Origin of the sequence: Campylobacter sp. 19-13652, assembly GCF_019702925.1 — a bacterium.
Classification (GTDB): domain Bacteria; phylum Campylobacterota; class Campylobacteria; order Campylobacterales; family Campylobacteraceae; genus Campylobacter_A.
Window position 1 is genome coordinate 1206097 of the sequence record NZ_AP024713.1, and the last position, 230686, is coordinate 1436782.

The window sequence follows — 230686 nt, forward strand, 5'->3', positions numbered from 1 at the left end:
TTAGTGCATAAAAATAGCGTAGTATATCATCTCTCAGGTGGGCAAAAGAGGCTTGTGGCACTTGCTGGAGTGCTTTGTCCGCTAGACAAACAGCTACTATTTCTTGACGAACCAAGCAATGAGCTTGATAAAAATGCGCTTAAAACCATAATAAACGAGCTAAAATCGCACAAGGCAGCCATGCTCATAGCCACCCATGATGATGAAATTTTAAGACAAGTTTGCGATAGGATTATTGAAATTTAATCATCAATCGCCAGTTTTCTCAGCCTTTTTAGCTCATAGATTAAGCTATGATAGATTAATTCATTTTGCTTTAAGCTCTTGCCGCTACTTAGCACAGGCGACACGTTTGAGACAATTAGGTCTGACATTCCAGCTATTTCGATTAGCAAAAGCTCATCTTGCCTTGATTTAGCCAAAAGTATGGCGTTGTTAAAAAATTTAAAAAGCGATTTGAAATTTTTCAATATCACATTTGCGATTATAGCGGAGTTATATCTTATAAACATTGTAATATTTTTTTGAGCTATAGCGAGCGTTTTTACTATACTTGCTATCTCCTCAAGTTTTGCGGTATTTTTCTTAAAATAATTTTTCTTATCTGCTTTTAGTAGGGTCTGATATTCAGCGGTTAGCACCTCTATTAAAGAAGTAACGTTTGATAAATTTTTTTGCATATTGTTGTTTACGTCTGTGTATACACCATTTTTTTCTATCTGGGCAACAAGGCTTCTTGTAAGCTGTTTCATATATGAGCTTAAATTTTCATAATAATCGTCGTTGTTAAACATCTGACGAAACAGTTCGCTCTCGCTTTTTCGCTCCCTAACTTGCAAAATACTCTCATCCACAAGCCTGCCAAACTCAACAACGCTCATATATGGTTTTACCTCAGGGTACTCATTATCACAAAGTTTTTTGACATCATTTTGTATGACATTTAAGCTGTTTAAAATATCTTTATAATCCATAATCAAATCTTTTAAATTTTTGGCATTTTACTATAAAATAGTTTAAAAAAGGTAGAAATCACGAAAGAAAAGTGGTGCGCCCGAAGGAATTCGAATCCCTGACCTTTTGAACCGCAATCAAATGCTCTATCCAGCTGAGCTACGAGCGCACATTAAAATTGAAGTTGTGATTTTACATAAAATTTCCTTAAACAAAGCTATAATTTTATCAAATTTTGTAGAAAAATTAAATTTATCCATTTTTTAAGCCAAAAATGAATAAACTAATCAAAGTAAATTTTAAGGAGATTAGCCATATGGATTTTTTAGAAAGTTTAAAGCAGATAAAACAAGAAATGAAAAAAGAGACCCCGCAAAAATCGCAAGCCCAAAGCAAGACAGAAAATAAAAGTATAGAGCAAAAGCAAGCAAAACTTGAGGCTAGTTTTGCTGATTATATAAAAGATAGCGACATAAAAAAGATATAACTGGAACAATTATTGCTTATACTGCCTTATAAAAATAAAAAGGCAGGCAATGCAGATAAAAAATACGCTAGAATCGCTAAGTATCAGCACAGATGACGCAGCTATATTTGGAGAAATTAGAGAAATAATGTATAAAAACTTTGCCTCAACGCTTCACAGCAAAGGCAAAGTCATATCATTTTATGATAAAAATGAGCTAGTGCAGCGTCGCTATTTTTTAAAATTTATAAGAAAAATCGCCATAAAACACACAGGAGTCGAGCCAAAATTAAACTTTGCTGAGCATAAAACCCTAAAGCTTTCATACAAGGCACAAAATAGCCTATCCCAACTGCTTTTCATAGATATAGATTTTATCGCACAAGATGTAATATTTACGCTAAATAGCGCCCCAAAAATCTTTGCAAACTACCTAAAAAAGGTCTTTAAAGGTAGCAAGGCAAAATATAACGAAAACACAAATACACTAAGCATGAGATTTAGCTCGCAGGATGAATTTGACGCACTAGATGAGCTAATTTCAAAAAAAGAGCACATCAAATTTAGCATAAATTTCCGCTATGAAAATTCAAAACTACAAAAAGCAAAAAGCCGTGTAAATAGCAACAAATCTGGCAGCTTTACAAGATGTTTTTACGCACTAGCTAGCATACTTGAGAATGAATTTAAAATCCTAGGATGCGATATAAACTCCGATTTTGAAAGCGTACGTGCTGCATACCTAAAAATGGTAAAGATGTACCACCCAGATAGACATATGCAAAAAAGCGAACGAATAAAAAGCGAATACAGGGAGCATTTTGAAAAAGTTCAGCATGCTTGGGAGACATTAAAGCCATTTTTTAAAAAGCAAGAGAGCTTTGCAAGTGCTTAAAAATAGCTTAATTTAAATATTGTGTTAAAATGGCATTTTTGTGTATTCTTATTTTGGCTCTTTTAATCAATAACCTAGCTTTATAAAACTCCAAGAGCAATCCCTGTGTCACATATATAAGTGACTTATTTATTTTACCTGCATTGCATTGTAATATACTTACTAACATCTAGTTTAGATTTACTTTACTTAGACTTAGTGGTTTAAGTTACGTAGTGGTGAAAAAAACTAAGCTTTGACTTACGGCTTAAAGGTAGCTTAGCAGGATAACTGTACATAAAGTGAGTAGACAAACATATAGTTTTTACTATGTAGTCTAGTTGGGTGTGATATTAGACGTATAAGGCAGTGGTGTTTGGCTTTTATTGTGGATTAAATTTGTAGGTAAAGTGATAGTAGTGTTAGAAGGGTTTTTGATTTATAAATTTTTATATTTAAATAGACTGTTTAAGTTTGCCATTAATTTATCTTGCTACGATTTAAATTTAAATGTAGCTAAATTTAAAAAAGCTCTGTATAAAATAGCATTATTTTTTAATTACAAATTTATACTAATACTAGCGTCTTTTGGCATTACCGACATTGCAAACCAATAAAACTTAGCGTAAAATCGGTATGAGTAAGCATATGCTATTTTAAAAGCTCACATAAGCGATATGTCAGCCTACATCTAGCTAAAATTTAACCATTATGCCACAAAGTAGCGTAGTTTGTTCTTACAAAATCTGCGCTTCGTTTGTTTTGCAAAATATTTCCTTTTTCTTTTAATGTTTGCCCATAGCTCGTATCATAAGATGATATGTTCGCTAGTTCACTTCACTTAGAAACTTGATTTTGCTTTAATATACACAGCAATCGGTCGACCTGCTAAACCACTGCATAACATAGAGTTTATTTTTAAATTTATATAAATATTCCAAACTATCTTCTCGCCAAATGCGCAATCAAATACCCTTAAGTCAATACAATTATAAATTAAATTTAAATAATAGATTAATAATTTAAGCTAATTTTGGATTATTCTTCGATATTATTTTGCCATTTTATATCCGCTTGGAGATTTACTCGTGGAGCTTGATTTATTTTCATATTTTATATTTATTTTATCTGCATTTACAGCCGGTTTTATCGATGCAATAGCTGGTGGAGGTGGGCTTATTACAGTGCCAACACTACTTGCTATGGGCATGCCTCCACACCTTGCACTTGGCACAAATAAACTTCAAGCAAGCCTTGGATGTTTAGCAGCAGCGATTAAATTTGGCTTAAGTGGTCTTATAAATTTCAAAGAAATTATAAGCGGTATTTTGTTTACTTTTATGGGCTCTTTTGTCGGCACTAGAGTCATTTTGCACCTTGACGCTGGGTTTTTGCGTTACATTATACCAGTGATGCTAGTAGCAATTTTTATCTACACGATATTTTCTCATAAAGTAGGCGAAAGTGATAAAAAAGCAAAACTAAAACCAGCTATTTTTTGGGTAATTTTTGGATTTAGCATAGGCTTTTATGATGGCTTTTTTGGCCCTGGAACTGGGTCGTTTTGGACTTTTAGCCTAGTTGCAATTTTAGGATTAAATTTAAAAAAGGCGGTAGCCAACACAAAAGCCCTAAATCTAACCAGCAACATTGTCAGCTTTGCTACATTTGCAATAAGCTCAAATGTACTGTGGAAGGTTGGATTTTTAATGGGGACAGCCGCTATTATAGGGGCTTTTTTAGGGGCTAGCTTAGCCATAAAAAGGGAGATTAAATTTATAAGAGGTGTATTTTTATTTGTAGTTGGCATTACCATCCTTAAACTTATTTTTGACATAATTTTTAAATAAATTGCTAATTTTTAGTCAAACTTAAAAAAAAATTAACATTTAATTAGATAAAATAACCAAAATCTCTACATTATGGAGCTTGCAAGATGAAAGATTTATTTCTGTTTTCGCACTTTTTCCACCACTCTCACTCGTTTGTTTACTTTTTTAACTTCGTGCTGGTGATAATCGCCTGTGTGCTAACAGCGCGCGCTGCAACGAAAAAAATGCAACTTGTGCCTAAAGGATTGCAAAATATCCTAGAAGCATACTTAGGTGGCGTAGTCTCCATGGGGCGCGACACTCTAGGTAGCGATGAGTTAGCTAGAAAGTACCTTCCGCTCGTAGCTACAATAGGATTTATAGTCTTTTTCTCTAACGTAATAGGTATAATTCCAGGCTTTGAATCACCGTCATCTAGTTTAAATTTAACGCTGACATTAGCACTTATTGTCTTTATCTACTACCACTACGAAGGCATTAAGAAAAACGGCATAGTAAACTACATCAAGCATTTTATGGGGCCTAGCAAAATCCTAGCGCCACTAATGTTTCCTATAGAAATAATATCACACATATCAAGGATAGTATCACTATCCTTCCGTCTTTTTGGAAACATTAAAGGAGATGATCTTTTCTTGCTTGTTATGCTATCACTGGCTCCATTTGTAGCTCCTCTACCAGCCTATGCGCTTCTTACACTTATGGCTGTGCTTCAGACTTTTATATTTATGATGCTGACATATGTATATCTAGCTGGCGCAGTTACCATAGACGAGCACCACTGATATTTTAGGTCGCCCTACTTTGGGTGACCTAAAATAGCAAAATTTTAGCTTTATTCTGCTAGAATAGCGACTAATATTTAAATTTCAAGGTAAGTATATTATGTTTGAAGTCGTTATCGGACTTGAAGTTCACACTCAATTAAATACAAAAACAAAAATTTTCTGCTCTTGCCAAACCAGCTTTGGAGATGAGGCAAATACTCACGTATGCCCGACTTGTCTAGCATTGCCTGGGGCTTTACCAGTGCTTAATAAAGAGGCTGTTAAAAAGGCAATAGCCTTTGGCACAGCGGTAAACGCAACCATAAATAGACGCTCAATATTTAATAGAAAAAACTACTTCTACCCAGATCTGCCAAAGGCGTATCAAATAAGCCAGTTTGAAGTACCAGTTGTAGAAAATGGAGAGCTATTTATTGACGTGGGTGCAGGCAAAAAACGAATAGGCATAACAAGGGCGCACCTAGAGGAGGACGCTGGTAAAAATATCCACGAGGACAGCTACAGCTTAGTAGATCTAAACCGCGCTGGCACGCCACTTTTAGAGATAGTTAGTGAGCCTGATTTACGCAGTAGCGATGAGGCGGTGGCTTACTTAAAGCAGCTTCACTCCATACTTAGGTTTTTAAACATAAGTGATGCAAACATGCAAGAGGGCAGCTTTAGATGCGATGCAAACGTCTCTATACGCCCAAAAGGCGATACTAAACTTTATACTAGAGTTGAAATTAAAAATTTAAACTCATTTAAATTTATACAAAAGGCTATAGAATACGAAGTAGAACGCCAAAGCGATGCTTGGGAGGACGGCAGATACGAACAAGAGGTCGTGCAAGAAACAAGACTATTTGATACAGTAAATCTAGTAACGCGCTCAATGAGAGGCAAGGAGGATAGTGCGGAGTATAGATATTTCCCTGATCCTGATTTACTACCTGTTATTATACCTGATGACATGTACGATGAGGCCATCAAAATACCGGAGCTTGCGGAACAAAAACAGGCTAGATACGAGCAAGAATATGGCATAAAAACAGCTGATGCTATAAATTTGACAAGTAGTGTTGAAATGGCAACATTTTTTGAATACTTGATAGAAAAAGGTCGAAATCCAAAGCTATGCACCACGTGGCTACTGGTCGAGCTTTTAGGTAGACTTAAAAATGGTGTTACCATAGCAGATAGCCCAGTAAATTCAGACAGGCTAAACGAGCTTTTAGTCCGCATAGAGGATAGTACGATAAGCCAAAAAGCAGCAAAAGAGGTGCTTGATGAAATGCTGCAAAGCAGTGCGAGCGTGGATGATATAATCGAAGCAAAAGGGCTAAAGCAAGTAAGCGATGATGGCGCCATACTAGCCATAATAGACGCTATTTTAGCAGCAAATGCCGATAAGGTAGCAGAATATAAAAGTGGAAAAGACAAGCTATTTGGATTTTTTGTCGGTCAAGTGATGAAAGAAGGCAAGGGGGCATTTAATCCAGCCAAAGTAAACGAGCTACTAAGCTCTAAATTATAACTATGGTATCGGTAATAGGTGCTGGCAAATGGGGGCAAGCCCTATACGGTGCGATACGTGATGCTGGAGTAGACGCAGTCATATCCTCAAGGACAAAAAGAGATATTTTAGGCTTTGTAGGCCTTGATATAGCGCTAAAAGCATCACATATCATATGCACCATACCGACTCAAAGTGCGGCTTTTTGGTTAAAGCAGCATTACATAGACACAGGCGCAAAATATCTAATAGCAAGCAAGGGCATAGAGACGGCAAACCTTCGATTTTTAGATGAAATTTATAAAGACTATATACCTGATGACAGGCTAGCCTTTTTATCAGGCCCTACCTTTGCCGCCGAGGTCTCAAGCCGTCTACCCTGCGCAATGGTAATAAATTCAAAAAACGAGCAAACTGCTAAAGAATTCGCACAATTTTTCCCAGTTTACATGAGGAGCTACATATCCGATGACGTAAGAGGCGCAGAGGTGTGTGGTGCATACAAAAATGTAATAGCCATAGCAAGCGGTATCTGCGATGGGCTAGGACTTGGCAATAATGCAAGAGCTAGCCTAATAGCTAGGGGACTAGTAGAAATGGCTCGCTTTGGAAAGCATTTTGGCGCAAGAGACGAGACATTTTTGGGACTTAGCGGGGCTGGAGATCTATTTTTAACAGCCTCCAGCACGCTATCTAGAAACTACCGCGTTGGGCTTGGGCTTGCCAAGTCAAAAACTCTAAATGAGATATTAAAAGAACTAGGCGAGGTCGCAGAAGGTGTAGCCACAGCAAAAGCCATTACAATAATAGGGTCAAGACACAATATCTACACACCCATTGCTTGTGCGGTCGTTAGCATACTAGAGGGTGAGGATGCCATGACAAGCGCCAAAAGGCTTATTTCAAGAGACTAATCCGTGAATGATAGATAAATTTATTCAAAATTTATCTTAATCAAATGCGAAAATGGGGTAAATTTTAAACATATACGATTAAATTTAATGGCTTAAAATTTAAAACAAAGCTTAACTATAAAGCAAGGTAAATTTAAAAACCAAAAGGAGCAATGCTTGATAAAACAGCATTCAAATAGATTAAAATCCGTCCTAGATACACACCTAGAGGCAAAATCAAATGAGGGTGGATTATTAGCCCATCCAGATCCGCTCTGGGTAGCAAGAGAGGTCGCAAAGCCCGTACCTGCGCTTGCTTGCGCGCTTTTTGGGTATGGAAATGCAGTACAGATAGTTAAGTTTCTACGCTCAATAGATTTTGACATCATAAACCAAAGCGAAAATGAGATAAAAAGCTACTTTACAAAGCACAAATACCGCTTTCAAAATCCAGTTGATGTGCGTGAGATTTTTATCACTTTAGCTCGACTTAGCAAAGATAACAGCATAGAAGAGATAATAAATAGTGGTCTAAAACAAGAGAGTAAAATTGAGCAAGGCATAGCAAAGCTGATGCAAAAAATCTACTCTCTAAATCCGCACAGAAGCGATGGATATGAGTTTTTCTTTGGCAAGGAATTTAAAGGTGAACCTTCATCTCCGCTTAAGCGATATAACATGTACCTACGCTGGATGGTGCGCCCTGATGATATTGACCTTGGGCTTTTTAAAAGCATAAATACCGCTTCCTTGCTGCTACCGCTTGATGTCCATACGCACCGTATTTCCCTGGCTCTTGGGCTTGGCAAGAGAAAGAGCTATGATTTTAAAGCCGCACTTGAAATCACAAATAAACTGCGGGAATTTGACGCAAAAGATCCCATAAAATATGATTTTGCGCTTTATCGCATAGGGCAAGGCAAAGAGCTAGAGCGTGTCTTAGAGGAGCTTAGTGGCTAAAATATAATAAATTTTATATAAAGGCAATAACCGATAAAAAGAGTGTTTTTATCGGTTTAATTCAAACTCTCACACTTTTACCAAAATAATCAAATATAATAACTTATATAAATAAAAATGATGTTTGTCAATAAAATATTGAAATTTTTAGGCTAGGATTAATTTGCAATATAAAAAAGCAAAAATAATTTTATATTTAAAGGAAAACTTATGCAACGACGAGATTTTATCAAATCAGCTGCTGCAGCTGCTGCGTGTGGTGCAGCTGGGCTTAGCATGCCAGCTAGTCTAGCTGCAGACGAATCAGCTAATAGCAACTGGCGCTGGGACAAAGCTCCATGCCGTTTTTGCGGTACTGGATGTGGGATTATGCTGGCTACTAAAGATGGCAAAATAGTCGCAGTCAAGGGCGATCCAGACGCACCAGTAAACCGCGGACTAAACTGCATTAAAGGTTATTTTAACGCTAAAATAATGTACGGAGCAGATCGTCTTACGCAGCCACTTTTGCGCGTAAACGAAAAGGGTGAGTTTGATAAAAAGGGTAAATTTAAGCCTATCTCGTGGCAAGCAGCCTTTGATATAATGGAGAAAAAATTTAAAGAGGCCTACAACGAACTAGGCGTAACTGGCATAGGCGTATTTGGCTCAGGACAGTACACTATACCTGAGGGCTATATAGCCAGCAAGCTTATAAAAGCTGGCTTTAGAAGCAACAACATAGACCCAAATGCGCGCCACTGTATGGCTTCGGCTGTGGCTGGATTTATGCAGACTTTTGGCATCGATGAACCAGCTGGCTGCTATGATGACATAGAGCTAACTGACACCGTAGTAACATGGGGTGCAAACATGGCAGAAATGCATCCAATCCTTTGGTCAAGGGTAAGCGATAGAAAGCTAAGCAATCCAGATAAAGTAAAAGTCATAAATTTAAGCACCTACTCAACGCGCACCTCAAATATCGCCGATATAGAGATCATTTTCGCTCCGCAAACTGACCTAGCCATCTGGAACTACATCGCACGCGAGCTAGTCTATAACCACCCTGAGCTAATCGATGAAAAATTTGTAAAAGCCCACTGCGTATTTAGCACAGGTCCAGTTGATATAGGATATGGCATGAGAGAGGACGCCAGCAAGGGCAAATTCCGCCAAAGTGAGCTAGACACCGTCGAAAAGCAAAACAAAAAAATTCTAAGCGAGCGTGAGGGCGTAACGCTAGCATATCTAGGGCTAAAAGCAGGTGATACACTAGAAAATAAAAACCAAAATAGCGCTGGCAAACACTGGGAAATAAGCTATGATGAGTTTAAAAAGGCTCTTGCGCCTTATACTCTTGATTTTGTAGCACAGCTTGCAAAAGGCGATCCAAACGAGGACATTAATGAATTTAAGCAAAAGCTAGAAGCCCTAGCTGCTCTTTATATCGAGCAAAACCGCAAAGTCGTAAGCTTTTGGACTATGGGCTTTAACCAGCACCAGCGCGGCACATGGGTAAATGAGCAAGCTTACATGGTGCATTTCTTGCTTGGCAAGCAGTCTAAGCCAGGTAATGGGGCTTTTTCTCTCACAGGTCAGCCAAGCGCGTGCGGAACGGCTAGAGAGGTCGGCACATTCGCCCACCGCCTACCAGCCGATATGGTCGTGGCAAATCCAAAACACAGAGCCGAGACAGAGCGAATTTGGAACCTGCCAGCTGGCACCATAAACCCAGTCGTAGGTAGCCACTACACCAAGATGATGAGAGACATGGAAAATGGCAAGATAAAATGGGCGTGGGTGCAGGTAAATAACCCGTGGCAAAACACCGCAAACGCCAACCACTGGATAAAAGCAGCTCGTGAGATGGATAACTTCATCGTAGTCTCCGACGCATATCCAGGTATCTCGGCAAAAGTCGCCGATCTAATCCTGCCAAGTGCAATGATATATGAAAAATGGGGCGCATATGGCAACGCCGAACGCCGCACCCAGCACTGGCGCCAGCAGGTGCTACCAGTTGGCGAGGCGATGAGCGATACATGGCAGATGCTTGAGTTTGCAAAACGCTTTAAGCTAAAAGAGGTCTGGGGTGAGAAAAAAGTAAACGATAAAGTATCCCTACCAAACGTCCTAGATGAAGCGGTAAAAATGGGCTACTCGCCTGAAGATACACTATATGATGTGCTTTTTGCAAATAAAAAGGCTAAGAATTTTAGCGCAAATGACCCTATTATAGCTGGCTTTGATAACTCTGAAGTCTTTGGCGATAGCCGAAATGTAAAAGGTAGTGACGGAGAGGAATTTAAAGGATACGGCTTTTTCGTGCAAAAATATCTATGGGAAGAGTATAGAGAGTTCGGTACTGGGCACGGACACGATTTAGCCGACTTTGACACATATCATCACGTACGCGGCTTAAGATGGCCTGTGGTAAATGGCAAGGAAACAAAATGGCGCTTTAATACCGAATTTGACCCATATGCCAAAAAGGCAAACCCAAATGGGGATTTTGCATTTTACGGCAATAAAGCTGCTAGCCTAGCGCAGGGAGATTTAAAGGGCATTACGCAAAAAGAGAGCAAATCAATCGCAAATAAAGGCAAGATATTTTTCCGCCCGTATATGGATCCTTGCGAAATGCCAAGTAGCGAATACCCACTATGGCTATGTACTGGGCGCGTGCTAGAGCACTGGCATAGCGGCACCATGACTATGCGTGTACCTGAGCTTTATCGCGCTGTACCTGAAGCGCTTTGCTATATGAATGAAAGCGACGCTGAAAAAATAGGCGTAGCACAAAACGACCTAGTCTGGGTAGAAAGCCGCCGAGGCAAGGTAAAAGCGCGCGTTGATCTAAACGGACGAAATAAGCCAGCCAGCGGACTTGTGTATGTACCGTGGTTTGATGAGAAGGTGTTTATAAACAAAGTAACACTTGACGCCACCTGCCCTATCAGTAAGCAAACAGACTTTAAAAAATGCGCTGTTAAGGTATACAAGGCTTAAAAATGACAAGGCGAAAGGCTCTTTTAACGGCGATTAAATTTAGCGCACTAAGTCTAAGTGGAGCTGTGCTATGGAAAGTAAGCACACAGGCTAACGATAGATTATTGTTGCGTCCGCCAGGAGCCTTGAGTGAAGATGAGTTTATTTCTAGTTGCATTAGATGTGGACTGTGTGTCGAGGCTTGCCCTTTTAATACACTAAAGCTAGCAGAGGCTGGAGATGGGTTAGGGGCTGGACTACCCTATTTTACCCCACGTAGCCAACCTTGCAAGATGTGTCCTAGCATACCTTGCACCGCCGCTTGTCCAACGAAGGCGCTGGATTTAAATTTAATGAAAAATAAAAACGACAAAGCCGACATAGCACTGGCTAAAATGGGTGTTGCCGTAGTTGACACCCTAAATTGTATAGCATTCTGGGGGATTAGCTGCGACGCTTGCTATAGGGCTTGCCCATTAATAGACAAAGCGCTAAAAGTCGAGCATAGGCGAAATGAGCGCACTGGCAAACACGCACTTTTGCTACCAGTAGTGGATAATGCGCTTTGCACGGGCTGCGGTATGTGCGAGCATGCATGCATCACCCAAAAGCCCTCAATCACGGTGCTACCGCAAAGCGCAGTCCTAGGCAAGGTAAATGATACCTATGTCAAGGGCTGGGATGAGCAAGATCAAAAAAGGGTCAATGAAAAAAATGCGCAAAGCATATCAAAGCATAAGGGTGCACAGGATTATCTAAACAGCGGAGATGAGCTATGAGTAGGTATAAATTTAGCCTAATCAGACTGGCTTTTAAATTTATATTATTTGCCTTTTTGATAGCTGCGGCAAATGGCTCATTTAGGGGTGTTTTAGCAGGAGATTTATCAAGCTCGCTGCTTTTTAGCACCGTACCACTAAGTGATCCTTTTGCAGTGCTTAGCCTAGCTTTTGCTGGGGCAAATCTCGGAGCTAGCGCAGTACTTGGAGCTGTTATCGTAGCGGCTTTTTATGCCATTATAGCCCCTAGGGCATTTTGCGCTTGGGTCTGCCCTGTGGGGCTAATCACAGAGCTAACCGCCAAAATAAGGCGCAAGCTTAAGCTCAATGAAAGCGGAATACTAAATATAAAACGCACAAGCAGGTACTATATCCTAGCGAGCGTTTTGCTACTTTCAGCTATATTTAGCGTGCCAGTTTTTGAGAGCGTGAGCTTTATAGGAGTGGTGCAAAGAGGGCTTATTTTTGGCGGCTTTGCGTGGCTTGGAGTGGCTTTTTTAATAGTCGTATTTGAGCTATTTATCCTACCAAATGGTACCTGTGGGCACATCTGTCCACTCGGAGCGTTTTACTCGATTTTAAGCACGGCTTCAATTTTTAGAATAAAACACCACGAGCATTTTTGCACTTACTGCTCAGAGTGCGAAAGAGTCTGCCCAGAAAAGCAAGTCCTAAGCATCATAGGTGAAAAAAGTGGCTTTGTAAAAAGCAGTGAGTGCATAAGTTGTGGGCTATGTATAGACGCCTGCGAAGAGAATGCACTTGAGTTTAGTATCAAAAATTTAAGGAGAAAAAATGAAAATTAAATTTATAGCTACACTAGCATTTGTAGCTGCGGTATTTATAGCGTGTGCGTCTAGTCAGAATACGCCAACTAACACTAGCAAAAACGGTATAGACGATACACAAATAGGGCTTAGAAATGTGGCATTAGAGAATGAAAAAGACCTAAATTTACCAGAAATAAACTGGAGCAAGGCAAGTGCAGGAGAGAGCCAAAGGTATGAGCGCTCATACGAAAACGCCCCACCTTTAATCCCGCATGATATAGAGGGCTTAGTGCCGATTACAAAAGAGAGCAACGCCTGCATAGACTGCCATATGCCTGAGTTTGCCAAAGACGTGGGCGCTACACCTATCCCAAAATCGCACCTAATCGACCTACGCACTGGCAAAGATCTAGGCGGCAAACTAAGCGAAGCGCGCTTTAACTGCACTCAGTGTCACGTACCTCAAGCAAATACAAAGCCATTGGTGGAAAATAGCTTTAAGCCTGATTTTAGAAAAGGCAGCAGTAAGAATAGTTCAAATTTAATGCAAGTTATAAACGAAGGTGTAAAATAACAAAAAGGAGAGACTAGTCTCTCCTAAATCAAGGATAAAACATGAATATTTCAAGCGTCGTAGTATATCTAAAAAACAAAAGCATGCTTAATAATGTAACAAATGAGCTTTTAAAATTGCAAGACATTGAGATAATAACCAGCCAAGATGATAAGATAGTAGCAATCATACAAAGTAGAGACGTAGACACTGAAATAGCTGTATTTAGGCACATAGAAGCACTTTATGGGGTACTAAGTGTAGCAATGATTTACAGCTATCAAGAGGAGCTAGAGGAGGATATTAAAAAGCTAAATAAAACCATAAAAGCAAACAATATAGCCTATATTCTAGCTCGGGATGACGTAGACGCAAACGAGATAAGATATGGCGGAGAAGTACCTATTAAATAGGCTAAATTAACTTTTTAAATTTATATTTGTTTAAAGAAAATTTATATATTATTAAGCACACTTTATTTTATATTAGGAGTTTATAATGAAGATTGCTAAAATTTCTATAGCTGCTTTAGTTGCACTTTCTGCACTAGCGCAAACAGCATCTGCTACACCGCTTGAAGAGGCGATTAAAGATGTTGATTTTTCAGGCTTTGCGAGATATAGGTACACATATGATAACAAAAAGCCTTCCAATGCAGATAGAATAAAAAATAACGCCGCAAGAAATGAGTTTAAATTTATCGGCAATTTTAAAGCAAAATTCGATGATAATTTCTTTGGTGTTTTAGGGCTTCGTTATCTATCTAAAGATGGCTCTGGTACACAAAGCGATGCCACAAACACAACTCAACCTTTCACAGTTAAACAATTTTATCTAGGATACAAGATAAATAACACAACAGTTCAAGCTGGTAAACAAATCATAAAAACTTTCTTTACTGATGATTTAGTTGGCACTGGTGTGGTAGCTTATAATACAGATGTGGACGGATTAACAATATCAGCTTTTGCCTTTGATGCACTTGCAATTGATACAGATTATGATGGAAATTTAATCCCTAAACTAACACAATATAATATGGGAACCAATGTATATGGTTTAGGCTTGGCTGGTAATTTTGATCCAGTTGCATTCCAACTATGGCTAGCAAATATGCCTCATACTGCTACACTAGTAGGCACAGAGCTAAAAGTAAACGCACCTATAGCAGATGACGTAAAACTAGGTGTTCAAGCACAATATGTAAGCAATTTTATGAATAATGAAATGGCCACAAAAACACCATACAAAGACGCTCGCTTTTATGCGGTTAAGGCTAACGCTGATTTCTTTGGAGCTAACCTAAATGCTGGATATATAAACTTTAGAGCAGATGAAGGTGGTACAGGCTTTGTGACACTAGAAGACAATGGCGATTTAATAAATCCAGCAAAAATTCTAAATAGCTCAATGGGTGGCACAGGAAATACTCAATATTACAATAACCTAAAAGATACCAACCATTTCTGGTTTGTTGGAGCCGGATATAAATTTGACAAATACGCACTAACAGCTAATTATATCGATGGCAAAGGCTATTCTTATGGGTTAAACACAGCAAAAGCAAAAAGAAAAGAAGCTAATGTAAGCGCAAGCTATGCTTATAGTAAAAAACTTAAATTCTCTGGCTTCTTTGCTACTGCTAAAGACAAAAAAGATGGCAATAGCTACAAGCAAAATCGTATAAGATTTGAGACTAAATACTCATTTTAATTAAAAGGGTTAGCCAAACGCTAACCCAAGTCTATATTTAACAAAAAGAGGCGCCAAGCCTCTTTTACCGCCTAAATACAAATATTATTCAGATTTAAGCCAAGCCTTTATCTTATCAAATATTCCCTTACACTCCTCAGCAGCTTCGCCACCCTTTATTCCAAAGCTATCCTGCAGTTTTTTTAGCAGCTCCTCTTGTTCTTGACTTAACTTGTTAGGCATTTGCACTGATACTTGCACGATTAAATTGCCTATGCGTGATGAATTTACAGACTTTATCCCCTCTTTTTCAAAGACAAATCTCTGCTTATCCACAGTGCCAACAGGTAGTTTAAGCTCAGTTTTACCACGTAACGTCGGAACACTTATACTTTCTCCCAGTGCCGCTTGTGTGAAAAATACTGGAATTTCCACGTAAACATCATTATTGTGCCTTATAAAATGCTCATCCTCTCGCACCTCCACAACCACGTAAAGCTCGCCAGTGTTGCCACTTTTACCGACATTTCCTTTGCCGCTTATACGCAGTCTCATGCCGCTATCGATGCCCTCTGGTATATTTACCTTAAGGCTATGGCGCTCCTCCTCATACCCAAGCCCAGAACAGGTAGGGCATTTATCCTTTATTATCTCGCCAGTACCATTGCAGTATGGGCATTCTTGCACTATTGACATAAAGCCATTGCTTTGTGTTATGCGCCCGCTTCCACCGCAGTGATGACAGGTTGATTTTTTGCCGTCTTTGCTACCTGTGCCGTCGCAGGTATGGCATGGTACTTTTTTGGTGTATTCTACCTCTTTTTCGCAACCAAATGCAGCCTCGTGAAAGTCTATGGATAGCCCTATTTCTAAGTCTAGTGGGTACTTTTCGCCGTTACCTCGCCTCCTGCTTCTACCACCAAAGCTCTCTCCAAAAAATGAGCTAAAAATATCCCCGATATCAAAGTCAAATCCTCCGCCAAGTCCGCCATCAAGCCCTGCCTTGCCATGTCTATCATATATACTTCGTTTATTTTCATCGCTTAAAACCTGGTAGGCTTCATTTACTAATTTAAATTTATCCTCCGCTTCTTTATCACCCGCATTTCTATCTGGATGGTACTTTAGCGCAAGTCTCCTGTAGGCTTTTTTTATCGTCTCATTATCGGCGGTTTTTGTTATCTCCAACACTTCATAATAGTCTAATTCCATAATTTTTCCTGATTTTCAAATTTAAAGGCGTTATTTTATCTTTATTTATTAAATTTGGCAATGTTTAAATTTATATTCGTTATAATAACACCTGTATAAAATACTTACAAAAGGATGAATGATGATAAATGTACTGATGATTGAGGACGATCCTGAGTTTGCACAAATACTATCTGAGTATCTGGATAACTTTAACATTAAAATAACAAATTTCGAAGATCCATACCTAGGACTAAGTGCTGGAATTAAAAATTATGATTTACTTATTCTAGATCTTACTTTGCCGGGCATTGATGGACTTGAAGTTTGCAAAGAAATTCGCTCAAAATACGACATACCTATCATCATAAGCTCAGCTCGAAGCGACATAAGTGATAAGGTAGTGGGTCTGCAAATAGGTGCTGATGACTATTTACCAAAGCCATACGATCCAAAAGAGATGTACGCACGCATAATGAGCCTAATCCGTCGCTATAAAAAAAGTAGCGAAATGCAAGAAGAGGTGCTTGATAGTGCATTTAGAATAGACGAAAAGCGCCATGAGATATATTTTAACAACGAGGCTTTAATCTTAACCCCAGCTGAATATGAAATTTTAAGCTATCTTATAAAGCAGCATAGTTTTTCAGTATCACGCGAACAGCTTGTGTATAACTGCAAAAGCCTAAAGGATAAAGACAGCAAGAGCCTAGACGTGATAATAGGCAGGCTACGCTCAAAAATAGGCGATAGCTCAAAAGCTCCACGTCATATATTTTCTGTACGTGGAATAGGCTATAAGCTAATCGGTTAAGCCTTGCGTTACTCAATAACAACCAAAACCACTATAATATTTGCCATAGCTTTTAGTGTGGTTTGTCTGCTGTTTTTTACCTTTGTAAGCATACAATCAGACAAAGCTATGGAAAAGCTCTATGAAAAGCAGGTAAGTACTATAAATTACCTGCTTGGACTTTATGAAAAGGGAAATCCTCCGCAAAATTTACGTAGGTATTTTAGTAATTTTGGCTTTGAGTACGTTGAGGACGAGACTTTAGCACTTGATGTGATAAAAAAGGGCGAAAGCATCTTTAAAAAGCGTACCCCTATCGGTGAAGTGCAGTCTTTATCCTATAAAAAAGAGCTATATTTACAGATTCAAAACCCATCTTTTGGAATTTTGCTAGAAAGCCATGAGAATAAAAACGTAAACGATCCACTTCTTTTTGGATTTTTGTTTATTTCGATTTTGCTTATTTCTATGTATATCTCTGTGCTTAAAAGCCTGCTTCCTCTGCGTAGGCTAAGCAAAGACATAAGGCAGTTTGCTAGCGGAAATATAGACATGAGCCTATATAAAGACTCTGAAATGGATTCTCAAGATGAGATAAGCAATGTCGCAAGAGAATTTGATAACGCTATAGCCAAAATTAGAGAGCTTATCCGCTCTAGGCAACTTTTTTTACGTGCTATTATGCATGAACTAAAAACACCTATAGGCAAAGGGCGCATAGTCTCTGAGATGATAGATAATCAAACTCAAAAAGATAGACTAATAGCAATTTTTGAGCGACTTGATCTGCTTATAAATGAATTTAGTAAAATCGAGCAGCTTCTATCAAAAAGCTACGCATTAGATTATAAGGAGTGCCACATATCGCTCATTGTAGAGCAGGTCTCTGATATGCTTATGCTTGATAAATTTAGCGAAAAAGTGAACGTAGATATTGTAGATGACGCTATTTTAAGTGTTGATTTTAGTCTGTTTTGTCTTGCGCTTAAAAATTTAATAGACAACGCCCTAAAATACGCCACAGACCACTGCGCCAGTGTATCTTGCTACAACGACAGGCTTGTCGTTTCAAACAGAGGAACTCCTCTTACTTATAATATTGAGCATTATCTTGAGGCATTTGTACGCGGAAGCTCAAATGAGATAAAAGAGGCAAAAGCTGGGCTTGGATTAGGACTTTATATCATTAATCAAATTTGCATTATGCATAAATTTAAACTAGACTATGAATACAGCGACCAAAAGCATAACTTTATCATATATTTTGGTGGCGTAGCATGAAAGGGCTTGAGAGGTTTGACGCCCTTGTGGAGGCGTTTTCGGCATTGCCAGGAGTGGGTAAAAAGTCTGCTATGCGATTTGCATATTTTGTTACCATGTCAGATAGCTTTGCTGGTATGAGGCTAGCTAGCGCTATTGATGATGCTATTAGACTTACTGTGCGTTGTAAGCAGTGCGGTGGGCTAAGCGAGCATGAGCTTTGCGAGATCTGCTCAGACCAAAATCGCAATAGCGATACTATATGCGTAGTTGAAAATGCAAAAGATATACTTATATTGGAGCAAAGTGGGGCGTATGAGGGGCTTTATTTTGTGCTTAATGAGATGAGTGAGCAAGCAGTCTCTAAGCTAGCTGATATGGCTAGTGTTATAGGTGCTAAGGAGGTGATATTTGCGTTTACACCAGGACTTAGCGCTGATGCGATAATGTTTTATATAGAGGATAGACTTAGTAATTTGGGGCTTAAGTTTAGCAAAATAGCTCAAGGTGTGCCTACTGGAGTGAGCCTTGAAAACATCGATACCCTTTCTCTTTTAAAGGCTATGCAAGATAGAATGAAAGCTTAAAAAATTTAAGGAGCACAAATGATAATGAATAACAAAAAAGGCTTGATAGTCGGAGTAGCAAACTCAAAATCCATAGCTTACGGTATAGCAAAGCACTGTGCTGATAATGGTGCCAAACTAGCCTTTACCTACCTAAATGAAGCAATAAAAAAGCGCGTAGAACCTATAGCTAGTGAGTTTAATAGTCCGTATATTTATGAGCTAGATGTGAATAATGACGAGCATTTAGATAGCTTGGCTAGTAAGATAAAAGCTGATTTTGGCGAAATTGACTTTTTAGTGCATGCGGTGGCATTTGCTCCGAAAGAGGCTCTTGATGGAGAGTTTATAAATACGACAAAAGAGGCTTTTGAGATAGCTATGAATACGAGCGTTTACTCATTGGTTTCGCTTACTCGTGCTGTGCTTCCAGTTATGAAAGATGGTGCGTCTGTGCTTACCCTTAGCTATCTTGGAGGGGCTAAATTTGTCCCACATTATAATGTTATGGGGGTGGCAAAAGCCGCACTTGAGAGTAGCGTGCGCTATCTTGCACATGATTTGGGAGCTAAAGGCATGCGAGTAAACGCCATATCAGCTGGGCCTATTAAAACGCTTGCGGCTAGTGGTATAGGGGATTTTAGGCTGATATTAAATTATAACGAAGCCCACTCTCCGCTTAAGCGAAATGTCAGCATAGATGATGTCGGTAAGTCCGCGCTTTATCTGCTTAGCGACCTTTCAAGCGGCGTAACTGGCGAGGTGCATTATGTCGACTGCGGATACAACATCATAGGGCTTCCAGATTTAGCCTAAACACACTTTATTTATTTTAAATTTTAAAGCCAAAAATAGACTTGGCTTTAAAAAAATCACCAACTAAATACAAAAATCTTAATAGCCCTAAAAAGATTTATATTTTGTGTTTGAAGTAAACCTAAATAAATTTGACAACAAAATTCGCTTAGTAATTTAAAAATACATAATATATTTTAAAATTGTAAATATAAACAAATTTAAATTTATATAATATTTGTCAAAATAAGTTTATTTTCAAATTTTAAGCCCAGCCTCGATTAGTGCCTTAAAGCCCTCAAGCTCCCAGCTAGCAGTTCCCACCAGCACGCCATCACAATTCGCCACGCCTACTATCTCGCTTACATTTTTCGCACTCACACTGCCACCATAAAGCAGCGGTGCAGGCGTTAAAGTATGCAGATGTGAGAGCATTTTTCCGATATGCTCCACGCTTGCGCTCACTCCAGTGCCGATTGAAAAAATAGGCTCGTAGGCTAGGATTAAATTTGAGTATCTTAGGTCGATATTGCTAGCCAAAGCGCCCAAAACTTCGGCACTCGCGCCACTTTCATACTCGCTTAGGCTCTCGCCTATGCAGTATATCACGCGCCAGCCACGCTTGGCGGCAAAGTCAAATTTGCTCCGTAAAAACTCCTCGCTTTCGCCAAGCATTCTGCGCTCGCTATGTCCCACTATCACGCTTTTTATACCCCACTCAGCCAGCATCTCCGCTCCAGTTTCGCCTGTAAAGCTGCCATTTGCAGCTGGATAGAAGTTCTGCGCCGCTAGCTCAAAGCCACTTACTTTGCAAAAGCAAGCAGCAGGGGCGGCGACGATGACATTAAGGGAGTTAAATTTACTAGCTGCGCTGTCTGCGCCACTGGTAGCGCCTTTATCCTGCACTAGGCTAGCCATAGTCCTGATAGCCATTTCGCTAGCCGTAAATTCCACGCCACCTTTTAAAGCTCCGCCCAAGTCTGCACTAGCCGTCGCAGCGTTTAAATTTACCCCAGCCGCGCCAAGCTCTGCCAAATACCCCCCAAGCCCAGCCGCATAGCGTGCAAAGCTAGCTCTTGTGTGGTTGCATTTTAAATTTGCAGCAATTATCACTCGCCGTCCTTTGGCATCCTAAGCGGTCGCACGCCTGGCAGCTCCTTGCCTTCGATTAGCTCTAGGCTCGCACCGCCTCCAGTGGAGATAAAGGTCATCTCATCGGCATCGCTTGCACGTGCAACCACGTCTGCGGTATCGCCCCCACCGACTACAGTAGTAGCGTGGCTTTCAGCGATGGCGTGGCTTATTTTTATGCTGCCTTTGCTAAATTTATCCATCTCAAACACACCCATAGGCCCATTCCACCAAATAGTCTGCGCATCGGCTAAAGCCTCCTTAAAAAGCCTAGTGCTAGCAGGTCCAATATCAAGCCCCATCCAGCCAGCTGGAATTTCTTGCGTTGTTACAAATTTAATCGCACTATCAGCTGAAAATGTCTGCGCCGCAACCACATCAACTGGCAAATAGAGCTTCACACCTAGCTCGCGCGCACGTTTCATTATATTATTTGCCTCATCGATTAGCTCCTCCTCAAGCAGGCTATTGCCGATATTATACCCCAGCGCCTTTAAAAAGGTAAATGCCATACCGCCGCCGATTATGAGCTTATCCACACGTGGGAGGAGGTTTGTAAGAGCCTGAAGCTTACCACTGACCTTAGAACCACCAACGACCGCGACAAATGGGCGAGTTGGGTGCTTGATTAGTCTTTGAGCGAAATTTATCTCCTTTTGCAGCAAAAAGCCAGCCGCCTTATGCTTGCTGTCAAAAAAGCGTGTGATAGCCTCCACGCTAGCGTGCGCGCGGTGGCAGACACCAAAAGCGTCATTAATATACACGTCCGCTAGCTCGCTTAAAGCCTTAGCTAGGGCTTCGTCGTTTTTAGTCTCGCCCTTTTCAAAGCGCAGATTTTCAAGCAGCAGCACCTCGCCCGCTTTTAAATTTGCTGCCTTTGCCTTTGCGTCAGCACCCACTACATCATCAGCAAAGATTACATCAGGGTGAAGTATTCGGCTTAGACGCTTTGCCACAGGGGCTAGCGAAAAGCTCTCGTCATAGCCATTTTTAGGGCGTCCTAAGTGGCTAGCTAGCACCACAGCGCAGCCCTGGTCTAGGCAGTAGCGAATAGTCGGCACAGCTGAGACTATGCGGCGGTCGTCGGTAATGTTGCCAAATTCATCCATCGGCACGTTAAAATCGCAACGGATAAAGACCTTTTTATTGGCTAAATCAATCTCTTTTATAGATATTACATCGCTCATTTTATCGCCCCTTAAGCCTACTTTGTAACCATCAGCGCAGCCATATCGACTAGCCTTTGCGAGTAGCCCCACTCATTATCATACCACGCAAGCACCTTAACCGTATCATCAGCCACTACACGCGTCATATCCTCAATGACGATAGATGAGTAGCCTGAGCCGTTAAAATCGCTTGAGACGCGCTTATCACTATCAACAGCTAGCACCCCAGCCATATATCCGCGCTCTGCTTCTTTAAACGCCTCATTTAGCTCCTCGGCACTTACGCTGCGCTTTAGTACGGCGGTTAGGTCTATCATGGAGACATTTACCGTAGGTACACGCACGCTAATGCCATTTAGCCTGCCCTTTAGATGTGGCATCACAAGCCCTATCGCCTTTGCCGCGCCGGTGCTTGTTGGTCCCATATTTGCAGCCCCTGCCCTACCGCGGCGCACGTCTTTTGCGCATTTAGCGTCGACTATGCTCTGGCCGTGAGTGTAGGAGTGAATGGTAGTCATTAGCCCCCTGTCTATGCCAAATTTATCATCTAACACCTTTGCCACTGGGGCTAGGCAGTTAGTCGTGCAGCTGGCATTTGAGATTATCGCTTCTCCTGCGTAGCTATCTGAGTTTACGCCGTATACGTAGGTGGGCGTATCATCCTTTGCTGGGGCTGACATGATAACCTTGCCTACTCCGCGATTTATAAATTTTTCGCATTTTTCGCTGCTTAAATGTGCGCCCGTACACTCTAAAACCACCTGCGCGCCAAAATCGCTAAAGCCAAGCTCGTCCGCTTCTCTTGTGCTAAATACACGTATTTTTTTGCCGTCAACCTCTATATAATCATCATTTATCACATTAACGCTATGTTTAAATTCCCCATGTACGCTATCATATTTAAGCAAATATCTAGTCAAATCCCTAGTCGCAGTATCGTTTATCGCTACAAGCTCCACGTCGTCGCGCTCTAGTATAATCCTAGCGACACATCGTCCTATGCGCCCAAATCCATTTATCGCCATTTTAACAGCCATTTTGCTTCCTTTTTAGGTATAATAGGGTATAATTTTACATTAAAATCGGTTAAAACAAATTAAAGGTAAATATGAAAATAGCACTTTATGGTGGAAGCTTCGATCCGCCACATGAAGGACATGACGCGGTAGTGAGGCTCGCCCTAAGGGAGCTTGAGATTGATAAATTAATCATTATGCCTACTTTTATAAGCCCTTTTAAGAGTACTTTTAGCGCACCTCCTGCCCTGCGGCTAGAGTGGATAAAAAAGCTCTGGCAAGGGCTTGATGATAGGGTTGAGATTTCTAGCTGGGAAATAAAGCAGTCTCGCCCAGTACCTACTGTGCGTACGGCAGAGTATTTACTTAGGCTTTATGGAGTAGATAAAATAGACCTAGTGCTTGGAGCAGATCACTTAAAAAGCCTGCATAAATGGCACGAATTTGAAAAGCTTAAGTCCATGGTGCGCTTTGTCATAGCTGCACGAGACGGCATAGCTATACCACCTGAGCTAGCCAGCCTTGATGTGCATGTAGATATTAGCTCGTCACAGATTAGACATCACGAGGGGCTAAATAAAATACCACAATCGATAAAAAGCGAGGTGATAAAATTTTATGAAGGAGATAATAAATTTATGAATATAAAACAAAGAGTAGCGAAAATAGTCTCTATCCTAGATGAGAAAAAGGCTGAAGCGATAGAGGTATTTGAGATGGATGAGGAGTACTTTGTCCGTGAGGTCATCATAGCTACGACTATGGGCGAACGCCACGCACTAAGCCTAACAGACGAGCTTAAAAACCGCTTAAAGCCAGAAGGAGAGCAGTTTTTAGCTGTAGAGAGCAGCGATGAGTGGGTTGTGATTGACCTTGGCGACATACTCATACACCTGCTAAGCCAGAGCAAAAGAGCCGTTTATAACTTAGAGGAGCTATTAAACAGCCTAAAAAAGCGCACAAACTAAGCAGACCGCACCCAGTCTGGGCTGGGTGCTTTAAATTTATAGCACCACCTCGTTTCATCTTTTTACCCCATAAGCCAAACTAAAGATAAAAACCGTTTCTAGCATAATTCGCAACAGATAAACTACAAGCACTAATGCCATTAAATGGCACAGATGGGAGCACTCAAAGATATGCTTGAGGGGGGGGGTATGAATTTACTAGTACGCTAGTATCTAGTCTACCCGCATACACGCTACTTTGCTTTTTGTGTAAAAGCGAATTTGCAAGTAAGGTCTAAGCTTTTGTAGACAGACTGGACACAAAAGCATAAAGCGAGCTAAAATAAGCAAATTAAAAGCCAACAGCGATAAACTAGAGCCTTGACATCAAGCCACCATTTAATATAAATAAAAATCAAAGTGTCAAATAGTGGCTAATAAACTTAAAATAAAGCGAGCTTAATTTATTATTTTAAGCCTTTTTGCTCTTAAAGCCACATAAATTTACCCAACTTGGCTTTTTTAGGCATTACTAACATTACAAGATAGCGTCAGCACGATTTTTAATGCTTCACGGTCGATTGGCGTAAAATCGGCGATAAGCCACTCGTATACGCCTAGGTCTAGTAGACAAAAATCAAAAAGAAGTTTAATGATAAATACCTACCGCACCGCAACAGTCTTTTAAAAAATATAAATTTTATAAATTATATATTTTAATTTTATTTACAATTTGCTACAATTGGGCTTAGAAATGGTTTTATAAATTTATATTGGCTTAAACTTGGCTTCACCATAAGCCACAGAACTTTAATTTTAAAAGCGGCATTAAATCAATATTATTAAACAAAGCTAAATTTAAGGAATTTGCATGCAAACCCTAAGCAAAAAGCAGTTTTTCATCATAGCATTTATGCTTTTTTCTATGTTTTTTGGCGTCGGAAACTTCATCTTTCCACCTGTTGTAGGACGAGAGGCTGGGGAGAATTTTTACCTAGCGATTATGTTTTTTTGCCTTACGGCGGTTACGCTTCCTGTACTAGTTGTGGGCGCAGTGGCGCAGGCAGGGGGCTTAGTTGAGCTTACTAGGCGTGTAGATGTGGGCTTTAGCCTAGTGTTTATGACGCTAAATTACCTAGCAATTGGTCCTATGCTTGGCATTCCTCGTGCTGGAAATATGCCCTTTGAAATAAGCGTCGTGCCGTTTTTAGGCGAAGGTAACCACGCAGTCGAGCAGGCTATTTATAGCGCTGCATATTTTGCGCTAAATTACTACATGTGCCTAAATCCCTCAAGGCTTACCACAGCTCTAGGCAAGTACCTAACACCAGCGCTTTTAAGTCTGATACTCTTGCTTTTTGTGGTCGGATTTTTTGTCCTTCCTAGCAATTTTAGTACGCCAAGAGGAGGATATATAGACTCTCCATCTTCGACAGCCTTTATAGCTGGGTATCAGACGATGGATGCGCTGGCTGCGCTGGCTTTTGGCGTGCTAGTAACTAAGGCGCTAAAGTCAAACGGCATATCAGGGCGTGGGCTAATGGTAGCGACTATAAAGGCTGGAATTTTTGCTGGGGCGGTGCTAGCTAGCATATATTTCATGCTAAGCTACATGGGCGCAATAACCGCTTCAAGCATAGATGAAAGTAGCCAAAACGCGCAGTTTTTAAGCGACATAAGCAACCTAGTCTTTGGCTCTGCTGGCAGGGTTGTGCTTGGAGGTATTTCTTTTCTTGCCTGCCTAACCACGACAACTGGGCTTATAGGCTCCGTGAGTGCGTATTTTGAGAGTATTTTACCAAAGATAGGCTACAAAAAGTGGGTCTTAATGTGGACTGTACTAAGCTTTGCGGTAGCAAATATTGGACTAAATGAAATTTTAAAAATCAGCATACCTATCCTAATCGCCCTTTATCCAGTCGCCATAGTCTTAATATTATTATCACTCATTAACTCATTCATAGACGGTAGCAAGCTAGTTTATCGTAGCTGCGTGTATCTAACCGCAGCCATAGGAGTAATAAACGCACTAGATTACGCTGGCCTGGGGCTTGGCTTTATCACAGAAATAGTAAAAAGCCTGCCATTTTACGAGCAAATGCTAGGCTGGGTTGTGCCTGCTGCACTGTGCTTTGTGCTGACATATATGCTACACTACACGCTAGCTAAAAATACTCAGGTTTAGTGTGGATTAATAAATTATGAATAGCCCATTTATGCGCCTTGGCAATACAGCCACATAAGCAGTGGGTATTTTCAGTCCTTATAGTAGTGCTTACTAGGCGTTATATAGGATGTTTTTAGTTTTTTGCTACGCCTTTTAAAGCACTAATACTACATTTAGTCACTGGTACGAATTTGTAGTATTAGGCTTGTTTTGATATAAGTCTTTAAAAGAGCCAAATTTTAATTATAAATTTTAAACCACAATATAAACCTAACACCACTAATTCATGTCAGCAACTTTTGACATTACTGCTAGTAGTCCACAAATACCTGAATGATTTTGACACTTTCACAGAGGTTTATAGCAAAAACTTGGGTAGCACCAGCACGCAAAGCTAGAACTATGACTGTTTATAGTCTGTTTTTTAAACAAAATTTCTAAGTGAAGTAAAGCTTTAACTTTGGCGAGTATATTGCTTTGTTACACAAGTGATAAAATGGCGCTTATAATATAATGACTAGAGCTTGCTTTTTTAAATTTATAAAGCAATAGTCTTTGTTTAAAAGCCTAGGCTCAACAAAGCTTTAATGGGCTTTTTGGAGGTATTTTGCCGCTAAAAAGCTCAACTTCTACGAGTGCGGTATGGGCGCAATTACTATGCGAAAGGCTAGAGCAGCCAATATCGCTGGTTAGGACGTTTGCGTTGCCACCTAGGCATAGGCTAGGCTCACCCCAAATAGCAGGCTCATACCACGCACCCTCGCACACTAGCACCACACCTCGCCCCACTCTAGCGCTCACACTCACACCACAAAGTATCTCTCCACGGTCGTTATAAACCCGCACTATATCGCCATCTTTTAGCCCTCTTGCCCCTGCGTCAAATTCACTCATCACCACTGGTTCAAGTCCGTTTATTTTAGCGTTGCGGCATACAAGAGAGTTATCAAGCTGGGAATGAAGCCTGTGCTTTGAGTGTGGTGATATGAGAAATAGGCTAAATTTATCACGCCTAGCCCACTCAGCTGGCTCATGCCACGAGGCATATCCGCTAAAATCCGCATACCCCATATCTGCAAGCTCACTTGAATAAATTTCAATTTTTCCAGAGTTAGTGGCAAGACTGCGCCCACCATTTACAAAATCAAAAAAACGCGTATAGTAGTGCTTTTTCTCATCTATTTTATCAAATTTAAAATATCCCCTCTGCCAAAACTCATCAAAGCTAGGCAGATTTTCATAGCCTAAATTCATAGCCTTGTTTCTAGCGTCTAGGTATATCTCACGCACCCACTCAAGCTCGCTTTTACCCTCACTAAAGGCTAGCCCCCTACCCCAAATCTCGCATATGCCTCTGCATATCTCATAATCGCTTCTGCTTTCACCAAAAGGCTTTATCTCGCCCTTTAAAGCAAAAATATGTCCGCCGCTACTAGCTAAAATATCCACTCTCTCGCTCTCAAGTGCGACTGGTAAAACAATATCGCTAAGCCTAGCAGTCGCCGTCCAAAACGGCTCTGCCGTAATGATTGTATCTAGCTTTTGCCACGCTTTTAGCAGGCGATTTGTATCTTGATGGCGAGTAAACATCGCTCCACTTGCATTATAAGCCACCCTAATATGAGGCAAAACGAGGCTTTTCCCGTCGTAGCCAACGCACTTATTAGGCTCAAGCAAGGCATCGCTAAAGCGACTTGAAGGAATAAAAATATGCCGAGGAGTTTTTAAGCCGTGCTTTTTATAATCCACCTCGCTAAGCCCTAAAAGCTTTGGCGCAATATAGCTATTTGCCCCAGCGCAACCATAGCCAAGAGAAAAATCAAGCCCACACCCAAGCTGCCCTAAATGCCCAAGCATAGCAGCCAAACTAACGATAGCGTGGTAGCACTGCTCACCATTTTCTACACGTTGAATAGACCTGCCTATGAGCAAAAGCGAAGGATGGCGACGTAAATTTATGGCTAGATTTTCTAGCTCGTCCACACTTACTTTGCATATTGCGCTAGCCCAGCCTAAGTCCTTTTTAATCCCGTCAATCTCGCCTAAAAGATAGCTTTTAAACCTATCAAAGCCTATGGTAAATTTATCAATAAAGTCCTTATCATAAAGTCCGCTTTCTAAAAGATAGCCGCAAAGCCCCAAAGCCAAGGCTGTGTCGCTGCTAGGCGTGATATTTAGGCACTTTGCGCCTAGGTATGTGGCAGTTTCGTTCTGCCATACATCAATGCTTGTTATTTTTATCTCGCCGCGGACTTTTTTGGCTTTTAGGGCGTCAAAATATGGATAGTTTTCATGCAGTGGTACGCCGTGATGAGTCTGGCTTGTAACCATCGCATCGCACCCCCAAAGCAGCACATGCTCGCACCCTTTAAGCACTGCCTCCCACTTTGTCGCCTCCTCATAAACCCCCTGTGAGCCTATGATATAGGGCAAAATCACCTGCCCAGCACCAGTGGAATAATCCCCCAACTCTCGCACGCTACCGCCTAAAATATCAAGCATTCTATGAGCTGCGCTGCGCCCCCAGCTTACCTTGCCGCTACCACCCCAAAAATAGCACTCGCCATATATGCTCTGCGCACCGTGCTTCTCAAAGCTGTCTTTTAGCGCCTTTGCGGCGAGATTTAATGCCTCATCCCAGCTAACCCTGACAAACTCCTCCTTGCCTCGAAGCTCACTTTTTGCGGCACCTTGTGCTAGCAAATAGCTTTTCCTGACATAGGGATATCCTACCCGCTCTTTAGAGTCTAAAAGCCTAGCTGCGTCATCATTCATCGAATTTGGCGCCACATCATCAGCAAAACTCTGAGTGCTCGTAGACTCATCGCCGTTTAAATTTATCCAAAATGCGCCGTATCTATTTGCGCTTAGAATTTGTCTCATATATCGCCATAAACCTTAATATTAAAGCGTGTACGGATCTTTTCGCCCTCGCCTCTCATCTGTATGGGAAACTCGACTTTTATGATATTTGGATACTTGCTAAGCGCATCTAAAAAGGCATAAAGCCTACTTGGCGTATCAGAAAAGCTAGTAACGCTTAGCTCATAAACAAAGTAATCTTTTTCGCTTTTTTGGCTATTTTGAGCATTATTTTCGCCACTGGCTTTGGCATTTTGAGGCTCATTTTGCGAATTTATGGCTGGCATGTCTACCTTATGTAACGAAACATCACTAAAAAAGCCTGAAGCAAACTCACTAAACTGGGCTGGGTCAAATTTATGAGAAAACGCCTCTATTAGATATTTATTTTCCTGCTTTAAAGCATCAAGTGCGGCGGCTTTAGTATCAAGGAAATGCTTAGCCTTTGCATATGAGGCTATTTGGGAGTTATTCGCCTTTGTGGAGGCTTTGTACTCTTTGATATTTGGGACAATAAAACCAAATATCATCACCATACAAACAAGCAAAAATGCAAGCACATAAATTAAAAGTTTTGCCACATCTATATGCTCTAAGCTTAAATCTCGCTTACTCATTATAGCCCTCTGAGTTGTCCATTTTGTTAGTGCTTATAAAACCATACCAGCCGTTTTTTATCTGATAAAAGCTCGTATTTGATGTGGTAAAAATACTAGCTAGCGGTGTCGCTAAAAGCTGATTAAACGCATCTTGAGTTGGGGTTATGCCTTTTATTATTAAGGAGTTTTTATCCATCGTAACCTCCTCGAGCGTAATTGAATCAGGCACCAAATCAAAAAGATTATGCAAACTCTGCTTTAAAAGCATGTTTGAAGTTTGTATATCTTTTGCGATAGCACCTTGAGCTTGCATACTCTCTAAAAGTTCCGAAATCTCGGCTGTTTTTTGGGTGGCTAGCTCCTGTTCTTTTGCTAGCCTTGCACGTTCTGAGGAATTTGAGCTATTTTTATAAGAGATAAATAAATTTAAACCCAAAAGCACAACAAAAACAAGCCCTATAAGGCTAAGCCAAATCTTACTAAAAAGGCTAAAAATAGGGCGCAGGGTAACCTTTGTAAAGCTTAGCGAGCTCATAAATTTATATCCTTTAGCATTAAATCATTTATAAGTTTTGCAGTATTTACGGTCTGCACGCTAGCCTCGACAAAAAGCTCTGCTTGCAAGTATTGCAAAAACGTAGCGCTTACATGGGCGCTATCAAAAATTACAATCTCATCTATAAAATTACCCTTATATATTGGATTATGATAAAACTCCTTAATCGCCGTAGTAATATAAGAAAATATACTCATATCTCGCCCAAATATCGCCACACTAGCTGCGACGTCGCTACTTTCTGGCATGTTTATATCATAGTCAATATCTGCAAAAGTATCATCATCGCCCTTTAAAAAATCATCAAGGCTTTGAAAATCATCAAGGTGTCTAGCCTCGTCCTCCTCTGTGGCGATTAAATTTGAAATATCAGTAATATCCTCGCTATTTAGGCTATCAGCTATATCCTCTAGGTCGCGCTCATCATCGCTTACTTTAAAAAATGTAGCAAAGCAAAGCTCATTTGATTTAAAAATTCCAAGAGCAAAAGAGTCTGAATGTCCATAAATATACATGCTAGTTTTATCGCTTGGCTTGCGAGAGAGAATCTGCTCATACATCAAAGCTATCGGAGAATAAACAAGATCCACACCTATATCGCCTAGGCTATTTTTCGCCCTAGCAAGCGCCTCTGTATCTGCGTATATACTAAAGCTATCATTTACCACTATGCTACTTAGGCTAGCTGGATTTATCCCATAAAGCTTAAAATCACTCTGCCTAGTAGTCGGCAAAGCCCCCTGCGAACCATCGGCAAAAAACAGTCCTACATAGGTATCGTGGTAGTTTTTCTCCTGACGAGCGATATAGTTTAGCACCTTTGCTTCGCCGTCTTTTTCGTGTATGCTATCAAATTTAGCCTCGATAGTCTTTATGACTTTGCCACGACGAAAAACCCTGCCATATATCTGACAATCATCTTCGCCGTAAACGACGCTTAAGAATAAATTTGAAAACAGCCTACGGACGCGAAACTCCATAATACCTCGTTTAAATAAAATCCTAACATAATACCCAAAATTGCATTAAGAAAGTTTAAAATAGTGCCGATTTTAGCTTTTTAAATTTATCACGCATAGCCTCTGCCGCCTCATAAAGCTCATCAGGGGTATGCACCCTAGAGCCCAAATCGCCAAACTGCTCTATCATAATATCACACATAAGTGCGATGCGTTTCTCCTCTGCTTTATCGACTCCGTCTACGCCAAGGCTTAGTATCTTAGACGAGTAATCATTGCCTTGCTTTAAGTAAGCCTCGTATTTTAGTGCAGCTCCAGCCCGTAGCAGCAAAGACGAAGCCATTTTGTTTTTCCAGTCTAGCTCATACGCCCTGCGCGCTAACTCATAAGACTGCTCGTAATTTGAAATAGAGTAGTAAAAACGTGCCTTAAAAGCTAGTTCGTAGCTTTCATTTGTATAGAAAAAAAATAGTGCCCCAAGCGAAATAAAAACAAAAATAAGCACCGCCAAAGCCCTGCTAAGCACCCTGCTCTCCTGCTTGCTTAAAATTTTTAGCGCTACCATATGGATCGCTTATGTCTATTGCTACTCCGGTTTGTTCTGATATTTTGTGAGAAATTTGCGCCATTTGCTCATCTAAAAGTAGTGGTTTTTTACGCCTCCTAAGAGACTGAGCCCATAAATTTAGCTCCTCGCAATACTCAACCTCGCTATCTTTTATGCTTTTTCCGCCGTCATCATGACCTATGCACCAAAGAGCGTTCATTATCTCGCGACGTGCCAAAAAGCTATCATCGCTTAAGCTTAATGGCGAAAGGCTAAAAGTTATCTTTGAAAACGGCTTTGGCAGTATCATTTTATCCCAGCTTTTAAACTGCCAAAACCTATCCGCCTCATAATTTAGCGCATAAACTGGGGCTTTTGCCTTTATAGCTATGGCTGCAGCTCCCAAAGCTACGCTGTGACGTGGGCCACGTGGACCGTCTGGAGTGATGATGACATCAACGCCAGATTTTAGCTCCTTTAAAGCCTGCGCCACTGCACGCACTCCGCCTTTTGAGCTAGATCCGCGTATGGTACCTATGCCAAAATACTCTATCACACGCACGATAAATTCGCCATCTTTATGATCGCTTATGATGACTTTTGCGCTTTTTTGCAAGCCGTCTTTGCGCCGCCAAAACTTTGCATAAATAAAGCTCATCATCGCTAGTCGCCCATGCCAAAATACCACCACAGAGCCCCTATCATCTATGGGGTCGCCTTTAAATTCTTTCTTGCAAGTGATATAAATTAGCCTAAGCACCAAAGCCGCCAAAAACGGCATAAAATTTAAAAAAGCCTTTTTTAAGCCTTTGCTAAACGACTTCCCCATAAAGCACCATTCGTTTTGGCTCATCTACTCGCACTTTTAGCGTCTTGCCAAGCAGCTCCTCACTGCCATTTACCTGCACTAAGAAGTTATTAAAGCTCCTGCCAGCCACGCCGCCATTTGCTCTAAGCTCCTCAAAATACACATCAAACACCCTGCCCTTTTGGCGTGCGACTATCTCATCAAGTATCTCATTATGGCGGCTTTGCAGACGAGTTAGACGCTCGCTGGCTATCTCATCTGGGATCTGCCCTGCAAACTCAGCCGCCTTTGTAAGCGGACGCGGAGAGTATTTAAAGCTAAACATCTGCTCAAACCTTACCCGCTCAAGCACGTCCATAGTATCGTTAAATTCACTCTCACTCTCACCTGGAAAAGCCACGATAATATCGGTGCTAATGCTCACATCAGGCACGAGCGAGCGAATGCGCTCGGCTCGGTCAAGAAACCACTCCTTCGTATAGCCACGCTTCATATCACGCAGCACCTTTGTGTTGCCGCTTTGCAGGGGCATATGGATAGATTTGCAGATTTTTGGATTGGACGCAAACTCGGCTATAAATTTATCATCCATATGCAGTGGGTGTGGGCTGGTAAAGCGAATTCGCTCTATACCATCAATGTCGCTAAGCCGCTTTAAAAGGTCGGTAAAGTCCATCTTTTCGTGCGTGGAGCTAAAGCGTTTGCCATAGCCATTGACGTTTTGCCCTAGCAAAAATAGCTCCTTTACCCCATTTGCAGCCGCACGGCTAGCTTCACGCAGGATAAGCTCGGCTGGCACGCTTATCTCCTCGCCCCTGGTGTGCGGGACTATGCAGTAGGTGCATTTTTTATCGCAACCTATGCTTATATTAATGTAAGATTTAAACGGCGAGCTGCGAAACTCCCCAAAGGCAAACTCGCTCTCGTCATAATTTATATCGGTGGCTACGAATTTTGGCGTATTTACAGCCTGCGTTATCTTGCTGATATTTCTAGCTCCCAGCACAAAATCCACATACGGCGCTCGCTTAAAAATTTCTCCGCCCAGATGGCTAGCTGTGCAGCCGCACACGCCTATTTTTGCGCCCTCCTTTGCACCCTTTTTAAACGCCCCAACCTCGCTAAAAAGCTTATTTACAGGCTTTTCACGCACGCTGCAGGTGTTTATTAGGATTAGGTCCGCCTCGCCCATATCTTCAGTTAGGGTATAGCCCTCTTTTTGCTCAAGCTCCGCTATCATATGCTCGCTGTCGCGGACATTCATCGCGCAGCCCAAAGTCTGAATAAATAGCTTTTTAGACATTATAAAATGTGTATCTCATACATATAGTCATTATCGTCTAGCCCATATCTTACGGTACGATGATACACGCCAAGCCCCTTTTCCTCAAAATACTCAACTAAGGCAATTAGCTCCTTATGGCTATTATCCCTGTCAAAATAAAAAATTTTCTGTCCGTCTTTGGCAACTGCTGCTTCTATCTTTTCAAGAGAGATTGATTTTGGTTTTGCATTTAACTCGGTTCTAGCTAGTTTTAGCTCCATTGCTCACCTTTCTTTCATTTTTTGAATTTGTGAGTATAGCAAAGTGCTTATAAAAATGACATTAAAGTTTTTATAATTAAGAAAAATGTATAATTGCACCACTTCACGATTTATTCCCCCATAAATTTATCAAGACAACGGAGCAAAAATGGAAAAAATATCAGACATCATAGAGTCAATCGCAAACGAAAAAGGGCTAGACATAGAAAGCGTAAAAGAGCGAGTAGTACGTGCAGTCATAGGCACTGCTAGAAGAATTTATGGAGCACAAAATGTGTACGATGCGGTAGTTGACGCAAACACAAAAAACATAAAACTTTTTCAAAAAGTAGAGGTCGTAGCCCCTGATGATGAGAGGTTAGTAAGCGCCCCAACTAGCGTCATAAGCCTACAAAACGCAAAAAAAGAGGACGCTAGCGCAGAGGTGGGCGATAGTCTAAGCTATGAGCTAAGTCTTGATAACCTAGGCAGAACAGCAGCCAGTGCACTGCATAAGGAGCTTGAGTTTCACATTCAGCGCCTTGTGGAGGAGAAAATCTTTGAAAAATACAATCAGATGGTCGGAAATATTGTCTTTGGCTCAGTGGTAAGGGTAGATGGCGAGGAAAACACCTATATAGAAATAGAGGAAATCAGAGCCGTCCTGCCACGCAAATACCGAATAAAAGGTGAAAAATTCAAAGTAGGAGACGTGGTAAAAGCGGTAATTAGAAAGGTATTTGCAGATAAGGCTCAGGGCATGAGAGTGGAGCTTAGCCGTACTTCGCCAAAATTCCTAGAAGCCCTGCTAGCTGCTGAAGTCCCTGAGATAAAAGACGGCTTAGTAATAATTCACTCAAGCGCACGAATTCCAGGCGAGCGCGCCAAAGTAGCACTCATGGCAACTACGCCAAATGTCGATCCAGTAGGCGCAACAGTAGGCACAAAAGGCGTGCGTATAAACGCCGTAAGCAAGGAGCTAAACGGCGAAAACATAGACGCCATCGAATACGTGAGCGAGCCAGCGCTATTTATCTCTCGCGCAATGAGTCCAGCTATAGTAAGTGCTGTAAAAATCAACGACCAGCAAGCCACAATAACCATAGCAAGCGAACAAAAAAGCAAAGCCATCGGAAAAAGTGGCATAAATATCCGCCTAGCCAGCATGCTAACAGGCTATGAAATACAAATTCACGAAATAGGCAAGGTAGCGCCAGAGGATAACAATAGTAACAACGATGGGCTAAAAGGGCTAAAGGCGCTATTTGGCGAAGAGTGAGGATTAAAAATTTATAGGCGGATATGCTCCGCCTGGCTTTAAAATTTAAAACTTAATAGCTTAAATTTAGCTTTATATTCCTTCCAGCTTCCCAATCTATCGAGCTTAAATCCCCTGTATATTGAGCAGCCCTTTGTGAGTGAGAGGCGTATGATTTGTTAAAGATATTATAAAACCTCAAACACTTTTAGATTTCCGCTAAGTGGCGCATATGTAGCATAAATATCGCTTACTGAATATCTTGGCATCTCTATGCTTGCATCGCTTTCCAGCGCTTTTAGTCTTATTTGAGACAAAATAAAGCAGATTATATACTCAGCATTAAAGGTATATTTATCACCTTGATCTCTATATCCTAGTATGCTTGGCGTGTAATATGTATTTACGCCGTTTGATAGTGTACTAGCCTCGTTTAAAAGCCTGTCTTTGTATTTGTTTTTTGATGAGTGTAGCTAGCTTCAAGCTCAAGCCTAGCTGATAATTCAAGCCCATTGACCCTTGCGCCGCCTGCATTTTTACGCATCATAAGCCCATTTGCGTCGCGGTAGGTATCATAGACTAAATTCTTATATCTATAGTGTCATAGTATTTTGCGCCTAGACTAACACCTGCTTGTTCTGACAAATGAGCCTTATACCTTAAAAGCCTAGCTCATAACTATCGCCAGTTGTGGCCTTCAAATCATCATTTGTAGCATATCAGATATTGCCCCTTACGTTTCCGCTAGCATATAGTGACTCACCCACATCTGGGGCTTTAAATACTCTTGCATAATTAGCAAAGACATTTACGCCACTACTGCCAAATTTATAATCCAGCCCAAAAGCTGGAGTAATTGCTTTAAAATCATAATCTTTTAGTGCATTGTCACCTCCAAAGCTCCTTAGCCTACTTTTTTCAAAGCGTAAACCAGGTCTTATGCTTAAATTTAAAATTCTAAAAGTATCCTCAATATACAATTACCCCTGTGTCTAAATGCTCCTTAAATTTAGTAACTAGCTTTGCATAATTGTAACTATGATAATAAACCACCCCATACTTTAAAGTCTGGCTTAAATTATCAAATTTACTCTCGCCTTTTATATCAAAGCCCTTTGTGTTTACACCCCACTTTGTGGCACCTGATTGTCTAAAATGCTCGCTCACATAGCCACTAAATACAAGCTTTAAAAGCTTACTTGGAGAGTACTTGTACTTTAGCGCATATGTTATTCTTTGATATTTAGTATCGGTTAAATTATCCGTAGCACCAAACTCCGCACGAAGTGGATAAAGTCCCTTGTAAAAACGAATATCCTACTTTTAGCAGGTAATTTATATCCCTGCCCTTTCCGCCTATACTTTTATCATTGCCAGCCTTGCCACGCTTGTAGCTTTGGTGTTTAAACCCAAAAAGCCCATCAAACCCAGCCGCATTTGCATACACTAAGCTACATTTGCTAAATCCATTATTATTACTTGCATAGCCAGTTTTTAGCTTAGCACCAAAGCTTTGTCCATCCTCCAAAAGATCTCTCGCATTAACTGTCTTAAACGCCACGCTACCCCCAAGGCTTCCTGTACTATTTACTACGCTAAGCCATCCCACATCAACATAAACAGCCTTTATCACATCTGGATCTATTAACAAATCGGTGTTATGATGGAAGGTATTTCCGACATGTCTAGCTCCGTCTATAGTTATATTTAGCCCTCTATCACTAATGTCTCTCATATAAATTTTTTGATTTGCGCCATTTGTACCGCCCACATAAACACCAGGTATATCCCTTAAAACATCCTTAATTAGCCCAGCATTTCTTACAGCTATCTTACTTTCATCAACCCCTCCTCATACGCTATTTGACGTTACCTCGACTTCATCAAGCCTGACATCATTAGTGGATACCAAAGTGCAAGTAAAGCATAGTACCAAAGATAGGCTAGTCTTTTTATGATTTGGCATAAAAACTCCTTTAATTCAGATAACAATTATCATAATTTGCAATTCTAATATTAACAAACTAAAACAAAAATTAATAAATTTATGAATATAAATAATATAAATTATTAATATTCTCTATTAAATAAATGTTTAATATTTTTTGGTTATTATTCTCAATTTAAAAAATATAAAAAGGAATACCATGGAGTTTTTAAAAGAAAATGTAGACTTTATTATCATTGCGATACTCGGCTTTATGGCGTTTTTAGTCGTATGGTTTAGCGTAGAAAGAGCACTATTTTACGCAAGGGTTGACATTAGCAAGTTTAGCCATGAGGAGATACTTGAAGAAAGCCTTAGTAAGAATTTAACCGCCCTTTACATCATCTATTCAAATGCTCCATACATAGGACTTTTAGGCACAGTAGCTGGCATAATGATAACATTTTATGACATGGGTATGGCTGGTGGAATAGATACTAAAAGCATAATACTAGGACTATCCCTAGCCCTAAAAGCCACAGCGCTTGGACTACTTGTAGCAATACCAACGCTTATGCTTTATAATATCTTTTTAAGACGCTGCGACGTGCTAATAAATCGCTTTAAAGCTATGCAAAAATGAGACTACATAGAAAAGATGGGCTAAATGTAGTGCCCTTTATTGATATTATGCTTGTTTTGCTTGCCATTGTACTTAGCATATCGACTTTTATTGCGCAGGGCAAAATCAAGCTAGACCTACCAGAAGCCTCAAGCGCCACGCCTCAAAAAGATGAGAAAAAAATCGTAATCGCAGTGGATAAAGACAACGTCATTTACATAGATGAAAAGCCTATTAACAATGATGAGCTAGCTGATAAAATAGCCGCCATAAACCGCGACGCAACAATCGAGCTAAAAAGCGACAAAGAGAGTAAATTTGAATATTTTGTAAAAATTGTCGACCTATTAAAGGCAAACGAGCATGAAAACTTCTATATCCAAACCTTCATCAGATAAATTTGCAAACTACGTAGGCTTTATGAGTGCTTGTGTGCTAGCTGGGGTAAGCGCCTTTGTGCTACTTTATAACAATCCATTTAAAATTCGCATAAGCTCAGCACCAGCACCACTTAAAATAAGCTTAAAAACTTTCTCAAAACCCATAGAAAAAGTAGTCCCCATAGAGCCAGTTGCCAAACCTCTACCGCCAAAACCACCAAAGCCAGAGCAAGTAAAACCAAAACATAAAAAAGAACCAAAACCCATAAAACACGAGCCAAAGCCTCTACGCGAACCAAAAATAGCGCATGAGCCAAAACCAAAACAAGAGCAAATCGCCCCTACTCCAGCCCCTGCATCCAGCACGCCTACACCTAGCGCACCCACAAAGCAAGCTACGAGGCACCTTAGCATGGCAAATTCTGCAAATGATGAGAGATTTTTACGTATCATAGCAGCCATCAAAAAGCACCAACACTACCCAAAACAGGCGCTTAAAATGAGAAAAACAGGGATCGTTGAAGTTAGTTTCATCCTGCAAAAAGATGGCGGAGTGAGGGGTATAAAGCTGCTTAAAAGCTCAGGCGTAAACTCACTTGATGAAGCTGCACTTAAAAGCGTGCAAAAAGCCAGCCGAGAGTTTATCCCACTTGACGATGAATACAAAATCAGCCTACCAATATCCTTTAAAATTCTTTAAAGCCCTAAAGCAAAAAGGGCTTTACTATGGCTTAAACTGCCAGTTTTTATTTTTAAGCTATCTGCACTAAATTTTAAATTGCGAAACTTTGGACTTGATTAAATTTATTTTACGTTAAGATTTTTTATTTTCGTACAAGGCTTTTGTTTTTGTCTCAAGGACTGGAGTTCTGTCACGAGGCTCTCGACGACGTACAAAGTGTTGCCTTTATTTAAATTTATCGTTCGATAAATTTAAATAAAGGGCAGAACCACAGAAAATTTGTGTTTTTTAGCTTGAATTTAAATTTATTTTTTACACTATGGCTTTGTTTATGTGTATAACTTTTATTTTTACGCCAAGGGATGGTTTTGCTTAACTCTACGGCTTTTTTGTTTTACACTAGAGGAAATTGGCTTGTTTTAAGAAGTCACTCCCTTTCCCTCTAGCAACCACCTAACCCCGACGATGTTAGAAGTGTCGCTATTTTTTAAATTTGCCTGTATCAAATTTTAAATCACGACGTTTAAAGATTGCTCCGTATTGACTAGCTAAATACGAAGTATCGTGAGATGAATTTAAATTGTTGTGACGCCATTTTTAAACTGAGCGTACATATAGTACGTTAGTATTAAAAATGGCTAGCTCATTTACTCAATGGGTGCTAGCCACAAAGTGGCGAAGCGAAGCTTTTTTAGAAAATACGCTCACCAGATGAGCTAGTTTGAAAAAGCGAAGTCAAGCCAAAGCGAAACAAGCTGGCTTTAAGACAAAATAAAGCAAAATCAAAAATTTTACTCCAAACTAAGCTCTTTCATATGCTCGCAAACAGCGTCCAGTCCCCTATTACACGCCACTCTATAGATATTATACGCCTTTTTCAAGTCCTTATCTACACCAAGCCCCATCTCATACATCGCGCCAATATTCGCACAGGCTCTTATATTTCCGGCATCACAAGACGATTTATAAGCTTCAAGTGCAAGAGCGTAATCTCGCCCCACAAACTCTCCCTTGCGATAAGCATTTGCAAGTAAATAGCAAGACTCAGCCCCGCCACGATTGCAGCTAGCACGGTATATCTCTATGGCTCTTTTTGGTGAGTTTGCCACACCCTGTCCTCTCTCATAAAGTTGCCCTAACCTAGCGCAGCCACTCTCCTCGCCTGCCTCACAAGCACGTTTAAAAAGCCCTACCGCATAGCTAGTCTTGCCAGCTTTTAAATACTCATCAGCTGCACCCACGCAAGCCCTATTATCACCAGTCTCGCAGCCATTTAAAAGCTGCATTAAATTTACGCTCTCATCTTTTGGCTTATCTTTGGTCGGGGTAGCGGTACCGATTTTGTTGTCATTAGTAATTTCGCTTTCATCAATAGGCTTTTTACTAGGCTTATCTGGCTTTGTGGGCTGATCTACACGTGGCAAAGCCCCTGAGTTGTCTTTACCGCTTGGAAAGCTAATAGCACACCCCGCTAAGACAAGCACAAAGGCGAGCGAGGATAATTTAGTTAAATTTATTAAAAAGTTCATTTAGCGCCTCGCTTATACTTGGATGTGTAAATATCTGCGCTTTCATAAAATCAGCACTAGCCTTAAAGCCCATGGCAACAGCTAGTGTGTTTATGACCTCATGAGCCTGAACTGCGTGAAAGCTAGCTCCCAGTATCTCGTGTGTACTAGCGTCTACGACCGCCTTTAAAAGCCCTGTATCATGCCCTAGGATTTTTGCACCTGGTACTGCCGCCATAGGTAGGCTTATCTCGGTTGGGTTATACCCTGCTTTAATGGCTGCTTCCTTGCTTAGCCCCACCTTTGCCAAAGGCGTATCCATAAACACCACACTAGCATGCACACTCCTGTTTTTTGTGCTGCGTTTTTTACTGCCGTAAAGATGATCAAAAACTATGCGATAATCATCAAGCGAAATGTAGGTAAATAGCTCGCCGCCCTTTACATCGCCCACGGCGTAGATATTTGGCTCGCTAGTTTGCAAAAACTCATTTACTATTATATTGCCAGCATCATCGGTGGCGATTGAGGCGTTAAACAGATCCAGCTCCTCGGTGTTTGCCTGTCTACCAGTGGCGAGCAAAAAAGCGTCCGCTTGCAGACTAAAGCTCTCTTGAGTACGTGTAAATTTCACGTTATCACCGCCTATGCTCTCTATCTGGACGCCTTCATATATGATTATGCCTTGGGCTTTAAGAGCTGCAATAACGCTCTCTCTAATATCAGCGTCCTCGTTTTTAAGCAGATTTGAGCGCGATAAAATAGTAACTTTTGAGCCAAAATTTGAATAAATTGACGCCATTTCAAGCCCAATATACCCCCCGCCAACGACCACAAGCCGCTCTGGTAGCTCGCTTAAGCTTAGAATTTGTTCGCTCGTGTAGGCTATGGTCGAGTTTATTTCAAATTTAGGCTTTGCGTCCTTTGAGCCACTATTTATGATGATATTTGGCGCACTTAAAAGCTCCTCTGTACCATCACCTAGCTTTACCTTTACGCTCTCTTTATCCTCAAAGCTAGCTACGCCGTTTATTACCTCAACGCCATTTAAATCATTCAGCATGGCATAGTTTTTTGCACGTAGAGCCGATATTAGCGCATCTTTAGCCTGCATAGCAGAGCTAAAATACGCCCTTTTATCACTATGAGCTTTTGCCGCTTCAGATAGCGTTAAAAGCTTTTTACTAGGAATGCAGCCCACATTTATACACGTCCCACCATACATACTTGCGCTTTTTTCCACCAGCGCCACTTTCTTGCCCATGCTAGCAGCCTTTGCCGCTAGGGTCTTACCCGCCTTTCCAAAACCTATTACAATAAGATCAAATTTTCTCATTCAGTTCTCCCTATTATATAATATGTACTTTCGTTTATTAGTCTTAGTCCGAGCTTATTTTTACTAGCCCATGCTACCGCGACATCTGCTGCCTCGTCGCCAGTCTCGCCGCTTGGTAGCTTTATTTTTAATCTAGGCTCGCTGCCACTAAGTGCGACGTACGCGCCCAGAGGCTTTAGGTGGTCATTAAGTGCTACCACGCTATCCACGCTAAGTCCGTTTGTAGCGTTAAAAACCTGCTTTAAAAGCTCTTTTGTATTCTCATCATCGTTATACCCAAGCTGGGTCAAAAGTCCGTCAAAATTCATTTTTACTCTCCTCTTGTGCCTGATTTTTGGCTGATTAGCACGGCTTCGATTATCTTTTTTATATCGCCATCAAGTATGGCGTCTGTTTGGCTATACGCTGCCCCACTGCGGTTATCCTTTACCTGCTGGTATGGAAAAAGCACATAGCTTCGTATCTGGTGCCCCCAGCCTATCTCGCTCTTTTCGCCTGCGTTTGCAGCGTCGTTTTGCTTTTCAAGCTCTAGCTCATAAAGCCTTGATTTTAGCATTTTCATCGCCGTGGCGCGGTTTTTGTGCTGGCTGCGGTCGTTTTGGCACTGCACGACTATGCCTGTGGGGATGTGCGTTATACGAATGGCAGATTCAGTTTTATTTACGTGCTGTCCGCCAGCGCCACTAGCCCTGTAGGTATCTACTCTGATGTCCTTTTCTTCGATGTCGATTTTTATATCATCATCAATCTCAGGGCTTACCATCACTGAACAAAAGCTCGTATGCCGCCTGCCAGCACTATCAAAGGGGCTAGTGCGCACTAGGCGGTGAATGCCGTTTTCAGCCTTAAAATAGCCATAGGCATTCTCCCCACGCACGATAAAGCTCACGTCCTTTAGCCCTGCCTCGTCGCCTTCTTGAAAGTCAAGTGTTTCGACCTTATAGCCCTCTCGCTCGCAAAATCGCAGATACATACGATATACCATACTTGCCCAGTCATTGCTCTCCGTCCCGCCAGCTCCAGGATGGATGGAAACTATGGCGTTTTTAGCGTCATCATCGCCGCTAAGCAGCATCGACACCTCAAGCGCTGTAATATGCTCGTTTAAATTTTCAGCATCGCCAAAAAGGGCGTTTATCGTTTCTTCATCGCTCTCGCTGCTAGCTAGCTCATATAGCTCTCGTGCGTCATTTAAGGCGGTGCTAGCTTCGTTAAATTTAGCCAGCAGTGAGCCTAGCTTGCTCTTTTGCTTGCCTACACTTGAGGCCTGCGCAGGATCTGCCCAAAAGGCTGGGTCTTGCTCCAGGGCTTCGATCTCTTTTAACTTTTGTTCTATCTCGCTTGGCCTTATGACTTTGGCGATATTATCTACCTTTGTGCTTAAGGTCTTTAAAAGCTCGGTGTACTCGTAACTATCCAAATATTTCTCCATTTTTTGCATTTTGTGGGTAATTGTAGCTAAAAAATGTTAAATTTGATTTTATGATTTAGGTAATTAATCCAAAAGACTTAGCCTAAAATAAAACTTTTATGATAAAATAAGCCCTTTAAATTCAATCCAAAAGAAAGCAAAATGCAAATAATCAAAACCACAGATGAGTTAATCAAATTTAAAAGCACACTATCTGGTAGCGTGGGCTTTGTGCCGACTATGGGCGCACTGCACGCTGGACACGCTAGCCTAATAAGCCGCAGCGTAAGCGAAAATGCACACACCATAGTAAGCGTGTTTGTAAATCCCACGCAGTTTTTAGCTGGCGAGGATCTGGATAAATACCCACGCAGCCAAGACGCTGACGCAAAGCTATGCGAAAGCCTGGGGGCAAGCGCTGTTTTTATGCCTAGCGTGGATGAAATATACGGCAAAAATGAGCCCACTATGATCGCCCCAAAAGCCCTAGCTAGCAAGCTTGAAGGGGCGATCCGCCCAGGGCATTTTGACGGCGTTTTATGCGTGCTAAATAAGCTTTTTAATCTCGTTAGCCCAACGCGCGCCTACTTTGGCAAAAAGGACGCCCAACAGCTTTTAATCGTGCAAAACTTCGTAAAAGCTAGCTTTTTAAGCCTAAAAATCGTGCCTTGCGATATAGTGCGTGATAGCAGCGGCCTAGCCCTATCAAGCCGAAACGCCTATTTAAGCGACGCCGAAAAAGCCAAGGCCACCGCCCTATCTCGCTCGCTAAAAGCAGCCCGTAAAGCGATAGAAAACGGCGAGCAAAAGGCAAGCGTGATAAAAGAGCTAATCGCTAGCGAGCTAGCCCCAATAAGTGCCGAATACATCGCTATTACGGATACAAATTTAAACGAGCTTGACGCCATAAAACCAGGCGACACGCTCATACTCCTAGCCGCAAAAGTGGGCGGAGTGAGACTGATTGACAATGAGTGGGTGTAAGATGAAGCTACATTTAATATCTCTTGGGTGTAATAAAAATTTAGTCGATAGCGAGATAATGCTAGGACGCCTGCAGCACTACACGCTAACAGACGAGCCAAGCGAAGCGGACGTCATCATCGTAAATACCTGCGGCTTTATCGCAAGTGCCAAAGAAGAGAGCGTGCGGACGATTTTAGAGATCGCTGAGCTTAAAAAAGCAAACGCCACGCTAGTTGTAACTGGCTGCCTAATGCAACGCTACCGCGACGAGCTAATGCGTGAGCTGCCTGAAGTCGATCTTTTTACAGGCGTTGGCGATTATGATAAGATAGATCAAATTTTGCTAAAAAAGACGAGCCTATTTAGCCCAGAAGTCTATCTGCAAAGCAGCGAAGAGCGAGTAATAACAGGCTCAAACTATCACGCCTACATCAAAATCGCCGAGGGCTGTAACCAGCGCTGCAGCTTCTGTGCGATACCGACCTTTAAAGGGCGACTAAAATCACGCTCTCTTGATGACATCGTGGGCGAAGTGCGGCGGCTTGTGAGCAAAGGATACTATGACTTTAGCTTTTTAAGCCAAGATAGCTCGAGCTATGGGCTTGATCGTGGCGAAAAGGACGGGCTAATAAATTTAATCTCTGCTATAGAGCAGATTGATGGCGTCAAAACCGCCCGCGTGCTGTATCTTTACCCCACGACTACGAGTAATGCCCTGATCGAGCGGATAGTCGCAAGCCCTAAATTTGTAAATTATTTTGATATGCCTATTCAGCACATTAGTGGGGCGATGCTACGCACTATGCGGCGTGGGGCGAGCGGGGAGCGTGTGCGTGAGCTGCTCTGCCTTATGCGAGCGGCTCCGCAGAGCTTTTTACGCACGGGCATTATCGTGGGGCACCCAGGTGAAAGAGAAGAGGATTTTAACGAGCTGTGTGAGTTTTTGGCTGAGTTTAAATTTGATAGAGTCTCAGCCTTTGCCTACTCACGAGAAGAGGACACGGCGGCTTTTGATATGCCACAGCTGCCTGTAAAAACGATCTCAAACAGGCTAAGCAAGATAGAAAAGCTAACGACTGCAACCATAGAACGAAGCCTGCGTGAGTGCGTGGGCGGCGAGTATGTCGCTAGCCTTGAGGGCGTTAGCAGCGAGGGGGAGATGTTTTACTCGGCCAAGCTAGCCCTGTGGGATAAGGACATAGACGGCGAAGTGCTAATAAACGATAGCGACGTGAGCGAGCTAAAAGTGGGCGGACGCTACCGCTGCCGTATCACAGACGCCACACCTACGCAGCTAATAGGCGAGATAATAGGCGAAGCGGAGTAGGGAGAGAGCTTGGTAAAGTTAAACTTTAAAAGACAGGAGTATCAACAAGAGTGCATAAGCAATATCATAGAAGTCCTAAAAGACTTTGACTTTAAATCAAAGGACAATCTAAGCTCCTGCCTTAGCGGGTTTTACAAATCTCATGGCGAGCTAAATTTTGGTATAAGTGGCAAAAAAAACCTAGATATTTTAATGGAGACAGGCACTGGCAAGACCTTTACCTACCTAAATGCGATATTTGAGATAAACAAAGTCTATGGCTGCAATAAATTTATCATTTTTTTACCTAGAAAGGCGATTTTAGAAGGCGTAAAGCAAAACATAAAGCTAAGCAAGGCCTATTTTTACGAGCAGTATCAAAAGCACATAAAGCTTTACGAGTATAACGACAAAAGCAGCCTAGGGCAGATAATAAGCCACTTTATAGGCGATGAGAATGAGTTTAGCCTGCTTATTCTCACTAGTTCTGCAGTAGATAAAAAAGACAACAATATCTTACACCAAAACCACGAAAGACTATTTTCAAACAAAAGCATTTTTGAACAAATCGCAGAGCTAAACCCCATCTGCTTTATCGATGAGCCGCACCTTTTAAAGGGAGATAAATTTACAAAAAGCTTCGATCAGCTAAACGCCCTATATTTTCGCTTTGGAGCGACATTTCCAAGCGAAGAAAACCACAAGATAAGCAACCTAATTTACGCCCTTGATAGCATATCAGCTTTTAGGCAGTATCTAGTAAAGCAAATAAACGTCCATACCATACTCTCAGAAAACGAAGAACCAAGCCTAACACAAATTCAAGCCAAGCAAAAAATAGCCAAATTTAGCCACTTTATAGACGGGGTTGAGTTTAAAACCGACGTAAAGCTAGGCGATGACGTGGGCGAAAAGCTAGACTACGCACCGCTTAGGGGGGTGAGCATAACAAGGCTTGAAGCTAAAAAAATATTTCTAAGCGATAAAACTTCAATCGCTCTAGCCGAGCAAAAATATCACCTAAGCGACGCCCAAGTAAGCCAGCTTTTAGCCAAAGCCATTGACCTACACTTTGAAAAAGAAAGAGCGCTTTTTAATCGCAACATAAAAGCCCTAAGCCTGTTTTTTATCCCAAACATAGCCGATTTTAAGGGTGAAAATCCAGCTATAAAGCTTGAGTTTGAAAGGCTATATAAACAAAAAAGAACGCAGATCCTAAGCCAGCTAGACCCGCAAGATGAGTATTATCACTTCTTGCAAAATGACTTTGACAAAGACGGCAAACTAGCCGTAACTGGGGGCTATTTTAGCTCGAGCAAAGGCAGCAAAGACGAGAACGAAGCAGCAGGCGTAAGGCTCATACTAAAAGACAAAGAAGAGCTTTTATCCCTAAATACTCCGCTTAGATTTATCTTTAGCGTGTGGGCATTACAAGAGGGTTGGGATAATCCAAATATCTTTACCATCGCCAAACTTGCCCACTCAGGCTCAGACATCTCACGCCACCAACAAGTAGGCAGGGGACTAAGACTATGCGTCAATCAAAAAGGCACAAGGCTTGATTATGACGAGCTAAAGCAAAGCGAAACTGAGTTTTACTCCATAAACCAGCTTGACGTGCTGATAAACTCAGCCGAAAGGGACTTTATCGAAGGCTTGCAGGCTGAGATAAATGCATCCTGCCTAGTAAAAAATGAACTAAACCAAGCCACCCTAGCACAAATAGGACTAAACCAAAAACAGATAAGCGAAATTCAAAAAGAACTAGAAAATCTGGGCTTTTTAAAATTTAACGAAGCACAAGACAGCTACGAAATCGTAAGAGCTATCCCAAATAGCATAAAAGAAAATAGCGAGATAAAGGGGATTTTAGGCGAGAAGCTCGAGCAGTTTTTAAAGCTAGTCGCACCAAATAATAACAAAAACTCCTACATAAATAACGCCAACAAAGCAAAATCCAGCACAAAGATAAGGCCTAGCCTAGCCATTGAGTTTAAAGCCCTGTGGGAGGCGATAAATCAAGACGTGAGAATAAAATACTCAAGCTTTGATGAAGATGCTAGAATAAAAGAGATTGCAAGCAAATTTGACAGCCTAAACATAAAGCAAGCCAATATAAGAATAATCGGCAAAAGATTTGACCCAAAAAGTAATAAATTTATAAGCGATTATGAAAACACTATAGATACAAAAGCCCAAAAGCTAAGCCACACAGAAAAAATCCTAACAGACTTTGCCGCCAAAAACTATCTCCCCCTTGGCTTTGTGCTTAAAATTTATAACGCCATTAGCAAAAAGGAGTATTTTGACTATGACGCTAAAGCCGCACTAAAAGAGCTTATCGTCATCATTAAGCAAAGCATACACGCCAATGTCATAAACGCAGTATCGTATGAGTTTGCCCAGACCACCATAAGCGATAAAAGCCCATTTAACCTACTCTTTAGCAAAGACGGCACACCGCAAGAGAGCATTTTTACCCACCTTTTAGGCTCAATGCAAGACGCCACCACCCCAGCCCCACACTACCTATATGACAAGGTAGTATATGATAGCCAAATAGAAAAAACCATAATCGAAAACGAAGTGCAAAAAGCAGACGATTTTAGCGTCAAAGTCTTTGCAAAGCTGCCAAAGTTTAGCATTCCTACGCCGTATAAAAGCTATGAGCCAGACTTTGCCTACGTCGTAGAAAACAAAGACGGCAAGAAAATATTTTTCGTCTGCGAAAGTAAAGGCTACGATAACGAAAACGACATACCGCCTGATGAGCAAAAAAAGATAGACTACGCTGAGATTTTTTTTAAAAACCTACAAGCCCAGCTAGCAAACATCACGATTAAATTTGAAAAACGCATAAATAAACAGAGCCTTTCAACGCTACTAAAGGATATCCAGTGTCAATAAACAAAGACAAACTAAAGCAAAACAGCATAAGCTATCAAGACCCAAACGAGCCGCAGTCAAACAGGCTACTTGAGTTTTTAAAGCTAAACTACCCAAGCAGCGTAAAAGACGGCGTGCCTAGCATAAACGCCATAGCTAGCATTTTGGGGCTTAGCGTGCAAAATGCAAACCTAGGCTACGAGCTAAACTTCACAGGCAAGCCCATAGCAAACGCTCTTTATAACACCATCTCCACCAAAGCCCTGCACGAAGCCCGTAACACCAGCGAAAACGCCCCAAACCAAATCATCATAGGAGATAACCTAGACGCCCTAAAGCTACTCCGCCCAGCCTATGCTGATAAAGTCAAGCTCATCTACATCGACCCACCCTACAACACAGGCGGCGACGGCTTTATCTATCCAGATGATTTTAGGGGTGACTACCGCCAAATCCTGCGTGAAGTGGGCTTGATTGAGATAGATGATGATGGCAACGAGACTGAGAGCGAGCTGATTAAAAGCTTTAAAAATTTAAAAGGCTCAAAAAACCACTCAGGCTGGCTTTGTTTTATGTTGCCACGCCTTAAGCTAGCACGTGATTTATTGCGTGATGATGGGGTGATTTTTATCTCTATTGATGATAATGAGCAGGCGAATTTAAAACTGCTTTGTGATGAGATTTTTGGAGAAGAGAATTTTGTGGCGAATTTTATTTGGGAGAAAAAGTTTAGCCCAAGTAATGACGCTAAATTTATAAGCTTTAATCACGATTATGTTTTATGCTACACAAAGGATATAAACAAGCTTAATATAAATTTATTGCCACGCACAGATGATATGAATGCACGCTATAAAAATCCAGACAACGATCCAAGAGGTCCTTGGACTTCAAGCGATTTGAGCGTAAAAACCTACTCAGCAGAATGCGACTACCCTATCACGACGCCCTCTGGTCGCGTCGTAGAGCCTCCAGCTGGTCGCAGCTGGAGGCTCTCTAAAAACACGTTTTTAGAGAGGCTCGCCGACGGCCGAATTTGGTTCGGCGTCGGCGGTGATGGAGCCCCAAGAATAAAACGCTTTTTAAGCGAGGTGCAAGATGGACTAAAAGCGGTTTCTATTTTAAAGCATTCCGAAGTCGGACACAATCAAGAAGCAAGTAAAGAATTGGTAAAAATCTTTGACGGACATAGCACCTTTGACACCCCAAAACCAGTGAGATTATTAAAACACATTCTAAAACTAGCCACGTCTCCAAACTCGGACGATATTATTTTAGACTTTTTTGCTGGTTCTGGCACAACGGCGCAGGCTGTGATAGAACAAAACAGAGAAGATGGCGGCAATAGAAAGTTTATTTTAGTGCAGCTTGATGAGAAAATCGATGAAAAAAGAAGCAAAGCGGCGTATGATTTTGTAAAAAATGAGCTAAAAGCAGATGAGCCAAAAATTAGCGATATAACGTGCGAGAGAGTGCGTAGAGTGGGCGGAGATTTTGAAGTTTATGAGTTAAAAGAAAAAGCCAAAATCGAAAATAAAAACGGCACGCTAAGCCTAAGCGCAAGCGAGCTAAGCCCTAAAGATAGAGCCAAAAATATGGCTTTATTTAGCGGATTAGAGCTAGACGTGGCACTAAAAGAGATAGTAAAAGATGAGCTATATTTAGCCGATGATAGCTATTTTTTAATCTCAGCTAACGCAGATACATTATTAAAAATCAAAAGCGGCAAAAAGGTCTATCTTGACGGATTTTACGACTTTAAACTAAGCGATGTTTTAAATTTAAAACAGAGCAACGAAATCGAGTTTATATTTTGAAACTAACAAGCCAAACAAAGCCTAGTGCGGAGTTTTTGCGTTACGCAAAGGGCGGCAAAAATCTCCTAGCCTTTAGCCACGGCGTGGATAGCACGGCGCTTTTTTACCTGCTTCTGCTTTGGGGCGTGGAGTTTGATTTGGCTATCGTTGATTACGGCGTGCGAAGCCAGAGTAAGCACGAAGTAGCCGCAGCTAGGGCTTTGGCGGATAAATTTAATAAACGCATTTTCGTGCGAAATGTTAGCGTTAGTGGCGGCGATTTTGAAAACAAAGCTCGTGCTATAAGGTATGAGTTTTTCGCCCAGCTCGTGCTAGCTCACGGCTACACAAACCTAATCACCGCACATCAGCTAAACGACCGCTTTGAGTGGCTTTTAATGCGGCTAGCGCGTGGGGCTGGGCTAGCTGAAATGCTGGGGATGAACGAAGTAGGCGAGTTTTATCCGAGCGATTATCTTTTAAGCGAGCCCTTAAGCCACGATAAAACGCATAGCAAGCCAAGCGACGCAAATCATAACGCAAGCCAGCACGCAGCAGTAAGTGCTGATGAAATTTTAAAATCCCCAAAAATCAGCGAGTGGCAGGGACTTGAGCTGGGTTTTTACGACGCTTTAAATTTTAAATTTGCCAAATCTGCGTGGCAGGATTTATCTAAAAAGCAGGCTTTGGACTTTGAGCCAGGCTTAAACCAAGCTAAAAATAAGCCAAGCACCACGACCAAGCACCACGACCAAAACAAAGCAGACGCCAGCCAGCCAGAAGCCAAAATCCACCTGCTCCGCCCACTGCTTCACGTTAGCCGTGATGAGATTTTAGGCTTTTTGCACGCTAATGGCCTGCACTATTTTAAAGACGCCAGCAACAGCGATTTTAAATTCGAACGCAACCGCCTGCGTGCCGAGTTTGCAAGCGGTTTTATCGGCCGCTTTGGCTCTGGCGTGGCTAGGAGCTTTGAGCTTTTGGGTGCGGATGCAAAGCACCTAGCGCCAGAGCTTAGACGGCTAGGAGATAGCATAATCGCCCTCAAAGCGGACGCAAACGCAATGCGTGGCATAAGCCTAGCTTTAAAAAAATTTGGACTCGTGCTAAGTGCGAAGCAAAGGGACGAGCTAAGCAAAGACGGCAAGCTAAAAAGCGGCGTCATAGGCGGCAAAATCGCTGTGGGCGTGGGCGAGCGAGAACTATCTGGCTGGGTCATCATCACGCCATATCTTAGCCAAAGCAAAGCAGAAATTACACTCCAAAACGCCGAGCAGGGCGGGCTAGAAAGATTAAATTTAATAAAAGCCAGCCACGCCACGCCACAAAAACGCCAAAATGATGACAAAAGTGCCGATTTTCACGCCGCAGCCAGCAATCTCAACAAGATATCCGCCACGCAAGAAAGAAAGCCATTTACGCAAAATAGCACGAAATCAAATTTAAACTCCGCACTAAGTCAAAATAAGGGCTTTTACTCAAGCCCCCAAAAGCCCAGCAACACAACCAAACCAGCACAAGCCAGCGCAAGCCAAAACCAAAATATGCAAGATAGCCAAAAAGACAAAGCACAAATAAGCAGCCAAAAAAAAGAACAAGGCAAGATGAGTAAGGAATTTAAAGAAAAGTGCCGCACTATAGGTATTCCGCCGCTTAATCGAGCCTTTTTATACCAAATGCAAATCGCCCCCCAAAGCCTAGCCGATAGCCTAAAAGACTAGATTTAAAAGAATAGTGTTGCTTTATTTGCAAATTTTAAATCACAATAAAACCAAGCGCCACGGCGCACATCGCACAAACTGGGTTATATGGCAAAAAGCGGTATGTTTGCCTACTTGTTTATGGCGCAGAAATAGGCAGTCATCATCCTAAGTCCTGTGAATTTGCCCGCACTCCTGTAGCGGCAGTGTAAGGCATAATCGCCAGTGGCGGCGCGATTTTATCACTTTGCAAGGCTTAGTGTGAAAATATGCGGAGCGTCGGCAAGCCGTCAGGCTTAAAAACCCACCGATTTTATGTGGCTCACGTCGCAAGCGGTATGTTTGCCTACTCACTTTAAGCACGCAGCGCTCGCCCCGCCAGTCACTTTGTAGCTTGATATGCTCCTGCACAGTAAGCCAAAGCGAGCTGCTTTAAAACAAACGAAGTGCTGTTTTTAAGTGAAGTAAAACTGGGCGTAAACATATTACAACTCAATGCAAGCAATGAATAAGCTGCCAATATACGTGGTATAGGGCTTGCTTTTGGAATTTTGTAAAGCAAGACCACTGGTTAAAAGAGCCAATCAAATTTAAAACGGCGGCAGGTTTGCTGAGGTTTTTTAAGGATTGTGATGATAAAAACTTGCGGCGGGGTAGCAAGGCCGAGTAAATGTTTTTTGGTATTGTGCGGCAGGGGGGCTGTTCTTGGCAAGCGGTAAAGTAAGGCGGGCTTTAAAAAGCCACAGCCTAAAATCTCCAAAGCCAAGCCTGCCAAAAGGCGCAGGGTAGCCCACAAAGCTTAAATTTACAAAGCCCTCTTTCAAGGCAAAAAGCCCCAAATTTAATCCTACTCGCAGCTAGCCTTGCTGGTTCTGTGATTTATCGCTCCGTGCTTTATTAGCAGGGCTTGCATATCCTTTAGCCCTCTGGTGCAAGCGTATGAGAGTGCACTTTGATTATACGCACCTAGGCTTTTATCTTTGGTTGTGGTTACGAGATTAATATCTGCGCCTTGAGAGAGCAAAAACTCCACTATCTGCCTGCGGTCGTTGCTAGCCGCGACCATTAAAAGCGTCTCGCCGTCGCTCTCAACGCTCTGGTCGTTTAGGTTGTATGGACTTAGATTGCCGTAAATTTTCTTGACAATTTTCACGTTTTTACCCAGCACTGCGGACTTTAGCACGTTATACACATCGCCCCTATCGGTAGCAAATAGGCTCGCCCCGCTAGCAATGAGAAAATCAACCATATCCTCATAGCCGATAAACGCCGCCCAGCCAAGCGCCGTCTGCCCTAGGCTCGCTTCGTCCTTTGCCTCTATATCCTGCCCAGCGGCAAGCATAGTCTTTACCTTAGCCAAATCGCCCTTTTTCACCGCATCAAACCACGCCGCATTCGCTCCGCTTGAGGGCTTATCGTAAAAAATTCTCCACGAAAGCCTGCTTGGATTTGCAAGCTCATTCATCTCGCTCACACTTAGCCTAAAGCCGTCATCATAGGGCTTTACTAGCTCTGCGCCAAAAACGCTAGCCACCAAAGCTGCTAGAAATATAAATTTTTTCATTTTTTTTTCCTTTTTTAGATTGATTATTTTAAAAATATAATGCCGCCTTGCAAGCCCTAAAGAAAGCTAAACGCCACGTAACGAGCGGCTATCCATCGCTCTTATTACACGATTACTCGCTTGCGGCACGCAAGCCCAGCAAGTGGGCTTGCTAGGCTTGCGTCCTACCGAAGATTTTTAAGGTAAAGCAAGCCGCTAAAAATTGTGCCACTACTTGTGGTAGTCATACCTTACGGCACTGGCACAAATTAGCGGCGTGTGGCAGCGACTATTTGGTGCGCCCAAACAAAAAGTAAAGCCCTTTCCACACTAAGCAAATTTAAACCCAAACGCACCGCCAAAGTAGGCCAAGCAAATAAAATCAGTGGCTAGAACAAGCCGATTTGCCGTTCATCACTGGCTGTATGCTCGAGTTATCCGCTCCGCCGTTTTGATTTACGCTTTCGATAAATTCCCACAGCTTCGCCGCCGCTTGCTCGTAGCGTTTTGCCGTTACGCTGCTTGGCTCATAAAAGCTAATAGGCTTGCCAGTATCCCCGCCCACACGCACGGCTGGCTCGATCGGTATCTGGGCAAGAATTTGCGTATTATACTCAGCCGCGACCGCCTCTGTGGTGCCTTTGCCAAATATATCATACTCCTTGCCGTTATCAGGACAGATAAAGCCGCTCATATTCTCGACCACACCAGCGATTGGTATGTGAAGCTTCGCAAACATATCAAGCCCCCTGCGGCTATCATCAAGCGCCACGACTTGCGGCGTCGTAACGCACACGCCAGCTGTTACAGGCACGCTCTGAGCTAGGCTTAGCTGCGCATCGCCCGTGCCTGGAGGCATATCAAGCAGCAGCACATCTAGCTCGCTCCACGCCACATCACGCAGGAGCTGATCGATCGCTTTCATTATCATCGACCCACGCCAAATGAGACTTACCCCAGCCTCCATTAGCACGCCCATACTCATCATCTCAATACCGTGGCTTAGGATCGGACGGAGCTTTTGCCCAACAACCTCTGGCTGAGTGGCCTCTTCACCTAGCATTCTAGGGATATTTGGGCCATATATGTCAGCGTCAAGCAGCCCCACTTTTTTGCCCATTTTAGCTAGACTTATGGCTAAATTTAGCGTCGTCGTGCTTTTGCCCACACCGCCCTTGCCGCTGCTTACCATTACGACGTTTTTTACCTGAGGGATTAGGTTTTTACCGCTTCGTGAGTTGCTTCGCTCGGCTGGAATCTGAGGCTGATAAATCTCAAGCTCCACATCCCCCAGCACCGCGCGAATGTCTGCGTCTAGCTTTTTGGCTACCTCTGGATTTGCGCTTACGATTTCGACTTTTACCTTTGGCTTTTGCCCGCTAACGTCAACGTCCTTTACAAAGCCAAAGCTTACTATATCCTTTTCAAAGCCTGGATAAACCACGCTTTTAAGCTTGTTTAAAATTTCATCTTTATTTGGCATTTTGCTCTCCTTGAATTAAAAGGATAATTTTACTATCTTTTAGCTTAGAATTTAATGCTTTTTGTATTTTTGTAAGAAATTTGATAATGATTTGGGTAAAAAGGGGCCAAGTCGCCCCCTAATTAAATTTAACTAGCTTAGTCTTGCGGATGGTCTTTCATTAGCTGTCTTGAAATTTTATACGCGCAAAACTTTGGCCCACACATCGAGCAAAACTCCGCTTCCTTAAACACCTCCTGCGGCAGACTCTCATCGTGCAGCTCTCTAGCTTTATCAGGGTCAAGTGCTAGCTCAAACTGCTTGTTCCAATCAAAGCTATAGCGCGCATCGCTCATCGCATTATCCCTATCTATCGCACCAGGTCTGCCACGTGCCACATCAGCTGCGTGAGCGGCGATTTTATGCGCTATTATGCCGTCTCTTACATCAGCTGCGTTTGGCAGGCCTAAATGCTCTTTTGGCGTTACGTAGCACAGCATTGCAACGCCGTGGCTAGCCGCCAGCGCGCCACCTATGGCCGAGGTGATATGATCATACCCAGCGCCTATGTCAGTTACAAGTGGCCCAAGCACGTAAAACGGCGCATTGTGGCAGAGGCGCTGCTGCTCTTTGACGTTAAATTCAATCTCATTTAGCGGCACGTGTCCAGGGCCTTCTATCATCACTTGCACGTTTTTCTCCCACGCACGAAGCGTCAGCTCGCCCAGCACCGCAAGCTCGCTTAGCTGTGCCTCATCGCTAGCATCGTGCAAACAGCCAGGACGCAGGCTATCACCTAGGCTAAGCGCCACGTCGTATTTAGCGCATATATCGCATATCTCGTCAAAGACTTCGTAGAATGGATTTTCCTTATGATAGTGCATCATCCAGCTTGCCATTAGGCTGCCGCCTCGGCTTACTATGCCCATTTTACGCTTTGCTACTAGCGGCATAAAGCGCAGTAAAAATCCAGCGTGAATGGTAAAATAGCTCACCCCTTGCTTTGCTTGGCGTTCTAACACTTCTAGCATAGTTTTGGTATCTAGCTTTTCAAGTTGACCTACATCGTGGATTATCTGATACATTGGCACTGTTCCTACAGGGACGCTGCTAGCGCCTATTATCGCCTCTCGTATCTTATCTAAATCTCCCCCAGTGCTTAGATCCATAACGGTGTCAGCGCCGTATTTTAGGCACACGGCTAGCTTTTCTAGCTCTCCGTCTATGTCGCTTGCTAGGCTTGAGTTACCTATGTTTGCATTTACTTTTGTGGTGGCGTCTATGCCGATTGCCATTGGGATTAAATTTGTGTGGTTTATGTTTGCTGGGATTATCATTCGTCCAGCTGCGACTGCCTCTCTTATAAACTCAGGCTCGAGCCGTTCGACCTTTGCCACATATTCCATCTCAGGCGTTATGACGCCTTTTTTAGCATAATACATCTGTGTTGGCGTGGCGTCATTTACTCTATTTTTTACCCATTCCTTTCTCACGTCTATCCTCCTTTTGTGAAAATTAGGACAATTTTACTTCATTTAAACTTGCAAGCAAATTAAAATATAAATTTTAAAAAATATAATAAATTTAAAACAAAAGGTAAAAGAAAGCTTTTTGATGTATAATTTTGTAACACTTTCTAAAGGATAAGACGTGTTAGAAATATCACTTATAATGTTAGGCGCTGGATCATCCACTAGAGTTGGGTTGAAAACAAAAAAGCAATGGCTAAGGATAGGCGACGAGCCACTATGGCTTTTTGCAAGTAAAAATCTAGCCTCTTTTTACAAATTTAAAGAGATAATTATAGTAGGCGACGAGCCAAAATATATGCAGAAATTTAATTCCGATTTTATCTACGTAAAAGGTGGCAATACAAGGCAAGAAAGCCTAAAAAACGCCCTAGATAAAGCAAGTGCAGCGTTTGTCTTAGTAAGCGATGTGGCAAGACCTTGTGTAAATAAAGAGCTTTTTTTACGACTTATTAATAAAATAGAAAAAATAGACTGCGTGGTGCCATATCTTAGCGTCGCAGATACTGCTTATTTAGGAGAGCATTCAGTAGATAGAAGCGAGCTTATGCTGGTACAAACCCCACAGCTTTCAAACACACAAATTTTAAAACAAGCGTTACAAACTGATACACTTTTTACAGACGATAGCTCAGCCATTAGGGCAACGGGCGGCAAAATCGCATACGTAAAAGGTGATGAAAATACTCGCAAAATCACCACCGCAAGCGATCTAAACAAAATCCTAGGGCTTAGCGCACCTAGCCCTGTTTGCTTCGCTGGAGGCGGCTTTGACGTGCATAAATTTACCCCAAATAAAAAGCTAGTACTATGCGGAGTGAGCGTGCCTTATGAGCTAGGGCTTCTTGCTCACAGCGACGGCGATGTCGCCACTCACGCGCTTTGCGATGCGATTTTAGGAGCGGCTGGACTTGGGGATATAGGAGAGCATTTCCCAGATACTGATGATAAATTTAAAAATGCAAACTCAATAGAGCTTTTAAAGCAAGTTTACGCAAAAGTCCAAAACGTAGGCTTTGAGCTAGTAAACGCAGACATTACCATAATGGCAGAACGCCCAAAGCTAAGCGCCTTTAAAGATGAGATGGCAAAGGTGCTAGCAAACGCCCTAAATATAAGCCAAGCGCGTATAAATGTAAAGGCTACGACGACAGAAAAGCTTGGCTTTGTAGGGCGTGGCGAGGGCATAGCAGCAAGTGCAAACGTAAGCTTAAAATACTACAACTGGCAAAGCGAGACAGGGGCGTGAGACATGAAAGTACTAATAATAGAAAACGAAATCTACCTAGCTGGCTCAATCGCTTCAAAGCTAGCAGACGCAGGGCATGACTGCGAAATAGCCAAAACCGTAAACGAGGCCTTAAAGCAAGAAAACGTAGACGTGGTGCTTTTATCCACTTCAATAGTAGGACAGGACTTTTATCCAGTCATAGAAAATTTCAAAGACTCAATAATCATACTTCTAATCTCCTACATAAGTGCCGATACCGTCTCAAAGCCGATAAAAGCGGGGGCGAGCGACTATATACAAAAGCCTTTTATGATAGATGAGTTAATGAGAAAAATCGAGCATTTTACCACGCACAGATACATGAAGCGCCTCATACAAAGCTACGAAAAATTTATAGAACACAGCCTAAGAGGCATAGAATATGACGCAGCAATGATAAAAAAGGTGCGCCTGCCATTACTGATAAAATGCTCAACAATGACACAGGCTGACAAGATAGTCTTTGCTATTTCAAAACATATAAAAATGCCATTTATTCTAATACCTAGCGTAGCAGGAAGCACACTAAAAGCATTAAATTCTTGCGCCAAAGACGAAATAGCCTACATAAGAAACTTCCAGCTTTTAAAGCAAGAAGAACAAGAAGCCATACTCCTAGCTAGCCACAAAAAAAAGGTCGTAATAGCCACAAGTGATGATGCTTTAGAGTATAATATAGAGACTTTAAATTTAGGAGCTGGGGTGCAGAATGTAAGTCTAGACGGAATTTTAAGCATAGATGAGTATATAAAAAATATAATAAGCGGGTATCAAGAGCGTCTGCCAGATACTGAAATAGCCAAACGGCTTGGCATATCCCGCAAATCCCTATGGGAAAAAAGGAAAAAATATGATGTCGTTAAAAAACGCTAAAACCCTATTTGTCCGTCCAGAGACGCTTACCCTGCTTAGACTAATTAAAGGCGGTCTACTAGCTAATCTATGCAAATTGCCGAATTTAGAGCAATCAAAGCAGATGATAGAGCTAGCAAAGACTAGCAAACTAAACAAATACGCCTATATATTTGCTCCATTTGGTAGGAAAAATCAAGCAGTGGCTAAAAGCCTAGAAAATGGTGAGCGTGTAACCCTGCTAGTAGGAAATGATATAGTGGGGCACATCGACGTGGCTGATACGTTTAAATTTGATCCTGATTGGGCAGACAAAAATCTCTTTAGCTATCCGGATGAATTTGGCAAAAAACAGTACGGAGAGATAGCCATCTCTGGGGAGTTTACCCTGCTACAAGACCCCATAGCAGCGGCTAGAAACGAGCTAGAAAAGCTTAAGATTAGGCAAAATGCGCATACTGTTACAGTAGTGGCACTCACAGCTGACCCATTTAATAGAGCGCATGAACGGCTAGTTAGGATGACTGTGGATAAGGCTGATATTTTAGTTATTATCCTAAAACACACAAGCGCTGAGATGGGGCTAGCCTTTAAGCTAAGGCAGCAGATGATGGAGTATTTTATCCAAAGCTACCTGCCGCCATCACGAGTTATTATTATTCCGCTTGAGTACGCAGACGCACTTACGCTTCACGCAGACCCCTCCATAGAGTGCTTACTAGCTGCTAGACTAGGGGCTACTAAGATAGTCCTAGGGCAAAAGCACACTGGAATAGGTATGTTTTATGATGCAGAGGGGGCGCACACGGTACTTGATTTTTACAAAGAGATGCTAGGGCTTGATATAGTCATACTGCCTGAGCTAGTATACTGCAATAAATGCCGCACCATAGTAAGCACTAAAACCTGTCCGCACGGACAACATCACCACATAAACTACCATTCAGACACGATAAAGCAGCTCTTTTTCGCTGGCATTATGCCCCCAGCCATACTCATGCGCCCTGACATCTCAGCTATGATTTTAGAGTCGCTTTTTCCAGCTAGGTTTGCTGATATACAGAGGCTTTGCGATGAGCTTTTCCCTAGTTCTGGGCTTATTGAGGAGCGAAGCGAGAGGGATTTTTACGAGGAGCTTATGAAGCTTTATCAAACAGGCTCACTCACATAAAGGATTAGGTTATGTTTTTAAAAGCATTTGTTACATTTTTTGGGGTTGGGCTTATGCGCCCTGCCCCTGGTACTTGGGGGTCTGTGGCTGGGTGGATAGTGGCTATTTTTGTGCTAATTTACCTATCGCCTACTACGCTATTTTTAGCCTCTATCTTGCTAGCATTAGTCGGCATAAGCGCTGTTGATAAATACGAAAAGCTCACAAACACCCACGATAGCTCGCATATAGTCATAGACGAGGTAGCTGGAGTGTGGCTAGCGCTAAGCGTGGCCTCGCAAAGCCTAATAATGGCGATTTTTGCACTTGTGATATTTCGCATGCTTGACATTTCAAAGCCCTCTGTCATAGGTATGATAGATAAAAAAGTAAGCGGTGGGCTTGGCGTGATGGGAGATGACGTAGTGGCTGGCTTTATAGCTGGGATTTTTGCAAGTGCGCTTTATTTTGCACTAATTAAGCTTGGCGTAGACATGCAAAGCTTTGATATAGCGATTAAGGACATGGCTTTAAATTTATAAGCTTTTTCATAAATTTAGCCACCTCGCCACGTATTCATTCTGCTAAATTTTACATATAAAGCAAATTTAACGTGGCTGCCTGTTTTTACATGGCACCACACAGACAAATACCAAAACATAGATTTAAATTTATAATATAGCTAAAATCACCAGCCTCACATTACATTAAATTTGCGCTTTTTAATGATTTACAAATTTCAAAGATAAACTCTACGCCACACATATAAGTGGATTAAACCTCTCGTATTGCGAGGCGATATGCTAGCTTATAGTTTTGATTTGCTTGTTTTATAAAGCTCTGTTTTTATTCAGGGCATAAAAGAGTATGTAAGTCGCGCGGTAGCTTAGTGGAGCAACTACTCGTTGTGCGTGCATTAAACAAAGTAACGCACAGTCATAGTTTCTAGGTAAAGCGAAGTCAAACTGGATGCTGGCAAACATATCCACCTTACGATATGAATAATGTATAAATAAAGATGAAAAAGGAGAGCTATTTTGTAAAACAAGGCAAAGCCGACATTTCTTAAAACAAGACATAATCACAGTTTTTTAAATAAACCACGTTTTACCAAAGCTTTATTTCTAAGCCACTTTGTAGCGCAAATCAACCTAGCCTACATAAAGCAAGACTAAACTAAATTCTACATCTTATTTAAATTTAGCTTTATAAAACAAATAGCATTGTCTTGTAAATTTAAAAGCCAATCCCTAGCCATGTATGTAAGAGGCTTATTTATTACTCGTAGCGTATGATGATATACTTGCTAATATCTAGTTAAAAGATTCGCTTTTTATTAGGATTCACAAGCCAAGTAGTGAGTTTACTAAAACTGCGTCTTAATGACGCTTTTTGGATTTTTGCGCCAAGCTTAAAATACTAAAATCATGCTTACATTACAGGGTAGTGGAGAATACTAAAAGCCAGTAGCTAAAATTAGGAGCGTTAGGCTTGTAAAGTGGCTTAAATTTGTGATTAAAAAATAATATCGTACTTTATTTATACACAACTTTACAAAATATAGCCTAGAGATTAAGAATTTTATCCAAGGTATTTTTATTTAGAATAATAGAGCTTGAAAATGGATTTATCACAATCCCAGCCATACCCACATCTAAAGCCACACTAAGCTCTTTAAGGCTACAAATCAACACCTCATGCTCGCCCAAATCCTGCCAAAGCTCAAGCTCATCTTTACTACTAAAAGCTGGTATATAGCGCGCATTACCATCATCAAGGCTTACAAAACTAAAGCTCTCCTCCCAAGCAGGCTCGCCACTTTCTTTCGCAAGTGGCGCAACAAAAAATACAGCCGTTAAAAACTCAGCCTCCTTTAAAGCCATAATCAGATCTTTTTCGCTCTGTTTATCCTGCTTATTTAAAAATTTCTCCACCAATAAACTCAAGCTAAGCCCCATAAATACGCCATATTTTACCTATCTTTGATTAAACGCTCATTATCTTTTTAGCCTCTATTCCTATTAGATTAAGCCCCGTTTTAATACTTAATGCAACTACGGCAAGCACCTTTAAAAATGCGTCCTCATCGTCGCTACCTACTATTTTATTTTCGTTGTAAAATTTATGAAAACTAGCAGCCAAGGTTTTTAAATAATCAGGCAGCTTGTGAAGCTGGTAAGAGCTATAAGCATCATTTAAGACTTCAGCCAAAGTAAGCGCTTCAAACAATAGATTTTTAGCAGCATCATTTAAACTTGAAATATTTGCACCTTTTACATCATCAACGCTCTTGTTAGCCTTTGCAAAAAGCTGATGAATACGAGCGTGCGCATAGTTTATGTAAAATACAGGATTAGAGTTATCTTGCTTTTTAAGCTCATCAATATCAAACTCAAGGCTTGAAGTATTTGCCTTAGAGATAAAAATATAACGTAGCGCATCGGCACCGATTTCGGCTAAAATATCACTCATTAACACCGAATTACCAGCACGTTTACTCATCTTAAAAGGCTTACCATCTTTTAAAAGGCTCACCATCTGCATAAGCACAATATCTAAGCGATTTTCATCATAGCCTAAAAAGTGAATCGCCGCCTTTAATCTAGCGATATAGCCGTGATGATCAGCACCCCAGATATTCATATATTTTGCGTAATTTTGCTTAAATTTATCTTCATGGTAGATAATGTCGCCAGCTAGATATGTTGGTCTGCCATCATCTCGCACCACCACACGGTCGCTATCATCACCTAACTTGCTTGAGGCGATATATGTAGCACCGTCTTTTACGTAGACTTCGCCTGATTTCTCAAGCTTTTTTAAGGTTGGCTCAAGCTGCGAATAAAGCGCCCTCTCGCTAGCCCAACTATCTATGAAAATGCCAGCATCGGCAAGGTCTTTTTTGATTATCTCAAGCACAAAATCCTTACCAAAATCAGCAAGCCTTGCATTCTCGTTCTCATCAAAAATACCTTTTCCAAATTTATCCAAAGCAGCCCTAGCTATGTCTATTATATATTCGCCACGGTAGTATTTCTCAGGATACTGCACGCTCTCACCAAATAGCACCTCGCGCGCTGCTAAGCGTATAGAAAGCCCAAGCAGATCTATCTGATTGCCAGCATCATTTATATAATACTCAGTCTTTATATCAAATCCTAAATGTCGCCCTACCCTAGCTAAGGTATCGCCATAAACCGCACCGCGCACATGCCCTATGTGAAGCGGCCCAGTCGGATTTGCGCTGATATACTCAAGCAAGAGGCTATTTTTAGCTTGATTTGCCTTATTAGGGCTTAATTCATCTTTATTAAAAGAGCTTGCGACTCTGCCAAATCTAGCAAATTCATCACTATTTTTTAATGCCTCACTCGCTAAATCGTCTAAAAAATCCCCACTAAGCTTAAAATTTATATATCCATTAACAGCCGTAGCGCTAAAAATCTCACAACCATCAAATTTTTCCACAAGCTCATTTGCTATTACGGCCGGGGATTTTTTCAGCTCTTTTGCCAGTGAAAATGCAAGCGGAGTAGCATAGTGAGCTAGGTTTTTATCCTTTGGCTTTTCTATTACGACGTCGCGGGCAAGAAGCTTTGCGATATTAGAAACAACTACCTGTTTCAAGCTTAAGCCTGTTTTTCTTTTTCTATTGCGCCAATGTCCGCCTTGACCTCTTTATCCTCCGCTTTTACAGCTGGTTTATCATCCTCCATCTCGGCTTTAAAGCTCTTTATTCCCTTACCCACGCCTTTGGCTAGCTCTGGTATCTTTTTTGCCCCAAATAATAAAACTATAATCGCAAGGATTATTAAAAGTTGATTTACACCTATTGCCATTTTTTCTCCTTTTTTTAAATTTAATCGCCTATCCAAGTTTGCAAAAGCTCATGCACATTAACACCGCTCGCCTTTAAGCGCATAGATGATATTATGTTTTTTAAACTTTCATAGCTTTTTTGCAAATCGTCATTTATGATTAAGTAATCATACTCATTTATATGCTCCATTTCGCCAACTGCGTTTAATAGGCGATTTTCTATCACATTATCGCTATCTGTAGCGCGAAATTTTAAGCGTCTTTTAAGCTCGTCTTTATTTACGGTGGTAACAAAAACTGAGGTAATTATCTTTGCTAGCTTTTCCTTTGCTAGCTTAAAGCCCTGCACATCTATATCAAAGACTACTATCTTGCCCTCACCAAGAGCCTTTTTTACCTGTATAAGGCTGGTACCGTAAAAGTTTTTGTGCACATTTGCCCACTCTAAAAACTCCCCCGCTTCTATGCCTTTTTTAAATTCGTCCTCGCTTACAAAGTGATAATGCACCCCGTCTATCTCGCCATCTCTAGGAGCACGCGTCGTCGATGAGATAGAAAATACAAGCCCATCAATCTCCTTTAAAGCACGGCTTAAAAGAGTGCTTTTACCACTTCCACTAGGGCCTGAGAGTATTAGGATTTGTCCGCTCACTTCTCATCCTCAAAGCTTATATCCACGCTTATTTTCATGCCTTTTAAGGCATCTCTAAGCTCACTTTGAGATAGTGCCTTTTTAACCTCGCTAGCCACCTTAGCGCCTATTTTATCTTTTATCTCGTCTAAGTCAAACTCGACCCCATCGTCCATCTGAACAGCCTCATCAGTGCTCGCAACAAGCTCTTCTACGCCAGCCTCGCTAAGCCCCATAGCAGCCAGCATATCCTCCTCGGTTATATCATCTAGGCTACCGCTCTTACAAGGCTCTTTTTTGACAGTGCGATCTCCTTCAAGCTCATCACAATCCCCAAGCATATTTATAAGCCCCTCATCTATCATATCAAGCTCACTAACTGCGTCATAATCTGCACTCTGTTTTGTGCCATTATCTGATACTTCACCTAAATCATCAGGCTCACTCTCATCGCTTAAAACATCATCTATTGAGTCAATAATCTCATCGATTTCACTTTCCTTAAATTTATCAGCCGCCTCCACCGTCTCTGGCTCAGCCAAAGTATAAGGCTCGCTAGCATTGTCCTTAATAAGGTCTAACTCATCTAAAAGCTCATCAAGCTCGGCCGCATCTGCGCCTTGCGCCTGCTCTACTTCAGGCTCTGCTATTTGCACAGGCTCATCCACACCTACCTCATCTAAATCCAAAACTTCCATACTTTCAATCTCATCCACTAGCGAACTAAGCTCTCCTAGCCCAGCATCGGCTAAACTTGCTTCATCATCACTGTTTAAATTTATCTCATCGTCTGCCACATCATCTAAGCTAGCCTCATCAGGCAAAGTCTCACCACTAGCAATAGGCTCATCCGCCTCAAGCAAAGCATCAAGCTCATCTAATCCCATCTCATCATCAAATTCATCGCCTTGAATTAGCTCATCGGAAGCTTTTTGGGACTCATCTTTATCGCTTCGCTCATCATTTGTAAAAATCTCATCAAGCTCGCTTATGTCATCGACAGACTCTATCTGCGCATCATCAAATTTAATCTCATCAAGCTCTTTTAAATTATCTAAATCGTCAACGCCTTCAATATCATCAAAATCGGCAAGCTCGTCATCATTGCTAAGCTCAGTCTCATCGGTATCACTAATCTGACTAGAAAGATCAAGTCCGCTTGTGATGTCATTAAAAGCTGTGATAAACTCAGTCGGTAAAAAAGGCTTTTCAAGGACTGCGTTTGCGGTTTTTGGGTGCTCACCGCCTCTAGGGGCTAGATAAATAAGCAAAGGAGCTATCAACAAAACATCATCAATGCTAACACCTGCGTCACTATCAAGCACAGCCACATCAAACTCACCCTCAAACAGCTCAGGCTCGTCACCCTCGACATATTGTGCGCTGATTTTATTTAGGCTAAGAGTAATAAGCCGTGAAACAGCGGTGTTGTTATTTACTAGCGCAACCCTCATAATATCTCCTTTTGGGACTTTAAATTGCTAATTTTACGATAAAATACTTTTATTTTCAATTAAAAAATAGGCTTGGCATATCATTTAATATACCCAAGGCAAGCTTGCTAAAAATCTGCATAATGCCAGCAAGGACTGCTATTAAAACGCAAAATGCTATGGTTATTTTTATAGGGTAGCCAACGACTAAGAGATTAAACTGCGGCATAGTCTTCATAAGCATGCCAAAAATGAGGTCTGAAAGCAGACTAAGCGCAAGTATGGGAAAAGATAGCGTAAAGCCAAAGATAAATAAATTTACCACCTGATTTGTGATATACATGATGACATTTTCACCCAGCATATAATCCCCTAGTGGGATAAATTTAAGCGAATGGGCGTAAAAAAGCAAGAGTATGTGATGTCCGTCAAAAGCCAAAAAAGTAAGCAACGCAAGGTAATTTATGATATTTGCTATGATGGGGGAGTTTGTGCCTGATTGAGGGTCAAGCACCGTAGCCATAGAAAAGCCCATAATCATAGAAATCTGCTCCCCAGCAAGCGAAAGCGCGGCAAAGAGGATATTTAAAAGAAGCCCTGCGGCTAATCCTAAAAGCACTTCGCCTAAAATCTCCACAACCAAAAAATTTATACTATTAGTACTCACTGTCGCCACTGGGTAAAATATCACGCAAAGCACGAAAACTAGGGCGGTTTTTACAGTTAGCGGGATTTGGTTGTGCGAATAAAAAGGAAAAAAAACTATAAGCCCACTAAGTCTAGCAAAAAGAAGCATAAAAGTAACAACTCTATCTGCGCCAAAAAACTGCACTAACTCCACGAATGTACCTTTTTTTGGGTGTTGGGCGTGTGCATACCTTAGCTCTCCTGATACCTTTTGTGGGATATTTTATAATTTTACCAAAATAGGTTAAATTTAAATAAGCAGTGGTTTAAATATGGATTTTAAATTTAATCACGCTGTGGGATTTTCACTCAAAAAAAGTGAGGCTGAATGGGGCTTAAATATCAAATTTATTCCTGTGTCAAAACGCCATTTTCTAAACGGTATCTAAAATCGCACATCTTAGCTATATTTTCATCATGAGTAACTAACATAAGGCAGGCATCATACTTTTTTATATACTCAAACATAGCACCCATGACTTCATTAGCTGTATTTTTATCAAGATTACCAGTAGGTTCATCAGCAAAAATAATGCGTGGTTGCTTTGCAAGCACCCTAGCTATGCTTACTCTTTGCTGCTGTCCGCCGCTAAGAGAGCCTACTTTTTGATTTAAAACGCCATCTATGCCAAGCCTATTTAAAAGCTCATTATCTATCTGCTTGCCGCTTAAAATGCTAGATAACTCTATATTTTCAGCTGCACTAAAACCTTTAAAAAGATAGTGGGATTGAAATATAATACCAAAATCTAATCTACGTATCCTTAAAAGCTCATCATTGCTTAAAGAATAAATAGACTTTTTATTATAAAAAACCTCTCCAAATTTTGGCTTTAAAAGAGTGGATAGTATATGAATAAGAGTTGATTTGCCACAACCGCTAGTTCCCAGTATGGCTACGCTCTGGCAATTAGAAATGGATATATTAATATCTGAAAAAAGGGGGTAATCATAGCTATGTCCAAGTCCTACCCCTGATAAAAGCTTCATTGTCTGGTTAAGCTCTTAATTTTTTGATCAGTCTTATACTGCCCCAAGGCATACACAGCCCAAAGGGCGGCAGGTAGCCACCCTATAAGCGTGATTTGCAACACGAGACAAACTATACCAGCTATAGGTCTGCCGATAGTAAAAAATAGAAAAAACGGCAAAAATATAGCTATAATTAGTCTCATATCTGCTCGCCCATTAGCCTATTTGAGCGGCAACTTCGGCTGCGAAGTCTTCGTTTTTCTTTTCTAAGCCCTCGCCTAGTTCAAAGCGGACATATTTTACTATCTCGATTTTGCCGCCTAGTTCTTGCGATTTTTCAGCTACGACTTGCTCTATAGTCTTTTTATCATCCATTACATAAAACTGCCCTAGTAGCGTTAGGCGCTGATCTAGCACGGTGTTATCAGCATAAAATCTCTCGATTTTACCAGGTATGATTTTATCCCAAATTTTCTCAGGTTTGCCTTCTACTTTTAGCTCAGCTTCTATATCAGCCTTTGCCTTTGCCATTACTTCATCGCTTAGCTGCAATCGACTGGCGTATTGTGGGATATTGTGAAGTGGCTTGCCTAGGCGTTTTAGCTCTTCATTATCTTTTTCTAGCTCAGCTTTTAGTGCGATAAATTCTTTCTCCACAAAGTCCTTATCTAGGTCTTTATAGCTTATCACGCTTGGCTTCATAGCCGCTGCGTGCATACATAGATTGCGTAAAAAATCGCCCAGCTTGCCAGCTATCTCGCTATTTTCACAAGCAGCGCCGATTAGCACGCCCACACGGCCATTTGAATGCACATATCCTGCCACTGCACCATTTGCGTCTGCTTTAATAGTTTCAAAGCGGCGCACAACTAGATTTTCGCCGATTGTTGCGATTTGACTTTTAAAATAATCTTCAAATTTAACGCCGTTCAATTCACTGCTGCTTAGCTCTTCTACGCTTACTATGCCGTTGTTTTGAATGTGTAGCGTAGTGTCCTTTGTAAGAGCTTGAAACTGGGCATTTTTAGCGACAAAGTCAGTCTCAGAGTTTATCTCTGTGATAGTTGCGATTTTAGCGTCGCTTGAGACTTCCACGCTTACTAAGCCCTCGCTAGCTAGGCGGTCTGCCTTTTTAGCAGCCTGCCCCAAGCCCTTTTCACGCAAAATATCGACTGCTTTCTCCATATCTCCGTTTGCTTCGGCAAGTGCCTTTTTGCAGTCCATCATACCAGCTCCAGTTGATTCTCGGAGCTCCTTTACCATTTGTGCTGTTATTTCCATTACTCTTCGTCCTCGCTTGCAAAATCTTCTTCGCTCATCGCTTCAGCCACGACTTCGTCTTTTTCTTCTTGGCTTACTGGCTCGCCTTGCTCAGCGTCTTGCTCTAGCAGGCTTTTGCCTTCGATTATAGCTTCACACATTTCCTGGCAGAAAAGCTGCACACTGCGAATGGCGTCATCATTGCCTGGGATTGGGTAATCAACAACGTCTGGGTCGCAGTTTGTATCGATTGGTGCTACTACTGGCATACCTAGGCGATTTGCCTCTTGCACTGCGATTTTTTCTTTCACGGTGTCGATAACAAATATCATATCAGGCAGGTTTTTCATATTGCGGATACCGCCCAAAGTCGCGATTAGCTTCTCTTTTTTGCGGCGTAGCATTAGGCCTTCTTTTTTAGTTAGCAGGTTGATTGAGCCGTCTTCTTCCATAGCTTCGATAACTTCAAGCTTTCTTATGCTCTGGCGAATTGTGCCAAAGTTTGTTAGCATTCCGCCTAGCCAGCGGTGATTTACATATGGCATACCGCACTTTTCAGCGTAGTCTTTGATAGCTTGGACGGCTTGCTTTTTAGTGCCAACAAATAGTATGGTCTTGCCCTCAGCTGCAGCGTCTCTTACTATATTATATGTGTAACGGAAGTAGCGGATGGTTTTTTGAAGATCGATTATGTAAATGCCCTTTCTCTCGCCAAAGATAAATTTTTTCATCTTTGGGTTCCATCTGCGTGTTTGGTGCCCGAAATGCACACCGCATTCTAGTAGATCTCTCATAGTTACCATAGTGTCTCCTTTGCCTATTTTAGGCGATTTAGTTTTACCTCCACACCCATTAACGCTTCAAATTTAATCTAAAACGCAACCAAACTCAGGACTGGTGTGTGTGAAATAAGGCTCGCATTCTAGCCAAAAATAGCTAAAATTTAGATAAATATTTAATCTGTTGTTAGGATTTTGTCTCTGCTTTATGTTATAACTTTTCCGTAAAAGTTCCGTAAAAATCTAGGCAAGCAAGCCTTGCGACAAAGCAGATTACTTTTCATGGTGGCAGTGCTACGATTTTTAGCATCTTATCATGTGTAGCAAAAATAATCGTTAGCACGTTTTTAAAAGCAAAGCAAGCAATAAATAAGTAACTTATTGAGTGTTGTTTGAGTCCTTTTTCATGCAGCAAACTGGAGGTGTGCTTTAGACGAGGCGGTTTTTAAATTTGCAAAAAAACAAAATTTAAAAACCAACAAAGCCCTAAGGCAAAAAGACAAGCAAAATCCTAAGCTTTAGCTTCTTTTATATTTATCACCCCTGCAAATCTGCCAGTAACGCCATCTCTACGGTATGAAAAATAATCAGCCTCAGAGGCAAAAGTACAAGCTCCGTCAAATTTAACATCCGTTATGCCAAGCAATTCAAACTCGGCTTTTAACGCAGCTTCCATATCAAAATGTCTGCCGCTTTCAGTTTTAAATTTATTAAACTCGCCCAAATCCATATCGCCTATTTCATAGTTTTCAGCCTTGATAAAAGCGCTAACAAAAGCTGATATATCCTCAGCCTTGGTACCGTAAAGTTCACCCATTTTTGCCACAGTTTTACTTAAAATTCGCGCACAAATCCCAGCCCTGCCAGCATGTACGGCTGCTATGGCGATATTGTTTTTATCATATAAAAGCACGCCAGCACAATCTGCCATAAGTACACCAAGCCCTAAATTTGGTACATTTGTAATAAGCGCATCACACTCAGGCTCAAACTCAGGCACATCACGCACCTCAACAACATTATCGCCATTTTGCTGATTCATAAAAACCAGCCGATTACCCACTAAAGAGCTTGAAAGCATCATACGATTTTGCCTGACATTATTTGTATTATCGCCCACATGATAAGCTAGATTAAAGCCACCGTAAACTCCGCTACTTACGCCACCTTGACGACGCGTAAAAAGCGCCTCTGCTTCCTTTGCTTTTAGTACATTCTTAAAGCGAGTTCTATCTGTCGCCATTGCTCCTCCTTTTGATTAGTTTGGCTTTTAAATTCAATCTGTCTCTGTATATACCTGGCTAAAAGATCTGTCTCTATATTTACCTTGCGCCCTACGGTGTATTCGCCAAAAAGCGTGTCCTTTAGGGTTATTGGGATTATGCTTAGCCGTACGCCAGTAGCGGTAATTTCACTAATTGTAAGGCTCACCCCATCAACCCCTATGCTACCCTTATGAGCCACTAAAGGCAGAGCATACTGGGGCAGGTCTATGTAAAAATCGCTCCCACTTTCTCTTTTTACTATCTTGCTGATTTTGCCAATAGCATCTATGTGCCCTTGCATCAAATGCCCGTCAATACGCTCTCCAAGCCGCATAGCTGGCTCTATATGCACTCTAGATTTGGCTTTATAATTTATCATAGCCAAATGCTCCACGCTCTCGCTACTTAGTCGCACACTAAAACCATCATCGTATATTGCGGTCGCACTCAAGCAGGCTCCATTTACTGCTATGCTATCGCCTATAGCCTCTGGGCGAAACTTAGATTTTAACCTTAGCTCATGTGCGCTTAAACTATAAACAGTGGCAATTTCTCTAATAAGTCCATTAAACATCAATCAAACCTAATACTAACAAGTCTATACATTTTATCAAAACGAAAGGTAAGCAAATTTTGCAAAATCCCAAAAAGCACCATAAAATTTACAAAACTACTCCCCCCATAGCTATAAAACGGCAGCGGCACGCCCACAACAGGCGCAAAGCCTATTGTCATGCTGATATTTACCCCCACGTAGATAAAGATTAAAACCGCCACACCAGTAGTCATAACTCGAGTAAAATAATCGCTCTTAAGCTTGTAATTTAAGCTAAGCAGGTGAAAAATAAGTAACCCATAAAGCCCCAAAAGCACGCAGCCGCCATAAAATCCAAAGCGCTCAATGGTATAAGCAAAAATAAAATCACTAGTGGCTATGGGCAGGAATTTAAAATGCGTCTGCGTCGCTTCGTCCTTTGGCTTGCCACTTAGCCCGCCACTACCTATGGCGATGATGGACTGCTGGACGTGATAACTTGGCTTTTCGGAGATAAAATCAGCTATGCGCTTTTTCTGATAATCGTGCAGATTTTCATAAAGTACGGGTGCTAAAATCGCAAGCCCCACAAAAATGCTAATCCAAATTTTTTTATTAACCCCTATGACAAAAAGCACCGCATAGCCCATAAGCAAAAGCACCATAGCAGTGCCTAAATCTGGCTCTTTGGCAATTAGCAAAAACGGCAACAAAATATAAAAACTAAGCCGCAAAAAATCACGTAAATTATACCCCTCCTCATCAGGTGGACGCTGCTTTATCAAATATGCTAGCATAAGCAAAAAAGCGGGCTTCATAAGCTCGCTGGGCTGAAGTGTAAAATGCACAAAAGGAATATCAAGCCACCGCTTTGCTCCAAGCTTACTAATACCAAAAATCTCAACACTAATAAGCAAGATAATATTTAACCAATAAATCGCTGGAATAATCCACTCAATCTTACGAATAGGCAATAGGAAAAACGCACAAAACCCAATAAATCCAACACCAAAATAGACAAGCTGTTTGTTTGCCAAGACGGCATTTGCCTCAAATATAAGTATATATGATAAAATAACAATAGGAAGTATTAAAATAGGCTGCACGAAGTCAAAATGTGTTAAAATACGCTTATCAAGCCTAATCAACGCCGTTCCTTTCAATGTAAAAACGGCAAAATTATATCAAGCTAAAAGGAAAAACTTGCTTAAATTTAAAGCCCTCACACCAAATCGCATAGATGTATTATTATCACTAAATCTAAATATCTCTCGCTCGCAGGCTGCAAATTTAATAAAATCAGAGTTAGTAAACCTAAACTCTCAAATAGCGAAAAAGCCCTCACAAATCGTAAGAATAGATGACGAAATATGGGTGAAAAAGCCCTCCATAACGCCGCTAGAGAATAAATTTGAAGTAGATTTTGATGTGGATATAATCTATGAAGATGATGACCTACTCGTGCTTAATAAGCCATCTGGAATAACAGTCCACGGCGCGCCAAGCGTCAAAGAGGCCACGCTTGTTGAGTGGCTAAACGAAAAAGGCTTCATGCTTTCAAATTTAAACGGCGAAGTACGAGCTGGCATAGTCCATAGACTAGATAAAGGCACAAGCGGAGCCATCGTAGTAGCTAAAAATAATGCCGCTCACGCAGCACTTTCAGCCCAGCTTGAGGATAAGTCCATGAATAGAATTTATCTAGCCCTAATAGACTTTCCATTAAAAGAGCCCTGCATAATAGACCGCGCTCTAGCTAGAAGTAGCCAAAATCGCCTAAAAATAGCCGTAAGCAAATCTGGCGGAAAAGCTGCAAAAAGCGCATTTGTAAATCTAATAACACAAGCTGATGCATTCGGTGCAAAACGTATCACAAACGCCGATTCTAGCACACTAATATCAGCAAAGCTCTTTACCGGCAGAACACACCAAATAAGAGCGCATCTAGCCAGCATAAGCCGCCATATTTTAGGCGATGATTTATATGGTTTTAAGAGGCAAAATGGTAAAATCGCAAGAATTATGCTTCACGCTTATATGTTAAATTTCAAGCACCCTCGCACAGGTGAGCTAATGAGCTTTATTGCACCATTTGACGAGGTTTTTGCCACGACTTTAAGCGATAAATTTAATCAAGGACTAATAGATGAAAAAACGGCTCCAAAGTACCTTAATAACGCTTTTTCTGACGTTTCTAAGTGGTTGTGCTACACTTAATAGCCCGCAGCAACAAGACCCAAACCTACCAGTACCAAGCGGAATAAAAACCATAAGCGATAGTAGAGAGATAGGATTTGAGTGGGCTAGCCTGGGGGATGATGAGAGGATTGCTGGATATAGCATATATCGCCTAGAACCAAATAAAGGAGGCTACTCGCTAGTTGGCAAGGTGGAGGATCGTTTTGCCACGCACTTTGTAGATAGTGGACTTAAGCCTGATTCAGACTACTCATATGAGATACGAAGCTACTCAAAAAACAGCGTCTCAGCACCATCAAAACAGGTAAGTGCGCACACTAGGGCAATGATAGAATCTGTGCCGTTTGCAGAGGCTATACAGGGGCTTCCTGAGCGAGTCAAGCTAATCTGGAGACCGCACCCAGACATGGCGGTAAATGGCTATGAGATACAAAGGGCCGACGGCGAGGATAAAAAATACTCACGTATCGCAAGCTTAAAAGGTAGGCTAAATGCTGAATTTATCGATAGTAGCGTAAAATCAAACCAAACGTATTACTATATCATCTACGCACAGACTTCAAAAGGGCTGTCAAAGCCATCAAATCCGCTAAAAGCTACTACAAAGCCACTGCCACTACCCATAAGGGCCATTAGTGCGAGCAAGGACGAACCAAAAAAAATAACCCTTAAATGGCAGTCTACGCCGTTTGATGATTTTAGCCATTTTAATATCTACAGAAGCTCGGCTAAATTTTTGCCATACACCCTGCATGACACCTCAAAGACAAATACCTACACAGACCTAGAGACCTCAAATGATGCGACTAGATACTATCAAGTAAGCGTGGTTGATAAAGATGGGCTTGAAAGCCAAAAGGTAGAGGTCATAGGGCATACCCTAGCAGCCCCAAAGGCCCCAAAATCACTAGCAGCAGAGCCAACTGCAACTGGCATAGCGCTTAGCTGGGGCGCGGTAGCTGGGGCTAAAAAATATAAAATTTATAAAAAATCTGCTGATTTTGACGGACTTTTGGCTGAAGTAAGCGGCACTACCTACGTCGATACTAGACTAGCCCCTGATTCTAGCTTTACATATAATGTAGTCGCTGTTGATAACTACGGCTTAGAATCATCTAAATCAGATAGCCTAAAAATAAAAACAAATGCCGAATTTTAGAGCAAAAAGCCTAAAACCAGTAGAGCTTGTGGCAAAAAAGGACGCAGTGGAGTTTGTCTGGGAAGCACACTCTAATAACGGCACAAAGCTAATTTTTACCAAAGTCGAGGACGCTGAGTTTTTCATACTAGTTAAGTCCTCAAAAGACGCAATAGTGGTAAAGGGAGAAAAAATCAGCAAGCCAGCGCGCATAGGGATACTGCAAAAAGCTCTGCTTGCTTATCGCGATTTAGCTCAAGCCGAGATAATAAACGAAGCTGTGGAACTAAATAAAAATAGGCTCGTTAAAAAAGATAGCCAAATAATTGAGATTAATGAATTTGAAGCCGAGCTTAAAAATTTAGCGGATAAATTTAAAAGAATATTTATAGAAATAGGCTTTGGCTCTGGCAGGCATCTACTCTATCAAGCCAGCCAAAACCCAAACACCCTAATAATAGGCATAGAAGTATATAAACCAAGCATTGAGCAAGTCGCAAAGTTAGCAAAAGCGCAAAACCTGCAAAACATCAGACTTTTAAACACAGACGCCAGGCTTGTAATGGCGCTACTTAAATCAAATTCAATAGATAAAATTTTCCTGCATTTTCCAGTACCATGGCCAAAGGCTCCTCACAGAAGAGTAGCCAGCGAGGCCTTTGCACTAGAGTGTGAGAGAATACTAAAAGATGGCGGCTGCTTCGAGCTTCGCACAGATGAGAAAGACTACGCCTCATATACTGCTGAGTGTTTTTTAAGCCTACACTCACCAAAGCTTAGCATAGCCAAAAACAAAGACTTAAGCGTCATTAGCAAATACGAAGCAAGATGGCGAAAGCTAGAAAAAGATATCTATGACATAGCATACCACTGTGATACAATTAGCACCGAACTAGAAAATGCGGGGGATTTTAGCTTTAATACTATTCTATCGCCAGAGCTTATTCTTAGAGAATTTAAAGACACCACAATAAAAAAAGATGGCTACTTTTTCCACTTAGAAAGAGCTTATAAAACAAGTCAAAATGCAGCCTTATTAAGAGTAAGCCTTGGCGGATTTTACGCACCAGAGCACTGCTATTTGCTTATAACAGATAAAAATATAAGCTACTTTATAAAAGCGCCCCTGCGCACAAAAGACAACTTAAAAGCGCATGAGGCAATGAGGGATTTTTTAAATGCAGAGTATAATAAGCGCAAATAATCTAACGCTAAGCTACGAAGCCAGCGAAATAGTCATAAACAGAGCTAGATTTGAGATAAATCAGCGAGACTTTGTTTTTATAACAGGCAAAAGTGGAAGTGGTAAAAGCACGCTACTAAAGTCATTTTACGGCGAAATATCCCCAGTGGCTGGTAGCCTTGATGTGTGTTTTATGCCACTTATTCATATAAGCGGAGCAAATTTAAATCGCCTTAGACAAAAGATTGGAATTTTATTTCAAAACTACAAACTCATACACGAATGGAGTGTCGAAAAAAACGTAATGCTGCCACTTTTTATAAAAGGCTATGCGCACTCAGTTTGCAAAAAGCAGGCGGCAAAGCTACTCCATCATGTGCAAATGGGGCATAAGGCAGACAAATATCCCCTAGAACTAAGCGGCGGAGAGCAGCAGCGCGTGGCTATGGCTAGGGCTTTAGCGCACAATCCAGCCCTACTTTTATGCGACGAGCCAACTGGCAACCTTGATGAATATTCAAGCAGGATTATATGGGATTTACTGGTATCTGCAAGAGAACAGCTTGGAACGAGTGTAGTCGTAGTAACGCATAAAATCCCAGATAACATGCGAATCTCATACAGGCATTTTCATATCGAAGAAGGGAGGCTTTATGAGATCCATTAAAAATCATCTAGGCTTTATACTTCCGCTTGTTGCGCTACTTTTTGCCGTGCAATTTAGTATTCTTGCAGATAATATCTTAAGCGAATATAAAAATTTAATGAGTAAAGATTATAACATAGTTATAGTCTCGTCAAAAAAGCTTACCATAGATGACTTAAAAAGCTCAATAAAAGAGGCATTAGCCCTTGATGAGATAGATAACGATAAGATAATCTCAAAGCTAAATGGCGAAATTTCAAGCAAAAATCTAGGGCTTTTAAAAAATGCCCTACCAAATTTTTACTCACTAAAGCTTAATAGCTTTGTTAATAGCAAGAGACTAGAAGGCATTAGAGCAAATTTACTAAAAATAGACGGTGTAACTCAAGCTGAGACATTTTTAAAAACACATGATAAAATTTATAAAGCCCTAGAGCTTAGCAGGCTTTTAAGCCTCGCATTTGTAGTAATTATAGGTGCTATTGGCTTTTTACTAATCCTAAAACAGATACGCATATGGCTATATGAACACAGAGAGAGAATGCAGATAATGACACTTTTTGGGGCTGGATTTATACTAAAAAGCGGCATACTTTACCGTACTGCCATAGTAGATAGCATTATGGCTAGCCTATTTGTCGTGGCGTCATTTTACTTTGCACCAGAGATAAGCTCGCTAAAGCAGATACTCCTAGAACTTGATCTATCAATGCCAAAAATAGATCTAGTCTCAGATGGGCTACGGCTACTTGGCTACTCGCTAGGCATTAGTATAATCTCAGTCAGCTTAGTGATGAAAACTTATAGGCGCACAAACGATGAAGTTTAAAATTTCGCTCATGCTGTGTGCGCTATTTTTTACAGTAGTGCAAATAAATGCAGCTAGCACAAATGAAAAAATCAAAAATCAAGAAAAAGACCTAGCCTCTAGCAAAAAAATAGAAGCTGGACTAAATAAAAAGCTAGACGATATAGCAAATGATATTAAGCGCTCTGAGACTGAATTAGAAAACATAAACAAAGATATAGTGGTATTAAAGCAGCAGATAGATGAGCTTAAGCAAAGCAAAGAGCAGGCACAAAATGATCTAAATGAGCTAAACAGGCAAAACAATGAGCTTATCACAAACCAAAAGCAAGTCGAAGCAAGCCTAGTCAATATCATAGCGCAAAACTTTTCGCTTGATCTTTTAATGGCTGATAGCGAGGGCGAAAGCGCTGAGAATATAATATCTATAAAAGCCGTAGAAAAGCTAAACTCAATAATGAAAGATGACTTAAGAAAACTAGCCAAAAACTACGATGAAACCACAAATATAATAAGACAAAAACAAGAGAGAATAGAGACTATACAAAAAAGTCTAAGTGATTTTGAAAGCAAAAAAGCGCAACTTTTAAAGCTACAAAAAAAGCAAAATGACACCGTAATTGCGCTTAAAAACGACAATGAAACCTACAAAAAAAAGCTAATAAATTTAAAAAACCAGCAAGAACAGATGAGGCAAACCTTACAAAAACTATCCATAATAGCACAAAAAGAAAACGAGCAAAAATCACAAAAACAGACCCAAAAAAGCCAAAATATAGCCCAAGGCAAACCTCAGCAAGGATATAGCGGCACAGCAGTGAGACGATATACTGGGGCTAAGACCATAGCACCACTTGATAGCTTTAGCATAAAGCAGCGCTTTGGAAACTACGTAGATCCCATTTATAATCTAAAAATTTTTAACGAATCGGTAATACTAAGCTCAAACACAAAAGACGCTACGGTAAAAAATGTGCTTGATGGTAAGGTAATTTTTGCAAAACACACAGCACTACTAGATAATGTCATCATCATAGAAAATAGCGCCCAAATCCACACCGTATACGCAAATCTAAGCCAAATCGCCCCCTCTGTAAAAGTGGGTGCAGTGGTAAAAAAGGGTAGCATTATAGGAAGGGTTTCACAGGATTTGACATTTGAAGTAACACAGAAAAACTACCACATAGACCCACTTGAGCTAATCGCTATTAAGTAGGCCAAAATAAATTTAAGCTATTTTAAACAATAAAAATTAAAAGCAAACCCTAGCTACTATATGAGTGGCTTAATGCCGATTTTTCGCTATCCGCCCATACCTCTCTGCAAAAGTGCTAAAATTTTGCCGACATTGCAAAGTAATGGTAGTAATGCCAAAAACTACTAGCACAAATTAGTGGCATTAGGCTTGCGCCGTGTTTAAATTTAATATTTTGGAATGGCTCTGTTTTAAAAAAGTATTGCTTTTTTAAAGCTTAATTTGGTTTTGGCAGGCCAGCACTGCGTATATGAGTGGCTTAGTGCCGATTTTTACACTGAGTTTTTACGAAGTGTAAAAATCGTGCCGACCACCTTGTGTAACAAGGGTGGCAATGCTTTATACTACTGGCAAGAATTAGGGGTACTGTGCTTGCTTTAGTGTCGCTAAGGAGCAATACTTTGTTAAAATAGAGACTTTGGAATTTATTTCATATTTTGCCTATTGTGGCATAAATAGACGGTATTTCCCAGCAGGCTTATATCGGTCTTTAAGTATAAAAAATCAAAAAATCTCATCAGCTACTTTTGTAAAAAGTAAAAAGAGCGCAACGATCGCGCTCAGCCTATAATTTACCCATGGATTAAAGGTGCATTAATCACTGCTTTAAGCTTAAAAGCGTATCTAGCATCTTATCTACAGTTGTGATTATCTTTGCAGCAGCTCCATAGCTTGATTGAAAGCGGATTAAATTCGTAAGCTCCTCATTCACATCAACCCCGCTAATAGACTCAAACTCAGCATTTGCAGTATTTAAAAGCGCAGTATTTGTATCGTGAGTGATATTATTACTCTGTGTATCACTAGCTAAATCAGTCGTGATAAAACGGTAATAGCCCTCGATAGTATCAAGCTTATCATACGCTCTGCCGTTTATAGAGTAAAACTGTATATTATCATGCTGAAGCTGCACCATTTTATTTGCTATTTCACGGTTACCGCTTGTTGGGTTTGAATACGCATTTAGCTTGGTGTGATCCTCTACTATCTCATCAGCGACTCGCATATTATGAGCGTCATCACCATCAAAAAAACGATTTATACCCACTACGCCTGGGAAATTTGTCCCATTATCCTCAAATGCTATCGTGTACTGTCCCTCGGTATGCCTTGGTGTTACGCTAAATGTACCTTGATTGGTCAAATTATCATAATAATACCCAGCAAAAAAGTAATCATTCACGTCGTTTGTATTGTCATTATCAGCATTATCATCACTATCTGAGTTAAAATCAGATACTATTGAGTTTCCAAAACTAGTATCGTCCATGGTAGTTGTGCCGTTTAGACTTATCGTCTTTCTGGCTATCTCAGCACCTAGATTATTATACACCACCACATCAAAGCTACCCTGCTTTATATCGCCGCTAAAATTCATAAGCGTCTTATCTTTTTGCAGGTATTTTAGCGGATCTGTCGTGCCTAAATTCATGGCCGAGCCTGCGTAGATATTATTTGTGCTTGTGATTATGGTCTTTGCGAAGGTGTCTAGGTGGTCGATATACTTTTGTACGTCGCCATCTTCAAATTTTTTCTCAAGCTCATTATAGTGCCTGCCACGCAAATCAAGTGCAGCGCCTAGCTTACCGCCGTTTATCTTATCCTCCATGGATATTAATTTACCATCTCTAAGCTCATAATAAACACTACTAAAGCCAGTCCCAGCTGCATTTGGAAGCACTTTTAGCGGATGGTAATTTACTCCGTCAACTATACTCATGCCACCTATATTTAAAGTGTAGTATTTGCCCTGATCTGTGATACCTGTATCAACTGGCGGATTTGAGCGCAGGTCTGATTTAAACGACGTAGCATCAACTAACTTTGCTATAGCAAGCTCTAGCCTATCTCTTCTATCTCGCAAATCATTCGCATTTATGGCTATGCCAGCGTCCTTGCCGCTTTCTACACGCTGTATCTCTTTATTTATCGAGGCTATCTCACGAGCCATATTATTTATCTCATTTACATTTATACTAAGATGTCCATCAATTTGTTCTTGCAATGCCCTTAGGTTGTTTGATGTATTTTTAATGCCAGAACTTAAAGACTGAGCAAAATTTATTAAATTTACCTTTTGCGAGCCTTCATTTGGGTTTGAAGCAAAATTATTCCACGCTTTAAAGTAATTTCCTATATCGCGCCCTATACTTGAGTCTTGCAAATCTGGGAAATACTTACTAGCCTGCTCTAAAATTTGCTGCTTATAAGCAGAGTCTTCAAATTTATTATTAGCCACCTTTAGCCTAGCGTAGGTAAACTCATCATGAATTCGCACAATAGTATCTACCTGCGTTCCAGTACCCACGCCGCCTGGGACGTAGTTCATCGCTGGGCTTGCTGATTGTACGACTCTTTGGCGAGTATAGTAATCACTATCTGCGTTTGTTATGTTATTGCCTGTGGTTGAGATTTGAATTTGAGCTGCGCTTAGTCCGCTTACTCCGATACCCAAAGACGAAAATATACTAGGCATCGCTACGCCCTCGCCTTATAAACACCGCCGTCATCATTTGGCGTAAACATCTGCTTTAACATAGTGTCAAAAAACTCCTTTACGCTGACGACATGGCGTGCGTACTCTTTATTTATACTGTGAAGTTCCTCTAATTTAGAGCGCATATTAGCTAGCGAGGTCTTACTATCCTCATCAAGGCTTTGGCTAAGCGAGCCTCCGCTTTCTTTAGCGAGGGCTACTAGCTCTTTATCTATATCTTTTTTAGTTGTTTCAAATTCTTTAATAAGTCTATTTTTTATCACAACAGACTCATTAACCGCTGCGTGATTTGCGACTTTTATATTTTCTATATCTTTGTGAGTTTGAGCGATTAATCCGCCTAAAGTCTCATTTGCTTTATCAAGTAACTGCTTTAGCATATTTCTCTCCGTTTTTAGGACAGAGAGTCTAAAACCGCCCTTGCTGTTTTAGACATATCAAGCTTATAAGTACCATTTGCTATCTCGCTTGATATGCGCTCTATCCTACTCTGTTTTGTCTCGTTTGCATTCTCGCTTTTTAAAGCCCCACTACTGCTAGCTGGCTTTGACTCGCTTTTTAGTGCCGAATGCGAAAGCACAGAAGCGTTTAATTTACCTATCATTTTTATGCCTTTTAGGATTTTTCATATACTATATCGGCATAAATTTAAAAAGCTTAACCCCTTTGCTTTAAAAACTCATAAAGCATTTGGCTAAACCCAAACCCACCACTAAGTGCCCTGCTGTACGCATCTGTTTGCATACTTTTGTATATATCTGACCCAGCCGATTTAGGAAAAAGCGATGCGCTTTCATCATCTTTTAAGGCTGTATTTAGCACCTCTTTTACCATAAATGCCTCAAAAGCATCGGTTTGCTCTTTTAGTCTCTCATCGTCTAGCTTTTCGTTTTTTGCCTGCGTAACGCTAGCAAGCTTTGCACTATTAAATGAGCTAAGTGCAAGGGTATTATCAATCATCACATCACCTCCACGCTAGCGCTTATTGCGCCAACTCGCTTTAAATTTTCTATTATCGCTATTATCGCTGCTGGACTTGCACCTAGCTTATTAAGCGCCCTTGTCAGGCTTGCTATACTAGCACTTTTGCCAGCTACTTTTATACTATTTGACGCTGGCGATATGGCTGCGTCATCTCCGACTGCTATATCGCCTTCTACACTTTCGCTCTCAAGCCCTTCAGGTTCTATACGCACTGTTATGTCTCCGTGAGTTAGCACTACTGGCGCTACTGCTATATTCACGCCGCTTATTATCGTGCCCGTACGTTCATCTATGACTATTTTCTCATCTGGAGCATAGTCCACATCAAGGGATAGAATTTTATTTGCCATTTCGACTAAACTATCTCCAAACTGGCTTTTTATTACAACTGTTTTTGGATCTATTGCTTTTGCTATATCCTCACTTATATTTGCATTTATTGCATCTTGGATTTTTACTGCAGTATCAAAGCTAGTGTCATTTAAGCTTAGCACTATACCACCTTGCGCTGCAAAATCATAAGCCACCTCACGCTCGACTATCGCTCCGCCTAATATGCTTCCTACCGTTGGATGATTGCCTGAACCCCTGCCACTAGGGCGCCCGCCTATGCTTAGCGCACCTTGGGCTATGGCGTAGATATTTCCATCAACACCCTTAAGCGGTGTCATCAAAAGCGTGCCACCTGATAAATTTTTCGCATCCCCTATGGACGATATGGACACATCAAGAGTATCGCCCTGCCGTGTAAAAGCAGGAAGCTTTGCCGTTACCACAACTGCGGCTGCGTTTTTTGATTTTATTGAGCTTGGGTCTACTTTTACATCCATGCTTTGAAGCATATTTGAGATTGACTGGATAGTAAACTCAGAGCTAGAGCCGTCTCCTGTACCGTTTAGCCCCACTACAAGCCCGTATCCTATGAGCTGATTTTGCCTAACACCCAAAATGCTAGCAAGCTCCTTTATCTGCGCCCCAAAAGCTAAAGTCGCCATAAAAGCCAAACATAAAAGCTTTCTCATTTTCTCTCCAAATTTATCTTAAATTAATCCAAATAAAGCAAAAATCGTACCAAAATAAAAGAATGGATTTTTTATTAAATTTAAACATTAAATAGATATAATTAGAAAATCTTTAAATTTAACAAGGAAAAAGAATGATATTTGTCGATGCGTGTTTAGGCAAGCCTACACCTTATACTCCAGTTTGGATGATGAGACAGGCTGGGCGCTACCTACCAGAATACATGACTGTAAGAAAAGAAGCGGGAGATTTTTTAAGCTTATGCAAGGATTATAAAAAAGCAGCCGAAGTAACACTACAGCCTGTGGATATACTAGGCGTTGATGCGGCGATACTTTTTAGTGATATTCTTGTCGTGCCACTTGAGATGGGGATGAGCCTACGCTTTGCGGCTGGAGAGGGTCCAGTATTTGACGAACCGATAAGAAACTTAGAGGAGCTTAACGCTCTTGATGTGGATAAAGCGGTGAAAAACCTAAGCTACGTCTATGACACCATAGGACTAGTAAGGCAAGAGCTAGCAAACGACAAGGCGCTCATCGGGTTTTGTGGTGCGCCTTGGACGATAGCTACATATATGATAGAGGGCAAAGGCAGCAAAAACTACGCCATCTCAAAGCGCATAGCATATGAAAATCCAGCACTTTTGCACGCTGTGCTGGATAAGGTTACGTCCGCTCTTATAGGCTACACAAAGGCGCAGATAAAGGCTGGGGTAAATGCTATTCAAATTTTTGATAGCTGGGCTGCGGCGCTTGAGATGAGTGCGTTTTTTGAGTTTAGCTTTAGCTATATTTTAAAGATAGTTGACGCAATCAAAGCAGAGTATCCAGAGGTGCCAGTTATAGTATTTCCAAAGGGCATAAGCGGATACCTAAGCCAAATAGACGGTAACTTTGACGTATTTGGCGTAGACTGGAGTACGCCTATGGGACTAGCAAGAGCAGCCCTTAGCGACCGCTACACCCTACAAGGTAACCTAGAGCCTTGCAGACTGTATTCAAAAGATGCGATAAAATCGGGAGTTGATGAGATATTAGCGGTTATGCGAGGAGTGCCGCATATCTTTAATCTAGGGCATGGCATACTGCCAGATATACCAGTGGAGAATGCAAAATATCTAATAAAATATGTTCAGGAGGCAAGTGCCAGATAGGACTATTTTGCAAAAGGAGGAGGAAATGCAAAATGTCAAAATCAAGTCGAAGCTTTTAATTATCATAGCAAGCGCGTTAGTTTGCTTTGGTGTGGTTAGCTTTTTGTTTTTAAAGGGTATCTACAAAAGTAGAGAAAGTGCTATTTTAAGCCTAGAATCGGTAAACGAAATAGAGCTTTATAATAAATTAATCCACGAGTTACAAAAAGAGCGTGGATTTTCAGCTGGGTATGTCTCAGGCGGAAGCAAAGATAGCTTAGATGCCCAAAGAGAGGTCGTAAACAGCGCTTTAGCCGCCATTAAAAATCAAAGCCTCTTAAAAGACAAACTCACAGTACTTCGCAAAGATACAGACACAAAAGAGCCACAAAGCAAAGTCATAAGTGGCTTTAATGCCATAATAAATTCAGCAAAAGCACACATAGGAGCCGAAGCAAAGCACCTATCACCAAAGCTACTTGATGGGCTTAACAGGCTTTTAATCATAGGCGATGCAAAGGATAGCTATGGTAAGCTTAGGGCAAATTTAAACGTCGTATTTCTAACACACAATGTAAGCGCAAAGATGCACGACATAGTCTCATTGCAAAAGGGGTTAATAGATGCTTATTTACATAGCTTTTTTACCTTAAATGAGACAAAATACAAAGACATTTTTAATCAAATAGTAAGCCAAAGTAGTCAGTATAAAAAGGTAAATGATACAATAGAAAACGTCATAGCAGGCACCTCTATAATCCAAACCATGCAAGCAAAGGAGTGGTTTAGCTCGGTTACTGAACTTATGGGTAAGTTTAGGGAGTTTGAGCTTGTTTTGCTAGATGAGATAAAATCTCAAGCAAAAGCTAGCAAAGAGGAGATGACTAAGGCACTAACACTAGGCTGCGTAGCGGTTGTGCTGTGCGTTTTGGTGTTACTTCTAATATCGTCATATATCGCAAACGCCATGGTAAAAAGCATAAATAAAACGAGTGCTGGGCTTGTGGAGTTTTTTGAGTTTTTAAACAACAAAAGAGCCTCTGCAAGCCAGCTAGAAAATGTCGGCAAAGACGAAATAGGTCAGATGAATGCGCTAATAAACGAAAACATTGCGCAGATTGAGCGAAATTTTAACGAGCAAAATGAATTCCTAAAATCAGCCGATAAATTTGTAAAACAGATAGGGCTTGGGGATTACGAGACGCGCTTTGAAGCAAGCACTCAAAATCCAGCCCTAGAAAATCTAAAAAATACCTTTAACGAACTTCAAACAAGCCTTCGTAAAAACATCGCAGCAAATAGCAAAAATATCCTTTCAGTCATTGATAAATTTAAATCTCAAGACTTTACCGCACGTATAAATGATGATGGCGTCATAGCTCACGGTATCGACCTGCTAGGCGATGAGATAACCAGAATGCTGTCAAAAAACCTAGACCAAGCTCAACTACTGCAAGAAAGAGCAAACGCACTTAGCCAAAATATGCAAGAACTAACAGACGGAGCCTCACATCAGGCAGCTGCGCTTGGCGAGAGTGCGGCTGCGCTTGAGGAGATGGATAGCTCAATGAGCGCAATAACACACAAAGCCACAGACGTAATAAGACAAAGCGACGAAATAAAAAACATAATCGTAATAATCCGTGACATAGCCGACCAGACCAACCTACTTGCGCTAAACGCCGCCATCGAAGCTGCGCGCGCAGGGGAACATGGACGAGGCTTTGCCGTGGTGGCTGATGAAGTACGCAAGCTTGCCGAGCGCACACAAAAAAGCCTAAGCGAAATCGAAGCCAACACAAACGTCCTAGCTCAAAGCATAAATGACATGAGCGAGAGCCTAAGCGAGCAGGCCGAGGGCATAAGTATGATAAACAAATCAGCCGCACAAATCGATGAGCTAACAGGGCAAAATGTAGGCGTAGCAAGCAGAACAAAAGATATAACACTAGAAGTTGATGCTGTGGCAAAAGATATATTAAATGAGGTAAATAAGAAAAAATTCTAACTCCACCTAGCCCCTATTTATCGGGGCTATGGTCTGTTTAAATGAATGTCTTAATGACTTGATATTTTTGCCCATGAGCGCATAAAATACAAAAAATTTAATGCTTTAATTAATCTAAATTTATCGCTTAGGCTGTTTGGTGCCTTATCCGCTTACGTTAAATTTATCTGTAAAGATTAAAATACACAAAAATAATAAATTTTAATCCACTCTTTAAAATATCTATTTTTGCCCTTAAATCCAATACTTTAAACACTAAGAATTTAAGCCCACAAAGGCAAGTGGCTTATTAATCATTCATACGCTTGAGATATTAGCACTATAAAAACAGTCGGCTTACTAGGTTTTGCTAAGGGTATTTTTAGGTTTACACTGAGCTTTGCAAATGGCTAAATTTTAAAGAGCATAAATTTATGCACCATTTTTTGGCTTTTAGACAAAATCTTACGACTGCTAAATTTGTAATAAGCCACCATTTAAACTGATAATTTCAAACCTTTTAAAATAAAGCCCCTCGGATTTTAGCATTTTTCACACCCAAACTCTCGGTATAAACGGACTTAGCTTAGTCAACACATCATACTCTATAGTGTTAAAAAACCTAGCCCAAATCCTAGCATCATCAAATACACACACCTCCTCGCCACAATCCTCCGCCCCAAAGCTATCCATGCTCATCTTGCCAAGCAATCTACCGCCATCGCGCAGCCTAAGCTCGCCACTGCCGCCATAGCGCAAAAGCCCATCGCCATAGCCTAAATCATAAGTCGCCACACGCATATCGCTAGATGCGCTAAAAAGCCCACCATAGCCCACTCTGCCTCCGGCTAAAATCTCACGCACACTCACACGATTAGCCCATAAAGAAAGCACTCGCTGCAAGCCCAAACTCTCATCAAACTGCGAATACCCATACTGTGCTATGCCAACGCGTACGCACTCATCGCTTAGCTCGCTTTTAAAGCGCTCTAGCGCAGCAGAGTTATGTGAGTGAAAGAGTGGCTTTTCTAACCCTAACTGCTCGCAAAGCCCTAAAATACGCCACTTTGCTTCGTTAAATTTTTGCCGCTGGATAAAATAATCACACCCTATTTCATCGCTTGATCTAAAGTGCGTATATGCCCCAAGAAGCCTTAATCCACGCTCTTTTATGAGATTAAAAGCATCGTCTAGCTCGCTTAAAGCTATGCCGTTTCGGTGCATAAGAGTATCTATAGCTAGATGAATTTTGCTATTTGGCGCTATCCTTAAAAGCGCACTAAGCTCGTTAATGCCGTATATTAAATGCTCGCTCTCTTTACCTGTTGGGATATGAGAAAGCACCAAAATATGCGGAAAAATCCCCCTTATAAACGCAGCCTCTGCCTCGTTTTTAACGGCCGCAAATTTAATCCCAAGCCTAGCTGCTTCTGGGGCGATAAGCTCTATGCCGTGAGAGTAAGCATTATCTTTAAGCACAAGGATAATGCGATTAATGTCGCCGATTTTGCCAGCTATGGCAGAGATATTATGCGCATAAGCGGCGCGGTCTAGGCAGATTTTAGCCATTTATTTTAATCCTTTTTTGAGTTTTCTTATCATAAATCTAGCTGGATGGATAGCGGCAAATAGCTCTTTATTTAAACAAAGTGGGCGCGAAAATATAAGATCAGCGATTAAATTTGCCCCAAGTATCGCACTTCCTAGTCCCCTAGCCCCATGAGCTGAGTTAATAAAAAGCCCCCTGTGATAATTTGGCTTTTTATCGCTTTTTTTACCCCAAAATATAGCCCCATAGTCCCTCTCATAAGCTTTTGTGTCATGCAAGGGTCCGATAATCGCAAATCTATCTCCGCTATAGCTACGAAACCCTACGTTTGAGCCTAAAATTTCAGGCTTTTGGCTTAAAAACTCGCTAATATCAGCTAAATTTTGCGTATCATCGCTATCTCTTTTTTGTCGCTCGTAATCCTCCCTGCTAAAGCTAGCCCCGCACACCCTAGCCCCATTAAAAGCGGCGGTTAAATAGCCCTTTGCAGAGTGAGTAGCATTTGCATCATAGCCTCGTTCTAGCAGCCCTTTGGCGTCTTTTATTAGAGTGGTTTGTCCTCTGACACTTGAGATTTGTACGCTATCATCAAAGCTTAAAATAGGCTTTTTATCGCCATAATCCCTGCCAAAAAGCTGCTTTGAGTGGCTTCCCATGCAAAAAACTATCGCATCTGACTTTATGCTTACAATCCCATCTTTAAATTTAAATCTCGCCTCATAGCCATCCTTAAGCGCCTCAAATCCAACAAACTCATGCAAAAGCCGTACATCAAGCCCTTTAGCTAAAAACTCACAAGTCTTTTTAGGTCTTAAGCAAGCGGCATTTCTCACTCGTACAACATTAGTGACAGGACTAAAATCATCTCGCTTTAAATAGCGATTTTTTAGCGTTTCGTTAAAAGCATAAGCGTAGGCATCGTGATGCAGGCATAGTTCTTTTGACAAATTTTTAGCATAAAACTCGCTCGCCATATCGCAAGATAAGCTATGAAAATCCCCAAGTAGCACCCCTGGACTTGTAATAAGCGGCATTAGTTCGCCAATTTCATTGCTACTACCATTGTTTGCTACGGTTTGAGATTTCTCAGCTAGCACTACCACACAGCCCATTTGGGACAAAATCCTAGCCGTAGCCACGCCAGCTATGCCAGCACCCACTACCAAGACTTTTGGCGCGCTTTTAAATTTAAAATCTGGTCTTTGAAAGTAAATATCATCTAGCTTTTTCTGTGCTAGCTTATCTAAAAGCACCGCACTAACGCGCTCTCTTTTACCCACACCCTTTAGCTTACTAACGCTAAAGCCAGCCACTTTTAAGCCCTTTTGTAAAATACTAGCAGCCGAATATGTGCTTACAACAGTCCCGGCCTCGCTAAGCCTAGCCACCTCGCTAAAAACTGCCTCACTCCACATATCTGGGTTTTTCGCTGGGGCAAAGCCGTCTAAATACCAGCAGTGCGCGCAAAAATCACTCTGCCTTAGCATTTGCTCTGCTTCGCCGAATAAAATATCAAGCGTAATAAACTCATCTATAATAAATCTATTAAATCCAGCCTTTAGCGACTTATCACTTAGCGCATGAATTAGGCGTTTTGCTATTAAATCAAGCTCTCGTGGTAGCGCAAAATCTGTATAAATTTGCTCTATTTTTTTTGCAGATAGAGGGAATTTTTCCACGCTTACATAATGAAGTGGCGTCTTTAGAGCGCTAAACTCATTAACAGTCGTTATGAAATTAAGCCCAGCCCCAAAGCCAAGCTCGGCTACTATAAACGGACTAAAGCAAAGCCCACCCTGCGCAATAATCTCCTCCGCCCTTGCCCTTGCCACGCTAGAAAAGACTTGCACAGACTGAGCTAGCGGGTCTTTAACGCTCCAGTAAGTGTCGTTAAATTTATCATTAAAAGGGATCATCTATTTTTCTTAAAGTACTCTACCACACCCTCAGCTATGCCTCTAGCTAGCTCGTTTTGATACCTGTTGTCAAATAAAAGCTTGCCCTCAACTGGGTGCGTAATGTAGCCTATCTCGACTAAAACCGCTGGCATAAGTGCACCTACAAGCACCCAAAAAGGCGCCTCTCTCACGCCACCATCACTTACCTTAGCTATGGTGCTAGTTCGCTTTAAAAGCTGGCGATGTATGTCTATGCCGAGCTTATTTGAGGCAATGATTTTTTCGCGGTTTAAGAAATTTAAAAACGTCTGCTGAGAGAAAAAATTCATCTCCTCAATATCTGATTTATTCTCGAGCGCAGCTGCATTTTTACTACGCTCGCTACGTGCTGGAGATAGGAAAAATGTCTCAATACCCTTCATTTTTGGGGCTTTTTGTGTATTTGGAGCTGCGTTTGCGTGAATGGAGATAAAAATATCAGCCTCACTATCATTTGCAAATTTAGTGCGCTTTCTAAGATTTATAAAAACATCCCTATCTCTAGTAAATTTAACCCTATAACCCAGATTTTTAAGCCTTTCTCCGAGCTTTTTGGCCACCGCTAAGACTGCTGTTTTTTCATACATATTTTTCCCACCTATTGCGCCAGGGTCAGTTCCGCCATGCCCTGGGTCAATAACGATTAAAGGGGCTGGCTTTTTAGGGGAGATTAGCGGCTGTTGGGGCTTTGATTTTTGGCTTTGATTTGCCTGATTTTGGCTAGTTTGCTTTGAGTTTGTCTGTTTTGATTTATTTGGCGTTATAACCTTTGGGCTAGGTGATACCTCAGCCTCTTTGCTTACAAAATCCTTTGCTCTAAGAAGCATTTTATCATTATCAATCTGCGCTGTTATGACCTTTTGGTTTTGGCTTTCAAACACCACGCGCACGTACTCTTTGTCAAACTGCGCTATACGAATTTTATCCACTAAAAATCGCTGGTAAGTAAGGCTTTTGCCATTTAAAGACGCCTGTATATCAAGGACATTGCGATAAATAGGCGGAGTATTTAAAAACATTGTACGAGTTTTTATATCGCTTATATTTTGATTAAATTTAAGCTCCAAAGCATCATCTTTTTTAACCGCACTCATAAGATATATGGGCTTTTGAGGCTTTTTGGAGCTTATTATGCTCTGCTCTTTTATCATAGTTTTTGGCTTTGGCTGAGCTTTGGCTTTGGGCTTTAAGGCTAATAAATCCTTTTTATACCCACTATTATCAAGCCCAAGCGCAGCCGAAGCCTCTATTAGGCGAGTTAAAGTCTGCTCTTTAAGTGCATCATCATCGCCTATAATAGCCTTTACATAAAGGCTATTTAGCTCTTTTAAAAGCTCTCTTTTTTTAGAGATACTAGCACTTTTAAAGGCGTTATCAAACTGCGATATAAAATCAGCACCAGACGCCAGCAAAATCCCAGAGCAAAGGCATATTATAGTAAGAATTTTCTTAAGCATCTTCGCCTTGAGTTAACTTTTTAATAAGCTCTTTGACGCTAATTAGCTCTTTTAATTTATAACCGTTTGCACCTGTAAAAAATAATCCAGTCTCTCTTACGCCACTTACTGCATCATAGAGACGATTTGCTATACAATATCCCACTTTTTTAGCCTCTTTACCATGTTCACATGGCGCCACGCAATTGCTTATGCACTTTATTTTTGGGGCAATTTTTTGCTCGATTAGCTTAAATAAATTTGATTTTATGCCACGCGCCGGATAGCCCACTGGGCTTTTTATAAGCTCAATATCATCTTTTGTTGCTTCTATTAGCACTTGCTTAAAAGTAGGATGAGCATCGCATTCGTGAGTGCCGATAAATCGTGTCCCCATCTGCACGCCATCAGCACCTAATGCCATAACACGCTCAATGTCAGATTTATCCCATATCCCACCAGCTGCAATGAGTGGGAAATCACCCCACTGTGCTATTTCTGCTTTAACTTGCGGTATAAGCTTTTCTAAGCTATATTCTGGATCTAGACACTGCTCGTAGGTAAATCCCTGATGTCCACCACTAAGAGGCCCTTCTAGCACAACAGCATCAGGCAGGCGATTATAGCGCTGCTGCCAGCGCTTGCAGATGATTTTTAGAGCCTTTGCAGAGCTAACAATGGGCACAAGCGCCACGTCTTTAAAGCCTTGAGTAAACTCTGGTAAATTTGTAGGTAGCCCAGCGCCACTTACTATTATATTTATGCCAGCCTCGCAAGCGTCCCTTGCTATCCTAGCATAATCATTTGCCGCACACATTATATTTGCACCAAGCGGACTATCGCCACAAATTTTACGAGCATTTTCGACTATTTTTGCAAAGGCTTTTGAGCAATAAAAACTCTCGCTTCCCAGCGGTTTGCCCTCAAGCTCGCGCTGTGCATAGGCCAGCTTGTCGTAATAGCCCGTCCCAACAGAGCTAATAATACCAAGCGCACCCTCCGCACTCACTGATCCAGCTAGCCTATCCCAGCTTATACCAAGCCCCATGCCACCCTGAAATATAGGGTGCTTTATCTCATATTTGCCTATTTTTAGTGGCTTCATTATTTTACCTTTAGTTTTGCGAATTTTCGCTTGCCTACTTGCAAGACATATTCTCCAGCCTCTAAATAAAGCTGCTCATCTGTGATTTTTTCCTGATTTATGCTGACTGAGTTTGCCTTTATATCACGGCGAGCTTGAGAATTTGAAGCTGATAACTCGCAATGTGAAAGAGCTGCAACTATCCAAACTGGCGCACCTAACTCATACTCACTCATCTCATCAGGTAGTCCGCCAGCTGAGTGAATTTTATCAAACTCAGCCTTTGCGCTAAGGGCTGCTTCTTTGCCATGATAACGCTCCGTAATCTCAAGCGCTAGGGCTTCTTTTACTGCTTTTGGATGGATTTTTCCGTCTTTTACGCCATCTTTTAGCTCATTTATTTCGATTAAGCTCTTTACGCTTAAAAGCTCATACCAGCGCCACATAAGCTCATCGCTAATACTTAATGTTTTTGCAAACATATCATTTGCGCTATCCTCAACACCTATGTAGTTATTTAGGCTTTTGCTCATTTTATTTACGCCATCAAGCCCCTCAAGCAGCGGCATCATCACCACAGCCTGCTCCTTACCCACGCCATAAATTCGCTGAAGCGTGCGCCCCATTAAAAGATTAAATTTCTGATCCGTCCCACCCATTTCTATGTCGCACTTCATCGCCACACTATCATAGCCTTGAAGTAGCGGATATAAAAACTCGCTTATGGATATGGAACTACCTGCCTTATAGCGTTTTTCAAAGTCATCTCTTTCTAGCATTCTAGCCACCGCAAAAGTGGAGGTAAGCTCAACTATTCCAGCCGCCCCTAGCTCATTTAGCCATTTTGAGTTAAACATCACCTCAGTTTTTTCTGGGTCAAGAATTTTAAAAACTTGATTTTTATAAGTTTGCGCGTTTTTAGCCACCGTATCAGCGTCTAACTTTTTACGGGTAGCTGATTTTCCCGTCGGGTCGCCTATTTGAGCGGTAAAATCACCTATTAAAAACTGTACTATCGCTCCGTGTTTTTGCAGTAATGCCATCTTATTTAAAACCACAGTATGCCCTAGGTGCAAATCAGGCGCAGTCGGATCAAAGCCAGCCTTTATAAAAAATTTCTCACCCTTTTCGTAAAAGTTTTTAATCAAGCTCTCTATGCGCTCAAAGTCGATTATCTCGGCTGTGCCGCGCTTGATTTCGGCCAAAATAGAGCCTATATCCATAAATCCTCCTTAATTATTATAAGCATCATTACTTGAGACAAAATCCACGATTTTATACCGCTCTTTGAGCCTATCGCGAATTTGATTTGCATTTAGATGCTCTGCTATTTCTATACTTATAGTGAAAAAATCCCCATCAACCTCGCTACCTTGGTTTAAATTTATGCTAGATAAATTTGCCCCCAACCTTGAAAGATAGGTCAAAAACTCAGCCAACGAGCCACGGCGATTTTCCAAATTTAAAACAATATTATACCTGCGTGGCGCATTTCGCGTCCATTTGACAAATATCGCCTCCTCGCTTGTTAACATTTTGCCTACGCTTTTGCATAGCTTGTGATGCACTACCGCCGTGCCACCATGCCTAAAGCCCACTATATCATCGCCTCGCTTTGGATTGCAGCAATAATCAAACTCCACGCTTGAAATTTTGTGATTTGAGTATATGACTATGTTTTCAAATTTTTGCTTTTTTACGCTGTAGCGGTCGCCGATAGAAAATGGACTTAGCTTTTTTGTATATTTTCTAAGGCTGTTTACAAGCTCTTGTAAATACACGCTATCAGTGGCTGCGCGGACAAATTTTTTACTAGCTCCGTCAAGCTCTAACCACTCAATAAGCCTACGCGCACTAATATCAAAAACACCCTTTAAGATATTGCTTGCGTACTGGGTGTTTATCTCTTTTATTTTTTGCTTACAAAGCGAGCGTATGGCGGCCTTTGCTTTGCCTGTTTTTACATTCTCAAGCCAGCTACAGCGGTATTTTGGCTCATCGCCTGTTACTATACGGACTATGTCACCATTTTTTAGCTCTGTTAGTAGCGGTACACGTACACGGTTTATGTAAGCCTGCGAGGCATAAAGCCCTACTTCGGTATGCACCTCATAAGCATAATCAAGAGCAGTCGCTCCGCGAGGCAGGGTAAAAATGCTACCCTTTGGCGAGTAAACCGCAATATCTTCGGCATAGAGACTATCTTTTGCAAACTCATACATCTCCTCGGCGTTATTTTCTACGCTTGAGGCGCTAATATCACTTAGCCAATCAAGACGTGGATTTAAACCACCACTTTTGTATTTCCAATGTGCAGCCACGCCAAACTCGGCGGTTTTGTGCATGTCGTAGGTACGCACCTGCACCTCAAATATACTTTTATTATCAAAAATGGTAGTATGTATGGTCTGATAGCCATTTTGCTTTGGCAAGGCTATGTAGTCTTTAAAGCGTGAGATTAATGGATTAAAATGCATATGCAAATTCCCAAGCACCCTGTAACAATCAAGTGGAGCGTCAACAAGCACCCTAACTGCAAGTAGATCAAGCACCTCCTCTATGCTAATGCCCTTTCGCTGCATTTTTAAAAATATTGAATAGTGGTGCTTTATGCGTTTTTGAATTTCAAACGTACCCTCAGCAAAGCCATTTGTAAGCAAAATATGTCCTACTCTATCGACAAAATCGTTAATTATAAGCGATAATTTTTGCTGCTGTTCGTTTATATAATCATCAATCTTTTTATAATCCTCTGGCATAATGCGCTCAAAGCTTAAATCCTCGAGCAAATTCTTAATAGATGAAATTCCAAGGCGATGGGCTATGGGCGCATACACCATCAGTGTCTCCTCAGCGATGCGCTTTTGCTTTTCTGGGCGAAGGGCGCTAATTGTAAGCATATTATGCAGTCTATCGCATAGCTTAATAACAAGCACACGCACATCTTCGATTGAGATTAAAAGCATGCGACGAAATGTAAGAGCCGAGCTGGCTAGCTTTTCATTACTAGAGCTACTTACTAGCTTATCCTCGCGTATATTTACTATCTTAGTAAGCCCTTCAACCAGCTTTGCCGCATCCGCACCAAAGGCATCTCTTACATCACTTAAAGTAGCGTCTGTATCCTCTACCACATCATGCAAAAGCGCAGCCACAATCATAGCCTCATCAGCACCCATATAAGCCACAAAACATGCCACGAGTATAGGGTGTATGGCATACGGTTCGCCACTTTTTCTATACTGCCCCTCGTGAGATACAATACAAAAATCAATGGCTTTTTGCACAAGATAGCTATTAGGAAATAGCGAAGCAAGCAGCTCCTTAGCGTCAGTCACGCTGTTTATTGCGACTACATCTTTTACAAGCTGCTCAAAAAATATATTATTTGCCATCTACAATAGCTTCTAGCCCCACCTTGCCCTCAGCGACTTCTAAAAGCGCTATATCGGCAAATTTCATCTTTGAAGTATCAGCATTTACTAGCACCTCGGCTCCATTTGCCAAAGCCTCAGCACGACGAGCTACGACTAGGGATAGCTTATAGCGGTCATCTCCGACTTTTTTTAGAGCCTTTGCTGTGATTTGTTCTGTTCTCATTTTTTATCCTTTAAATTTATTTTACTATGGAGTATGTGGCATCTGCGCTATTTGTGATTATATTTAGCAAATTACCAGCCTTAAACATATTGCACACGATTATAGGTAGCGCATTGTCCTTTGCTAGGGCTATGGCGGTATCGTCCATTACCTTTATATTATCAGCCATTGCGGTTTCATAGCTTAACTCTCTTAGTAGTGTCGCGCCTTCAAATTTATGTGGGTCTTTATCATACACGCCGTCTACTTTTGTCGCCTTTATTATCATATCAGAGCCTATTTCAATAGCCCTAAGAGTGGCTGCAGTATCTGTGGTAAAAAAAGGATTTCCAGTACCAGCAGCAAAGATTACAACTCGCCCTTTTTGCAGATGACGTATGGCCCGCCCGACTATAAATGTCTCGCATATCGCCTCCATTTTAATAGCACTTTGCACCCTCACATCTACGCCGCCATGCTCTAGCGCCTCACGCATAGCTATGGAGTTTATCACAGTAGAGAGCATCCCCATATGATCACCACTCGTACGCTTTATAATGCCGTCTCTTGCGGCACTTACTCCGCGTATGATGTTGCCTCCACCTATGACTATGCCGACCTCTACGCCAGCGCGCACTAGGCTTTTTATCTCATCAGCTATAAATTTAACTATCGAATTATCAATCCCAAAACCGCTCTCTCCAGCTAGTGCCTCACCTGAAAATTTAACTAAGACCCGTTTTTTATCGCCCATATTTTGCTCCTTAAAAATTCGCTAATTCTACCCAAAAAGCCTTTAAAAGCTTTTGAATTTATTAATGTTTATCGGTTTTTTAAATTTTGAAAAATATTGATTTTAGCCCAAATAGCCACTTTACCTAGGCAAAGAAAAAGCCTCACGCATAGAATTTATAATACTACTTTCTTTTAAAGTATTATCAAAAAATAGATTAAAAGCTAACACCGCCTGAAAAAGTAGCATATCAGCCCCATCTTTATTAGGTATGTTTAGGCTTTTTGCCATCTGCAAAAACGGCGTCTCTTTGCCGTATATGACGTCAAAAGCATATCGAGCGTGCTTTAACGCAGGTCTTAAAATCTCACTAGGTGCTGGCAAAAGCTCATCTTTTAACCCAGCTGAAGTAGTATTTAAAACCAAATCAAAATCGCCAAACTCAAAGCTCTCCCAAGTAAAAGTCCTAAAATCGGTCTCAAAGCTAGCAAGCCTAGACTTGCTGCGATTTAGCACGCTTACATCTGCGCCACTATCCTTTAAAGCATGAGCGAGTGCTAAAGCAGTGCCACCAGCGCCTAAAACTAGGACTTTTTTTACGTCGCTAAACTTGCTAATAGCCCTTAAAAAGCCAGGTGCGTCTGTGTTAAAAGCATAAATTTTATCATCTCTTTGCACCAAAGTATTTGCTGCGCCTACTTTTAGCACAAACTCACTCTTTACGTCTGCTTGCATGGCGGCTACGTGCTTATGGGGGACAGTTATATTTGCTCCGCTTAGCCCTAGCCTCTTAAATTTATCAATCAGCGTATCGCCATCTTTTAACAAATAGCGAATATAAGCACCACTTAGCCCTAGCGCATTAAGTGCGCTATTGTGAAGTCTTGGGCTAAGTGAGTGGGCTACTGGGTCGCCAAAAAGGGCAAAAAGGCGCACCTATTTTACCCTGTAGACAAAGGCTTCTTTTGCGATTTGTTCGCGGATTTCTGACACTGCTTGTTTTAGCTTATCCGTAGAAAATGGCCCCACAAGTACCTTTGTGGCTGCCCCCACTTTTAAAAGATGTACAGCATAGCCTTTTTCTTTTAGTTTTGAGACATAGCTAGCACTTGGGCTAAACTTGCTAACAGCAGCAACTTGCACGTACGCCCCAGATGGCACGTTTTGGCTTACGCTTGGCGCGCTAGTACTCTTTACAAGCTCTTTTAAATTTACGCTCTCTTGTTTTTTAGCTGGCGGTGTGGCTGGCTTATTAGCAGGCTTTGGCTGTGAAGCTGGCTTGACTTCAGACTTTTTTGGCTCTGGCTTTTTAGCTACTGTAGCTTCTGACTTTTTTGTGCCTACTGGCTTTGGTTGATTAGTGATTGATGGCGTATCAACGCTTTCCTTAGCTGGTTTAGCGGCTGCTTTTTCTTGATCTTTTAAGCGCTTTATCATGCTCTCAAAATCATCATCGCTTTTGCTTTCAGCTACTATAGGCACTTGTTCAAACATCCCATCGCCATCTTTTTGCTCATCTTTAGGCTCATTTACTAAAGCTGGCTCAATAGCTGAGGGCTGCTCCTCTTTTGCAGCTGGTACTGGAGGCAGGACTAGGCGAGGTTGCTGGACTTGGGCTGTTTGTTCCTCATCTTGTGAGCTAAATAGCCCAACAATTGCTATGACTATTAAAAACAGAATAACAAAACCAGCTATCACCATAAGAAGTCGTTTAAAATTTAAATTTTTATTATTTTCATGCTCGTTTAGCATTAAATCTTGCAGTCCGTCATTTGGCATTTTCTCTCCTTACATATGTTTTGACCAGCTGGCGCCGCGCTCTTTCGCGTAAAGCTTATAAGGCAGTGCTAGGATATTAAACTCGCGTGGCAGGTCTAGGTTTGGAAACATTCTCCACTCCTTTACAAGCCTTTGCGATAGCTTCATACTTAGCATATTTGCTAGCTGGTGGGCTTCATTTAGCGTGGTGTGTCCCTTATGCACGTATAGGTGCAGGTGTCCTGGGGTCTTGCTCTCGTAGGCGGTGAAATTTATATACCCCTCCTCACGTAGCAGCAGCTGAGCCCTGTGCCAAAATCTATCAGGCATTCTGCCGTTATAATCAAAAACGATGTTTTCTACCTTGTCAAGGCGGTTTATGAGCGAGTGGGCGACGATGATTTTATTCTCATCGTGCTCTTTTATCACTTTAAAATTTAGTGGCTCATCGACACGTTCAAATTTATCAAACAGCGTCCGCCCCTTAAACTCAAGCTTATTTACTATCGTATCACGCTTGATGTAGTAATGATCAGTCAGCATTTTTATTAGCGTAGTGTCTATTCCTTGCATTAATACATCGCCTTATCGTAGATTATGAAATTGTGCGCTAGGGCTTTTAGCTCCTCTTTTATCTTTGCCTGAAGGCTAGCGTTATTTATATCATCAAGCACGTCGGCTATGCGGTTTGCGATTATTTCAAACTCAGCTTCACCCATACCACGAGCCGTTAGCGCTGGGCTTCCGATACGTACGCCGCTTGTTACAAACGGGCTTCGCTTCTCGCCTGGGACGGTGTTTTTATTTACCGTTATGCCAGCCTGCCCTAGGGCGATGTCTGCGTCCTTGCCGCTGTATGGCTTATCGCTTAGGTTAAGCAGCACTAGGTGGTTATCCGTCCCGCCACTTACTAGCTCAAAGCCACGCTTTATCAGCACTTCGGCCAGGGTTTTGGCGTTTGCTTTTACCTGCTTTGCATAGACTTTCCACTCATCGCTTAGGTTAAATTTAAACCCAACCGCCTTTGCAGCTATGACATTCATCAAAGGTCCGCCCTGAATGCCTGGGAATATGCTTGAGTTTATCTTTTTAGCTATCTCTTCGTTGTTTGTCATTATGATACCCCCACGTGGCCCGCGTAGGGTCTTGTGCGTAGTGGAGCTTACCACGTCGCAGTGTGGGAAGGGGTTATTATGCTCACCAGCCACGACTAGCCCAGCTATGTGAGCTACGTCGGCAAAGAGATACGCCCCCACACTATCGGCTATTTCTCTAAATTTAGCAAAGTCTATCTGCCTAGCGTAGGCACTTGCGCCACACACTATCATCTTTGGCTTTACGATGTTTGCGATGTCTGCTACTCGGTCGTAGTTTATGCGTCCGTCAAGCTCCACGCCGTAAAAAAAGCTCTCATACATCTTGCCGCTACTGCTTACCTTTGCGCCGTGGGTCAGGTGTCCGCCGTGGCTTAGATCCATACCTAGGATTTTATCCCCACGATTTAGCAGCGCGCCATACACGCCCTGATTTGCCTGGCTGCCGCTGTTTGGCTGGACGTTTGCATACTCGCAGCCAAAGAGTGCTTTGCACCTATCGATGGCGATTTGCTCTATCTCATCGACAAATTCGCACCCGCCATAGTATCGCTTGCCAGGGTAGCCCTCGGCGTATTTGTTTGTAAGCACAGAACCTAGAGCCTCGATGACTTCAGGCAGAGTGAAGTTTTCACTAGCTATCATCTCAAGATGATCGGTCTGCCTTTTTAGCTCGGCACTTGTTAGGGCGTAAATCTCGTTGTCAAATTTTTCTAAGCTCATTGTTCGTCCTTTTTTGATTTTAGTGGTCTCATCGCTGGGAAAAGTATCACGTCTTTGATTGATTTTTTGTTAGTCAGCAGCATTACAAGGCGGTCTATACCAATACCCTCTCCAGCCGTTGGCGGCATAGCGTATCCTAGGGCTTCGACGTAGTCCTCGTCCATCTCGTGAGCCTCCTCATCGCCTGCGTTTTTAGCATCTATTTGAGCCTTAAATCTCTCATACTGATCAAGCGGATCATTTAGCTCATTAAAGCCATTTGCCAGCTCCCTGCCAGCTATAAAAAGCTCGAAACGCTCGGCTATTTCTGGGTCTTTATCGCTCCTGCGAGATAGTGGGCTAATTGAGATAGGAAAATCAACGATAAAGGTCGGATTAATAAGCTTGCTTTCAACATAATTATCAAAAAGCTCGGCTTGAATTTGTCCCAAATCAAGCTTTGCATTGGCCTCAAAGCCGTCACTTGCAAGCTTGGCCAGAGCCTTGTCTTTATCGTGAATAATCTCAGGTGAAATGCCGCCTATTTTTTCTATGGCTTCGTGATAGCTCACCCTTGCAAACGGCTTTGAAAAGTCAATCTGCATTCCGTCAAATTCAATCACGCTAGGCAGGTTTAGCCGCTTTAAAAGAGTGCTAAAAAGCTCCTCGGTTAGGTTCATCAGATCCTCATAAGTGTGATACGCCCAGTAAAACTCAATGCTTGTAAATTCAGGATTATGAGTTAGGTCAATGCCCTCGTTTCTAAAGCAGCGATTTATCTCATACACTGCTTCAAAGCCGCCCACGACGAGCCTTTTTAGGTATAGCTCGGGCGCTATTCGCAAGTAGCGGTCTACGCCCAGGGCGTTGTGGTGCGTGATAAATGGCTTAGCCGCCGCACCGCCTGCTATTGGGTGCATCATCGGTGTTTCGACTTCTAAAAAGCCCTGATTTTCAAAAAACTGACGTATGGTGCTAACGATGATTGAGCGTTTTTTAAAATCATCTCTAACTTCGGCGTTCATTATCATATCAAGATAGCGACGGCGGTAGCGAGTTTCGGTGTCTGTTAGGCCGTGGAATTTCTCAGGCAGGGGCGAAACTGCCTTGCTAGCTAGAGTTATGGCGCTTGCGTGCAGGCTAAACTCGCCAGTTTGTGTGGCAAACGGATAACCGCTAGCGATGATTATATCGCCCACTTCGACGTTTTGGGTGATAAATTTAAACTCATCATCGCCCAGGCTATTTTTGTTAAAATAAATTTGCACACTGCCGCTTTCGTCTTCTATGTTTGCAAAGACTGCTTTTCCAGCATTTCGTAGTAGCTTTATCCGCCCAGCTATGCTTACGCTTACGTCCGTATCTTTTCTGCTTTCGCTGTCGCAGACATAGGAGTAGCCAGAGCGAAAATCCGCCACGCTAAGCTCTTTTTTCAGATAGTGTGGGTATGCCACCCTGCCTTCGTTTTTGATGTTTTGTATGGTTTGTAGTCTTAGTTTTTGCTGTTCGTTTTCAAATATCACTTTGCCCCCTTAGCCTCTTTATCGCACTCAGCGCAGATACCATATAGCTGCATCATATGCCCTGTAAGCTTAAAACCATGCTCTTTTGCAATTGAGACTTGGCGCTTTTCTATGGTATTATCCTCAAATTCTATAATCTTGCCGCACTTTCTGCATATCATATGATCGTGGTGTGGCTTATTTGCTAGCTCAAATTTCTTCCCCTGCGCACCGAAACTAATAGACGTAACAAGCTCGCTTTCTTCGAGCAAATTAAGCGTACGATAAACTGTAGCAATGCCTAGGTTTAGCTCAGGATGTAGCTCTTTTATATACACATAAAGTCTTTCAGGAGTAAAATGTCCGTCGTTATGATATAGCGTTTGTAGCAATATCTCACGCTGTTTTGTAAATTTTAAACCATTGTCTCGTAGGACTTTTTTAAATTTATCAAGCAAGGTGTCGTATTCTAAATTTTCTATATTCATCACTTCTCCTTATAGTCTATTTCACTGTTATTTTCGCTATTTGTTGGCTCTTGCAAATGCCCTTCATCCTCTACTTTTGCGCTATTTTTATCTTGTGAGCTATCATCTGCATTTGGCTCTATATTAGGCTTAGCATTTTCACTTTCAATATCCTTACTAGGCTCACTTACCTCTGATTTAGGCTCGATATTTTCACTATTTTCTTTAGTATCAAAATGCTCGTTGAGTTTTTTATTTATCTCATTTACATCTAAATTTAAAACCCAAGCACCAGTATTTAATAGCATATTATAAGCAGTAGAGTTTCCTATTACTGGTTTTATAACCTCTCCTATAAAATTCATTCTCATTAGCACAGCAAGAAGCGCAGAAAGTATTAAAAATACCTTTGCTCCACCAGCTATAAAGCCACCTAGCCTATCGACAAATCCAAGTCCGCTAAGCCCTACAAGCTTCCTTATAAAAGCACCCACAAAAAGACATAAGAGCCAAAACCCTATAAAGAGTACCACAAAGCCAACCGTATGAGCCATAACTGATTTTTCAAATTTATATATATGCTCGCTTATTAAGTTTCCAGCCTCGATGTTAAATCTGCTTGCAATTATGATACCGCCTATTAGCCCTACAAGCCCAAAAACTTCGCGTATAAGCCCATTTATAAAGCCCTTAACGCCAAGCAGTAAAACCACAAGCAAAAGCACCAAATCAAACCAGTTAAACCCTTGTAAAAACTCCATTAACACACCTTAAAATATAGTTTTATTTATATCCTCGCGGATACGGCCTTGCTTTATCGCCATAGATAAAGCATCATCAAACAGTACAGAACCAGCCTCCCTAGAGATTTGCATACTAGCAGATAGCTCTGCAGTATTTCCTTCTCGTATTAAATTTACGCTCGCATTTGTCCTAGCAAGCACTTCAAAAACCGCTTCCTTAGTGCCATTTACTCCATTAAATAGCCTTTGATAAACGATAGCTAGCATATTTTCTGCCAAACTAGCTCTTAAAATAGCCTCCTCAGCGCCACCCATGGCAATAGCCTTCACCACAGCTCCTACAGCACTACTAGCATGCATGCTAGCAAGCACTAAATGCCCAGTCTCGGCCGCATTTAAGGCAGCCTTTAAGGTAGCAACATCTCTAATCTCACCTACCATTATAACATCAGGAGACTGCCTAAGCGCCGCCCTTAAACCATCATCATAGCTAGCACAATCAGAGCCTATCTCACGCTGAGTAAATATGCTATTTTTTGATGCAAAAACAAACTCAACTGGATCTTCTATAGTGATTATGTGTTTAAAAGAGTTTAAGTTTATCCACTCAAGCATGGCGGCTAGTGTGGTACTTTTACCGCTTGAAGTAGCGCCCACTACTAGCACTAGCCCTTGCGATTTTAGGGCTGAAGCTTTCAGAATTTCAGGGTAACCAGCACATATATCTGGAGCGTTTTTAGGTAAAATTCTAAGTACCGCACTAATACGATTTAGGCTTTTGTAAAAATTTGCCCTAATCCTACGCCCACAAATGCCAAATCCAGCGTCTAAATCATGCCCTTTAAAATCCCCAAAACCAGTCGCCAAAGTAAGCAATGAGGTCATATCATCATCGCTAATCACCCTATCATCAAAATGCCTAACACCATCTAAACCCCTAGTATATGGGGCTTCACCTACTCTTAGATATAGGTCTGTGGCATTTTTGTCTATGGCTTTAGCGATTAGATCTAGCATTAATTTTACTCAATAATTTTTGGCACTACAAAGAAGTGGTCTTTTGCCGCTGGCGCGTGTTTAAGCACGCTATCTATCACATCGCTTGCTCTTGCGACATCGTCTCTAAGTGGCGTAGCGCCATTTGCCGCACTAGATAGCGCCTCATCGTGGCTTAAATCAAGCTCGTTTAAAACCTCGACAAATTCAACGATATTACTTAGCTGCGACACTACCTCAGCGCGCGAATCCTCGCTTATTTTAAGCGCAGAAAGACTCTCCAGCTTACAAAGCAGATTTTCATCAATTTGCATAAATCGCCTTTTAAAAACTCAAATTTTTGCCCATTATAGCATAAATAGCTTTAAAATTTTGGAATGTTTTTAAAATATTTATGATACAATTAAAGCTTTAAAATAGTATCAAAAGGACAAACTTGGCTATAAAAGATGATTTAAATGTAATAAAACAAGAGCTAAATGCTCAAGAGCAGTTTTTAGAAAACGCTATTAAGACCGAGAGATTTTTTAAAAAGTATAGCAAAATTTTCATAATCATACTTGTTTTGATAATAGCTTGGGCTGGCTATAGATATACTAGCGATTATTTAAATTCCAAAAAACTACAAACAGCAAATAAAGCCTACGCAGCCCTGCTACTAAACCCAAATGATAACGAGGCAAAAAGCATTCTAAGAGCCGACGCACCATCGCTTTTAGCTATACTAGAATTTAAAGAACTTAGCAAAAATGGCGACATAGAAGGTATTAAAAAGCTTGCGAATGAGAAAATCGATCCGCTCTTGGCAAAAATTTTCCTAGCTAGCATAGGAGAAAAGAGTGAGGGAATTTTAGCTGATTATAATAGTGCACTTGAGGCTTTTGCCATGCTAAAAGAGGGCGAGGTAAAGCAAGCTGATGAAATTTTTGCAAAAATACCTACAAATTCGGACTTAAACAACCTAATAAAAAATCTAAAACACTATCAGGATATAAAATGAAAAAAACTCTTTTAATCACTATGGTAGCGGCTCTTGTACTTGTAGGCTGCTCAACAAAAAGGCAATATTTTGAAACTGAAAATATAGAAAAAGAGCTCTCATACACATCAAGCTTATCATCAAGCATAGTCTCATCAAATAGCGCTGGTGCAACCCTAAAAAATGGAGACATAATCACAAAAGACGGCGTAAAAAGCGGCTATGGGCTAGATAAGGGATATAGTATGCTCTCAAGCAACGACGGACTAATAATAGCGGCTAATATAGATGGTGATTTGCGTGTAAAAAATAGCGGAGGAATTAGTATTTATAGCCATAAATTCCCAGAAGCTATCGTATCAGCAGCACTAAAGGATGATCAATTAGCAGCAATTAGCGCAAACAACAATCTTTACCTACTAGACATAAATAAAGACGAAGTACTAATGCAGTATGCCTCAAGAGAAGTTTATGCTATAGACTCAAGAGCCGCAAGCCCTGTATTTTTAGGCTCCATAATCATCTACCCATCGCTTGATGGTAAAATTTATATCCTAAATAGAGCCACCTCACAGCTTGTAAAAGACGTAACAATAAGCTCTGATGAGTTTTTTAATAACGTAATATTCCTAGATACAACAGGTGATACCATGATAGCAGCGACAGCAAAGCGCGTAATATCCATAAGTCCAGAAAAAACAGTCTATTATGACGGCGAGATAAAGGATGTTTTAGTGCATGATAAAGACGTCTATATACTAAAAAAAGACGGCACTATACTGCGTACTGATTTAGATTTGGTTGTAAAAAACAAGGCATATTTTAAATTCGCCATCTTTACTGGAGCTAGTATAAATGACGGAAATTTATATGCCGTAGAAAAAACAGGCTATCTTTTTAAAATGGGACTTGATTTAAGCGACGAACAAATTTATAAGCTTCCTAGCGAAATAGACGAAAGGTCGTATATAAGCGGTGGTACGCTTTATTTTGGGGATAGATACTTAAACTTAAAATAATGAATATATACGAGCTTTTAAACTCAAAAAATATCCTCCTGCCAAAGCTTAGTGCGTTTGATATATCAACTATTAGTAAAAAGCGCACCATAAAGGCTTGGCTTGGTGTCGATACAAAAGATTTTTATACCCTAATAATCATACGAGAAGCAAAGGTCAGGCTATTATCAAAAGAGGCTCTTGAGATAGAGGATTTGCGTCAAAAAATCTGCCTCCAGCAAGGACATGCAATAAAAAAGATGATACTATTTTACTCATCTCAGGCTTGCTCTAAAGCTTTAACACTTCTTAAACAAAATCAGTGGCAATGCGTAAAGGCAGAAGCATGACGCTTTGCGATATAGGAAACACAAACGCCACCTTTTATAATGACGGCTTAATAAATAGGCTAAAAATTGATGATTTTTTAGAATTTACACCGCAAAATCCGATATATTACATAAGCGTAAATGATAGATTAAAAGAACATTTAAATAAGCAAAAACTTTTTATAAATTTAGAACCACACTTTAACCTAAAATCACAGTATAAAGGCTTAGGTATAGATAGGGTGGCTGCTTGCGCAGGGGCTTATGACGGAGTGATAGTAGACGCTGGAAGCGCTATAACAGTCGATATAATGGATAATGGCTATCATAAAGGGGGATTTATCCTACCTGGTATAAGCAAAATGCTAAAAACATACGAAAGTATATCGCCAAGGCTTAAAGTGGCATTAAATTCAAAGCCAGACCTAAAAACCCTTCCGCAAAACACAAAAGATGCAGTGAGCTTTGGCATAATAGCGCCCATAGTGAGCATAATCTCACAAATAGCTAAAAATAGGCGCATATATTTTACAGGTGGGGATGGGGAGTTTTTATCGTGCTTTTTTGAGAATGCAATATATGATAAAATGCTCGTTTTTCGCTCAATGCAACAACTAATAAAACAAAAAAGGCTTAATAAATGATAACAGTCGCTTTACCAAAGGGTAGGATAGCTAATCAGACACTTGAAATTTTTGAAAGTGTATTTAAAAGCGAGTTTAAATTTGAAGATAGAAAACTAATACTAAATCAGGGTGATTTTAGATTTTTAATGGTGCGAAATCAAGACATACCTGCATACGTGGTAGAGGGTGCTGCTGACGTGGGAGTGGTTGGACTTGATGTGCTAGCAGAGCATCGTCCAGATGTGGTGAGGCTACTTGATTTAAAGATAGGCAAGTGCCGCATATGTGTAGGCACCGTAGCTGGAAAAGAGCCTGATTTTACACAGCCTGAAATCAAAGTCGCTACTAAAATGCCTCAAATCGCGAGAGAGTATTTTGCAAATCACGCAATAGCAGCAAAGATAATAAAGCTATATGGCTCTATTGAACTAGCCCCACTTATAGGACTTTCTGACGTTATTGTGGATGTGGTTGAGACTGGTGCAACGATGAAGCAAAATGGATTAACTGTAACACATACAATAATGCAAAGTTCCGCTCATCTAATAGCAAACAAATCAAGCTATATAGTAAAAAAAGAGGCTATTTTAGATCTTTACGAAAAGATAGCCTCACATGTAAACGGCTAGACTTAAAGATAAATTAGCTACAATTTAAGCATTCACATTAGGCATGTCTAATTTAAGTTATTTTTATAGGGCTTTATTTAAAATAGCACTGCTTTTTTATGCATTACAACAAACCAAGCACCTTTAATTCACGCTAGTGGCTTTTGGCATTATCGCATCGCTTTGCAATGTAGGCACGATTTTTAGCAGGATAGCTTTTTAAGGCATGATAAATTTAAATTCACTTTTAAATTAAGCCTTAAAAATAATTTATTACAGTAAAATGCCGATATAGCAGGTATTTGCGTGCAGTGTTAATGTCGTTTTAAGCGTAGCAAAATTTAAATAAAACATCCAAATAATCCCAAAATATGCTCCAAAAGCTTTTAAATTTATGTAGTCTTAAGGCATCTTTTTTAAAAATTATGGATAAAATGCATTATAAATTTAATACCCTAAAGCACAAAAATAGCGCATTATATCTTAAATTCTTTCTTAAAATCGCCATAACCAAAGCCATCAATGCAAGCAATCCTAAGCAAAAAACACATCTGGCGCAAGCCTTAAAAGGCAGGCTATGCAAGCTGTTACGCTTTGAGTGCGTACATACTCCCTATCACCAGCTAAAAGCAGCCTCTCTACAAGCACACCTCCTTTGCTACTCGCTGCACCCACATACACCGTACCTACTGGCTTTTGTGACGTGCCACCACCTGGCCCTGCTATACCGCTTACCGCTAGAGCAAAATCCGCCCCACTCCTAGCCAAAGCCCCTTTTAGCATCTCCTGCACACACGGCTCACTCACTGCACCATAGCTTTTAAGAACCTCATCACCTACCCCTAGCCAGCTATGTTTTAACTGATTTGAGTACGTTATAAGTGAGCCGTCAAACACCTCGCTAACACCTGCTATATCGCCGAACCTAGCCGATAAAAGCCCAGCCGTACAAGACTCAGCAAAGGTTATTTTAAGTCCCTTTTGCATTAGCACACTTGTGATAAATTCAACCTCGTTTTTATAAGGTATCATCTTATTGCTAAAGAGATTTTGCACCCCTTCAAAAAAGCTCGCTATCTGCCCAAATTTTCCAGCCCTAGCCCTTATTAGCACCCAGTTTGGGATTAGCTCACTGCTTGTTAGCTCTACTTCGTAGGTTTTTGCAAGAGGGGTAAGCAGGATATTAGCGCTCTCACTATCTATGTCAAATAGACTAAAATAGGCAAAATCCTTACGCGCGCTACCTAAAATAGCACCCAGTTTTTGAGCTGGTCTAGCTAGGATTAAATTTATCTCGCACTCGCCTATTTTTAATAGCGCTCCATTTTTGGTTACTACCTCAGATTTTGAAGGTGCTAGCAAATCGCCATTTAAAAGCAGCTCATCATCGCCTAAAGTGGCTAGAATTTTTGCGACCGTAGCAAAGCTATCATCGCCTGCATAAATCACAAGGCTATCGTTTAAGCCTATAATCTCCTCTATCATAAAGGGTAAATTTTTATCGCTTTTACTCTGCAAATAAAACGAAGTAGCCTCTCCAAAATGCGCCTCATAAGATGAGATTATATAGCGTTTAAAAGGCTCATTTATATGCAGCTCTTCTCCCACGATTAAAAGAGTGTGTTTCATGATAAAATCCTTTTTTAGGGGTATTATAGCACACATTTTCAGTAGTCTTTAACCCTCGCTTTGGTAAAATCGTCAAATTTAATATCAAAAAAGGGCATAAAAATGGACTATAAAGACACACTTTTACTACCTAGCACAGATTTTCCTATGCGAGGCAGCCTACCCCAGAATGAGCCGCAAACCCTGCAAGCTTGGCAAGAAAACTCCTACGCATACAGCAAAATGAAAAACCTAAGAAAACAAAAGCCAACCTTTACCCTACACGACGGTCCACCATATGCCAACGGACACCTGCACATCGGACACGCACTAAATAAAATTCTAAAAGACACAATATTAAAAACGCACTATTTCTTTGGAGATGACATACGCTACATACCAGGATGGGACTGCCACGGACTACCTATCGAACAGCAAGTTGAAATGAAACTACAAAAAGAAAAAAAAGAGGCAAGCACCACGCAGATACGCTCTATGTGCCGCGAGCATGCGACTGAATTTGTCGGGGTGCAGTCTAGCGAATTTAAAAGCCTAGGCGTTATAGGGGATTTTGAAAATCCGTACCTAACCATGAAGTATGAATTTGAAGCTGACATATACCGCACACTATGTGAGGTAGCTAAAAAGGGGCTTTTAGTAGAAAGAAGTAAGCCAGTATACTGGAGCTGGGCGGCTAAGAGCGCACTAGCTGAAGCAGAGGTAGAGTACGAAGACAAAGAGGATTACTCAATATACGTCGCCTTTAGCCTTGATAAAGATGCCCTAAATGCCCTAGGAGTAAGCGAAGCAAGAGCGGTAATATGGACTACGACACCTTGGACGCTACCAGCAAATCAGGGCATAAGCCTAAAGCCAGATACAATCTACGCAATCACAAGCGAAGGGCTAATCCTAGCAAAAGAGCTAGTAGCGCAACTAAAAGATCTAGGCATAACAAATGGCGAAATAATAAAAGAATTTAACTCCCAAAAATTAGAAAAAACCCACGCCATAAACCCACTAAATGGGCGCAAATCGATATTTTTACTAGGCGATCACGTCGAAACTACAGGCGGTACAGGGCTAGTCCACACAGCTCCAGGGCATGGTGAGGATGACTATAAAGTATGGCGAAAATATGGATTTAGCGAGATTATCATGCCCGTTGATGATGCTGGGCTTTATGATAACACGATAAAACTTCATGCGCTTTTTGAGCCTAGCGTGGCTGATGAGCTTTTGGGAGTGCATATATTTAAGGCAAATGAGAGGATTTTGGAGCTACTTGGTGGGGCGCTACTTCATATGAGTAAATTTATCCACTCATATCCGTTTTGTTGGCGTACACATAAGCCAGTGATTTATCGCGCTACAAAACAGTGGTTTATTACTATGGATGAGCCAGTACTTAATGGCAAAAGCCTGCGAGAAGTGGCGCTAAAAGCGCTTGATAGCGTTAAGTTCTACCCAGAAGCAGGCAGAAATAGAATAACAAGCATGATAGCAAATCGCCCAGACTGGTGCATAAGCCGTCAAAGAGACTGGGGAGTACCAATAGCGTTTTTTAGACACAAAGAGACAAAAGAAGTGATATTTGACGAAGCCATACTAAATCACGTAGCCCAAATATTTCAAGACTGCGGCGCGGACGCATGGTGGAGCCTAACAGTGCAGGAGCTTTTGCCTCCTTGTTGTCATTACGAAGCAAGCGAACTTGAAAAGGTAACGGATATACTTGATGTGTGGTTTGACTCTGGCTCTACGTGGAATGCAGTGCTAAAAAGCGGTCACTACGATGCAGGAAGCTATCCTTGCGATATGTACTTAGAAGGCTCAGACCAGCACCGTGGCTGGTTTCAAAGCTCGCTTCTTTTAAGCTGCGCAGTAAATGGCATAGCGCCTTATAAATCGGTTCTAACCCACGGTTTTACAGTTGATGAAAACGGCTTTAAAATGAGCAAAAGCAAAGGCAATGTCGTAGCCCCGCAAGATGTAGCGCGTGAGTTTGGCGTGGATATTTTACGCCTTTGGGTGAGCTTGAGTGATTATTCAAGCGAGCTAAAAATCAGCCAAAATATCCTAAAACAAGTAAGCGAACAATACCGAAAAATTCGAAACACGATAAGATTTTTACTAGCAAACGTAAATGATCTAACCTCAATAAATACGGACTTTGGACTGCTTGATAGATGGATACTCATGAAAGCCGAGCGAGCCTTTAACGACGCTGCAACAAGCTTTAGAGCATATGATTTTAGCAAGGGCTTTAACATACTTTTAAACTTCCTGTCATCAGATTTAAGCGGCATCTACCTAGACGTCTGCAAAGATAGGCTTTACTGCGACGCAAAAGATGGCATTAGACGCCAAAGCGCACAATCAGCAATGGCGCTAATAGCAAGAAGCCTGCTAGCCCTAATCGCCCCAACTCTCACATACACAGTCGATGAAGTGTTAAAATACGCTCCAGCTATAATTAAAAATGGCGCAAATGATGTATTTGACCTAGTTTATGAGCCGATTAAATTTAACTTTAGCGTAGATGATGAGATGATTCTGGCGGCTAGAGAGAAATTCTTTGAATTAATAGACCCAGCCAAAAAAGAGAAACTTTTAAAAAGCACCCTTGAGCTTGACCTACAAACAAGCGCAGATAGTCTTGTGGCGTTTGACGAGACGGAGATTGCAGATCTATTTACAGTCTCATCCATAAAAGCCATAGATAAAGGCGTGGAAGCGCTATTTGAGTTTGAAATAAATGGATATAAATTTAGGGCCGTTAAATCAAGCGGACACAAATGCCCGCGCTGCTGGAAGCTAAACGCGCAAAATGACGGCGAAGTCTGCCCTAGGTGTGCTGAGGTATTAGCAGATGCTTAGCCAGCCAGTAAGCCCATGGCTTATAGTCTTTAGCATAGCTGGGATACTAGCACTTATAGCCGTTGGGGTAAAGTTTGTAAATAAATTTAAGGAAAAAAGATGATAAGTTTAAAAGAAGCTTTAAAGCTAGACGCTTCACAAATAGCACTCCTAAGAGAGGAGATAGCTCAAAAAGCGAGCCAGACTAAGCACCTAGGCGCATATGTCGAGCAGTTAAAAGGCGAGGAACTGGCCACTAGCGGCAGCGGCATACCAATAGCGATAAAAGACAATATCCAGGTAAAAGACTGGGCGATTACCTGCGCTTCAAATATCTTACAAGGCTACGTTGCGCCATATAACGCAACCGTGATAGAAAAACTCCTTGCGGCGAATTTATCACCATTTGGGCGGACAAATATGGATGAGTTTGCTATGGGAAGTACAACTGAGAGTAGCTTTTACGGACGCACGCTAAATCCTTTAAATAATGAATTTGTCCCAGGTGGCAGTAGTGGCGGCTCAGCCGCAGCAGTCGCAGCTGGCATAGCAGTAGCCGCGCTTGGTTCTGACACAGGCGGTAGCATCCGCCAGCCAGCAGCGTTTTGCGGATGCGTAGGACTAAAGCCAACATACGGTAGGGTAAGCCGCTACGGACTAGCAGCATACTCAAGTAGCCTAGACCAGATAGGACCCATCACGCAAAATGTCGAAGACGCGGCTATTTTATACGACATAATCGCAGGATATGACGCCAAAGATAGCACCAGTGCAAACGTAGAGTTTACTCCAACTGCACCAAATTTAAATAGTGAGCGAAAGCTAAAAATTTGTGTCGTTAGAAACTACGTACAAAACGCAGCCCCTGAAGTAAAAGAGGCACTAAATGCCGCCATAGCAAAGCTACAAAACGCGGGACATAGCATAGTTTATGCTGACCTTGAAGACTCAAAATACGATGTAGCAGCGTACTACATAATAGCAACAGCCGAAGCAAGCGCAAATCTAAGCCGATATGATGGCGTACGATACGGCAGACGTGCGCAGGCAGAAAATTTAAAACAGCTTTACGTAAATAGCCGTAGCGAAGGCTTTGGCGATGAGGTAAAAAGGCGCATACTGCTGGGTACATTTGTGCTAAGCAGCGGATATTACGACGCATACTACATAAAAGCGCAAAAAGCACGCGCCCACATAAAAGCGCAATATGAAAGACTACTTGATGAAGCAGATTTAATCTTTATGCCAGTTAGTCCAAACGTAGGCATAAAATTTGGCGAGGTAAGCGACCCATTAGCTGCGTATTTATCGGATATTTATACAATAAGCGTAAACCTAGCTGGACTTCCGGCCATCACTGTGCCAGTAGCAAAAGCAAGCCAAGGGCTAAGCATATCAGCTCAGCTTATAGGGCGAGCATTTGATGAACAAAGCGTACTTGACGCAGCAAAGAGTTTAGAAAATTTAATAAAAGGATAAGTTATGAAAATAGTCAAACGAGCATTAACATTCGAAGACGTCCTGCTAGTGCCGCAGTACTCAGAAATTTTACCAAAGCAAGTCGACGTACGCACAAAATTTAGCAAAAATATCACGCTAAATATCCCCATAGTCTCAGCTGCCATGGATACTGTCACAGAGCATCGCGCAGCCATCATGATGGCGCGTCTTGGCGGGCTTGGCGTCATACATAAAAATATGGACATAGAAAGCCAAGCAAGAGAGGTAAGACGCGTGAAAAAAAGCGAGAGCGGTGTCATCATAGACCCTATTTTTATCTACCCAGACGCAAGTATCGCTGAGGCTTTAAATTTAATGAGCGAACTTCACATATCTGGCGTGCCAGTAGTGGATAAAGAGCATAAATTAATAGGCATACTAACAAACCGCGACCTGCGCTTTGAGACTGATTTAAGCACAAAAGTGGCTGATAGAATGACAAAAGCCCCACTCATAACAGCACCAAAAGGCTGCACCCTAGATGACGCTGAAAAAATTTTTAGCCAAAACCGTGTAGAAAAGTTACCTATTGTTGATAAAGACGGTAAGCTAGACGGACTAATCACCATAAAAGACCTAAAAAAGAAAAAAGAATATCCAAACGCAAACAAAGATAAAATAGGCAGACTAAGAGTAGCAGCAGCTGTTGGCGTAGGGCAGCTTGATAGGGTAAAAGCCCTTGTAGAAGCCGGAGTGGACGCTATAGTGATGGACTCAGCCCACGGACACACAAAGGGCATTATAGACACACTAAAAGCGATAAAAGAAAACTTTGACGTAGACGTGGTGGTAGGAAATATTGCAAATCCAGCTGCTGTTAAAGACTTAGCCGAGGCTGGAGCTGATGGCATAAAAGTGGGCATAGGACCAGGCTCAATATGTACCACACGCATAGTCGCAGGTGTGGGGGTGCCGCAGATTACCGCTATTGATGATTGCGCTAGCGAAGCCGCAAAATACGGCATACCAGTAATCGCTGATGGGGGCATAAAATATTCAGGCGACATAGCAAAAGCCCTAGCAGCAGGTGCTAGCTGCATAATGGCAGGCAGCTTGCTAGCAGGCTGCGAAGAAAGTCCAGGCGAGATAATCACATTCCAAGGACGCCAGTTTAAGGTATACCGCGGCATGGGAAGTATTGGTGCAATGAGTAGAGGTAGCAGTGATAGATATTTTCAAGAAGGCACTGCAAGCGAAAAGCTAGTACCTGAGGGTATCGAGGGGCGCGTACCGTACGTAGGTAGCATAAAAGACGTACTTCATCAAATGGTAGGCGGACTAAGGAGCGCAATGGGTTATGTGGGCGCAAAAGACATACCTACAATGCAGCAAAAGGCTGAATTTGTCGAGATTACAAGTGCTGGATTAAAAGAGAGTCACGTACACGATGTCATAATCACGCATGAAGCGCCAAACTATAAAGTAAACTAATTTGCATTTAAAAGTCGCCACCGAACATTTTAGTGAGCCTTTATACCTAGAAAGCGGGCGTATGCTGCGTGAGTTTAGCCTAAAGTACGAAAGCTACGGCAAGCTAAACGAAGCCAAAGATAACGTCATCGTTATCACGCACGCTCTCACTGGCAGCCACCACGCAGCTGGCGTGTATGAGGGCGAGAGCCGAGCTGGCTGGTGGGATGAGCTAATAGGTAAAAACAAAGCCATAGATACGGATAAATTCTACGTCATCTGCGTTAGCATTTTGGGCGCTCCGTTTGGCTCAACCTGCCCTTTAAGCATAAATCCAGACACAGGCAAAAGATACGGTCTAAGCTTTCCAGTGCTCGCAATTAGCGACGTGGTAAGGGCGCAAAGAAGGCTCTTTGACAGGCTTGGTATAAAAAGAGCGCGCGCAGTAATAGGCGGTAGCCTAGGCGGAATGCAAGCACTCTGCTTTGCAATAGAACATAGTGATTTTGCCGATAAAACAATCATGCTAGCCTCGACATGGCAGACTCCACCTTGGGCGATAGCGTTTAATAAAATCGCCACCCATGCGATATATCACGACATAGAATTTAAAAATGGCGAATACTGCGAGGAGGACATAGCACTTAATGGACTGGCTGGACTTGAATATGCTAGAATGGCTGGGCATATAAGCTTTTTAAGTCCCTTTAGTATGGATGCTAAATTTGGACGTAGCTACACAGCCACTGACGGACTTTACGAGCTTTTTGGCAGGTTTGAAGTGGAGAGGTATTTAGAGTATAACTCAGCAAATTTTGCACGTAGATATGACCCACTATGCTATCTTTACGTCATTAAAATGATGAATATCTTTGACTGCACTAGGCACTATGAAAGCTTAAAGGACGCACTAAGCCCAATAAAAAGCGACATGCACCTTTTTAGTTTTTCTGGGGATTTGCTCTTTGTACCATCTCTTATGGCTAAATTAGCGAACACCCTTAAAAGCATGGGTAAGTTTTGCGATTATACCGAGGTGCAAAGTGAGTATGGGCATGACGCTTTTTTGGTTGAAACCCATAAATTTGATAAAAAAATAGCAGAAATTTTAGGAGATTAAAATGCAAGAAAATAGCTTTGAAGCAAAACTCTCAAAAGCAAGCGAGATACTTAAGCTGCTAAATGACGAAAATACAAGCCTCGAAAAAAGCGTAGAGCTACACAAAGAGGGCAAAAGGCTACTTAGCGAGGCAAGTCAAATCCTAAACGAAGCAAAGCTAAGCATCGAAGAGGTAAACGAGGAGTAGGCGAATGAGCGCGCAAAAGCTTACAAAAATAGCCGCACTTCAAATAGGCGAGCTTAGCCAGAGCCTTTCAAGGCTTGATTATTACATGAGGATATGTGTTAGCGAGGGTGTTAGCGCACTCGTGCTTGGCGAATACACCATGCAGCCATTTTTTAAAAGCCTAATTAAAATGCCAAAAGGCGAAATCTCCGCCCTAGCAGACAAAAGAAAATGGGATCTAAGCGAGCTATGCCAAAAGCACGGCATAAGCCTAATAACAAGCCTAATCATGCCAAAAAATGGCGCACTTTATAAAGGTGTGGCAAGCTTTAAAGCAGATGGAGCGTTTAAATTTAGTCCACAAAATGTCCTAATCTCATACCCACACTGGGACGAGGAAAAATTTTTCGCAAATTCCACGCAAAAGCTATCTTTGCAGACTTTTAAATTTAACGACCTAAAAGTGGGCGTAATAAATGCATACGAAGCGCATTTTGATGAGTGCTGGAGGTTTTTAGCCAAAAAAGGGGTGCATTTAGTAATCGCCTTAAGCGCAAACACCTTTGCCTCAAATGCCCGCTGGGAGGCGCTTTTAAAAGCTAAAGCCCTAAGCTACGGTGTGAGCGTACTCAGGGTCGCAAGAGTCGGCGAATACTGTGATGACGATAAAAGCCGCTGGGAATTTTACGGCGATAGCATGCTAATCTCGCCTAGCGCAGAGGTGCTATGGCGACTTGGGAGCAAGGAGGAGCTTGGCATTGCTAGCATAGATAAAAATGAAATTTTAAAACAGCGCTCTATTTGGAATTTCCGTGCTCAGGCTAGGCAAAGGGGCTGGCTATGAGGCGGTGCGAGTGGTGCGAAAAGGACGAGCTTTACAGGCACTACCACGATAATGAGTGGGGCGAGGCAAATAAGAGCGAGCGCGAGCTTTTTGAGCTTGTCTGCTTAGAGAGTATGCAAGCTGGACTTAGCTGGCATATTGTACTTAAAAAAAGGGAGGCTTTAAGGGCTGCGTTTTTGGGATTTGAACCAGAGGTTGTGGCTAAGTTTAGCAAAGCAGAAGTATCACGCATAATGGGCATAGAGGGCGTAATAAAGCATGAGGCAAAGGTGCGAGCCTGCATAACAAATGCTCAATGCTTTTTGGCAGTGCGGGCTGAGTTTGGTAGCTTTTGGAGCTATCTTTTAAGCTTTACTCCAAACAATACGCCCATCATCAACCGCTACGAGCGCATAAGCGACCTACCAAGCAAAAGCGAGATAAGCATAGCACTGGCTAAAGACATGAAAAAGCGGGGGTTTAAATTTTTTGGAGAAGTCATAGCGCACTCATTTTTGCAAGCCTGCGGAGTATTAAACGAACATCTAAACTACTGCTATAAGGCGTAATAGCAAGTAGCGCAAAGATTGCTTTTAAGAAAAACTAAAGGAATTTAGCTCCGCAATTTACATATATTTTATGAACCTTACATGGGTTTTTAAATTTAAAAGACAGTGCTAATTTTAAATTCTTAGGCTTTTTAAAGAATAGTGCTATTTTTAATTATAAATTTTAAGTCACAGTGCAAGCCTGATGCCGCTAATTTACACTGGTTGCTTTTAGTATTGCCGCAACTGCTTTGCAATATCGGTACAATTTTAGCGCTGCGGGGGGGGCTTATCGTAAAATCTAAAGAGCGTAGGCACGCAAGCTCAGCACAAGCCCCAGTATAAACGGAAATACAAAACTAGAAATTAGCGAGCTATCACCCTAAGATACAAGTGATAACTAAACCACTCATGGGGCTTAATTTTTAAATTTACAAAGCAATATTACCATTTAAAAAGTCAACCCCTATTACAAATCCTATGGCAACACCAATTACGTGTCTTGCACCTATTAAAGGTACCCACAGACCTCATAAATTTAATAAATAAAGCAAAAAGCCAACCTACCTAAGCGCTCCACTAAGTCTAGCCATCACATCCTCGCTGATCTCGCCTATGTCGCTATAAAGCTCGATATATGAGAGTATGAGCTTATGCGCCGCAGCAAGTGCGTCATTTTGTGTCTTAAAAACCCTAGCCTTTGCATCAAGCAAATCAACTAAATTCTTAAGCCCCTCCTCATATCCGCGCTCGATAGAATGCTCATACACCAAAGAGTGCTCAAGCGAGCTTTTAGCTATGTCATATTCAGAGATATAGCCTAGATAATCGCTCATCGCCTGACGCTGCTTTATGGCTATCTCGCGCCTTGCGTCGGCCTCTTTTTCAGCGCTAGCTAAGCGCATAAGCCTACCCTCCTCTACTCGCGCTTTCGTGCCACCACCTGAGTAAAGTGGCAGCGTAAACTTCACCATGCCCTCGACCTTATTTAACTCATCTGGAAAGTACCTATCATCACGGTAATTATGATTAAAATACCCTATGCTAAAATCCACGCTAGGCAGGTACTCGCTCACGCGCTTTGAATAGTCCTTTTCGTAGTATTCGCGCCCTAGCTTTGCCTGTTTGTAGTCAAAGTTTGCTTCAACGTTTTCAAATTTATCGAGGCTTTCTCGCCTAAAAAAATCCACATCAAGCTCGCTAAAATTTGCCACATCAATCTCCTGCCCCACAAGCCTTGCTAGGCTTAGACGGCTTAGTTCTATGCGCCTTTTAGCGCGTGCTACCTCTAGGCTAGCCTCGTCTAACCTCACCTTTGACTCAAGTGTATCCATCTTATTAGCAAGCCCCATATCAAGGGACTTTTGCATACGCTCATATCGTGCCTTACTAGCCTGTTCGTAGCTTTTAGCCACGCTTAGAGACTGCTTATCATACGCATAAGCAAAATACGCCTGCGCTACCTTTTTGGCAAGCTCTTGCTTTGTGTTTTGATACTGGAGATTTGAGCTTTCCTCGCGTACCTTTGCGAGACTACGCTCATACCATGCTGGCACGCGTAGCAGGCTTTGGTTTAAATTTATGCCGTACTTTAGATAGCTCTCATCTGTTCTATTTGTAGCGCCTCTACGGCGATATTTTTCCATTACATAATTTGCATCAAGGCTAATGCTAGGTAGTAAATAAGCCGTAGCACTACTGGTACGCTCACTAGCCGCTTGGGCTTCGTATAGGCTCTGCTTTAGCTCACTATTATTCTCTAGAGCCATAGTATAAGCCTCACTTAAGCTAGCTGCACCTAAACTCGCAGCCGATAAAAATAGCAAAGATATAAATTTAATCCTCATTAAACGCCCTTGTAAACATATCCAAAAATGGCTTAAGTAAATAATTAAGCACCGTACGCTCACCAGTTTTTACAACCACTTCAGCTGGCATGCCAGGCAGCAAGAAAAAGTCATTCTCCTTTAGCTCCTTCTCTCCAAGAGGCGTTAGCTCTGCCTTTAGCTCATAGTATGGCATGCCACGATTATCAGTTAGACTATCGGCTGAGACGTAGATTACACGTCCTTGCATCACGTGGCTTTGCCTGCTGTTAAACGCGCTAAACCTCATATCCGCCTCCTGCCCCACATGCACGGTATCGATGTCTGAAATATTTAACTTAGCGTCTATGACGTAGTGCGCATTTTTTGGCACGATAGACATGATAGCCTCCCCAGGGCGCACCACGCCACCTATGGTGTGTATGGCTAGTTCTACCACAGTACCGTCAACTGGCGATTTTACCATTGCGCGCTCTAGCTGATCTTTTAGTGCAGCATAGCGCTCTTTTGAATTTGCTAGCTTATCCTTTGCATCCTCGAGATTTTTTAGCACCTCCTCTTTAAAGCTTCTTTGCCTCACCACCATTTGAGATTTAGTCTCAGTTACTTGAACATTTAATCTTGAGATTTCGGCCCTAGTGCTAGCCACATCACCCTCAAGCGTGCTTTTTTCACGCTCTATCTCACGCAGACGCACCTTATCTGTAAGCTGTTCTTTAAATAACCTCTGCCATTCGTGCATCTCTTCGCTTAGGCTAGCTATTCGCTTAAGCTTTGCTTCAAGTATCGCTTGAGTACCCACTATCTGTTGCTTTAGTTGCTGCTCTCGCTTTGTGAGTATGGCTAGCTCGTCTTTTAAAAGCCTATTTTGTTCGTTAAAAATACTCTTTTGCGCAGCCACTGCCTCGCTAAATCCAGCAAATTTGTCCAAGCTAGTGTCAAATTTAACCTCGCTCACGTCATCTCTTTGCGCTTCCAGACGGCTTACTAGCACACTGCTTTGCAAAAGATCATTTCTTACTATCTCTATTTCTGAGTTTAGCCTGGCGCTTTGAATTTCAACCAACGGCTGTCCCTGTTTAACCTCATCACCATCTTTTACATAAATTTTGCCCACAACGCCGCCTTCTAGGTGCTGGATTATCTTTTTATTGTCCACCACGCCCACCTGTCCAGGTGCGACGGCTGCGGATTTTAGCGGAGCTAGCCCTATCCAAAGCCCAAATACAAAAACGAGTAAAAATATCACCACACCGCCTGCAAATACGGTGCTTTTTTCGCTTTTTAATATCATTTACTCTCCTTTTCATCAGCTGGATCTGCATCATCTAAACTCACGCTAGGACGGGCTTGCTTTTTTACTTGCTGAGGAGCAGCATTAGTCGCACCAAGCTGCGCTAGTACCGCATCTCTGGCGCCAAAATATGCAAGTCGTCCCGCATTTAGCACAGCTATTTTATCCACCGCCTGCAAGACGTTTAGCTTATGCGTGATCAGAACGATTGTAGCCTGCCCTTTTAAAGATAGCAGGGTACTTAAAAGCGCTCTTTCACCCTCCTCATCAAGGCTTGCGTTTGGCTCGTCCAAGACTATGATCTTTGGATTTTTATAAAGCGCTCGAGCAAGCGCAACCCTCTGACGCTGTCCACCTGATAGGCTCATGCCGCCTATACCGATTTTAGTATCATAGCCTTCAGGTAAGTTTAATATCATCTCATGCACATTTGCCTTTTTAGCAGCCTCAACTATGGCCTCGCTATCAAGCTCGCCAAAGCGGGCGATATTCTCAGCCACGCTGCCCTCAAAAAGCTCAACATCTTGCGGCAAATAGCCCACAAACTGCCCCAAATGATCCACGTCATACTGCCTAATATCAGCCCCATCGACCCTAACCACGCCGTGAAAGACTGGCCAAATACCAAGCATCACTCGAGCAAGCGAGCTTTTGCCAGCTGCACTTGGTCCTATTATCGCACACATATCGCCTGCATTTAACGCAAAGCTAAGCCCAAGAAGTGATGGCTGCTTTGAATTTGGCGGCATCAAAGAGACATCTTCAAGCGCTATATCGCCCTTTGGATCTGGCAGGCGGAGCTTTTCGTTTTCGGCTGGAAAATCGTTTAAAAACTTATCAAGTCTAACATACGCTTCCTTTGCGCCTTTGTAGCTTTTCCAGCTAGAAATCAGCACATCAAGCGGTGCAAGCGCTCGCCCCATGATTATAGAACCAGCTATCATCATACCTGGATTTATCTCCATCTTAACGACCAAATACGCCCCAAGCCCCAGCATAAGTGAAGCCGAAGCCACACGGAAAGATTTGGATAAATTTGCATATACACCAGCTTTCACGCTTGATTCTGAGTGAGCATGTAAAAAGTCATCGTGTTTTTTCTCCCAAATTTTACGCAGATTTTCATTCATGCCCATAGCCTGTATGACTTCGCTGTTTCTTAAATTTAAATCAATAAATCTAATCTCGCTCTTATATGCGTCATTTGAGCGCTTTAGCCCATCCTTTGTCGCGCGCTCATTTAAAAGAGCAAGAATAAATAAAATAATCGCACAAACTATGCTAAAATAGCCAAAATACGGATGAAATAAAAACAGTATAAAAATATAAAACGGCAGCCACGGCGCATCTAAAAACGCAAAGACGCCGTTTGTGCTTAAATACTGCTTAAGCGTGTTTAAATCGCTCATCGCCCCAGAGCTTACTCTGCCTGGCTGAGAGCTAGCCAGACGAAAGATGGCGTTATAAATTCTCTTTGACAAAGCTAGATCTATCTGGTTTGAAAAGACTATTAAAATGCGGCTTCTAAGCACCTCAAAAAGCCCCATACAAACGTACAAAAACACGACTATGAGAGTGAGAAAAAACAGCGTATCCATACTGCGACTACTGACTACGCGCCCATAAAGCTGGAGCATATACAAAGGCGGCGTGAGCATCAAAAGGTTAACAAACATGGAAAAGATGCCTGCATAAATCATACATCTTTTGGATTTTAAAATAGCGTTTTTTAGCTCATCGATTTTCATTTTCTATTATCCTAGCAGCTAAATTTTCAAGGTTTACAAGGCTTCTTAGGTGTGAGTTTATAAGCTCTAAATACCCTCGCCTGGCAAAATTTGCAAGCGTGGCATCATCTAGCTCGTTTAGCTTTTTACGGCTAACGACAGAAAAGCCCTTTATAAGCGTAACTTTCTTATCATCTATGTTTACGCTTAGCTCCTTATTCACTAAAATGCCAGTCTTTCGTATCTCCTCAAGAGCTACGTTTGTCCGCTCAAGCTCGAGATTATAGTTTCGCATCGCATTTATCGTAAAGCCCAAAAATTCAGTAGGAGTGTCATCGTCGTTAAAAAGCCTCTCGCCACCACCGCTTAGCTGCGGCGCATTCTCATCTATGCAAAGTACCTGCTCTCCGCCCACTTCGGCTAGGCTAAATGGGTAGTTTTTCACGCTAGCTGGCAGGTAGCCTTTGAAATTTTGATCTACTAATATATTGCTATCCTTGCCAAAAAGCACCACAAGGCGCGGCACGACGTCGTTTGTAAAAACGATAGCAAAATCCCGTTCACAAGCCACGCTCTCGCTAGCGACTATCTGTGCAAACGGAAACTGCGGCATCATGTCCTGATGGTAGCTTAGGTTTTTATGCTGGCTCGGGTTTAAAGCGACTAATCTCATCTGTGTCCTTTTTTTAAATTTTTCTATCTCTATTCTTTTGTATAAACTTAAATCTTTATTAATATTAGCAAAAGTATAGCCTCCAACGTGGGCTATGTAGGCAAGCAAATCGTCAAATTCATCCAAGCTCACAGCCCTAATCTCGTACCTTTTTATATTACTTTTAGCTGGCTCTTTGCGGAGTTTATTTCGCCCCCTTACAAAGGTCGAATTAAGCGTTTGCATAAATTTTGGTGCATTTTGCGTCTGCAGAAAAAGCACGACTTCAAAATCAGCTAACGCATAGCCAAATACCTGTGTATCGTTCTTTTTAGCCAAAGAAGTAAGGGTATTTGAGTATAGTTTTTTCTCATCATCATCAAGAAAAAACTCGCCCTTTTGCTTTATAAAAACGCAACCACTTTCTATATTGCGAATAGCCCTTCCCATAAGTATCCTTAAATTTATTCGTAGATGAGATTTTAGCACTTTAATATTAAATTTTACTGAAAAAGTGCCAAAGTAAAGACTATTATAACCCAAATCTATAAATTTGCATAGGTTTCTCGATTAAAAAATAGATAAAAATAGCTAACAGGATAGAAAAGGCTATAGAATAAAGTACGCTTATGCCAAAATATTCACATATCCAAATGCATAAAAACTGATCCAAGAATACAATATAGGATAAAGAACCAAAAAATGAATTTAGCCTTAGCTGTGGTTTTTTGATCCCACATAAAACTATCAATAAAGAGCCAAACACAAAGCCCGAGATACTCTCTAAACCAAAAGCCAAAAAAGCAAGTCCAAAAATCTTAATAAAACATATAAGCATAATTGATAAAATTAAAAATAGTGATAAAATTTTATATTTTTTAGTATATATTAAAAAACCAGAGTAAAATAGAAAAAATACTCCACAAATGAGTCTATATCCAAAAAGATTTGCGTCTAAAACTCCAAAATTAGATAGAACAAAAACCAAAAAACTTCCAAATGCCATAAAAACACCGATTTTTTTAAACACTATAGCAAGGATAAGCAAAAGATAAGCCTGCAACTCTAGCCCCAAGGACCATGCAGTTGGAATTAATAAATTTAATCCAACAGGCGCATCTATAACAGAAAGATCAAAGAAATAAAAATAATTAAGCGGGACTATAAATAAACTTATTATTATGTTCGGATTATTTATATTAAAATTTCCAAAACCAGTAACAGATAAGAATAAAATACTTAAAATAAAAATAACAAAATATGATGGAAATATCCGTATAATTCTATCTCTAACAAAATAAAAAATATTAAGCTTAGCCACATCAATGAAAACCTTAGATGTAACCAAGCCTGCTAATATATAAAACACCATAACAGCAAATGAGCCTATATTAAAGGACTCATTAAGCCAAATGTGTGAAAAAAGCACTAAAAAAGAGAGCATGAGTCTAACATACCCAAGCATCAAACCCTCTTAAAATCATCATCGTATCTAACTATATCATCTTCACCCAAATAATCGCCAACTTGAACCTCAATGATAATCAAAGGAGAGTTTTCATTATTGCTAAGCCTATGTTTATCTCCACTGCTTATATATACCGATTCATTTGTGTTTAAACAATACTCTTTATCATTTATATTTACAACAGCGACCCCATCCACAACAACCCAGTGCTCGCTTCTATAGGCATGACTTTGTAGGCTTAGCCTCTTGCCAGGCATAACAATAAGTCGCTTTATCTTAAAGCCAGCACCCTCTTCTAAAATTTCATAACTACCCCACGGACGATATACTTTAGTATGGGTTTCGCAAGCGTTTGGATTGTGCTCTAATATCTTAGAGTATAGATTTTTTACATCTTGTGTTTTGCCTTTTTTGCTTATAAGCAAAGCGTCTGCGGTATCTACAACTATCAAATCATCAACTCCCACAAGACCAACTATCCTATCGCTTAATACAAAATTTCCATCGCTATCTATACTTTTAAAATCACTTGATTTAAGCAATCCTGAGAGCTCATCAAAACTACCCATATCACTCCAACCAGCATCAAGCTGCACCATAGATATACCGCAAGCACGCTGCATAAAAGCATAATCGATGCTAATGTCTTCTATGCTATCCATATATTTCGGTAATATTTTTATCGCCTCATTATCTTTTATAGCGTTATCCAGTGCGTTTTTAGCTGCTGATAAAATTTCTGGGCAGTATTTTTCAAACTGCTCTAAAAAATCCCTAGCCCTAAAGCAAAACATGCCGCTATTAAAAAAATACCCACCCTCTTTTAAAAAGCTTTTTGCTAGAGTTAAATTTGGTTTTTCTATAAAGCGCAGGACTTCGCTGCCTCTAGCTTTAATATAGCCATATCCAGTATGGGGTGAAGTGGGGACTATGCCAAAGGTAACCACAGAGCCGTCTTTTGCGTAATCAACCGCAATATCAAGGCTTTTTTTATATGCTATTTTATCGCTTATGTAATGATCGCTAGGCGTAATTAAAAGTATCTCTTCTGGGTCTACGCTAAGTGCTGCCATAGCGATTGCCCCTGCTGTATTTTTCCCAAATGGCTCTAGTATAAACTGGTAATTGTTTAAATTTTTACATTCATCAAGGGCTATAAAATAATTTGCTTCATTGCAGACTATTATGTGTTTTGTTGCCATATTATTTCTAGAAATAGTAAGACCAAATAGAGTCTCATCTTCAAAAAGTTTTAGAAATTGTTTCGGCATCATAGTCCTAGACAAAGGCCACAATCTAGTACCAGCCCCTCCGCAAAGTATAACATTTGTCATATTTTTTCCTAATTATTTAACATTTTTTTTAAAAGTGAATTTATGTTACCAGAGCAAGGCTCTATTCCAATACTAGCCAATTTCTCAATATTGCATCGAAGCTCTTGTGACTCATTTGATCTTATTAATTTTTCATCTCTAATAACATTTATTTTATGCCCACTTATTTCACATAATAAATCCACTATGTCACCGATACGATAAGCCTTTCCGGACCCTATGTTAAAAACAGATCCCTTTTCAGTAAATAAATCAGCTCTATTTAAAAAATCAGAATAAATTCTTACAACATCATCAACATCATTAAATTCTCTTTTAATATCTAGATTGCCCAAACGAATTAAATCTTGTTTTTCTTTGAAATTTTTAATTAATTTAGGAATAAGAAAATTATCATTTTGAAAGATACCGGTATAATTAAATGGTCTAACAACAATAGACTTAAGTCCAGAAATCAACACCTCTTGTTCTAAAAATAATTTACTTTTAGCATATGTGGTAGTAGGATTCAAAGAAGATTTTTCAGACAAAGCACCTTTGGCGTTACCATAAACAGAAGCCGAACTAGAAAAAATATTATAATTAGGATAAAATTTACAAAGAACCCGCATTAAATTTTTAACACCAATTTTATTATTCAACTCTATCTCATAATCACTTGCTAAAGTGAAACTAGTAGCAGCTAAATGAATAAAAAAATCTATTTTCCCTATAGTTTTAAAGGCAGAGTTCATACTATCTATATCAAGCAAATTAAAATAATACTCATTTGGATCATTACATCTTAAACTTCCGCAAAAAACATCATATCCCTTTTCAATCAATACTTTTTTAAGATATTTTCCAGTAAAACCATTTGAGCCACTAATGAATATTTTCATATTTTATATACCTATTTTATTAAAATCGTATCGGCATATGCTGACCCATAAAAAATAGGTATACTAGATGGCTTTACAACATTAAAACTAGCAGCATTATCAACCCAAAGATAATTTTCACCAATATGATTACTACCAGAATGAGCAGCAATGGAAATCCCATATGAACCATTTCCGAAATTAGCGGTGAGTTTAAACTTAAATTCATAGATTCCAGGAGAAACAGATAAAAGCTCATCGTCCAAATAAAAACTATTGGTTCCATTTATAATTTGAGATAACCTATCTTTTATTTGATAACCTATAACCAATGATTCCAATTGATCATTTACCGTAAATCTAAGTCGGATATAAAATTCACTGGCAACATCCACAATAGTCAAAAGATTTCCATCAATATCCTCAATAAATATATCATTAAAAAACACTTTTCCGTTACCAGATATAGTTACAACCTTTTCGCCCCTATTCTTTAGCTGTGTAATTTTATCATTTGATTCTTTCTTTGCAATTAAAGCGTTATATAAATCAAATACTTCTTCGGGATCACCATCTTTTTCTATCTTTCCATTATTTAAAAGTATAACTCTATCACAAATTGATTTTATAACAGCAATATCATGACTGACAATTATCAATGTAGTACCAAGAGCTTTAAACTCACGTATCTTATCAAAGCTTTTATGTTGAAAATATATATCTCCTACACTCAATGCTTCATCTATTATAAGTATATCTGGCCTTTTTGCCGTAACTATTGCAAAAGCTAGACGCATCTGCATACCACTAGAATATGTTCTAATTGGCTGATCAAAATATTCACCAATTTGCGCAAATTCCATAATATTATCCATAAAATTATCAGTCTCTTTTTTGGTATACCCCAATAAAGCACATGATTGATAAACATTCATACGTCCACTTAACTCAGAATTAAACCCCATGCCAAGCTCCAGTATTGATGCAACTTTACCATAAATTTTTATATCACCGTCACTAAAGCCCAATGTTTTAGACACTATTTTTAAAAGTGTTGACTTACCAGCACCATTTATCCCAATAATACCAACACACTCACCCTTTTTAACAGAAAAACTAATTTTATCTAAAACTGAAATGTATTTCCTGGTTTTTAATTTAGGAAATATCGCATAAAAAATTCTGCTTAACCCATTGCTATATGAATAATATTTTTTACTCAAATCTTTAACTTCTAAAATATTCATAAAACATCTGCCATTTCCGAACAAATTCTAGAATAAAGCAAGGCTGATAAAAATACACCAACCATAGCAAACAAAAAAGGATAAATAAGTTCAGTAAAAGATGGAGTTTTATTATAAATCAAAATATCATGATAAAAAGAAAGCAATGAGGCAAGTGGGTTTATATTTAAAAGTATCTTAAATTTATCTGGAACTATATTATCCATATAAACAATAGGAGTTAACCAGAACATAAATTGCAACATAATTCCAACTATATGAGAAATATCTCTCAAAAAAATATTTATTAACCCCAAAAAAAACCCATACCCAAAAGATATCATTGCAACAATAAAAAAAACCAATGGAAGATAAAATATTGAAACACCAACATTATGACCCAATATTATATAAACTATAATAACACAAAAAAATAAAATAACATTATTTAATGCACTACTAATAATTGGAATAATTGGTAAAATAAATATAGGAAAATGTATTTTTTTTATCAAATTAGCATTATCAACAAAACAATTTACACATCTGCCAAAAGACTCAGAAAAAAAGGCCCACATCAACATACCAGATAGTAAATATATTACATATGAGTATTTATTGGGTAACCCCGGTAACTTTGAAATCATAACGTTAGACAGTACTATAGCATATATTAATACCTGCATAAGTGGATTAACAATGAGCCACAGCAATCCCAATCTACTTCTAGAAAAACGAGATAGTAATTCTGTTTTTATAGAATTAAAAATAAAAAATCTATACGAAATTAAATTAAGCAAAAGATTCCTTAAAATTTTAAACATATAAAAAATGGTCTCCCCAACAGGATTTGAACCTGTGGCCTCAGAATTAGGAATTCTGCGCTCTATCCAGCTGAGCTATGAGGAGAAATGAATAATAAAGCATGGTAAAAATGCTAAAATATGGGATATTTTCTCCCATATTTTAGCAAAATTAAGTTAACCGTTTCTTTTTTTAATTATCTCATCGGCTACGTTTTTAGGAACTTCTTCGTAATGGTCAAATTCCATAGAATAAGTTGCACGACCTTGAGTTTGGCTTCTTAGATCAGTTGAATAGCCAAACATAGCAGCTAGCGGACAAAATGCTGTAATGATCTTATTTCCACTTCTTTCATCCATTGAGTTTACCTGTCCTCGACGCTTATTTAAATCACCGATAACATCGCCCATGTACTCCTCTGGAGTTTCGACTTCAACCTTCATCATAGGCTCTAGGATTACTGGATTTGCCTTTCTGGCACCCTCTTTAAAGCCCATTGACGCAGCCAGTTTAAACGCCATCTCAGAACTATCGACTTCGTGGTAACTTCCATCATATAATGTTACTTTTACATCCTCTACAGGATAGCCAGCTAACACACCATTTTGAAGCGCCTCTTTACAACCCTTTTCAACAGCCGGAATGTACTCTTTTGGAACAACACCGCCTTTAATATCATTAACAAATTCAAAGCCACTACCTGGCTCAAGCGGCTCAATGCGTATAAACACGTGTCCATACTGTCCGCGTCCACCTGATTGCTTGGCGTATTTGTATTCTTGCTCGACTGATTTGCGGATAGTTTCGCGGTAAGCAACCTGTGGCTGCCCTACTTCAGCTTCAACTTTAAATTCACGAAGCATACGATCAACAATAATTTCAAGATGAAGCTCTCCCATACCACTAATAATAGTCTGACCGCTCTCTTCATCTGTGCTAACCCTAAAGCTAGGATCTTCTTGAGCCAGCTTCTGTAGCGCTATTGCCATTTTTTCCTGATCGGCCTTAGTTTTTGGCTCAACAGCAACACTAATAACTGGCTCTGGGAAATCCATTTTCTCAAGGATTACCTTATCTTTTTCACTGGCTAAAGTATCGCCAGTTAGGGTATCCTTTAAACCTACTACTGCGCCGATTTCACCAGCATGAAGCACACTAATCTCCTCACGCTTGTTTGAATGCATTTTTAAAAGTCTGCCAATACGCTCTTTTTTGCCTTTAACTGAGTTATAAGCGTAGCTACCGCTTTCAAGCTGCCCACGATAAACACGAACGAAAGTAAGCTGACCAACGAATGGATCTGTCATAATCTTAAAGGCAAGCCCTGCAAATTCGCCATTATCAGTAGAATCAACAATCACCTCTTCACCATCTTCATACTCGCCTTTAATAGCCTCAACCTCATCTGGAGCTGGGAGATAGTCAACAACAGCATCAAGAAGTGGCTGCACACCTTTGTTTTTAAAGGCAGTGCCACAAAGCATAGGAATTATACTCATATTTAGAGTACCTTTTTTAAGCCCATCTTTGATCTCTTTTTCACTTAATTCTTCACCGCCAAAGAATTTTTCCATCAAAGCATCATCTGTCTCAGCTACTGCTTCAATCATCTTAGCACGATACTCTTCTGCCTTGTCTTTTAGTTCGGCTGGAATTTCTTTTTCGACGAAAGTTGTCGGCTTGCTCTCATCTTCCCATACTAGGGCTTTCATTTTAACTAGATCGATTACACCTTTAAAATCATCTTCAGCGCCGATTGGAATTTGAATTGGCACTGGATTTGCTTTTAGGCGGTTTTTGATCTGTTCTTCTACATTAAAAAAGTTTGCACCGATCCTATCCATCTTATTGACAAAAACCATTCTTGGGACACGGTATTTATTTGCTTGTCTCCAAACAGTCTCGCTCTGCGGCTGTACACCACCAACGGCACAAAAAACAGCCACAGCACCGTCAAGCACACGCATAGAACGCTCAACTTCAATAGTAAAATCAACGTGTCCAGGAGTGTCAATAATGTTTACTTGGTGATCATTCCAAAAGCAAGTAGTTGCAGCTGAAGTAATGGTAATGCCTCGCTCTTTTTCTTGCTCCATCCAGTCCATAGTAGCAGCACCGTCATGCACCTCGCCTATTTTGTGGCTCATACCTGTAAAGAATAGGATACGCTCTGTTGTGGTGGTTTTACCAGCATCAATGTGAGCTGCGATACCTATATTTCTTACCTTGCTTAAAGGGGTTTTTCTATCTGCCATAAGCTACCTCCTACCAGCGATAGTGAGCAAATGCTTTATTAGCTTCTGCCATTTTATAGGTGTCTTCTTTTTTCTTAAATGACGCACCCTTGCTATTTGCAGCATCAAGTAGCTCGTTTGCTAACTTATCCACCATCGTTCTTTCACTTCTTTTTCTGGCATATGTGATTAACCAGCGTATAGCTAGAGCCTGCTGGCGTGCTGGGCGCACCTCTACTGGCACTTGATATGTGGCACCACCAACACGGCGAGATTTAACCTCTAATATAGGTTTTACATTTTCAATAGCGTCATTAAATACGTCTATACCTTTAACCTCACCACCTTTTTTATCGATAGCTGCAAGTGCGCCATACATTATCTGAGTGGCTACACTTTTTTTGCCATCATACATTAATGAGTTAATAAATTTAGTTATTACCTTGTTGCCATAAATTGGATCAGGCATTACTTCCCTGACAGGGGCTTTTCTTCTTCTCATTTTATTCCTTCAAATTTATAAATTTTACTCAAACTAAACTAAATCTAACGAGCTAGTCTGTATAAAATATTACTTGCTATCTTTAGGTCTCTTCGCACCGTATTTAGAGCGAGAAACTGTTCTTTTTGCAACGCCAGCTGTATCAAGCGCACCGCGCACGATATGATACTTAACACCTGGTAAGTCCTTAACCCTACCACCACGTACTAGTACGATACTGTGCTCTTGTAGGTTGTGTCCTTCACCGCCGATGTAGCTGATGACTTCAAAACCGCTTGTTAGCCTTACTTTGGCAACTTTCCTCAAAGCTGAGTTAGGTTTTTTAGGAGTAGTTGTGTAAACTCTCGTGCAAACACCTCTTCTTTGAGGACACTCTTTTAGCGCAGGAGACTTAGACTTGTAAGTTACCTTTTTGCGCTCTCTTCTGACCAATTGATTAATGGTTGGCACATTGTTCCTTTCAAACTAAATTTATTAAAAAGGATAGAATTATATTTAAAAAAAGCTTAGAAATATTTAAATTTTAGCTAAATTTTTAATCTGCTCTTAGCGCATACTTGCCACTGCCACCAAAAATAAGTGCCAAAGATAGAATAATATAGAGAAAATCCACCTCTAAAACAAAACCACCACTATTAGAAAGTAACCAAAATTTTGGATTGTGAATATATATCTTAAGAGTAAAATAGGCAAAAATAGTAGCGCTTGAAATTCTAGTAAAAATTCCAAAAATAATTAGCACTGGGCATAAAAGCTGTGTAAAATATGCACTAAAATATAAAATTTGAAAAGCCAAATCAGCAGAACTAGAAAAGCCTGAACCAAGTCCTCTAAAAAGTAAGAAATACCCATGGGTAAGCAAACAAAGTCCAAACCCAAGGCGAGAAAATAGAAGGGATAAGTTTATATTATTCATTAAATTTTTAAAGCCCTGTTTAAATTTGAAACATTACTTCGTATATCATTTGGAGTATAAAGCGCGCTAACCACGGAAATATAATCAACCCCACTTTTAGCAACTAGCCCTATATTTTTAGCATCTATCCCACCAATAGCGCAAACTGGTATATCTAGCGTTTGCTTTGCTTTAGTCAAAATTTCAAGCTCGCAAATAGGCGCAGCAGGCTTAGTCTTACTAGCAAACATAGAACCAAAAGCAACATAGCTAGCCCCATCATCTTGGGCTTTTTTAGCAAGCTCTAAGCTATCATAGCAGCTAACACCAACAAAAGCATCATCTCCAAGCACCTTTTTGGCATATTTTAAAGAAAAGTCATCTCTGCCTACATGGACTGCTTTTGCGCCTATTTTAAAAGCAAAATCAACATCATCGTTAACCACAAAAATGGAGCCTGCATCACTGCAAAGTGCAAGCATCTGCCTAGCCAAAGCCTCATCCTTATTCTGTTTGCATCTGTATTGAAAAATTTTTACGCCCGCGCTTAAAAGCTCTTTGAGGCTTGGTATAATCCTATCATGGGGAGTTAGAGTATCGTCGCTCAGGGCGTAAATTTGGCTCATAAGTTTACTTTATGGTTTAAAATTCTTACGCCAAATTTGGTAGATAGAGCACCACTTATTGCTTTGCTGACATAATTTTTTGCAGATTTAATCGACTCCTCCACACTCAATCCTCTAGCAAGAAAGCAGGCAATCGCAGTAGATAGAGTACAACCTGTGCCATGGATTAAATTTGGCTCTAACAGCTCACAGACAAACTCCAATTTTTGTCCCGATTTTTTATAAAGCACATCAGTTGCGCCCTCTGAAGTATTTTTCTTTACCAAAACATCGCAAGGAAAATCTAAAACACCATCTAAAAGCTCTTTAAATTCAAAACGGTTTGGCGTAGATATGGTAGCAAGAGGCAAAAGCTCCCTAAGAGCAGATATGGCACTAGACTCAATTAACGGTGAACCGCCCTTGCTTATGCATACTGGATCAAGGACTATGGGAGCATTTATCTGTTTTAAAATAGGAGCTAAAGCCTGTATAATCTCAGCGCTAAAAAGCATGCCTATCTTTACTGCATCTACACGCAACTCTTTTAAAATACACTCTATTTGAGATTTAATAAAAGAGATTGGCATAGGCACTATATCCGCCACTTCTGCTGTATTTTCAGCGACTGCGCAAGTAATAGCATTAGCACTGTAACAGCCGAGTGCTTCGCAGGTCTTTATGTCTGCTTGCACTCCTGCGCCACCAATACTATCGCTACCAGCTATTAAAAGGATATTTTTCACTTTAAATCATACTTTTTAAGTAGCTCATCAAATACAGCAGAGGATTTTATGTCAGAAATTGCTGTATTGATTTTTTCTATTGTGTCTTTAAATTTATCCTTATCAAAAGCTATACTTATGCCCTCGCTACCGTCTGGTTCTACAAATGACTCGACTAGTGTATCTTTATTTTGCTTTAAATATCCATACCCAACGACGCTATCAACTATAACAGCATCCACCTTGCCAGCTTTTAAATTTAAAACAGTAGTAGCGATATTATCGGTTAAGACAAGCTTTGCACCGTCTATTTTTTTAGCTGCCATTTCCTGTATCGTGCCTTGAACTAAACCTAGACGCTTACCGACTAAATCGGCTGAATTTTTAATAGGCGCATCGTCTTTTCTTTGTAAAAATAAATTTGCTGATTCAAAATATGAATCTGTAAAATCAACGTGCTTTCTGCGCTCATCTGTCGCGCTCATAGCACTCATAGCCATGTCAATTTTACCAGCTTTTAAGGCAACTATTAAAGTATCAAAAGGCATGTTTTGTGGGGCAAACTCTATACCTGTACGCTTAGTTATCTCCTTTAATAAATCAATATCAAAGCCAACTATTGCACCATTATCGTCTATATATTCAAACGGCTTATAATCAGCACTAACACCAACTTTTAGTGTCTGAGCACCAGCTGATACCGCACTGCAAAATACGATTGCAAAAAGAGCAAATAAAATCTTTTTCACACTCTACTCCTTTAATTTAGATTATATTTTTTAGCTATTTTTTCAAACTCGCCGCTCTCTTTTATCTGCTTAATGGCGGCATCTATTTTTGAGATTTCAGATTTAAATTTATCCTTTGCAAAAGCTATAGCAAAACCATCGCTACCATCTGGCTCAGAATAAAACTCGTTAATCTCTCCATTTGATTTATTAATAAACTCAAAACCCAAGGAGCTATCAGTAACTAAAGCATCAACTTTGCCTGCTTTTAAAGAGGCAAAAAGCATAGGCGTGCTTTCAAATGGCACGAAAACAACCCCTGGTATCTCCTTTGCAAAGCTCTCTTGCAATGTGCCAACCTGAGCACCTACTCTTTTGCCATCCAGACTTGATTTATCCTTAAATCCAGCCCCGCTAGCTGATACAAATAGATGTTCTGTCTTAAAATAAGGTGCGCTAAAATCCACGCTCTTACGGCGTGCTTCTGTTGCGCTCATGCCACTTATAGCAGCGTCTATTTTACCGCTTACTAAAGCTGGAATAAGTCCATCAAACTGTATATTTTGCACGTCAAATTTAATCCCGGTTTTTGCACTTATTGCGTTTAAAAGCTCTATATCAAAGCCACTTATTTGGTTTTTCTCATCCAAAAACTCAAAAGGTGGATAATCTGCACTTGTCCCAACTCTAAGCACAACTTCGCTTGCGCTAGTGCTATCGTTACCATGCTTGCTATCAGCGCAAGCTACAAAAAAAATGCCAAATAAAAATAAAGCTATGATTTTTTTCATTTTTTATCCTAAATTTAAATATGATTTAAAACCTTGCTTAAAAATTCCTTTAAGCGAGGATCTTTTGGGGCGTTAAAGATATTTTCAGGGCTATCATCTACCGCGATACGTCCCTTGTCCATAAAAAATATCCTATTTGCCACCTTGCGAGCAAATCCCATTTCGTGCGTAACCACTATCATGGTAATGCCCTGCGCTGCCACGTCCTTCATAATCTCAAGCACCTCGCCTATCATCTCAGGATCAAGTGCGCTTGTTGGCTCGTCAAATAATATAACTTCTGGGCTCATTGCAAGAGCCCGCGCGATAGCTATACGTTGCTTTTGTCCTCCGCTTAGTTTGTGTGGATAGGCACTTTTTTTATCCTCTAAGCCTACGCTTTTAAGCAAATTTATAGCGCGTTTTTCTGCGCCTTCCTTATCCAAAAATCCAGCTTTTATGGGCGCTAGAGTCAGATTTTCAAGCACTGTTTTATTTGCAAAAAGATTAAAATGCTGAAAAACCATACTAACTTTTTGGCGAATTTTATTAATGTCTATTTTTTTATCCATTATATCGTCATCGTTTATTAGGATATGCCCGCTAGTTGGCTCCTCTAGGCGATTTAGGCAACGCAAAAATGTACTTTTACCTCCGCCACTTGGCCCTATTATCGCTATGACTTCACCTTTATTTATTTTTACATTTATATCTTTTAAAACATGCAAATCGCCATATTTTTTGTTTAAATTTAAAACTTCAATCATTTTTATTCAACCTCTCTTCTAGGCTTTTTGCAAGAAAAGAAAATAACTTCACGCTCACATAATAAACTATTCCTGTAAAAATTATCGGCTTTGGACTGTAAAATACAGCCTGTAAGCTTTTGCTCTGCATTGTAATATCCACAACGCTTATATAGCCCACAACCGAAGTCTCCTTAAAAAGTGAGATAAACTCATTGGCTAAAGCTGGGAGTATGTTTTTTGTTGCTTGCGGAAATACTATCTCTTTCATTGAGGTTGTGTAGCTAAGCCCCATAGCACGAGCAGCTTCCATCTGCCCTTTATCCACGCTATTTATGCCACTGCGGACTATTTCAGCAATATAGGCTGAGCTATTTAGCCCAAGGGCGATGATGGCGACGTAAAAATTATCACTCCAGCTGGCAAAAATCACGACTGAAAATATCAAAAGCTGAAGCAGCAGCGGTGTGCCACGTAAAATATCAATGTATTCATCAATGATAAAATTTAAAGGCTTTATATGCAAAAAACGTAAAAACGCCAAAGTAAAGCCAACTAAAATACCCAAAGCTATACCACCTAAAGTAAGCCCCAATGTAACTCCGTAACTATGAATATAAGCTGCACGCTGAACATCGTTCATGTCAGTAGGATAGGCGTAATAACCAGCTACGGCTATTGCGATTATAAAGAGTATAAATTTGAATAATTTTAGCAATTTTTGACCTTGTGAAAAAATGACGTAAATTATATAAAAATTAATTTTTCATTTAGCTTAAATATAAAATTTAAGGCATTTTAAACCATATATTATATATCATATCTACTTTACTTTCAGGAGAATTTATGCAAATAGGCTCATACGCAGCGATATTACTTTATGTTTTATCAATCATAGCAATTAGCTACTACTCATACGCAAGACACTCATCAATGAGTGATTATCTAATAGGCAGCAGATCATTAGGTCCTGTAACGACGGCGCTATCAGCTGGGGCTAGCGATATGAGTGGTTGGATGCTACTTGGAGTACCTGGGGCTGCGTATATAAGCGGACTTGGCAATATATGGATGATAATAGGGCTTTGCATAGGAGCATATTGTAACTACCTTTTTTTAGCAAAAAGGCTTAGAATTTATACAGAAGTAGCCAAAAATAGTATAACCATACCCGATTTTTTGGAAAACCGCTTTAAGGATAAAAGTGGGGCTTTACGCCTAGTTTCTGGGCTTTTGATACTTGTATTTTTCACTCTTTACGTTAGCAGCGGCATCATCGCTGGAGGCAAGAGTTTTGAGAGCTTTTTTGGGATTTCGTTTGCCTATGGTGCACTTGCCACGCTTGCGATAGTGATATTTTACACATTTTTTGGCGGATTTAAAACAGTCGCACTTACAGACGCATTTCAAGGAATGCTTATGTTTATAGTCTTAATCAGTGTGCCTTTGATGACGTATTTAAGCTTAAATTTACCAGATAATACAAGCGTTTTTTCTATGATTAAAAGCCTAAATCAAAATGCGCTAAATCCCTTTTACAACCAGAGCCTAATCGGCATCATCGGGCTTTTAGCTTGGGGGTTTGGCTACTTTGGGCAGCCTCATATCATAGTACGCTTTATGGCTATAAAAAGCTCAAGCGACCTTGATAGTGCTAGGCGTATAGGCATCGGCTGGATGGGGCTTGGCATGGCTGGAGCTATGGCAAGCGGCATGCTTGGCTTTGTCTATTTTTCAAATTTAAAAAACCCACTAAGCGATCCAGAGACGGTGTTTTTACAGCTTGGTAGCACGCTTTTTCATCCATTTTTCCTAGGTGTCATAATCTCAGCCGTACTAGCCGCTATAATGAGCACCCTAGCAAGCCAGCTTTTAGTAAGCGCAAGCTCCGTTAGCAAAGACTTTGTGCTTGCATTTTATAAAAAAGAACTATCTCAAGTAGCACAAGTAAGAATAACCCAAACAGCCGTGCTTTGCGTAGGTGCAGTCGCGACTGCTTTAGCCTTTGCCTCAAGCGACACAGTGCTAAAAGCAGTCGGAAACGCATGGGCTGGCTTTGGAGCTAGCTTTGGCCCTGTGCTTTTATTTAGCCTATACTGGGGGCGAACGAGCGCAGCTGGAGCGCTTTGGGGGATGATTAGCGGTGGCGTGAGCGTGCTTTTATGGATATACCTTGGGCTTAGTGAATATGTGTACGAAATGCTTCCTGCTGTCGTGATAAGTAGCGCAGTTATAGTGATTGCAAGCCTAGCTTCAAAAAAGACAACCGCCGAAATAGCACATGAGTTTAATAAGGTAAAAAGCATAATAACCAAAAAGGAAAATTAAGTGAAACTAGCTTTTACAATAGCCATATTTAGCGTATCTCTGATAGCACTAGAGGCACAAATCGAACAAGAAATTACCCAAAAGCGGCAAATACAAAAAATAGACATGCACGGAGGAAAGAGCATAAAATTTAAAAGCTTTAACCCCGAAAATTTAAATCAACAAAAAAGTATAAATGATATTATAAAAGACAAATAAAAAGCTTAAAAAGTAAAGCCCACGCATAAAAGCGTAGGCAAAAATGCAATAAATTTATTTATCGTAAGGCACAGTATGGTATCCTTGTTTGATAAGCGAAACCACACCACCGTTTAAGTTAATAATCTCAAGCTTTATGCCCTGCTTTGCGAGCTCCTCTTCTAAAAAATTCGCAGCATATGTGCTTCTTCTACCTGTACGACATATGAGTGCTACTGGCTTAGTAGGGTCTATTTTACTTAGTACTTCTTGTGCGAACTTTTGCTTATTTCCAACTATATCTATTGTAAGAGCACCCTCTACAATCCCAGTCTCCCTCCACTCATCAGGGGTGCGCACGTCTATGATTTGCGGATACTGACTCACACTATCTGGCGTAACATCTACCGTTTTTATCTCGGCATTAGCAAAACCCAAAAAAACAATCAAAGCTGCTAAAATTTTAATCATTAATATCTCCTTTAAATTTACTTGGTCTCATATGGCACAGTTTTATAGCCATCATTTATAAGCTTAGTCATGCCGTCTTTAAAAACTACTATCTTTAGCCCTCTAATCTCGTCATCCAAGCTCCTTGCTAAAAATGGACTTCTAGTACCAAGCCTGCAAACAAATGCAACTGGCTTGCTTAAATCAAGGTCTTTTATAAGCTTTTGCAATATCTTTTTTCTATTTCCGCGCATATCAACTGTAATGGCGCCCTTTATCACACCTGTTTGCTTCCACTCCTCAGGGGTTCTAACGTCTACTATTTGGGGATATTTGCTCACCTCATCTGGCGCAACAGAGATAATCTCCACTTTTGCGCCTGCAAAAATCGCTAGTCCTGCTAATAAAAATAAAAATTTAAGCATCAAAAGCCTCCTTTTCCACTGAGTATATTTTGCCAATATAATACTGCAATTATTTAAATTTATCAATAAATTGAGCTTTTTATTGTATAATTTCGCAAATTTATAAAGGAAAATAAATGAAAACTGCTATCATATTAAGCCTATTTCTATTTACCCTAGCTGGTTGCGCTCATAGCTATAAATCAGAGCAAGCCACAACCACGCACCATCACACAAACACCCATGAACATCACATGGATGCAAACGGAAAAATGATGGCAAGTTGCCCCATGATGAAGGATTTTCAACTTAGGGATATGCCAAATACACCGCTGAAAAATAGCGCAAAAGAGGCAAATGAGATAGAGACTGCTATTTTAGAAAACTTTAAAGGTGAAATAAAAGCCGTAGCTTATGCAAAATATCCAAAAGGCGAAGGCATAGAGTTTATATCGACCAAAAATATAAATAGAATAAGCCTAAGAAAAATAGGCAAAAGACTGGCTAATTTTATAAGAGAGATGACTGGCTCATCGGCGCTAATTGAGGTTAATACAAAAATAAATGGAGTAGCGGTTAGCAAAATGTATTAAATTTAATTTAATCATGCTATAATGGCAAAACTTTCAAATTTATAAAAAGGATTTTATAGATGAATATACTTAACATAAATAGCGCATACGCGCAGGCAAACTATGAGTTTAAGTCTAGTAAGGATATAGCGTCTGAGCTAAACGAAAGCCTATCTGGCATAAATATGCTAACAGATAAGCCAAGTAATGAGAAAATCAAGCAGATGGTCTCACAAATAGACGCTCAGCAGCTTTTTGATAGCTATACCATATCTACCTTTAATTTTGCCTCAGATACTTTTAAGATACAAGGAAGTCTATCTGATATATTTACTGGCGAAAATAGTGTAGCTGATAGCAGAATTCAAGGAATTTTAAGCACGATAGATGAAAAGAGCATAGGATATAACGGCAAGGCGCTTTATATGATGGATAGCTTTGATGCCTCCATGCTCGTTAAAGATGGTGGGTTTTTCAGCGTAGAAAATACAGCTGATAGGATAGCTGATTTTGTCCTAAGCTTTGCTGGAGATGACGAAAAGTTGCTAAAAGCTGGACGCGAAGGTATGCTAAGAGGTTTTAAAGACGCAGAAAAAATATGGGGAGACGCACTGCCTGAAATATCACAAAAAACGATAGAACTAGCCACTCAAAAGGTAGATAAAAAGCTATCGCAAATAGGCGCAAATTTAATGGATGCTAGCGTATGAGGCTTAAAACAGCCTTTGGTGTGGCAATTGTAGCAGCTATCTTATCAGGCTGCTACAACCAACCAGCTCCAGCCACGAACAAAACTAAATTTAAAACCATAAATGTAAGCGGAATAGTAACGAAAGTATCTTTTACCCAAAGTGGCTACTGCTATGAACTAATGCTAAAACAAGGGCGAAGTGTACCTCTTTGCAAAGCCAAACAGCACTATAGTATAGGCGACACCATAACATACTCACGCGATAAAAATGGGGTTGTAAAAACCAGTCTAATAAAGCAAGCAAGCACCACAAAAGCACCCATCCTACGCAAACCTAAACCCAAAAAAAGCAAAATATCCCCACCAAAAAATGAAACTATAAGTTTCGATTAGCCGTTGATTTACTACAACATTTTATAATTTTAGTAGCAATCAACATGAACTCCTTTTAAGAGACTAGAATATCTGGTCTCTACCCATTTCTTAAGCATAGTTTTATTATAATTACAACTTTTTAATCCAAGGATAAGTAAAAATAATGAAAAAAGCTTTAGTATCTGACTGGCTAACCACAAATGCGGGCGCTGAAAAGGTTGTGGGTGCCATAAATTTACTATATCCAGAAATTGATAATTATGCCTTGGTTGACACTTTAAATGAAAGTGACAGAAAAGAAATTCTACTAGGGAAAAGAGCCACCACAAGCTTTTTACAAAATATGCCTTTTGCTGGTCATAATTTCAGGAGATTTCTTCCACTATTCCCATACGCTATAGAACAGTTTGATTTATCAAGATATGAGGTGGTTTTATCTAGCTCTCACTGCGTTGCAAAAGGAGTATTAACATCCCATGAACAGCTTCACATATGTTACATTCATACCCCTATGCGCTATGCTTGGGATATGCATAATGAATATCTAGCAAATTCTGGCTTTGGCAAATTTAAAAAGGCTATCGCTAGTTATTTTTTATACAAAATAAGACAATGGGACACAGTAAGCTCTTTAAGAGTTGATAAATTTATAGCGAACTCAAATTTTGTAGCCTCAAGAGTAAAAAAAATATACAACAAAGAGGCAAAAGTAATTTATCCGCCGGTAGATATTGACAAATTTTCGCTAGGAAATAAAAGTGATGAATATTACTTAACAGCTGGTAGACTTGTCTCATACAAAAAATTTGATCTTATAATAAAAGCCTTTAATAAAAATAAACGCAAACTTATAATAATAGGAGAAGGCAAAGAGCTAGAAAATCTAAAAAAAATTGCCAACAAAAACATAGAATTTTTAGAAAAAGTTGATAATAATGCTTTAGTTAAAACTATGCAAAATGCAAAGGCATTTGTATTTGCAGCAAAAGAAGATTTTGGCATCACACCAGTTGAAGCTATGGCCTGCGGAAAGCCTGTTATATTCTATGCGCAAGGAGGGGTTACTGAGAGTGTTAGAGATGGTATTGAGGGCATTGGATTTTACAAACAAAATGAATTAAGCCTAAATGAAGCCATAAATGAATTTGAAAAAAATATAGACTGTTTTAATCCAGAAAAAATAAGATTAAGAGCACTTAACTTTAGTAAAGATAATTTTATAAAGAATATGAAACAAGAAATATCAAACACATACAATATGTGGAAAGATGGGGTTTTATGAAGCGTTGCTTTGATCTTTTTATGGTTTTAGTAACATCCCCTCTTTGGGCTAGCCTACTAAGTGCTGTGATAATTGTTAGCAAAATAGCAGACCCTAAAGGAAAAATATTTTTCATACAAAAAAGACTTGGCAAAAATGGAAAGTTATTTTCATGTTATAAAATACGTTCCATGTTCTCTAAAGATGGGATACTTGAGGAGTATTTTAATAACAATAAAGATGAACTTGAATATTATCAAAAATACCGCAAACTACGCTTTGACCCAAGAATAACAAAGCTAGGAAGAGTACTAAGAAAAACATCTCTAGATGAGTTACCACAGCTTTTTAATGTAATTTTAGGAGACATGAGCCTTGTCGGCCCACGTCCATATATACCAAGTGAAGTAACTAATATAGATAAAGAAATCATGCAAGCAATTCTTAGTGTCCGCCCTGGAATTACTGGATTGTGGCAAATTAGCGGAAGGAGCTCTCTTAGCTTTGAAAAGAGAGTAAAACTAGATATGCAATATATAAAAAATAGAAATTTTTGGTTTGATGTAAAAATATTTTTTATTACCTTCTATGTAGTTTTGGTGCAAAAAGGCTCGGTATAACTTAAATTTAAGTTATACTTTTATATAATAGTATATAAATACAAGCTAAATTAAGGAATATTTTGGGGATAAAATTTTTATTTGTTATAATCTTGTGTTTGAGCATGAATATAACTTTATCCGCAAAAGATCCAAAATGGCTTGAAGATATAAACAAGGCACCTTTAGAGCCGATAAAACCTGCTTTTAAGCTACAAAAAGCAAATAGCTTCAAATCACAAAAACGCAAAATATCAGACAAAGAGTTAAAAAATCTAGAAAAAATCTGCCAAAAACCTCAAAATTTAAAGGCAAATCAAGACGCAAAAATAATACAGCTTCTAGGCATACTTCACTCTAGATGTGGGTTTAGTATAGTCATAAAAGACGAACAGTCAAAAAACATACTCTCACAGTCAGCATGGGGCGTATCCATCGCAAACTCTAATCTTGAGAAAATCCTAGACACGCTAATATCAAAAAATAACCTTTATTACGAATTTAAAGACGGTGTGCTTGAGATAGCAAGTATGCAGTCAAAAATTTTTAAGCTAGACTACATAGCAGCTACAAGAGAGGGGCAAACAATAACAAGAGGCGGGGTCGACGTAAGCCCTGAAATTATCGGTAAATACTCAAAAAATAGCGATAAAGGCGATATAAACAATGAGGAAAATTTAATAAAAGTTAGTGAAAAATTTGACTTTTGGAAAGACATAAAGACCTCACTAGAGGAGATACTAAATATCCCTGATAAAAAAATCACACTAGAGGCAAAAGAGCCAAAACCAAGCTTAGTTATAAATGAGCAATCAGGCATCATATATATCAATGCCAAACCAGATAAAATAAAACAGGCTCAAGAGTTTTTATCAAATATAGATGATAGACTTGGCAAACAGATATCAATCGAGATTGCGATAATATCAGTAGAGCTTTCAAACGAGCGCTCAAGAGGTATTGACTGGAGTAAATTTGAACTTAGTTTTGATGGATATATACGTGGATTGTCGTCGTACTCATCGGAGCAAAGAGTAGGCAATAACGCAATAAACGCTGGTGCTAGCGCAAATTTTAGCATAAATGGGCTATTAAATTTTCTAAACTCAACTGGCAGGACTAAAGTAATTTCACGACCCCACATAGTAACACTAAATAACCAGCAAGCTATAATTAGCGTAGGAGAAAATATAAATTACCGAGTACCAGAGACAACAGAGTATGATAATAACAGCTCATATCGCTCAAAAACAACGTATAATCAATATTCGCTTTTTGTGGGCGTGCTATTAAACCTAACCCCTCAAATAAGCGATAATAACGAGGTCTCAATTCGCATAAATCCTAGTTTAAGCAGCCTAAAAGAGGTACAAAAAGGACAAGAAATAAAAGAGATTGCGCCAGATACTATCCAGAAGAAACTCTCAACCGTCATTAAAGCAAAAAGCGGAGAAAGCGTGATAATCGGCGGACTGATAGGAGAAAGTGAATTAGACAGCGAAAGCTCTGTGCCGTTTTTATCAAAGCTTCCCATCTTGGGCTCACTATTCGGGTACGAAAAGAACAACAAAATACGCACGGAATTAGTCTTTGTCATAACTCCAAAAATAATAGCACCCCTAAATGAGCGAAAACAAGATAGATTTTGACCTAAGTCTGGCATGCAAATTAAGCACGCAGATGATAAAAAACACCGGTTCCATGCCACTCTTTGTAAAAGATAATGAGCTTATAGTAGGCACTCTAAAAAATCAAGACTATCCTCTCTTAGAGAGTATTTTTCATAATTATAAAATAAAACCCATTGCCATAGACAGGGATAAATTTGATATATTTTTTGCAAAAATTACAAAAGCTAAAAGCCTGGAGCCACTTTATTTACAAGTAAAAACAGAGCTACAAAGCGGAATAAAAATAGAACAGCCGTCCATAATGAAGCTAATAAACGCAATTTTAAGTGAGTGCGTGAGCCTTAATGCCTCTGATATTCACATAGAGCCAAACGAACATAGCTGCATAATAAGAACCCGCATAGACGGCGAGCTGGTGCCTATTTTTACATTTGGGATTGAGATTTACGACGCGCTTTGCGCTAGAATAAAATTGCTAGCTGGGCTTGACATAGCAGAAAAAAGAGCACCGCAAGACGGTAGATTTTCTATGGAATTTAAAGACACAAGCTGCGATTTTAGAGTCTCGACGCTGCCACTTATATACAAAGAAAGTCTGGTTTTGCGTATACTTTACAAAACCAAAACCATGTTAAAACTAAAAGACTTAGGATTACATGAAGCAAACCTAGACCTACTAAAACAAGCCATATCACGCCCAAATGGGCTAATGCTGGTTACTGGTCCAACTGGCTGTGGCAAAAGTACAACTCTTTATGCAGCGATAAATCACATAAAAAATTGGGGCAAAAAGATAATAACCATAGAAAACCCTGTAGAATATCGCCTAGAAAAAGTACAACAAGTCTCAGTTGATGAGACGCTGGAATTTGGACTTGCGCTTAGAGCGATTTTAAGGCAAGACCCAGACGTAATAATGATAGGGGAAATAAGAGATCCTAGCACGCTAAACACAAGTATACAAGCAGCCCTTTCTGGACATTTAGTGCTCTCCACCCTTCACACCAACGACGCACTTGGGGCGATAATCCGCATGAACGACCTAGGTGCGGCAAACTACCTCATAGCCTCTAGCTTAAGCGCAGTTATGGCGCAAAGACTACTTAGAAAACTATGTCCGCATTGCAAAAAGCAAACTAATCCATCACTTGAAATTTTAAGCAGCCTAAATATACCAAACCAGCAAGAAGTTAAATTTTATGAGCCAACAGGCTGTGAAAAATGCGCTCACACGGGCTATCTTGGGCGCATAATGGTAAGCGAAATAGTGCTAATGGATGAAATCTTATCCACATTGATAACAAAAAATGCAAGCAAGGAGGAGCTAAGAAAGACAATAGAGGGAAAAAGCCAAACTATGATACAAAACGCCATCCATCTTGTTGAAAATGGCATTACAAGTATAGAAGAAGTGATTAAAAGCTTAGGCGAGCTTTAGCCCGCCAAAAGTCTCTTATTTTACCTCTTCGACCATAGCGTCATATAGTCTAAATATCTCTTTGCTTACTGTCTCAGCCTTTGCAAAACGCTCGACAAATTTATTCATATTTGAGTTATTATAGCCGTGTTTTGCATCGTCTATATTCTGATTGATAAGCCCTACAAGCTCATTGATAGGACGCTCTAGCTTAGCATATGATGACGCTTTTTCAAATTTATCACGGCAAGCACCCTCATACCACTCTTTAAGCTCATTTGCCATAGCAGATAGATCGGAAGTGTTTTCTTTTTCATTAATAACCGCAGAATACGCACTTGTCTTATAAACTATCTGAGAAATTTTAGCTATTATACTTGATGTTTTATCCTCAACATATTTTGATGTAGTAGCCGTAATTTTAGCATTTGAGCTAAATTTATTTAAAATATCCTTAAAATTCTCAACACTAACATTAGCAGTTTTTGAAATTTCATTGATTTTATCGGCGTTACTGCTTAGTTCTTGCGCTTCTTGCTGAAGTGTTTGTATGCTCACACCTATTTCACTCGTGGCTTTTTGAGTATTTTCAGCAAGCTTTCGCACTTCATCAGCAACCACAGCAAAACCTCTGCCATGCTCACCAGCCCTAGCTGCTTCAATGGCAGCGTTTAGGGCTAGTAGGTTAGTCTGCTCAGCTATATCCTTGATCAAATCCACAACAGAGCTTATCTCGGCTGTGCGAGTAGTTAGAGTATGTATAGCATGGCTTGAGTCGCCTATTAACCCCTCAAGAGAGCTCATATTTGTGCTGAGTTCTTGCATGCTATTTAGTGTCTCATTGGCTTTTTGCGCGGTTTCTTCTGCGATATTTGCCATTTCGGTTAAGTTTTCTATGCTGGTGTTTAGGTCATTTTGCACATCCTCTATGCCATTATTGCCGTTGCCTAACTCACCAAATTTCTCGCTCAAAACACCCCTAATCTTGCCTTTTTGTCCAGCTTTTATACCATTTACACCATTGCTCATAAACTCAGCATTTGTCTTAAATAGTCCTCTAAAGCCGTTTACAAAGATATTTCTATAAGTTACTCCTGCATCAGCTGCGCTTACACAAGTGGCTGCTTCTCTTTGGAGGGCCTCTATTTGATCTAGTAAATCATTGATGCCATAGGCTATCTTTGCCATAGGGTCTTTTGGGTCTGGGTCGATGACGCGTGGCTCTAAAACGCCATTCCTTGCTGCCTCTATTACCTGCACAATCTCATCATAACAAGAGCTTTTCTTAAATCCAAACATCATCTTTCCTTATTGTCTTTGTAAGTTGTTAACAAGCTCATCATAGCTTGTATTTTGCTCTTTTAATATCTCGTTTAAAAGCTTCATAGATGCGTCTATTCCGCCGCTTTTTTCAGCATCCAACAGACGTCTATAAAGAGGTTCTATTACAGATAGCGCCCTAGGATTTGGTCTGCGTCTTACTGAGTAATATCCTACTATATTGCCACTAGCGTCCACCGAGGCGGTCACATTGGCAAACACCCAATAAAACGATCCATCAAAACTACGATTTTTGACATATGCAAAAATCTCCTTTTTATTCTGTACGCGCTCCCACAGCAACTTAAATATAATGCGTGGCATATCAGGATGTCGGACGATACTATGAGGCTTTCCTATTAGTTCGCCTGCTTTTGCACCTACTATTTCACGAAATGGTAGATTACAGTATGTTATCTTGCCTTTTGTGTCAGTTTTTGAAACCAAAAAGGCGTCTTCGCTTACCTGGCGCTCGACATTTGAGACGGGTCGATTCTGTGCCATATTGTTTCCTTATATTAAATTTATTTTAAAAATTAATTATTATAGCAAATTAAAACTTAACAAATTCCTAATAAAAAGCTAAGCTCGCAATAATAATACGTTAAATTCACCCTTTAAAGTACCCGATGACTTTGTTATATTTACATCGTCTACATAAAGCCTTTTTTCTATATAGCTTAAAAACTGCATAAGCTTGTTAAAGCTTGCAAAAATCACCACTGTTACACTTACAGACGAGACCTCACCATCACTTTTGGTGCTTACTGAGTCCACTCTTACATCTATGCTTTTTGCACCTTTTAGTATTATGCTTATTGCATCACTTTCGTTTAATTTTAAAATTTCAAGATTTGACCCCAGAGAGTCTTTTTGGGCTTGAAGCTGTTTTAAACTTAATTTTAAGCTTTCAAATTCAATCTGATTTTGTCTATTTTTGCTTATAAATTCATTCAAAGACTCTATGTCGCTTTGAAGCTTGATAATAGTTTGTAAATATCTGGCACTGCGGCTTTCATACGCCATTCTCGAAGTAAAAAAAGCTATGCTAAAAACAACAAGAAAAAGGGCGATAGAAAGAAGCATTCCCTCGCGCTTACTAAGCCTATTTAGCCACTCATCTAGCATATTTTTTCCTTGCTTTTATGCTTACCTCAAAACCATTATCCAACGCTTCATTTTTTGCCGATATAATGACAAAATCATCTAAAATAAGCGTAATAAAAGATGAGATTTTAACATACTCGCTAGATGTGGCTATTAGTGTTAGGGTCTGCCTATTTACTGATATGCTACTGATTTTTACCCCTGCACGCTTTGCGAGGGCTATCAGCTTTTCTAGCACCTTTGATTTGTCGCTTTTACTAGCAATGTCTAAGCTGGGAAGCTCTTGCGACTTAATAAGGCTCTCTTTTTGCGCCCTTAAGTCATCTATCTTAAGAGCTAAATCCTTAAGCTTTGCTTGCTCTGATATAAGGATACTGCGATTAAGCTTAAGATTAGATAAGTTTTTGCTATACTCATGGCTAAAGTACTCACACGTCGTAACTATAATACCTAAAATCACACCCAAAATGGCGCTAAACGCTAGCTTTCTTTTAATATCAAATCGCTCCTGCGGTGTATATAAGCTAGCAAAACCAAGCTCCTTAGAACTAGCCATAACCCCAGAAACAAAAGTAAAATACTCGCCTAATTTAGCCTCTGTGGTATAAATTTCATTAAAAAATATACCATAGTCTTTAGTGATTTCATTTATCTTGATACTAGCACTTTGCCATGAAATCTCATCAATCAAAAATGAAGCTATTAGCTTAGTATTTAAATAACAAGCTATAAATTTTTCACCCTCGTACTCACTAATCAAGCAGCAAGTCCCACCACCTGGAGCCTCATAAACCGCCCAAAATGGAAAAACAACCTTAGCATTTTTATCTTTTGCTAGCTTTTTTATATGGGATTTTTCAGCAGCAAAAACCTGAATTAAGCTACCGTTTTCAAGCGTGGTTAAGATATGCCCAGTAACATAATCTTTATCTGGAGAGAGCTTTAAATTTTTATAGACAATGGCTAATATCTCATCATCGCTTAAAGCCTTTTTATCACTAAAAACACAGGTGCTTTTAGCCAATTTGGTAAATACAACTTCGCTACTATTCATCGTAGCGATTTAGCTTTCTTACGAGTTTTTCGTCCTTGCTCCAGCCCTTTTTGACAAAAAGCTCGAGCTTTAAAAAGACCTTTTTTTGGGTTAGGTTTGATATGAGTTTGCGGGCGGTTATGCCTATGCGTTTTATGCACTCGCCGTTTTTGCCAATTATTAATGGGCGGTGGGCTTCACGTTCGGCGATGATATTGGCATAAACCTCCGTTATATTGGGCTTTTCGACGACCTTTTTTACCACCGCATCGCAGGAGTATGGCAGCTCATCACTTAGGTTTTCATAGAGTGCTTCAAGTATAAAATCCCTAAAAATTTCACGCTCATTTGTGGTCGTGATAAACTCTGGGTCGTAGTAGTATTCGTGCTGGGGTAGGGCTTTTGCGATGGTGCTTAAAAGCTCGTTTTTATAGCCCTGCTTTTTAACGCTAAATGGCAAAAGGGCGATAAATTTATCACTAAATTTGGCGTATTTTTCTATGGCTTTTAAAATTTCAGCATTGCTTAACTTATCGACTTTGCTTAGCACTAAAATGTGCGGGTGCTTTGGTTTTAGGGCTAGGAATTTTTCATAATCGCTCACGTCATCGCTGGCTGGGGCTAAAAAGAGTATGAGGTCGCACTCGCTTATCGCCTTTTTGGCCGCCTCTACCATAAGTTGGTTTAGCATTTTGCCGCTCTCGTGAAGTCCTGGGGTGTCGATGAAAATTATCTGATCCCCCTCGTGCATAACGATGGCATTTATCTTGCGGCGTGTGGCGTTTTGCTTGTGGCTTGTGATGGCGATTTTTTCATTTAGCAGGCAGTTTAGCAGGCTGGATTTGCCTGCGTTTGGTCTGCCCACCACGCTTACAAAGCCCGATCTCACAGGATATATCTCGCCAGGTCTTGATCTTTTACCAGCTCGCCTAGGCGTTCATCGACTAAAGTTTTACCGACGACTATCTCCTCGCCAGCTCGCTCGCTAGCCTCAAAGCTAATCTCTTCAAGCACTCGCTCGATGATAGTGTGCAGCCGCCTAGCGCCGATGTCCTCCATTTTCGCATTTGCTTCTCCTGCGATGCGGGCAATCTGCCTAATCGCCTCATCGTCAAATTTAAGCCTAACGCCCTCAGTCTCCAAAAGCGCGGTGTATTGCTTTAGCAGGGAGTTTTTCGGCTGGGTTAGAATTTGATAAAGCGCCTCATCATCTAGGCTGTCTAGCTCAACTCTAAGCGGAAAACGCCCCTGTAGCTCTGGGATTAGGTCGCTTGGCTTGCTTAGGTGAAAGGCACCAGCGGCGATGAATAGGATATGATCGGTCTTTAGGTTGCCAAATTTAGTGCTTACCACGCTGCCCTCGACGATTGGCAGTAAGTCTCGCTGCACGCCCTCTTTGCTTGGGTCTTGGCGGCTGCTGCCGTTATTTGAGACGGCGACTTTATCTATCTCATCGATAAAAATAATGCCTTCATTTTCAGCTCGCTTTAAGGCTTCTGATTTGATATTATCCATATCTAAAATTTTATCCACAGCTTCGTTTTCTAGGGCCGTGCGGGCATCTTTTACTTTTAGCTCTTTTTTGACATTTTTGTTGCCTATGCCGATGATTTTAACAAAGCTCTCTTGCATATTTGCCATCTCTGGAGGCAGGTTTGAGCCAGCGTCAAAGCCACTTTGCTGCACTTCAATCTCCACGCTCAAATCGTCAAGATCGCCATTTCGCAGCTTTGCTAGCATTTTTTCATAGCTTTTTTCATAGTCAGCCTGCTTCTCTTCGCTCGCACCCTTTGGCAGCGGCGGCAGGAGCTTGCTTAAGATTTTTTGCTCGATATATTGGGCGATTTTTTCAGCGTTTTTCTCTCTTTGCTCGCTTTTTACTAAATTTACAGCCGCCATCGCAAGGTCTCTTACCATACTCTCCACGTCTCGTCCCACAAAGCCCACTTCGGTGTATTTGCTGGCTTCCACTTTGATAAAAGGCAGTCCAAACATCTTGCTAAGCCGCCTTGCGATCTCGGTTTTACCCACGCCCGTTGAGCCTATCATCAGGATATTTTTTGGCATAACGTCATCTTGCAACTCTTTGCTTAGCTTCATACGGCGGTAGCGATTTCGCAGGGCTATGGCGATGATTTTTTTAGCTTCGCTCTGACCGATGACATACTCATCTAGGAATTTAACTATCTCACGAGGCGTCATATTCATTGGCTCTCTCCAGCGTCATCTAGGACGAAAGTTTTTATGTTTGTGTTGGTGTAAATGCAAATTTCGCCAGCGATTTTTAGGCTCTCGATTACTAGCTTTTCTTCATCGATGGTGGCAAATTTATCCAGCGCCCTAGCGGCTGAAAGGGCGTAGTTGCCGCCGCTGCCTATGGCTGCGATTTTGCCGTCTTCTGGTTCAACGACGTCGCCAGTGCCACTTAGTAAGAAAATTTTCTCACGATTAAGCACGAGCATCATCGCCTCAAGCTTTCTTAGATACTTGTCCTTTCGCCACTCCTTGCTAAACTCAACGACCGCTCGCACCAAGTCGCCCTTTGCGCTGTTTAGGCACTTTTCAAACATATCAAAAAGATTAAACGCGTCAGCCGTGCTACCAGCAAAGCCAGCCAGCACGCTCTCGTCTTTGCCTAGGCGACGAATTTTTACGGCGTTGCCCTTTAGCACGCTGTTGCCAAAGCTTACTTGCCCGTCGCCGCCGATTACCGATTTATGCTCGCCTTTGTAGGCCAAAATAGTCGTAGCGTGAAACACTACTCGCCCCTTACGTCTAGCTTAAGCTTAGCGTGTATGGCGTGTCCGAGCTTTACATCTAGCTCGTAAATTCCAGTCGCTTTTATGCCGTGCTTGTCGGTTTCGATTGACTTTTTGTCTATCTCGATGCCGTGCTGTGCTTTTAGGGCTTCGGCTATCTCTTCTTTGCTAACTGAGCCAAAAAGCGAGCCGTTTGCGCCTAGCTGCTTTGTGATTACGACGCTTAGTCTAGCTAGCTCATCTTTTAGCTTTTCTAAATTTGCTAGTTCATATTTTAGCTCCTCAGCCTCTCTTTTTTTCGCCGCTTCATACTGGCGTAAAACGTCCGTGGTAGCGGCCTTTGCGTAACCCTTTGCGATTAAGAAATTATGCCCATAGCCCTCTTTTACTTCCTTTATTTCGCCTGCTTTTCCTAGGCTTTTTACATCTTTTATGAGTAGTACTTTCATTTACCTTTCCTTACATTAAATTTATAAAGCGCATTTTATCAGTAAAATGTAAACCGATATTTAAGCTTATCTCCTATTTTTTCCAGCGATGATAAAACGCAAGGCATTTAGCTTAATAAAGCCCTCTGCGTCGGCTTGGTCATAGACGCTATCTTCTTCAAAGGTGCTAAAATCCACGTCAAACAGGCTATTTTCGCTGGCTCTGCCTAGCACTATGACATTGCCTTTATAAAGCTCGAGCCTTACCTTGCCACTTACATTTTTTTGGCTTAGATCGATTGAGGCTTGCAGCATCTCTCGCTCTGGGCTAAACCAAAAGCCGTTATATACAAGCTCAGCATAGCGTGGCATTAGCTCGTCTTTTAAGTGAGCCGCACCCCTATCAAGCGTAAGGCTCTCAATCGCCCTGTGAGCCTTTAAAAGTATCGTCCCGCCAGGCGTTTCGTAGCAGCCCCTACTTTTCATACCCACAAAGCGATTTTCAACTAGATCCAGCCTACCCACGCCGTGCTTTGCACCCAGCGCGTTTAGCTTGGCTAGTAAATTTGCTGGACTTAGCTTTTCGCCGTTTATCGCCACAGCGTCGCCCTGTTTAAATTCAATCTCGATTACTTCGCCCTCATCTGGAGCGTCCTTTGGGCTTACGCTCCAGCGCCACATATCAGGCTCTGGGGCAGCATTTGGGTCTTCTAGCACTAGCCCCTCGTAGCTTATGTGAAGCAGGTTTGCGTCCATTGAGTAGGGGCTACGACCAGGCTTTTTAGCTATGTCTATGCCGTGCTTTGCGGCATAGGCTAGCAGCTTTTCACGGCTGTTTAAGTCCCACTCACGCCACGGAGCGATGACTTTTATCTCTGGATTTAGCGCGTATGCACCAAGCTCAAAGCGAACCTGATCATTGCCCTTGCCAGTTGCGCCGTGGCTGATGGCGTCCGCCCCAGTAAGCCCAGCTATGCGAACGAGATGCTTTGCTATTAGCGGACGAGCTATGGATGTGCCAAGCAGATACTCGCCCTCATACACGGCGTTTGCCCTAAACATAGGAAAGACAAAATCACGGACAAATTCCTCTTTTAAATCCTCGATAAAGATGTTTTCGTCCTTTACGCCCAGAGCCTTTGCCTTTGTTCTTACTGGGTCTAGCTCCTCGCCCTGTCCGATGTCGGCGGTAAATGTAACCACCTCGCAGCCATACTCATCGCCCAGCCATTTTAAAATCACGCTCGTATCAAGCCCACCAGAATAGGCCAAAACCACCTTTTTAACACTCTTTTTCACATCCTTAGCCATTCTAAATCCTCCGCAAATTTTAAATAAAAATAAAATATTACAGAAAAAAAGATAAATTTAAAATTTAAACGAATTTATTAAGCATTTTTTTGATAAAATCCCCCTTATGAGAGTAGATAAATACCTAAACACAGTCAATATAACAAAACGCCGTGCCATAAGCGAGGATATGTGCAAAAGTGGCGTCGTAAGCATAAATGGCGTAGTGGCAAAGGCCAGCAAAGAGGTAAAAATAGGTGATAAAATCACTATCAAATTCCTCGATAAAGACATAAGCTACGAAGTCTTAGCCATACCAACAACCAAGAGCATTCCAAAGCAGGCTCAAGCCGAATACGTAAGGCAAATATGAAAAAACTTAGCGCAAGCAAAGAGGAGCTATCAAAAGTCGTAAACGCCCTGCCAAAAGAGGGCGTGATAATCCTAAAAGGCGACTTAGCAAGCGGCAAAACCACCCTAACAAAGGCGCTGGCTTTAACCCTTGGCATAGACGAGGAGATAACCTCGCCTACATTTAGCATAATGCAAAGCTATGAGTTTGCCACTGGGATGCTTTATCACTACGACATATATCAAAATGGATTTAGCGCGATGGTTCAAAATGGGCTTTTTGAGAATTTATTGCAAGATGGGCTACATGTAATCGAGTGGGGTGATGATGAGCTTATAAAAGCCTTAAAAAAATACGCCATAACCCCAACTGTGGTAAAAATAAGCGTAAAAAATAGCGAACGAGAGTATGAGATTTATGAAGCATAAGCTAGAAATAACCGAACTTAAAAAAACTATAAAAAATACGCCTATAATAAAGGGCATAAGTATGAGCCTAAATAGCGGCGAAGTCGTGGGTTTGCTGGGGCCAAACGGAGCTGGAAAGACGACGACGTTTTATATGATTTGTGGACTCATTAGCGCAACAAGCGGCAAAATAGAGCTTGACGGCATGGATATAAGCACAATTAGCCTAAGCGAGCGCGCTGGGCTTGGCATAGGGTATTTGCCACAAGAAAGCTCGATTTTTAGGGAGCTTAGCGTAGAGGAAAATTTAATGCTAGCAGCAGAAATCTCCATAAAAGACGAAAAACAGGCTCAAAAGAGAGTAGATGAGATGCTTGATCTTTTAAACATTGAGCCTATTAGACTAAGAAAGGGCATAAGTCTAAGCGGCGGTGAGCGTAGACGCTGTGAAATCGCTAGAAGCCTGATAATATCGCCTAAATTTCTCCTGCTTGATGAACCTTTTGCTGGGGTTGACCCTATCGCCGTGGCCGATATCCAAAGCATAATAAGAGAGCTAAAAAGCCTGGGGATTGGCGTTTTAATCACAGACCATAATGTCCGCGAAACCCTAGCCATCTGCGATAGAGCCTACGTCATAAAAGACGGCAAGCTCCTCGCCAGTGGCGACGCACAAAGCGTAACAAACGACAAGCGTGTACGCACCCACTACCTAGGCGAAGATTTTAAACTGCTAGAGTAAAATGAAGCTACGTCAAAACCTTACTCAAGCGCCAAAGACAAAACTAAATCAGACGCTGCGTAGTTGGCTGCCGATACTTCAGGCTCCACTTGATGAGATGGATGACGTGTTAAAGCCGTTTTTAGCCGATAATCCATTTGCCAAAATCAGCCCCAAATTTAAAAAAGCTTCGAATTTTTTTAGCGATATTAGCAAGAATAGCGTAAGCGAAAAGATAGAAAGCTTAAGTGTAGCTAAAACAAGCCTTTATGAAACGCTTTTAGCCCAGATTGAGCCTCCGCTTTTTCCCACGTCAAAATCCCAAACCATAGCGCGCCGAATAATCGAGTGCATAAATCCAGATGGATATTTTGAGCCAGATAGCGAATATTTTGCGGATTTTGCGCCAGATGATGTCGAGCGAGTGCGGCAGAGATTTGCCTATCTTGAGCCTATAGGCGTGGGGGCAAAAGACGCCAAAGAGGCGATAAAATTTGGCATAAGCGTATGCGACGCACCTGAGGAGGTATGTAGGCTAGCGGTGGAGATTTTAGGGGATGAGACAAGCCTAAAAAAGCTGCAAAAAAGTACAAACTACGCTAAAGCCTTAGAGCTTATTAAAAAATTTAATATCCCGCCAGCTATTGATTTTAGCGAGCCTAGTCAGCACGTGCAAGCTGACATTTTTATCGAGATAAAAGATGGTGGAATAAGCGTGAGGATAAATGACGAAGCGTACCCTGATATAGAAATAGACACAGAAGGAGTGGATGCAACACAGGAGTTTGTAAGCTCACGGCTAAAATCAGCAAAAGACGTAATAGATGCGCTTGATATGAGAAAGGCGACGCTTTATAGGATAGGATTGATGCTAGTTGAGTATCAGTATGAGTACTTTTACGGTGGAGACATGAAGCCTTTAAAGCTAAGCGACATAGCAGAGGAGTTAGGCAGAAGCCCATCAACTATAAGCAGAGCAATAAGTGGAAAATTTATCTCCTCATCAAGAGGGCTTTGCGAGATGAGGCAGTTTTTTACCACAAGTGTTGGCGATGAGGAGCTTTCAAATGCAACTATAAAAGAGTTTTTAATAAATTTAATCAAAAACGAAACAAAGCAAAAGCCCCTAAGCGACCTAAAATTACAAGAACTAATCAGCCAAAAATTTAATACCCCCATAGTAAGGCGAACTATCACAAAATATAGAAAGAGCTTAAATATCGCAAGCTCAAGCGAAAGAAAGCGAGAATACGCTCTAAGGGGCGAAATTACGTTAGAATAAATTTAATTATTATTAATAAATATTCTTTTAGGATTTTTAAGCTATTATTTCACATTTTTATCGCAAGGAAAAGCCTTGATACAGCTTAAAAATATAGAAAAAATTTATCCAAACGGATTTTGCGCACTAAAAGGGATAAACTTAAACGTAGCCCGAGGCGAAATATGTAGCATTATAGGCTATAGTGGCGCTGGTAAAAGCACGCTCATACGCTGCATAAATTTATTGGAGCGTCCTAGTAATGGAGAGGTGCTAATAAATGGCGTAAATATGCTAAGCCTAAGCGAAGCAGAGCTAACCAAAAAAAGACAGAAAATAGGCATGATATTTCAGCATTTTAACCTCCTAAGCGCAAAGAACGTCCGAGAAAATGTGGCGTATGCGCTAAAAATAGCTGGCTGGCAAAAAGATAAAATAACCCCTAGAGTAGACGAGCTTTTAGAGCTTGTGGGGCTAGAAAAGAGAGCAGACTTTCGCATAAGCGAGCTAAGCGGAGGGCAAAAGCAACGCGTAGCCATAGCAAGAGCTCTTGCAAATTCACCTGAAATACTACTCTGCGATGAGGCCACAAGTGCACTTGATCCAAAAACGACAAAAGGCGTGCTTAAACTGCTTAAAAAACTTCAAGCCGAACTTGGGCTAACAGTCGTACTAATCACTCACCAAATCGAGGTCGTACGCTACCTAGCCAGCACTGTACACGTCATAGAAGGCGGACATATAGTAGAAAGCGGTAGCGCAAGTGAAATATTTGCCGCGCCAAAGCACACCGTAACAAAAGAGCTAGTGGGAGCAAAAAGCGAGAGCGTACGCTACGGAGAGGGCTGCTACCGCATAGTCTTTACAGGACAAAAGGCAAACGAGCCACTAATCTCGCAAATAATAAAACGCTACAACATAGACGCAAACATCCTAAGCGGCAACATAGACGAGCTATCAAGCGGCGAAGTGGGACATTTAAACGTCAAATTTACAGGGCAAAAAGAGGCGATAAATGGCGCTCTTGGCTATTTAAAAGAGGCTGGAGTAACACTTATAAAACTAGGAGAGCAAGAGTGAGTTTATATGTTAAATATCTTGATTTTTTAAGCCAGACGTTTACAGACCCAACAGCCTATAATCTCGTAAAATCACTAAATGAGACCATCTACATGGTAGCTGTTTCTGCGTTTTTTGCTGTAATTTTTGGCTTGCCGCTTGGCGTACTTTTAAGAAACACAAGAAGCGACGGCATATCGCCAAATCCAAAGCTTAATAAAATTTTAGGCGCCGTGGTAAATGTAACGAGGTCTTTTCCATTTTTAATACTCATTATCTTACTCTTGCCACTTTCTGCTGCAATTACAGGCGAATACATAGGCTCTACAACAGCCATAATACCACTAATAATCGCAGCCGTGCCGTTTATTGCTAGGCTTTTTGAAGGGGCTATGCTAGAGGTTGATAGCGGGCTTATCGAGGCATCTTTGGCACTTGGAGCAAACAAAAAAGAGATAACCCTAATGACGCTAGCTGAGTGCCTACCAGCTCTAATAAATGCTGTTACAATCACAAGTATTAGTCTAGTTGGCTACTCGGCTATGGCTGGAGTGGTAGGTGGTGGCGGATTAGGAGATTTGGCTATACGCATAGGCTATCAGTCCTATGAACCGCTCGTGCTTGCTTACTCTGTAGGTATAATCATCATGCTCGTGCAAGCCATACAGCTAAGTGGCGACGCGATATCAAATAAAATACGAAACCAACGTTAAGGAGAAAAGATGAAAAAATTTATTTTCGCCCTATTTGTGGGGCTTTTGGGTGTAAGCTTAAGCGCAAATGAGACGCTAAGAGTGGGCGCTACACCAGTGCCAGCAGCCGTTATGCTAGAGTTTGCTAAGCCTATCCTAAAAGAAAAAGGCATAGATTTAATCGTGCAAAATTTCACCGATTACATCACGCCAAATCTGACCCTAGCCAAAGGCGATAGCGACGCAAATTTATACCAGCACAAGCCATTTTTGGATTTTACAAACAAAAAAAATGGCTGGAATTTAATTTCGCTGGGACGAATTTATATAACGCCTATGGGATTTTATTCAATAAATCACAAAAGCTTTGAGGACTTTCCAGTGGGCGCTAGCATAGCCGTGCCAAACGATCCGAGCAATTACTCAAGGGCGTTACTTTTCCTAGCTGAGCATGGCTTTATAAAAGTCAAAGACCAAAACAACCTGCAAACAACAGAGTTTGACATAATAGAAAATCCAAAGCGCATAGTATTTCGTCAAGTCGAAGCCGCAACCCTGCCTAAAATTTATAAAGGCGTAGACGGCGCAGTCATCACTGGAAACTACGCACTTCAAGCTGGCATAGACATAGCTAAAGACTCGCTATTTCACGAGGATACCGACTCACTGTATACAAATATCCTAGCCACTCGCCCAGAACTAGAAAACGACCCTAGGATAGCCACTCTTAAAGAGGTACTAACAAGCGATGCCATGAAGGAATTTGTAGCCCAAAAATATGGCGGAAGTATATTTGTAGTAACGCCTAAAAACTAAACATAAGCTAAACATATAGACGCAATATGAGTTTATCCATTTTGCGTCCGCTTATCCCTGTGAGACATGCTTTAAATTTTAATATCTAGCGCTCTTAGAAATCTTTTATCAGTAAAACTATAAAAGACCATTTATAATAGAGTGGATAAAATTATAGTTATTGTAGCAAAATGCCGATATAATAGGGATTTGTACGCAATGCTACTGCCGTTTTTTATCCTAAATATGTTCCAAAAGCTTTTAAATTTATAATGGATATCTCTTGAAAATTATAGACAAAATGTATTATAAAAAGGCTTGAAAATGAGATAAAATTTACATAGTTAGTTTAGTAAATCTCAAGCCCCCAAAGACTTTAAATTTACACATGCCATTAAAGTCAGGAATATAAATTTAAGACTCTCTTTTAACAAAGCATTACTCCTTAGTGACACTAAAGTAAGCACAGCACCCCTAATTTGTGCCAGTGGTTTTTGGCATTATCGCCCTTATTACACAATGTCGGCACGATTTTTAGCACTTCGCAGTTGCTCAACGTAAAAATCTGGGGAAGCGCTCTTAAGTTAGTAGGACTTAGGACGACGACTGCTTTTTTGCGGCTCGTATCGCAAAGCGATATACTCGCCAACATCTAGTTCCGCTTCGCTTCACCTAGAAACTTCGCTTCGCTTGTTTTCACAGAAACTTCGCTTCGCTTGTTTTCACAGAAACTTCGCTTCGCTTGTTTTCGCTTTATGCACGCACAGCAAGCAGTTGCTGTGCTAAGCCACTTCGTGGCTTGCATACACTCCTGTGCCGTAAGCGAGTGAGCGAGCATATTGAGAAGCAATGCGATCAATAAATAAGCCACTCATATACGTGGCGATAGCTCTCCAAAACTAAATTAAGCTTTTAAAAAGCAATACTTTTTTAAAACAGAGCCAAATTTAAAATACAAACAGCTTAAACCCTGCCCTCAAGCACATGAATAAATTTAAAACAAAGAGAAATTTTGTGATTTTAAATTCTATAATAAAACCAAAAAAGGCGTTAAAACATATAGTTTCTTACTTTATTAGCCTTTTTAAGCTCGATTTCAATTTTTGATTTTTTATTTTCTAGAACGATTACAGCCTCGGATAGAAGGGCTTGAGCCTCCCTTAAATCATCGACGCCATCTACACTATTTTCATTAAATTCATCAGCCAGCGCCTCTATAGCCTCGGCATTGTCATTGACTATGGCAAGCTTAAAACGCGAAAGCCAATCGCCACTCATAGCTCGCCCTCACCTTCATCTGTCACGTCGCGCCACGCCTCTGAGAGCTGCCTTACGACATTTACTACCTCATCAAGGCTTTGAATGTCGTTTCGCACATTTGCCGCTGTTAGAAGCTGAATTTGGCGAGTATAAATACCAGCTAGATAATGGGCGACATCGCCAGCGGAGTAATCAAGGGAGTTTAAAAGCTCCATAAAAATGGCATTTGTACGATTTATATAATATACCTTTTTCTCTACATCGCCCTCAGACATCGCCTTTTTTGTGCGGTAGATAAACCGAAGTATTCCATCATAAAGCATGCCTATAAGCTTAGTAGGCGACTCTATGCCGCCTATGCTAGTTTGGGTATATGCTGCGTATGCTGTATTGTTCATATTTTTACCTTATTTCTTTGCCAGCTCAAAATTTATCATACTTTCCATTGGTGCCCACATGCTTTGCACCTTTTGTATGGCTTGCTCATAGCGGATAAACTGCTCTCTCATCTGGTCATATTTTGTCTTGACATCTTCTTGAATTTTCTTTATATCTTTTTGTAACTTTTCATTATTGTTTTTTAAAGATTTTGCGTATTTTGTCAGTACACCATCATCTCTGCCGCGCTCATCTTTTGCTAAAAGATCAAGCATCGCATCCTTAAGCTGCGTAAACATACCATTTTTTACATCATTATTAGGCTGCACTGTCGTCTTTTTTAATCCAAACATAGCGAGCTTATCGGCATCACCTGATATATCTATATCATATCCATCTGCTTTAGATAGCGTTATCTTGCCATTTATATAGCTCACGCTAAGCCCAGATATATCAGCATCATTAACAGCTTTTATAAATGCTTTTGCGTTATCCTCTTGGGTACTAGTAGCCTCGGTTTTAAATTTAATCGCCACGCCATTTATCGTGATATTTTTCTTATCGTCTAGCTCTATTTCGCCACTATTTATCTCGCCACTTTGATAACTTATGCGATTGTGCTTTGTCTCAGATACAAAGAAATTCTTTACATCCTGTAATCCATGCGCCTCGTCATAAGACAGCTTTTTATTAAAGGTAGACTCATCAAACTCAAGCAAGCCTTTTTCGTTTAAACTAAGTCCAAAATCAGCCATACTAATAGTCTTTTTCATCAATGCGTTATCTTTTCTAACTTCAGCTACGGTCATTCTGTTATTGGTTGCAGTTAAATTTATCTCGTCTATATCTTTATCGCGCTGCATGGTGTAGCCTAGGATTTTATTTAGTTTATCCCGTATACCCTTTACCTCGCTAGTGCTTTGAAACACACCAGTGGTATTAGTCTCGCTATCATGCACAGTAACCGTACTAAGCTCATTCATAAGCTCATTATAAGCACTCACCATATCGCTTAGATTTTTTTTCATGTCTTTGGTGTCTTGCTTTACCTCAAAGCTAGTCTCACCTATTTTTTTAAGATCAATTGTAATCCCAACGCGCAAATCACTAATAGAATTTGATGAGCGGCTTACACTTAAGCCATTGTATTCAAACTTAGCGTCAGCGGCCTCTGTTAATCTTACGCTGCTTAGATCAAATTTAAAAATATTTTCGCCATTTGCTGTTACTGGCTTCATCACAGGGGCTGCGTTAGGATCGCTAGTGCGTGCAGCAGCAGTGGCGTCTTTATCCTCTTGCATTACCTGAGTTTTTGAGTTTACTCCAAATATGGCCTCAAATAGATTACTCTCCCCTACTTCACTAAATTCAATAGCCTTATCTGCACCAGTTTTAGCTGATTGTATTACCATTTGGTATGGGTTTTTGCCACCCACATTTATTATCTTAGCCTGCACGTCTCCGCCAGTTTTATCATTTATCGCATCGGCTAAATCCTGAAGCGTGGCATCTTTTTTAAGCTTTAAATCATACTCAATACCATCTATCTTAATTCTCATAGTGGTATCTTTATTAAGCCCTAAAATATCGTTACGGCTTTTAAAATTTACGCTTTTATAGCTATCTCTATCAGCTAGTTGCGTTACATCTATCTTTAAGCTTTGTAAGCTAACACCAGAACTAACGCTCATAGTAGCGCTCTCACCACTCGTATCCACCGTACGCTTTAAAAAGCTCGTCTCATCAGCTAGATCTTTAAAGCTTGTCTGTAGCTTTGTCATGATGGTTGTAAGCTTAGTTAGCCCTTTTTGTTTTTCAGTATTTTGCTCCAGGTCTTTTTTTGGCATCCTTAAAAGACTAGCTTCATCTGCGCCTTGTAGCTTCGTGATAGTTTCTTCGTTTAGAAATTTAGATCCATTAAATCCAACGAACGTAGCCGTACCTACTGCCATTTTTAACTCTCCTTGTCAAAAAGTATGCCGATACTTTCTTTAAAATATTCACTTATTTTAATGGCCTGCTCGCTTGGGAGCTGGCGTATCACCTTGCCTGTGGTAGCCTCAGTTACCTGCACTACCATAATATTTATCTTATCATTATAATTAAAGCGCACATTTGTATCAAGCTGCTCCATCTGCTCATTTAGCTTATCCGTAGCCTCTTTTGTCTGCTTGGCTAACTCCTCATTACTAAGCTTTGTATCCTGTCCTTGGCTTTGCTCTGCCTTTTGGGTGCTATCAGCCTGTATCTGAGTATGCTCTACTGGACGAGTTTGAGATGGTTGAGATGATTGCACCGCCGCTACTTGATTTTGCGCAGCAGCCGCTTTAAATATCTCCATTTGTTTCTCCTTGTGTATTTTCTGCTTATTATATCGTCTATTTTATTAAATTCTTTAGCCTTTTTGGGTACAATTTTAAAAAAGGGGAAAGATGAGAATAAACATAGACTGCGAATGCGTGCTTTTAGCAGAGGCTTTACGGCTGTTTTGCAAGGATTTTAGCTGTGCTAGAGCTGAATGCGATTTTATCATAAGCGACCGTAGAATAAAGGCTAGTAAACCAGTCTTTATAATCAGCAAAGACTCACCCCACATATCACTACCATTTACAAAAGATGCACTTTTTGAAAGCTTACAGGATTTTTACTCAGCCATACAAGTCCCCATGGCAACGATAAAACCAAAAGAGACAAAAGACGATCTAGAAAGCGCAATTAATGAATTATGTGATAAATTTAAGGCGGATTTAATAGCTATTTTAAGGCAGGTAAGATGAGCTTAGTACTAAAAAGTGTAGATGAATATTTAAATAAATTTGAAAAAAAGCAAGAAAAGCCAAAGATAAAATCTGAACCTAAAAAGTCGCTTTTTACTACTATTACAAGCGGAAAATTTAAAGGCAAAAAGCTAGCCCTACCAAGCCTAAAAACCACACGCAGCACAAAATCAATAGTCAGACAGTCGTTTTTTAATACCACCAGATATGAGCTAGATGATGCGCTTTTTATAGAGGGTTTTGGTGGTAGTGCACTAATGGCGTGCGAGGCGGTAAGTAATGGCGCAAAAAAGGCTCTAGCCATAGAGATAGACAAAGCCGCCTATAAGCTAGCAAGCAAAAACTGCGCGGCTTTAGAAGGGTGTGCGGCGAGCGTCATACTTGGCGATAGCTTTGAGCTTCTTATGGAGGTAATATTAGGGGCAGATATTCCTGTGATATTATATCTAGATCCACCATTTGATATTAGAGGGGGCTTCGAGCGCGTATATGATAGACTTTTTAAATTGCTTAATGATGTGCCAAGGAAGCGCGTGAAAATAGTCTGCTTTGAGCATTCCTCGGCTGTGGCTATGCCAGAACAAGTAGGGGATTTTAATAAGATTAAAAGCAAAAAATTTGGCTCTACCTCACTCACATATTACTCCTAAACTACCCTCTCCCACAAATAATTTCAAAAAAACAACAAAGTAAAAGCCTAAAATTATACATAAAACCAAACCTTGCTAATTTTATTTTATGCTTAGCTTTGTTTCATTAAATACCCATATAATTTTATATCTTTTACACTCTAATAAGTTAGCTAGAAAGTTTTGTGCAAGGTACTTTAATCCAAACACCCATTCAACAATCAATTAGTAACCGCCTCTAACCGCCTACCAAACCAAGAGTTTATAAAATAAGATCTCTTGCCATCTAATACATTAATTTTATCCACTCTCTACCTACTCCTTAAGCCCAAACACCTATCACCAAAACTAAGTCTCTAATGCTTAGCAATAATAAATAAAGCCTTTATATAAAGCAAGAAAGATTATAAAAGACTTTAGAGCCTTAGTAAAACATCACAAATCCAAACTAAAGCAATCCCTATATCCATTCATCTACCCAACAAAGAGCCCCCATAAAACACCATTAGCTCCACTCTTTTACTCTTCTTTACTTTTATCGCCCTATAATTTAATTTATAATACAGGCTCTTTAAAAACATATTATTGTTTTTAAATTACAAATTTAATCCCCCTCCTCATTTTACAAACCAAACATTATTAATTCATACTGGTAGCATAAAGCATTACTAACGCTATAAAAGCAATAATGTCAGTACTATTTTAGCTCTTAGCAAAGCTTGGTATAAAATCTGGAGAGCATGGATAAGAGTGAGTATGTAAAGTAAAATACTTTTATATGTCTTACATCATAAGCAATAATACTCCCCTATATCAAGTTTGTTGTATTTGGGTGTGCTATAAATTGATGCGGGAAGCAAAGTTCTTTAAAGCTGTGCATATGCCGACCACATACGCAGCTTTAAAGAAACTGCGGCTTTGCCTTGTTTTGATAGAAACTGCGGCTTTGCCTTGTTTTAAATAAGCTTTGCTTTACTAGATAAGCTTAACACACGCACAGTAAGCAGTTGCTCTGCTAAGCCACTATGTGGCCTACCATGTTCTTGTACTTTAGCCAGTATATTATTTTGCGATATAATAGCTATTAATAAACAATCCATATACGTTGTATAAAGATTGTCTTTTAAATTTATAAAGCAGTAATATTTGCTTAGAAGGCCTATAACTAAACAACTAGCTTTTTAATAAGCTTTCTATGCTTTTAAAAGATGCGTGAAGTACCAAACAGTAGTTTAATTTATAAGATACTTAAATAAATGGGCTTTAGTTTTTAAATTTATATATTTTTAGTTATTGCTGATTTTTATCAAAGCTATACACATGTAGTAGCATTATGGTATAGATTATGGGTAGATATTTACACTCTGTTTTTGTTTTACAATAAGTAAAGGCTAGATAAAAAGGTGATTAATGAATTAGCAGAGCAATATATAACTTAATCATAATATTATACTTATAACCAATATTTTATAAGATTTAAATTCTAAACATATTTTTACACCGACTCTTTTTATTTAGTTATATATTTTTGTATGTTATGACTAGATAACTTTTATAATCAATAGATTATATTACTTATTTAATCAATGTATCAATGTATCAATTCTTTAATGAATGTTAAGTTATAAGTTTTATTAAGACTATAAACACATAGGAATAACCTGCTACTAAATAAAGAATATTAACACTAATAGCAATTAATAGGCAATAACTAATCCATTACATTTAATCTATTAAACATAAATTAATTTTATAAGTAGATTTTAGAAAGTAGATAGTGAATAATTAACGAGTCCGCAGCGACTTACTTTCCCGACATCCCAGTAAGGGAGAGTATCATCAGCCATGACTGGCTTAGCTTCTTGGTTCGAGATGGTACAAGGCGTTTCCCAGTCTGTATAGCCACGGACAGCGTTAAGCAATATATCTTTTAAAGATACACTGATTAACGCTATTTGTGTTAAATGTTAAGAGACAAGTTTAAAAGCTTTGTTTTAAAGAAGCTTCGCTTTAATAAAAAGTTTTATTTTACTTTTCTTGTTTTAGGATCTGTTTTTACGTAGCTTTTTTTCGTTAGGCTAGGCGGACAAATGAGAAACAAGGGAGTTACCAAATAGGTAATGACCGAAGTTTCGAATGCAGTCCAACGACGCATAACGGAAAAAGAGCAAGTAAAAATTACCCTTAACAAGGAAGTGATGCTTATTTAAGATAAGCAAACGAGCTATTAGTACTGGTCAGCTAAATGACTTTCATCACTTACACACCCAGCCTATCAAACAGATAGTCTTTCTGAGCTCTTAAAAGAAGATTCATCTTGGAGTTGGCTTCGAGCTTAGATGCTTTCAGCTCTTATCACATCCGAACTTAGCTACGCTGCGGTGCTCTTGGCAGAACAACAGCTACACCAGTGGTTCGTTCAACCCGGTCCTCTCGTACTAGGGTCAAATCTCCTCAATCTTCTTACGCCCACGGCAGATAGGGACCGAACTGTCTCACGACGTTCTGAACCCAGCTCGCGTACCGCTTTAAATGGCGAACAGCCATACCCTTGGGACCTGCTCCAGCCCCAGGATGCGATGAGCCGACATCGAGGTGCCAAACCTCCCCGTCGATGTGAGCTCTTGGGGGAGATCAGCCTGTTATCCCCGGGGTACCTTTTATCCTTTGAGCGATGGCCCTTCCACACAGAACCACCGGATCACTAAGACCGACTTTCGTCCCTGCTCGACCTGTATGTCTCGCAGTTAAGCTGGCTTTTGCCTTTATACTCTGCTGTCGATTTCCAACCGACATGAGCCAACCTTTGTAAGCCTCCGTTACATTTTGGGAGGCGACCGCCCCAGTCAAACTACCCACCAGACATTGTCCTACCTGAGGATAACTCAGGCTAGTTAGCTATCAGAATAAAAAAGAGTGGTATCTCAACAACGGCTCATATACAACTGGCGTCATATACTCAAAGCCTCCCACCTATCCTGCACATCTTTATCCCAATAGCAGTATCAAGCTGTAGTAAAGGTCCACGGGGTCTTTCCGTCTTGCCGCGGGTAGGAGGAATTTTCACCTCCACTACAATTTCACTGGATCCCTCTTTGAGACAGCTCCCATCTCGTTACGCCATTCATGCAGGTCGGTATTTAACCGACAAGGAATTTCGCTACCTTAGGACCGTTATAGTTACGGCCGCCGTTTACTCGGGCTTCGATCAAGAGCTTCGCTTACGCTAACCCCATCAATTAACCTTCGAGCACCGGGCAGGCGTCACACCCTATACATCCTCTTACGAGTTAGCAGAGTGCTGTGTTTTTGGTAAACAGTCGGGAGGGACTCTTTGTTGTAACCTTCCTGGCTTTTGGAGTAAATCCATACACCTGGTTAGGCACACCTTATACCGAAGATACGGTGCTATTTTGCAGAGTTCCTTAAAGAGAGTTCTTCCACGCGCCTTAGAATACTCATCCCACCCACCTGTGTCGGTTTACGGTACGGGCAACACTATCTAAACTTAGAAACTTTTCTTGGCTCGACGGCATCAGAGATTCTCACGCTACTCCGAAGAGTTTTGTGAGCCTTTCAGATCTCGGATAAAGAATTACGGATTTGCCTATAATTCAACCTACATCCTTAGACTAGCACTTCCATCAGCTAGCTCTCTTAGCCCTAAGCGTCCTTCCATCGCACAATAGTGTTGGTATTGGAATATTAACCAATTTGCCATCGCATACCCCTTTCGGACTTTGCTTAGGACCCGACTAACCCTACGATGACGAGCATCGCGTAGGAAACCTTGGGTTTACGGCGTTGGGGATTCTCACCCCAATTATCGCTACTCATGCCTGCATGCTCACTCCTATCCGCTCCAGCGCTCCTTACCGGTACACCTTCAACGCTGAATAGGACGCTCTCCTACCACTTGTCTATGACTATTAAGACTTTTTATACTCATATTTTATTTTATCTTTAAATTTAATCTTACCATTTAAAAACTCTACTATCTTTTAACAAAGAAAGCGAAGTATTTTAAAATGGATTTAAATGTTGCAATGGAATTTTACGAAGTAGCATACATAAAGTATGTAACTGAGTAAAATTTCAAGCTCATTTAAAGACACTTAAAAGACGAGCTAGTCTGAATAGTCATAGACAAGTCTAAAGCTTCGGTACTCATTTTAGCCCCGTTATATTTTCCGCGCAAAATCACTAGACCAGTGAGCTATTACGCTTTCTTTAAAGGATGGCTGCTTCTAAGCCAACCTCCTGGTTGTTTCAGTAACTTCACATCGTTTTCCACTTAAATGAGATTTAGGGACCTTAGCTGTTAGTCTGGGTTGTTCCCCTCTCGACGACGGATTTTATCACTCGCCGCCTGACTGCTGTGATTACATATAAGGTATTCGGAGTTTGATAGGGTTTGGTACATTGGTGTATGCCCTAGCCCATTCAGTGCTCTACCCCCTTATATTACGACACAACGCTATACCTAAATATATTTCGGAGAGAACCAGCTATCACGAAGTTTGATTGGCCTTTCACCCCTATCCACAAGTCATCCCATAGCTTTTCAACGCTAGCGGGTTCGGTCCTCCACTGGTTCTTACACCAGCTTCAACCTGCTCATGGATAGATCACTTCGTTTCGGGTCTGCAGCATCTGACTAATCGCCCTATTAAGACTCGCTTTCGCTACGGCTCCGGGTTTCCTTAACCTCGCCAGACACCACAACTCGCAGGCTCATTATGCAAAAGGCAGTCCATCACCCTGATAAATCATAGGGCTCTGAATGATTGTAAGTAAATGGTTTCAGGTTCTATTTCACTCTGATCACCTCAGTTCTTTTCACCTTTCCCTCACGGTACTTGTTCGCTATCGGTCTAGTAGTAGTATTTAGGGTTGGAAAGTGGTCTTCCCAGCTTCAGACAAGATTTCACGTGTCTCGCCCTACTCAGGATACTGCTAAGTAAAAATCAGATTTCGCATACGGGACTATCACCCTTTATAGTTAATCTTTCCAGATTATTCTGCTATCATCATTTAGTCTATATTGCAGTCCTACAACCCCTAGTGCAAGCACTAGGTTTGCCCTCTTACGCTTTCGCTCGCCGCTACTGACGTAATCTCTATTGATTTCTCTTCCTTTGGGTACTAAGATGTTTCAATTCCCCAAGTTCGCCCCGCATTGCGGTAGTATATATCTCTATATACTGGGTTGCCCCATTCGGAAATCTACGGATCAAAGCTTCTTGACAGCTCCCCGTAGCTTATCGCAGTCTAGTACGTCCTTCATCGCCTCTACTAGCCAAGGCATCCACCATTCACTCTTAGTAGCTTACCTTTTTTATACCTAAAATAATTAATCTTAATTAATTAGGCAGAATAACTAATATTCTAATTCGCATCACTTCCTTGTTAAAGGTAATTAAGTTAAATTAACTTTCTTACGATACTTATTTGTTTATCTTCAAGACGGAAAGCATTAACACTAAATTAGATAAGTTTTAAATCCTAATTTAGTTGTGATGTTAAACTTCTACTTTAAATACTAAACTTTATTAGTATATAAAGTGAAAAAAGATAAAATCTTAAGTCTTTAACAAGTCCTGTAAAATTGTTTTTTATTAAAACTTGCTTGTGACTCTTAACATTAATAAATTAAAGAACAACGATTTACAACATAAATAACTACATCGCTTCTAAAGACAAAAACAAGTTTGTTTTAGAAAGGATAATAATATAATGTAAAAGAAAAGCTTTATTAACTGTTAGAAAGTTAAAGGTGGTTTCTCAAATCGTGAGCTGGAATTATATAAGAGAGTTGCTTAAGAAAAGCTTAGAAAGTTGGGGGAATTTTATAAAATTAAAAAATTTATTAATTATTAATATTACAAAGGTATTTTACAATAAATATTAAATAATTTTAATATAATACACCAAACAGATTTCAAATTTAAAGACAAGAAAATGCAGATAGAATTTACAATATGTAGCCAAAGTATGCTCCTAGCATACCTACCACAGCCGATAAATGAGCAAAAACAAGAGCTTATTTGGGCTATGGCTGACGCAGCAAATGAGCTTCAAAAGGTAAGAGAGTGCGTGTGTGGAATGAATAATATAGCTGTTTTTACACATGAAATTGAATACGATGAGCTAAAAGAGCTAAAAATAGAGCTTGAAAATATCTTTAAGAATTTAAAGCCACGCCAAATAAATGGCAGAATAATCGAAATTGAGGTGAATTACGGAGGAGAAATTGGGGTTGATTTAATCCAAATGGCAAAAGCCAAAAATATCTCGCCACAAGAGCTGGTTAGACTACACACACAGCCACTTTATACGGTGTTTTTCCTAGGATTTTTGCCTGGATTTGCATACCTTGGTGGGCTTGATGAAAGGCTTTATCACCCTAGACTATCTAGCCCTAGAAAGAGCATAAAAGCGGGTAGCGTTGGTATCGGAGGTAGTCAAACTGGCGTCTATCCTAGCGCCAGCCCTGGAGGCTGGAACCTCATAGGCAGCACAGATGCGGTGCTTTTTGACCCACAAAAAAGCGAGCCAAACCTCCTAATGGCTGGCGATAGGCTTAAATTTATCGCAAAGGAGGTGCTAGTATGATAATGATACAGGTAGCTGGATTTGTTGGGGTGCAAGATCTTGGTAGGAACGGATTTTTACATAGCGGAGTAGGCGTAAGTGGAGCAATGGATAAATTTGCCCTGATGGCGGCAAATGCTGCACTTGGCAATGACTTAGGTGCGGCTGGACTTGAGATAATGGGTGCAGTTAGCGTTGAATTTACAAACGATAGCAATTTTATCTTAACCGGAACTGAATATAAACTAAAATTAAACGATACCTATATTAATAGTTATACAAGATACAGTGTAAAAAAGGGCGATATTTTAAGCATAGAGGGTGCAATAGATGGGATGTATGGTTATCTCGCTATTAGCGGCGGCATTGATGTGCCAGTCGTGCTAGGAGCTAGGGCGCAGAGCGTATCTGGGGGATTTGGTGGCTTTTGTGGTAGGTTTTTAAAGTCAAACGACGAGCTAAAAATCCACCGCTCTTCACCACTAAAGCCCCTAAAAATTCAAGCCCCACAGCAAAGAGAGAGCATAAGAATTCTCGCAAGTAGCGAATGGAGCGATTTTATCATGCCTCAAACAATCCTAGCCCAGCCATACAAACTTACCTCAAACCTCAGCCGAATGGGCTACCGACTAGAAGGCGAACTAGCACTAAAACCACGCAAAAGCCTAGAAATGCCAAGCCACGGAGTAATGCCAGGCGTAGTGCAAATCCCACCAAACGGGCAACCCATAGTCCTCATGAAAGATGCGCAAACCACGGGCGGATACCCAAAAATAGCTACCGTAATAGACGCCGACCTAGGACATCTTGCGCAAAAACGCCCAGCTCAAAGCGTGCAATTTGAGCTAATTAGCGTAAAAAACGCTATCCTTGCAAGCAAGGAGCTAAATGAGCAAATTCTAAAGATAAAAGAGCTTGCATAAAGCGGGCAAAACGCGCATAAACAAACTTGTGGTGGCTAGTTTATGCGTGCCAAGAGTTTTGAAATTTAGCTACATCAAAATAGTTCTCTATCTCAATCGGCTTAAAAAATTCATCAATCTCAACGCCAAAAAGCATAGATAATCTAAAAAGATGACTGAGATTAAAATGCTTGCCGTGTGCGTAGTTTTCGGTATTTGCGTAAAATCCAGATGATCTTTGACCTATGCTGAGCGCCACTTCTAGCTGACTTAGCCCACGCTCTAGCCTGAGCCTTTTTACGTTCGCACATATCATCATAAAAAATCTATCTTCTTGTTCTTTGTTTATTATTGGCGGAATATTATTAAACATTAAGTGCCTTAATTTTTTATGAAGTTTAAAATAACTTCCAAATTTACGCAACTATCTATAGAAATGATTTTTATAGATATATTTTTTAATCGCTTTTTAAGTATGTGAAATTTATAATCTTAAAATCATTTCTATAGAAATGATACCTACACTATCTAAACAAAAAAAGGAGTTTTTTATGTTTAAAAAATCACTCGTTCTAAGCCTAGCCTTAGCGACCGCTCTATCTGCATCAGATCTTCGCTTTGAGCTTGGCTCGGCAAGCGGCGACGGAAAGCTAAAAACAGCAGACATCGTCCTTAACACAGGCTCTAGCCAAAGCGGCTTTACGACTAAAACCAGGCTAGGCTACGCAAAGCACGATAACGGCAACGCATACAGAGTAGACGCGGTCTTTGGCTGGCAGTTTGGCGATGCAAATAGCTGGGGCTTGTTTAAAATTTATCCTATCGGCGTGGGATATACGTACTATTCGAGCAAAGACAACTTTTTCGTCAGCTACAATGGCAGCAGCTACGGCTATGTGAGCGATAACCTAAGTATGTTTACATACAAAGCTGGTATTGAGTATCAAAAAGACAGCCTATTCCTAGACAAACTAAGCCTGCTAGTTGGGGCGTTTTACACGCATACGTTCTACACAACTAACATCGATGAAGGAAACGACAATTATTACAGCGACCTAAACTACAAGCCAAAAGGCTTTGAAACCTACGTCGGTGTCGATTACGGCGTAACAGATAAATTTATCGTGGGCGCAAAAGTGGGCTATAATAAATTTAAAGATAGCTCGTTTTTGGACGAGTCGTTTTTTAACCATTCAGGCGCTACGTTTAAGCTAAGCGTTGGATATAAATTTTAATCTCCTTTAAGAAATTTTCGTGGCTAGCTTTTAGCCACTTTCTGCATTCTTTACTTTTGTTTAAAAATTAATATTAAGTTAATTATTTATAACAAATATTAAACAATATTAAATATAATTGAAAAAATTATAAGCAAAGGCAAATAGTGAAAATAGATTTTAACTGCGATTTAGCCGAGGGTCTAGGGGTCGAAGAGGTAATAATGCCATACATCAGCTCAGCAAACATAAGCTGCGCCCTACACGCTGGAAGCGTGGACGAGACAGCCCGCACAATAGCCCTAGCCAAAAGCCACGGCGTACAAATAGGCGCGCACCCCAGCTTTGACGATAGGGCAAACTTTGGCAGGAGTAATTTAAACCTAAGCAAACTAGAAATACAAAATCTACTAGCATATCAGCTTGGTGCATTTTTGTCACTGTGCGACGAAGCAGGAGCAGTCTGCGCCTACGTAAAGCCCCACGGAGCGCTTTATAACATGGCGGCAAAGGACTATGCTCTAGCACACATTATCGCCGAATTTGTTGCCAAAATCTCGCAAAAATGGGGACAAAATCTAGCCATAATGGGGCTTAGCAATAGTCAAAGCGCACAAGCGGCAAAGGCGGTCGGTGTTAAATTTATAAGCGAAGTTTTCGCAGACAGGCACTACACAGACTGCGGTACACTAGTGCCTAGAAATGAGGCAAATGCGCTAATTCACGATAAATTTGAAGCAATCGCACAGGTTGTAAGCATGGCAAAAAATGGCGTAGTAAAGAGCATAAGCGGCAAATCCGTAGCAGTCTGCGCTGATAGCTTGTGCGTGCATGGAGACGGCGAAAATGCCGTAGAATTCGTACTTGCTATAAAAAATACCTTAGAAAAAGAGGGTGTAAGCGTGGGAGCATTTTAATCTAGCATAAGCCAAAACGCAGACTTAATCAAAGCCGATAAAATAAATTTAAAGGAGAGCAAATGGCAGACAAAAAGGCAATTTTTGGGGCGGCAGCACTCATGGCGACTTCCGCCGTGGGTCCTGGATTTTTAACACAAACGGCTAAATTTACAGAAACGCTCATGGCTAGCTTTGCCTTTATCATACTAGCCTCAGTCATCATAGACATTGGCGTGCAGCTAAACGTCTGGCGCGTAATCGCCGTTAGTCGCCTAAAGGCGCAAGAGCTAGCGGAGCGCGTATTTCCAGGGGTTGGCTACTTGCTAGCTGCACTTATTGTAATGGGCGGACTCGCCTTTAATATAGGCAACATAGCAGGCGCTGGACTTGGGGTAAGCTCTGTATTTCCTAGTATTGACCCCATAATTGGCTCAATTATTAGCGCTGGCGTAGCGATAGCCGTTTTTGCGAGCAAAGACGCGGGTTCACATATGGATAAATTCGCCCAGTTTATGGGCGCTGTTATGATTTTAATCATCGCTTATACGGTCTTTGAGGCAAATCCTCCGCTAGCTGATGCTGCCATAGAGGCGGTAGCTCCGCAGAAATTTGACGCCATAGCACTCGTAACACTAGTAGGTGGGACTGTGGGCGGATATATCACATTCTCAGGCGCACACAGGCTGCTTGATGCAGGCATAAGTGGCGTGGAAAATCTAGGTCACGTAACCAAAAGCTCAATAACAGGCATTCTCGTGGCAAGTTTTATACGCATATTTTTGTTTTTAGCCGTGCTTGGGGTAGTGGCAACTGGCGTAAAGCTAGACCCAGCCAACGTCGCCCTGACACCATTTTCTCACATACTCGGAGACTTTGGCAGAATTATGTTTGGGCTTGTTATCTGGGCAGCTAGCGTAACATCGGTAGTCGGAGCTGCGTATACTTCGGTTAGCTTTATGACAGGCTTTAGTCAAAGTATCAAAAGGCACCAAAACCTAATTATCATCGCATTTATCGTATTTTCGACGCTCATTTTCTCAACCGTCGGAAAGCCAGTACAAGTACTTGTGCTAGTTGGCACGCTAAATGGGTTAATCCTGCCTATTGCGCTAGTTGTAATCCTGCTGGCTGCATATCGTAAAGACATCGTGGGCACGTACCGCCACCCAGTGTGGATAGCTGGCTTTGGCTGGCTCATTGCCGCTGCTATGAGCTATCTAAGCTACATCACGATAGTAAAATATCTAAGCTCTTTTTAAATTTATCGCAAGGCAAGAATGAGCAAAACCGTAGAAACTTTGGATTATTTTGGTTTGTGGATTGTATTTATTTTTATGTTTTTTATTCACGTACATAGTTTTTCTTTTTTACGCCAGGGGAGGGGGTGGAGGCTTGAATTACTAAAAACTGCGACTTCGTCTTGTTTTACGAAGTCGCCCCATTCCTATTTTATCCATCGCTCGCACTACTTCGTAATATGCTCACTCGCTTACAGCACACAGGAGCGTATGCAAGCCACAAAGTGGCTTAGGATGACGACTGCTTACTGTGCGTACATAAAGCGAGTAGACGAGTATATCACAAAGCGATACGAGCCACATAAAGAGCAGTCGTCGTCCTAGGCTTCGCCTGCCGACGCTCCCCACACGCTAGCGGTGTCGCTAGCATTTAAATTTATCTGCGATAAATTTAAATCACGACTTTTAAAGATTGCTTTAAATTTAAAGTTTGCTCCGCCTAAAATAACGGAGAATGCGAAGTATCATGAGATGAATTTTTGCAAACTGAGAGCTAGCTAGTGTTAGCGAAGACAGAGATGAAAAAAGCATAAATTTATTACGACGTACCCAAAAGGCACAGTGTGTTTTAGGTAGGTGCAGGGAGCGCAAGCACTCCCTGCCCGCAAAGACTGGCAAAGCCAGTCTGCGGAATTTAAAGAGCGAGCTGAGCTCCAAAAAGCTTTGAATTTAAGAAAAATAACTTCAACGAGATAGGAACGTCAAGATGCTCGCATCGCACAGCTAGGCAAGGCGGATAAGCAAGTGGCAGGGGAGTTACCTAATAGGTAATGACTGCAGCCACTTGCGATATCCAACGCAGCATAGCAAAGCGAGGCAAGCTGGCTTTTACGCCAGCTTAGCCCACAAAGGCATAGATGATTAGGGCTAGGAATATTAGCCCAGTTGCGAGCATTGCAAAGCCAGCAAATTTAGCAATAGCAGAGTATTGGCCAAACTTATCATCTTTTACGATTAGCCGTTCAAGCTCGCCGCTAGCACGCAGGCGCTCATACCACTTCGCGCGCTCCGCTTTTAGCTCATCTTCGCCTAAATGCCCTGAGAAAATCACCGTATCCATCGGGAAGCGGTCGGCTCTAAAGTGGGTGTTGAAAAAATGCACCGCAAAGATAAAGCCAGTCGCAAGCAGGGCTTCATCGGAATGGACTATCGTGCTTAAATTTATCGCCCACGGCGGTAAAAAGCTAGCAAAAAATGTCGGAAAAGCCAGCACCAGCCCAGAAAAGCCGATGACAAACATACCCCAAAATACCGCTAGATAATCAAACTTCTCCCAGTATGTAAAGCGGTCAAACTGCGGTCGCTCGCCAGCTCCTACAAACCACTTTAGATTTGCCCACAAGTCCCTAAAATCCTGAGTTCTTGGCATTAGGCTATCAGCTCCAAAAAGCTTAAATTTGCTCTTACGATAGCGCAGAATAATCTCAATAATATGCACCACAAAGCACGCCCCCATAATGGCCGCACTCAGCCTGTGAATGAGCATAGCCCCGTCAATACCGCCCATTAAATTTATCATCACGCTAGCCCATTTGGCGGTGTAAAACTTCTGCGGCAGCCCAGAAAATGCTAGCCCCAAAAAGCTCGCCGCCACAAAAAAGTGCATCACGATATGAAGCGTGCTAAAGCGGCGAATTCGGACTTTGCAGTTATGAGCCTTTTCTTTAGCGGCTTTAAACTCGGCTGGGAAACGCAGCCTAAGGCTAATTAGCTTAATGCTCCAAAGCAGAGTATGCAGGCCAAAAAAGCCAAAGACGACTATGAGTAGCCCCGTCATAAACACATATGCGCCGTGCAGCTCTGGGTAACGCTCGCCGTCGTTGTGATCAGCGTGAGCGATAAAGCCAAAGGCAAACTCATCATCGCCATTTGCGTGGCAGGTCTTGCAGGTCTGGCTTCTATTTAGCGCCCCTAGCGTGCTTTTTTCATCGCTTGGCGGCAAGATAGCGTGCGTGCCGTGGCAGTCAAAGCAGGCTGCTATACGTGGTGCAGAGCCTAGACGCTGCAGGTACATCGCCTTGCCGTGAAAGGTCTCGTAGTAGTGGGCCTGCTGCTTTTCGTGGCACTCACCGCACTTTGCATCGCTTGCTTTTTTATAATCTACTGGATTTTCAAATTTAACGCTATGCACGCTGTGGCAGTCGGTGCAGGCTGGCTTTGGATGGGCGTTAGTGGCAAAGATATTTTTCTTATGCAGCGTCGAATGCACGCTAGCGCTAAACTCCACCCCCTCCTTTTCGTGGCACTTTACGCAACCTTCATTGACTAGCTTTTTGTTTTTGCTATTTTCTGCTGTGTGGCAATCACGACAGCTAGGAAGTGAGCCAAAGAGCATATGAGAGTGGATATTATCCTTTATATTCTCGCCCAGATCCTTGCCGCTGCCTACTTCAGCCTGCTTTATCTGCCTGCCTGAAATAGCCCAGCCCTCAAGCCCATCAAGCATCACGTAGACGTTTTTATAGCCAAGCTCATTTAGGGCTAGGGCTGCCTGGCTAGCGGTGTAGTTTAGGCGGTTTAGCCCATAGATGACTATCGTTGCATCCTTATCGCTTGGCAGGAGCTTTTCATACTCTGGCGTGTTGATAAAGACTGCATTTGGCAAAAATCCCCACTCCCTATGCACCTCCTCGCTATTTACATCAAGCAGCACGGCTCCGTCATTTATAAGCGCTGCAGCCTTTGCCATACTTATGGGCTTTACGCCGCTAATTAGCGCCATCTCGCCCTCGCCACCAGCCCTTAGGGCTTTGGGCGCAAAAAGCACAAGCACGCAGGATAAAACAGCTAGCAAATATTTAAATTTATTCATATCTATCCCTTTTTATGGCTAGATTAGGGGCGTTTTGCCCCTGCTAGCTGCTATTTTTTAATACCCAAAAGCTTCTTAGCCGAGCCAGTATAAATGAGCGCTTCATTTACTAGCTTTTGGCTATACTCAGCCCCGTGAAGTCCCCACGCTCCGTCCTTTTCTAGCTTAGTAGCTATCTCTCGGGCTTGCTTGGTGTAGTTTATGACCTGGGCTTTTGCTTCGACTGCTAGGTTTGATTTAGCTAGGGCTTTATCGATCGCTTTTATGTCGTCATTTATCTCTTTAAAGCCCGCTTTTACAGGCGTTTGCCACTTTTGCACCCACTCATAAATTTGATCTTGGTTTTTAAATTTTAAATTCTCACTCAGATTGCTCTGCACTGGGCTGTGGCAGCCGCCCTTGCCTGGTTCCATTAAATTTGGATCTTCAAAGCTCGTTCTAGCGCAGCTCCACATAAGGTCGATGAAAAATCGCCCCTGCTCGTTTCTAGCCCAGCTCCAGCCCTTTGTGCCGCCCTCTCTTGGCTTGCCTGGGGCTGGATTTAGGCTTTTGGCGTCCTTATCCGTGCTGATTTTCCACACGTGAGACATTCTTACATTATCAAAGCCCGCTAGGTCAGGATTTTGTATCGCTCCAAAGTTCTCGCAGCTCATCATCGCAGGCATATGGCAGCTCGTGCAGTCATCCTTTGCGTGTGCGCCACCAAATTTAAAAAAGCTAGCCTGCGTCTCGTGGCAGTCGGCGCATTTTTTCTTTAGCCCCACTCTGGTGTAGTTATCCTGCCAGTCGTTTGCCGTTACTTCGTGTGGGTCGTGGCAGGTGGAACAACGCATACCCTTATCGTAGTGGGCTGAGCTATACATCTGTGAACCTTCCGTGCCGCAGCTTGGGCAGGAGGATTTAAAATAGACGTTAAACGGCTTTCTTGGATTTAGCTTGGAGTCGGCTTCGTTGTAGGCAAATCGCTGGTGGCAGCGTTCGCAGTTGCTTGGCATCCCAGCTCCACGCGCGCCATATAGGTGAGCGCCTGCGCCGTGGCACTCCTCGCAGCTTACGCCCTTAGAGATTGTGTGCTTGCGTAGCTCTTTCGCGTCGCCCAAAGCGGCGAAAAACTCGTCCTTGCTTTTAAAGTCAAATTTAAAGCTATGGCAGGTCTCGCAATAGCTCGTAGCTGGCTGAAAGAGCATTTTCGTGCGGTAGCTTGCGCCGTAGCTGTTTGTCCCCCACACCTGAGAGCTTGAGCCTTTAAAGTCCTCTAGCTTAGTCGGAAAGCCTGGGCTAAACTCGGCGATTTTGGCTGCCATTTGCGGAGTGAGATATTTCGCCCACAGCACGGAAAATTGATTTCCCCCAGCCACTAGCTTGCCGCTTAGATCGCTTAGCTTGCCGTCTTCGACGTGATACGTCCCACGCACCAGCCACTTATCCAAAAAGCCGTATTTCGTGCGTGGCGTGCCGATAACGGCAAAGACATCATCTGCCTCTATGCCGTCTGGCAAAATGGTCGCCTGGCTGCCCCACATCGGCTTTTTCATATCGCCGTCTGCTTCGCTTATCTCATCAGGAAAGCGAAACATCATCGAGTGGCGGCTTCGCTTCCACGCTGCATACTGGGCTGGGTGGCACTCGCCGCACTTTGCAGGCCCCACAAATTTATTCGGATAGTCCAAAATGCTCTCAAAACCAAGGCGGTAAGTAACGGCTACTTGCTGCCCTGTCTTTTCGCGAATGCCCTTGCCGCCGCCAAAATCGACAAACTCCTCTTGGCGGTCGCTTAGGTGATACTGCCCGACTAAGCGCCCATCTTTTTCGTATTTAAAAACTGGGTGATTTTTCTTTAAATAGTCCCAAAACTCGCCCTCTTGCTCGACATAGTCGCTAAGTGTGCGAGGAGCTACGCCGTCATTTTGCAGAGTCTTTTCCTGCCCTACTTTAGTTTTTGCTCCTTGCTGGCTTGGCTCATTTTGCGCCGCCTGGGCGCACATACAGGCTAAAACAGTAAAAATAGATAGTACAAATTTAAGCACCGTCTCTCCTTTTGTACAAAATTTAATCTTTTTTAAAATAATATTTTATTTTGATTAAATTTTAACTTAAAATATTAAATATTATAATTAATTATTTATTTTAATATTTTTATTATGTTTTATTCATAAAATTATTTAAAAATACAGCTATATATTATTAATTTTAGACTCTAATTTCATAAATAAATATTCGTCTATACTTTAATAAAATATGAGTTTTATTAGGATAAAATATAATTTTAAGCACTAAATTATTCATACTTTGCTAAAGTTTTATATTAATTATAAAATATAAGGATATTTTATGATAAAAATATTTTCTAGTATGGGCTGGGCTCTATTTTTTATGCTTATTTTTGCTATTTCTATCGCAGTAGCCACCTTTATCGAGCAAAACATCAACACTACGGCAGCTTGGCTATATGTTTACGGCTCACACTGGCTTGAAATTATAATGGTCTTACTAATCGTTGTATTAATAATAAATTTATTTAAATTTAAGCTTTTTCGCCTAGCAAAGCTACCCTCTCTAGCCTTTCATTTTAGCTTCATTTTAATAGCCTTTGGTGCGCTAATTACTCGTTATTTTGGCTTTGAAGGCAGCCTTCATTTAAGGATTAACGAGACAAATGACAGTATATTTTTAGAAAAATACTACCTAAAAATCTGCGATTTAGCAGGCAACTGTAAAAAAGATATGGTAAATGAGTATGACAATTCTAGCTTTTTTATAAAAATGCAACTAGACAAAGGCAAAGTGCATTTTAAAATCAAAAAATACGCAAAATCGCTTGAGTCAGTTTTTATACCTAACGCAGAAAATATAGACGCCAAAGACACATTTAGCTTTAGCATTTCAAACGGCATAAATGTCGCACCCCTTGAGCTATTTGAAAACGAAAGCGTCGATATAGATGGTGTGCTTTTTAAATTTGACAAAAGCCAAAACTGCTCTTATGTGCCAGATAATAGCGTCTGCTTTGGCTTTGAGGATGGCGGAGCTTTTGTGCGCTCAAGCCTAGAGCTAAGCCTGCTAAACTCCACCACCATCGCACCAAATATAAAAACAAGATTAAAAACAGGTGAGCTTTATAGGGCTGGGGGCTTGACATTTGTGCCAAAACAAGCTCTACAAAAAGCCGTAAAAAGCTGGCGCCAAACGCAAGCAAACGGAGAAAGAGACGGCTTTTTGCTAGAGATAAAGGCGCCTAATAATACGCAAAATGTATGGATAGTAGCCGATGATGAGACGGAGATCTTTATAGATGATTATAAATTTAAACTAAGAGCCTTTAAACAGAGCTTTAAGCTGCCTTTTAGCGTAAGGCTTGATGAGTTTAGCATACAAAGATACGCAGGCTCAAACTCGCCCAGCAGCTACTTTAGCAAAGTGGGCATAGCGCAAAACGACAAAGCAGACCTAAGTGCCACCATATCGCCAAATAGCCCACTTGATTATGATGGTTACAGGCTATTTCAGACCTCGTATGACAAAGACGAGCTAGGTAGCCTTTTAAGCGTTAGCTTTGACCCTGGCAGGAGACTAACATACGCTGGATACACGCTTTTGTGCCTTGGGCTTTTACTAAATTTGTTTAATAAATCTAGCCGCTTTCAAAGCCTACTAAGAAATGGCTTAAACAATTAGCAAACATAGCCTAGGTGTTGCTCTTTAAGGACTGCATTTATAATTTAGCTTTAATTTTATCATCAAACTAAGCTATTTCATGGCTAGCTTTTGTAAATTTAAGCCAATCAAAGCTCGCATTATAGGGCTTGTTTTAGATAAATTTGCTAAAATATAAGGCTTTAAAAGGAGATAGTGGTGCAAAAAATCAAGAAAATCCTACTAGACTTAAAAGAGAGCTCAAATCTACGTACACTAAGTCAATTAATCCACGACGGCGCATACATCACAAAAGACGGCAAGCGGCTTTTAAACCTAGCTAGCAATGATTATTTGGGGCTTGGGGCTAGTGATGAGCTTTTTGATGAGTTTTTAGACACTACATCAAAGAAGAGTCTTAAATTTAGCGCAAGCAGCTCAAGAAGCTTGAGTGGGAATTTTGAAATTTTTAGCGAGTTTGAGAGCTTTTTAGCAAAGAGCTATGGCGACGGCAAAAGTGCTTTGCTTTTTAACAGCGGATACCATCTAAACGTAGGTGTCATCTCTGCTCTAGCCAGCCTAAAAAACACCCTTTTTATCATCGACAGGCAAGCTCACGCTAGTGCATACGATGGGCTTAGACTAGGCGGGGCTAGCTTTGAGCGATTTAGACACAACGACACCGCACACATAAAAGAGATACTGGATAAAAATAGCGGCAAATTTGAGCGATTTATCATCATCACAGAGGCTCTTTTTAGCATGGATGGCGACGAAGCACCACTAGGGGAGCTTGGACGGATAAAGAGCGAGCATGAGGGCGTGTGGCTTTATGTGGACGAGGCTCATAGTGTGGGTGCGTGCGGGCATGATGGGCTTGGGCTTTGCAAAGATAGCGGCGTGGACGTGGATTTTGTCGTATTTACCTTTGGTAAAGCAATTTGCAGCATGGGAGCGGCTCTTATTTGTGATGAGACGGTTAGGGAATTTTTAATAAATCGCGCTAGAAGCCTGATTTACTCCACCGCCATAGCCCCCATAAACGTTGCCTTTACGCACTTTATATTTAAAAAGCTTGGTAAAATGAAGCAAAAAAGGGCGCATTTACAAAGCCTATCAGACGAGCTTAAAGTCGAGCTTAAAAAACATGGGGCGCAAGTGCTTGGGTCTCGCTATATAATAAGCGTGCTAGCAGGCTCAAGCGATAGTGCACTAAAAATGGCGGCTAGGCTACAGCACTGCGGATACTTCGCACCAGCTGTGCGTCCGCCAACAGTCGCACCAAATACCGCCAGAGTGCGCCTATCACTGTGCGCAAACATGCAAAAAGACGAGCTTTTAGGAGTTGTAAATGCACTTTAAAACCATCTCTGCAAAAACTATAAACTGCGATGAAGTCGTGCTATTTTTCGCTGGATTTGCTGGGGAGTGGGAGCATTTTAAAAGCCTAGAGCCTAGCGATAAATTTGATGTGATTATTATTTATGACTATGAAAAAATAGGCTTTAATGAGGAACTAAAGCAGGCTTTTAAGCACTACAAAAAAGCCCACATCATAGCCTTTAGTATGGGTGTGGCTGTGGCGAGCAGGCTTGAGTTTGGCGAGTTTTTTTCTAGCTATGAGCTGCGGCTTTGCATAGCTGGCACGCCACTTGGTATAGATAGGATTTTTGGCATTCATCCTAGGATTTTTGCGCGCAGCATAGAGAGTTTTGATAAAAATGATTTTAAAATCTCAATCGGTGCAAATGATTTAATTTTAAGTCGCGATAACTATAAAAGCGAGCTAAAAAGCTTGCAGGATTTTTGCCAAAAGCCCGTGATAAATGAGCAATGGGTAAGTGCGGTGGGTGCAGATGATGATAGTATGTTTTCTTTAAATTCGCTTAAAAACTCCTTTGGTGAGCGAGTAAAAATCATAAAAAGCAAGCATTTTGTTTTTGGTAATTTTTCAAGCTGGGATGAGCTATGCAAAATGTAGCGGATAAATTCCTGCGCGCTAGAGCCAGCTACGAAAAATCAGCACTCGTTCAAGCGATGATGAGAGATGAGCTGGTGCGAGAGATAGTGGGGGCAGGAAATAGCTTTAAAAGGGTGTTTGAGTTTGGCGCTGGGCAAGACGAACTAGGCAGGATATTGCGCCCTAAAATACGCTATAAAAGCTATCTAGCAAGCGATATAAACCCCTTTTGCGTAAACGAAAATGGGGTGAAATTTATAAATCTAGACATGAATAAACCCTTGCCAAACGACTTAGGCAAGTTTGACCTTATCGTCTCAAACGCATGCTTACAGTGGCTTGACGCTAGGACTGTTTTAGCAAATTTAAAAAAGCATTTAGTGCCAAATGGACTGCTTGCGGTGTCTACATTTGGCAGTAAAAATTTATGGCAGGTTAGAGAGCTGACTGGGCTTGGACTAGATTATCCTAGTATAGACGCACTAGAAAATGCGTGCAAAAACCTAAAAAATGTGAAAATTTACAAAAAAAGCATTGAGTTAAATTTTGACTCCGCATTTGAGCTATTTTTGCACTTAAAGCAAAGCGGAGTAAACTCCCTAGGCAAGCTATACCTAGGAAAAAATCTACTAGCACAATGTGAGAGCAAATTTAAAAACACTCTCACATATGAGCCAGTTTTTATCATAGCCAGAGCTTAGAATTTCTTAGCTCTAACCTCTTTTACTATATCTTTTGCCATGTTATCCACCTCGGTGGTTACGGTATTTGTCTGGGCTGCAACGTCTACGTTTTGCTTTGTGAGTGTGTCTATGTGGGTCACACTATCATTTATCTGTGCTATCGCCATGGTTTGCTCTTTTATGCTCTCGCTCATCTCATTTATGCTTTGACTTAGGATATTTACGTAAGCCTCTATCTCACTTAGGCTTTTTTGGGTGTTTTCGGCTAATTTACGAACTTCATCAGCCACCACAGCAAATCCCCTGCCATGCTCACCAGCCCTAGCTGCCTCGATAGCTGCATTTAAGGCTAAAAGATTAGTCTGGTCGGCTATGTCACGTATAATATTTATTATGCCTTTTATATCCTCACTTTGCTTTATCACATCCCCGGCTCTGTTTGAGATAGAGCTCATTGATGAGCTCATCTGCTCTACCGCAGCTGCACTTTCTTGTAGGCTTGAGGCTTGAGATTTTGCGCCATTTGTTACTGTATCTACTGATGATTTTAGTATGCCAGCTTTTTCCTCTAGCACTTGAGCTTTATCCAAATTATCAGATAGCATTTTTGCTATCGCACCACCCATGGCATTTACACCCTGCATTAAAGACTTTATATCGCCTTCTAAGTTTTCTAAATTTAAGCGCGAAGTAAAGTCATCGTGGGTATAAGCCGCAAGAGTATCTTTTATGTGATTTATGTTTGTACTTAGACTTGCAAAAAGGTCGTTTAATAAAAATTTAAGTGTGCTAAGCTGAGGATTGTGCGGAGTGGCAGAGATATTATTATCCATATTGCCTTTTATCATCTTGCCAACTATCTCATTGACATTTTCAAGCATTTGATTATCTTTATTTATGCCGCTTACGACTTTGTCTATGCCTTCATTTATGCCTGATGCCATAGCGCTAAATTCATCATTTGTATTTACCTTTATCTTTTCGGCTTTATCCTTTTCATGGGTGATAAATTCAAACAGATTATTTAGTCCATCCTGTATTATTCTTATAGGTCTTAACGAACGCTTTATAATCAAAAACACTATTATAGAAATAATCACCACAAACACCGCAGCAATACCCAACTGGGTACCCAAAAGACTATTTGTAATGTCATCCTTAAAGCTCTTTTTTAAAGATGAGCAAAGCAGCCACTCACGCTCTCCGACAAGCCTACAAACAGCCTCTTTTTCACTACCATTGTAATTATACTGTATGCTACCATTTGGCAAGAAATCTTTATTATTAAGTTTCTCCAAAATCACACTCATAGCTGGAAGGGGTTTATTTAACAAATTTTGATCTGGATGCATTAGCATTACGCCACTTTTTTCAGACATAAATACATATCCACTAGAACTCTTACCTATTTCAATCAACTGTTTTCTTATCTTGTCCAATGATATATCTGCACCAATTACACCAATTAAATCACCCTCTTTTATAACTGGAGCAAAAAATGTTATGACCAGCTCTTTACTAGCTGCGTCCTCATATGGCTCAGAGTACATAGCTCTTTTAGACCCCTCTTTAAACCAATCTCTAGTGCGAGGATCATACCCAGAACTAGGCATGCTCACTTCTCCCGTAGATGAGATAAACTTACCATTTGGTAAGCCAATATACATTTCTATAAATCCAGCTTGATCACTAAATGACTTTAGCTCCCAAATTATATCATCTTGGCTAGTCTCGCCTATCTCGCCCGACATGGTATTAGCGGACAACCTTACAGTATTTAAATTTCTATCTAAAAATTCATTAAGATAAAAATCAACACCATCAAGAGTCTTTGTGTGTGTTGCGACAAAAGAATTGTCAAGTTGTGATTTTGTAAAGTTGTAATTTATAAGCGAAAACACGCCAAATGCGATCACTAATACAACAATCAAAATAGCAGTTATTTTATTTGATATGCTGCGCATATTTTCTCCTAATAATATTTAATTTTCTATAATTATAACATATATTTAAATAAAAATTTATACAGTATTTACAAATTTACACAAATTATAAATAAATTTAAATAAATAAAAAATCTTATCTTTAAAATTTTCTGCTACAATTAATCTTTATAAAAAAGGGGAGCTGATGCAAGTCGGCTGAGAGGAGACTAGTGTCTCGACCCATAGACCTGATTTGGGTAATGCCAACGTAGGGAAATTTCATGGATTAGACTCTCAGCTCCCTCAAATAGGAGCAAACTTGAAAACTTCACTCTTTACAAACTCAATCATCTGGTTTGGCGCAGCCATATCAATAGCTGAAATAATCACAGGCACATATCTAGCGCCACTTGGCTTTGCAAAAGGGCTTGCAGCTATAATCATCGGACATATCATAGGCTGCATTTTGCTATTTTTAGCTGGCGTCATAGGAGGCGTCAGGGGGCAAGGCGCAATGGATAGCGTAAAACTTAGCTTTGGTTTGCGGGGCGGGGCGATATTTGCCATATTAAACATAATCCAGCTACTTGGCTGGACGGCGATAATGATATATGATGCTGCACAAGCAGCAAACGGCATAGCAAAGGCTAGCGCATGGGGTTGGGCTTTAGCTGTCGGAGGGCTTATAGTGCTGTGGCTTTTACTTGGATTAAGGCGAGCTAGAGTCTTAAACGCCGTAGCTGTGGGAGGGCTTTTTATCCTTAGCGTGGTGCTTGCTTTTAGGGTATTTACAGACTCGGAAAGCGGCTTAATAAATGAGACGATAAGCTTTGGGGCTGCGATAGAATTAAGCGCGGCTATGCCATTATCGTGGCTACCCCTAATAAGCGATTACACAAAACAGGCACAAAATCCAGTCAAAGCAAGTGCGTTAAGTGCGTTAAGCTACGGCATAATCTCTTGCTTTATGTACGCAGTAGGCATGGGGGCTGCTATAAATAGCAACTCAAGCGACATCGTGGGCATACTATTAGCCAGTGGGCTTGGGATATGGGGGCTTGTTATAGTTGTACTTTCTACCGTTACAACTACGTTTTTAGATGCCTATTCAGCTGGGGTATCCGCTAAAGCTATAAATTCCAAAATAAGCATAAAAGCCTTTAGCGTAGCTGTGGCAGTAGCTGGAACTGTGGCTGCGGTGTGCTTTAATATGGATGATATAACAGATTTTTTGTATTTAATAGGCTCGGTGTTTGCGCCTATGATTACCATTTTAATAGTTGACTTTTTTATCCTAAGGCAGGATTTTAGTGATAAAGGCTTTGGGTGGATAAATTTGATGATATGGCTTGCTGGATTTTTGCTGTATCGCTATCTTTTAAGCATTGAAACTCCGCTTGGAAATACGCTACCTGATATGCTAGCGACGGCTGTTTTATGTCTTATAGTACATAAAATAAAAAACTTGCAATTAAAGCTTAAAAATTAAAATAAAACGCAATAAGCAATAGCTGCATGGCAAAGGACACCTCGTACAAAACCACGCTATCTAAGCTAAGTAAAAATAGAGGAGAGGGTTATATTGGGCTTTATAAAAGGTAATATAACCCATATGCAGCTATATTTTTAAACCTACAATATTAAACTTCTGACCTTTATCAATCCACCAACCATAAAGCTAAGGAAATCTATAACACTTTTTATATGTATTTAATCTCATTTAAATAACGCTTACCCTCATCCATAGTTTCTTATAATTATTAACCATAGTTGGTTTTAATATTTATTTGCTTATTAGATAAGACATAATATATCTAATATAAAAGCATAAAACACTTAAGATAAAAAATAAACCATCCATATATTAAAGCAGTTTAAATTTATACTCTTGCAATAATAACTTTATAATAAAGACTTAGCTTTAAAGTCCATAGTATTAAATATAAAATAGCACACATGCCAATACCAAATACTATCTAAAGCTACTAATAAAGATACACTAATAAACTAAATAACAGCTCATATAAAAAGATAAAACCCTTTTAAACAACAAATTGATTTTTAAATTTCAAAGTCATGGCGTATGTCATGTATAAATAGCCTATTAATAACTCACATCACAAAGCAATACACCCATATATCTAGTTTGACTCTGCTCTAACCAGCTATTAAATAAGCCTTCCTTTACTAAAACCTAGCAAAAAACTGTAAAAAACTATAAAGAGTTATAAAAAGCTTTGCTTTACTAAAGAAGCTTTGCTTTGACTTATAATATATAGACCACTTAATAATTTAACAGGATGACTATTTATTGTATACACATTAAATAAGTAGACAAAGCAAAGCTTCTAAATACAACAAAATTAAACTATAATCAACAGGCATCTTGCACAATACAATAAAAACTGTATAAAAGTAGCTATCATACTAAACTTAGTCTAAGAGTGTTTTTTAGGTTTTTACACCAAGCTTTATAAAATTCTAAAAATCATGATGACATTGCTTTGTAATATTAGTCAATGCTAATATGCTAAAAGCTATTTATACAAATAGTGGAGTATGGTGAAGTTGGGCTTGTGCAGTTAATTAGAATTTGTAATTAAAAAATAACGCTATCTTTTAAAAAAGCCAAAGGTAAATGATATATACCTAAGATAATCTAGATAACCTAAAATACTATAATATCTTATAATACAGCTTTATAAGACATACTTACACAAAAACACTAATGTAGATAATTTTAATTTATATAAAATCATTAAATTTAAATAATTCATATAAATACTATATTAAGTAACCCTAAAAGCAAAGAAGCAACAAGGCAAAAAATCATAAGAGGAAATCATGGTGGGCCTAACAAGACTTGAACTTGTGACCTCACCCTTATCAGGGGTGCACTCTAACCAGCTGAGCTATAGGCCCTTATGAAGCTTAGCTAAGCCTTTGGCTTATGGCTTAACTATAATATAAATATTGTGCAGTTTGTAAGCATCTTTAAAAGGCTTTTTTGCTTTAAAGATGATGGCTTTTAAATTTGATGGTGGAGAATAGCGGGATCGAACCGCTGACCTCCTGCGTGCAAAGCAGGCGCTCTCCCAGCTGAGCTAATTCCCCATTAAACAGTAATAACTAAAAATAACTATAATAGCAATATAGCTAAATTTAACACATATTGCCACAATAAATAGCTAAGACAGTAAAAACATAAATATAAAAAGCTACTTGCTATTATATTTACATTATACTAGAAACTAAAAATATAACTTAGCTAGGACAATGCCTTTATCTATGTATAGTATATCACCCATACTAGATTAATGATATATTGTAAAATAGGTGTAATAAGTTATTTTATTTATCCTACCCATTTTTACTTTTACATTCACAAAGCTCACACTCTACTAGCTTAGCTTTATACTTTAGATTATTTAAATTCTAAGGTATTAATGCTAATTTATTTAATATTTCAATATAGTAATAACTATTAAAGATTTAACTACTCTTAACAACGGTATATAACAGGGATATAGGCTAAAAGCCTTAGCCTCTGCTTTTGCCTTTGTAAGTGAGTAATGTTAGTCTAATGTCAATCTTTCAAATCTAAACAAGGATGATTGAGATATTTTCCTTTGATAGATATCTTGTGAGAGAATATCTATTGTACTCTAGAAAGGAGGTGATCCAACCGCAGGTTCTCCTACGGTTACCTTGTTACGACTTCACCCCAGTCGCTGATTCCACTGTGGACCATAACCAGTTTGGTATTTGGGCTTCGAGTGAAATCAACTCCCATGGTGTGACGGGCGGTGAGTACAAGACCCGGGAACGTATTCACCGTAGCATGGCTGATCTACGATTACTAGCGATTCCGGCTTCATGCTCTCGAGTTGCAGAGAACAATCCGAACTGGGACATATTTTATAGATTTGCTCCACCTCGCGGTATTGCGTCTCATTGTATATGCCATTGTAGCACGTGTGTCGCCCTAGGCATAAGGGCCATGATGACTTGACGTCGTCCACACCTTCCTCCTCCTTGCGAAGGCAGTCTCATTAGAGTGCTCAGCCTAACTGTTAGCAACTAATGACGTGGGTTGCGCTCGTTGCGGGACTTAACCCAACATCTCACGACACGAGCTGACGACAGCCGTGCAGCACCTGTCTCAAGATTCTAGCAAGCTAGCACTCCCGTATCTCTACAGGATTTCTTGGATATCAAGCCTAGGTAAGGTTCTTCGCGTATCTTCGAATTAAACCACATGCTCCACCGCTTGTGCGGGTCCCCGTCTATTCCTTTGAGTTTTAATCTTGCGACCGTACTCCCCAGGCGGTATACTTAATCCGTTAGGTGCATTACTGCCTTGACTAGCAAAGCAACAACTAGTATACATCGTTTAGGGCGTGGACTACCAGGGTATCTAATCCTGTTTGCTCCCCACGCTTTCACGCCTTAGCGTCAGTTGAGTTCTAGCAGATCGCCTTCGCAATGGGTGTTCTTCTTGATCTCTACGGATTTTACCCCTACACCAAGAATTCCATCTGCCTCTCCCTCACTCTAGATTATCAGTTTCCCAAGCAGTTCTATGGTTAAGCCATAGGATTTCACAAGAGACTTGATAATCCGCCTACGCGTCCTTTACGCCCAGTGATTCCGAGTAACGCTTGCACCCTCCGTATTACCGCGGCTGCTGGCACGGAGTTAGCCGGTGCTTATTCGTTGGGTACCGTCATTGTTCTTCCCCAACAAAAGGAGTTTACGCTCCGAAAAGTGTCATCCTCCACGCGGCGTTGCTGCTTCAGGGTTTCCCCCATTGAGCAATATTCCCTACTGCTGCCTCCCGTAGGAGTCTGGACCGTGTCTCAGTTCCAGTGTGACTGATCATCCTCTCAGACCAGTTACGCGTCATAGCCTTGGTGAGCCATTACCTCACCAACTAGCTGATACGATATAGCCTCATCCTACACCGAAAAACTTTCCCAACACAACTTGAGTTGTGGTGGAGTATGGGGTATTAGCAGTCGTTTCCAACTGTTGTCCCCCAGTGTAGGGCAGATTAGCTATACATTACTCACCCGTGCGCCACTAACGCATACTAGCAAGCTAGTACTTGTCCGTTCGACTTGCATGTATTAGGCACGCCGCCAGCGTTCACTCTGAGCCAGGATCAAACTCTCCATATAAAATATATGAAGTTTTTAATCTAAAAACTTTTTAAATTTAATTTATTTAAAAAATAAATTGTTTCATTGTTTTAGACTTATTATCATAAATAATAAATAAGTCTGGCTCAATCGATCACTTGTTTAGATTTCAAAGATTGACTATTGAAATATTTAAATACTAACACTATTAAATTATAGAACAACGATTTATTATTAAAGCCTGTAATCATAAAAGCTTATGAAAGAGCTTTTAATGAGTAAAGGGTAAAGTAAAGAAAAGCTTTATTAACTGTTAGAAAGTTAAAGGTGGTTTCTCAAATCGTGAGCTGGAATTATATAAGAGAGTTGCTTAAGGGGGGCTTAAAAAATATTAACTTTAGATAAAATTTTAAATTTTTCAAAGAAATTTCACTCTATAATCTTTGCATATCCTGTTATAGCATGTATTTTAATAGTCGCCTTTTTACCTGCTTCATCATATAAACTTATCTCGCAATCCCTCAAAAATCGCTTATCAAAAGGATTCTTTGCATTTTTTAGGGTTCCGCTTGGCGCACCGTAGCTATCAAAAGAGATCGTCTGATTTTTACTGCCACAATTTTTAAATTTAATATCCGCAACTCCATAAGTCTTAGTGAGATTTAAATTTTTATTAAGCAAAGAGCTTTTGTAATTTTGCCCATTAAACCCAGAAGTGAGAAATTTATTTGGGTTTGCGGGGTCTTTGGCTATCTGGCTTAGGGAGTTTGGGTTTCCGGAAAATTTACCATCATCACTAAAAACAGTATATCTCCAGTCATGCTCTTTACTATCACCGACGAGTCCGGAGTGGAAAAATAGCCTCCAATTACGCTTATACCACTCATCGCCAAGCCCTGCTTTATCGTCCATTATGGCTAGTCCTTGCGTGTATCGAAGGTGAATTAATATCTGCTGAGCAGCTAAATGCAATTTATCTAAAGCTATATTAGGCATAGCAAAAGCAAGCATTATGCCCAGTATCAAAATCACCAAGCATAGCTCAAATAGGCTAAACGCCCTACTCATCGAAGCTCGAAGCTAGCTACGATTTTACCAGCCCTAGAGACATTTACGCACTTTTTACCATTATCACAGCCCTCTTTTAATGCTTTGCTGCCATCCAAAACGCCGTAAAATTTAAGCCTTAAAGCTAGTTTTGCGTCATTTGTGCGTACCTTGCTAACCCCTAAAGTCTTAAGCTTAAAGGCCAAATCTCTAGCTATATCAAATTTATACGCAAAATGGTCTTTTGGCTCTTTTAAAAATAGATAAATATAAGGATAAAAAGCAACTACGGATAAATTTATAAACAAAAATGCAAACACGACAAAAACACCAAGCTTATATTTTAGCCTAAACTGCGGTAATCTCACGCGATAACTAGCCATAAAAGTATGCACCATAATAGGTGTAGCGATAACACAAAATGGCAAAAAATACTCCCACCAAATGCGCTGTCTAAGCGAAAGGAGCATACATATGGCAAACGAGGCAAAAGAGATAAAAAATATGATATTTTTACGCTCTTTAACCAAAACCCTATAAACAGAATACACAAAATACAAAAATACCAACGGAGAAAAAACGGCTGCAAAAATCCCTAATGTATCCAGAAAATGTCCGCTAGGGCGCCCACCTGTCTCAAAGCCATAAAGTCCAAAATTTATAGCCACTAACATAGCGCAAAATGTTGCCTCAAGGCGCATTTTATAATACGAAAAATATGCAAAAAGCCCCACATAAAGTAACAAAAATGACTGGTCTATAAAAATCATCACCACCAAAATAAAATAAAAAAGCAACCTAATATAAAATTTGTGGCTTAAAAAAAGCAAAATTGCAAGGAGGGTTAAAAATATATAAGCCCCAGCGTCATTTACTAATATAGCACTAGCCATAACCCCTGGCAAATAAGCATACAAAAGCACTGCAAACACTGCGTCATTTTGCTGTTTTAAAAGCTTAATGCTAAGTAGATACAAAAGGTATAAATTTAAACAGTGAATTAGCAAAAACGGCAGTCTAAGCGCAAAATCATTATCTCCAAAAATAGCGCAAAATCCCCTAGCTATGAGCGAAGCGAGCGAGTTGCCTTCGAAAAATATCCTAGCCTCATGATAGCTTATGCTAAGGTCATTTAAAAGTACGAATAAAAATAAAAAATTTATCCCCAAAGCAGAAAATAAAAGCCCTCTACGCATCCTTAAGCCTCACTCCAAAGCCAAGTCCCACAAGACAGACAAACGCCAAAAATAGCAAAAACACACCCCATCCATACTCATAAGCAAAAGCCGGCACAAAGCTACCAAAAACTCCGCCAGCATAGTAAAAGCTCACATATAACCCACTGGCTATAGCCTTTTTCTCATTAAAGCTTGCCACAAAGCCGCTTAGGATACTATGAGCTAAGAAATTTGCAGCACAAATTACTATCATACCAGACAATAATAAGGCAAAACCATCAAAAAAGCACAATAAAAGCCCAAGCATAAAAAGCATAGCCACTACCCAAAGCACCCTACTAACTCCGCCTAAAAGATTCAAAAACCAAGATGAGAAAAATGATATAAAAACTCCGAGCAAAAATCCTACATAAAGCACGCCATTTTTAAGTCCACTATAGCCTCCAGCCCTATTTGTAAGCTCAAAAGGGGCAAAGCTAAGAATCGCCAAAAAGCTAAAGAATAGGCAAAAAATGCAGATATAAGCGTATAAATTTGTCCTTTTTAAAAGTACACTTAAAATATCGCTAAGCCTTAACTCTCTTTTATGCTTTATAGCTATTTTATCAAGAGTAGATAAAAAAATCGACGAAAGCAAAAGCAAAAAAGCAAGTACCGACATAAAAAGCTCATATCCATAAATATCGCTAAGCCAGCCACTTAAAAGCCGCCCCAAAAAGCCACCAATTATAGTCATGCCTATATAAACGCCAATCCCTTGAGCTAATGCAACACCGTTTAAGCGGCTAGAAATATAGCTCATAAGCCCCGTCATAGCAGCTGGGATAAAAAGCCCCTGAATACCCCTAATGTTTAGCATGATTGTATAATTATGAGAAAAAGCAAAGCCAAACTGCAAAATCCCAAGCGCAAAAAATGCGAAAATCAGAGTTCGTGTAATGCTAAATTTTTCTAAAAAATAGCCATAAAATAAAGCAGAAATAGCAAGCGGAGCCATAATGGCAGTAATAAAAAGCGCAACAGATGCACTACTAACGCCAAGCACCTGCCCTAAAAGCGGCGCAATGGGCTGAGGAGCGTACATAGTGGCGGTAATTAGCACCGTAGAAAAATAAACAACCGCCCTCTCGTACGCACTCATAAAAGCTCTTTAATTAAATATGCACATCCCAAAAAAACTCAACCCACTCAGTCGCCTCTTTTACTCTGTATTCAGGTAGCAAAAGCGCCTTTTGCTTATAAAAGACAGTCGCTATTTTTAGCTCTAGGTGCGGATAGCGCTTTAAAAGCTCGCGCTTAATCTCCACCATACTTTCGCCACTATCTATAATATCATCTACAAGTAGGACTTTTTTAAATTTGCCAAGCTCTGGGACGTTAAAAATCTCTATCGTATCAAGCTTTTTATCGCCCTCATAGTGGATTGAATTTAGGCTAAAGAGATTTCTATTTTCTAGCGCAACAGCCAAAGAATGCCCCAAAGTAAGCCCACCTCTAGCTATGGCTAAGATAGCCTCTGGCTTAAACTCATCTCTAATCTGCTTTGCCATTTTCTTTACATCGACAGCAAATTCATCATAAGAGTAATAAATCACGTTTTCTCCTTAATGCACCATAAACACTATCACACTAATGGCTGCAAGCGCAACTACACCAGAGTTTATAAGCTCCCAGCGTCTCTGAAGTGCGCGCACTAAAATATAGGCGATAAAGCCAAAGGCTAAACCATTTGTGATAGAGTAAGTAAGAGGTATAAAAACCACCATAAAAAAGCTAGCCACAGCTATGGCTGGATCTTTAAAATTTATCTCCCCAACTTCTGAAAACATTAAAATTCCGACCATTATAAGCACTGGGTATATGGCGTTTGCTGGAATGGCTTTAAAAAACGGCAACATAAATAACGTAAGTACAAAAAACAAAGCCGTAAACACCGAAGTAAGCCCAGTGCGTCCACCCTCCTCTACTCCGCTTGCGCTCTCGACAAAAGCCGTCGTGGTACTAACCCCTGTTAGCGCACCTGCTACGGTAGCTACGGCGTCGGATTCTAGGGTTTTTTCTAGGTTTTTAATACCATCTTTTTTGCTCTCGTCAAATATCCCAGCACGAGTTCCCACACCAGCTAAAGTGCCGACTGAATCAAATAAATCCGTAACAAAAAATGTAACTATCACAGGCAGAAGCGCTAAACTAAAGTTTCCAGCCACGTCAAAAAATACACCCCTTATATCAAGCTGTAAAAATATAGGCGCGATAGAAGCAGGTAGTGAAAAAAGCTCCTTTGGATACTCGCTAAGCCCAAAAACCCAAGCAATTATAGAGGTAGTAATAACGCCTAAAATAAATGCGCCTTTTATTTTAAAAGCCCAAAACGCCACTATTAACACCACTCCAAGAATACCTAAAAGCACGTTTTTATCACCCAAATTCCCCATTCCTACAAGCACAGCGTCGTTATTTACCACTATGCCCATTTGCTGAAGTCCTATAAAGCAGATAAACGTGCCAATACCTGCACTTATAGCTCGACGCAGGTCAAGTGGGATTGATTTAATAATCCAAATTCTAAAGTTTGTCAGGCTTAAAAATACAAATATAATCCCAGAGACAAAAACCACTCCAAGTGCTGTCTGCCACGGCATTTTCATGCCCAGTACTAGCCCAAATGTAAAATACGCATTTAGCCCCATGCCCACACTCATCGCAACTGGCGTGTTAGCCCACAAGCCATTTAGTAGCGTGGCTATAACAGTAATTAGTGCTGTAGCTGTAATAAGCGCGTCTATAGGCATGCCAGCCTGCGAAAGAATGATTGAATTTACAGGCACTATATACATCATCGCTAAAAATGTCGTAAGACCCGCGTTAAACTCGGTTTTTACATTAGTATTATTTTGCTTTAGACGGAAAAAATCCACTCTGCCTCCTTAATAAATTTTAATTTCATTATACAAGCTATCACGCTCAACAGGCGTGTAGCCGCTGGTTTTTATGATGTCTATAAAGTCTTTTAGCGCCATTCCATTGGCACTTTTTGCACCAGCTGCACTCTGAATGCTCTCTTTTTGTATCGTGCCGTCTAAATCATCAGCACCAAACTCCTGCGCTATCATCGCTAAATTTATCGTAGATGTCGCCCAGTAGGCTTTTATGTGAGGCACGTTATCAAGCATTAGCCTAGATATAGCTATGGTCTTTAAAATCTCAGCTGAGCCTAGAAAATCGGACGTTTGCAGGTAGTTATTCTCTCGCTGATACACAAGCGGAATAAATGCATTAAAGCCGCCAGTTTCATCCTGCACCGCACGTAGACGCAGCATATGATCTATCCTATCAGCCCTGCTTTCAATATGCCCAAAAAGCATAGTCGCATTACTCATTTTGCCACGACTGTGCCACAGGGAGTGGATTTTTAGCCAGTTCTGGCTACTTACCTTGCCTTTGCAGATTTTTTCTCTGATATTTTCTGCAAATATTTCAGCCCCACCCCCAGGCATGCTATCCACGCCGTATTCGCACATTTTTTCTATTACTTCCTCATAGCTCATATCAAAGCTACGAGAGATGAAATCTATCTCCGCCGCAGTCAGGGCTTTTACGTGCAGGCTTGGATATTTTTGCTTTATTAGCCTAAAAATCTCTAAATACCACTGCCAGCCGCCCTCTTTATTGTGAGCTGAGACGATATGTATCTCCTTTGCTCCGTTTTTTACGGCTTCGTCTGCGATTTTTAGAATCTCGTCGTGGGTCATTCGGTATGGATTTGGATTTTTCCGATGAGCTGAAAATGCGCAAAATTTACACACATCAGCGCATATATTTGTGGGGTTTATGTGACGATTGATGTTAAAAAACACCTTCTTGCCGTGGCGTATTTGACGCACTTTATTAGCAAATTCACCAAGCGTAAAAAGATCTAAATCATAAAGCGCGAGTCCATCTTCGTGACTTAAACGCTCGGAGTTTTTAAGTTTTTGGATTAAATTCATAGAGTGTCGTTTTGTCCTTTGAAAAACTGATTTGGCATTATAATATTTTTGGCTTAAATTAAGTTTTTCATTAATCAAGCTCAATAAAAAATATAGACTTTTTGGGTAAAATCACACCTTTTTAACCCAAAAAATAGAGAGTTTTTATGATATATAAAGATTATAAAATAAAACAAATTTGCAAAGAAATAGAGCTTTTAAATGCCCAAAAAGTGGGCTTTGAACGCTTTAATAATATAAATTTATTAACAGCAAAAACACTCCTGCTTAAAAAGCTAAATGAGACTTTAGAGCTAATGCAGGAGTTTAATAAAACAGGCGATAAAATGCTAAAAGCCAAAATAGAGCAAAACGAGATAGATATTTATGAGATTTATAAGGAATTTGACGCGCTTTTAAAGGATAGCAAAGAGCTTAAAGAGCTTGCGCAAAAGCATATCGCAGCTGGGCTAAAAGCGTTTGGTAAACGAATTTGGCTATTTGTGTTAAAGTATTTTTTTAAAATCATGGCCGTGTTTTGGTTTTTGGGCTTTGCGAGCATTAGCTTTTACCTAGGATATGCTCCAAAAATAGGTCTATCTGATACGGAATTTACTGGGGCTATGATAATTTTTGCTTTTATGCTAACCATTTTAATAGGAATTTATCCACTTAGCGTCTATTTTTCTTTTAGGCTCTTTTCTGGCTACAGCAAGCTATCATTTTCGTTTAATATAGTTAGCTTTTGCTTTATTTCTATGCTAATTTTATCAGATGTTTTAAACTGCGAGCTTATAAATTTAATTAACGAATACCCAAAGATGGCATTTGGAATTTATGCTGCTTTGCTTGCTATTTTTAGCGCGATAGTGGCAATTGTGCTAATACTAAATAAAAAGGATAAAGAGGCTTTTATAAACGCATTTCTTGCGTTTGTATGCACTCTTTACTCTGATATGTTTTTAGTTTTAATCCTAAAAATAAATAACCCAAATCAATCAGAATTTTTTATACCATTAGCGATTGCTTTGGCTCTGTTTGCAGTTGGCGCTAGGCTTTTTATTTCAAATTCTTATATTTTTAACTTTAAAGCTGCCATAATCGCAATGACAGTCTTAATAATTTCGGTTTCAGTTTTTAGAGGCGATAGGCTTATAGCAACATTTGGGCTAGATAAGCACCTAACGCAAACGCAAAGCAAAATCTCAAATTAACAATATTTCGCTATAATCACGATAAAATTTAAAGGATAAATATGTGCGGTATAGTCGGATTTATAGGAAATAAAGAGAAAAAAGATGTCGTTTTAAGCGGACTTAAAGAGCTTGAGTATAGAGGCTATGATAGTGCTGGAATGGCGGTGCTAAACGATGAGGAGATACGCTATTTTAAGGCTGTGGGCAAGCTAGAAAATCTAGCAAATAAAATGCAAGATGAGAGCTTTTTGGGCTTTGGCGTGGCGATTGGACACACTCGCTGGGCAACCCACGGCAAGCCCACGGAGATAAACGCCCATCCGCACCTAGGCGAGCATAGCTTTGTCGTGCATAATGGCATAATCGAAAACTACGCCGAGCTAAAAGATGAGCTAATAAAAGAGGGCGTGCATTTTGCTAGCCAAACGGATACCGAGGTTATTGTCCATCTTTTTGAGTTAAATTTAAAGCAAGGTCTGGACGCTAAAAGTGCGTGGGAAGCGACGATAGCAAGGCTACGTGGGGCGTATGCGACGCTATTAATTAGTAAAACTGCGCCTGGGGTGATATTTTTTGCCAAGGACGCCGCACCGCTAGCTATCGCAAAGGATAGTGCTGGTGAGATATTTTTTGCTTCATCGGACGCTGCGCTTATTGGCGTGGCAAAGGAGGTGCTTTATTTAGAGGATAAAAGCCACGGATTTGCTAGCTTGGGCGAGATAAAAATTTACTCCGCAAATGGCGAGATTAAGCCTGCTTTTACCGCCCTGCCGCCTGATAAAAGCTACGCTCAAAAAGAGGGCTATCGCTACTTTATGGAAAAAGAAATTTACGAGCAAAGCAGCGTCATAGCAGACGCTTTAATGGGGCGAATAAAGGGCAGCGAGGTGGTGCTTGAGGGCGTTAGCGATGAGCTTTTGGGCGAGATTGATGAGATTATTTTATGTGCGTGTGGGACGAGCTATCACGCTGCACTTGTGGCTGGGTATTTATTTGAGCGTGTGGCTAGGGTGCGCTGCAAAATCGCCATTGCAAGCGAGTTTCGCTACAGCGAGCCGGTGCTAAATGAGCGCTCGCTTTTTATCGCCATTAGCCAAAGTGGTGAAACGGCTGACACTCTTGAAGCCCTAAAAATAGCTAAAGCGGCAAATTTAAAAAGCCTAGCCATCTGCAATGTAGATAACTCAAGCATGGTGCGTCTTGCGGACGCTTCGCTGCTAACGCGCGCTGGCATAGAAAAGGGCGTAGCGAGCACGAAAGCCTTTGCCACGCAGATTATCACGCTATGGCTTTTTGTGCTTAGGCTGGCTAGCTTTAAAGGCACTCTAAGGGGCGAGGCGCTAGAGCGTGAAATAACGGCGATTAAGCACATTCCTAGCGTGCTAAATATCGGCAACGAACTGCAAGAAAAAATTCGCCGCATAAGCAAACACTATCTGCACGGACACGGCTTTTTCTTTATTGGACGAGATGTGTTTTACCCGCTTGCGCTTGAGGGGGCGCTAAAGCTAAAGGAGATTAGCTACCTGCACGCTGAGGGTTACCCGGCTGGCGAGATGAAGCACGGGCCAATTGCCCTAGCTGATGAGCGGCTTTTTTGCGTGGTGCTAATGCCAAAAAATCTACTTTATGAAAAGGTCAAAAGCAACGCCCAAGAACTGGCAGCAAGGGACGCAAATATTCTAGCCATTAGCCCAGATGAGTTTGAGTTAAGCGATGATTTTATCCGCACTTCAGCCCAGACGCACTATATGGCTGAGTTTTTTGAGATGATGATGGTGCTTCAAATTTTTGCGCTTGAAGTTTCTATTAGGCTGGGAAATGATGTGGATATGCCACGAAACCTAGCCAAAAGCGTAACTGTAGAGTAACGCCTCTTGTGCGGTTGCACTTTAAGCCAGCTCGTCTTACTTCCTATGCGTCGCCCTATTTAAATTTTGCTCAGCAGTTACCAATTATGGCAAATCCTATAGCAAATTTTAATTTGCCTTGCCTAGCTTTGCGATACTTCGCATATAGCCAGTCTGTGCGAAGCAATCTTTAGCCTGCGATTTAAAAATTTGTTAAATATCAGCGGTATTTCTAGTCTCGTCAAGTGGCGTCAGCAAACTAGCCTGGGACTACAAGCAATCATTCCGTAAACGAGTAAGTGAAGCATACTATAAAGTAATGCGAGTGATGGATATATAAAAAGGGGTGAAGTGACTTCGTAACTCAAGCCACACCCCTTAGCGTAAAATAAAAACAAATTTAAACTCAAATCACAAATCCAAAAACTCAAAGTTGCTATGGCTTAAGGATTTAATACAGGAAAAATTCTCACACAATCAGCGCATTACCCTACCCCTTGCGCAATATATTTCCAGATTTATCTAAGCAATAAATAACGTATGTATGTTTAACTCCAGCCAAACCTCCGCTAAATCTACCAACACCATCAAATTTTAGCTCTATAACAATTTTGCCATTTTTGTTTATAGCGCCATATTTGTCGCCTATTTTCATCGCGGCCAAATCGCCGACAAAATCGCCTATCTCATCATAAATGGGGGCTGTGATGGTTTTACTATTTTCATCGGCTAAGCCATATTTGCCAGACATCTCATACACAAGCGCCTTTTTATCTTTTGGCTAAAGATTTCAAAAATATCAAAGCCATAAACGGGGCTAAAGCATCAAGCAAACAGAGCCAAAATGGCTAAAGTTTTTTTATTTTCTCTTCTTTAAAATATCTAAAATCAATAAAAGTAGGCAGGGCAAGCCTACAAAAAGGGGCTTAGCTAAGAGCTTTTATAATAGCCCTTGCAGCGGCTTTGCCCTGAGCTGCGGCGCTTACTACCAAATCAGCCCCCCTCACGCAGTCTCCGCCGGCATACACCCCAGCGCAAGATGTCTGCATATCATCACCTACTACTATGCGTCCAGCACCATCTAGCGCAACACCACAAGCAAGCAAAAAGCTAGGTGCCTCCACGCTAAACCCCAGCGCAAAAACAACCACATCGCAGGCTAGATTAAACTCACTATTTGCCACTGCACGCACGCCACCATCGACCACTACGCTTTTTTGCAGCACTACCGCACTTACATTGCCAACATCGTCCGTGATTAGTTCCTTTGGAACGACGTTAAACATAAAGTTAGCGCCCTCCTCCTCGGCATTTTGATACTCTTTTTTGCTACCACCCATTTCATTTTTGCTACGGCGATACACGCAAGTAACGCTCTTTGCACCAAGCCTTAGGCTGCTACGTGCGCAGTCCATCGCCGTGTCGCCGCCACCTATTACAATCACTCTTTTATCTTTTAAATTTATCCCTTCGCCTGCCCCATCAAGCCCCAGCTGAATAGCCGTAAGAAAATCAAGCGCACTAAAGCTTGAGTTTGCACCCTCTTTTGGTATGCCAGCACGCCTTGGCTTTCTAGCGCCGATACCGACAAATACGGCGTCGTGATTGTTCGCAATCTCCTCAAATTCTAAATCCTTGCCTACTTCACAGTTTAAATGAAGCTTTAACCTATCACCCAAAAGCTCAAATCTCCTCGTCACCACACTTTTATCCAGCTTAAACCCAGGTATGCCGTATCGCAAAAGCCCCCCAGCCGCAGGTGCTGCCTCGTACATACTCACGCCATATCCAGCTCGCAGCAGATATGTAGCGCAAGCTAGACTAGCAGGCCCCGAGCCGATAACTGCGACATTTTTGCCATTTGGCTCTAGCATAGGCACACGAAGTCCAGATGAGAGCCCCTCCTCCGTAATTGTGCTTTCAATCGCACCTATCATCACAGCACCATAGCCATCAGCCAGCGTACAAGCCCCTTCGCACAGGCGCTCCTGAGGACAGACGCGCCCTGTAATCTCAGGGAAAGGATTGCTCTCATTGCTTAGCTTAAACGCAGCTTTTAAATTTGTGCTGGCTATTTGACGTAGCCAAAAGGGTATAAAATTCCCCAGCGGACAGGAGGCGTGGCAGAATGGATTTCCGCAGCCTATACAGCGGCTTGCCTGCTCACTTGCTTTAGATGCGCCCAATATCTCGTACGTCTCGCAAAAATCCTGCACCCTGATACTTGCTTCTCTTTTTACCTGCTTGCCTCTGTTTAAATTTAAAAACTCCTGCATCTTAGTCCCCCTCGGCTGGATTTAGCGGAAGTCTAGTCATGTCTTTTGGCTTAACCAGCCAAAAATCCCTCACCGCATTTCTAAAATCATCAAGTATAGCCCTAGCCTTTGCACTACCAGTCTCAGCCTCAAAGCCGATTAATAGGCGCTTTAAGAAGTGCCTTACCTCGTCCATTTCGTCTATATCTATGCGTACAGCTACTACGAGTTCTTGATTTAGCTTATCGATAAACTCACGCTCTTTGTCGTAAATAAAGGCAAGTCCACCAGTCATACCGGCACCAAAATTTATCCCTGTTGCGCCCAAAATCGCCACTATCCCGCCAGTCATATACTCACATGCATGATCTCCTGCGCCCTCGATGACTGCGGTCGCACCGCTATTTCGCACGGCAAATCTCTCGCCCACGCTACCAGCCACGTAAAGCTTGCCTCCAGTTGCGCCGTAAAGGCAGGTATTACCAGCGCAGGCAAAGTCTTTACCGCTAATTTCTGGAGCGATGACTATGCGCCCTCCGCTCATGCCCTTGCCAACATAATCATTTGCCACGCCTTTTAAATATAGCGCCACGCCACCAGCTAAAAATGCCCCCAAGCTCTGCCCAGCTGTGCCTTTTAAATTTATACGGATACTTTGGCTAGCTAGCCCAGTATCACCGTAGTATTTGGCTACTTCGCCGCTTATTAGTGCACCAAAGCTTCTGATTTGGTTGTGTATTTTTAGCTCAAGGACGCTTTTTTGGCTTGGCTCCTCTATGGTGCGGCGGACTTTGGCTAGGACTATTTTTTCATACTCACCCTTGTCAAATGGCTTGTTAAACTCATCGCTATGCACGCTCGCGCCAGCAATGTGGTGTGTTAGCATAGATAGGTCAAATTTATCGCTTAGCTCGCTTTTTTTCTGCACTAAAAGATCATTTCGCCCTACTATCTCATCAAGGCTAGTATACCCCATACTAGCTAGCTCTGCACGAACGTCCTCGGCCAGGAGAGTGAGATAATTTACTATGCGTTCAGCTGAGCCTACAAAATGCCCCCTAAGAGTCTCATCTTGCGTCGCCACGCCTACGCTACAGCGATTTAGATGACAAATTCTAAGCACCTTACAGCCTAGTATTATAAGTGCTAGCGTGCCAAAGGCATAGCTTTCTGCGCCAAGAAGTGCAGCTTTTATGATATCTTTGCCGACTTTTAATCCGCCGTCGGTTTGTAGCTCTACTTTAGTGCGGAGTGAGTTTACTTTTAGTGCGTTGTGAGCTTCGATTAGTCCTAGCTCCCATGGATTGCCAGCAAATTTAATACTCCCCCAGCCAGCCGCACCTGTGCCGCCATCGCCACCGCTTATTATGATTTTATCCGCATAGCACTTAGCCACGCCAGCTGCTATCGTACCTACCCCTGCGCTTGAGACTAGCTTTACAGCGATTCTAGCACTTGGGTTTACCTGCTTTAAATCATATATAAGCTGGGCTAAATCCTCAATCGAATAAATATCGTGATGCGGTGGCGGAGAGATGAGCGTAACCCCAGGGGTAGTGTAGCGCAAGGTTGCAATTAGCGGCGTTACCTTGTACCCTGGTAACTGTCCGCCCTCGCCTGGTTTTGCGCCTTGGGCTAGCTTTATCTGGATTTCGCTCGCACTTGCTAGATATTCAGCTGTTACGCCAAAGCGTCCGCTGGCAATCTGCTTGATTTTTGAGTTTAGCTCACTTTTTAGGCGCTCCTTGGACTCGCCACCCTCGCCGCAGTTGCTCATGCCACCTATCATTGCCATAGCGCGCGCCATAGCCTCATGGGCTTCTGGGCTAATGGAACCTAGGCTCATGGCTGCGGTGTTAAAGCGCTTTAAAATCGCACTAGCTGGCTCGACTTGGTCTATATTAATTGGCTTACGGTCTGATTTAATCTCTAAAAAATCCCTAATCATACGCTCCCCACGCCCTAATATAGCCATGCGAACTTTGTCATAATCCTCCTTACTAGCGGTTATGCTTGTGCGATGAATTTGATTAATAAGCTCTGGTGTATAGTCGTGATATTCGTCGTTTTTAAGGTATCTATACTGTCCGCCCAAATTTATCCCATACACTCTATCGCAGTCTGCGTACGCCTCTTTGTGAGCCTTTTTGATACGAGCGTCTATATCGGCATATCCTAAACCGCCTATTAAGTTTACGCTTTTATTAAAGCACTCACTCGCTATCTCATCACCTAAGCCTATGATGTCAAAAAGCGCTGAGTTTTTATATGAGCTAATGGTTGAAATTCCCATTTTTGACATTATCTTAAGAAGTCCAGCATTTAGCGCGTGATGGGTGTTTTTTAGGGCTTGTTTTGCATTTTTGGCATAATCATCTAACACCGTAGCATAAAGTAAATAAGGATACACAGCGCTTGCGCCATAAGCTATTAAAGCAGCACATGAATGAGAATCTAGTATCTCAGCACCAGCTGCTATTATGCTTACTAAATGGCGAAGTCCCAAAGCGCTAAGATGAGCATTCACTCGCCCAACGGCTAGTAGCATAGGTATAGCCACGCGCTCTTTAGACATATCTTCATCGCTTAGGATTATGATATGCACTCCATCATTTTTTACAGCTAGCTCCACGTCAACAGCTAAAGCATCAAGTGCCTCTTTTAGGCTTTTATTTTGCGTATAAGTCGTACTAAAAAGTCTAAATTTAAACTCCGAATCATACCTAGGCGAGCTAGGATCTCCGTAGCTTTTAAGCGCCTCTAGCTTTTCGCTCATTAAAATAGGTGAGATGGTCTTTATGCGCTTAGCATGCTCTGGGGTCTGGGCTAGGACGTTTCGCAGCTTACCAAAGGCGATGTTTAGGCTCATTACAACCATTTCACGAAGTGGGTCGATGGGCGGATTTGTAACTTGGGCAAATTTTTGCTTAAAAAAGTCGCTAAATCTGCGCTGATGATTAGAAAATGCCGCTAAAGTCGTGTCATCGCCCATAGAGCCGGTCGCCTCTTTGCCACTTTCTGCCATAGCTGAGATTATCGTCTGCTTAAACTCCTGTGTAATCCCCACTGCACGCTGGCGCGCATTAAGCTCGCTTAGCTCATATGCGCTAAAATCCTCAAAACTAAGCTCCACATACTCCTCTAAATAGCGCATATTGCCTAGGTATTTATTGTAATTTGCTGAGCTTTTTATATAATCATTTATATCATTATTTTTAAGCACTCTGCCATGTTTTAAATCTATACCTATCATCTGTCCGCTTTGCAGTCTGCCACGCTCTAGAGTGTCTGCCTCGTCAATATCTAGCACGCCGTATTCACTTGCTATTAGCACTCGGCGGTCTTTGGTGATTATGTATTTTGCTGGGCGAAGTCCGTTTCTATCTAGCGCACAGGCTATATATCTGCCGTCTGTAAAACTCACCGCAGCTGGTCCGTCCCATGGCTCAAAGCTCACACTGCTATACTCATAAAAGCTTCTAAGTTTAGCGTCTGTGTGGGGGCTATTTTGCCATGGAGCTGGTATGAGATACCTAATAGCTTTAAAAAAATCCACGCCATTTTGCAGCAAAAATTCAAATGCGTTATCAAGGCTAGCACTATCGCTGCGGTCAGAGTTTGTAACAGGCAAAAGCCGCAAAAGCTCATCGTCGCTAAAGACTTCACTTTTAAAAGAGTACTGTTTTATGTTTAAATTTGTTCTATTTGCGTTTATTGAGTTTATCTCACCATTGTGCGCTATGGCACGAAAAGGCTGAGCTAAAGCCCACTTTGGCAGGGTATTTGTAGAAAATCTCTGATGAAATAGCGCAAAAGAGGTGGCAAATTCATCATTTGATAAATCCTTATAAAACGCCCTAATATGCGTTGGCATCACAAGCCCTTTATACACTATCACGTGCGATGAAAACGACGCTATATAAAGCCCCTTTTCATCACTATACGCACCTTGTGCCTCACGCCTAGCTAGATAACAAAGCGCATCAAAACGCTCCTTTGCCACGACAGATGCCGCCTCTACAAACACCTGTGTAATGCGTGGCAGGGTAGAAAGCGCAAGCTCTCCTAGAACTGATTTATCAACTGGCACATCACGGATAAGAACGACTTTTAGGTCATTTTTAGCACAAATTTGCTCCAGCCTTTCTAATTGAGCATCATCATAACTAAAGCACATAGCCACAGCAAACTGCTCTGTAAGTTCGACATTTGCGCGGCTTGCCTGCTTACGCAAAAACTCCACAGGAAGCCCAAAAAGTAGTCCACAACCATCGCCACTTTTCATATCAGCAGCTATCGCACCCCTGTGCATCATGCGCTCAAGTGCGGTAATGGCGTCCTTGGTGATAGCATGACTTGGCTCATTGTCGATATTTGCAAGCAGTCCAAAACCGCAATTGTCCTTATCCATATATATTAGATTTTCTCTTTGCATACTACCTCCGAGTTTAAAATATCCAGTAGGATTATGCCCTAAATTTTCTTAAAATTATTTAAATACGTTAAATAGGCATTTATAATACATTTATGTATCATTACTTTACTTAATAAAATATTAAATAGACATTTATTATTTTAATTTATATTTGTGATAATATTTGAAGAAATTATCAACACTAAAGCGTGTTAAAAATTTTTAAATTTAAAATAAGTATAAGAATATTTTATAAATTAAAGCCGTCAGGGTTTTAAAAAGCTTAGTTAACCTAGATAAGCTAACCAAGCCTTGAAATAATCAGCTCCCTTAGCCCAGCAGAAAACCCAACCGCACTAATGATATCATCGCTGCTAATAAAAGTCGTCTCACTTGCTACGTCGCAATACTCGCTCAGAGCATTTTTATATCCGCCGCGTATGACGGCACTTTTGCCCTTTAAAAAGCCAGCCCCGCCAAATAGCAAAACACCTAAATCAAGCCCCAGCTTAACCCTAGCAGACGACGAGCTACGAAGCCAAGATAAGAATATATCATCATGTCGCAAAGATAAAGCGCCCACGCCGCTAGGCACCACTAACACATCGCAGCCATAAAGGCTCTCGGCGCTAATGCTAGGCAAGACATGAATTCCATGCTCATCCATTATATCTGGCTTAAATGCGCAAACCTGCACGCTAGCCCCCTCAAGCGAGTGAAAAAACTCGTAAGCACTAGCAAAACTAGCCAGGTTAAACCTATCATAAACAATGATGGATATTTTCATGTTGTCCCCTTTATAGATATGATTTTTACGGCACGATATTGGGAAGTATTTTTAGCTAAAAGTCGAAATATTATTATATTTTTGTGCTTTAAAAGACATAGATTAATGCAAAAATAGGCTCTATAAATTTAAACTTTATAAACTTATACACTAAAAACCAAAAAGCCAAAAAATGGCTATCGTTTTTATCACTTAATAAATTTAAAACCGCATAGACAAGAATGGGTTTAAATCCAGTCTTTTGCTTTAAAAATCCTTAAGTATAATAAATTTAGCCGCACAAAAGACGGCTAAATCAAGCACAAAATATCGCACGACTAAAAATACATTAGTGCAGATCCGAGTTTAGCTTTATCGCACGTTTGCTAAGTGCTGCGACTATCTGCCCTGTCTGGCTATTTTGGCGAAAGTGCAGTCCATTTAGCCCCGCTAGCTCAAGCCCCTTGTATAGCTCGCGGTCAAATTTAAAGCTAGGGTTGATTTTAGCTAGCGCCTCTCTGTCTTTTTCACCAATATGCACCTTTGTGCCTTCAAGCACCGCTATGCCAGCGTCTATGATGCAGTCATCGCCAAAAGGTATGCCTGTAACTGAGTTTGCGCCCAGCAAGCAGCGTTTGCCGATGCTAACTGGGTTGCCGTTTGTCCCACTTAGCACGCCCAGTATCGACGCTCCGCCGCCCACGTCGCTGCCCTCGCCCACGACGACGCTTGAGCTCACACGCCCTTCGACCATCACGCTACCAGTCGTGCCTGCGTTAAAATTCACATACGCCGCACCTGGCATTATCGTCGTCCCCCCAGCTAGCTGCGCACCCATACGCACCTTAGCCGTATCTAGGACACGGACATTATCGGCTGGGATGATGTGGCTTAGGTAGCGTGGGAATTTATCCACACTAGTGATAGCTGGATACGCTCCACGCATTTTTAGATCTATCTCATTTTCACACAGCCACTCAAGCTCGATCGGCTTGCCGTCCTTATCCCACGCCACATTTGATAGTACGCCAAAAGCTCCGTCCAGCACGAGACTTCTTAGCTCCGCCTTGCCTAGACTTAGCAGGTAAAGCTTTAAATACACGCTCTCCACGCTGGCTGGCTTTTCGTCCCTAAAGATAAACACAGCTTTAAATTTAGCCGACGGGTCGTCTTTTAGCACCTCGGCAATCTTACTTATGAGCGCGACGTTTGGGTGCTTATCTAGCTCGGCGGCAAATGGCGCAAAGCTAGCCAGTGCCGCAGCCGCAGCCGCCGCGCTAAACTCCGCGACAAACTCACTGCCGCTAAAATCCACGCTCACTCCAGCCGATTTTAGGGCTTCAAAAAGCACCGCCGCTGAAAGGTAGCTTTCGTTATAATTAACCACCGCAAAGCTAGCCGCTAGGACTTTGTCCTGGTTTTTCTGCCCCATATCCACTCTGGCTATGCCAAAGGCTATTGGGTCTTTGTAGCCTGCGCCGCTTCTAACGCTTTCAAAATGGGTTTTAAACTCGTCTACTGAATGTATCATTTTTCGTCCTTATAAAATAAATTTACAACAAAGAGTTTAGCATATTATTGTTTTAAGCGCCTTTAAAAGAGTAAAAACCGTCAGTCTGCACGACAACAAACAAATTTATTAAATGCAAGTGACAAAAAAGAAAATCAAAAATTTATAGAATAAAAATAAAATCAATATAGGGTAAAATAATATTTAGATTAAGTATTTTTTAATTAATTGCTTTTAGTTTGATGTTTAAAAAAATTTAAAAACAGAGTAAAAACTCTGCTTTTAAATTATCGAAGATAACTACCCTGCTTTAGCTCAGTAGATACCGGAGTATTTGCTCTTTTTTCATCTTTATAGGCATCTTTGCCTTTTAGATATGCTATAATGGCACCCAAATCAGCATTTGACACTTGATTTGCTTGCATAGCCATAACACTTCTCATGGAACCACCAAAATCTGGATCATTTCTATAAGCTATTATAGAATCCTCTATATCCTTAGCACTCATTTTTGATAAAGGAGTAGCTCCGCCTGGACGTTTTGTTGCGTCTGCACCATGACAAGATGCACAGGTTTTCTCATATAGCTCTTTTCCTAAAGATATGCTATAGTTTCCACGATGATTTACACCCACACTTAAAAGCCTAGTTTCTTTATATTTGCGAGGGTCTTCATCTACAAAGATCTCAATATTTTTATTTTTATCTTTAGCATAGGCTTTAGCCATGTCAGCCAATTCTTTGCCAAAATCTCCACTAGCTTTTATATAATAAACCTCAGAAGCAGCAAAAGAGACGTTTAAAAAAGCACATGCTAGAAACAAAAATTTAAAAATATTCATAAAATATCTCCTAAATTTAAAAAATCCCAAGCCATAAATACAGCTTGGGATAAAATTAAGCTAAGCTAATATTAGAATGTATATTTAGCTTCGAAGCGGATTTTCTTAGAGCTTTCTTTTCTATCGCCTTCTGGCTTAATTTTAATATAAGAATAGTATGAGCTAAATTTAAGTTTTTTGCTATATTCATAGCCTAATCTACCAACATACTCGTTATATTTTGTTTTGTTGCCATCGCGATCTTTGACTTTACCAGTTACAGCATCAACGCCTGCAAAATATTTCTCATCAAATGTATATCCAGCTGTAGCATAGAAAAAATTACCTTTACCGTTTAGTAAGGTGTAATCGTTAGCATAGTCAACTAATTGCTCGCCAACGTCTAGGAATGAGCCTTGATCTTCAAGAGAAACTACACCCATTCCATCTGCACCATTTTTAGCCTTTTTAACATTCCAACCAAAATAACCAAGATTTACTTCCGCGCCAAAGAATTCACTGCCTAATTCAACGCCATAGAAATCTGTTTTAGCAAAACCATTGTCTTTAGCTTCGCTGTGTGGAGCTGAGTGGGCATATTGAACTTTAGCGTTAAAGCCAAGATCATCACTTACTGCTACATTTCCGCTTACTTCAAGAGCAAATATTCTAGTTAGTCTAGTAGCATCAGCATACCATAGTTGGAAAGCAATTGGATCATAGCTTCCGATTGCAGCAACACCGTATAGGTTGCCATAATCAGCCATAGAGCCACCAGCTCTCATTATATCCCATAATGCGCCATCATTTTCACCATTGCCGATAGGGTTTTCTAGTGCATCAAATGCAAAAGCAGCTAGGGTTAGACCCTCTATATCACTATTTGTTACAAGGGCACCAGTACCAACTAAGTCATCAGTAACAAAAGATGAAATTTGCTGTTTACCAAGTCTAACATCAGTGTTGCCAGCCTTGTAACCTAGATAAAACTGATGAACTTTGAATGTAGAAGTTGTATCGGTTGTATCATTTACATTACCTGAGCCGTCATTAGATACATATCTAAGACCAAGAACGCCATAGAAGTTATCATCATAAGCGGCTTTAAAGTTTGTAATCATTTTAAATTGATGATTTCCACCGTGATTATCTGTTTTTTTAAGATTTGTATAACGATAGCGAGCGAAACCTGAAAGATCTACGTTCTTAATAGCTTCCTCAAGTGGGGTAGCCGAAGCTGCTGAAACAGCACCAAGTGCAATCAAAGTAGCAAGTGAAAGTTTTGCTAATTTCATAATAAAACTCCTTTTAAGAATTAAAACAGGCGAATTGTAACATACAAATTTGAAAGTTTTGCTAAATTTTTACTTAATTTTATTAAAATTGTTACCGAATGTTTACCAAAAAACAGAATATTTGTGTATCTTTATTAATTAAAGTGGGTAATATAAAGTGGAGACTACCACTCTATATATGTTTTGGCCTTTTTGATTTTATCATATGGTATAACCAGGCTTAAATCATCATTACCAACTGTAATCTCGCCATCATTAGCAGCCACCAATGTGCCTTTTATGCCATCATTTTCGCCATTTTCATTAATAAATTTAACGCTAACTAGCTCGCCTATGCTCTGCTTAAAATGCCTAGCGTCCTTTAATGCTCTTTCAAGCCCTGGAGAGCTAACTTCAAGCACATAATCCCCTAAAACAGGTGGCTCTACATCATAAATAGGAGAGAGCAGACGGCTTACATTTTCGCAATCATCTAGGCTAACTCCGCCATCTTTTACTATATAAATTCTATATATCGTACGAGAGTTTTCATTTACTGTTTCGGCATCATATAACCCTACCCCACACTGCGCCAAAAGCTCGGATAAATTTGTCATTTTTGCCCTTTGTTTATTTCTGCTGCTGCTTTACTAAATAGACTATTCATATGATTTTGATACTCCAGCCTATCGTCAAATTTAAAGTGAAAATTAGGACATCTATACCAGCCCTCAGCCGCCATACAGTGGTTTTGCAAATGCCTATTTACGCGGCTTAAATGAGAGATGATATAAGCCTGTTCTCTCTCATCAAAAGCCATTTTGTCAAGGTAAACAAAAGCGTCATAGCGTCCGCGTTTACACTCCACGTCAGTTACACAAAGCCCTCGCAAAAGCTCATCATCAAGGCTTGAAAGAGCCTCGCTAATAAGCTCTTTTAGTACGCTTTGAGTGCGTAGCCTTTTTATTTCGGCTGCATTCATAGCTGTACTTGCTCCGCCACTTCTTTGTAGCTTTCAATGTAGTCATTTTCGCGTATGTCATTATAGCCTTCAATACCCACGCCGCACTCGTAGCCCTTTGCCACCTCTCTGACGTCATCTTTAAAGCGCTTTAAGCTGCTGACGCTACCCTCATAAACGACCACGCCCTCGCGTATAAGACGAATTTTTGCGCCACGGCTTATTACGCCCTCAGTTACCAAACAGCCAGCTATTGCACCCACTTTTGGTACGTTTATGACCTGCCTTACCTGTGCTTGACCGAGCTGTTCCTCTCTGATTACTGGCGACATTAGCCCACTTAGGAGAGATTTTATGTCGTCTATTAGATTATATATTACATTATATGTTTTTATCTGCACGCCCTCAGCTTTGGCTTTTTCTTTTATCTCACCTGTTGGGCGGATATTAAAGCCCAGTATCACGCAATTTTCACTAGCTGTAGCAAGGCTAACGTCGCTTTGAGTTATGCCACCCACGCCAGAGTGTATAATATTTACCTTTATCTCGTCATTAGAAAGCTTTTCAAGACTGGCCTTTATAGCCTCTAATGAGCCACCCACATCGGCTTTTACGATGACTGGCAGGCTCTTTAGTTCGCCCTCGGCTATTTTTGCGCTTAGTTCATCTATGGTAACTTTTGTACTTTTGCTAAGCTCTTTTTGGCGTAGGTACTCTGCTCGCTTTTGAGCGTATTCACGAGCTTCTTTATCACTTTTTACGCCTATTAGGGTTTCGCCAGATTCTGCTACTTCGCTTAACCCCACTACTACCCCGCACTCGCCTGGGCGGATATGTTTTAGAGCCCTGCCTTGATCATCAAGCAGACTTCTAACCTTACCATATGCTACCCCAGCTACGACTACATCACCCACTCTTAATGTGCCATTTTGCACTACCACGGTAGAGACTGCACCCCTGCCTTTTTGCAGGCTACTTTCTACGATTGTGGATTTTGGGCTGGCATTTGGATTGGCCTTTAGCTCTAAAATATCAGCCTGAAGCAAAACAATCTCAAGTAAATCATCTATGCCCTGCCCTGTTTTAGCTGATATTTCAACAAATTCATGCTGTCCACCCCATTCAGTAGGCATCACGTCAAGCTCGGCTAGTCCAGTTTTTACCAAATCTGGATTTGCCCCTGCTTTATCCATTTTATTTATAGCCACTATTATAGGCACACCAGCGGCTTTTGCATGGCTTATCGCTTCTTTTGTTTGAGGCTTTACGCCATCATCAGCGGCTACGACTATAATAACTATATCAGTTATGCCAGCTCCACGCGCCCTCATAGCAGAAAACGCCTCGTGTCCTGGGGTATCAATAAATGTGATGGTTTTGCCGTTTTTTTCAACCATATACGCACCCACGTGCTGAGTGATACCGCCAGCCTCGCCAGCTGCTACACGAGAGTTTCTGATGTAATCAAGCAAGCTTGTTTTGCCATGGTCAACATGCCCCATAATAGTAATCACAGGCGCACGTGGTTCAAGCGCACTACTATCATCAGCACTCTCCTCCTCGTATGCCGAAACGTAATCAAACTCTTTATGAGTGTCGATAATTTCGACTTCTACATTAAACTCGTCTGCTAAAATCTCAATAGCATCCTCGTCCAAAAAGTCATTTTTAGTAGTCATCATTCCGAGCATAAATAGCTTGCCTATGATCTCGCTTGGCTGCTTGTTAAGCTTTTCGGCAAATTCATAAACTCGTATCTCTTTTGGTATGCTTATCTGACTTATCGCCTCGCTATTTTCCTTACGCTCTGGCTTTTTATGCTTTTTACGAGCGCGCCTATGAATGCCGCCTTCAATGAATGAATTTATAGAGTTGTTTACGGCCTGTTTTAGTATGTTTTGCTGCTTTGTTTTTTGCGGAGTAGCTGGAGCGCTTTGCTTAAAGCTAAAATCAGGAAGCATGACAACATCTTCATCATCTATGACTATATCAGCAAAATCGCTCCCACCCATAAAATCCATCTTTGTAGCACTATCTTTTTTGCTCTGTGGTGCTACTGGCTTTTTATCTTTTTTCTTTTTCTTTGCTAAGCTTGTCTCATCGCTACTGCTTGCAAAAATATCACTAAAGCTAACCGCGGCTTGAGAGCTTGCACGGGGTACTGGCTTTTGCTCGCTCGCTTCCTTTGCCTCGTCTTTTTTCTTTTTAACTATGACAAGTCCTCTGCGTTTTGGCAACGCATCAGTAGCACCAGGTGTAGGTTCTGAGCTAACAGATGGCTTTACGCTATCATTTAAATTTGACTTAGCACTTTCACTATGAGGCGCTTTTTCCTTATCACTTTTTACTTTTGTATCATCTTTATCTGCTATTTTATCTTCAGCTTGTTTTTGCTCTTTTTTGGAAACTTTTTTTGCTTTTGCCTCGCTGTTTTTGCGGTACTTTTCAGGCATGACGCCACTTTGTACATATTCATATATGGCAGCAGCCTCTTCGTCGCTTACGCCATTTGAGTGGGTCTTTACCTTAAGCCCTAATTCTTGAGCTTTTAATACTATCTCTTTGCTCGGATAGCCAAGCTCATTTGCAATCTCTGAAATCCTAACACTTGCCATATAAGAGTCTCTCCTTTAAATTTGGCTCGTCAATGCCACCCTTTGTATACCGCATAAGTATCTTTTTTAGGGCTTTTTCGTCCTTTTTTAAGCACTCATCACATATATAAAAGCTCCGCCCTACTCCAGCACCAAGCTCCAAACGTCCGCTTATAAAGCGATAACGAGAAAGTAGGCGTTGGGGAGATTTTATCCTACACGATATACACATTCTTGTGGGGTTTGATTTTGGCATTATGATACTCTTTTTTTTCTTTGCTTTAGCTTTCTAGAATAAAGCCGTCATTATCAAATTCAAATATTTCAACGCGAAAATGGCTAAATTTATCACTTAAAACGCCATGTAACCTAGCGGCATCATCAGCATAAACAATATTTAAAAAGCTAGAACCACTGCCAGAAAGCGTGCTTAAAAGCGCTCCGTTTTCATACGCCACTTCTCTTATGCCAGCTAATTCTGGTAACGCGGGTATACGGTATGGCTCGTGCATAACATCCTCGCTCGCATAGCGCAGATACTCAAATCTCCCGCTGGCAAAACAGCTTGATAATAGCGCCGCATGAGATAGCGAATGCACACACTCTTTGGCAGTATAGCTCTTTGGCAGGACGCTACGAGACTGACTCGTACTCATGGGCTTATCAGGGATAACAACCACTGCTTTTATATCATTTGAAAGATCAAATTTATTAAAAATTACCCTACCATTTTTCACAATACTACAAACAAACCCTCCAAGCGTGGCTGGGGCGATATTATCAGGGTGATTTTCGTAAAATAATGCTCGATTTAGCACGCTTTGCTTATTTACCTTAAATCCAGCCACACCATAAGCAGCTGCAATAGCTGAAACAATAACCGCGGAGCTTGAACCAAGCCCTCTAGAAAAGGGGATCTGATTATCAAAAACTATGCGAAATGTATCAGTTTTACCGGTCAATTCTAGATAAATTTCATTAAAAATATTTAAAAATAGATTATTTCTTTTTAGTGCTCCACTTTGTGCGCCTTCGCCGTTTATAGATACTGATGAAAATGACGCTGGGGTTATGATTACTTCATTATAAAGGCTAAGTGCCAGCCCTAATGCGTCAAAGCCTGAGCCTAAATTTGCGCTTGTAGCAGGTATTCTTACTCTCATTTTTAATTCCTATACAGCCTGCGTAAAATACATAGGCACTGTATCGGCACTAGTTTGCAGGGTGTTTAAATTTAAAGGTAGCTTAAACTCGCTAGCCTCTATACTAGCTAGACGCACGATATACTCGCCATCGCCATCGCTAAAAATTTGTGATAAATGCTCTTTTGAGCTATCTTTATTTATATATTCTTTTATAAAGCTCATGGTCTTTGTGGCTCTCACTGAGCCACCGCCATTTAATTCAAAGCCACTAACAGCATAAAAATCGCAATTTTTAACAACGCAGTAGCTTTTAAGCGTAACATAAGAGACTTTTAGCCCCATATAACTACCTGGCCCATTTGCATAAATTATTCTATGTATATCATGCGTTTTTGACACCTGGGATAAAATGGAAATAAGTGCATCAGATGTATGTTCATTGCTGCTATGTTCAAAGACTAAATCTCCACCCTCATCATAAACACCGCACAAAAGCGGAGAAGCCAGTGCGCATACTAAAAGTGTAGCTGCTATGCGAAAACCTTTGCATAATCTCTAGCAACATCGCCACTTAAACGCTCGACAGAGTAGTTTTTACTATCAGCAAGTATGGCTTTTGTTAGCTTATGATTTAGATCATGGCTGCCTGCAAATGCGGTATAATCACCCATCATAGGCATACCAAGCAGTGCTAAATCACCTATGGCATCAAGTATTTTATGGCGGACAAATTCATTCTCAAAGCGAAGTCCGTCTGGATTTAAAATACGGTCATCATCAATAGCTACTGCATTATCAAGGCTGGCACCAAGAGCTAAGTTTTGCGCCCTTAGGGCTTGCAAATCCTTTAAAAATCCAAACGTCCTAGCGCGGGCTATCTCTTTTATGAAATTTGATTTGCTAAACTCAAATTTATGCCTTTGTTCGCCTATTAGAGGATGGTCGAATTTAATAGTATAATCAAAAGTCGGATTTAAACTAGGTGTGGCTCTTACAAATTTATTGCCACTTTGCACCTCGACGCTATCTTGTATGATTAAAACACGCTTTTTAGCCTCCAAAAGCGAAATCCCAGCCTCATCAAGCAGCATACAAAAGCTAGCAGCCGAGCCGTCCATTACTGGGATTTCGTTTGCGTCTAGGCTTATTAGGATATTGTCTATACCATAGCTATTTATCGCACTTAAAAGATGCTCTATAGTGCTTACCCAGCCCTTTTGATTTCCCACAACTGTTGCCATTTGTGTATTTATCACATTCTCAGGCAGAGCCTTAAAGCTCGTGTTTAAATCAAGTCTTCTAAAAACTATACCCATATCAGCATCAAGCGGCTCTAAAACCAAGCGTATAGGCTCTCCCTTATGCAACCCTATACCTACTATCTCTACTTTTTGCTTGATTGTTGTTTGTCTCACATTTTTTCCTTTATAAAACTAGCACAGATGATAACATATTTGAGCTTTAATTTCAAATTTACTGCTCGCTAATCGCCTTTTTTCCAGCATTAAGCACGCCAGTTATATTATCATTTATCCATTTTTTATCCATCCACTCCTGTGGCAATACCTCCACGCCTTGTATCAGTATGCCAAAATGCAGGTGATCTCCTAGCGCAAGCCCCGAAGTACCAGTGCTTGCTATGCGCTCTCCTGCACTTACTTCATCGCCCTGTGCAACTGCAAGTGATGAACAGTGTGCATAAAGCGAATATATCCCATATCCATGATCTATTAATAAATTCAGTCCATAAATTCCATTCTCAGACGCAAAAACCACCCTGCCAGGATTACTAGCTATGATAGGTGCAGCCGCCACGCTAGCGAGATCCAGCCCCATATGCCAGCTCTCACTAACGACTTTTTTATCATCGCCATAAGTATAAAATCTATGATCGGCAAAATCAGCTACTTTTTTGCCGTTTTTAAGCGGATAAAAAGGCGAAATATTAAAGCTGGAAATGACGCCATCATCAACCGCTGTCGTAAGCGAGTGTATCTTTTGCTCATTTTCCCCACGAAGAGTTTCATTGACAAATTTCATCTTTGCAAGCCTATCCATACTATCGGCATCCTTTGCGTATCTAGCCGTTAAATCAGCAATCTTGCCGTCTATAAAATTATCCTTAAGCGATATGTAGGACGTGCGATATTTCTTATCTCCGTGATAATATCGGATATGCTCTTTTGCCTCATTTCCAGCAAAATCTTTAGCGATTATGTCAGCACTAAAATCGGGCGATGCTGCAGCCCAGGGTATGATGGCTGCGTAAAAGCCCTCTTTTATAAATTTAAACGGCATAAAGTTTTGACTCGCCCCTTTTACACGGATATAAAGCTCTTTTAATGCGTTATCGCTTGCCCTAAAAACCACCGCAGCTGCACCGCCACGCGAGATAGAGTATGAGTTTGAAATGATATAAATTTCAGGGCGAGTGGTGTCGACTGTAACCTTAACCTGCTTTGTCGTTACATTTCCGCTAAAAAAGTTCCATTTACTCTTATCGACGGCTTCAATATTCATCGTATAAGACGCTTTTTTATTTGCAAAAAATGCACTCTTTGGCACGGTAAGCTCTAGGTGTTTTTGGCCATCTTTACCATCAAAAGCTTCGCTAAATATCGCCATCTCATTAGCGCCATCACTTAGGCTTACTCGGATAAATTTAATCCCCGTATCATCTGAAATATCAACATTTATAGGAGATTTTAAATTCCAATAAACCTCATCTGCTATATCGATTTTGGGCGGATTTTTCTCAAATTCCTCTGAGCTAAATATAAAGCCAACCGCACCCAAAATCAGCGCTAAAAATAGTATAACGACAAAAAAGCTGCTATTTTTCCTTCTCATAGTCCCACACTCTTAAATTAAGTTTAAATGGCGTGATTTTACAAAAAAACGGTTTAAATTTATTTGAATTTTATGCTATAAAATCTCCCTTATCTTTCTGGCTTTGCGCATAAATTCTCCCACGCCCTGCCAGTCTTTGCTAGCCACTAAGCCCTTAAGCCTAGCAAGCTCATCGCTAAACATATCTATAGCGCTTATTAACTCGTCCTCATTTTGCTTAAAAATATCACTCCACATCACAGGAGAGCTTTTAGCTACACGTATCATACCACTAAATGTAGGTCCGCCAAGTGCGACTATGTGCCGCCTCTCTTCTTGCTGAAGTACGCCGCTAGCTAGACTAAATGATATGGCGTGTGGTAGGTGCGAGATGATAGCGGTGTGATGATCATGTTCAGCTGCTGACATAAAGACTATTTTCATGCCGATATGAGAAAATAGCTCCACAGCCCTCATAGCATGCCTATCAGTGGTAAGCTCTGGGTCGCAAAATATCACGGTAGCACCATCATATAGCGAGCTAAAGGCAGCCTTTGGCCCTGAATACTCAGTACCAGCCATGGGGTGTGCTGCGACGAAATTACCCCTAATGCTATCTGGGACTGCGTCTAAAATAGCGCGCTTTGTGCTGCCAAAATCGATGATAGTTAAATTTGAGGGAGCATCAAAAAGATCGTTTTTAAGCGTGGCAATAATAGCTTCAACAGGGATTGCTAAAACAACTATATCGCAGTTTTGCTTCATAGTGGAAATATCAGCTATCTCATGCACCAGCCCAAGCTCCAAAGCCTCGTTTTTGTGAGCCTCGCTTAAATCCCAGCCGCTAACTGTACTTACTATTTTTGTCTTTTGTAGTGCAAGCCCAAGCGATCCGCCCATAAGCCCAAGCCCAACAATACCCACCTTCATTTAACGCTCCTGTTTATATTAAATTAAATCTAAATTTGATATTATACGACTGTTATACTCATTTTTAGGTTAAATTTATGAAAAAATCACTTTTCTTACTATCAATAACTACGGCTATGCTAAGCGCTCAGCCGATTAAGAGCATTAAATTTGAAGGGCTTTTGCACCTATCTCCTGAGGTCGCACGAGAGATAAGCGGACTAAATATAGGAGATGAGCTAACAGCCCAAAATAGCAATAAAGCCATTAAAAACCTATTTAAGCAGAACTATTTTAAAGATATTAGCATCCAAGACGACGGCGCAGGAAACGTAACAATAATCGTAAAAGAAAAGCCAAGCATCGCCAGAGTACAGCTAAAAGGCGTCGTAACAAATGATGAAAAAGCAATAAAAGAGCTAATCGACATAAAGCCGGGAAATATGTACGATGAGCTAGCTATTGAACGCACGATAGACAAAGTACGCAAATTCTACGAGGCAAAGGGCTACTTTGACACCGTCGTGGACGTAGAAAAAACAGAACTTGCTGATAGCCCTAGCATATACCTGACGCTAAACATAAATAGGGGCGAAAATCTAATAATCCAAAATGTAAATTTAATCGGAGCAAAGCGCTTTAGCTATAGTGATGTTGAGCCAGTCATAGCAAATAAAAGCGTAGAATTTGCAGGCTGGATGTGGGGTAGAAATGACGGTAAGACAAAGCTTTTTGAGCTACCGCAAGACCCAGATAGAATAAAGCAACTCTACTTAGAAAAAGGCTATTTAGACGCCACTGTATCAGCGCCGTATCTAAATGCGTACTTTGATAGCTATACAGCAAATTTAAGCTATTATATAACTGAGGGCGAGCCGTATAAAATCTCAAGCATAAGCATAAGCGCGCCTGAGTTTTTAGAGCTAAATACGGAAAGCTTAATAAAAAATATGCGCTTAAGCGATGGAGACACGATAAACGGACAAAAGGTTAGAAAGGATATGGACGACTTAGAAGAAGCCGTGGCAAACAGGGGCTACGCATACGTCCAAGTAACCCCAGAAACCGATAAAGATACAGATAATCACACAGTAGGCATAAACTACGTAATAAACCCTGGCGAGCAAGTATATATAAGAAACGTTACCATATCAGGAAATGACCGCACAGCTGATCGTATCATACGCCGAGAAATGTACCTAACCGAGGGTGAGCTATATAATAGAACCGACCTAAAAGACTCAGAAGACGCACTAAAGCGTACGAGCTATTTTGATGATGTACAGATAAAAGAAGAGCGTATAGACGCAAACCATATGGATTTGTTAGTAACGGTAAAAGAGGCTTCAACTGGCTCTATAAGTGGAGGCATAGGCTACGGTAGCAGCGATGGATTGCTACTAAGCGCTAGCCTAGCTGATACAAACATAATGGGCTCTGGCATAAAAGGATCAATAAACGTAGACAGGAGCGACAATGAGCTATCTGGGAGTATTTCACTAACAAACCCTAGAATCTTTGACTCAGAGTACAGCCTGGGTGGAAGCATATACGCTAACAAATATGACTGGAATAATTATAATGAAAACTCACAAGGCTTTAACATAACAGTCGGCAGGCAGCTTACTAGATACCTCTCTGCGTCCATTACATACTCACTAGAAAAAAGCCGCATAAGCGGGCTTAGCGAAGCACTAAAGGCAGTAGGATACAAAGAGGGGACAAATTTAAAAAGTGCGATAACACCAGCTATTAGCTTTAATAACACAGATGATTACTACCTACCTAGACGTGGCGTTATAGCAGGAAGCGCACTTGAGTTTGCTGGGGTTGGCGGAGATGAGAAATTTATAAAATCTCGCAGCTATTTTAACTACTATCTAGGACTTAAAGACTATATAGACTACGACCTAATCTTGCGGTATAAATCAAATTTTGCCAAAATCTGGAACCGCGGCTACATACCAATAAACGAAAGGCTATATCTAGGTGGCATATCATCGGTGCGCGGATATGAGAGCAGGAGCATCTCGCAAAAGCTACAATACGGCGGCAAATGGTACGAAACTGGGGGAGAGATTTCGTTTAATAATAGCTTTGAGCTAAGCTTTCCGATGATAGACCGTATCAAAATGCGTGGCGTGCTATTTTATGATTATGGCATGATAGGAAACAGCAGTCTAAACGAAATAAAACGCTCCTCAACTGGCGTGGGAGTGGAGTGGGTAACACCAATAGGTCCGCTTCAGCTAATCTTTGCCAAAGCGCTAAATCCATCTAGCAACGACGACACAAGCACGTTTGAGTTTAGCATCGGTAGAAGATTTTAAAGCGCAAAAATGCGCTTTAAAAATTTATTTTTAAGTAAATACAAAGTAAAATTTCTATCTAAAGCCTTAACCAATTCAAAATAAAAATAATATCAACATATTATTTTTAAAAGATTCATAAAACAACAATAAAACTGTTAATATTTACCTTGCGTTTTTTTTTGTAAAATATTTATCTATGCATTAAATTTAAGGAGTAACATATGAGTGTAAATATAACAGCACTCGGATTGGCAAATGTGGCTGTTTTCAAGCCTATTATAGAAAGAGCTGGAAAACTTAATGAGGCAAGAGCTGAAGCTTCTACATTATTTGATACAGTGATATCTGATAAGAATGCAGAAGATGGAGAGCTATATTTATTTAGTGGCTTTATTAATTTTGATGAAGTTAAAGGTAAAACAGAAAAAGAAGCAATTAATATGTACCCAAAAGAATCAGCATTTGCCTATTCTATAGACCTTGCTTATGAAATGTTAGCAGGTCCAAATTCTAATAAAACTTCAAAAGAGCTATATGCTTTAATAGAAGAAGAAACAGGTATACATATAACAGTGCCGACGCTACCAGAATTTTATAAAGAAATAAATGTTGCAAACTTTATATATAAAACAGCTACAGGAGAGCTTCCTAATAAAGAAGTTGTAGAAGGTTATGCTAATAAATTTGGTATAAATGGTGATAGTCAATACAGTGATTTTATTGAAAGTGATAACTTGGATAGAATTTTGAAATGATAAACTCTGCTCCTGAAGCAGGTAGTTCAACCACCACCCTCCCAGAACTACCAACACAAGAATTTACTCCATTAGATCAAACAGATGTATCAAAGTTATATGTAGGCATATTTGGTAGAGCAAGTGAAGGAAGTGGCAATAAAGGATGGATAACATTCTCATCTGCTAATAAAGCAGATATGGCAAAAGTAGCTGATACTATGTTAGAAACTGATGCAGCTAGAACATACTTTGGAAATACACTAAATGATAACTTTGAGATGATTAAGTTTTTCTATGAGAATGTATTTAATAAAACCTACTCAGATGCTTCAAAAGGTATGGAACTTGACAAAGATGGTATAGATGCTTGGGTTAATGAATTAAATAATGGAAAAAGCAAAGGTCATGTAATATCTGAGATATTAAAGACTGCTAGTTTGCCAGAACTAGCTCATCTAGATGCAGCTAAGTTATTTAATAATAAAGTGGTCCTTTCAAATAAAATAGCTGATAGTGTTGAAAGTGCTGATGTAAATAACCTTACTCCATTTGTAAATATTCTAAAGAGTGTACAGCCAGATACAAATGCAAGTGATATAAGTCAATTAATTAGTAATATGGGGTTAGTAGAAATAGTCAATGATAACACAGCTGATAAATATACTATAGATAGTGATGGCATAATGGTAATAGACAAAGATGCTACTGGTATTATAGATATTGACTTTATACCTAAGGGGATAAGGGTTGAAGATTTTCAACTTGATAAAAACGGCTATTCAAATGGTGCAGCATCCGTACCATCGTTTTTATTAAAATATGTAGAAGAGTTACCTGACGGAAGCTCATATAAAGAAGCTGAAGATATGTTAATAAATATAATCAAGCCAAAAAAGGATGGAGCATATTTTAGTACTGACGAATATGAACTTAAATCAGAACTTGATTTTAATAATAGCGCAATAGGAGAATACTGGATGTTGAGCAATATTCCATATAATCCTTTAAATCAAGTTAAAAAACTTATTCAAGAAGTAAATATCGAAAACAAAACTGTACCTTTTCCAGCTATAGTTGCAGCAAACGTAATTTATATAGAAAAAGATGGGTTAATTGATAATAGAGGAGTAGGCTTTACAGATGGTGATATAGCAATTAAACTTGGCCACGGAATAGTTTTAAATCCAAACACTGCTGGTACTTTGATAGATAAATCCAATATTATTAATTATGTTTCAACTAGCGATTATATTTCAAATCAACAATATCTTGAAACAAAAGTGAAAGATAATGTAATACAACTAGATAACCTAAAGTATCTAGATGAATTAAATCCTATTCACCCATAAGTTTAATACACTCAAAGGTTAAGGTAAAAAACTCAAAGCCTTTGAGAGTTAAATCCCCAGCATTAGAATTTGATAGAGCCTATTTATACTATCATCATCAAAATGGGCGCTTGAGTGGGTCTCGTAAAGCTTTAAAAGAGCGGTCTTATCAAAGCCAGCAGAGCTTAAACAGTGCGTATGAGCTGGCAAAAATCCCCTAGCAAGCGCTACATCATCATCAATAGGCTCATCGCAAATAAAGCACTCACATTCGCTATGTAGCCTGCCTTCATGCTCTAAAATTCGCACGTAGCTTTCGATTAAAAGGCGCTTTGGATTTTGCCGATGAAACCTACTAGCGCAAAGATCAAGCTCGTTAAAATATATCTCATCAACCTCATCAACTCCCCGCAAATGCTCAAAAAGCAGTCTCATAAACTGCTGCCAAAGCAGGAGCCGCTCCCTATCACGCAACCAGCTAAAGCCAAGATGCAGCACGCTTCTGAGATGTGGGATAAATTTAGCATTTTCCACAAGCTCAAAATCTATCTTAAAGCCTAAAAGTACGCTAGAATGGCGTGCGCCGTAGAAACGATAGGTCTTATACAGGGCTTCTTTTGTGAGTATATGGGCTATTATATCCTCGTCTTTTACGCGATGAGAATGCAAAATAAAGCCCTGCACTAGGCAAAAAACTCCTCTATCTTAGTTCTAAAAATCGCAGCATCGTCTATGCGGTTTATCTCATCACGAAATGCGCTAGCTTCAGCCATACCCTTGCTATACTGGTGCAAGTGCTTTCTAAAAATTCCCACGCCAAAGCTTCCATACCTTTCAAGCATAGCGTCAAAATGCGCCAGTACTATTTCACGCCGCAGCTCATCGCTCACGCTTTTTCCGCCTTTTATCTCGCTAAATATCCAGGGTCTACCTATGCTCGCTCTACCTATCATAAGCCCATCGCAACCTGTAAAATCTAGCACCTCTTTGGCATTTTTATCATCTATATCGCCGTTTGCTACGACTGGGATTTTAACAGCTTGCTTTGCCCTAGCTATGGCTTCGTAGTCCACCTGCGCACTATATCCGCCAGCCCTAGTGCGCCCGTGTATGGTGATATAATCAGCCCCAGCTTCCTCGCAGGCGATGGCTATTTTATCAGGAATTTTCTCATCAAATCCAAGACGCATTTTAACGCTAGTTAGCTTTTTGTTTGAGACGCTTTTTATGGTTTTTACTATGCGTGAAAGCTGGGAGAGATCCTTTAAAAGCGCAGAGCCTGAGCATTGCTTTACCACCTTCGGCACTGGGCAGCCACAATTTAAGTCTATGCCATCTATACCATCAAGCTCGTTTAGGATTAAAACCGCTTTTTTTATATTTTCCGTATCACTGCCTGCGATTTGGACAATGTAGGGGTTTTCGTCTTTAGCTTTTTGCGCTAGGGCTAGTGATTTTTTACCCTCATAAACTAGCGCATTAGCACTTATCATCTCACTAACTGTTACATCAGCCCCAAATCGGCGCACTACAGAGCGAAGCGGTATGTCAGAAAAGCCTGCAAGTGGCGCTAGAAACAGTGGCTTTTTGCTAAAGTCTATCATTTAAAAAACAGACAGGTTGGGACTATTTTTGAGTTATCACGCAAAAATAAAAGCGCTTTAAACTCACTAAATTCATCGCTTGCACTGTTTTGCAGTATCTCTCTAGCCTCATCAATCATACTAAGCTCAAAAAGCACATAAAGATACGCACTATCAGCCTGAGTGTGTGCCGCGCGAAGCTTTGCAAAAATATTTAAATACGCGTCTGGCTCGAGACTTTGGCCGAGCATAGAGGCAAGCTTAATAAATTGTGCCTGACTAAATCTATCATCATTGATAAGCTCAAACACCTCATCTGCGCTTAAAGTGATATTTTTATCCACAAAACGCTTAATTATAGCAAGCTCATCATCTGTGCTTCTTAAATTTAGCGAGTATCTTTTAATATTTGCATAATCGCCCTCTAAAATCAGCTTTTTGTATGCAGCCTCACTCACGCACGCTGGATAGGTATCTTTATTTTTTAGCACTTCTAGGTAGTGTTCTTTTAGCTTTTCTACCTTATTTATCTCATTTTTTAAATTTAAAGGATTTTCCTTTGTTAGTCTAAAGCGTTTTAAATCGGCAACTTCTCCGCTATTTACTCGCTCTACAGTAGACGCAATCTCTAAAAGCTCGTCATCTTTTATGGCAGCTTTTAATTCGTCTTTATAAGGTGATAAATAGTCAGTTACGCTTGCAGCAAGATCAAAATTATCTGTATGAAATTTCTTGCTAAATGGGTTTGCCAAAAGTACAGATTTAGCCAAATCTTTATAAATTTGTCCATCTTTTTTAATTGCTCTTTTAAATTTATACACTAAAAAGCTATAATATACCATATGAGCTAGAGCAAAAAGTCCTAAAATTCCAACCACTATCGCAACCCAAATCGCAACAGGTAGAGTGAATGAATATCCAAGCGCCCCTACCGTAGCGTCATTAGGAAAAAGCGAGTAAACCACCAAAGCAACAGCCGCTGTATACACCACAGCGTAAATCAAAAATCGACGAGAATTCATACCTAGTCCCTCCTAAAATTTGGTTGTCTTTTCAACTATCTCACGGCATAGTATGCAGTATCTAGCATGAGGTTTTACCTTAAGTCTAGCCATATCTATCTCCTCCTCACACATCTCGCATATTCCGTATGTTTTATTAAAAATTTTACTCAAAGCACGGTCAATCTCGGCCAATTCGTACTTTTGCTGGTTTGAGATAGACTGCTCTATGAGCTGATCTGTGTTGATATTTGCTATGTCAATCTCATCTGTCGCGCCGCTGTCCCTTAATCCAGCACTTTCATTTTGCACCTCGCCTAGATTATACTCGATTTGAGCGCGCCTTTGTTCTAGTATGTTTTTAAATTTTTGCAGATCTTTTTCGTTCATCTACCTTCCTATTTGTGATATGGATGCCCAGCATTTATAGCCAAAGCACGATAAATTTGCTCAAAAAGCACGAGCTTTGCGATCTTGTGGGCCATAGTTAGTGCACTAAGCGACAAGGTCACATCGCAGCTATTTTTAAACCCATCACTAAGCCCATAAGCCCCACCTATAAAAAAACCTATGCTCTGCTTTGCATCTAAAAGAGCGGCAAATTCCTCACTGCTAAGCATTTTCCCACGCTCATCAAGGGCTATATTAAAGCCTTTGCTAAGCTTTGGCAGGTAGACTTCGTCATAGCTTTTTAGTGCGCTTTGTCTGCTTTGGCTTTGTGCTTTTGCTATGCGGTCATTAAATATGACACACTCGCTTATTTTTGCATATCTTGCCGACATTTTCGCATACGAGGCTAGCTCGTTTTCATACTCGCTAGCGCCTTTTTGTATGCTATGCACTACGATTTGCATCACAGAGTAAGCCTATCATATCTGATATGAATTTTTTATGCTCATTTCGTGGTATAATCGCGTCTATTAGCCCATGCTCTAATAAAAACTCAGATCTTTGAAAGCCCTCTGGCAAATCAGCACCTATAGTCTGCTTTATCACACGCTCACCCGCAAAGCCTATTAGTGCGCCAGGTTCTGCCATTATAATATCCCCAAGCCACGCAAAGCTAGCCGACACGCCGCCCATAGTCGGGTCTGTCATTATCGAGATAAATGGCAATTTTGCGTCTGATAGCAGCTTTAGTGCAGCACTTGTTTTACTCATTTGCATGAGAGAGAAAGTGCTTTCTTGCATACGCGCGCCACCACTTGCGCTTACTATGACTAGAGGCTGGCGTTTGTCGATTGCGCGGCGTACTGCTCGCAGGATTTTCTCACCCTCAACAGAAGCAAGTGAGCCACCCATAAATCCAAAATCAAACACAACAAGCTGAAGCGCCTTGCCCTCGCAAGTACCCTCTCCAGCTATGACTGAGCTTGCTCTGCCAGTTTTCTCCTCGCCTTCAGATATACGCTTTTTGTATGATTTTTTATCTACAAATTTAAGCGGATCTATAGGTCTAAGCCCACCGTCATACTCTACAAAGCTACCCTCATCGCAAATTAACCTTATGCGCTCACTGGGGCTTAGCCTCATGTGGTGTCCGCATTTTGGGCAGACGTTAAAGTTGCTTGCTGTTTCTTTATAATACATAAGAGAGCCGCATTTATCGCACTTTACCCAGTGAGATGGGGCTTCAGAACGAGCAGGCTGGGTCTTTCTAATCTTAAAAATATCGGTAAAACTCATCACATTTCCCTTATAAATTCGGCTCTAATTATACCTATTTTTTGCTTGAGTTTGCTTAGGAGGGGCTAAAATACTCAAAAAAGTGCATCTGAGTTAATAAATTTTCTAAATCATCTATGTAAATTTTAATCAACTCATCGTCTTTTTTGCGTGCGTCCGCTCCCGTGCGTGCGTCTAATCTAAACTTGCCAGCTTTTATCTGCTTTTTTAGGTATTTTGCTATGTCTGCTTTGCTATTTATGCCGTCAAATTTCATAGCCACGAAAGCTTCGGCTGGGACGATAGGATGATTTTGCCCAAACTCATCAGCAAAGCCAATAACTGGCTCTTTCGTATTTGCAAAATAGCTAAGATATGGCAAAATAGCTGGCTTTAGGCGACTAAATTTAGGCTTATAAGTTATCTTTTCATATTTTTTCACGCTCACCGTAGACCCAAGCCCAGTCAAACCCAAAACCTGTACCATGCCAGCATATGCGCTAAGTCTAACCTCGCCCTGCACGACTCTAACAAGCTCGGCTAAGCTTATGCTGGCTGGATACATTTTATTAAACACTTCATAAAGCCAGTTGTATTGCTCGTTCATACGTTTTCCAGCTTTAGTAAAATATGCGTCATCTTTTTTAATAAAACTAGCCATTAGATGAAGCTTTGCTAGCGCAGAAGCGCCTATTTCATCACTGCCTAGACTTGCTTTTGTGCTTTTATGAGTTACTATGCTCTGCCTAAAAATTCTGCCTAAAAACATATCCATCCAAAACTCAGATTCAATGTGACTATCAAAGTTTTCTTTGATAAATTTATCAGCTTCATTAAAACCTAAATCAAATGCGACTATATCACTAAAATTATATTCACCCAAATAAGCCAACTCGCTACTATCTAGCATAGAGACAAAATCATCAAAGTATAAAGACTCGTTAAAGCTCTCTAAAAATTCGTGCGTAAGATAATAATCAGGCATTTCTAAAACCATCTCTATATGAAGCTTTAAGCTGGCATATGCACGCAGATCGTAACTATATTGATCCATTTGTTCAGTATAAGTAATAAATTTATAATAAATTTTCAAAGCCTCCCGCACAAACTCCATATTTTGGCTTTTCTCCCACGCTTTTAGCATTATTTTTCTTATTATGTCTTTGACTTTCCAGCCTGGATAGACGTTGTATGAGATGTAGGCGACGCCGTTTGGGTTTAGGTGATTTGAGATTACAGAAAGTATGGCGTTTTGGAAAAACTTTGGCACCCAACTAAATACGCCGTGGCAGATGATGTAATCATATATGGATTATGCAGGGCAAATGGGATTAAATTCCCGCCAAAGCTACAGCCGATTTCTAGGATTTTAGAATGTGTTGTAGGGGGGGGGGTAGAATGCCAAAAAGCGTCGCACAAGCTTCTAAAAGCAGAGGATTTGACGCTCTAAAGGAATAGGATTTATAAGGCACTTCATCATAAATGTTTTATGTTTTAACTATTTTTGGAATTTGCTAAATTATAGCCAAATTTAATCTGCATTTAATAAATTCTGCATAGAATTTTCAAATTCACACAAAAACAAAGGCGACTTATGAAAACACTCACAGTAATTGATACGTTTGGATTTTTCTTTAGACTTTATTATGCTATGCCAAATTTAAGAACTCGCTCAGGGCTTCCTAGCGGCATGGTAAGCGGCTTTGCTAGCTTTATTTTAAGCCTAGCAGATGAGTTTAAGAGCGATTATTTAATCTTTGCGCTTGATAGCAAAGGACAGACCAAACGCCACGAAATGCTAGGCGAATATAAAGCAAACCGCTCCGCTCCACCCCCGGAGCTAAAAGCCCAGCTAGGTGTGTGTATAGATATGATAGAAAAAATGGGGCTAGTGGGGATAAGCCGCGAGGGATTTGAAGCTGATGATATAATAGCCAGCGTCGTAAAACAGTGTGAGAATGAGGATATTTTTGTGCGTATCGTTACGCATGATAAGGATCTTTACCAACTGATTAAAGATGGTAAAAGCGCCATTTATAGTCCGCAGAGCAAAACTCTCTATGACGAGGCAGCTTGCGCCGAAAAATACGGTGTCGCACCACATCAAATTCGTGATTTTCTAGCTCTTACAGGGGATAGTTCCGATAACGTACCTGGCGTTAAAGGTATCGGAGCAAAGGGGGCAAAAAAGCTGCTTGATGAGTTTGGAGATTTGGAGAGTATTTATCAAAATATAGCCTTTATCTCAAACGCCAGAACACAGGCTATGCTAGCTGAAGGCAAAGAGAGCGCAATGCTATCTAAGCGGCTTGTTACGCTTTTTGATGATGCAGACGTTGGGGATATTAAAAAGGCTACTTTCCCATCAACAAACCCCTTGATTAAAATTCCTCAAATCCTGCAAGAATATGAGCTAAATAAAATCCTAAAACAGCTTCGTGCTAGTAGCGATGACATGGCAAGTTCTGCAAACCTCGGCTTTGAAGCCATCACGCTAGATACGAAAGAAAAGCTTGAAAACGCACTTAGCGGCATAACAAACGAGACGATAGTTGCCTTTGACACGGAGACAACAGACATCGATAGCAGGAGTGCGAGCATTGTTGGATTTAGCTTTAGTTTTAATAGCGAGCGAGCCTATTACGTGCCTATCGCGCATAGCTATTTGGGAGTGGGTGCGCAGGTTGATAAGCAGCTTGCAAGCTGGGCTGTAGAGCAAATTTATAAAGCGCATGTCGTGGGGCATAACCTAAAATACGACTTTGAAATCGTGCAAAATAACCTAGGCTTAATCCCACCTAAAAACTACACAGACACCATGCT

The 230686-nt window shown here is 40.7% G+C and carries 211 protein-coding genes, 4 tRNA genes, 3 rRNA genes, 6 pseudogenes and 1 riboswitch (2 of these 225 running past the window's edge); of the genes and pseudogenes, 89 read left to right on the forward strand and 135 right to left on the reverse strand.

Features of this window, described 5'->3' with window-relative positions; all coding sequences use genetic code 11:
* On the forward strand, positions 1-246 hold the end of the coding sequence (locus tag LBC_RS05860; RefSeq protein WP_221253449.1) for an energy-coupling factor ABC transporter ATP-binding protein. 378 nt of this gene lie to the left of the window's left edge; the window shows 246 of its 624 coding nt (coding positions 379-624); the start codon falls outside the window, past its left edge; the stop codon is at positions 244-246.
* Here the strand turns inward: LBC_RS05860 and LBC_RS05865 are convergent.
* Both LBC_RS05865 and LBC_RS05870 read right to left on the reverse strand, forming a co-directional pair.
* Positions 243-974: a hypothetical protein gene (locus tag LBC_RS05865; protein WP_221253451.1), complete on the reverse strand. Its 732-nt coding sequence runs from the start codon at positions 972-974 to the stop codon at positions 243-245. The genes LBC_RS05860 and LBC_RS05865 overlap by 4 nt on opposite strands.
* A gap of 72 nt (positions 975-1046) precedes the next feature.
* Positions 1047-1123 (reverse strand) — tRNA-Arg (locus tag LBC_RS05870).
* Positions 1124-1270: 147 nt separating this feature from the next.
* Here LBC_RS05870 and LBC_RS05875 point away from each other — a divergent pair.
* The 13 genes from LBC_RS05875 (at position 1271) to LBC_RS05935 (ending at position 15047) form a co-directional block, all read left to right on the forward strand.
* Complete coding sequence (locus tag LBC_RS05875; RefSeq protein ID WP_221253454.1) at positions 1271-1441, forward strand: hypothetical protein; 171 nt, start codon at positions 1271-1273, stop codon at positions 1439-1441.
* A gap of 49 nt (positions 1442-1490) precedes the next feature.
* On the forward strand, positions 1491-2315 hold the full coding sequence (locus LBC_RS05880) for an adenylosuccinate lyase (protein WP_221253456.1): 825 nt from the start codon (positions 1491-1493) through the stop codon (positions 2313-2315).
* Between the two features lie 1067 nt (positions 2316-3382).
* Complete coding sequence (locus LBC_RS05885; RefSeq protein WP_221253458.1) at positions 3383-4144, forward strand: TSUP family transporter; 762 nt, start codon at positions 3383-3385, stop codon at positions 4142-4144.
* 86 nt (positions 4145-4230) lie between these two features.
* The gene (locus tag LBC_RS05890) at positions 4231-4911 is read left to right on the forward strand and encodes a F0F1 ATP synthase subunit A (protein ID WP_221253460.1); all 681 of its coding nucleotides are present in this window, start codon (positions 4231-4233) and stop codon (positions 4909-4911) included.
* Positions 4912-5011: 100 nt separating this feature from the next.
* On the forward strand, positions 5012-6430 hold the full coding sequence (gene gatB / locus LBC_RS05895; RefSeq protein ID WP_221253463.1) for an Asp-tRNA(Asn)/Glu-tRNA(Gln) amidotransferase subunit GatB: 1419 nt from the start codon (positions 5012-5014) through the stop codon (positions 6428-6430).
* Positions 6427-7323, forward strand: a complete 897-nt coding sequence (locus LBC_RS05900) for an NAD(P)H-dependent glycerol-3-phosphate dehydrogenase (RefSeq protein ID WP_221254975.1) — start codon at positions 6427-6429, stop codon at positions 7321-7323. The genes gatB and LBC_RS05900 overlap by 4 nt, the downstream gene beginning before the upstream one ends.
* A gap of 156 nt (positions 7324-7479) precedes the next feature.
* Positions 7480-8262 (forward strand): TIGR02757 family protein, encoded by a 783-nt coding sequence (locus LBC_RS05905; protein ID WP_260173332.1) that lies wholly within the window; start codon positions 7480-7482, stop codon positions 8260-8262.
* A gap of 210 nt (positions 8263-8472) precedes the next feature.
* A complete protein-coding gene (napA, locus tag LBC_RS05910; protein WP_221253466.1) occupies positions 8473-11253 on the forward strand; it encodes a nitrate reductase catalytic subunit NapA in 2781 nt (926 codons plus the stop codon).
* A gap of 2 nt (positions 11254-11255) precedes the next feature.
* Entirely contained in the window at positions 11256-12011 is a 756-nt protein-coding gene (gene napG, locus LBC_RS05915) for a ferredoxin-type protein NapG (protein ID WP_221253468.1), read from the forward strand.
* The gene (gene napH / locus LBC_RS05920) at positions 12008-12817 is read left to right on the forward strand and encodes a quinol dehydrogenase ferredoxin subunit NapH (protein WP_221253470.1); all 810 of its coding nucleotides are present in this window, start codon (positions 12008-12010) and stop codon (positions 12815-12817) included. Before napG ends, napH begins: the two co-directional genes overlap by 4 nt.
* The gene (locus LBC_RS05925) at positions 12807-13355 is read left to right on the forward strand and encodes a nitrate reductase cytochrome c-type subunit (protein WP_221253473.1); all 549 of its coding nucleotides are present in this window, start codon (positions 12807-12809) and stop codon (positions 13353-13355) included. The genes napH and LBC_RS05925 overlap by 11 nt, the downstream gene beginning before the upstream one ends.
* A 41-nt stretch (positions 13356-13396) precedes the next feature.
* Positions 13397-13747 carry a chaperone NapD gene (locus LBC_RS05930; RefSeq protein WP_221253475.1) on the forward strand — a complete coding sequence of 117 codons (351 nt, stop codon included), beginning with the start codon at positions 13397-13399 and terminating at the stop codon, positions 13745-13747.
* Positions 13748-13832: 85 nt separating this feature from the next.
* Positions 13833-15047 (forward strand): major outer membrane protein, encoded by a 1215-nt coding sequence (locus tag LBC_RS05935; RefSeq protein WP_221253476.1) that lies wholly within the window; start codon positions 13833-13835, stop codon positions 15045-15047.
* An 84-nt stretch (positions 15048-15131) separates the two neighbouring features.
* Here LBC_RS05935 and dnaJ read toward each other — a convergent pair whose 3' ends face one another.
* Complete coding sequence (gene dnaJ / locus LBC_RS05940) at positions 15132-16238, reverse strand: molecular chaperone DnaJ (RefSeq protein ID WP_221253477.1); 1107 nt, start codon at positions 16236-16238, stop codon at positions 15132-15134.
* A 121-nt stretch (positions 16239-16359) separates the two neighbouring features.
* Here dnaJ and LBC_RS05945 point away from each other — a divergent pair, with 121 nt between their 5' ends.
* The 4 genes from LBC_RS05945 to fabI are packed head-to-tail and all read left to right on the forward strand — an operon-like array spanning position 16360 to position 19652.
* The gene (locus LBC_RS05945) at positions 16360-17031 is read left to right on the forward strand and encodes a response regulator transcription factor (RefSeq protein WP_221254977.1); all 672 of its coding nucleotides are present in this window, start codon (positions 16360-16362) and stop codon (positions 17029-17031) included.
* 3 nt (positions 17032-17034) lie between these two features.
* Positions 17035-18291, forward strand: coding sequence for an ArsS family sensor histidine kinase (locus tag LBC_RS05950; protein ID WP_221253478.1), 1257 nt, complete (start codon positions 17035-17037; stop codon positions 18289-18291).
* Entirely contained in the window at positions 18288-18857 is a 570-nt protein-coding gene (recR, locus tag LBC_RS05955) for a recombination mediator RecR (RefSeq protein WP_221253479.1), read from the forward strand. Before LBC_RS05950 ends, recR begins: the two co-directional genes overlap by 4 nt.
* An 18-nt stretch (positions 18858-18875) precedes the next feature.
* The gene (gene fabI, locus LBC_RS05960) at positions 18876-19652 is read left to right on the forward strand and encodes an enoyl-ACP reductase FabI (RefSeq protein ID WP_221253480.1); all 777 of its coding nucleotides are present in this window, start codon (positions 18876-18878) and stop codon (positions 19650-19652) included.
* A 237-nt stretch (positions 19653-19889) separates the two neighbouring features.
* On the opposite strand, the gene LBC_RS05965 is transcribed toward fabI, so the two are convergent.
* The 3 genes from LBC_RS05965 to gap form a co-directional block, all read right to left on the reverse strand.
* A complete protein-coding gene (locus LBC_RS05965; RefSeq protein WP_221254978.1) occupies positions 19890-20564 on the reverse strand; it encodes a triose-phosphate isomerase in 675 nt (224 codons plus the stop codon).
* A gap of 176 nt (positions 20565-20740) precedes the next feature.
* Positions 20741-21949, reverse strand: a complete 1209-nt coding sequence (locus tag LBC_RS05970) for a phosphoglycerate kinase (RefSeq protein ID WP_221253481.1) — start codon at positions 21947-21949, stop codon at positions 20741-20743.
* Between the two features lie 17 nt (positions 21950-21966).
* Positions 21967-22968: a type I glyceraldehyde-3-phosphate dehydrogenase gene (gene gap / locus LBC_RS05975; protein WP_221253482.1), complete on the reverse strand. Its 1002-nt coding sequence runs from the start codon at positions 22966-22968 to the stop codon at positions 21967-21969.
* 71 nt (positions 22969-23039) lie between these two features.
* On the opposite strand from gap, the pseudogene nadD reads away from it, so the two are divergent.
* The 3 genes and pseudogenes from nadD to brnQ all read left to right on the forward strand — a co-directional run.
* Positions 23040-23534, forward strand: a pseudogene (gene nadD, locus LBC_RS09175) (nicotinate (nicotinamide) nucleotide adenylyltransferase); the annotation flags it as partial.
* Positions 23535-23585: 51 nt separating this feature from the next.
* Complete coding sequence (rsfS, locus tag LBC_RS09180) at positions 23586-23915, forward strand: ribosome silencing factor (protein WP_409240993.1); 330 nt, start codon at positions 23586-23588, stop codon at positions 23913-23915.
* A gap of 850 nt (positions 23916-24765) precedes the next feature.
* On the forward strand, positions 24766-26079 hold the full coding sequence (brnQ, locus tag LBC_RS05985; protein WP_221253486.1) for a branched-chain amino acid transport system II carrier protein: 1314 nt from the start codon (positions 24766-24768) through the stop codon (positions 26077-26079).
* A 555-nt stretch (positions 26080-26634) separates the two neighbouring features.
* Here the strand turns inward: brnQ and LBC_RS05990 are convergent.
* The 8 genes from LBC_RS05990 to LBC_RS06025 are packed head-to-tail and all read right to left on the reverse strand — an operon-like array spanning position 26635 to position 33937.
* Positions 26635-28944: a molybdopterin-dependent oxidoreductase gene (locus tag LBC_RS05990; RefSeq protein WP_221253488.1), complete on the reverse strand. Its 2310-nt coding sequence runs from the start codon at positions 28942-28944 to the stop codon at positions 26635-26637.
* Positions 28941-29540, reverse strand: a complete 600-nt coding sequence (locus tag LBC_RS05995; protein WP_221253490.1) for a hypothetical protein — start codon at positions 29538-29540, stop codon at positions 28941-28943. Before LBC_RS05995 ends, LBC_RS05990 begins: the two co-directional genes overlap by 4 nt.
* On the reverse strand, positions 29533-30057 hold the full coding sequence (locus LBC_RS06000; RefSeq protein ID WP_221253492.1) for a hypothetical protein: 525 nt from the start codon (positions 30055-30057) through the stop codon (positions 29533-29535). The genes LBC_RS05995 and LBC_RS06000 overlap by 8 nt, the downstream gene beginning before the upstream one ends.
* Entirely contained in the window at positions 30054-31058 is a 1005-nt protein-coding gene (locus LBC_RS06005) for a hypothetical protein (protein ID WP_221253494.1), read from the reverse strand. The genes LBC_RS06000 and LBC_RS06005 overlap by 4 nt, the downstream gene beginning before the upstream one ends.
* Positions 31059-31113: 55 nt before the next feature.
* On the reverse strand, positions 31114-31602 hold the full coding sequence (locus tag LBC_RS06010; protein WP_221253496.1) for a hypothetical protein: 489 nt from the start codon (positions 31600-31602) through the stop codon (positions 31114-31116).
* Positions 31556-32437 (reverse strand): lysophospholipid acyltransferase family protein, encoded by an 882-nt coding sequence (locus LBC_RS06015; RefSeq protein ID WP_260173335.1) that lies wholly within the window; start codon positions 32435-32437, stop codon positions 31556-31558. Before LBC_RS06015 ends, LBC_RS06010 begins: the two co-directional genes overlap by 47 nt.
* Entirely contained in the window at positions 32397-33698 is a 1302-nt protein-coding gene (gene miaB, locus LBC_RS06020) for a tRNA (N6-isopentenyl adenosine(37)-C2)-methylthiotransferase MiaB (RefSeq protein WP_260173465.1), read from the reverse strand. The genes LBC_RS06015 and miaB overlap by 41 nt, the downstream gene beginning before the upstream one ends.
* The gene (locus LBC_RS06025) at positions 33695-33937 is read right to left on the reverse strand and encodes an HP0268 family nuclease (RefSeq protein ID WP_221253500.1); all 243 of its coding nucleotides are present in this window, start codon (positions 33935-33937) and stop codon (positions 33695-33697) included. Before LBC_RS06025 ends, miaB begins: the two co-directional genes overlap by 4 nt.
* A gap of 148 nt (positions 33938-34085) precedes the next feature.
* Here LBC_RS06025 and nusA point away from each other — a divergent pair, with 148 nt between their 5' ends.
* Positions 34086-35195: a transcription termination factor NusA gene (gene nusA / locus LBC_RS06030; protein ID WP_221253501.1), complete on the forward strand. Its 1110-nt coding sequence runs from the start codon at positions 34086-34088 to the stop codon at positions 35193-35195.
* 698 nt (positions 35196-35893) lie between these two features.
* Here nusA and LBC_RS06035 read toward each other — a convergent pair.
* From LBC_RS06035 to LBC_RS06045, 3 genes and pseudogenes are all read right to left on the reverse strand, one after another.
* Positions 35894-36154 (reverse strand): TonB-dependent receptor domain-containing protein, encoded by a 261-nt coding sequence (locus LBC_RS06035; RefSeq protein WP_221253502.1) that lies wholly within the window; start codon positions 36152-36154, stop codon positions 35894-35896.
* Positions 36144-36341 carry a hypothetical protein gene (locus LBC_RS06040; RefSeq protein ID WP_221253503.1) on the reverse strand — a complete coding sequence of 66 codons (198 nt, stop codon included), beginning with the start codon at positions 36339-36341 and terminating at the stop codon, positions 36144-36146. Before LBC_RS06040 ends, LBC_RS06035 begins: the two co-directional genes overlap by 11 nt.
* 91 nt (positions 36342-36432) lie before the next feature.
* Positions 36433-37008: pseudogene (locus LBC_RS06045) on the reverse strand (TonB-dependent receptor plug domain-containing protein); the annotation flags it as partial.
* 313 nt (positions 37009-37321) lie between these two features.
* Here LBC_RS06045 and exbB point away from each other — a divergent pair.
* The 3 genes from exbB to LBC_RS06060 are packed head-to-tail and all read left to right on the forward strand — an operon-like array spanning position 37322 to position 38803.
* Positions 37322-37744, forward strand: a complete 423-nt coding sequence (gene exbB, locus LBC_RS06050) for a TonB-system energizer ExbB (RefSeq protein ID WP_221253504.1) — start codon at positions 37322-37324, stop codon at positions 37742-37744.
* On the forward strand, positions 37741-38121 hold the full coding sequence (gene exbD, locus LBC_RS06055; RefSeq protein WP_221253505.1) for a TonB system transport protein ExbD: 381 nt from the start codon (positions 37741-37743) through the stop codon (positions 38119-38121). The genes exbB and exbD overlap by 4 nt, the downstream gene beginning before the upstream one ends.
* Positions 38087-38803: an energy transducer TonB gene (locus tag LBC_RS06060; RefSeq protein WP_260173336.1), complete on the forward strand. Its 717-nt coding sequence runs from the start codon at positions 38087-38089 to the stop codon at positions 38801-38803. The genes exbD and LBC_RS06060 overlap by 35 nt, the downstream gene beginning before the upstream one ends.
* A gap of 773 nt (positions 38804-39576) precedes the next feature.
* On the opposite strand, the gene LBC_RS06065 is transcribed toward LBC_RS06060, so the two are convergent.
* Genes LBC_RS06065 through prfB form a run of 4 tightly spaced genes read right to left on the reverse strand, consistent with a single transcriptional unit; the run spans position 39577 to position 43049 of the window.
* Positions 39577-40314, reverse strand: a complete 738-nt coding sequence (locus tag LBC_RS06065) for a tetratricopeptide repeat protein (protein ID WP_221253506.1) — start codon at positions 40312-40314, stop codon at positions 39577-39579.
* On the reverse strand, positions 40289-41629 hold the full coding sequence (locus LBC_RS06070) for an NAD(P)/FAD-dependent oxidoreductase (protein ID WP_221253507.1): 1341 nt from the start codon (positions 41627-41629) through the stop codon (positions 40289-40291). Before LBC_RS06070 ends, LBC_RS06065 begins: the two co-directional genes overlap by 26 nt.
* Positions 41626-41937: a type II secretion system protein gene (locus tag LBC_RS06075; protein ID WP_221253508.1), complete on the reverse strand. Its 312-nt coding sequence runs from the start codon at positions 41935-41937 to the stop codon at positions 41626-41628. The genes LBC_RS06070 and LBC_RS06075 overlap by 4 nt, the downstream gene beginning before the upstream one ends.
* Positions 41938-41939: 2 nt before the next feature.
* Positions 41940-43049: a peptide chain release factor 2 gene (gene prfB, locus LBC_RS06080; protein WP_221253509.1), complete on the reverse strand. Its 1110-nt coding sequence runs from the start codon at positions 43047-43049 to the stop codon at positions 41940-41942.
* Between the two features lie 153 nt (positions 43050-43202).
* Between prfB and panC the strand changes: the two genes are divergently transcribed.
* From panC to tilS, 5 genes are read left to right on the forward strand one after another with little or no spacing between them, the layout of a single operon-like run.
* Positions 43203-44024 carry a pantoate--beta-alanine ligase gene (gene panC, locus LBC_RS06085; protein WP_221253510.1) on the forward strand — a complete coding sequence of 274 codons (822 nt, stop codon included), beginning with the start codon at positions 43203-43205 and terminating at the stop codon, positions 44022-44024.
* A gap of 1 nt (position 44025) precedes the next feature.
* Entirely contained in the window at positions 44026-45333 is a 1308-nt protein-coding gene (gene rimO, locus LBC_RS06090) for a 30S ribosomal protein S12 methylthiotransferase RimO (RefSeq protein ID WP_221253512.1), read from the forward strand.
* Positions 45334-45342: 9 nt separating this feature from the next.
* Positions 45343-48219 (forward strand): DEAD/DEAH box helicase family protein, encoded by a 2877-nt coding sequence (locus tag LBC_RS06095; RefSeq protein WP_221253514.1) that lies wholly within the window; start codon positions 45343-45345, stop codon positions 48217-48219.
* On the forward strand, positions 48210-50015 hold the full coding sequence (locus LBC_RS06100) for a site-specific DNA-methyltransferase (protein WP_221253515.1): 1806 nt from the start codon (positions 48210-48212) through the stop codon (positions 50013-50015). Before LBC_RS06095 ends, LBC_RS06100 begins: the two co-directional genes overlap by 10 nt.
* Positions 50012-51715: a tRNA lysidine(34) synthetase TilS gene (gene tilS, locus LBC_RS06105; protein WP_221253516.1), complete on the forward strand. Its 1704-nt coding sequence runs from the start codon at positions 50012-50014 to the stop codon at positions 51713-51715. Before LBC_RS06100 ends, tilS begins: the two co-directional genes overlap by 4 nt.
* A 550-nt stretch (positions 51716-52265) precedes the next feature.
* Here the strand turns inward: tilS and LBC_RS06110 are convergent.
* The 4 genes from LBC_RS06110 to thiC all read right to left on the reverse strand — a co-directional run bounded on the left by LBC_RS06110 (position 52266) and on the right by thiC (position 56192).
* Positions 52266-52454, reverse strand: coding sequence for a hypothetical protein (locus LBC_RS06110; protein WP_221253517.1), 189 nt, complete (start codon positions 52452-52454; stop codon positions 52266-52268).
* A gap of 87 nt (positions 52455-52541) precedes the next feature.
* Entirely contained in the window at positions 52542-53258 is a 717-nt protein-coding gene (locus LBC_RS06115) for an ankyrin repeat domain-containing protein (RefSeq protein ID WP_221253518.1), read from the reverse strand.
* 361 nt (positions 53259-53619) lie between these two features.
* Entirely contained in the window at positions 53620-54720 is a 1101-nt protein-coding gene (locus tag LBC_RS06120) for an Mrp/NBP35 family ATP-binding protein (protein ID WP_221253519.1), read from the reverse strand.
* 137 nt (positions 54721-54857) lie between these two features.
* Positions 54858-56192, reverse strand: a complete 1335-nt coding sequence (thiC, locus tag LBC_RS06125) for a phosphomethylpyrimidine synthase ThiC (RefSeq protein WP_221253520.1) — start codon at positions 56190-56192, stop codon at positions 54858-54860.
* Between the two features lie 157 nt (positions 56193-56349).
* Here thiC and LBC_RS06130 point away from each other — a divergent pair, with 157 nt between their 5' ends.
* The 4 genes from LBC_RS06130 to LBC_RS06145 are packed head-to-tail and all read left to right on the forward strand — an operon-like array spanning position 56350 to position 60042.
* Positions 56350-57477, forward strand: coding sequence for a bifunctional 2-C-methyl-D-erythritol 4-phosphate cytidylyltransferase/2-C-methyl-D-erythritol 2,4-cyclodiphosphate synthase (locus tag LBC_RS06130; RefSeq protein ID WP_260173337.1), 1128 nt, complete (start codon positions 56350-56352; stop codon positions 57475-57477).
* Between the two features lie 3 nt (positions 57478-57480).
* Positions 57481-58371, forward strand: a complete 891-nt coding sequence (locus LBC_RS06135; RefSeq protein ID WP_221253521.1) for a response regulator — start codon at positions 57481-57483, stop codon at positions 58369-58371.
* The gene (locus LBC_RS06140; protein ID WP_221253523.1) at positions 58349-59521 is read left to right on the forward strand and encodes a sulfate adenylyltransferase; all 1173 of its coding nucleotides are present in this window, start codon (positions 58349-58351) and stop codon (positions 59519-59521) included. Before LBC_RS06135 ends, LBC_RS06140 begins: the two co-directional genes overlap by 23 nt.
* 11 nt (positions 59522-59532) lie before the next feature.
* Positions 59533-60042 (forward strand): phosphatidylglycerophosphatase A, encoded by a 510-nt coding sequence (locus LBC_RS06145; protein ID WP_221253525.1) that lies wholly within the window; start codon positions 59533-59535, stop codon positions 60040-60042.
* A 1023-nt stretch (positions 60043-61065) separates the two neighbouring features.
* Here the strand turns inward: LBC_RS06145 and LBC_RS06150 are convergent.
* From LBC_RS06150 to LBC_RS06210, 13 genes are all read right to left on the reverse strand, one after another.
* The gene (locus LBC_RS06150) at positions 61066-61458 is read right to left on the reverse strand and encodes an SseB family protein (protein ID WP_221253527.1); all 393 of its coding nucleotides are present in this window, start codon (positions 61456-61458) and stop codon (positions 61066-61068) included.
* 28 nt (positions 61459-61486) lie between these two features.
* On the reverse strand, positions 61487-63127 hold the full coding sequence (argS, locus tag LBC_RS06155) for an arginine--tRNA ligase (protein ID WP_221253528.1): 1641 nt from the start codon (positions 63125-63127) through the stop codon (positions 61487-61489).
* 2 nt (positions 63128-63129) lie between these two features.
* Entirely contained in the window at positions 63130-63339 is a 210-nt protein-coding gene (locus LBC_RS06160) for a twin-arginine translocase TatA/TatE family subunit (protein ID WP_221253529.1), read from the reverse strand.
* A 20-nt stretch (positions 63340-63359) separates the two neighbouring features.
* Positions 63360-63971, reverse strand: coding sequence for a guanylate kinase (gmk, locus tag LBC_RS06165; protein ID WP_221253530.1), 612 nt, complete (start codon positions 63969-63971; stop codon positions 63360-63362).
* A complete protein-coding gene (locus LBC_RS06170) occupies positions 63968-65404 on the reverse strand; it encodes a hypothetical protein (protein ID WP_221253531.1) in 1437 nt (478 codons plus the stop codon). The genes gmk and LBC_RS06170 overlap by 4 nt, the downstream gene beginning before the upstream one ends.
* Before the next feature lie 55 nt (positions 65405-65459).
* The gene (gene fliR / locus LBC_RS06175) at positions 65460-66224 is read right to left on the reverse strand and encodes a flagellar biosynthetic protein FliR (RefSeq protein ID WP_221253532.1); all 765 of its coding nucleotides are present in this window, start codon (positions 66222-66224) and stop codon (positions 65460-65462) included.
* Between the two features lie 194 nt (positions 66225-66418).
* The gene (locus LBC_RS06180) at positions 66419-67060 is read right to left on the reverse strand and encodes an ABC transporter ATP-binding protein (protein WP_221253533.1); all 642 of its coding nucleotides are present in this window, start codon (positions 67058-67060) and stop codon (positions 66419-66421) included.
* A complete protein-coding gene (locus LBC_RS06185) occupies positions 67057-67245 on the reverse strand; it encodes a YqaE/Pmp3 family membrane protein (RefSeq protein ID WP_221253534.1) in 189 nt (62 codons plus the stop codon). The genes LBC_RS06180 and LBC_RS06185 overlap by 4 nt, the downstream gene beginning before the upstream one ends.
* Positions 67246-67258: 13 nt before the next feature.
* On the reverse strand, positions 67259-68323 hold the full coding sequence (gene tsf, locus LBC_RS06190) for a translation elongation factor Ts (protein WP_221253535.1): 1065 nt from the start codon (positions 68321-68323) through the stop codon (positions 67259-67261).
* Positions 68323-69105: a 30S ribosomal protein S2 gene (gene rpsB, locus LBC_RS06195; protein ID WP_221253536.1), complete on the reverse strand. Its 783-nt coding sequence runs from the start codon at positions 69103-69105 to the stop codon at positions 68323-68325. Before rpsB ends, tsf begins: the two co-directional genes overlap by 1 nt.
* 487 nt (positions 69106-69592) lie before the next feature.
* Positions 69593-70324, reverse strand: coding sequence for a peptidoglycan editing factor PgeF (pgeF, locus tag LBC_RS06200; protein ID WP_221253538.1), 732 nt, complete (start codon positions 70322-70324; stop codon positions 69593-69595).
* Positions 70288-70920 (reverse strand): riboflavin synthase, encoded by a 633-nt coding sequence (ribE, locus tag LBC_RS06205; protein WP_221253540.1) that lies wholly within the window; start codon positions 70918-70920, stop codon positions 70288-70290. Before ribE ends, pgeF begins: the two co-directional genes overlap by 37 nt.
* Entirely contained in the window at positions 70920-72029 is a 1110-nt protein-coding gene (locus tag LBC_RS06210) for an FtsW/RodA/SpoVE family cell cycle protein (RefSeq protein WP_221253542.1), read from the reverse strand. Before LBC_RS06210 ends, ribE begins: the two co-directional genes overlap by 1 nt.
* A gap of 55 nt (positions 72030-72084) precedes the next feature.
* On the opposite strand from LBC_RS06210, the gene LBC_RS06215 reads away from it, so the two are divergent.
* The 6 genes from LBC_RS06215 to LBC_RS06240 are packed head-to-tail and all read left to right on the forward strand — an operon-like array spanning position 72085 to position 78071.
* Positions 72085-73098, forward strand: coding sequence for an RluA family pseudouridine synthase (locus tag LBC_RS06215; RefSeq protein ID WP_221253543.1), 1014 nt, complete (start codon positions 72085-72087; stop codon positions 73096-73098).
* A complete protein-coding gene (locus tag LBC_RS06220; protein ID WP_221253545.1) occupies positions 73028-74239 on the forward strand; it encodes a hypothetical protein in 1212 nt (403 codons plus the stop codon). Before LBC_RS06215 ends, LBC_RS06220 begins: the two co-directional genes overlap by 71 nt.
* Positions 74226-75422, forward strand: a complete 1197-nt coding sequence (gene trmB / locus LBC_RS06225) for a tRNA (guanosine(46)-N7)-methyltransferase TrmB (protein ID WP_221253547.1) — start codon at positions 74226-74228, stop codon at positions 75420-75422. Before LBC_RS06220 ends, trmB begins: the two co-directional genes overlap by 14 nt.
* Positions 75397-76068, forward strand: coding sequence for a cell division ATP-binding protein FtsE (locus LBC_RS06230; RefSeq protein ID WP_221253549.1), 672 nt, complete (start codon positions 75397-75399; stop codon positions 76066-76068). The genes trmB and LBC_RS06230 overlap by 26 nt, the downstream gene beginning before the upstream one ends.
* A complete protein-coding gene (locus tag LBC_RS06235) occupies positions 76055-76876 on the forward strand; it encodes a cell division protein FtsX (protein ID WP_221253551.1) in 822 nt (273 codons plus the stop codon). Before LBC_RS06230 ends, LBC_RS06235 begins: the two co-directional genes overlap by 14 nt.
* Positions 76866-78071 carry a murein hydrolase activator EnvC gene (locus LBC_RS06240; RefSeq protein WP_221253553.1) on the forward strand — a complete coding sequence of 402 codons (1206 nt, stop codon included), beginning with the start codon at positions 76866-76868 and terminating at the stop codon, positions 78069-78071. Before LBC_RS06235 ends, LBC_RS06240 begins: the two co-directional genes overlap by 11 nt.
* 637 nt (positions 78072-78708) lie before the next feature.
* Here LBC_RS06240 and flgK read toward each other — a convergent pair.
* The 5 genes from flgK to LBC_RS06265 are packed head-to-tail and all read right to left on the reverse strand — an operon-like array spanning position 78709 to position 82613.
* Positions 78709-80586, reverse strand: a complete 1878-nt coding sequence (gene flgK / locus LBC_RS06245) for a flagellar hook-associated protein FlgK (protein WP_221253555.1) — start codon at positions 80584-80586, stop codon at positions 78709-78711.
* Positions 80587-80588: 2 nt separating this feature from the next.
* The gene (gene flgN / locus LBC_RS06250; protein ID WP_221253557.1) at positions 80589-80987 is read right to left on the reverse strand and encodes a flagellar export chaperone FlgN; all 399 of its coding nucleotides are present in this window, start codon (positions 80985-80987) and stop codon (positions 80589-80591) included.
* Positions 80988-81001: 14 nt separating this feature from the next.
* Positions 81002-81211 (reverse strand): flagellar biosynthesis anti-sigma factor FlgM, encoded by a 210-nt coding sequence (locus LBC_RS06255; RefSeq protein WP_221253559.1) that lies wholly within the window; start codon positions 81209-81211, stop codon positions 81002-81004.
* A gap of 53 nt (positions 81212-81264) precedes the next feature.
* The gene (locus LBC_RS06260) at positions 81265-81570 is read right to left on the reverse strand and encodes a rod-binding protein (RefSeq protein WP_221253561.1); all 306 of its coding nucleotides are present in this window, start codon (positions 81568-81570) and stop codon (positions 81265-81267) included.
* The gene (locus LBC_RS06265) at positions 81567-82613 is read right to left on the reverse strand and encodes a flagellar basal body P-ring protein FlgI (protein ID WP_221253562.1); all 1047 of its coding nucleotides are present in this window, start codon (positions 82611-82613) and stop codon (positions 81567-81569) included. Before LBC_RS06265 ends, LBC_RS06260 begins: the two co-directional genes overlap by 4 nt.
* Before the next feature lie 134 nt (positions 82614-82747).
* On the opposite strand from LBC_RS06265, the gene hemE reads away from it, so the two are divergent.
* The 3 genes and pseudogenes from hemE to LBC_RS09190 form a co-directional block, all read left to right on the forward strand.
* Positions 82748-83770 (forward strand): uroporphyrinogen decarboxylase, encoded by a 1023-nt coding sequence (gene hemE / locus LBC_RS06270; RefSeq protein ID WP_221253563.1) that lies wholly within the window; start codon positions 82748-82750, stop codon positions 83768-83770.
* Positions 83771-83795: 25 nt separating this feature from the next.
* Positions 83796-84587: pseudogene (locus LBC_RS09185) on the forward strand (nitrate- and nitrite sensing domain-containing protein); the annotation flags it as partial.
* Positions 84588-85352: 765 nt separating this feature from the next.
* A pseudogene (locus LBC_RS09190) lies at positions 85353-85757 on the forward strand (methyl-accepting chemotaxis protein); the annotation flags it as partial.
* A 531-nt stretch (positions 85758-86288) separates the two neighbouring features.
* On the opposite strand, the gene LBC_RS06280 reads toward LBC_RS09190, so the two are convergent.
* The 17 genes from LBC_RS06280 to gatC all read right to left on the reverse strand — a co-directional run bounded on the left by LBC_RS06280 (position 86289) and on the right by gatC (position 103630).
* Positions 86289-87305, reverse strand: a complete 1017-nt coding sequence (locus LBC_RS06280; RefSeq protein ID WP_221253564.1) for an alanine racemase — start codon at positions 87303-87305, stop codon at positions 86289-86291.
* Positions 87306-89201 (reverse strand): bifunctional tRNA (5-methylaminomethyl-2-thiouridine)(34)-methyltransferase MnmD/FAD-dependent 5-carboxymethylaminomethyl-2-thiouridine(34) oxidoreductase MnmC, encoded by a 1896-nt coding sequence (gene mnmC / locus LBC_RS06285; protein WP_221253565.1) that lies wholly within the window; start codon positions 89199-89201, stop codon positions 87306-87308.
* Positions 89198-90679 (reverse strand): N-acetylmuramoyl-L-alanine amidase, encoded by a 1482-nt coding sequence (locus tag LBC_RS06290; RefSeq protein ID WP_221253566.1) that lies wholly within the window; start codon positions 90677-90679, stop codon positions 89198-89200. Before LBC_RS06290 ends, mnmC begins: the two co-directional genes overlap by 4 nt.
* Positions 90672-91763, reverse strand: coding sequence for a nitronate monooxygenase (locus LBC_RS06295; protein WP_221253567.1), 1092 nt, complete (start codon positions 91761-91763; stop codon positions 90672-90674). Before LBC_RS06295 ends, LBC_RS06290 begins: the two co-directional genes overlap by 8 nt.
* Entirely contained in the window at positions 91763-92965 is a 1203-nt protein-coding gene (gene tyrS, locus LBC_RS06300; protein WP_221253568.1) for a tyrosine--tRNA ligase, read from the reverse strand. The genes LBC_RS06295 and tyrS overlap by 1 nt, the downstream gene beginning before the upstream one ends.
* A gap of 9 nt (positions 92966-92974) precedes the next feature.
* Complete coding sequence (locus LBC_RS06305) at positions 92975-95137, reverse strand: bifunctional (p)ppGpp synthetase/guanosine-3',5'-bis(diphosphate) 3'-pyrophosphohydrolase (RefSeq protein ID WP_221253570.1); 2163 nt, start codon at positions 95135-95137, stop codon at positions 92975-92977.
* The gene (locus tag LBC_RS06310; protein ID WP_221253572.1) at positions 95127-95342 is read right to left on the reverse strand and encodes a DNA-directed RNA polymerase subunit omega; all 216 of its coding nucleotides are present in this window, start codon (positions 95340-95342) and stop codon (positions 95127-95129) included. The genes LBC_RS06305 and LBC_RS06310 overlap by 11 nt, the downstream gene beginning before the upstream one ends.
* A gap of 16 nt (positions 95343-95358) precedes the next feature.
* Positions 95359-96075 carry a UMP kinase gene (pyrH, locus tag LBC_RS06315; RefSeq protein WP_221253574.1) on the reverse strand — a complete coding sequence of 239 codons (717 nt, stop codon included), beginning with the start codon at positions 96073-96075 and terminating at the stop codon, positions 95359-95361.
* Positions 96076-96195: 120 nt separating this feature from the next.
* Positions 96196-96990 (reverse strand): shikimate dehydrogenase, encoded by a 795-nt coding sequence (locus tag LBC_RS06320; RefSeq protein ID WP_221253575.1) that lies wholly within the window; start codon positions 96988-96990, stop codon positions 96196-96198.
* Positions 96991-97833, reverse strand: a complete 843-nt coding sequence (locus LBC_RS06325) for an SPOR domain-containing protein (RefSeq protein ID WP_221253576.1) — start codon at positions 97831-97833, stop codon at positions 96991-96993. It lies immediately after the preceding gene.
* A gap of 9 nt (positions 97834-97842) precedes the next feature.
* Positions 97843-98385, reverse strand: a complete 543-nt coding sequence (locus LBC_RS06330; protein WP_221253578.1) for a DUF1882 domain-containing protein — start codon at positions 98383-98385, stop codon at positions 97843-97845.
* Complete coding sequence (locus tag LBC_RS06335) at positions 98385-99629, reverse strand: serine hydroxymethyltransferase (RefSeq protein ID WP_221253580.1); 1245 nt, start codon at positions 99627-99629, stop codon at positions 98385-98387. The genes LBC_RS06330 and LBC_RS06335 overlap by 1 nt, the downstream gene beginning before the upstream one ends.
* The gene (gene lysS, locus LBC_RS06340; RefSeq protein ID WP_221253581.1) at positions 99626-101131 is read right to left on the reverse strand and encodes a lysine--tRNA ligase; all 1506 of its coding nucleotides are present in this window, start codon (positions 101129-101131) and stop codon (positions 99626-99628) included. The genes LBC_RS06335 and lysS overlap by 4 nt, the downstream gene beginning before the upstream one ends.
* Positions 101128-101598 carry a Fur family transcriptional regulator gene (locus tag LBC_RS06345; RefSeq protein ID WP_221253583.1) on the reverse strand — a complete coding sequence of 157 codons (471 nt, stop codon included), beginning with the start codon at positions 101596-101598 and terminating at the stop codon, positions 101128-101130. Before LBC_RS06345 ends, lysS begins: the two co-directional genes overlap by 4 nt.
* Entirely contained in the window at positions 101598-102338 is a 741-nt protein-coding gene (locus LBC_RS06350) for a CvpA family protein (RefSeq protein ID WP_221253584.1), read from the reverse strand. The genes LBC_RS06345 and LBC_RS06350 overlap by 1 nt, the downstream gene beginning before the upstream one ends.
* Before the next feature lie 9 nt (positions 102339-102347).
* Positions 102348-103337: a type IV pilus twitching motility protein PilT gene (locus LBC_RS06355; RefSeq protein ID WP_221253585.1), complete on the reverse strand. Its 990-nt coding sequence runs from the start codon at positions 103335-103337 to the stop codon at positions 102348-102350.
* 5 nt (positions 103338-103342) lie between these two features.
* On the reverse strand, positions 103343-103630 hold the full coding sequence (gene gatC, locus LBC_RS06360; protein WP_221253587.1) for an Asp-tRNA(Asn)/Glu-tRNA(Gln) amidotransferase subunit GatC: 288 nt from the start codon (positions 103628-103630) through the stop codon (positions 103343-103345).
* A gap of 122 nt (positions 103631-103752) precedes the next feature.
* On the opposite strand from gatC, the gene LBC_RS06365 reads away from it, so the two are divergent.
* The 5 genes from LBC_RS06365 to hisG are packed head-to-tail and all read left to right on the forward strand — an operon-like array spanning position 103753 to position 106877.
* Positions 103753-104316, forward strand: coding sequence for a hypothetical protein (locus LBC_RS06365; RefSeq protein WP_221253590.1), 564 nt, complete (start codon positions 103753-103755; stop codon positions 104314-104316).
* Positions 104313-105314 carry a PQQ-like beta-propeller repeat protein gene (locus LBC_RS06370; protein WP_221253592.1) on the forward strand — a complete coding sequence of 334 codons (1002 nt, stop codon included), beginning with the start codon at positions 104313-104315 and terminating at the stop codon, positions 105312-105314. The genes LBC_RS06365 and LBC_RS06370 overlap by 4 nt, the downstream gene beginning before the upstream one ends.
* Entirely contained in the window at positions 105314-105643 is a 330-nt protein-coding gene (locus LBC_RS06375) for a hypothetical protein (RefSeq protein ID WP_221253593.1), read from the forward strand. The genes LBC_RS06370 and LBC_RS06375 overlap by 1 nt, the downstream gene beginning before the upstream one ends.
* Positions 105640-106266 carry a type III pantothenate kinase gene (locus LBC_RS06380; protein WP_221253595.1) on the forward strand — a complete coding sequence of 209 codons (627 nt, stop codon included), beginning with the start codon at positions 105640-105642 and terminating at the stop codon, positions 106264-106266. The genes LBC_RS06375 and LBC_RS06380 overlap by 4 nt, the downstream gene beginning before the upstream one ends.
* Positions 106263-106877, forward strand: a complete 615-nt coding sequence (hisG, locus tag LBC_RS06385; protein ID WP_221253598.1) for an ATP phosphoribosyltransferase — start codon at positions 106263-106265, stop codon at positions 106875-106877. Before LBC_RS06380 ends, hisG begins: the two co-directional genes overlap by 4 nt.
* 513 nt (positions 106878-107390) lie before the next feature.
* Here hisG and LBC_RS06390 read toward each other — a convergent pair.
* Entirely contained in the window at positions 107391-108485 is a 1095-nt protein-coding gene (locus LBC_RS06390; protein ID WP_221253600.1) for a CinA family protein, read from the reverse strand.
* Between the two features lie 102 nt (positions 108486-108587).
* Between LBC_RS06390 and ileS the strand changes: the two genes are divergently transcribed.
* The 7 genes from ileS to LBC_RS06425 all read left to right on the forward strand — a co-directional run bounded on the left by ileS (position 108588) and on the right by LBC_RS06425 (position 116911).
* Positions 108588-111344, forward strand: a complete 2757-nt coding sequence (gene ileS, locus LBC_RS06395; protein WP_221253602.1) for an isoleucine--tRNA ligase — start codon at positions 108588-108590, stop codon at positions 111342-111344.
* 99 nt (positions 111345-111443) lie between these two features.
* Positions 111444-112802, forward strand: a complete 1359-nt coding sequence (gatA, locus tag LBC_RS06400; RefSeq protein ID WP_221253604.1) for an Asp-tRNA(Asn)/Glu-tRNA(Gln) amidotransferase subunit GatA — start codon at positions 111444-111446, stop codon at positions 112800-112802.
* A gap of 3 nt (positions 112803-112805) precedes the next feature.
* Positions 112806-114254 (forward strand): IMP dehydrogenase, encoded by a 1449-nt coding sequence (gene guaB, locus LBC_RS06405; RefSeq protein ID WP_221253605.1) that lies wholly within the window; start codon positions 112806-112808, stop codon positions 114252-114254.
* A gap of 61 nt (positions 114255-114315) precedes the next feature.
* Positions 114316-115353, forward strand: coding sequence for a homoserine O-acetyltransferase (locus tag LBC_RS06410; RefSeq protein WP_221254984.1), 1038 nt, complete (start codon positions 114316-114318; stop codon positions 115351-115353).
* Between the two features lies 1 nt (position 115354).
* Positions 115355-115540, forward strand: a complete 186-nt coding sequence (xseB, locus tag LBC_RS06415; RefSeq protein ID WP_221253606.1) for an exodeoxyribonuclease VII small subunit — start codon at positions 115355-115357, stop codon at positions 115538-115540.
* A gap of 4 nt (positions 115541-115544) precedes the next feature.
* The gene (locus tag LBC_RS06420) at positions 115545-116363 is read left to right on the forward strand and encodes a carbon-nitrogen hydrolase family protein (RefSeq protein ID WP_221253607.1); all 819 of its coding nucleotides are present in this window, start codon (positions 115545-115547) and stop codon (positions 116361-116363) included.
* Entirely contained in the window at positions 116360-116911 is a 552-nt protein-coding gene (locus LBC_RS06425) for a DNA-3-methyladenine glycosylase I (protein WP_221253608.1), read from the forward strand. The genes LBC_RS06420 and LBC_RS06425 overlap by 4 nt, the downstream gene beginning before the upstream one ends.
* Positions 116912-117453: 542 nt before the next feature.
* Here LBC_RS06425 and LBC_RS06430 read toward each other — a convergent pair.
* From LBC_RS06430 to LBC_RS06525, 20 genes are all read right to left on the reverse strand, one after another.
* Positions 117454-118737 carry a TolC family protein gene (locus tag LBC_RS06430; RefSeq protein WP_221253609.1) on the reverse strand — a complete coding sequence of 428 codons (1284 nt, stop codon included), beginning with the start codon at positions 118735-118737 and terminating at the stop codon, positions 117454-117456.
* A complete protein-coding gene (locus LBC_RS06435; protein ID WP_221253610.1) occupies positions 118727-120010 on the reverse strand; it encodes an HlyD family type I secretion periplasmic adaptor subunit in 1284 nt (427 codons plus the stop codon). Before LBC_RS06435 ends, LBC_RS06430 begins: the two co-directional genes overlap by 11 nt.
* Positions 120007-121758, reverse strand: a complete 1752-nt coding sequence (locus LBC_RS06440; RefSeq protein ID WP_221253612.1) for a type I secretion system permease/ATPase — start codon at positions 121756-121758, stop codon at positions 120007-120009. Before LBC_RS06440 ends, LBC_RS06435 begins: the two co-directional genes overlap by 4 nt.
* On the reverse strand, positions 121745-122839 hold the full coding sequence (locus tag LBC_RS06445) for a SapC family protein (RefSeq protein ID WP_221253614.1): 1095 nt from the start codon (positions 122837-122839) through the stop codon (positions 121745-121747). The genes LBC_RS06440 and LBC_RS06445 overlap by 14 nt, the downstream gene beginning before the upstream one ends.
* A gap of 82 nt (positions 122840-122921) precedes the next feature.
* The gene (locus tag LBC_RS06450; RefSeq protein ID WP_221253616.1) at positions 122922-123854 is read right to left on the reverse strand and encodes an acyltransferase family protein; all 933 of its coding nucleotides are present in this window, start codon (positions 123852-123854) and stop codon (positions 122922-122924) included.
* Positions 123854-125191 (reverse strand): mannose-1-phosphate guanylyltransferase/mannose-6-phosphate isomerase, encoded by a 1338-nt coding sequence (locus tag LBC_RS06455; protein ID WP_221253619.1) that lies wholly within the window; start codon positions 125189-125191, stop codon positions 123854-123856. Before LBC_RS06455 ends, LBC_RS06450 begins: the two co-directional genes overlap by 1 nt.
* An 8-nt stretch (positions 125192-125199) precedes the next feature.
* Positions 125200-126072, reverse strand: a complete 873-nt coding sequence (locus LBC_RS06460) for an NAD(P)-dependent oxidoreductase (RefSeq protein WP_221253621.1) — start codon at positions 126070-126072, stop codon at positions 125200-125202.
* 11 nt (positions 126073-126083) lie between these two features.
* Positions 126084-127298 (reverse strand): ABC transporter ATP-binding protein, encoded by a 1215-nt coding sequence (locus tag LBC_RS06465; protein WP_221253622.1) that lies wholly within the window; start codon positions 127296-127298, stop codon positions 126084-126086.
* A complete protein-coding gene (locus LBC_RS06470; RefSeq protein WP_221253623.1) occupies positions 127295-128077 on the reverse strand; it encodes an ABC transporter permease in 783 nt (260 codons plus the stop codon). Before LBC_RS06470 ends, LBC_RS06465 begins: the two co-directional genes overlap by 4 nt.
* A gap of 32 nt (positions 128078-128109) precedes the next feature.
* Positions 128110-128186 (reverse strand) — tRNA-Arg (locus LBC_RS06475).
* A 71-nt stretch (positions 128187-128257) separates the two neighbouring features.
* Positions 128258-130336 carry an elongation factor G gene (fusA, locus tag LBC_RS06480; protein ID WP_221253624.1) on the reverse strand — a complete coding sequence of 693 codons (2079 nt, stop codon included), beginning with the start codon at positions 130334-130336 and terminating at the stop codon, positions 128258-128260.
* 10 nt (positions 130337-130346) lie between these two features.
* Positions 130347-130817 carry a 30S ribosomal protein S7 gene (gene rpsG, locus LBC_RS06485; protein WP_221253625.1) on the reverse strand — a complete coding sequence of 157 codons (471 nt, stop codon included), beginning with the start codon at positions 130815-130817 and terminating at the stop codon, positions 130347-130349.
* Between the two features lie 69 nt (positions 130818-130886).
* Positions 130887-131267, reverse strand: coding sequence for a 30S ribosomal protein S12 (gene rpsL / locus LBC_RS06490; RefSeq protein ID WP_221253626.1), 381 nt, complete (start codon positions 131265-131267; stop codon positions 130887-130889).
* Positions 131268-131352: 85 nt separating this feature from the next.
* A complete protein-coding gene (locus tag LBC_RS06495) occupies positions 131353-131733 on the reverse strand; it encodes a DoxX family protein (RefSeq protein WP_221253627.1) in 381 nt (126 codons plus the stop codon).
* Positions 131733-132338, reverse strand: coding sequence for a thiamine phosphate synthase (gene thiE, locus LBC_RS06500; protein ID WP_221253629.1), 606 nt, complete (start codon positions 132336-132338; stop codon positions 131733-131735). The genes LBC_RS06495 and thiE overlap by 1 nt, the downstream gene beginning before the upstream one ends.
* Complete coding sequence (locus LBC_RS06505; protein ID WP_221253631.1) at positions 132335-133063, reverse strand: hydroxymethylpyrimidine/phosphomethylpyrimidine kinase; 729 nt, start codon at positions 133061-133063, stop codon at positions 132335-132337. Before LBC_RS06505 ends, thiE begins: the two co-directional genes overlap by 4 nt.
* Positions 133060-133791 carry a basic amino acid ABC transporter substrate-binding protein gene (locus LBC_RS06510; RefSeq protein ID WP_221253633.1) on the reverse strand — a complete coding sequence of 244 codons (732 nt, stop codon included), beginning with the start codon at positions 133789-133791 and terminating at the stop codon, positions 133060-133062. The genes LBC_RS06505 and LBC_RS06510 overlap by 4 nt, the downstream gene beginning before the upstream one ends.
* 11 nt (positions 133792-133802) lie before the next feature.
* Complete coding sequence (locus LBC_RS06515; RefSeq protein WP_221253634.1) at positions 133803-134561, reverse strand: transporter substrate-binding domain-containing protein; 759 nt, start codon at positions 134559-134561, stop codon at positions 133803-133805.
* A gap of 14 nt (positions 134562-134575) precedes the next feature.
* Positions 134576-135307: an amino acid ABC transporter ATP-binding protein gene (locus LBC_RS06520; protein ID WP_221253637.1), complete on the reverse strand. Its 732-nt coding sequence runs from the start codon at positions 135305-135307 to the stop codon at positions 134576-134578.
* The gene (locus tag LBC_RS06525; protein ID WP_409240994.1) at positions 135300-135971 is read right to left on the reverse strand and encodes an amino acid ABC transporter permease; all 672 of its coding nucleotides are present in this window, start codon (positions 135969-135971) and stop codon (positions 135300-135302) included. The genes LBC_RS06520 and LBC_RS06525 overlap by 8 nt, the downstream gene beginning before the upstream one ends.
* A 161-nt stretch (positions 135972-136132) precedes the next feature.
* Here LBC_RS06525 and putP point away from each other — a divergent pair, with 161 nt between their 5' ends.
* Both putP and LBC_RS06535 read left to right on the forward strand, forming a co-directional pair.
* The gene (gene putP, locus LBC_RS06530; RefSeq protein ID WP_221253639.1) at positions 136133-137614 is read left to right on the forward strand and encodes a sodium/proline symporter PutP; all 1482 of its coding nucleotides are present in this window, start codon (positions 136133-136135) and stop codon (positions 137612-137614) included.
* A complete protein-coding gene (locus LBC_RS06535; protein ID WP_221253640.1) occupies positions 137615-137812 on the forward strand; it encodes a hypothetical protein in 198 nt (65 codons plus the stop codon).
* Positions 137813-137866: 54 nt separating this feature from the next.
* Here the strand turns inward: LBC_RS06535 and LBC_RS06540 are convergent, their stop codons facing one another.
* Both LBC_RS06540 and LBC_RS06545 read right to left on the reverse strand, forming a co-directional pair.
* Positions 137867-138262: a rhodanese-like domain-containing protein gene (locus LBC_RS06540; protein ID WP_221253641.1), complete on the reverse strand. Its 396-nt coding sequence runs from the start codon at positions 138260-138262 to the stop codon at positions 137867-137869.
* A gap of 17 nt (positions 138263-138279) precedes the next feature.
* Positions 138280-138666 (reverse strand): rhodanese-like domain-containing protein, encoded by a 387-nt coding sequence (locus LBC_RS06545; protein ID WP_221253642.1) that lies wholly within the window; start codon positions 138664-138666, stop codon positions 138280-138282.
* Positions 138667-138782: 116 nt separating this feature from the next.
* Between LBC_RS06545 and LBC_RS06550 the strand changes: the two genes are divergently transcribed.
* The 7 genes from LBC_RS06550 (at position 138783) to LBC_RS06580 (ending at position 145212) form a co-directional block, all read left to right on the forward strand.
* On the forward strand, positions 138783-139238 hold the full coding sequence (locus LBC_RS06550) for a hypothetical protein (RefSeq protein WP_221253643.1): 456 nt from the start codon (positions 138783-138785) through the stop codon (positions 139236-139238).
* Positions 139239-139297: 59 nt separating this feature from the next.
* Positions 139298-139927 carry a hydrogenase-4 component G gene (locus LBC_RS06555; protein ID WP_221253644.1) on the forward strand — a complete coding sequence of 210 codons (630 nt, stop codon included), beginning with the start codon at positions 139298-139300 and terminating at the stop codon, positions 139925-139927.
* On the forward strand, positions 139924-140301 hold the full coding sequence (locus LBC_RS06560; RefSeq protein ID WP_221253645.1) for a hypothetical protein: 378 nt from the start codon (positions 139924-139926) through the stop codon (positions 140299-140301). The genes LBC_RS06555 and LBC_RS06560 overlap by 4 nt, the downstream gene beginning before the upstream one ends.
* Before the next feature lie 145 nt (positions 140302-140446).
* The gene (locus LBC_RS06565; protein ID WP_221253646.1) at positions 140447-141565 is read left to right on the forward strand and encodes a glycosyltransferase; all 1119 of its coding nucleotides are present in this window, start codon (positions 140447-140449) and stop codon (positions 141563-141565) included.
* Positions 141562-142164, forward strand: a complete 603-nt coding sequence (locus LBC_RS06570; RefSeq protein WP_221253647.1) for a sugar transferase — start codon at positions 141562-141564, stop codon at positions 142162-142164. The genes LBC_RS06565 and LBC_RS06570 overlap by 4 nt, the downstream gene beginning before the upstream one ends.
* Before the next feature lie 104 nt (positions 142165-142268).
* A complete protein-coding gene (locus tag LBC_RS06575) occupies positions 142269-143792 on the forward strand; it encodes a pilus (MSHA type) biogenesis protein MshL (protein WP_221253648.1) in 1524 nt (507 codons plus the stop codon).
* Positions 143767-145212, forward strand: coding sequence for a GspE/PulE family protein (locus LBC_RS06580; protein WP_221253651.1), 1446 nt, complete (start codon positions 143767-143769; stop codon positions 145210-145212). The genes LBC_RS06575 and LBC_RS06580 overlap by 26 nt, the downstream gene beginning before the upstream one ends.
* Before the next feature lie 15 nt (positions 145213-145227).
* Here the strand turns inward: LBC_RS06580 and LBC_RS09195 are convergent.
* The 9 genes and pseudogenes from LBC_RS09195 to LBC_RS06625 form a co-directional block, all read right to left on the reverse strand.
* Positions 145228-145905 (reverse strand): annotated as a pseudogene (locus tag LBC_RS09195) (methyl-accepting chemotaxis protein); the annotation flags it as partial.
* A gap of 594 nt (positions 145906-146499) precedes the next feature.
* On the reverse strand, positions 146500-147015 hold the full coding sequence (locus LBC_RS06590; protein WP_221253655.1) for a PAS domain-containing protein: 516 nt from the start codon (positions 147013-147015) through the stop codon (positions 146500-146502).
* A 78-nt stretch (positions 147016-147093) separates the two neighbouring features.
* Positions 147094-147639: a hypothetical protein gene (locus tag LBC_RS06595; protein ID WP_221253657.1), complete on the reverse strand. Its 546-nt coding sequence runs from the start codon at positions 147637-147639 to the stop codon at positions 147094-147096.
* Entirely contained in the window at positions 147629-148672 is a 1044-nt protein-coding gene (locus tag LBC_RS06600) for a hypothetical protein (protein ID WP_221253659.1), read from the reverse strand. The genes LBC_RS06595 and LBC_RS06600 overlap by 11 nt, the downstream gene beginning before the upstream one ends.
* A complete protein-coding gene (gene era / locus LBC_RS06605; RefSeq protein ID WP_221253660.1) occupies positions 148665-149540 on the reverse strand; it encodes a GTPase Era in 876 nt (291 codons plus the stop codon). The genes LBC_RS06600 and era overlap by 8 nt, the downstream gene beginning before the upstream one ends.
* Complete coding sequence (gene hslU, locus LBC_RS06610; protein ID WP_221253661.1) at positions 149537-150859, reverse strand: HslU--HslV peptidase ATPase subunit; 1323 nt, start codon at positions 150857-150859, stop codon at positions 149537-149539. The genes era and hslU overlap by 4 nt, the downstream gene beginning before the upstream one ends.
* Complete coding sequence (gene hslV, locus LBC_RS06615; RefSeq protein WP_221253662.1) at positions 150856-151410, reverse strand: ATP-dependent protease subunit HslV; 555 nt, start codon at positions 151408-151410, stop codon at positions 150856-150858. Before hslV ends, hslU begins: the two co-directional genes overlap by 4 nt.
* On the reverse strand, positions 151410-151859 hold the full coding sequence (rplI, locus tag LBC_RS06620; RefSeq protein ID WP_221253663.1) for a 50S ribosomal protein L9: 450 nt from the start codon (positions 151857-151859) through the stop codon (positions 151410-151412). The genes hslV and rplI overlap by 1 nt, the downstream gene beginning before the upstream one ends.
* 66 nt (positions 151860-151925) lie before the next feature.
* Entirely contained in the window at positions 151926-153137 is a 1212-nt protein-coding gene (locus LBC_RS06625; protein ID WP_221254986.1) for an argininosuccinate synthase, read from the reverse strand.
* 118 nt (positions 153138-153255) lie between these two features.
* Between LBC_RS06625 and LBC_RS06630 the strand changes: the two genes are divergently transcribed.
* From LBC_RS06630 to LBC_RS06660, 7 genes are all read left to right on the forward strand, one after another.
* Positions 153256-153501, forward strand: coding sequence for an RNA-binding S4 domain-containing protein (locus LBC_RS06630; RefSeq protein ID WP_221253664.1), 246 nt, complete (start codon positions 153256-153258; stop codon positions 153499-153501).
* Positions 153498-153908, forward strand: coding sequence for a tRNA (adenosine(37)-N6)-threonylcarbamoyltransferase complex ATPase subunit type 1 TsaE (gene tsaE / locus LBC_RS06635; protein ID WP_221253665.1), 411 nt, complete (start codon positions 153498-153500; stop codon positions 153906-153908). Before LBC_RS06630 ends, tsaE begins: the two co-directional genes overlap by 4 nt.
* Positions 153889-154629 (forward strand): LPS export ABC transporter ATP-binding protein, encoded by a 741-nt coding sequence (lptB, locus tag LBC_RS06640; protein ID WP_221253666.1) that lies wholly within the window; start codon positions 153889-153891, stop codon positions 154627-154629. Before tsaE ends, lptB begins: the two co-directional genes overlap by 20 nt.
* A gap of 1 nt (position 154630) precedes the next feature.
* Positions 154631-155890, forward strand: a complete 1260-nt coding sequence (locus LBC_RS06645; protein WP_221253667.1) for an RNA polymerase factor sigma-54 — start codon at positions 154631-154633, stop codon at positions 155888-155890.
* 75 nt (positions 155891-155965) lie between these two features.
* On the forward strand, positions 155966-156949 hold the full coding sequence (locus LBC_RS06650) for a methionine ABC transporter ATP-binding protein (RefSeq protein ID WP_221253668.1): 984 nt from the start codon (positions 155966-155968) through the stop codon (positions 156947-156949).
* A 92-nt stretch (positions 156950-157041) separates the two neighbouring features.
* On the forward strand, positions 157042-157641 hold the full coding sequence (locus tag LBC_RS06655; RefSeq protein ID WP_221254987.1) for a methionine ABC transporter permease: 600 nt from the start codon (positions 157042-157044) through the stop codon (positions 157639-157641).
* 9 nt (positions 157642-157650) lie between these two features.
* Positions 157651-158436, forward strand: a complete 786-nt coding sequence (locus LBC_RS06660) for a MetQ/NlpA family ABC transporter substrate-binding protein (protein ID WP_221253669.1) — start codon at positions 157651-157653, stop codon at positions 158434-158436.
* Positions 158437-159465: 1029 nt separating this feature from the next.
* On the opposite strand, the gene LBC_RS06665 is transcribed toward LBC_RS06660, so the two are convergent.
* From LBC_RS06665 to LBC_RS06680, 4 genes are read right to left on the reverse strand one after another with little or no spacing between them, the layout of a single operon-like run.
* Positions 159466-159693, reverse strand: a complete 228-nt coding sequence (locus LBC_RS06665; protein ID WP_221253670.1) for a hypothetical protein — start codon at positions 159691-159693, stop codon at positions 159466-159468.
* The gene (gene fliS / locus LBC_RS06670; RefSeq protein ID WP_221253671.1) at positions 159690-160073 is read right to left on the reverse strand and encodes a flagellar export chaperone FliS; all 384 of its coding nucleotides are present in this window, start codon (positions 160071-160073) and stop codon (positions 159690-159692) included. Before fliS ends, LBC_RS06665 begins: the two co-directional genes overlap by 4 nt.
* 9 nt (positions 160074-160082) lie before the next feature.
* The gene (fliD, locus tag LBC_RS06675; RefSeq protein ID WP_221253672.1) at positions 160083-162005 is read right to left on the reverse strand and encodes a flagellar filament capping protein FliD; all 1923 of its coding nucleotides are present in this window, start codon (positions 162003-162005) and stop codon (positions 160083-160085) included.
* A 2-nt stretch (positions 162006-162007) separates the two neighbouring features.
* Complete coding sequence (locus LBC_RS06680; RefSeq protein WP_221253673.1) at positions 162008-162394, reverse strand: FlaG family protein; 387 nt, start codon at positions 162392-162394, stop codon at positions 162008-162010.
* A gap of 91 nt (positions 162395-162485) precedes the next feature.
* Here LBC_RS06680 and LBC_RS06685 point away from each other — a divergent pair, with 91 nt between their 5' ends.
* On the forward strand, positions 162486-162830 hold the full coding sequence (locus tag LBC_RS06685) for an ornithine carbamoyltransferase (RefSeq protein WP_221253674.1): 345 nt from the start codon (positions 162486-162488) through the stop codon (positions 162828-162830).
* Positions 162827-163480 carry a 16S rRNA (guanine(966)-N(2))-methyltransferase RsmD gene (rsmD, locus tag LBC_RS06690; RefSeq protein WP_221253675.1) on the forward strand — a complete coding sequence of 218 codons (654 nt, stop codon included), beginning with the start codon at positions 162827-162829 and terminating at the stop codon, positions 163478-163480. The genes LBC_RS06685 and rsmD overlap by 4 nt, the downstream gene beginning before the upstream one ends.
* A 1770-nt stretch (positions 163481-165250) precedes the next feature.
* Here rsmD and rrf read toward each other — a convergent pair.
* Positions 165251-165369: ribosomal RNA gene (gene rrf, locus LBC_RS06695) — 5S ribosomal RNA — on the reverse strand.
* 297 nt (positions 165370-165666) lie between these two features.
* Positions 165667-168794 (reverse strand): 23S ribosomal RNA (locus LBC_RS06700).
* Between the two features lie 626 nt (positions 168795-169420).
* On the opposite strand from LBC_RS06700, the gene pxpB reads away from it, so the two are divergent.
* Both pxpB and LBC_RS06710 read left to right on the forward strand, forming a co-directional pair.
* On the forward strand, positions 169421-170074 hold the full coding sequence (gene pxpB, locus LBC_RS06705) for a 5-oxoprolinase subunit PxpB (protein WP_221253676.1): 654 nt from the start codon (positions 169421-169423) through the stop codon (positions 170072-170074).
* Complete coding sequence (locus LBC_RS06710; RefSeq protein WP_221253677.1) at positions 170071-170976, forward strand: biotin-dependent carboxyltransferase family protein; 906 nt, start codon at positions 170071-170073, stop codon at positions 170974-170976. The genes pxpB and LBC_RS06710 overlap by 4 nt, the downstream gene beginning before the upstream one ends.
* A 40-nt stretch (positions 170977-171016) precedes the next feature.
* Here the strand turns inward: LBC_RS06710 and LBC_RS06715 are convergent, their stop codons facing one another.
* Positions 171017-171328 (reverse strand): helix-turn-helix transcriptional regulator, encoded by a 312-nt coding sequence (locus LBC_RS06715; protein WP_221253678.1) that lies wholly within the window; start codon positions 171326-171328, stop codon positions 171017-171019.
* 178 nt (positions 171329-171506) lie between these two features.
* Between LBC_RS06715 and LBC_RS06720 the strand changes: the two genes are divergently transcribed.
* From LBC_RS06720 to LBC_RS06730, 3 genes are all read left to right on the forward strand, one after another.
* A complete protein-coding gene (locus LBC_RS06720; RefSeq protein WP_221253679.1) occupies positions 171507-172190 on the forward strand; it encodes a hypothetical protein in 684 nt (227 codons plus the stop codon).
* Positions 172191-172336: 146 nt separating this feature from the next.
* Positions 172337-173086: a 5-oxoprolinase subunit PxpA gene (locus tag LBC_RS06725; RefSeq protein WP_221253680.1), complete on the forward strand. Its 750-nt coding sequence runs from the start codon at positions 172337-172339 to the stop codon at positions 173084-173086.
* 62 nt (positions 173087-173148) lie between these two features.
* The gene (locus tag LBC_RS06730; RefSeq protein ID WP_221253681.1) at positions 173149-174327 is read left to right on the forward strand and encodes an NRAMP family divalent metal transporter; all 1179 of its coding nucleotides are present in this window, start codon (positions 173149-173151) and stop codon (positions 174325-174327) included.
* 877 nt (positions 174328-175204) lie between these two features.
* Here the strand turns inward: LBC_RS06730 and LBC_RS06735 are convergent.
* Positions 175205-177178, reverse strand: a complete 1974-nt coding sequence (locus LBC_RS06735) for a rhodanese-like domain-containing protein (protein WP_221253682.1) — start codon at positions 177176-177178, stop codon at positions 175205-175207.
* A 50-nt stretch (positions 177179-177228) separates the two neighbouring features.
* Positions 177229-179163, reverse strand: coding sequence for a cytochrome C (locus LBC_RS06740; RefSeq protein WP_260173471.1), 1935 nt, complete (start codon positions 179161-179163; stop codon positions 177229-177231).
* A 346-nt stretch (positions 179164-179509) separates the two neighbouring features.
* Between LBC_RS06740 and LBC_RS06745 the strand changes: the two genes are divergently transcribed.
* From LBC_RS06745 to LBC_RS06760, 4 genes are all read left to right on the forward strand, one after another.
* Positions 179510-180853, forward strand: coding sequence for a cytochrome c biogenesis protein ResB (locus LBC_RS06745; RefSeq protein WP_221253684.1), 1344 nt, complete (start codon positions 179510-179512; stop codon positions 180851-180853).
* A 177-nt stretch (positions 180854-181030) separates the two neighbouring features.
* Positions 181031-182173, forward strand: coding sequence for an 8-amino-7-oxononanoate synthase (locus tag LBC_RS06750; RefSeq protein WP_221253685.1), 1143 nt, complete (start codon positions 181031-181033; stop codon positions 182171-182173).
* Complete coding sequence (locus tag LBC_RS06755) at positions 182163-182792, forward strand: pimeloyl-ACP methyl esterase BioG family protein (RefSeq protein WP_221253686.1); 630 nt, start codon at positions 182163-182165, stop codon at positions 182790-182792. Before LBC_RS06750 ends, LBC_RS06755 begins: the two co-directional genes overlap by 11 nt.
* Entirely contained in the window at positions 182780-183472 is a 693-nt protein-coding gene (locus tag LBC_RS06760) for a methyltransferase domain-containing protein (protein ID WP_221253687.1), read from the forward strand. Before LBC_RS06755 ends, LBC_RS06760 begins: the two co-directional genes overlap by 13 nt.
* On the opposite strand, the gene LBC_RS09200 is transcribed toward LBC_RS06760, so the two are convergent.
* Entirely contained in the window at positions 183469-184398 is a 930-nt protein-coding gene (locus LBC_RS09200) for a methyl-accepting chemotaxis protein (RefSeq protein WP_409240995.1), read from the reverse strand. The two genes, LBC_RS06760 and LBC_RS09200, sit on opposite strands and share 4 nt — an antisense overlap.
* A 297-nt stretch (positions 184399-184695) precedes the next feature.
* Positions 184696-185418: pseudogene (locus tag LBC_RS09205) on the reverse strand (cache domain-containing protein); the annotation flags it as partial.
* A gap of 146 nt (positions 185419-185564) precedes the next feature.
* A riboswitch (TPP riboswitch) is annotated at positions 185565-185672 on the forward strand.
* A 26-nt stretch (positions 185673-185698) separates the two neighbouring features.
* Between LBC_RS09205 and cytX the strand changes: the two are divergent.
* Positions 185699-186868, forward strand: a complete 1170-nt coding sequence (cytX, locus tag LBC_RS06770; RefSeq protein WP_221253689.1) for a putative hydroxymethylpyrimidine transporter CytX — start codon at positions 185699-185701, stop codon at positions 186866-186868.
* 1356 nt (positions 186869-188224) lie between these two features.
* Here the strand turns inward: cytX and LBC_RS06775 are convergent.
* The 9 genes from LBC_RS06775 to mqnE all read right to left on the reverse strand — a co-directional run bounded on the left by LBC_RS06775 (position 188225) and on the right by mqnE (position 196734).
* Positions 188225-188301: transfer RNA gene (locus LBC_RS06775), tRNA-Ile, on the reverse strand.
* Between the two features lie 116 nt (positions 188302-188417).
* A tRNA-Ala gene (locus tag LBC_RS06780) sits at positions 188418-188493 on the reverse strand.
* A 555-nt stretch (positions 188494-189048) separates the two neighbouring features.
* Positions 189049-190559, reverse strand: a 16S ribosomal RNA gene (locus LBC_RS06785).
* A gap of 390 nt (positions 190560-190949) precedes the next feature.
* Positions 190950-191588 (reverse strand): Tfp pilus assembly protein FimT/FimU, encoded by a 639-nt coding sequence (locus LBC_RS06790; RefSeq protein ID WP_221253690.1) that lies wholly within the window; start codon positions 191586-191588, stop codon positions 190950-190952.
* Entirely contained in the window at positions 191585-192763 is a 1179-nt protein-coding gene (locus LBC_RS06795) for a glycosyltransferase family 39 protein (RefSeq protein WP_221253691.1), read from the reverse strand. The genes LBC_RS06790 and LBC_RS06795 overlap by 4 nt, the downstream gene beginning before the upstream one ends.
* Positions 192756-193886 carry an MFS transporter gene (locus tag LBC_RS06800; protein WP_221253692.1) on the reverse strand — a complete coding sequence of 377 codons (1131 nt, stop codon included), beginning with the start codon at positions 193884-193886 and terminating at the stop codon, positions 192756-192758. The genes LBC_RS06795 and LBC_RS06800 overlap by 8 nt, the downstream gene beginning before the upstream one ends.
* A 13-nt stretch (positions 193887-193899) precedes the next feature.
* On the reverse strand, positions 193900-194340 hold the full coding sequence (locus tag LBC_RS06805) for a phosphoribosyltransferase (RefSeq protein WP_221253693.1): 441 nt from the start codon (positions 194338-194340) through the stop codon (positions 193900-193902).
* Positions 194341-194349: 9 nt separating this feature from the next.
* A complete protein-coding gene (locus LBC_RS06810; protein WP_221253694.1) occupies positions 194350-195663 on the reverse strand; it encodes an NCS2 family permease in 1314 nt (437 codons plus the stop codon).
* A gap of 9 nt (positions 195664-195672) precedes the next feature.
* Positions 195673-196734 (reverse strand): aminofutalosine synthase MqnE, encoded by a 1062-nt coding sequence (gene mqnE / locus LBC_RS06815; RefSeq protein ID WP_221253695.1) that lies wholly within the window; start codon positions 196732-196734, stop codon positions 195673-195675.
* Between the two features lie 146 nt (positions 196735-196880).
* Here mqnE and LBC_RS06820 point away from each other — a divergent pair, with 146 nt between their 5' ends.
* The gene (locus LBC_RS06820; RefSeq protein WP_221253696.1) at positions 196881-197927 is read left to right on the forward strand and encodes a hypothetical protein; all 1047 of its coding nucleotides are present in this window, start codon (positions 196881-196883) and stop codon (positions 197925-197927) included.
* Positions 197928-197968: 41 nt separating this feature from the next.
* Entirely contained in the window at positions 197969-199780 is a 1812-nt protein-coding gene (gene glmS, locus LBC_RS06825; RefSeq protein ID WP_221253697.1) for a glutamine--fructose-6-phosphate transaminase (isomerizing), read from the forward strand.
* A gap of 469 nt (positions 199781-200249) precedes the next feature.
* On the opposite strand, the gene LBC_RS06830 is transcribed toward glmS, so the two are convergent.
* From LBC_RS06830 to LBC_RS06905, 16 genes are all read right to left on the reverse strand, one after another.
* On the reverse strand, positions 200250-200510 hold the full coding sequence (locus tag LBC_RS06830; protein WP_260173472.1) for a WG repeat-containing protein: 261 nt from the start codon (positions 200508-200510) through the stop codon (positions 200250-200252).
* Between the two features lie 175 nt (positions 200511-200685).
* Positions 200686-202035 carry a glutamate synthase subunit beta gene (locus LBC_RS06835; protein WP_221253699.1) on the reverse strand — a complete coding sequence of 450 codons (1350 nt, stop codon included), beginning with the start codon at positions 202033-202035 and terminating at the stop codon, positions 200686-200688.
* Between the two features lies 1 nt (position 202036).
* Positions 202037-206449 carry a glutamate synthase large subunit gene (gene gltB, locus LBC_RS06840; protein ID WP_221253700.1) on the reverse strand — a complete coding sequence of 1471 codons (4413 nt, stop codon included), beginning with the start codon at positions 206447-206449 and terminating at the stop codon, positions 202037-202039.
* A 280-nt stretch (positions 206450-206729) separates the two neighbouring features.
* Entirely contained in the window at positions 206730-207215 is a 486-nt protein-coding gene (locus LBC_RS06845) for a hypothetical protein (protein WP_221253701.1), read from the reverse strand.
* A 328-nt stretch (positions 207216-207543) separates the two neighbouring features.
* Positions 207544-208725: a tetrahydrodipicolinate N-succinyltransferase N-terminal domain-containing protein gene (locus tag LBC_RS06850; RefSeq protein WP_221253702.1), complete on the reverse strand. Its 1182-nt coding sequence runs from the start codon at positions 208723-208725 to the stop codon at positions 207544-207546.
* Positions 208726-208991: 266 nt separating this feature from the next.
* Positions 208992-209546: a cytochrome c gene (locus LBC_RS06855; protein WP_221253703.1), complete on the reverse strand. Its 555-nt coding sequence runs from the start codon at positions 209544-209546 to the stop codon at positions 208992-208994.
* A gap of 71 nt (positions 209547-209617) precedes the next feature.
* Positions 209618-210820 (reverse strand): major outer membrane protein, encoded by a 1203-nt coding sequence (locus tag LBC_RS06860; RefSeq protein ID WP_221253704.1) that lies wholly within the window; start codon positions 210818-210820, stop codon positions 209618-209620.
* 164 nt (positions 210821-210984) lie between these two features.
* Complete coding sequence (locus tag LBC_RS06865) at positions 210985-211416, reverse strand: ribosome maturation factor RimP (RefSeq protein ID WP_221253705.1); 432 nt, start codon at positions 211414-211416, stop codon at positions 210985-210987.
* Positions 211413-211781 (reverse strand): 30S ribosome-binding factor RbfA, encoded by a 369-nt coding sequence (gene rbfA / locus LBC_RS06870; protein WP_221253706.1) that lies wholly within the window; start codon positions 211779-211781, stop codon positions 211413-211415. The genes LBC_RS06865 and rbfA overlap by 4 nt, the downstream gene beginning before the upstream one ends.
* Entirely contained in the window at positions 211778-214375 is a 2598-nt protein-coding gene (infB, locus tag LBC_RS06875; protein ID WP_221253707.1) for a translation initiation factor IF-2, read from the reverse strand. Before infB ends, rbfA begins: the two co-directional genes overlap by 4 nt.
* Entirely contained in the window at positions 214362-214610 is a 249-nt protein-coding gene (locus LBC_RS06880) for a hypothetical protein (RefSeq protein WP_221253708.1), read from the reverse strand. The genes infB and LBC_RS06880 overlap by 14 nt, the downstream gene beginning before the upstream one ends.
* A gap of 25 nt (positions 214611-214635) precedes the next feature.
* On the reverse strand, positions 214636-215517 hold the full coding sequence (gene thrB, locus LBC_RS06885) for a homoserine kinase (RefSeq protein ID WP_221253709.1): 882 nt from the start codon (positions 215515-215517) through the stop codon (positions 214636-214638).
* Positions 215518-215526: 9 nt separating this feature from the next.
* Positions 215527-215991, reverse strand: coding sequence for a glycoprotease (locus LBC_RS06890; RefSeq protein ID WP_260173346.1), 465 nt, complete (start codon positions 215989-215991; stop codon positions 215527-215529).
* A gap of 38 nt (positions 215992-216029) precedes the next feature.
* Positions 216030-216914: a UDP-3-O-acyl-N-acetylglucosamine deacetylase gene (gene lpxC / locus LBC_RS06895; protein ID WP_221253710.1), complete on the reverse strand. Its 885-nt coding sequence runs from the start codon at positions 216912-216914 to the stop codon at positions 216030-216032.
* 58 nt (positions 216915-216972) lie between these two features.
* Positions 216973-218349 carry a M23 family metallopeptidase gene (locus tag LBC_RS06900; protein ID WP_221253711.1) on the reverse strand — a complete coding sequence of 459 codons (1377 nt, stop codon included), beginning with the start codon at positions 218347-218349 and terminating at the stop codon, positions 216973-216975.
* A gap of 75 nt (positions 218350-218424) precedes the next feature.
* Entirely contained in the window at positions 218425-219258 is an 834-nt protein-coding gene (locus LBC_RS06905) for a prephenate dehydrogenase (protein ID WP_221253712.1), read from the reverse strand.
* 77 nt (positions 219259-219335) lie between these two features.
* Here LBC_RS06905 and bamA point away from each other — a divergent pair, with 77 nt between their 5' ends.
* The 3 genes from bamA to LBC_RS06920 all read left to right on the forward strand — a co-directional run bounded on the left by bamA (position 219336) and on the right by LBC_RS06920 (position 223635).
* Complete coding sequence (bamA, locus tag LBC_RS06910; RefSeq protein ID WP_221253713.1) at positions 219336-221567, forward strand: outer membrane protein assembly factor BamA; 2232 nt, start codon at positions 219336-219338, stop codon at positions 221565-221567.
* 203 nt (positions 221568-221770) lie between these two features.
* Entirely contained in the window at positions 221771-222304 is a 534-nt protein-coding gene (locus LBC_RS06915; RefSeq protein WP_221253714.1) for a hypothetical protein, read from the forward strand.
* Positions 222301-223635, forward strand: coding sequence for a hypothetical protein (locus tag LBC_RS06920; protein WP_221253715.1), 1335 nt, complete (start codon positions 222301-222303; stop codon positions 223633-223635). Before LBC_RS06915 ends, LBC_RS06920 begins: the two co-directional genes overlap by 4 nt.
* Before the next feature lie 48 nt (positions 223636-223683).
* Here LBC_RS06920 and recO read toward each other — a convergent pair whose 3' ends face one another.
* From recO to LBC_RS06955, 7 genes are read right to left on the reverse strand one after another with little or no spacing between them, the layout of a single operon-like run.
* A complete protein-coding gene (recO, locus tag LBC_RS06925; RefSeq protein ID WP_221253716.1) occupies positions 223684-224298 on the reverse strand; it encodes a recombination protein RecO in 615 nt (204 codons plus the stop codon).
* On the reverse strand, positions 224298-225218 hold the full coding sequence (locus tag LBC_RS06930) for a tRNA-dihydrouridine synthase (protein ID WP_221253717.1): 921 nt from the start codon (positions 225216-225218) through the stop codon (positions 224298-224300). Before LBC_RS06930 ends, recO begins: the two co-directional genes overlap by 1 nt.
* Positions 225215-226219: a hypothetical protein gene (locus tag LBC_RS06935; protein WP_221253718.1), complete on the reverse strand. Its 1005-nt coding sequence runs from the start codon at positions 226217-226219 to the stop codon at positions 225215-225217. The genes LBC_RS06930 and LBC_RS06935 overlap by 4 nt, the downstream gene beginning before the upstream one ends.
* Before the next feature lie 12 nt (positions 226220-226231).
* Positions 226232-226588 carry an RNA polymerase-binding protein DksA gene (dksA, locus tag LBC_RS06940; protein ID WP_221253719.1) on the reverse strand — a complete coding sequence of 119 codons (357 nt, stop codon included), beginning with the start codon at positions 226586-226588 and terminating at the stop codon, positions 226232-226234.
* A gap of 8 nt (positions 226589-226596) precedes the next feature.
* The gene (locus LBC_RS06945) at positions 226597-227052 is read right to left on the reverse strand and encodes a 23S rRNA (pseudouridine(1915)-N(3))-methyltransferase RlmH (RefSeq protein WP_221254989.1); all 456 of its coding nucleotides are present in this window, start codon (positions 227050-227052) and stop codon (positions 226597-226599) included.
* Positions 227033-227884, reverse strand: coding sequence for an acetyl-CoA carboxylase, carboxyltransferase subunit beta (gene accD / locus LBC_RS06950; protein ID WP_221253720.1), 852 nt, complete (start codon positions 227882-227884; stop codon positions 227033-227035). The genes LBC_RS06945 and accD overlap by 20 nt, the downstream gene beginning before the upstream one ends.
* A gap of 55 nt (positions 227885-227939) precedes the next feature.
* Positions 227940-229133 (reverse strand): methyltransferase regulatory domain-containing protein, encoded by a 1194-nt coding sequence (locus tag LBC_RS06955; protein WP_221253721.1) that lies wholly within the window; start codon positions 229131-229133, stop codon positions 227940-227942.
* A 324-nt stretch (positions 229134-229457) separates the two neighbouring features.
* Between LBC_RS06955 and polA the strand changes: the two genes are divergently transcribed.
* Positions 229458-230686, forward strand: partial view of a DNA polymerase I gene (gene polA / locus LBC_RS06960; protein ID WP_221253722.1) — the 5' end (the start) only. 1417 nt of this gene lie beyond the right edge of the window; the window shows 1229 of its 2646 coding nt (coding positions 1-1229); it begins with the start codon at positions 229458-229460; its stop codon lies off the right edge, out of view.

Coding starts and splice junctions, on each gene's coding strand:
- LBC_RS05865 (WP_221253451.1), bottom strand. CDS start 974: ATGGATTATAAAGATATTTTAAACAGCTTAAATGTCATACAAAATGAT.
- LBC_RS05875 (WP_221253454.1), top strand. CDS start 1,271: ATGGATTTTTTAGAAAGTTTAAAGCAGATAAAACAAGAAATGAAAAAA.
- LBC_RS05880 (WP_221253456.1), top strand. CDS start 1,491: ATGCAGATAAAAAATACGCTAGAATCGCTAAGTATCAGCACAGATGAC.
- LBC_RS05890 (WP_221253460.1), top strand. CDS start 4,231: ATGAAAGATTTATTTCTGTTTTCGCACTTTTTCCACCACTCTCACTCG.
- gatB (WP_221253463.1), top strand. CDS start 5,012: ATGTTTGAAGTCGTTATCGGACTTGAAGTTCACACTCAATTAAATACA.
- napA (WP_221253466.1), top strand. CDS start 8,473: ATGCAACGACGAGATTTTATCAAATCAGCTGCTGCAGCTGCTGCGTGT.
- napG (WP_221253468.1), top strand. CDS start 11,256: ATGACAAGGCGAAAGGCTCTTTTAACGGCGATTAAATTTAGCGCACTA.
- napH (WP_221253470.1), top strand. CDS start 12,008: ATGAGTAGGTATAAATTTAGCCTAATCAGACTGGCTTTTAAATTTATA.
- LBC_RS05925 (WP_221253473.1), top strand. CDS start 12,807: ATGAAAATTAAATTTATAGCTACACTAGCATTTGTAGCTGCGGTATTT.
- LBC_RS05930 (WP_221253475.1), top strand. CDS start 13,397: ATGAATATTTCAAGCGTCGTAGTATATCTAAAAAACAAAAGCATGCTT.
- LBC_RS05935 (WP_221253476.1), top strand. CDS start 13,833: ATGAAGATTGCTAAAATTTCTATAGCTGCTTTAGTTGCACTTTCTGCA.
- dnaJ (WP_221253477.1), bottom strand. CDS start 16,238: ATGGAATTAGACTATTATGAAGTGTTGGAGATAACAAAAACCGCCGAT.
- LBC_RS05945 (WP_221254977.1), top strand. CDS start 16,360: ATGATAAATGTACTGATGATTGAGGACGATCCTGAGTTTGCACAAATA.
- recR (WP_221253479.1), top strand. CDS start 18,288: ATGAAAGGGCTTGAGAGGTTTGACGCCCTTGTGGAGGCGTTTTCGGCA.
- fabI (WP_221253480.1), top strand. CDS start 18,876: ATGATAATGAATAACAAAAAAGGCTTGATAGTCGGAGTAGCAAACTCA.
- LBC_RS05965 (WP_221254978.1), bottom strand. CDS start 20,564: ATGGCTATCAGGACTATGGCTAGCCTAGTGCAGGATAAAGGCGCTACC.
- LBC_RS05970 (WP_221253481.1), bottom strand. CDS start 21,949: ATGAGCGATGTAATATCTATAAAAGAGATTGATTTAGCCAATAAAAAG.
- gap (WP_221253482.1), bottom strand. CDS start 22,968: ATGGCTGTTAAAATGGCGATAAATGGATTTGGGCGCATAGGACGATGT.
- rsfS (WP_409240993.1), top strand. CDS start 23,586: ATGAATATAAAACAAAGAGTAGCGAAAATAGTCTCTATCCTAGATGAG.
- brnQ (WP_221253486.1), top strand. CDS start 24,766: ATGCAAACCCTAAGCAAAAAGCAGTTTTTCATCATAGCATTTATGCTT.
- LBC_RS05990 (WP_221253488.1), bottom strand. CDS start 28,944: ATGAGACAAATTCTAAGCGCAAATAGATACGGCGCATTTTGGATAAAT.
- LBC_RS05995 (WP_221253490.1), bottom strand. CDS start 29,540: ATGAGTAAGCGAGATTTAAGCTTAGAGCATATAGATGTGGCAAAACTT.
- LBC_RS06000 (WP_221253492.1), bottom strand. CDS start 30,057: ATGAGCTCGCTAAGCTTTACAAAGGTTACCCTGCGCCCTATTTTTAGC.
- LBC_RS06005 (WP_221253494.1), bottom strand. CDS start 31,058: ATGGAGTTTCGCGTCCGTAGGCTGTTTTCAAATTTATTCTTAAGCGTC.
- LBC_RS06010 (WP_221253496.1), bottom strand. CDS start 31,602: ATGGTAGCGCTAAAAATTTTAAGCAAGCAGGAGAGCAGGGTGCTTAGC.
- LBC_RS06015 (WP_260173335.1), bottom strand. CDS start 32,437: ATGAGCCAAAACGAATGGTGCTTTATGGGGAAGTCGTTTAGCAAAGGC.
- LBC_RS06025 (WP_221253500.1), bottom strand. CDS start 33,937: ATGGAGCTAAAACTAGCTAGAACCGAGTTAAATGCAAAACCAAAATCA.
- nusA (WP_221253501.1), top strand. CDS start 34,086: ATGGAAAAAATATCAGACATCATAGAGTCAATCGCAAACGAAAAAGGG.
- exbB (WP_221253504.1), top strand. CDS start 37,322: ATGGAGTTTTTAAAAGAAAATGTAGACTTTATTATCATTGCGATACTC.
- exbD (WP_221253505.1), top strand. CDS start 37,741: ATGAGACTACATAGAAAAGATGGGCTAAATGTAGTGCCCTTTATTGAT.
- LBC_RS06060 (WP_260173336.1), top strand. CDS start 38,087: ATGAAAACTTCTATATCCAAACCTTCATCAGATAAATTTGCAAACTAC.
- LBC_RS06065 (WP_221253506.1), bottom strand. CDS start 40,314: ATGAACTTTTTAATAAATTTAACTAAATTATCCTCGCTCGCCTTTGTG.
- LBC_RS06070 (WP_221253507.1), bottom strand. CDS start 41,629: ATGAGAAAATTTGATCTTATTGTAATAGGTTTTGGAAAGGCGGGTAAG.
- LBC_RS06075 (WP_221253508.1), bottom strand. CDS start 41,937: ATGAATTTTGACGGACTTTTGACCCAGCTTGGGTATAACGATGATGAG.
- panC (WP_221253510.1), top strand. CDS start 43,203: ATGCAAATAATCAAAACCACAGATGAGTTAATCAAATTTAAAAGCACA.
- rimO (WP_221253512.1), top strand. CDS start 44,026: ATGAAGCTACATTTAATATCTCTTGGGTGTAATAAAAATTTAGTCGAT.
- LBC_RS06115 (WP_221253518.1), bottom strand. CDS start 53,258: ATGAAAAAATTTATATTTCTAGCAGCTTTGGTGGCTAGCGTTTTTGGC.
- LBC_RS06120 (WP_221253519.1), bottom strand. CDS start 54,720: ATGCCAAATAAAGATGAAATTTTAAACAAGCTTAAAAGCGTGGTTTAT.
- LBC_RS06135 (WP_221253521.1), top strand. CDS start 57,481: ATGAAAGTACTAATAATAGAAAACGAAATCTACCTAGCTGGCTCAATC.
- LBC_RS06140 (WP_221253523.1), top strand. CDS start 58,349: ATGATGTCGTTAAAAAACGCTAAAACCCTATTTGTCCGTCCAGAGACG.
- LBC_RS06145 (WP_221253525.1), top strand. CDS start 59,533: ATGTTTTTAAAAGCATTTGTTACATTTTTTGGGGTTGGGCTTATGCGC.
- LBC_RS06150 (WP_221253527.1), bottom strand. CDS start 61,458: ATGGGGCTTAGCTTGAGTTTATTGGTGGAGAAATTTTTAAATAAGCAG.
- LBC_RS06160 (WP_221253529.1), bottom strand. CDS start 63,339: ATGGCAATAGGTGTAAATCAACTTTTAATAATCCTTGCGATTATAGTT.
- LBC_RS06170 (WP_221253531.1), bottom strand. CDS start 65,404: ATGAGGGTTGCGCTAGTAAATAACAACACCGCTGTTTCACGGCTTATT.
- LBC_RS06180 (WP_221253533.1), bottom strand. CDS start 67,060: ATGAAGCTTTTATCAGGGGTAGGACTTGGACATAGCTATGATTACCCC.
- LBC_RS06185 (WP_221253534.1), bottom strand. CDS start 67,245: ATGAGACTAATTATAGCTATATTTTTGCCGTTTTTTCTATTTTTTACT.
- tsf (WP_221253535.1), bottom strand. CDS start 68,323: ATGGAAATAACAGCACAAATGGTAAAGGAGCTCCGAGAATCAACTGGA.
- rpsB (WP_221253536.1), bottom strand. CDS start 69,105: ATGGTAACTATGAGAGATCTACTAGAATGCGGTGTGCATTTCGGGCAC.
- pgeF (WP_221253538.1), bottom strand. CDS start 70,324: ATGGCGACAGATAGAACTCGCTTTAAGAATGTACTAAAAGCAAAGGAA.
- ribE (WP_221253540.1), bottom strand. CDS start 70,920: ATGTTTAATGGACTTATTAGAGAAATTGCCACTGTTTATAGTTTAAGC.
- LBC_RS06220 (WP_221253545.1), top strand. CDS start 73,028: ATGAAAAAACGGCTCCAAAGTACCTTAATAACGCTTTTTCTGACGTTT.
- trmB (WP_221253547.1), top strand. CDS start 74,226: ATGCCGAATTTTAGAGCAAAAAGCCTAAAACCAGTAGAGCTTGTGGCA.
- LBC_RS06230 (WP_221253549.1), top strand. CDS start 75,397: ATGCAGAGTATAATAAGCGCAAATAATCTAACGCTAAGCTACGAAGCC.
- LBC_RS06235 (WP_221253551.1), top strand. CDS start 76,055: ATGAGATCCATTAAAAATCATCTAGGCTTTATACTTCCGCTTGTTGCG.
- LBC_RS06240 (WP_221253553.1), top strand. CDS start 76,866: ATGAAGTTTAAAATTTCGCTCATGCTGTGTGCGCTATTTTTTACAGTA.
- flgK (WP_221253555.1), bottom strand. CDS start 80,586: ATGCCTAGTATATTTTCGTCTTTGGGTATCGGAGTAAGCGGACTAAGC.
- flgN (WP_221253557.1), bottom strand. CDS start 80,987: ATGCTAAAGCAGTTACTTGATAAAGCAAATGAGACTTTAGGCGGATTA.
- LBC_RS06255 (WP_221253559.1), bottom strand. CDS start 81,211: ATGATAGGTAAATTAAACGCTTCTGTGCTTTCGCATTCGGCACTAAAA.
- LBC_RS06265 (WP_221253562.1), bottom strand. CDS start 82,613: ATGAGAAAGCTTTTATGTTTGGCTTTTATGGCGACTTTAGCTTTTGGG.
- hemE (WP_221253563.1), top strand. CDS start 82,748: ATGATATTTGTCGATGCGTGTTTAGGCAAGCCTACACCTTATACTCCA.
- LBC_RS06280 (WP_221253564.1), bottom strand. CDS start 87,305: ATGGCTAAAATCTGCCTAGACCGCGCCGCTTATGCGCATAATATCTCT.
- mnmC (WP_221253565.1), bottom strand. CDS start 89,201: ATGATCCCTTTTAATGATAAATTTAACGACACTTACTGGAGCGTTAAA.
- LBC_RS06290 (WP_221253566.1), bottom strand. CDS start 90,679: ATGCTTAAGAAAATTCTTACTATAATATGCCTTTGCTCTGGGATTTTG.
- LBC_RS06295 (WP_221253567.1), bottom strand. CDS start 91,763: ATGAAGCCACTAAAAATAGGCAAATATGAGATAAAGCACCCTATATTT.
- tyrS (WP_221253568.1), bottom strand. CDS start 92,965: ATGGATATAGGCTCTATTTTGGCCGAAATCAAGCGCGGCACAGCCGAG.
- LBC_RS06305 (WP_221253570.1), bottom strand. CDS start 95,137: ATGGCAAATAATATATTTTTTGAGCAGCTTGTAAAAGATGTAGTCGCA.
- LBC_RS06310 (WP_221253572.1), bottom strand. CDS start 95,342: ATGAGAACAGAACAAATCACAGCAAAGGCTCTAAAAAAAGTCGGAGAT.
- pyrH (WP_221253574.1), bottom strand. CDS start 96,075: ATGGGCGATAAAAAACGGGTCTTAGTTAAATTTTCAGGTGAGGCACTA.
- LBC_RS06325 (WP_221253576.1), bottom strand. CDS start 97,833: ATGCCAAATGACGGACTGCAAGATTTAATGCTAAACGAGCATGAAAAT.
- LBC_RS06330 (WP_221253578.1), bottom strand. CDS start 98,385: ATGCAAGGAATAGACACTACGCTAATAAAAATGCTGACTGATCATTAC.
- LBC_RS06335 (WP_221253580.1), bottom strand. CDS start 99,629: ATGAGCTTAGAAAAATTTGACAACGAGATTTACGCCCTAACAAGTGCC.
- LBC_RS06345 (WP_221253583.1), bottom strand. CDS start 101,598: ATGAATATAGAAAATTTAGAATACGACACCTTGCTTGATAAATTTAAA.
- LBC_RS06350 (WP_221253584.1), bottom strand. CDS start 102,338: ATGGAGTTTTTACAAGGGTTTAACTGGTTTGATTTGGTGCTTTTGCTT.
- LBC_RS06355 (WP_221253585.1), bottom strand. CDS start 103,337: ATGCTAGATCTAATCGCTAAAGCCATAGACAAAAATGCCACAGACCTA.
- gatC (WP_221253587.1), bottom strand. CDS start 103,630: ATGCAAATTGATGAAAATCTGCTTTGTAAGCTGGAGAGTCTTTCTGCG.
- LBC_RS06370 (WP_221253592.1), top strand. CDS start 104,313: ATGAAAAAAACTCTTTTAATCACTATGGTAGCGGCTCTTGTACTTGTA.
- LBC_RS06375 (WP_221253593.1), top strand. CDS start 105,314: ATGAATATATACGAGCTTTTAAACTCAAAAAATATCCTCCTGCCAAAG.
- LBC_RS06380 (WP_221253595.1), top strand. CDS start 105,640: ATGACGCTTTGCGATATAGGAAACACAAACGCCACCTTTTATAATGAC.
- hisG (WP_221253598.1), top strand. CDS start 106,263: ATGATAACAGTCGCTTTACCAAAGGGTAGGATAGCTAATCAGACACTT.
- LBC_RS06390 (WP_221253600.1), bottom strand. CDS start 108,485: ATGAAACACACTCTTTTAATCGTGGGAGAAGAGCTGCATATAAATGAG.
- ileS (WP_221253602.1), top strand. CDS start 108,588: ATGGACTATAAAGACACACTTTTACTACCTAGCACAGATTTTCCTATG.
- gatA (WP_221253604.1), top strand. CDS start 111,444: ATGATAAGTTTAAAAGAAGCTTTAAAGCTAGACGCTTCACAAATAGCA.
- guaB (WP_221253605.1), top strand. CDS start 112,806: ATGAAAATAGTCAAACGAGCATTAACATTCGAAGACGTCCTGCTAGTG.
- LBC_RS06410 (WP_221254984.1), top strand. CDS start 114,316: ATGCTGCGTGAGTTTAGCCTAAAGTACGAAAGCTACGGCAAGCTAAAC.
- xseB (WP_221253606.1), top strand. CDS start 115,355: ATGCAAGAAAATAGCTTTGAAGCAAAACTCTCAAAAGCAAGCGAGATA.
- LBC_RS06420 (WP_221253607.1), top strand. CDS start 115,545: ATGAGCGCGCAAAAGCTTACAAAAATAGCCGCACTTCAAATAGGCGAG.
- LBC_RS06425 (WP_221253608.1), top strand. CDS start 116,360: ATGAGGCGGTGCGAGTGGTGCGAAAAGGACGAGCTTTACAGGCACTAC.
- LBC_RS06430 (WP_221253609.1), bottom strand. CDS start 118,737: ATGAGGATTAAATTTATATCTTTGCTATTTTTATCGGCTGCGAGTTTA.
- LBC_RS06435 (WP_221253610.1), bottom strand. CDS start 120,010: ATGATATTAAAAAGCGAAAAAAGCACCGTATTTGCAGGCGGTGTGGTG.
- LBC_RS06440 (WP_221253612.1), bottom strand. CDS start 121,758: ATGAAAATCGATGAGCTAAAAAACGCTATTTTAAAATCCAAAAGATGT.
- LBC_RS06445 (WP_221253614.1), bottom strand. CDS start 122,839: ATGGGAAGGGCTATTCGCAATATAGAAAGTGGTTGCGTTTTTATAAAG.
- LBC_RS06450 (WP_221253616.1), bottom strand. CDS start 123,854: ATGCTTGGGTATGTTAGACTCATGCTCTCTTTTTTAGTGCTTTTTTCA.
- LBC_RS06455 (WP_221253619.1), bottom strand. CDS start 125,191: ATGACAAATGTTATACTTTGCGGAGGGGCTGGTACTAGATTGTGGCCT.
- LBC_RS06460 (WP_221253621.1), bottom strand. CDS start 126,072: ATGAAAATATTCATTAGTGGCTCAAATGGTTTTACTGGAAAATATCTT.
- LBC_RS06465 (WP_221253622.1), bottom strand. CDS start 127,298: ATGAATATTTTAGAAGTTAAAGATTTGAGTAAAAAATATTATTCATAT.
- fusA (WP_221253624.1), bottom strand. CDS start 130,336: ATGGCAGATAGAAAAACCCCTTTAAGCAAGGTAAGAAATATAGGTATC.
- rpsG (WP_221253625.1), bottom strand. CDS start 130,817: ATGAGAAGAAGAAAAGCCCCTGTCAGGGAAGTAATGCCTGATCCAATT.
- LBC_RS06495 (WP_221253627.1), bottom strand. CDS start 131,733: ATGAATAATATAAACTTATCCCTTCTATTTTCTCGCCTTGGGTTTGGA.
- thiE (WP_221253629.1), bottom strand. CDS start 132,338: ATGAGCCAAATTTACGCCCTGAGCGACGATACTCTAACTCCCCATGAT.
- LBC_RS06515 (WP_221253634.1), bottom strand. CDS start 134,561: ATGAAAAAAATCATAGCTTTATTTTTATTTGGCATTTTTTTTGTAGCT.
- LBC_RS06520 (WP_221253637.1), bottom strand. CDS start 135,307: ATGATTGAAGTTTTAAATTTAAACAAAAAATATGGCGATTTGCATGTT.
- putP (WP_221253639.1), top strand. CDS start 136,133: ATGCAAATAGGCTCATACGCAGCGATATTACTTTATGTTTTATCAATC.
- LBC_RS06540 (WP_221253641.1), bottom strand. CDS start 138,262: ATGATTAAAATTTTAGCAGCTTTGATTGTTTTTTTGGGTTTTGCTAAT.
- LBC_RS06545 (WP_221253642.1), bottom strand. CDS start 138,666: ATGCTTAAATTTTTATTTTTATTAGCAGGACTAGCGATTTTTGCAGGC.
- LBC_RS06550 (WP_221253643.1), top strand. CDS start 138,783: ATGAAAACTGCTATCATATTAAGCCTATTTCTATTTACCCTAGCTGGT.
- LBC_RS06555 (WP_221253644.1), top strand. CDS start 139,298: ATGAATATACTTAACATAAATAGCGCATACGCGCAGGCAAACTATGAG.
- LBC_RS06560 (WP_221253645.1), top strand. CDS start 139,924: ATGAGGCTTAAAACAGCCTTTGGTGTGGCAATTGTAGCAGCTATCTTA.
- LBC_RS06565 (WP_221253646.1), top strand. CDS start 140,447: ATGAAAAAAGCTTTAGTATCTGACTGGCTAACCACAAATGCGGGCGCT.
- LBC_RS06570 (WP_221253647.1), top strand. CDS start 141,562: ATGAAGCGTTGCTTTGATCTTTTTATGGTTTTAGTAACATCCCCTCTT.
- LBC_RS06575 (WP_221253648.1), top strand. CDS start 142,269: ATGAATATAACTTTATCCGCAAAAGATCCAAAATGGCTTGAAGATATA.
- LBC_RS06580 (WP_221253651.1), top strand. CDS start 143,767: ATGAGCGAAAACAAGATAGATTTTGACCTAAGTCTGGCATGCAAATTA.
- LBC_RS06590 (WP_221253655.1), bottom strand. CDS start 147,015: ATGGCACAGAATCGACCCGTCTCAAATGTCGAGCGCCAGGTAAGCGAA.
- LBC_RS06595 (WP_221253657.1), bottom strand. CDS start 147,639: ATGCTAGATGAGTGGCTAAATAGGCTTAGTAAGCGCGAGGGAATGCTT.
- LBC_RS06600 (WP_221253659.1), bottom strand. CDS start 148,672: ATGAATAGTAGCGAAGTTGTATTTACCAAATTGGCTAAAAGCACCTGT.
- hslU (WP_221253661.1), bottom strand. CDS start 150,859: ATGAATATGACGCCTCGTGAGATAGTTAAATTCCTAGATGAGTATGTC.
- rplI (WP_221253663.1), bottom strand. CDS start 151,859: ATGAAAGTACTACTCATAAAAGATGTAAAAAGCCTAGGAAAAGCAGGC.
- LBC_RS06630 (WP_221253664.1), top strand. CDS start 153,256: ATGAGAGTAGATAAATACCTAAACACAGTCAATATAACAAAACGCCGT.
- tsaE (WP_221253665.1), top strand. CDS start 153,498: ATGAAAAAACTTAGCGCAAGCAAAGAGGAGCTATCAAAAGTCGTAAAC.
- lptB (WP_221253666.1), top strand. CDS start 153,889: ATGAGATTTATGAAGCATAAGCTAGAAATAACCGAACTTAAAAAAACT.
- LBC_RS06645 (WP_221253667.1), top strand. CDS start 154,631: ATGAAGCTACGTCAAAACCTTACTCAAGCGCCAAAGACAAAACTAAAT.
- LBC_RS06655 (WP_221254987.1), top strand. CDS start 157,042: ATGGTAGCTGTTTCTGCGTTTTTTGCTGTAATTTTTGGCTTGCCGCTT.
- LBC_RS06660 (WP_221253669.1), top strand. CDS start 157,651: ATGAAAAAATTTATTTTCGCCCTATTTGTGGGGCTTTTGGGTGTAAGC.
- LBC_RS06665 (WP_221253670.1), bottom strand. CDS start 159,693: ATGAGTGGCGATTGGCTTTCGCGTTTTAAGCTTGCCATAGTCAATGAC.
- fliS (WP_221253671.1), bottom strand. CDS start 160,073: ATGAACAATACAGCATACGCAGCATATACCCAAACTAGCATAGGCGGC.
- fliD (WP_221253672.1), bottom strand. CDS start 162,005: ATGGCAGTAGGTACGGCTACGTTCGTTGGATTTAATGGATCTAAATTT.
- LBC_RS06680 (WP_221253673.1), bottom strand. CDS start 162,394: ATGGAGATATTTAAAGCGGCTGCTGCGCAAAATCAAGTAGCGGCGGTG.
- LBC_RS06685 (WP_221253674.1), top strand. CDS start 162,486: ATGAGAATAAACATAGACTGCGAATGCGTGCTTTTAGCAGAGGCTTTA.
- rsmD (WP_221253675.1), top strand. CDS start 162,827: ATGAGCTTAGTACTAAAAAGTGTAGATGAATATTTAAATAAATTTGAA.
- pxpB (WP_221253676.1), top strand. CDS start 169,421: ATGCAGATAGAATTTACAATATGTAGCCAAAGTATGCTCCTAGCATAC.
- LBC_RS06710 (WP_221253677.1), top strand. CDS start 170,071: ATGATAATGATACAGGTAGCTGGATTTGTTGGGGTGCAAGATCTTGGT.
- LBC_RS06715 (WP_221253678.1), bottom strand. CDS start 171,328: ATGTTTAATAATATTCCGCCAATAATAAACAAAGAACAAGAAGATAGA.
- LBC_RS06720 (WP_221253679.1), top strand. CDS start 171,507: ATGTTTAAAAAATCACTCGTTCTAAGCCTAGCCTTAGCGACCGCTCTA.
- LBC_RS06730 (WP_221253681.1), top strand. CDS start 173,149: ATGGCAGACAAAAAGGCAATTTTTGGGGCGGCAGCACTCATGGCGACT.
- LBC_RS06735 (WP_221253682.1), bottom strand. CDS start 177,178: ATGAATAAATTTAAATATTTGCTAGCTGTTTTATCCTGCGTGCTTGTG.
- LBC_RS06740 (WP_260173471.1), bottom strand. CDS start 179,163: ATGTGCGCCCAGGCGGCGCAAAATGAGCCAAGCCAGCAAGGAGCAAAA.
- LBC_RS06745 (WP_221253684.1), top strand. CDS start 179,510: ATGATAAAAATATTTTCTAGTATGGGCTGGGCTCTATTTTTTATGCTT.
- LBC_RS06755 (WP_221253686.1), top strand. CDS start 182,163: ATGCACTTTAAAACCATCTCTGCAAAAACTATAAACTGCGATGAAGTC.
- LBC_RS06760 (WP_221253687.1), top strand. CDS start 182,780: ATGCAAAATGTAGCGGATAAATTCCTGCGCGCTAGAGCCAGCTACGAA.
- LBC_RS09200 (WP_409240995.1), bottom strand. CDS start 184,398: ATGGCATCAGGCATAAATGAAGGCATAGACAAAGTCGTAAGCGGCATA.
- LBC_RS06790 (WP_221253690.1), bottom strand. CDS start 191,588: ATGAGTAGGGCGTTTAGCCTATTTGAGCTATGCTTGGTGATTTTGATA.
- LBC_RS06795 (WP_221253691.1), bottom strand. CDS start 192,763: ATGCGTAGAGGGCTTTTATTTTCTGCTTTGGGGATAAATTTTTTATTT.
- LBC_RS06800 (WP_221253692.1), bottom strand. CDS start 193,886: ATGAGTGCGTACGAGAGGGCGGTTGTTTATTTTTCTACGGTGCTAATT.
- mqnE (WP_221253695.1), bottom strand. CDS start 196,734: ATGAATTTAATCCAAAAACTTAAAAACTCCGAGCGTTTAAGTCACGAA.
- LBC_RS06820 (WP_221253696.1), top strand. CDS start 196,881: ATGATATATAAAGATTATAAAATAAAACAAATTTGCAAAGAAATAGAG.
- glmS (WP_221253697.1), top strand. CDS start 197,969: ATGTGCGGTATAGTCGGATTTATAGGAAATAAAGAGAAAAAAGATGTC.
- LBC_RS06830 (WP_260173472.1), bottom strand. CDS start 200,510: ATGTCTGGCAAATATGGCTTAGCCGATGAAAATAGTAAAACCATCACA.
- LBC_RS06835 (WP_221253699.1), bottom strand. CDS start 202,035: ATGCAGGAGTTTTTAAATTTAAACAGAGGCAAGCAGGTAAAAAGAGAA.
- gltB (WP_221253700.1), bottom strand. CDS start 206,449: ATGCAAAGAGAAAATCTAATATATATGGATAAGGACAATTGCGGTTTT.
- LBC_RS06845 (WP_221253701.1), bottom strand. CDS start 207,215: ATGAAAATATCCATCATTGTTTATGATAGGTTTAACCTGGCTAGTTTT.
- LBC_RS06850 (WP_221253702.1), bottom strand. CDS start 208,725: ATGATACATTCAGTAGACGAGTTTAAAACCCATTTTGAAAGCGTTAGA.
- LBC_RS06855 (WP_221253703.1), bottom strand. CDS start 209,546: ATGAATATTTTTAAATTTTTGTTTCTAGCATGTGCTTTTTTAAACGTC.
- LBC_RS06860 (WP_221253704.1), bottom strand. CDS start 210,820: ATGAAATTAGCAAAACTTTCACTTGCTACTTTGATTGCACTTGGTGCT.
- LBC_RS06865 (WP_221253705.1), bottom strand. CDS start 211,416: ATGACAAATTTATCCGAGCTTTTGGCGCAGTGTGGGGTAGGGTTATAT.
- rbfA (WP_221253706.1), bottom strand. CDS start 211,781: ATGAATGCAGCCGAAATAAAAAGGCTACGCACTCAAAGCGTACTAAAA.
- infB (WP_221253707.1), bottom strand. CDS start 214,375: ATGGCAAGTGTTAGGATTTCAGAGATTGCAAATGAGCTTGGCTATCCG.
- LBC_RS06880 (WP_221253708.1), bottom strand. CDS start 214,610: ATGCCAAAATCAAACCCCACAAGAATGTGTATATCGTGTAGGATAAAA.
- thrB (WP_221253709.1), bottom strand. CDS start 215,517: ATGAGAGTAAGAATACCTGCTACAAGCGCAAATTTAGGCTCAGGCTTT.
- LBC_RS06900 (WP_221253711.1), bottom strand. CDS start 218,349: ATGAGAAGGAAAAATAGCAGCTTTTTTGTCGTTATACTATTTTTAGCG.
- LBC_RS06905 (WP_221253712.1), bottom strand. CDS start 219,258: ATGAAGGTGGGTATTGTTGGGCTTGGGCTTATGGGCGGATCGCTTGGG.
- bamA (WP_221253713.1), top strand. CDS start 219,336: ATGAAAAAATCACTTTTCTTACTATCAATAACTACGGCTATGCTAAGC.
- LBC_RS06915 (WP_221253714.1), top strand. CDS start 221,771: ATGAGTGTAAATATAACAGCACTCGGATTGGCAAATGTGGCTGTTTTC.
- LBC_RS06920 (WP_221253715.1), top strand. CDS start 222,301: ATGATAAACTCTGCTCCTGAAGCAGGTAGTTCAACCACCACCCTCCCA.
- LBC_RS06930 (WP_221253717.1), bottom strand. CDS start 225,218: ATGATAGACTTTAGCAAAAAGCCACTGTTTCTAGCGCCACTTGCAGGC.
- LBC_RS06935 (WP_221253718.1), bottom strand. CDS start 226,219: ATGAATTCTCGTCGATTTTTGATTTACGCTGTGGTGTATACAGCGGCT.
- dksA (WP_221253719.1), bottom strand. CDS start 226,588: ATGAACGAAAAAGATCTGCAAAAATTTAAAAACATACTAGAACAAAGG.
- LBC_RS06945 (WP_221254989.1), bottom strand. CDS start 227,052: ATGCAAATCGTAGTGCATAGCATACAAAAAGGCGCTAGCGAGTATGAA.
- accD (WP_221253720.1), bottom strand. CDS start 227,884: ATGAGTTTTACCGATATTTTTAAGATTAGAAAGACCCAGCCTGCTCGT.